Here is a 227913-nt window from a genome sequence, read left to right on the forward strand (position 1 = left end):
CCGTTGAGCAGGATGGCGAAGCGGGTGATGTTCGGCATGCTGCGGATGGCGGCATAGAAGCTGTCCAGCTGCCGGGTCAGGTCGCCGCCGGTGAACAGCACATTGTCGGCGAGCCCGTCGACCAGCCGGTAGAGCCGGTCGGGATCGGCATGCTTCGGTTTCGGCGGGCGCCAGATGAACATGCAGTGGCGGCAGGTCTGGGGGCAGCCCATGGCGGGGATCAGGCCGGCCTTGGCCAGGCGCGGCCGCTCGCCCGCGAAACCGGGATCCGGCAGGCCATCGACCAGGGCCAGCCGTTCGCGATCGGCAGCGGCCAGCATCTCGCCGTAGCGGTCGCGCTCCGCCCGCCCGATCTCGCTGTAGGCCACCTTGTAGGAACGGCTGAACAGGTCGAGGCCGCGCCAGGTCTCCAGCAGATCGGCGATCAGGGCCTCGGGATCGCCGCCGCGGGCGGCCAGCAGGCGCTGCAGCTGTTGCTGCTGGAGCGGCGGCTGCACGCCGCTGGACGGCAGCGACTGCCAGTGCGCGATATAGCCGCGCAGAAAACCTGCCACGTCCGGCTCCAGCAGCAGATCCATCAGGAAGGCGCGGCCGCCGCTGCGAAACCGCGCCACCACCGGCTCGCGCCACGCCGCCGGCACATTGTGTGTCAGCCAGTGGTACAGGTAGACCCAGGCCAGCACGAAGGCCAGGTCGGCCGCGTCCTCGCGTCCCTCCAGCAGCGCCGCCATGCCGCCATCCCGGGTCAGGCGGTTGACCTCGTTCTTGAACCGCTGGCGGGTGCTGCTCAGATAGACGTCCCGCAGCGGGGACTCATCCTCAGCGGACAAACTGGCTGCAGTCTCTGTCATGGCAGTATCCGGTGGCCGGGGCTGGGAACCGGCCCGATATTACCCCATCCTCCCCGGCCGGCGCCATGGCAGCGGATATGCCCGCGCGGCTGAAAGCGCAGGGGTTTTGTGCCATGCTTGGGATAATGTTCAACCAACCGGAGATGTCAGCATGAAGATCAATGAAGGCAGTCTGGACCGCGGCATCCGCATCATCGTCGGGCTGGCGCTGATCGGCCTGACCCTGGCCGGCACCATCGGCGTCTGGGGCTGGATCGGCGTGCTGCCGCTGGTCACCGGCCTGGTCGGCTGGTGTCCGGGCTACAGCCTGCTCGGCATCAGTTCCCGCAAGACCGGCAGCTGAAGCGGTTCTCAGGTCTTTTTCCTGCGGCGGGCGGTCTTCTTTTTCTTCGGCGGACTGTCCTGTTCTTCCTTGTGCATGTACCTGCTTAATTCAGGCCACATCGACTCCACCTGTTTGCGCAGGTTCGGCTCGATCTCCCTGGCAAACTCCAGGAAGGTGCGCGCCACCAGCGACAGTTCCTTGCCCTTGGGATAGACCAGGTACCACTGGCGCATGATGGGGAAACCCTCGACGTCGAGGATGGCCACCGGCCCGTCCGTGCCCTCCAGGGTCAGGGTGTGCAGCGACAGGACCGACAGCCCCAACCCGCCCACGATGGCATGCTTGATGGCCTCGTTGCTGCCCAGTTCCATGCGCACCCGCGGCCGCGGACCGTGGGCGTCGAAGATGCGCAGCATGGCATCGCGGATGCCGGAACCCGGCTCGCGCAGGATGAACGGCTCCTCGACCAGGCGCGACAGCGGGATATTCTTCTTGCCCACCAGCGGGTGCTCGCGCGGCGCCATCACCACCAGGGGATTGGGGGCGAAGGGATAGGCCTCGAGCTCGTCCGAGGGCGCCTGGCCCATGATATAGAGGTCGTCCTCATTGGACAGCATGCGGTCGATGATGCGGTCGCGGTTGGTGACCTTCAGCGCGACATCCACCCCTGGGTACAGCCGACTGAACTCGCCCAGGATCTCCGGGGCCAGGTACTTGGCCGTGGTGATCACCCCCAGGCGCAGCCGGCCGCGGCGCATACCCTTGAGGTCGGCCATCTGCATTTCCAGGTTGGACAGGGTGTCGAACATGCGCCGGCAGGCTTCGTAGAGCACATGCCCGGCCTCGGTCGGGCGCACGTTGCGGCCGACGTGCTCGAACAGGGTCAGCCCCATGGCGTCGGTCAGCTTCTTGATCTGCATGGACACGGTGGGCTGGGTCAGGAACAACTCTTCGGCCGCACGGGTGAAGCTGCCCAGACGGACAATGGCCTCGAACACCTGCAGCTGGCGCAGGGTGGCATGCCGGATCAGATAATCCGGCATCGCCGACGGCGGCGTGTAGTCCCGATCACGTGCACTCGGCATCTCGCTCATGCCCTCCAGTGTACAGCTTCTGTGTGCAAAGCAGTATCCACCTCTCAGCCGGCCACGGGCGTATGAATCGCGCCGCCGGGGCGGGGGCCCGCCCCGGCCCGCTCTGCCGCCCCGGCACAGCGTTCCTGAAGCATCTCCAGAGCCGTTTCCTTGTCCGGGAAGAAGGCCTCACGGCCCAGTTCGTCCACCAGACCGCTCTTTTCCAGCGCCTGCATGACCTGGTGCTTGAGGCCGCTGAAACACAGGCACACCCCGACTTCGCGCAACCGACGCGCCACCTCGTGGATGCGGTCCTCGCCGGAGGCGTCGATCTCGTTGATGCCGCTGCCGATCACCAGCACGGCGCAGGCGCGCGGAAACTCACTGTGGGCTTCCAGGACCATATCCTCGAAATAGGCCACATTGATGAAGGTCAGCGAGCCGTCGAAGCGCACCGGCACGAAGTCCTGGCTCAGTGGCTGCAGCCGGTGGGCCTCGATCCCACCGAGGGTGCCGTCGGCCTTGCGGCTGACGATCTCGGCCCGCGGCCGCATGGTGCGGATCAGGTAATGCAGCACAGTCAGTACCACGCCCAGCAGGATGCCGTTGGCAATGTCCGGCGCCATCAGCAGGGTGGCGACGAAGGTGATGATCCCGATCACCGCCCCGACCCGGTCGATGCGCCAGGCCTGGATCAGCGGTTGGACGCGGATGAGGCCGAACACGGCCAGCATCACGATCACCGCCAGCACCGCCTGCGGCAGATGATACAGATAGGCGGTGAAGAACAGCAGCACCAGTACCACGGCCAGGGCACTGATGATGGCAAACAGTCCCGTCTTCGCCCCGGTGCGGGCCGCCACCGCCGAGCGGGAGAAGGAGCCGCTGACGGTATAGGAGCCGAAGAAGCTGCCGGCGATGTTGGCCAGGCCCTGCCCGACCAGTTCCTTGCTGGTATCCACCCGTTCACCGGTGGTGGTGGCAATGGCGCGCGAGATCGAGGTCGCCTCCATGAAGCCGATCAGGGCCATGACCAGCGCCGCCGGCAGCAGCGCCGGCACCAGGCCCCATTCCATCTTCGGCAACTCGAAGCTGGGCAGGCCCTGCGGGATGTCGCCGACCACCGCGCCGCCGGCCGACAGCACGATGGTGCCGTTACTGACATTGCTGAAGCGCCACAGGCCGGGTTCGTGTTCGGCTTCCCCGGTCAGATCCGCGTCGGCGTGAAAGCGCAGCACGCCCTCGGGCGCGCGCACCGCGCGCAGCGGCGTGGCATGCATTTCGACCTGACGCAGGGTGTTGTCCGATTTCAACCGCTTCAGATCATGATCGAGCACGGCGGCCTCGGCACGCAGGCCGGCGGCCTCCTTGATCGCGTCGTGCCCGCCGCGCTGCTCCAGCCGCTCGGCCTGGCGGCTGAGATCGGCGATCTCGGTCGTGAGCTGATCGATACGGGTACGAGCCTTGTCGAACGCCTCCACCGTGGCCAGCAATGAGCTATGTTCGATCTGCTCCGGACTGACACTGGTACGGTGTTCGAACCCGATCAGTTTGCTGGCCACCGTGGCCACCACCACTGCAATCAGCACGCCCGGCAGCGACGGCGCCACCCGGCGCAGGCCGGCGATCACCAGCCAGGCGCCCAGCGCGAACGCCAGGGTTGCCCAGTGCAGCTGCGGCACCTGCGTCACCACCCGCCACAGATCGAGCAGGTAGGAATCGGTGCGCGGGAAGGGCACGCCGATCACCTTGCTCAACTGGGACAGGCCGATGATGAGCGCCGCGGCATTGGTGAAACCCACGATCACCGGCGTGGACAGCAGATTGACGATCGCCCCCAGGCGGAACGCACCCAGGAACAGGCGCAGCACACCCACCATCATGGCCAGCATCACGGACAGGGCGATGAAGTGGTCGCTGCCCGGACTGGCGAAGGGGATCAGGGCCGCGGCCGACATCAGCGACAGCATCGCCACCGGCCCGGTATGCAGCTGACTGCATGAGCCCCACAGGGAGCCGACAATGACCGGCACGAAGGAGGCGTACAGGCCGTAGACCACCGGCAGACCGGCCAGCTGAGCGTAGGCCATGCTCTGCGGCACCAGCACCAGGGCCACGGTGATTCCGGCAAGCAGATCCGCGCGCAGCTTGGTCCGACTGAGCGGAAACCAGCGCAGAAACGGGAACAGTGTTTGAAAAACGGCGGGCATATTCACTCTGACTCCAGTGGCATTTGCCTTTCCGGGCCCGGGCAGACAAAACCGCCCGCGCCCCGGCCGGCCACCTCCGCCCAGCGCAGACCTCGTCCACCCGGGCATCAACCGAATACCTAACAGTTATTGGGTGTTTTATCCATAACAGCGATTGGTAGTTTCGAGTATCTGGTGATTGCCACTTCAATACAAATCGATAATAAAAAGGTTATTGATCGATTTATACCTATAGGTCTCAGTCCGGCCACACCCGCCGCCCGCTCTGATAGGGATCGGTCACGGGTGCCGCCGGCGTCGGCTTCGACTTGCGGGCCGCAGGTTTCCTGCCCGCGGACGCCTTGCCGGATGCCGCGGTGGATTTCTTCGCCGCACCCGAAGCCGAGCCGGCACCGGCCTTGGTCTTGCGCATGGAGGCAACGAGTTTTTCACCGGTCTTGTCTGCTTCGCTCATGATGCGATCACCTCACTGATCAGGTTGTTGATCTCCTCTGCGGCCTCGGCACCGCGGCGCCCCAGGTCCAGCACCGTCCGGCCTTCCAACACGCTGGCGCGATACGCGGCCCGGCGCCGCACTGCGGTTTGGGCAGCGGGCAGGTCCAGTTCGTCCAGGGCCTGGCGAATCAGGCGGGAGAGTTTTGTCCGCGGTTCGAGCTGGTTGATCACCAGCCAGGCACGCAGATCGGGATTCACTTCACGCGCCTGGGTCACGGCACGCTCGATATGAACCGTCGCCCACAGGTCCAGGGGCGAGGGCTGCACGGGAATCAGGGCGACATCGCACAGGCGCAGCGCGGCCAGTGTCTGTGGCGCATGCACCGAGGGCGGGCAGTCGATGACGATATGTCGGTAATCGCGTCGCCGGCGCGCATACAGGCGCTCGAGATCGGCCTGAGCGGCGATCACGCCGGGAGCGGTCTCGCTCTCGGCAAAGGCCCGCCACTGCAGTGAGGAGCCCTGGGGATCGGCATCCAGGATGATCGTGGGTTCGGCCGCGCGATGTGCCAACCCGGTGGCCAGATTGATGGCCAGCGTGGTCTTGCCGGCACCGCCCTTGTTGCCGACCAGCGCGATTACGGCCATGGCGCCGTCGCCTCAGTTGGCGCTGTCGGTGCCGCGCAGCTCGTCGAGCTGTTCGGCAAACCGACGCTGGCTGTCGCTCAGCGCCTCGGCGCCCTCCTCGGCATGGATCGTGATATTGACGTAATCACGGCCGAAGCCCATATCGGGGTACAGGCCCTCGCGCTCGGAGAGATCGGCTGCGCGATCCAGAAAATCGCGCAGCGATGAATAATCCGGAAACTGGTAACGGCGTTCGAGACGGTGGGGACGATTGCGTTCCTGCCATTCGGAATTCATGACGCGTCTCCTGTATCAGCTGCCGGACGTGGCAGCGGGTCGCTTGAGTTCCTCGATCCAGGCGGCCAGCTCGCGTGCGTGTTCGCGCTCCTCCTCCAGGAGGGTGGCGAAGAACAGGCGGCTGTCGTGATCGCCCTGTCGGGCACAGTGACCGGCGGCCTCGGTATAGAGTTGCACCAGTTCCTGCTCGAAGGACTGGTCCTCCTGCAGCAGCGCCTCCAGGTTGGCGCCCAGGCGCACCGGCCGCAGTTGCGAGGCATTGGGGGCGGCCCCCAGGGCAAGCAGACGCGCGATGATACGCTCCACGTGCCCCATCTCCTCGCGGGCTTCGGTACGCAGCCGTTCGGCCGCCTCGGTCAGACCCCAGGTCGCGGTCAGGCGGGCCTGGGTGCTGTAGAGCTGGACCGCGCTGAGCTCGAGACTCAGGGCCCGACCGAGATAACCGAGGACACGCTGATCGGCACTGGCATAGGCCATGGTCATGCCTCCGTCAGTGGGATCCCTGTCCCGCCCTCACTCAACTGCGCTGCGGGCGGTTGCCAGCCATGCCGGACGCCTCGTCCAGCACCGGCTCGACCTCGCGGTGCGGACGCGCAATGATGTGCGCCGCGACCAGGCCGTCACCCACACGCTCGCAGGCATCGGCACCGGCACGCACCGCCGCGTTGACCGCGCCGGTCTCGCCGCGCACCAGCACGGTGACGTAGCCGCCGCCCACGAACTCGCGCCCGATCAGGCGCACCTCTGCCGCCTTGGTCATGGCGTCCGCCGCTTCGATGGCGGGCACCAGGCCGCGGGTTTCAATCATGCCGAGCGCAATACCGTAGGTATCGTTGGCCATGGCTGGGATCTCCTGTTCGATAAACAAATAATGACGGATCAAATGACCCTGGCCGATCCTGTCCCTGAGTCATTGCAAGGCGCTACGCGCCCCGCAATGACGTCGGGTCAGAGATGGCTCAGGCTGCGCTCGCAGGCTTGTCACCGCCGGTCGGCAGCACCGGCTCGACCTCGCGGTGCGGACGGGCAATGATGTGCGCCGCAACCAGGCCGTCACCCACGCGCTCGCAGGCATCGGCACCGGCACGCACCGCCGCGTTGACCGCGCCGGTCTCGCCGCGCACCAGCACGGTGACGTAGCCGCCGCCGACGAACTCACGGCCGATCAGCCGGACTTCCGCCGCCTTGGTCATGGCGTCCGCCGCCTCGATGGCGGGCACCAGCCCGCGGGTTTCGATCATGCCCAGAGCAATACCGTAGTTCTCAGTTGCCATCTTCGTGTCTCCGTTGTAAGGATTGATCAAGTAATCAGTTGGCCTGGCTCGAGCCCAGAACCGGCTCGACCTCGCGGTGCGGACGCGCAATGATGTGCGCCGCAACCAGACCGTCACCCACGCGCTCGCAGGCATCGGCACCGGCACGCACCGCCGCGTTGACCGCGCCGGTCTCACCGCGCACCAGTACGGTGACATAACCGCCGCCGACAAAGTCGCGGCCGATCAGCCGGACCTCGGAGGCCTTGGTCATGGCGTCCGCCGCCTCGATGGCGGGCACCAGCCCGCGGGTTTCGATCATGCCCAGTGCGATGCCGTAATTGTCATTTGCCATCTCTGTCTCTCCTGCTCGCTCGTCGTTGCTTCAAATCGTTTGCTTCAATTTCCGACGCGGTTAGTCCGTCGCCTCTTCCCAGTGATCGATGATGCCGCCGATGGTCAGGTCGGTGTGTACACCGAAATCCCCTGCCGCATAGCGGGCCGCCGATCCGCTGACCGTGAATACCCAGTTGCCGGTGCGGGCCCCGACCGGGTCGACCGCCACCTGGCGCTTGCCGGCCGCGCTGCGCAGCACCCGCAGACTGATCTGCTTGAGCCCGTCCACGCGGCGGGTGCAGACCAGCGGGGCCTCGACCTGGAAGATCTCCATCAGCCCCGGCCCCGTTCCGATTCCGGCGCCTGACCCTCCTCGGGCGGCCAGCGGTCGATGATGCCGACGATGGTCAGATCACTCGGGTATTCCTTGCTGCCGGCGGCCTCGCGGGCCGCCGAACTGCCCACGCAGATCACCCAGTCGCCGGGGATGCAGCCGACTGCATCCACCGCCACCGCCAGCGCACTGCCGTCGCGCACCACCTGCAGGTGCTTGTGCTCCATACCGGGGATGCGGTTGGTCGCCACCAGTGGGCGTTCCACCTGACAGATCTTCATTCAGTGCGCCTCCTGTGCCGGTTCCCGCACGCTGCAGTCCAGTACCTCGACCCGGCCGCCGACGCCCTGCTCGTGATCGATATCCCGCACCAGTTGCAGTGTGTGCAGCAGACCGTCCGCGGCCAGTGCGGGGTAGCGCGCCGCCAGGGCGCCGGCCACCCGCCGGCAGTGCTCCACCGCGCGTTCACGCGCCGCGGGCACCTTGCCGTGGTAGTCGAAACGCACCACCACCGGGATGGGCAGGCCGTGTCCGACATTGAGCCGGCTGAAGATCTTCACGCCCACGTCCAGGTCGGGTGCGGCCTCCTCGACCGTGTCGAGGTAGGCGAAATAAGTGAGGTTGCGCAGCTGCACTTCCTCAAAGCCCTTGCCGGCGCCGATGAAACGCTCGGCATGGCCGATATCCGGGTAGCGCCCGCCATGATGACGCTGCACGTACTCGATCTGCGACAGATTGTTCTCCAGCAGCCGCGCCAGCAGCCGCAGCATGCCGCTCGGCGCCTCCGGGGCGGCTTCGCGCAGCCGGGCGTCGATGCGCTCGCCGGCATCCCGGGCGTGCAGGCCACGGGTCTCGTCATAGAGCTGCGCGGCGTCCACCCAGGCCCCGGGCTCGATGCCGCCCTCGGCGGTCGGCAGGTGCAGCCGGATGGCATCGGTGTCGGTATCCAGCCCGATCAGCAGCAGGTCGATGGACGCCCCGCAGCAGTAGCTGTTCTCCACCGCCTGCTGAAAGGCCAGCAGGCGCTCGCGTCCGGCCTCGGCGGCACGCACCGCATCCGAACCGTGGGCCGCGCAGCCCTCGGTGTCGGGGGCGCTGGAGCTGTAGTGATACACCACCGCCTTGAGGTAGCGGGTCGGCGCATCGGCCGTATTCGGCGTGCCCTCGCGAAAGCGCAGCAACTCGGTCTCGCCCCATTTCTCCAGGCTGTCCTCGATGTCGAACAGCGCGCCGGCGTAGGACTTGCGCCGCACCGTGCGGTAGGGCAGGCGCAGCACGTAGCGGATCACGTGCGCCAGGCGGCCGTCGGCGCAGGGCGAGATATCCAGGATGTGGAATCCGCACTCCTGCAGAAAGGCCTGGAACTCGCCCTCGTCAGCCCAGCCCAGCGGGTCGGCGCTGAAGAAGTCGTCCGAAAACCGCAGGTAGGTCTCGAACACGCACCAGGCATACAGCCGGCGCATATCGAGTTGGTCCACCCAGGCGTCGGCGAGGATCCAGGCCGGCAGTTCGAAGCCGAGCCGTTCGCGGGCGACGGCCTGGGCCTGGCGCTCGAAATCCTCTTCGTGCTGCAGGGCCGAAACCCTGCGCAGGGCCGGCACGATGGCATCGAAGGCGGCCTTCACGCGCTGTTCGTAGTCGAACAGCCGGGCATTGTCCTCGCCGCGCACCAGCGCGTGCACGCCGCCGCCGACCCGCGGCGCGCCCGGCGCCGTCGGGGGCACCACCCGCGCCCCCGGCCGCCGCCGGGGGGCAGCGACCGGCTGGGCCGGGCGCGCTGTGTGCGAGTTGCGGGTGCGATTCAACATGCCGGTTGCGTCTCCGTTACCTGTCCGTTACCTGTTTGCGTTCAGCCGCGGGCGCCGCCGGAATAGGTCACCAGCGAACCCTTGTCGGTGTTGCCGCTGCCGCCGGTCACCCGGCTCACGGGTTCGGGCAGGCCCTCGTTGCGCTTGGACTCGGGCGGGCTCATCACGCTGCCGCGGCCGCTGCGCTGGGTCGGGTTGCGACGCGTGGCCGACATCCCTTCGGTGCCCGTGACCCGGTCACCGCGGTCCCAGTCGTCGCCGGTGATGTTCACACCGGCGTCCATGCCCTCACCGCTGATGCGCGGCTTGACCCGACCGCCGACTTCCGCGGCCGCCGGCGGCACCGCCACCGTCTCGGACTGCTGCCGGGCGGGGCCGAAGCGCGCCTCCTCGGTGCCGGTGACCTTGCCCCCGGCCATGCCGAAGGGCCCGGTGATACGCCTGCTCTGCTCATAGCGGGTCCCGCTCACGCCACCGCCGTGCTCGGCGATCTGCTCGACCTGGGACGGCTGGTGCACGCTGAATTTCCCCCAGGGCACATCCGCGCCCAGCGGCTGCGGGAAGTCCGGCGCGCCCGGCTCGGCCGGGGTGGCCGGACAGGCCGCGGCATACTGGTCGGCGCCCACATAGGGGGTGCCGCTGACGGTCTCGCAGGCGCCCTTTCCGGCCCCGGTGAGCTTGCCGTCGATGCCCGGCTGCTGGCCGGTCATGATCATGCCCGGGGTGGAGCGCAGGGGCCGGGTGCGGATCTCCGCTTCCTTCGCCTGCTCCGGCGCGCAGTAGCTGCGATACTGCTCGGCCCCGGCATAGGGCGTGCCGGTGATGGCCTTGCAGGTGCCGGGCTCGTCGCCGGTCACGCGTCCGGAACGTCCGGTCATGCTGCCGCTCACGCCCAGGCCCTTCAGGGTCTGGGACACGCCCACCTTGGCATCCTGCGGCGCCGGCGCGGTGCCGCAGAAGCCCTGGTACTGCTCGCGGCCGATGTAGTCGTCGCCGGTGATGTTCTTGCAGGTGCCGGGCTCGTCGCCGGTCACGCGCTCGCTGCGCCCGACCAGGGTGCCGGTGACGCTGCCGCCGCGCAGGGTCTCGGTGCGCCCGACCTTGTCGGGATGCTTGCCGTTGCCGCGCTGCATGTACTGGGTCCCGGTCAGCTCGCGGTCGGCGCCGGTCTCGTCACCCGTCACCCGGGACGAACGCCCGACATTGCTGCCGGTCACGGCGCGGCCCTTGCTGGTCTCGGCCCGGGTCACCTTGGCCGGCCCGGACTCGGGCAGGCTGGCGCAATATGCCTGCGACTGCTCGGCACTGACATATTCGGTGCCGGTCACGCGCTTGCAGGTGCCGGGCTCGTCGCCCGTGACCCGCTCGCCGCGACCGACCCGGTTGCCGGTCACCCGGCCGCCGCGCGCCGTGCTGGTCACGCCGACCCGGGTGAAGCTGCGCGGGGCGTCGGTCTGGCAGAAGTCGCGGAAGATATCCGCACCCATGTATTCGGTACCGGTCACGTTGCGGCAGGTGCTGTACTCGTCGCCGGTGGTGCGACGGCTGCGCCCGACCATGGTGCCGGTCACGGTCTGGCCATGGCTGGTCTCGCCTGCTCCCACCTTCCAGGGCGCATCCTGGGCCGGGCCGACCTTCGAGGTTTCGCTGGTACGGCTGCTGCGCTTGCGTCCGCAGGGCTCGGACTTCTTGTGGCCGGCCCCGCCGTTGCGGCTGCGCTGCTCACGCACCGCCCGGGCCAGTTCCCGGGTAGTGAGCTGGGGGTTGGCCGCCCGCGCGGTCTGGGCCGCGGTCATGCCGTTACTGCTCAGTCCCGCCTTGCCGCGGCTGGACAGGGCCTGGCGCCGGGCCAGCGAAGCCGCGCGAGCGTTGCTGGTCTGGGCCTTGCCCGGCTTGCGCCGCACCCGGCTGCGAGCGGAATCGCCGCGGGCCGGTGCCGCACCGGCGGTCGTCTCCGCCGCAGTGCGCTGCGCCTGACGCTCCTTGTCCTTGCAGCCACAGCCGCAACTGCCTTCGGCCTTCTTCTCCGGCGCTGCGCCGGCCGGCATCGTCGCACCTGCAGTGGAATCACTGCGGGTGCGGTCGCCGCCCTTCAGCGCAGCCTTGCCCTGGGTCGACAGTGCCTGACGCCGGGCCCGCGATGCCGCGCGCGCGCCGCCTTCGGCCGCCGCGCCGCTGGTGTTGGCCCGGGGCGCGGTCGAAGCAGACCCGCCGCCGGAGGCCGCTGACTTGGGCAGAGCGCCGCCCTGCGGCTTACCGCCCTGCGGAAGCCCCGCCTTGCCGGCCTGGGACATCGCCCGGCGCCGGGCGCGGGAAGCCTCGCGGGCGCTGTTGCTGGAGCTGTTTGCAGTCTGTGCCATGATGGAACCCCGTTGCGTCGTCGCTAGTGCGCGTTCAGCCGCGTTGTCTTGCCGCTCAGCCGCGGCCCTCGAAGACCACGAAGGCCGAACCCTGGCTCTGGGTGTAGTTGTCGTAACCCAGCAGCTTCACGTGGTGGTCGGGATAGGCCCGGTGGCACGCCTCCAGCTCACGCAGGACGACGTCGAGATTGGACTCGCCGAACATCGGCAGCTTCCACATGGTCCAGTAGTGGTTGGCAGCCTTGGACGGATGCTCGTGCTCGATGGCCGGCGTCCAGCCCTGGGCGATGATGTAGGCGATCTGATCCTGAATCTCGTCCTGGGTCAGCGGCGGCAGGAAGCCGAAGGTTTCCAGGGTCTGGGCGGTCTGGAAGTCACCCATTTCATACGTGCTTGCCATGATTGATTCCTCGTAGCTTGTGGTCGGTTGCGAGTCGGGTCAGGACGGGGCTTCAGCCCACGTCCAGCTTGTCCACGGTCTCGAACTCGAACTTGATTTCCTTCCAGGTCTCCATCGCGATGGCCAGTTCAGGGCTGTGCTTGGCCGCTTCGGTCAGGATGTCGCGGGCTTCCTTCTCGATCTCGCGACCCTCGTTGCGTGCCTTGACGGAGGCTTCCAGCGCGACGCGGTTGGCGGCCGCACCGGCGGCGTTGCCCCACGGGTGACCCTGAGTACCGCCACCGAACTGCAGGCAGGAATCGTCGCCGAAGATGGTGACCAGCGCCGGCATGTGCCAGACGTGGATACCGCCGGAGGCAACAGCGAACACGCCCGGCATGGAGCCCCAGTCCTGATCGAAGAACACACCGCGGGAGCGGTCTTCCGGCACGAAGGATTCGCGCAGCTGATCGACGAAGCCCAGGGTGGAGGCGCGGTCGCCTTCCAGCTTGCCGACCACGGTACCGGTGTGCAGGTGATCGCCGCCGGACAGGCGCAGGCACTTGGCCAGCACACGGAAGTGGATACCGTGCTTGGGATGGCGGTCGATAACGGCGTGCATGGCGCGGTGGATGTGCAGCAGGATGCCGTTCTTGCGGCACCAGTTGGCCAGGCCGGTGTTGGCGGTGAAGCCGCCGGTCAGGAAGTCGTGCATGATGATCGGGCAGCCGACCTCCTTGGCGAACTCGGCGCGCTCGTACATCTGCTCCGGATCCGGGGCGGTGACGTTCAGATAGTGACCCTTACGTTCGCCGGTTTCCTGCTCGGCCTTCTGGATGGCCTCGGCGACGAATTCGAAGCGGTCGCGCCAGCGCATGAAGGGCTGGGAGTTGACGTTCTCGTCGTCCTTGGTCAGGTCCAGACCACCGCGCAGGCACTCATACACGGCACGGCCGTAGTTCTTGGCGGACAGGCCCAGCTTGGGCTTGATGGTGCAGCCCAGCAGCGGACGGCCGTACTTGTTCAGGCGGTCGCGCTCGACCTGGATACCGGCCGGCGGGCCGCCGCAGGTCTTGATGTAGGCGATGGGGAAGCGGATGTCTTCCAGGCGCAGATGCTTGAGCGCCTTGAAGCCGAACACGTTGCCCACCAGCGAGGTCAGCACGTTGGTGATGGAACCTTCCTCGAACAGGTCGATCGGGTAGGCGATGAAGGCATAGAAGGATTCGGAGTCGCCGGGCACGTCCTCGATGCGATAGGCGCGGCCCTTGTAGTACTCCAGGTCGGTCAGAAGTTCGGACCACACGGTACTCCAGGTACCCGTGGAGGATTCAGCGGCCACGGCGGCGGCCACCTCTTCGCGCGGCACGCCCGGCTGGCCGGTACACTTGAAACAGGCCAGCAGGTCGGTATCCAGCGGCACATAGTCCGGCGTCCAGTACATGTCGCGGTATTCTTTTACACCCGCGTCATAGGCTTTAACTGACATGATCTTCTCCTGCTTCGATTACGGAATTTGATGGTACGCAAACTGATCCTCGGGACATGGCGAAGCATAGGTGCGCGTCTATTCATCATTCCAATCAATCTTTTATTAAAAAATGATAGATATATGTCTATGCTTCACCGGCGCCGAGAGATAACCGTTTATGACATAAGGAAAAAAATGCCTGCCGGAGCGATGACTGGAGGCAGTCCGAGCGCATAAATTCTAGGTGGCCGGTCCGCCTCCGGAACAAGCTGTTGCCACTCACCCCTCCCCGGTGCTCCTCAGTACAGTAGGGGCCGGCCGAAGTGCCCCCCCCGGGTCTGTCGACCCATTCACACAATCGCAAAACCGGTCTGCCCGCCGCAGCGGGACAGACCGCACAGCCCCCCACTCCCAATCGACTAATATTTATAATTAAATGTTATAAGCTGCGGCATATAACACATTCCCTTCGTCAATTGGCCCGCCCCCGTTTTGACCTTGGTCAAAGTGAGCTTTATTCCACCCCCTCCTAATGGCCAACAGGGAAGACGTCGATGCACTCGCAGCCATCGCTTTCGTACAGGCGCACGGACCCGGGCAGCGCACATGCATCACTGCAGGACAGCAACAGGCCCTGACGCCTTCCTCCCGCGCCTTGTTGTACACACCCCAGGAGGTTGGAAGGATGATGAAGCACAGACAACTAACACCCCGCACAGCAAGCATCCCCTTACTGCTCGGCCTGTCATTGTCGCTGGGCATCGCCGAAGCCGGCCGCGGCCCCGGCCCCGGACCCGGCGGCGCCGGCGACGACAGGGGCGACCCGACGGCGGGCGAAGCCCTGTTCCGTCACACCTGCAGCGGCTGCCACACCTTCGGACACGGCGATCATTTCGGCCCCGATCTTGCCGAGCGCAAACTGAACGACGGCTGGACCAGCCGGTTTCTCACCGACCCCGAATGGGCCACGACCTATACCGGCTATGGCCGCCGACTGTTGCAGGAGTGGGGTTACGTGATGCCGGACTTCGAACTGACGCAATCGCAGATAGACGACCTGCTGGCCTTCTTCACCGCCCAGGACGTACTCGGCCCGCTGGAACATACCGCGCCGGCGGAACTGAGCGAGGGCGAGTTCAGCCACGCCATGAATACCTATTTCGATCGCTGCGCCGGCTGTCACGGACTCTACCGCACGGGCGCCACCGGCCCGGATATCGGCGTGGCGCGCTCCGAGTGGATCGGCACGGACGGGCTCGGCGCGCTGATGCGTTACGGCAGCGCGGGCGGCATGCCCGATTTCGGTGACAGCGGCCTGCTCACCGAAGAGGACATCACCCTGCTCGCCGCCTACCTGCAGCAGCCCCCGCCCGAGCCGCCGGCCCTGCCGATGGAAGACATTCAGGCCAGCTGGAATCTCAGCGTACCGGTCGCCGACCGGCCCACCGAACCGGAGCATGAACGCAACTGGGAAAACTTCTTCGGCGTGGTACTGCGGGATGCGGGACAGATTGCGATCTTCGACGGCGACAGCCACGAGGAGGTGGCGCGTCTGGACGTCGGCTTCGCCGTGCACATCCTGCGTTCCTCGTCCTCCGGACGTTACTACTACGCGATCGGCCGCGACGGCCTGGTTTCGCTGATCGACCTGTGGAGCAGCGAGCCGGCCGTGGTCGCCACGGTGAAGGGTTGCCACGACGCCCGCAGCGTGGACGGCAGCAAGTTCACCGGCTACGAGGACCAGTACCTGATCGAGGGCTGCTACTGGCCACCGCAGTACGTCACCTTCGATGGCCTGACCCTGGAGCCGCTGGCGCGGGTGGACCTGCCGATGACCAGCATCGACGGCGACACCCTGCCGGAGAACCGCGTGGCCTCCATCGTCGCCTCGCCCTTCGAACCCACCTGGGTGATCTCGCTGAAGGAAAGCGGCTACGTCGGCATCGTGGATTACTCGCAGCCGGACTTCCCGCTGGTAACCTCGATCGCCACCGAGCGCTTCCTGCATGACGGCGGCTGGGATCACAGCGGACGCTATTTCATGGTCGCCGCCAATGCCAGTGACAAAATGGTGGTCGTGGACGTCAGCGAGCGCTCACTGGCGGCCAGCTTCACCACCGGCGATACGCCGCATCCGGGCCGCGGCGCCAACTGGGAGGATCCGGTATACGGCTGGGTCAATGCCACACCGCACATCGGCGAGAACACCCTGGCGATCTACGGCGCCGATCCCCAGGCACACCCGGAATACGCCTGGCAGGTGGTGCGCGAGATCGAACTGCCCTCGGCCGGTTCGCTGTTCGTCAAGACCCACCCGAACACGCCCTGGGTGCTGATCGACATGACCCTGAGCTCGGACGGCAGTTCGCATCGCCAGGTCTGCGCCTACTCCAAGGCCGACGCCGTGATCGACCGCTGCTTCGATGTCGCCACCCGGGGCCGGGCGGTGCACTTCGAGTTCAATCAGGACGGTTCCGAGGTATGGGTCTCTGACTGGGCACAGGATGGCGCCACCGTCATCCTGGACAGCCAGACCCTGACCGAGATCGACCGCATTGAGGGCCTGACCACGCCGACCGGGAAGTTCAACGTCCACAACACGGCGCACGAGGTCTACTGATCCCGACCGGCCGGGACCTTGTCCCGCGCCATAAAAAAGGTTCATGGCGCATTTCCGGGGAAAGGCAAGCGAACCAGCCCAGCCGGCAGACCGGTAACCCAGAGCCGTCATCCCGGCGAAGGCCGGGATCCAGATACCTCGGCGGCCTCTGGATTGCGGCCTGCGCCGCAATGACGGATGCTGGCTTGGTTTGCCTGTGGGGGCTGCTGCGACTCTTGAGCAACCCTGCAAATCTGCGAAGAACCTAAAAAAAACGGCCGGTAACGCTCAGGCGTTACCGGCCGCTTATACGTCAGACCGCAGGTTCAGATCAACGCGGACTGGCAGTGCTGGCACGGCCCTTGTGCCGGATGCTCGGCCGCCCGCCATTCCCGCTGCGCCCGGCACCGGGTTTGCCGGCCCGATGATCGCGGCCGCCGCCCTTGAACTTGCGCTTGCCCGCCGGGCGGCGATCATCGCCACGCGGCGCCGGTTTCTGCGGTTCCAGGCCGGGCACCACGATGCGCGGCAGCCGCTCGCCCAGCAGACGCTCGATGCCGGCCAGGTTGCGCCGGTCGTCGGGACCGATCAGCGAAATGGCCGTGCCGGTGGCCCCGCCGCGGCCGGTGCGGCCGATGCGGTGGATATAGTCCTCGGCCACCATGGGCAGGTCGAAGTTGATCACGTGGCTGATACCCCGGATGTCCAGGCCGCGGGCGGCCACGTCGGTGGCCACCAGTACCCGCACCTTGCCGCGGCGCATCTGATCCACGGTGCGCTTGCGCTTGCCCTGGTTCATGTCGCCGTGCAGGGCCGCGCTCTGATGACCCTGGTCCTGGAGTTTGGTCGCCAGCTTGTCCGCACCGCGCTTGGTGGCGGTGAAGATCACCGCCTGCGACAGCGACTGGTCACTGAGCAGGTGAGTGAGCAGCTTGTGCTTGTGGCCGATGTCATCGGCCTGGTGCGCCTGCTGCTCGATCGAGGCGTGACGCTCGGTGTTGGCCGCCAGGGCGATGCGCGCCGGGTCCTTGAGCAGCCTCCGGGCAATCTCCAGGATGCGGCCTTCCAGGGTGGCGGAGAACAGCAGGGTCTGGCGGCTGGCCGGGGTGGCCGCGGCGATCTGGTTGACCGCATCCACAAAGCCCATGTCCAGCATGCGGTCGGCCTCGTCCAGGATCAGCACCTCCAGGCGGGAGAAATCCACCCGGCCGCGCTCCATGTGGTCCATCAGCCGGCCCGGCGTGGCGACCAGCAGATCCAGCGGTTTGCCCAGCAGGCGCATCTGCGGCGGATAGGGCACGCCGCCGACCACGCTGCCGGAGACGATGCGGCTGAAACGGCCAAGCTCACGGATGTTGGCCTCCACCTGGCCGGCCAGTTCGCGGGTCGGGGTCAGCACCAACACGCGCGGGCCGTGGCCGCGGCTCCGGGCCGGCGTGGCCAGGCGCTGCAGCACCGGCAGCACGAAGGCGGCCGTCTTGCCGGTGCCGGTCTGGGCCGAGGCCATCAGGTCGCGGCCGGCCAGGGCCACGGGGATGGCCTGGCGCTGGATCTCGGAAGGTTCGGTGAAGCCGCAGGCCTCGATGGCACGCAGCAGTTCGGAATTCAGGTTCAGGGAGTCAAACGACACAATACGACACCTCATCCGCCCGTCACTGGCAGATTGACGATTTTCATAACAGAACCGCGCGGATGCGCAGGATTACATGACGGATAATCGACTGGTTCCGGTCGCGCCGCGGCCCTCGGGGCCCGGACGCGGAGGATTCGTTGCAAACCCGGAAACCAGTGACAAGCACGGAGGAAGGTTGGAAACGAACTCGACCTTGCGGTTTTCCTGCAAGGTGCGCGCACTATAACAGGTGACGGACGGAATAGCGAATCCGGTCTGCAGAGCCGGTAGGATGGGTGAAGCGCAGCGCAACCCATCGTTGCGGTGGTACAAGATGGGTTACGGCGCATCGGCCTCCACCCATCCTGCCTGTATTCCACCCGCACCCCGTCGCGGGTCCGGTCGTCGGGATGGCTGATCACCTGCCCGCCCGGCTCGAGCCCGGACAGGCTCTGCCCGCTCAGGCCTGCCCGCCGGCCGCCCCCGGCTGGTCTATACTTCGCTTCGGCCCGCCCGCCAACCTGCGGCGCCCGGCCCGATCCTTCCTGTAGCGAGGTATACCAATGAAAACCCTGAAGCGTGCCTGCACGGCTGCAGGCCTGTTCACCCTGGCCGCCGGCCTGGCCCTTCCGCTTGCCGGCCGGGCCCAGGAACGCGATCCCGACGATCTCATCCAGCGCGGGCGCTATCTGGCCCAGGTTGCCAGCTGCAACGACTGCCACACGCCCGGCTACTTCATGTCGGGCGGGCAGGTGCCGGAAACGCTGTGGCTGACCGGCGACAACTTCGGCTGGCGCGGCCCCTGGGGCACCACCTACGGCTCCAATCTGCGCCTGTACCTGCAGAACCTGAGCGAGGAGGAATGGATCCGGGATGCCCGGACCCTGCGCCGGCGCCCGCCCATGCCCTGGTTCAATCTCAACATCATGGAAGAGGATGACCTGCGGGCGCTGTATCACTACATCCGCTCTCTGGGCGAGCCGGGCGAGCCGGCACCGGCCTACGTTCCCCCGGACCAGGAACCGGCCACGGCCTACGCGCGCTTCCCGTCACCCCCGCCGGGTGAGTGACAAGGGCGCAGCGCAGCGCCTCAATACTCCACCCGCACCCCGTCACTGATCTGATCGTCGGGATGGCTGACCACCTGATCGCCGGGTTCCAGCCCGGAGAGGATCTGCGCGGTCAGGCCGGCCCGGCGCCCGACCTCGACCGGGGTGAGTTGCGCCCGGCCGCCGACGATGCGGAACACGCCCCAGCCGCCGTCATGGCGGAACAGGGCGCTGGCCGGGATCTGCAGCACATCCTCGCCCTCCCAGACATGGAAGCGCGCCTCCACCCGGTAGGCATCGCCCAGCCGCCGCCACTGCCCGGGGGGGGAGCTGAAATCGATGATCACCAGTACCCGCTGCTCCTCCACGCCCAGGGCCGAGATCTTGGTGAAGCCGGCCGGCTCCACCACCCGGACCACACCTTCCAGATCGGCGTCCCCGCCCCAGCGCTCCAGCCTGACCCGGGTGCCGGGGGCGACCTGGACGGCCTGGGTCGAGAGCAGTTCCACCACCACCTCCAGCTGCTCCGGGTCGCCGAGTTCGAGCAGCGGCGCGCCGGCCTGGACCGGGCCGGCGCTCTCGCGCAGCAGCTTCAGCACCCGGCCGTCGGCCGGGGCCTGCAGGCTGAACAGTTCGCCGTCCGCCGTCGTCCCATGCGAGGCGAGCACGGCGCGCGCGGTTTCCAGTTCGAAGCGGGCCACTTCGACGGCATGCTCGGCGGCCTCGCGCAGGGCCCGGCTGCGGGTCGCCTCGGCCTCGGCCCGGTCCAGGGCGTCGTCGGACAGGTCGCCGGCCCGGTGCAGGGACTCTGCCCGGGCCAGGGCCTTGTCGGCCAGGGCGGCCTGGGCCGCGGCGCTGCGCAGTTCCTCGCGCGCGGCGGCCAGGGCGGCCTCGGCGCCGTGCACCTGCGCCTGCGCCTGCGCCCGGCTGCGCGGGTCCAGGGCATCGGAACGGCGCGGCTCGATCTCCGCCAGCGGCTGGCCGGCGCTGACCGTATCGCCGGCCTCCAGCTCGATCCGGCGCAGGTAGCCGCTGACCGGGGCACTGATCAGATAGCGCTCCTTTACCCGGGTACGCCCCTCCTCCTCCACCGTCACCGTCAGGGGCCCGCGGCTGACCCCGGCCGGCTCCACCGCCACCGGCCGCGGCAGGAAACCCCACACCAGGACGGCGACCAGCACCAGGCCGGTCAGCAGGATTCCGATACGTGCACGCCACTTCATGATGCTGTGCATTCTACACGCGGAACTATTCGCGGGTCTTCAGGACGGCGACCAGATCCAGCCGTCCCAGGCGCCGCCAGATGAACAGGGCCGAGATCAGGGTGGAGGCAACAATCAGGGTCGCGCCCAAGGCATAATTGGCCGAGGTCAGAATCAGCGGCAATCGATAGAGGTCATTCTCGAATGCCTGCACCAGGATACCGATCAGCCCGATCCCGACCAGCATCCCGACCGGGATGGCCGCCAGCGCCAGCAGCGCCAGTTCCCCGAGCAGGATGTAGGCGATCTCGCCGCGGGTGAAGCCCAGCACCCGCAGGCTGGCCATTTCGCGCCCGCGCTCGGACAGGGCGATGCGGGCGCTGTTGTAGACCACGCCGAAGCCGATCGAGCCCGCCAGCAGGGTCGCCACCAGGTTGTAGAACAGGACGAACTCGCCGATGGTGGCGTAGAAACTCTGGATGGCGGACACATTGGCCACCATGCTGAGCACGCGCGGACGTTCGTGCAGGGCGGCATAGACCGCCGCCTCCCGCCCCGGTTCGATGGCCAGGTAGGCGCCGGAAACCACATTGCCCTCGTGCAGCAGTCGGTTGAGGGCCTCGCGCTGCATGTAGGCCGACACGCCCAGGAACTGACGGGTGATGCCCAGCACCGGGACCTGCAGCACCTGACGCCGGCCCTCCAGCACCTCGAGGGTCAACAGTTCGCCCGGCTGGATATGCAGAATGTTGCTGGCCAGATGATCGGTCAGCACGACTCCCTCCGGCGGCACCCGCACCGGCACCAGGCTGCGGTCCAGCGAGCGATGCAGCCGCCCCGCAGGCTCGATGCCGTAGACGCTCGCGCGGTATTCGTAATTGCGATGGCGCAGCACCACCGGCACATCGCGGAAGCCTTCGACGTATTCCACCCCGGGCAGGGCCCGCAGTTCGTGCAGGGCACGCCCGGAGGTGGGATCGATGAAGGTCACCGCCAGGTCCTCGCGCGCGGCCTGGCGGAACTGCACGTCCACCATGAAGTCGATGGCATCCTTCTGATAGTTGCCCACCATCATCAGGCCGCCGGCACAGGCAATGCCGAATACGGTCAGCAGCGACTTCAACGGCCGGCGCTCGATGTGGCGCAGGATCATGCGCGTGGGCGCGCCGAACCAGCGCTGCAGCCCCAGGCGTTCCAACAGGGTGGCGCGGTAGACCGCGGGCATCTCCGCCTGCATGCCGGTGGCCGGCGCCAGGCGCGCGGCGCGGGCCACCGAGACCAGGCTGCCGCTGACTGCGGCCAGAGCGCTCACCCCCAATGCGATCAGCACCACCGGCGGCTCCAGCCGGTAATGCAGATAGGGGAAGCGGAAGGTGGTCTCCTGATACACCCCGGCCAGCCCCTGGCCGAACCAGGCCCCCAGCGCCGAACCGGCGGCCACGCCGAGGACGACCACCACCAGCACCAGCTTGACGAAGTGCCAGGCAATGGCCAGGTGCGAGTAGCCGAAGGCCTTGAGGATGGCGACCTGCTCGCGCTGCAGGGCGATCAGCCGGCTGATCACGACATTGAGCATGAAGGCGGCGACACCCAGGAAGATGGCGGGGAAGATGGTCGCCGTGGTCTGCAGCTGCTTGAGCTCCTCGGACAGGAAGCGGTTGGAGAACTGGTCGGCGCGGCCATAGGCGCCGGTGCCGCCGTAGCGCGCGAGTTGCTGATCCAGGCGGTCGATCACGGCCTGTTCGCGCGCGCCGCGCGCCAGGCTCAGGGAGAGGTTGTTGAAGGCCCCGTCCATGTCGTGGGCCGCGGCCAGGGCGGTGCGCCCCATCCACAGCACACCGTAGCGTTTGAAGTCGGGGAACATGGCGCCGGGCGCGATCTGATAGATGTACTCGGGCGAGACCGCCACCCCCACCACCTGCAGGCTGCGGCGCTTGCCGTTGATGATGGCCGCGACCCGGTCGCCGGGGGACAGCCCATGGGCCTCGGCGAAGGTGTCCGACAGCACCACCTCGTCGCTGCTGTAGGGTGCGACCCGGCGGCCGCGCTTCATGTGCAGCCGGTTGAGCCCGGCCTCGCCCACATCCGGCAGCGACAGGATACGGCCGGTGATGGGATCGTCGAAACCGGCCACCTCCAGCCGGGCGCCGGCCACCACCCGCGTCTCCAGCCGCTCCACCCCGGGGATGGCCCGCAGCCGCTCGGCCACCGGCTCGGGGGCACGCTCGAGGTAGGCGAACACCTCGGCAAACCGGTACTCGGCATAGAAGCGTTCACGGGTCTCGACCAGGGAATCATAGGTCGACAATGACATCACCAGGGTGGCCACGCCGCCCATGATCACCGCCACGATGGCCAGCACCTGGCCGCGCAGGTGCCACAGGTCGCGCAACAGCTTGAGATTGAGGGCCTTCACCAGGACAGTTCCCGGGCGGGGGTCTTGGTGGCGTTGGCCCGGATCTCGGCAATGGTGCCGTCGGAGAGCCGGATCACGCGATCGGCCATGGCGGCGATGCCGGCGTTATGGGTGATCAGCACGGTCAGGGTGCCCAGTTCCCGGTTGACCTGTTCCAGTACCTCCAGCACCCGCACCCCGGTGGTCGAGTCCAGCGCCCCGGTCGGCTCGTCGCACAACAGCACCGCCGGGTTCTTGGCCACGGCGCGGGCGATGGCCACCCGCTGCTGCTCGCCGCCGGAAAGCTGGGCCGGAAAATGATCCAGCCGGTTGCCCAGCCCCACCAGTTCCAGCGCCGCCTCCGGGGTCATGGGCGCGGCGGCGATCTCGGTGACTGCGGCGACATTCTCGCGCGCGGTCAGACTGGGAATCAGGTTGTAGAACTGAAACACGAAACCGACATGCTCACGGCGGAAGCGGGTGAGCTCGCTCTCGTCCGCCCCGCTCAGTTCGTGATCCAGATACCAGACCCGACCGCCGGTGGGCACGTCCAGGCCGCCGAGGATATTGAGCAGGGTGGACTTGCCGCTGCCCGACGGGCCCAGCAGTACGATCAGTTCGCCGGCATGCAGTTCCAGGTCAATCCCGCGCAGCGCCTGCACCTCGACCTCGCCCATATGATAGGTCTTGGTCAGGCCCTGAGCGGTGAACACGGGAGCAGTGGGGGACCGGGCATTCATCGTCTGCATCATGCCATGCCTGCCGGCGGCGGGAAATTGCGCCGCGTCAGGACCGGTACTGGTCACTTACGGTTATCGCGGGTATGCTCATGCAGAAGACTGCGCCGCGTCCAAACCCGCACGGCCGAAAACAACCCAGGGACGGGATGGAGATGACCATGCCACCAGACCGGTCTGCATCCGGCCGCTATCTGCTGTTTGCACTGCTGTCACTCGCCCTGCCCGCCGGACTCTACCTGCTGCAGTCCTATCCGCCCGCCTTGCTGGCCGACCCGGGCCGCCAGGTCCGGGTCGGCGTCTACGACAACGCCCCCAAGATCCATCAGCGTGATGACGGCAGCGCGGCGGGGCTGTTCGTCGAACTGATCCGCGAGATTGCCCGCCGCGAGCAGTGGCAGCTGGAGTTCGTCGCCTGCGAGTGGCAGGACTGCCTGCGCCGGCTGGAGCGCGGTGACCTCGACCTGATGCCCGACGTGGCCTTCACCGAGACCCGCGACCGGCGTTTCGCCTTTCACCGGGTCCCGGTCACCCACAGCTGGTCCGTGGTGCTGACCCGGGACGATGCCGCACTGCAGGACCTGCCCGACCTGGACGGTAAACGCATCGCCCTGCTCGCCGGCGCGGTCCAGACCGGCCCGCTGGAAACCATGATGCAGGCCGCCGGACTGAACTACAGCCGCCTGGCCTTCCCGAGCTATGCGCAGGCCTTCGCCGCGGTGCGCGACGGCGCGGCCGATGCCGTGGTCAGCAACAGCTATTATGCCAACGCCTTCGCGCCCCGCTACGACCTGCGCCAGACCCCGGTCGTGTTCAATCCGGCGGCGTTGTTCTACGCCGCCAGCCCGGGCGACCCGCTGCAACTGCTGCCGGCCATCGACGCCCATCTCGAGGCCTGGCGCTATGACGAGGGTTCGGTCTACTACCGGGCGCTGCAGTCGGCCATGGTGCCGGCGCAGGAGCCCGTGGTCCCGCCGCTGCTGCGCCTGCTGCTGCTCGGCGGCCTCGGCCTGCTGCTGGCCTTCCTGGCGCTGAGCGCACTGCTGCGTTGGCAGGTCAAGCGCCGCACCGCCGAATTGCGCCGGACCAACCAGCGGCTGGATCACATGCTGGATTCCAGTCCGGTGGTGCTGTACCAGCTGACGCTGGACCAGGGCCGCGTCAACACCGGCTGGGTCAGTCACAACATCCAGCGCCTGTTCGGCTTCGGCCCCGACGAATTCGTCGGCCGGGACCTGTGGCGGCATCAGCTGCATCCCGAAGACCGGGAGGCGGTACTGGCCAGGCTGCGGGACCTGCCGGAGAAGCAGCATCTGGTGCAGGAATACCGCATCCTCGATGCCCGCGGCCGGGTACGCTTCGTGCGCGACGAAATGCAACTGCAGACCACCGCCGGGCCATCGGAAATCGTCGGTTCCTGGAACGATCTGACCGAGAGCCACGAGCAGGCCGAACGCCTGACCTTCCTCACCCACTACGACCCGCTGACCGGCCTGCCCAATCGTAGTCTGCTGCGCGAGCGCCTGACCCACGCCATTCACCGCGCCCGGCGCGAAGACTGCAGCCTGGCCCTGCTGCACCTGGATATCGATCGCTTCAAGCTGGTCAACGAGAGCTTCGGCCAGCGCCTGGGCGACAGCGTGCTGAACAGCGTGGCCACGCGGCTGGCGGCGATGCATGATGGGACCGGAAGCCTGGCGCGTACCGGCGGCAACGGCTTCGTCCTGTTGCTGGAGGACATCGGCGGCCGCCAGGGCGCGGCGGCCCAGGCCCGACAGATCCTCAAACGCTTCGCCGAGCCGATCGAGGTCGGCGGACAGGAACTGGCACTCACCCTGAGCACCGGCATCGCCCTGTTCCCCGATGACGGCACCGATGCCGACAGCCTGCTGCAGCATGCCGAGGCGGCGCTGTTCGAGGCCAAGCAGTCCGGGCGCAACAGCTACCGTTTCTATACCTCCGCGATGTCCGTCGGCGTGGCCGAACGGGTCGGCCTGGAGAGCGCCCTGCGCGGGGCGGTGGCGCGCGGCGAACTGCTGCTGCACTACCAGCCGCAGATCGACCTGCAGACACGCGCCCTGGTCGGGGTGGAGGCGCTGGTGCGCTGGCGTCACCCCAAGCTGGGCCTGGTGCCGCCGGGACGCTTCATCCCGGTGGCCGAGGAGATGGGCATCATCGGCGAGATCGGGGTCTGGGTACTGGAGGAGGCCTGCCGTCAGCTGACGGTCTGGGACCGCCAGGGCCTGAGCGTGCCACGGGTGGCCGTGAACCTGTCGGTGCAGCAGATCGACAGCGAGAGCCTGCTGCCGCTGGTGCGCCGTATCCTGGACCAGTCCGGCCTGGCGCCCGGACGGCTGGAACTGGAAATCACCGAATCCATCCTGATGCATGAGCCTGAGCAGGCGGCCGCCGCCCTGCACGGCTTCCGCGAACTCGGCATCCAGATCGCCATCGACGACTTCGGCACCGGCTATTCCAGCCTGCACTACCTCAAGCACCTGCCCATCGACCGGCTCAAGATCGATCAGTCATTCGTGCGCGATATCGGTACCGATACCAGCAGCGAGGCCATCAGCCGGGCCGTCATCGGCCTGGCCCGCAGCCTGGAGTTGGAGACGGTGGCCGAGGGCATCGAAGACGAGACTCAACTCGTCTTCCTGTGTCGCGAGGGCTGCTCGATCGGGCAGGGCTACCTGTTCAGCCGGCCGCTGCCGGCCGACGCGCTGATCCGGGACTGGCGGCCGTCGGCGCAGGTCACGCCGGGCGGTTCCTGAGCTGTGCAGCTGCGCAGGTCGGGTTAGCCCGCAGGGCGTAACCCGACGCGGGCCGCCGCTGTGTCGGGTTACGCTGCGCTAACCCGACCTACGCATCTACGCCTCTGAGGACCGGGTCCGCCGCCCCAGCACCGTCACCGTCAACGCCGGCAGGAAGGTCAGGGTCACCAGGGCCGTGCCCAGCAGCCCGAACAGCACGATCACGCCCACGCCCCGATACAGCTCGGTGCCCTCGCCCGGCAGCAGCACCAGCGGCGCCAGACCGCCCAGGGTGGTGAGCGTCGACATGGCGATGGGCCGCAGCCGGGTTTCCACCGCATCGCGCACCGCCGCCTGCGCCGCCATGCCGGCCTCGCGCACATTGGTCATGGCCCGGTGCACGATCAGGATGGGATTGTTGACCACCGTGCCCATCAGGATCAGGAAACCGAGCATGGTGATCATGTCGAAGGGCTGGTGGAAACCGCCCAGCCCGACCCATTCCACCCCCGCCCCCGCGGCATTGAACAGCCACAGCCCGACGATGCCGCCGGCCACGCCCAGCGGGATGGTGAGCATGATCAGCAGCGGATAGCCCCAGTGGGTGAAGATGGCCACCAGCAGCAGATAGATGATGGCCAGCGCCACGATATAGTTGCCGAACAGGGCCTCGCGCGTGGCCTGCAGCTGGTCGCTGGCGCCGGAGATATCCACACCGACGCTGGCCGGAATGGCGCCGGTCTCGCGCAGATGCCCGACCACCTCGTCGCGCACGATGCCCACCCCGGTCTCCAGCGCCACGTCGGACGGCGGGATGATATTGAGCGTGACGGTGCGCCGGCCGTCCAGGCGGCGGATGGTGCTGGTGTCCACCGTCTCCTCGATCCGCGCCAGCGAATCCAGCGGCACCTGCGCCCCGCTGGGGGTATGGATCGGCAGCCTTGAGAGCTGATCCAGGTCGGCGCCGGTGCCCTGCTGGCTGTAGAGATAGATGTCGATCTTGTCGTCGTCCATGAAGAACTCGTCGACGAAGGCGCCGTCGGTCAGAGCGGCGACGGTGAAGCCCATCTCGCCGGCATCCAGCCCAACCTCGGCGACCCGGTCCCAGTCAGGGCGGATCTCCACCAGCGGCTGCGACAGTGACAGGGTAGGCGGATTGGCCTGGATGCGCGGCCGGTCGAACACGTCCTGGGCGCGGCGATAGGCCGCCGTGGCGACATCGTAGATGGCGGCCAGGTCGGCGCCGGAGATGTCCAGGTTCACACTGCGGGTGCCGCCGTCGTTGCTGGTGATGATGGAGCCGCGGGTGGCGAAGGCGCGCATGCCCGGGTATTCCTCGTACTTGCGCACAATGGCATCCATCAGCGGCTCGATGTGGGCCGGGTCCTTGGGCTGGGCGATGATGCGGATGCGCTGCGGCTCGATGCCGAGGTTCATGTAGGCAAAAGCCGGCACTTCGGTCTCGCCGGCCTCGAACTGCGCCGGGTCGTGCTCCAGATAGGGCAGCAGGTAATCCTGCAGTTCGCGGCCGATGCCCGCCATGGTCTGCAGGTTGTAGCCCGGCGGGGCGTGCATGGAGGCGAACACCTTGGGCTCCTCGCCCTCGGGCAGGTACTCGGCCGGCGGCGTGAGCCAGACGATGGCCGCGACACTGGCCGCGGCCACGCCGGCGATCACTCCGGCGCGGCGGGGGCCGGTGTCGATCAGGGCGTTGATGCCGGCCAGCACCCGTGTGCGCAGCCCGCCCCCGGCCGCCTCGCCGCCGAGGGCATCCGAGCGGAACCGCAGCCGCGCCGAGGCGGTGGGCACCACGGTGATGGCCACCAGCATGGACACCAGGATCGAGGCCGACACCGCGATGGCGATGTCCGAATACAACTGCCCGGCCTCCTCCCGGATGAACACGATGGGCACGAACACCAGCACCGTGGTCAGGGTCGAGGCCAGCACCGCCGGCCACACCTGCCGCACCCCCTCCACCGCGGCGCGGAAGCGGTCCAGGCCGCGCCGGCGCGCCAGCTCGATGGATTCCAGCACCACGATGGTGTTGTCCAGGGTCATGCCGATGGCGAAGGCCACGCCCGCGAGCGATATGACATTCACGGTGCGGCCGGTAATGAGCAGCCCGATGAAGGCGGCGATGGTGCAGATGGGAATGCCCATCACCCCGACCAGGGTGGCCCGGCCCGAGCGCAGGAACAGGAACATGATCAGGCTGGCCAGTACCGCACCCAGGGCCAGGTTCTTCCAGACATTGAACACCGAGGCCTGGACATAGCCGACGTCGTCGGCGATCAGGCGCATGAACATGCCGCGCGGATTCAGCACCTGGCTGTTGATTTCCTCCATCTCGACCAGCATGGCGCGCTTGATGTCGATGACATTGGAGCCGGTCTGACGCCGTACCGACAACCCGATCACCGGCTTGCCGTCGGTGAAGGACAGCTCGCTCAGTTCGGAGTGATCCAGCTTCAGCTCGGCCACATCGCCCAGCCGGATGATGGAATCGCCGCGCCGTTCCAGCACCAGGGCGCGCAGATCGTCCAGGTCGTCGAAACGGCCGATGGTACGCAGCAGATAGCGTCGCTTGCCGGATTCGACCTCGCCGCCGGAGACATCCCGGTTGCGCGCCTGCACCGCCTCACGCACATCGCCCAGGGTCAGCCGGTGCTGCGCCAGCCGCGCGGGGTCGAGCAGGATCTGCACCTGGCGCTCGGCGCCGCCGCCCACCCGCACCTCGGACACCCCGGGCACACTCTCCATGCGGGTGCGCACATGGTCCTCGAGGAAGTCCTGCATCAGGTCCATGTCCAGGCCGCGCGGATTGCCCGCCAGCGGCGCGACGCGGAAATACATGAAGGAATTGGACGAGAAGGAGGTGGCGTAGATGCGCGGCTCGTCCACGTTGAGCGGATACTCCGGCACCTGGCTGAGCGCGTTGTTGACCCGGATGAGGGTCTCGTTGAGATCCACGCCGAAGGGAAACTCCAGCTCGACGCGGGCGCGGCCGAAGGAGGCCTCGGCGGTGATCTCGTGCAGAGAGGGAATGGTGCGCAGGTACTCCTCCTGCTCGATCAGGATCTCCTTCTCCACGTCCTGCGGCGTCGCCCCCGGCCAGGTGGTGACCACGGTGACGGTGCGTACCTCCAGGTCGGGAATCATCTGCACCGGAATGCGCAGCGCGGCGACCACCCCCAGTACGGAGATGATCAGCACTATCACTGTCATCAGGGTCCCGTGCCGGACGATGCCCTCGAACATGGTGTCAGTCGGCGCCGACCGGGCGTACGCGCTGGTCCGGCTGCAGGGATTCGTTGCCGGTGGTCACCACGCGCAGGCCGGACTCCAGCCCCGAGCGGATCTCGATGCGGCCGTCGAAGGCCAGGCCGGTCTCTACATTGTGTTCGGTCACGCTCGCGGTGCCGTCCTCACCTGCGTCCTCGACCACCCACACGCTGACTCGCCCGTCCGGATAGCGCAGCAATGCATCGCGCGGCACCACCAGGCCACGCTGACCGGTGTCGAGTTGCAGCACGGCGCGGGCGGACATGCCGGGGGTGAGCGGGATGTCTGGAGCGTCGAGCCAGGCCCGCAGCAGGAAGGTGCGGGCACTGGGGTCATTGACCGGCACAACGGTGCCGATGCGGGCCGCGAGTTCGCGCTCCGGCGCGGCATCCAGCCTCACCTGCAGCCGGGTGTCGGCGTCGATGCGCGGGAAGTAGCGCTGGGGCACGCGCAGATCCAGCCGCAGGTTGTCGACCGCGATCAATTCGACCACGGCCGTGCCCGGCTCGATCCACTCCCCGGCCTCGGTCAGTTTGCGGTTGATCACCCCGGCAAAGGGGGCATTGAGCACATGCCGACGCAGCCGGGCCTCCCGGCGCTGCGCCTCGGCGGCCAGGCGCTCAACCTCGGCCTCCTGCATCCCGACCTGCGCCTCGAGCGTGCGCACCTCGGTCTCGGGGAAGGACTGGCGGGCGCGCAGCTGACGCGCCTCCTCCAGCCGACGGCGGGTATCGGCCAGCTCGGCCCGTGCCCGGCGGCTGGCGGCGCGGGCCGAGGCCAGCGCCAATTGTTCGAGTTCGCGGTCCAGCCGCACCAGGGGGTCACCGGCCTCGACCCGGTCGCCGACATCGACGTTGATCGCCTCCACCAGACCCGCGACCGAGGTCGAGACCTGCGCCACCCGGGGCGAGGTCAGGGTGCCGGTCAGCGGCACTTCCTCGATGATGGGCGCGCGTTCGACCGCGCCGGTGCCGACCCGGGCCAGCCGCTCCTGGGCCGTAGCCAGAACAGGCAGCAACAGCAGCCCCAGCAGTGTGTGCAACCGCCCTGCGCAGAGCAGTGAAGTCGGATACATGCAGGATACCTGTCAGCCCCGGGAAGCGGGGCATCTCGCCTGTCGGCAGCATACGGGAGGCCGCCTCAGTCCGACAAGCCGCCGCAGGTAACATCCCTGTGACCTTCCGGCCCGCGGCGGCGCTGGCCTTGTCCGGTTCAGGGACGCTAAGATGAATGGTATGAGCGGTAACAAGTGTCCCTTCAGCATCATCCAGGCCTCCGGGGCCTGCGGCTGCCGGCACGCCGAGGAAGTGGTGCGGCGCGGCGGCTCGGAATACGACTGCACCGAGGCCGCCGCCCACGCCGTGTGCGCGGCCCTGGTCGAACACCTCAATGCCCTGGCCCTGCCCGAACTGGGCTATGAGGACGATCTCACCCAGACCCCCAAGAGCGTGTACGAGCGCATTCTGCTCGGCGGCCTGCAGGGGCTGCGCCAGGCCCGCGATCCCGATGACAATGGCCCCGGGACCGCGGATATCTGGCCGGTAATCGAGGCCGCAGCCGGCGAGTATGGCGACGTGACGCAGATCCCGGCACCGACCGTACTGCCCGCCATTCAGGCCTGCCGCATCCGGCGCCGTCAGCGCGGTCGCGGCTGAACGGCGCGCTGCCGGGCAGCGGGCACACCGAACAAGAAGGATCCACTGAGTTTCATGGAAAACGACGCCGTCATTCCGATCGAGATCCTGTTCCAGAAGTCGGAGCTGGTGGTCACCTTCCTGATCATCATGCTCGGCATCGGCTTCGGCAACCTGCGCATCAAGGGCGTGGGCTTCGGCTCCAGCGGGGTGCTGATCGTGGCCATGATCGCCGGCTACTTCTATCAGTTCGAGCCCATCACCATCCTGCAGGACCTGGGCATCGTGCTGTTCCTGCTCAGCGTCGGCCTGGAGGCCGGGCCCAGTTTCTTCCGCGCCTTCAAGCAGCACGGCCGGCGCTTCATCACCAATGTCGTCGTCCTGCTGGCCGTCTCCGGCGTGAACACCGTGGCCATCATCGCCCTGGCCGGGGTGCCCATCGGCATCGGCCTGGGCCTGTTCGGCGGCGCCTTCACCTCCAGCCCGGCACTGGTGAGCGCGTTGCAGTTCAGCCCCAAGGAGGAGGTCATCTTCGGCTATGGCGTGGCCTATCCCTTCGGCCTGCTCGGGGTGATCCTGTTCATCACCATCGCGGTCAGACTCATGCGCCCGAAGATGGAAGCCGAGGTGCGCGCCCGCACCCAGCTGCATACCGGTGTGTTCAAGCTGCAGAACGAGGAGTTCGCCGGCAGGCTGATCCGCGACATCGATTTCTTCCAGGACCACAACGTGGTGGTCTCGGGCATTCTGCGCGATCTGAACATGCGCACCGCCAGCGGCAGCACCGTGCTGCTGGCGGGTGATGTGCTGCGCCTCGAGGGCCTGCCGGAGGACGTGGACAAGGTCGGACAGACCCTGGGCGTGGAGGTGCAGGAGAAGTTCGACGAGAACGCCGAGTTGGACACCCGTTCCATCGTGGTGGAGAACACCTCGGTGGTCAACCGCAGCCTGGGCGACCTGGACATCCGGCTGCGCTACAACGTCTCCCTGACCCGCATCATGCGCGCGGGGGTGGAATTCGTGCCGCGCCAGGACCTGGCGCTGGAATACGGCGACGTGGTGGTGGCCGTGGGCACACCCTATCAGCTCGATCAGCTGGAACTGTTCCTGGGCCATGAGCACCACACGGTGCAGCGCCGCGTGGACATCGGCTCGCTGGCCGCCACCCTGTTCCTGGCCTTCTTCATCGGCGGCATCATCATCCCCCTGCCCGGGCTGGGCCCATTCTCGCTGGGGCTGGCCGGCGGGGCGCTGGTGGCGGGCCTGCTGTTCGGACACTTCGGGCGCATCGGCAACTTCATCGGCCGCTTCCCGCGCAACGCCACCGCCGTGCTGCGCGAACTGGGGCTGGCGCTGTTCTTCGTGCAGGTGGGCTTCGACACCGGCCAGAGCTTCGTCGAATCGCTCGACTACCAGGCCATCTACTACGCCTTCTATGCCGTGCTGTTCGCCGTGGTGCCGATGGCGGCCAGCTTCCTGTTCGGCCACTATGTGATGAAGATCCCGGTCAGCGAGTGCTTCGGTGTGATCTGCGGCGGCATGACCTTCACCCCGGGCCTTGACATCATCCGTCAGGCCGACAGCTCCGACCGCCCGGTGGTGGCCTATTCCTCAGTCTATCCGGTGGCGGTGATCCTGGTCATCGCCCTGGTGCAGGGCATGTACCTGGCGCTGGTCACCCTCGGCGCAGTCGAGTAACCCAACATGAATCGTCGTGGTTTGTTGTTGGGCTTCATTGCATTCAGCCCAACCTGCATCACTTGACCGTCATTCCCGCGAAGGCGGGAATCTATGTGCCTCGGCGGTTTCTGGATTCCCGCCTTCGCGGGAATGACGTGAAAGTCATGCAATTGTCCGTGTTTTCCGTGGCCATCAGATCGCCCGACTGCGGTCGGGGATGGTGCGATTGAGCAGACGGTCGTTGTCGCTGTAGTCGACCGCCGCCTCGATCAGATGCACGCCCGGACTGGCCAGGCACCGTTCCAGCAGCGGGGCGAGCTGGTCGGCGGCTTCCACCCGGTGGCCATGGGCACCGTAGCAGCGGGCGTAATCGACGAAACTCGGGTTGCCGTAGTCCAGCCCGAAATCCTCGAAACCCATGTCGGTCTGCTTCCACTTGATCATGCCGTAGGCGTCATCGCGCAGCACCAGCACCACCAGGTCCAGTCCCAGCCGCACGGCGGTCTCCAGTTCCTGCGAGTTCATCATGAAGCCGCCGTCGCCGCAGACGGCCAGCACGCGGCGCTCCGGATGGACCAGTTTCGCCGCCATGGCCGAGGGCAGCCCGGCCCCCATGCTGGCCAGCGCGTTGTCGAGCAGGACAGTATTGGGCAGGCAGGCCGGGTAGTTGCGCGCAAACCAGATCTTGTAGATGCCGTTGTCCAGCGCCACGATGCCGTTGTCGGGCATGGCGCGGCGCACCTCGGCGACCAGGCGCTGGGGATAGACGGGAAAGCGCGCATCATCGGCACCTTCCTGCAGATGCGCGTCGAGATGGCGCTTGACCTCCAGGAAGCGGCCGAAGTCCCAGCCCGGGGAAACCTCGATGGTGGCGGTCAGACGTTCAATGCTGTCGGCGATGTCTCCGATCACCCCCTGATGGGGGTGATAGACCGCATCGACGGCGGCGGTAACATAGTTGACATGGATTACCCGGGCCGAGCCGGCGCGGCCGGCGCCGGCGATATCCGGATTGTCCTCGGCCGGGTCCGTGTCCGCCTCGCCATTCATGATGAAGGGCGGTTTCTCCACCACATCGTGACCGACGTTGATGATCAGATCGGCCGCTTCGATGGCACGGTGCAGAAAGTCCTCGCCCGACAGGGCCGCCGCCCCCAGATACTGGGGGTGACGCTCATCGATCACGCCCTTGCCCATCTGGGTGGTGAAAAAGGGAATGCCGGTCTTGTCGATGAAGGCCCGTAGCGCCTGACAGGTATGGCGGCGGTTGGCACCGGCACCGAGCAGCAGCAGCGGGCGACGTGCTGACTGGATCATATCGCTCGCCTGGCTGATCGAAGTTTCACTGGCCCGCGGATTCTCGAACCGGCTGCGCCGGATCACAGAGGCCTCGGTCTGCTCACGGGCGATGTCTTCGGGCAACTCCAGGTGCACCGCGCCGGGGCGCTCATCCTCGGCCCGGCGGAAGGCCTCGCGCACCCGCGCCGGGATGTAGTGAGCGCTGCTGAGCTGGCGGGTGTACTTGGTCAACGGCTGCATCATGTCGACCACATCGACGATCTGGAACTCGCCCTGCTTGCTGGCCTTGATCGGCTTCTGGCCGGTAATCATCAGCATCGGCATGGCGCCCAACTGCGCATAGGCCGCGGCTGTCACCAGATTGGTCGCCCCGGGACCGAGGGTCGCCAGACACACGCCGGTCCTGCCGGTCAGGCGGCCGTAGGTGGCGGCCATGAAGCCGGCGGCCTGTTCGTGACGGGTCAGAATCAGGCGGATGGAGGAATCCTTCAATGCGTTCAGAAGGTCCAGATTCTCCTCGCCGGGGATGCCGAAGATGTACTCCACCCCCTCGGCCTCCAGGGCGCGGACGAACAGGTCAGATGCCTTCATGTATGCTCCTTCAGGTGCTGCTCAAATCGTGCAGCCGGATATCCGGTGATGCCTGCCCTGGCCAGATTCCTGCCAGAGTGGCATGCTGATCCCGACCCTACCAGAAACCGGGAGCGGAGCGCATGGGAGAGGCACTGAGAGCAGCAGTGGCACGTCAGCGCATGTTGCTGCGCCGACTACTGGATGCGCCGATGGCCCGACTGGCCCGCGAATGCGCCGCCGTCTGGCCGCAGCGCCAGCCATTGGAAACACTGCTCACTGAATGGCTGGACCACCTGCCCTCCTGCAAATACCTCTATGCGCTGGATATGCAGGGACAGCAGATCACGGCCAATGTCTCGGCCCGGGGGCTGTTGCCGGAACATGCCGGGCGCGACCGCAGCCAGCGCCCGTATCTGAAAGCGGCACTTGCGGGCGAGGCCTTTTCGCTGTCCGATGCCTACATCAGCCGCAATGCCCGCCGGCCCTCGCTGACCGCGGTCCAGCGCATCGAATCGGCCGCCGGCACTCAGCTGGGTTTTCTCGGCGCGGACTTCGACCTGCGCGAACTGCCGCTGACCCGGGAGATCTACGAGCAGCCCGGCCAGTGGCTGCAGATGAAGGGCGATCCGGCCATTCGCAGCGGTCTGTTCAGCCAGCATCGCGTCGACAGCCCGATGGATCAGCACATCGACGCGGTACTGGACCTGGTCACCGAACTGATCGTCGCCCACGGGGTGTTCCACGGCAAGCTGCACTTCTCCAGCTCACGCGCCACCCTCTGGTTCATGGAGGATCCCTATCGTTATCGCATCCTGGACATCGAGGACCTGACCGATCCGGGCATCGTGCTCACCTATCCCACTCACCCCTATCCACAGGACGCGGTGATCCCGCCGGACCGTGTGACCGAGGTCTTCCATACCCTGCGCGCCCTGCGCTTCATGGACGAAACCCTCTACCTGCGCGCCGGCTCGCTGAACATCTTCAATGGCATCGTGGGACTGAACTTCTCCTGCGACGGCTCGCACTATATGCCCTGGCAGGAACTGCTGGAGAAGAAACTGGACTTCTGGCTCGGCACCGGAGATGCGGAACTGGACGACGCCGGCTGAGTCAGGCGCCTACGCCTGCAGCAGCGCCCTGACCACCTCATGCACATGCCGGATCGGCAGGGAGAAGTGGCCCTCGCCCGGCACCCGGGTCAGCCGCGCAGCCGGCGCGGCCTGCGCCAGCCAGTCGCTGTGCAGCGGCGGCACCACCCGGTCGGCCAGACCGTGCCAGAGTTGCAGGTTGCGGATCCCATCCAGCGCGAACGGCCAGGGCCGGATGGCCGTTGCCAGATCCGCCACCGCGCCCTCCGGCCCCTGACGGAAGGCCTCGCCCAGACTGTCGGCGAACAACTCACGGACCGCCGGCCGGCGCAGCACCGCCCGGTCGGCCGGGCCGTCGATCCAGCCCTGGATCGCCACCGCCAGACGCGGCGTCCGGCGCACCACCTGCGTGACCAGCGGGCCATAGCTCCAGTGCAGCCAGGCCGGCCCGCGGCGCACCAGCCACAGGGCCAGACGGGCGTTGAACTGCATCGCCGCGGCCAGTCCGGGTCGGGTGAGATCCCCCAGACCGCAGCAGATCGCCGTACCGATGACCCGGTCGCTCAACCGGCTGGCACAGGCCAGGGCGTAGGGTGCGCCGCCGGAGACGGCAATCAGATGAAAACGCCCGATCCCCAGCGCGTCGGCCAGGGCCGCGATGCGTTCCGGCCAGGCGTCCAGCCGCGCGCCCGGCGCCGGGGCGGACAGCCCGTAGCCGGGCCGCTCCGGCGCGATCACCCGCACGCCCGCGTCGCAGCAGGCCGCATGCAGCAACGCGCCCTCGCGGCGTGATCCGGGCAGGCCGTGGAAGTAGAAGGCCGGGATACCGCCGGGCCGGCCGTAGACGGCATAGCCCAGCGGCACGCCCTGGATCTCCAGCACCCGCTCGTTGCGCGGAAACGCCGTCGGCAAAACTTTCCCTCCCGGATCCTGTCACAATCCCCTGTCATCCTGACACAACCGCAGACAGGAGTCCTTCATGCAGAGCAAGCTGTTCTCCCCCATTCGCCTGGGTGATCTGGAACTGCCCAACCGCATCGTCATGGCGCCGTTGACCCGCAACCGGGCCGGCGAGGGCAATGTCCCGACCGCGCTCAACACCGAGTACTACCGTCAGCGCGCCGGCGCCGGCCTGATCATCAGCGAGGCAGCGCAGGTCTCGCCCCAGGGCGTGGGCTATCCGGCCACGCCGGGCATCCACAATGAGGCGCAGGTGGCGGGCTGGAAGGCGGTACTCGAGGCGGTGCACAGCGCCGGGGGACGCATGTTCATCCAGCTGTGGCATGTGGGCCGCATCTCCCACCCCAGCCTGCAGCCCGACGGGGCCGCGCCGGTCGCGCCCTCGGCCATCCGCCCCGAAGGCGAGGCCGTCACCTATGAAGGCATGCAACCCTTCGAGACGCCGCGCGCCCTGGAGACCGACGAGCTGCCGGGCATCGTGGCGCAGTACCGCAGCGCCGCCCGCCTGGCCCGCACGGCCGGCTTCGACGGGGTGGAGATCCATGCCGCCAACGGCTACCTGCTGGACCAGTTCCTGCGCGACGGCAGCAATCAACGCTCGGATGCCTACGGCGGCCCGGTGGCCAACCGCTACCGGCTGCTGGGCGAGGTGCTGGCGGCGGTACTGGAAAGCTGGCCCGCCGGCCGGGTGGGGGTGCGGCTGTCGCCCGAGAACAGCTTCAACGACATCCGTGACAGCGATGCGCAGACCACCTTCAACCATGTGGTCGAGCAGCTGGCGCCGCACGGCCTGGCCTATCTGCATGTGATCGAGGGCGACATGATGAGCGGGGCGAGGGAACTGGACTACGGCGCCTTCCGCCAGCGATTCGCTGGGCCCTACATGGCCAACAACGGCTTCGACTTCGCGCGCGCCGACCAGTGGCTGGAGCAGGACCGGGCCGATCTCATCGCCTTCGGCAAGCTCTACCTCGCCAACCCGGATCTGGTGGAGCGTTTCCGGCAGGGGGCGCCGCTCAACGCGCCCGATGCGGATACCTTCTATGGTGGGGATGCGCGGGGCTATACGGATTACCCGACGCTGGAGGAGCAGACACCGCTGTAGGATGGGTGGAGCGAAGCGCAACCCATTGTTGGTCCGCATCGATGGGTTACGGCGCTGGCGCCTCCACCCATCCTACAATTTCGCGACGAGCACGGTTCGATCACCCTGCCAGGGCATTGCGCATGCGCCGGGTCTTCTCCAGCATGCGCCAGGTCGAACGGTTGTTGTTGAAGCGGGTCACTGCGATGAGATCCGCCCAGAGGATGTCGTGGGACTCGTCGTTGCCCGGCACCGGCAGACTGTCGTCGATCTCCACCAGGAAGCGGACATCGATGTGCTCATGGCGCGGGGCATAGTCGACATTGTCGATGACATGGATGTCCACATCGAACAGGGCCTCGCTGACCAGGCGGATGTGGTGCGCCTCCAGCCCGGTCTCCTCGTGGGTCTCGCGCAGGGCCACGCGCAGGATATCGGCGTCACCGTCGGCATGGCCGCCGGGCTGGAACCACTGATCGTGCTTACGATGATGCAGCAGCAGCACCCGCTCGCGGTCGGGGCTGACCACCCAGGCCGAGCCGGTCACGTGCGCCGGCAACAGCGAGCGTTCGAAGCAGTCCGGATGGGCGGCGACGAAATCCACGGCGCGGCGCACATAGGCCGCCTCCTCCATGAAGTCGGTGCGGTAGCGGGTCAGCAGGTCGAGCAGCTGTTGTCGATGCATAGCGCCTCCCAGATCAGGTCCAGGATGGATTCTCGACCGCGGCCAGTGCGGCCGCCGCGGCCTCGTCCACGTCGGCCTCGCGCCCCGACAGGATCAGGCGGCCGAAGGCGCCCACGGCGCGCACATCGATCAGGGTGATGTTCGCCGCCTTCTCGGCCTGATTGGCCGCATAGACGATATACCCCGCCGGCTCGGTCTCCAGAATGAACATGCTCTGGTCGGGCAGGATCATGGAGCCGCGCCGGTCCTGGCGGTTGATCAGCACCGTATGGTCCGGCGTCATGCCGCGGATGATCTCCTGCCAGGCCACCTCGCAGCGGGTACGGTCCTGCTGGCGCGCGCCCAGATGATTCAGAATCACCCGGCCGCTCTCGATCACGTCGCTCTGGTCGCGGTGGTGAATCACCATGGAGCCGTACTGGCGTTCGACCACCTGCTGGGCCAGGCGCACCTGGGTGGCCTTGAGCGCCATGTCGGTGAGCCGATGCACGGCCATGCCCGGCGAAACCTCCACCCACAGCAGGGCCTCCCCGGGCACCGGCAGAAAACCCTGGGAGGCCGTGGCGATGTACTCGGCCAGCTGCGGCTGCAGCGAGTCGATATAGACATAGGTTCTGAGCTTGATCATCAAACTGCCAGGCGGCCTGAACGATTGCCCGCTGGGGACAGGCCAGTGGATTCTACCGGTAGCCGACAGGGCAGCGGAAATACATAAGTCATTCGGAATCCATAGATATTCGTCTATGAAATCAGCGCTACAGGCAGTATAGACCGGGATAAGGGCGGCATTACGGGCATCGGGACCGGTCACGACAGTCACCGGAAACGGGCTTGCGGGTCGAGACCCCGCCCTCACCCCTGCCCCTCTCCCGCTCGCGGGAGAGGGGTACTAAGGCGGGAAATCAGAAATAGTAGCCGAAATTGATATTGAAGCGGGTCTGCCACTGGTCATCGGCATTGGCCCCGAGGCGGTCGCCGAAGGCGGCGTCGCCGCCGATGAACTCGTTGCCGTTGGACATGGCCAGATCGGTGTAGACATACCAGCCGCCCCGGCCCCAGGCCGCGCCGAGGATGAACAGTTCGCTGTCGTTGAAGCCGCTCTGGTCCTTGACGATGACGCTGTACTCGGCATAGGGGATGACATAATCCAGCCAGTCGATGCCGGGCGTGGCCTGGTAGTAGCTGAGCGAGATGCCCGGGATCCAGGCCTTGGCCGCCGCTGTGCTGGGGAAGTCGTAGGCGCCGAACTGGACCCGATCGTCGGTGCCCAGCGGCTGGGCGCTGTCGACGTCGAACTCGTACCAGGTCAGCTGACTGGCCAGGGTGAAGTTGTCCCACTTGTTGACCATGTGCACCGAGGCGGCCATGCGGTCGCCGTCGTCCTGCGGCCCGGCGCTTTCCAGTTCGCCGAACTGCAGCGAGAAACCGAGATCGGTGGCGATGGCCACGTCCGGCACGCTGTAGATGCCGCGCAGGTTGAACTGGTTGCGCTCCTTGTAGCCGTTGCCGCTTTCGTTGACCACGTCGTAGGAGTAGCGCGCGCTCTTGTGCGAGGCGCCCCGGTAATCGCCCTCGTCCGAATAGTAATAGGCAAGGTCCCACTTCCAGTCGCCCATGGGCCGGGAGTACTTCACGCCCAGGTCCATGTCGTCCGACAGGCCGACATAGTAGTGCTGGTCGAAGAACCAGCTCTGGGAAATGCCGTAGGGCCCGGGACCGAAGGGCACCCGGTTGACGCCCACCTGGACCTGGCTGCTGTCCTCGAAGTTGTAGCCCACCCAGCCGGTGTGCAGCATGTTGTAGCCGGGATACCAGCGGTATTCCGCCTTGGCCTGCCAGGGGCCGCTGAGGTAGTCGAGGTTGATGCGGAAGGTGTCGAGGGCGAAATCCCCCTTGTCCTCGGTGGCCCGGGTGGCGCCGTTGCCCTCGGGATAATCGCCCACGGCATAGTTGGCCCGGATGGCGCCGCCGATGGTGAGGTCGCCGACCTTGATCTTGGCCGGTGCCGGGGTGATTTCGGACATCTCGGCCTCCGCCCGCTCGGCCCGGGCCTCGGCCTCGTTCCGGGCGGCCTTCGCCTCGGCCAGCGCCCGCTCGGCCTGTTCCAGTTCGCGCTGCAGCTCCTGCACCCGCTGCTCCAGCACCTCGGTCTCGTCCGCACTCACGGCCGCGGAGAGCAATCCCAGTACAACCACCAGCACACCGGCAAGCGGTGCCTTGCCCACAGCGTTTCCTGTCATTGCCCTTTCCTCCCTGCGGTCCCCGGCGGCCCCTCGCCACCGGCGGAATGGTATCCGTCCCGGCATCCCGCTCCCGGGACGGCGGCGCTCAGAGCTCGCCCGTGATCCAGTACCGGATACGTTCCGGGTGGTTCTCGATGTAGCGGGTCACGGCCTCCTCGTAGGAGCTTTCCTGGGCGTCGTACATGGCGGCCTGCAGATCGTCGATGGGCAGCTGCATGCGGGAGAAGAAGCCGGCCGCCTCGATGTCGTCCTGATAGAAGCCCTTGCGTGCCACGGCATGCACCCGCTCGTAGCTGCCCAGCGTCCCCTTGGGGTCGTCCAGGTAGCGCAGGTCGTACTTGCCGAACATCCAGTGCGGACTCCAGCCGGTGACCACGATCCATTCGTTGCGGCGGATGGCGCGGTCGAGCGCGGCGGTCATGCCGGCACCGCTGGAGATCTGCAGTTCGTAGTCCAGGCCGTAGTCCTCGATGGCCTGCTTGGACAGGCGGGTCAGGCCGGCGCCGGGGTCGATGCCGGTGATGGTGTCATCCAGCTTGTCCATCACACCGGGATCCTTGAGATCGGCGATCGAGCTGACCTGGTCCTCCGGGATATAGCTCGGCACCACCCAACCCAGCCGGGCATGGGTATAGAGCAGCCCCAGATTCACCATCTTGCTGCCCAGCTTTTCGATGTAGTCGGCGTGGGTGCCGGGCTGCCAGGACATCAGCATGATGTCGATGCTGCCGGTGGCCAGGCCCTGGTACTGGGGGGCGATGTCGGTCTGGATCAGTTCCACCTCATAGCCCATCTCGTCTTCCAGGATGCGCGCGGCAAGCTTGGTGACGAACTCGGCATCCGACCAGGCGGTCCAGCCGATGCGGATCTCCTTTTCGGCCTGGGCCGTGCCGGCCAGGCCCAGCATCAGCATGACGGCCAGCAGATATTGCAGTGATTTCAGGAATCGCATGACGTCCTCCTTGTTTGCTTTGGTTTATGCAGCTTTGCGTCTGGCTCCGAAGCTCTGGGTGATGCGATCCAGCAGAATGGCCAGCAGCACCACACCGAGGCCGCCCTCGAATCCCAGGCCCACGTTCAGGCGCTGAATGCCGGTCAGCACCGTGTTGCCCAGTCCGCCGGCGCCGATCATGGAGGCGATCACCACCATGGACAGGGCCAGCATGATGGTCTGGTTCACCCCGGCCATGATCGAGGGCATGGCCAGCGGCAGCTGCACCTTGAACAGCAGCTGGCGCGCGGTGCAGCCGAAGGCCAGGCCCGCCTCGATGTGCTCGGGGCTGACCTGGCGGATGCCGAGATTGGTCAGGCGCACCGCCGGCGGCATGGCGAACACCAGGGTGGCGATCGCGCCGGGCACCTTACCCAGGCCGAAGAAGATGGCGGCGGGGATGAGATAGACGAAGGGCGGCATGGTCTGCATGAAGTCCAGCACCGGGCGCACAATGGCCTCGACCAGGTCACTGCGCGCCATGGAGATGCCGATGGGAATACCGATCAGCAGCGCCAGCGCGCTGGAGCCGATGACCAGCGCCAGGGTCGAAACCGTCTCCTCCCAGATATCCATGCCGAAGAGCAGCAGCATGGATACCAGCGCGAAGATGCCGAACTTCCAACTCACGCGCCAAGCGGCCAGGGCCACGATCAGCAGCGCCAGCAGCAGCGGCGGGATGGCAAGCAGCCCCTCCTCGAAGTTGTCGATGACGAACTCGATGGCCTCGGAGATGCCGTCCAGCACACCGGTGAAATTGACCTGGATCCAGTCGACCGCGCCGCTGACCCACTCGCCGATGGGGATATCGATATTGGTGATGAAATTGCCGTCAGCCATACCTTTGGTGTCCTGCTAGCCCGCCTTGTCCAGTGTCTGCAGCAGTACCGTCTTGCTGACGGTGCCCAGATAGCGCCCGCCCTTCGCCACCACCGGCACCGGGTGTTCGCTCGCGGCCACCAGGCTGAGCACGTCGCTGAGTTCCATGTCCTCGGGCGCGGCCTCGATGCCCTTGAGAAAGGCTTCCTCCCAGCGGGTCTCGCCGGGACTGTCCAGGGCCCTGGCCAGGCTGTGCTGGCTGACCATGCCGCGGTATTTGCCGCTGGCATCGACCACCACGGCGGTGTTGCGCCTGCGGTCGCGCAGCTGCGCCAGGGCGGCGCGCACATTGGTGCCGGGCCGCTCGAACACCATCAGACCGTCCTGCTCGGCGATCTCGGAGGCGGTGAACACCTTGCTCACGTCCACGCCGTAGAAGAAGGATCTTACATACTCATTGGCGGGACTGGTGACGATCTCCTCCGGGGTGCCGATCTGCACGATGGCGCCGCCTTCCATGATGGCGATGCGGTCACCGATGCGGATGGCCTCGTCCAGATCATGGGAGATGAACACAATGGTATGCGCCTCGCGCTGCTGCAGCCGCACCAGTTCATCCTGCATCTCGGTGCGGATCAGCGGATCCAGGGCGGAGAAGGCCTCGTCCATGAGCAGGATCGAGGCATCGGTGGCCAGGGCGCGGGCAAGCCCCACGCGCTGCTTCATGCCGCCGGAGAGTTCGTCCGGATAGCTGTCGCCGTACTGGCCCAGGCCGACCGTCTCCAGCGCCTTCATGGCACGCTCGCGCTGCTCTTCCTTCGACACATCGGCCACGTCGAGCCCGAAGGCGGCGTTCTCGGCAACCGTCTTGTGCGGCAGCAGGGCAAAGGACTGGAACACCATGCTCATGTGCTCGCGGCGCATGCGGATGAGTTCCTTTCTGCCCATGGCGGTCACATCCCGGCCATCGAGCAGAATGCGGCCGTGGGTGGGTTCGATCAGACGATTGAGCATCCGCACCAGGGTGGACTTGCCCGACCCGGACAGGCCCATGACGACGAACACCTCGCCGTCGCGGATGGCGAAGTTGGCGTTCTGGACGCCGACGGTGGTGCGGGTGCGTTCGAAGATCTCGTCCTTGGACAGCCCCTGTTCCAGCAGGCGCATGGCCTCGTCGGGATCAGGGCCGAAGATCTTGTAGAGGTTCTCGACGACGAGTTTGTCTTTTCCCTCGCCGTTCCCGTTGACTGGCATCAGAATGACTCCGGGCGGGCCGCGCCGCTGATCCATGCACAGGCAGGGCCGGACAGCCACCCTGTGCTGTTCGATTACCGGTTAGCAGGATCAGGCTGGGGGCACAGCCATCGTGAATTTTCTTCCCCAGTCAAAAACCTAGACGCTGTGACCATGAAAGTCAAACGACGGCAGCGGCAAGCCCATGGCAAACGGAGTTATTTTTCTGCAACAGTTCGGCCGACCCCGCCTGCCTGCCGCCAGCGCTGGCGCAATGCCTCCACCCGCTGACGGTTGACGCCGAGATCACTGTGCCCGACGCGCGAGGCGGAACGCACATGCACCACGCCCGCCTGCGCATCCGGCCGCAGCTGCAGGTCATCCACGAAACCGAACACACGAGAGCGGAAGCCGGCGACCAGATAGTCCGGCTGCACGGTCGTTACCGTACCGCCCAGTGACCGCACCTGCTCTCCGAGCCGGTCCAGCACCGAGGCCGGCGACAGATCCCCCGGCAGCCTCAGCGGTTCGACATAATGCGCGCTGTCGGCGGGATATTCACTGCAGACGCAGTTGGGACTGTCGGGACAGGGCGGCAGCCGGCCGTCAACGCGCCCGGGCGGCGCCTGCGAGCGGCTGTGCAGGGCAAGCACCGCCAGGGTGATCATGGCGAGCAGGATCAGCGCGGCGAGAATCAGCAGGACCGCCTTCATCCCGCCTCACTCCTCATGCTCCATCAACCCCCGGATCAGCGCCCGCACCTCGGCGTGATTGAAATTGCGGCCGCCGACGGCGCGATAGACCACCCGCCCCTGCGGATCGATCAGCACGGTGGTGGGCAGTCCCTTCACCCCGTAGGCCTCGGCCACGCTGCTGTCACGGTCGAACAGGACGGGGAAGCTGGGATAGACGTCGAGTTGGCCCATGTAGGGGAAGACCTGATCGGGCGACTCCCACTGGTTCACCGCCAGCACCTGGAAGCCTTCGTCCTTCAGCCCCTGGTAGACCGCCTCCATCGAGGGCATCTCCTCGCGGCAGGGCGGACACCAGGTGGCCCAGAAGTTGACCATCACCACCCGGCCGCGCAGGTCCGACAGCCGGTGAATCTCGCCGTCCATATCCTCCAGCGCGAAATCCGGCGCCGGGACCGGTTCCGGCAATCGGGTCAGGTCATGCCCCAGATCGGCCGGCGCCGCCGGCGCAAAGGCCAGCAAGGCGATGCTCAGCAGCAGGCGCGCCAGCATCTCAGGGAGCGGATTGCGGCACCCCTTCCGGGGCGCATCTGACGTCTTCGAGCTTGGCTTCATGCAGTTCACCTCCCTGGGTCCAGACATAATGAAGATCGAAGCGGGTGCCGGGCGGCAACTCCACGGTGGTGAAACCCTGCCCCCAGTCGCCGGGCTGATAGGTCTGCGCCTCATGCAGCAGCACCCAGCGGAAGGCGAGATTGCGGCCGCGCCATTCCTCCAGCCACTCGGTCTTGGTCTTGACCCGGTGGGTCCGGCCGTCGGGTGTCACATAGCGCCAGCGGGTGAGATCGTACTCCAGCACCTCGTCACCGATATTGCGCAGGATGGTGCCGAAGGTGCAGTACTGCCGGGTGCTGGCGACGATGTCCGGCGGCAGTCCGCGGGCGGAGAAGACCGCCGCCACGTAATCCCGGTTCAGCGGCAGCAGCTGCAGCGACATGCCCGGATGCTCCACCTGCACGGTTTCGATGCCGGAATCGGGGTTGTACTCGCGCTCGACCTGGGCGCCCATCAGTGTCGCCGGCAGCAACAAGCAGAATGCGGACAGATACCGTGTCATTGTCAGCCTCATCCTCCGGGGGTTAATCATGGCCACCCTACCCTTCGGGTCCGGGCATCGCAATGACACGACGCGGGCCGGTCAGGGCCGGCCGCGGTCGAGGGCCGCCTTCAGTTCCCGGATCTCCGCCCGCAGGCCGCGGATCTCGTCCTCGATGGCCCCGCCCTCGGCCTCGATACGCTGTTCGATCAGGCTGCGGTCGCGGCTGTGCTCGGCCTCGTGCATGGTCTGCATGGTATCGACGATGATGCCGATGAACAGGTTCAGCATGGTGAAGGTGGCGATCAGGATGAAGGGCACGAAGAACAGCCAGGCATGCGGATAGAGCTCCATCACCGGCCGCACGATCCCCATGGACCAGCTCTCCAGGGTCATGATCTGGAACAGGGTGTACATGGAAGCGCCGATGGAGCCGAACCAGTCCGGGAACTGCTGCCCGAACAGGCCGGTGGCCATCACCGCGAACACATAGAACAGCAGCAGCATCAGCCCGGCGATGGAGGCGATGCCCGGCACCGCATGCAGCAGCGCCTCCACGATGAAGCGCAGCTTGGGCACCATCGAGATCAGGCGCAGCACACGCAGCACGCGCAGGGCGCGCAGGACGGCCAGCGGCCCGCTGGCGGGAATCAGCGCAATGCCCACCACGATGAAGTCGAACACATTCCAGGCGATGGTGAAGAAACGCAGCCGGTAGGCAAACAGCTTGATCGCGATCTCGACCACGAACACGCCCAGGATCAGGCTGTCGGCCAGTCTCAGCGCCGGACCGACGCGCTCCATCACCGCCGGCGAGGTCTCCAGGCCCAGGATGATGGCATTGATCACGATCAGGAAGACGATCGCGTGCTGCACACGCGGCGACTCGATCCAGCGGCCGGCCCGCGCACGCAGCGAGGCCGGATCCAGGTCACGGAGGATGACTTCAACCATAAATCTGCAACCGAAACAGTCCTGACTGGGATAGCCGGGCGGGCGGCTGCCCGGGCCGGACGCAGGATAGCACGGAGCCCCGCACAGGACACCGCCTCACTCCTCGCCCCTCACCCCCAACAGCCGTTCGGCATTGCCCCGGGCCAGGCGTTCGGCCGTCTCCGGCGGCAGCTGCGCCAGCCAGTGTCGGATGCCGGCGACCACCCGGTCATACGCCTGCCAGCGGGCAAGGCTGAAGGTATCCACCCCCACCAGGAAGCGCTCGGAATGCTCGACCAGCAGCCGGTACCAGGCATCATCCAGTTCGCCGCCGGGCGCAATGCGCGCGTCGCGCACCGACAGGTCCACATGCAGCCGCGGATAACGTGCGAGGTAGTCGGCAATCAGCCGCGGATACGGATAGGTTCCGGCATGGGCCCAGATCAGGGTTAGGCCGGGAACGGTCTCATAGAGGGTGTCGACCACGGCCGGGTCGGCGTGCAGCAGCAGCGGAAGATCGTGCGCGACCGCCAGTTCCGCCAGCCGCCGCAGCACCGGACTGTGCCGGTGGGGCGCCAGTATGTGCAATTCACCGATACCGCGCCAGGGACCGGTCTCGAGCGTCCGCTCGACCCACTCGGGCAGACCGGCATCGGCATGCCAGTCGCGTTTGTCCCCGGGCCTGCGGTATACCCCGAGCAGGGGGATGATGCGCTGCGGCGCGAGCCGATGCAGTTCCAGGACGGTACGCGGCGGCATCCCGGTCACCAGGGCGTGGCGGACATCGCTGCCGTCCAGGCGCGCAAGCGCCGCTTCCGGCGGCATCGCACCGAGATGTTCCGCATCGTAGTGCAGATGCGCATCGAACAGCGGCCCGGCCAGCGACAGGGGCGGGATCAACAGCACAGCGAGCAGCAACAGGTGCGAAGGCATGATCCAAGGATACCAGCCCTGCCGGTCACACACGCCCGCAAACGTGCGCCCGGTCACAGAAACGGCATCCCGCTCACCGATCGCCACGGCATCGCAGGCCGATGCTAAGCCGCTGAATACCTGACACACCCGCCCGCCGATGACAGGATCTGTCAGTCGCGCAGACCGCATTACACACCCTCCCGCTCGGTTTATGCTCCGCCTACATGAGGTTAGTATTCATTCACCCCTTGTCACGAGAGGCCCCTGAGGGCCGAGTAAAACAGAGGACTGAAGTATGAAAAGTTCCCGCATCACCGCAGGATTTGTTGTTGCCCTGTCGCTGGCCGCCGCACAGCCGGCATTTTCCGATGAACCCCTCACCGGCCTGAGCGTAGCCGAAGCCGAAGACCTGACCTACATGCGCGAGGAGGAGAAACTCGCCCGCGACGTCTACCTGACCATGGACCAGTACTGGAACCAGCGCGTGTTCGTCAACATCGCCGAATCCGAGCAGACCCATACCGAGACCATCCAGATGCTGCTGGACAAGTACGGCCTGGTGGATCCGGCGCTCGACGCCGTCGGCTATTTCACCAATACCGACCTGCAGGGCCTGTACGATCAACTGGTCACGCGCGGCATGGCTTCGGAACTCGAGGCCCTGCATGTGGGCGGTCTTATCGAGGAAGTCGACATGCAGGACATACAGGCGGCCATCGAGCGCACGGACCACGCCGATATCGAGCAGGCCTATGCCAGCCTGTTGTGCGGCTCGCGCAATCACCTGCGCGCCTTCGTGGACGCCATCGAACGACTGGGCGTGCAGTACGCGGCCCAGTTCCTGCCCCAGGACGAGGTGGACGCCATCGTGGGATCACCCCTGGAACACTGCGGCAACCGTCCCCGCCAGGGCAGCTGAGGGCTCTGCCCACCCGCCCCGCCGGGCGCGGCCGGCGGGGCCATTGCCCGAGGCAGGCTGCCTGTCGAAGCCAACTTAAAACCCTGTTGTCTGCATGTATTCGCGCATTGCAGCGAATGGGCCACTGACACGGCACGCGCACTGGCTATACTCCGGGATACAGGCAAACTCCGGAGGAGGGCCACGCCATGGAACAGAGCCTGCAAGAAACCCGCTTCGATGAATACGGCCTGTTGCGCCATCCCGAGGACTGGTCCCCCGAGTTGGCCAGCGAGCTCGCGCGTCAGGAGGCCATTCCACACCTGACCGACCTGCACTGGGCCTTCATCGATTCCCTGCGCAACTACTACGGAAAATACCGGGTACCGCCGCCGGCGGGACTGATCTGCCACGATCTGGAACTGGATGAGTGGTGCTGCCACGACCTGTTCCACAACTGCCTGAACGCATGGCGTATCGCCGGCCTGCCCGATCCCGGCGAGGAGGCCAAGGCTTACATGTCGGCCGAGTAGGCGACAAACGAACCTCGGAGAAAGGACAGCACCGGTTAAATGTGGATACGCACCACATGCAATCTCGAGTTCAGGCTCGAGGTTCCCACCCCCCTGATACTCATGCTCCGGGCGCGCAGCAGCGCGCGGCAGTGGATTGCGCGGGAGAGTTACAGTCTGATACCCAATGTGCCGGTGCAGGAATATACGGACATCTTCGGCAACCTGTGCCAGCGCCTGATCGCACCGGCGGGAGAATTTCAGGTCCGCACCTCGGCTGTCGCGATCCTGAATGTCAGTCCAGACCAGGCGCCGGTCGGCGGCTTCGTCGACATCCCGGACCTGCCGGATACGGCCATGATGTATCTGCTGCCGAGCCGCTACTGCGAATCCGACCGCTTCGGCAACATGGCGCGGGAAATCGTGGCGGGCCTGCCGCTCGGCTATCCTCAGGTGGCCGGCATCAGCGACTGGATCCGCAGCAGTATCCGCTACGCACCCGGCACGAGCGCGTTTCCGATCTCTGCAGTGGAGGTGAATCTGCAGGGGCAGGGAGTGTGCCGTGACCTGTCACACCTGGGCATCGCCCTGTGCCGGGCACTGAGTATTCCGGCACGCATGGTGGTCGGCTATCTGCATGAGCTCGACCCCATGGATATGCACAGCTGGTTCGAGGCCTATATCGGTAACCGCTGGCATACCTTCGACCCCAGCTGCAGCAGCCTGCATGATGGCGCGCGCCTGGCCGTGGCCTATGGCCGCGATGCCGCCGACGTGGCCATCTACACCCAGTTCGGCCCGCCGGCCAGGTTCAGTGACATGGAAGTCACGGTGCAACAACTGGAGAACGCGCCGGACTGAGCACCCGGCACGTCTCCCGGCGGATTTTTATTTCTGTCCCTGCCAGAGCAGGTTGTAGCCGATCTCGTAGGCATCGCTGCAGTATTCCAGCAGGCCGGTGAACTTCTCCTTGAAGGCTGCATCGGCGTGCGAACGCTCATGGGCCTCGAACGATTCCCAGAAGGTCAGGATCGCGATGTGCGCTTCCTGGTCGGGCTGCGACTCCGGATCCACGCTGCCTTCCTCGGAGACGAAGCCGGCGGACTGGTAGACGATGCCGCCATAGAACTCGGGATAGGTCTCCTTGACCACCTCGCACATCTCCCCGAGCGCCAGTTCGACGTCCTCCACGGTATATTCGGGCTTGAGCTTGACCACGTTGTACAGCATCACATGACCGCCCGGGATCTTGATGGCATCAAACATGTCGTGCGTCTCCTCGAAAACGATTGGGTAAGAACGAACATAACATGACGCGGTCGGGGGTCAACCACATTCGGCGGGGTGATTGACCGCAGCCGAACAGAAAGCGGCTGCAGTGCCGGGCGCGACCGGTCTAGGCCCGGCGACGCGACGCTGCGATCACCACTGCGTAGATGAACAGGTTGACCACGATCACTCCAGCGCCGAGCACCAGGCCGATATCCGCCGTCAGCCAGCCGGGATAGATGAGGGGCTGCAGGTAATGCTCGATGAAACCGCCGGCATAGCCCGTCTCACCCGCCCGGGCGCGCAGCGCATTCTCCAGCGGGGTCAGCGGGCAGGGCCAGGCGAAGATCTCGACCAGCGCCCCCCAGACCGCGGCGGGCAGATGCAGCCAGACGATACCGGGCCAGCGCAGCGCCAGCCCCCCGCCCAGCAGCACGAACAGGATGAAGAGCAGGTGCGCGAACAGGACCAGATCCGCCAGCCAGTGATAGATCATGCTCTATGCCATTCCTGCATAACCATTAATAGTGTTTATCCACTCTCCCCCGGTCTTCAGCATTTGTTTGCTTTCCGATCCGGCGCATCGAAAGCTTCGATGGGTCTCTCCGGCGGCTGGCGGCATAATCCGGGTCAATACCTTAGTGAAATACTCAGACATAAAGTGTGATTATTCTTCGAGCCGCACCAAACACGAGGATTGACCCATGCAGCCAGCGCCAACCATCAGTCCCGCCATTCACCTGCCGCACCTCGAGGAGGTCAGCACCCTCCTGCGCGACCACCTGCAGGGCGACTGGATCGTGCGCATCGAGCACCGCGCCCCCGACACCCTGCCCCGTTCGCTGTGGCGCACCTGGGGACGCACGCAGTACACCCGCCAGGGCGCCGACCGGGTCATGGACCGGATCCTGGACTGCCACGCCGCCAACCCGGAACACGCCATCCGGCTCTGCGCGGAGAAGCTGCGGCCGCAGGCACGCCTGGTGTACTGGATCCATCCGGGCGACACCGCGGGCGAGACCGATAGCTGATATCGGAAATTATCGCTTACCCGCGGCCGCCACGCCCGTTACCCTTCCCGCATACCCGCTTTGCTCCTGGAGGGCATGCCCATGAAGGATGAAATCCTCGAACCCCACCGTCCGCAGTTCGCCTCGGCACCCGAGCAGGCGCGCAAGGCGGCCAGCTTCTACGAGGCCATCGCCGCGGCGCAGGAACTCAAGCCCGGCGTGGGCCAGACCCGCCGGCTGGCCCGGGAACGCCGTGAAGCCATGTCCCGGCTGGGCAAGATGGCCCTGCCGCCGGAACAGCGCTAGTCGCCCCGTCCCCCGCCCGGCTCCGGTTCAACGCGGTTGCGTCCGGCCTCCTTGGCCCGGTACAGCCGGGTATCGGTACGCTGAATCAGATCCCGGACGCTGTCTGCGTCCGGGCATAACTGATCCACGCCGACACTCAGGGTGATGCGCACCTGCGCATCCCCGACCCGGATGACCTCACGCTCCAGCCGTTGACGCAGCCGCTCCGCGACCTGGCAGGCCAGATCCAGTTCCGCGGCGGGCAGCAGCACGGCGAATTCCTCGCCTCCCAGCCGGCCCAGCACGTCGCTCGGGCGCAGCACCTCCCGGGCCAGGTCGGCGACGACCTTCAGCACCTCGTCACCGGCCTGATGCCCGTGCTCGTCATTGACCACCTTGAAGTGATCCAGATCGAACATGAGCAGCGACAGGGTCTGCTCCCCTCTGCGGGCACGGGCCGCCTCCTGTTCAAGCCGGGACATGAATTCACGGCGATTGGCCGCGCCGGTCAGCGCATCCGTGGCGGCCAGTCGGGTCAGATCCGAGTTGGCCTGCTGCAACTCGACCATGGCCCGCTCCGCGCGCCGTTTCTGGGCCAGGATCTGCGCCATCAACTCGGCCTGGGAGTAGATACGGGTAAAGGAGCCGGTGGTGAGGTAGGCCTGGACCACGCCGTAGCTGAGCAGAAGAAAGCCCGCAGCGAAGACGAGATGCGCCAGCCACCACTGGTGATTCCAGGGCAGGCCCAGGGTGAAGGCCCAGGATGACTGCGCAAACCAGAGCATGGCGATGGCATACAGCCCCATGAGCGAGCCGCGCACGCGGCGCAGCAGCATCCAGCCAACGCCCGCGACATACATGGCGATGGCCAGGTATTCCAGCGTCAGACGCAGCGCGGGCGCTGCGCGCCAGGGCGAGACCGCCACCAGCGCAACCAGCGCGTCGAGGACGAGAAATCCGGCCAACGCGGCACCCCAGCCCCGCGCGCGCCGCTCGGGGGCATCCGCTGCGTCCCCGTAGTGCAGCAACGCGATCAGGAAGCAGGCCGCCATTATCAGCCTGGAGACCGGGCCATAGAGCAGAAACAGCCAGGGGTTGTCGGCGGCGAAGTGGGTCAGAAACCCGTGCGGCGCATACACCAGCGTGAATCCGAGCAGGCCCAGCGCCAGCCAGCGCAGCAGTCGCTCGCCGCTGGCCATATAGCAGCGCCAGGTCACATAACTGATGAAGGCCCCCAGAAGGATGGCAATGCCGATGGCGCCGACATGGAAGCTGTGGTGCTCGAACACCCTGACCGGGTCCTGCTGGTAGTGTATGTAGGCAACCGCCAGCAACGGCGCCAGCGCAAGTATCCCTGCAAGCAGGCGCGCGTAGCCCGTAACGAACCGGGTCAGCGCCGGTGCGGGGGAATCGGAATGCCTGGTTTGATTCATGCGAGTCTTATCCGGGTTACAGGCCAGATACAGCCACGGGCTGTCCGGATGCCGGCGCCGGGGCTCCGTGCCGACACAATTCAGACCGAGTCGGCCAGCCAGGCCGTTGCCGCAGCCGCTGACAGCGGCCGGCTGTACAGATAGCCCTGCATCAGGCTGCAGCCCAGCCCGTTCAGGAAGGCACGCTGCTCCTCCGTCTCCACACCCTCAGCGACCAGCCGCAATCGCAGGCCCTGCCCCATCGCCACGATGGCACGGGTGATGGCCGTGTGATCGGGATCACCCGGGATGTCGCGCACGAAGGCACGGTCGATCTTCAGGGTGGTAAAGGGAAACTTACTCAGATAGCTGAGCGATGAATAGCCGGTGCCGAAATCATCCAGCGCGATGCCGAAGCCGCTGCGGCTGAGCTGCTGCAGGGTGAAGGTGGTGGAGGCCACGTCCTGCATCAGCGTCCCTTCCGTGATCTCCAGTTCCAGCACGCCCGGGTCCAGTCCGTGTTCATTCAGCGCACGCTCCAGCGTCTCCGGCAGGCCGCTGCGCTCGAACTGCCGGCTGGACAGGTTCACCGCCATGGTCAGTCCGTCCCAGCCCCGGCGGTGCCAGTCGGCCAGCTGGCGAAGCGCGGTCTGCAGGACCCAGTCCCCGACCTCGACGATCATCCCCGTCTCCTCCAGGATGGGAATGAAATCCCCCGGAGGCACCAGTCCCCGCTCCGGATGCTGCCAGCGGATCAGGGCCTCGAAGCCGCAGGGGCGGCCGGTGGCGCTATCCACCTGCGGCTGGTAGTGCAGCACGAACTCATCCCGGTTCAGCGCCCGCCTGAGCTCGTTCTCCAGCAGCAGCCGTTTCTCGGCGTGCGCGCCGATTTCTTCGGCATAGAACTCATAGGTGTTGCCGCCCCTCTCCTTGGCCCGGTACATGGCGGCATCGGCGTGGCGGAGCAGGGTGCCGGCATCTTCGCCATCGTAGGGAAACAGCCCGATCCCCACACTCGCCGCCACGTTGAGGGAGTTGTCGTCGATCATGAAGGGCTGCCTGAACACGGCCAGCAGGCGCTCGGCCAGCTGCCTGGCCTCGCCGACATTGTCGATGTTCTCGGCCACGATGACGAATTCATCACCACCGAAGCGGGCGATGCTGTCATGGGCCCGCAGGGCCCGCATCAGCCGGCCGCCCAGCTGTCGCAGCAGCGTATCGCCGGCCTCGTGGCCCAGGGTGTCATTGACGAATTTGAAACGGTCCAGATCCAGGAACAGCACGCACAGCAGCCGCCCGGCAGCACGCGCCGCCGCCAGGCTGCGGCCGAGCCGCTCCAGCAGCAGGGTACGATTGGGCAACTCGGTCAGGGTGTCGTGATGAGCAAGGAAGCGCAGCCGCTCCTCGACCTGCATGCGCTCGCTGATATCACGGCCGGTGGAGATGAAATGAGTGATGCGCCCGTCGTTGTCACGCAGCGGGGCGATGGATTTCTGTTCATAGAACAGGGAACCGTCGTTGCGCTTGTTGACCAGGACATCATTGAACACTTCCCCCGCGAGTATCTGCCCCCACAGCGCCTGGTAGAAGCTTCCCCCCTGCTTGCCGGACTTGAGCAGCCGCGGCGTGCTGCCGAGGATCGTGTCGCGGGTATAGCCGGTGACCTGCTCGAAGGCCGGATTGACGTACTCGGCCACCCCGCTGCGGTCGGTGATCATGACCATATCGGCGGTCTGCTCCAGCGCGCTGGAGAGCTTGCTCATCTCGGCCTCGGCCCGCCGGCGGTCAGTCACATCGACCGCAGTGGAGAGCAGATAGGCATCGTCATTCAGGCTGATGCGCACGATGGAAACCAGCAGTTCGCGGTCCTCGCCGGCGCGCGTGCGCATCCTTACATCCAGCCCCTCCACCCTGTCCTTCGCCATGACCTCATTGACGATGCTGTCGCGCCGATCGGCATCCGGCCAGAGCCCGAGTTCAGCCACGCTTTTTCCGAGCAGTTCCTCGCGGGCATAGCCGCAGGCAACGCAGAAGGCCTCGTTGACATCGTAAAAGGCGCCGTCCACGGCACGTGTTATCGACACCATCGCCGGTGAGATGGCGAAAAAGCGCCTCAGGTTCGCCTCTGAAGTCTCGACCTCCTGGATATGCCTGAGCACGAGCGCGTTGCTGGCCCACTCGCGCAGGGCCACGAACACGAGCAGGATCAGCACCATAATCAGCAGCTGCTGGAAATTCCTGGCATCGAGTTCGGGATAGGACAGCAGCAGGGCAAGGAAGGTCAGTACCAGCGCGAGCACCGGCACCATCCGATCCTGACGCGTGACCTGTCGGCGCAGCGACATGGGAGGGACCGCCCCCTCCCGGTTGCTTCCGAAGTCCACTGCCGCAATATAGAGCAGGCCGAAGCCCAGCAGCCAGAATATATCCAGGATATGCCCCGCGGCATAGGCGGCATCGAGCAGGCTGTAGGCATACAGGGTATTGACGGTCGCGTGCGTTGCGATCGCGGCGATGACGTACCCCATATTGCGACGCACCCTGCCTTCCATGCGGCCCCACAGCACGGCCAGCGCATAGACGAACAGCGCCATGTAGATGACCGGATAGGCCAGCGCGACTGACAGAACAACGGGCTGATCGGAAAGCCTGCGGATCGGTTCAGCGAACACCGCCAGGTGGATGATGAGGATGCTGGAGACGAAGATGCCGAGCTGACTCAACTCCAGCAGCCCGACCGGCATCCGCGAACTGGCTGCATTGTAGAACAGCAGCCCGATGGCCATCAGTACGCCGAAGCCGAGAAAACCGATGTCCGACCAGTAGGGAAAGGGGGTATAGCGCCCCAGCAGCAGTTCCTGGTAATCCCAGACCAGCATCCCCGCGAACCAGGACAGACAGGCCAGGGCGAAGAACAGCCAGGCCCGGCGCATGGGGCCGGCGCCGCCGCGCGCCGCCGCGAGGCATTTCAGCCCCGTCAGCAGCGAACCCAGGGTCCAGAATGCGTTGGCCCACCAGTGGACCTGTGCCTGGCTCAGCGGCAACAGGTAATTGCCGGCGGCAAACAGGACCAGTAGTACGCCGGTCACCAGCACCGTGCCGGCGTTGTTCACCCGCCGGCTGCCCCGGACGGCCTCGGCCACGCTCAATATGCCCTCCCCGATTTGATGCGCCACTTTATCCGTTCAACTATGGCATGAATCGCCAGAAAACAGCTGATGTTGCTTCCATTACACGTAATCCCGGCGCCGGGCAACAGTATTTTTGTTCTGAAATGTAAAATCTGTCCGTCAGCGTATCAGTCGCCCGTACCCGCCCCCTGCCTTCATGCCGAACCTTCCGCCCTGCCAGCGAACAGCGTCTGGAACTCCGCCGCCGTCACCGGACGACTGAACAGGTAGCCCTGGTATTCGTCACAGCCGAGTTCCCGCAGGTAGCCCAGCTGGTCTTCGTTCTCCACCCCCTCGGCAATGATGCGCAGCCCCAGGCTGTGGGCCATGGCGACGATACTGCGGACAATATTGGCATCATCCTGATCATCCACCAGATCACGTACGAAGCTGCGGTCGATCTTCAGCGTCTGCACCGGGAACAGCTTGAGCGAGCTCAGCGAGGAATAACCGGTACCGAAATCGTCCATGGAGATCTGCGCGCCGCAGGCACTGACCTGGCGCAGAACGGCGATATTTGCGTTGAGATTGTGCATCAACAGGCTTTCGGTGATCTCCAGGTCGAGGTAACGCGCATCCAGCCCGGTATCGGACAGCACCCGGGACACCAGATCGACCAGCCCCGGCTCGACCTAGCGCACGGACAGGTTCACCGCAATGCGCAGCGGCGGCAGTCCGGCGGCGCACCAGCGCAACTGCTGCCGGCAGGCCTCGCGCAGCACCCAGGCGCCGATGTCCCGGATCAGCCCGGTGTCCTCGGCGACGGGTATGAAGTCCGTCGGCGCGACGATGCCCATTTCCGGGTGATGCCAGCGGATGAGGGATTCCGCACCCACCACCTGGCCGCTGCGCATGTCCACCTGCGGCTGGTAGAGCAGCCGGAATTCATCGCGCAGCAGGGCATTGCGCAACTCGTTTTCCAGCTTCAGGCGCTGCACCGCACGCCGGTTCATGTCGCTGGAGAAGAACTCGAAATCACCGCGGCCGCCTTCCTTGGCGTGATACATGGCGGTGTCGGCGTTGCGCAGCAGGGTCTGGGCATCGTTGCCGTCGTCGGGATAGATGCTGATGCCGATACTGCAGGAACTGTTCAGTTCGTGGCCTTCGATCCAGTAGGGCTGGCGCAGTTCCTCGTTGATCCGCTGGGCCAGGTGTCCGGCCTCGCCCGGCTGCGCGATTTCGCTGCGCACAACGACGAACTCGTCACCGCCCAGCCGCGCCAGGGTATCGCCCGCACCGATGCAGTTCGACAGTCGCCCGGCGACCTGCTGGATCAGCTGATCACCGATGTGGTGTCCAAGCGAGTCATTGATGGTCTTGAACCGGTCCAGATCGATCACCAGCAATGCCAGCGTATGGTGCTCGCGCTGCGCGGTCAGGATCGCCTGTCCCAGCCGATCCATCAGCAGCAGGCGATTGGGCAGCTGGGTCAGGGTGTCGCGGGTGGCGAGATGCTGTACATCGGCCTGGGCCGCGCTCAGATCCCGCTCCCGCTGAGCCAGCGCATCCAGCATCTGATTGAGGTTCTTCGCCAGCTGGCCGATCTCGTCCTGGCGGGCGCTCTCGGCGCGCATATCGCGGCGACCCTCGCGGATACCGTCGGCTACCACGACCAGCCGCTGCAGGCCCTGGGTCAGGCCGCGCGCCATCAGAAACGCGAACACCGAGCCGACCAGAATCGCCACCAGCGTATACAGGATACCGTCGCGGGTGATCCCCCACAGTCCGGCCGTAATGGCACTCTGGCTGATGCCGACCCGGGCCCAGCCCACCAGTTCGCCGTTGGCAACGATGGGATACGCGGTGTCCACCAGTTCACGGTTGGCCAGCAGCAGCCGCGGTTCGGGCCGGTCGTCGAACAGCGACCGGCTCAATCGATCCTGCAGATACAGCCCCGCCTTGCTGCGGTCGGTGTGCGCCACGACCCGGCCGTGCGGCCTGACCACCATGGCGTAGCGCAGGCCCGGATAACTGGCCTGGGACTGCAGTACCTCATTGAGGCCCTCCAGGTCGCTGGACAACACCCAGGAGGCGCTGTTGGCGGCCAGTGTCTTGGCCAGGCCGCTGGCCTGGGCAATGCTCTGCTCCGCCAGGAACTGGCGCTGCCGCTCGACCAGATCCAGCACGAAAATGCTCATCAGCACCGCATGCACCAGGGCGATCCCGAGCATCAGCTGCCGGCGGATCGAGCGGCTCCAGAAGCGCCGCATCCGGTTTGCTAATCTGCTCGGCATAAAGTCCCTTGTGTTGTTATTCCTGTGACCCGAAGGCCTCGCGATAGCGTTGCATGAAGTCTCTCACAGGATCGTATGTTGCGTTGTCCGCGGCCTCGAAACGAGGGGTATCCATGCTCGCCAGGACCTCCCGCCCGGCGGGCTCTTCCTGCATTGCGAGCAGTGCCTGCGCCACCCGTGCCACCAGCTCCGGCGGCACATCGTCCCGTGCCATGACCGAATTGTCCGGCAGGAATTCCGTCTCCCACAATATCATCAGATCGTCGGCCAGGTCCGGGCGCTCCTTGAGAAACATCCGCCAGGCCGGCGGATAGACGGTGCCGGCGGCCACATTGCCGCGCTGGATATTCAGCAGCGAGGACTCCATCGAGCCGACATAGCGCACCTCTATGTCACGGTGCGGGTCCAGCCCGCGGTTATAGAGAAAATATTGAGGCAGCATGGTGGCCGCCAGCGCGGTCGGAGCGGGGAAGCTGACCGCCCTGCCCCGGAGATCGGCGACCTCGCGGATGTCGCTGTCGCGCCGCACCAGGATCAGGCCGCGCAGGTCCGTGTCCCGGCCCATCTTGGCGAACACCCGGTAGCCCTGATCGATCGCCAGCAGGGTTTCGTAGGGGTTGGGCAACAGAAAGGCGAAATGGCGGGCGGCGATCTTTTCATCGAAGCTGTCGTAATGGCGGGAGGCCTCGAAGACGAAATGCACCTCGGGAATCCGGGCATTGAGATATTCCACCAACGGGCCGAAGACTGCGTGCAGCTTGGCGGGATTGCGTTGAGGATGAACGCCGAAGAGGTACTCCGGGCGTACGGCTTCAGGCTCGGATCCGTAGTCGGGCTCGTAGCCGGGTTGGCCGGGTCGGTCACAGGCACCAAGCAGCATGCACATTGCAAACACTGATGCGTGGTGTATTCTCAGTCTCATTCCTGCCCCGATTAAGTACGCCCTCACCCTGAAGGTAGCTTACAAACAGGACGGATAGCAATTGCATCCCGGAATCATCTCAATACGAGCCGATGCGGCAGGCACGCCCATACAAGAAGTCATATATAATTGTTATGAGAGAACCGGGACTCATATCCCATGATCAATACACATCGCCCCTGCCGCGCCGGAATGCCGGAAATGGGACCTGTATCGCAGCGGCATCGGGCGCACCGGCCTAAGCTTCGCGCTGGCAACGCCGATCAGGAGAATATCATGCCCCGAAGGATTCGCCCTCTGCTCGTCACCCTGCTCCTCGGCCTCAGCGTGGCTGCTGCGGCCCAGCCGGCCCCGTCCGCCGAATCGGATAACCGCAACGGGGTCGTGACGTCCGTGAGCAAGTCGGTCAGCCGCGGCTGGGATGCGACGCGCGACGGTATCGGTCACGCCGTCGAAGTCACCCGCGAGAAGGCCGGGCAGGGCTGGGAAAAAACCAGGGAAGTCGCCGGCGCAACCGCTGACTGGACCCGCGAGAAATCCCGCCAGGCCTGGGACGCGACCCGCGACGGGGCGACCGCCGCCTCGGAATGGGTCAGGGAGAAGGCCGATCGCCCGGAACCGGCGGCCGGGGCGCCGGAAGCCAACCCATAGTCTCACCGGCTCAGACAGCGCCGTCCCTGGCGCCCGGATCTGCTGCTCAGTCCTCGAGCCCGACCGGCCGCAGTACCGGCATCTGCTGCATGCAGAAGGCCATATACTGCTGTCGGGCCTCGCCCTGATGGCCGTTGTCGTTGGCCCAGTCGGTACAGCGGGCCTGGTAGAAGGCGACCACCCGGCTGTCCTTGTCATCCTTGGCATCCGCAGGCCAGGCCGGATACTCGACGCTGGCGGCAGCGCTGCCGCACAACGCTGCCAGCCCAATGGCAGTGATGGTGTGACGCAACATGGTATTTCCCCTCATTGGCTCGGTGGTTGGGAACGAACGCCCCTGCAGAACAGGGTGAGGAGTATTTAATCCGGAACGTCGAGACGGGAAAGCGAATTCTGGTGATGGACACGATCACCTGAGCTTCTCATGCACCCGGAAGCACTGGCCGCCGCATGACAAGCCCACGACAATCCCGCGCCGCCGGGAACGTGGCGGAGCTTCATCCAGGCCCGAAGCCGCTACCCCCTGAGCCGCCCCCGCTGCCGGAAGACGAGCGCGAGCAGCCCCAACCCGAACAGGGCGAATGTTGTGGGCTCGGGGATCGTCGACCGCGGCGTGATCTGCTCGAACAGCAGGCCGTACGCACGCATGGAAACGAAGGTGTTCGACTGACTCTGCTGGGTTACGGTGATCGGGGCCAGCAGATCGGTGTAGCTGATATCCCCCAGGAATATCCATTCATCGCCCAGGTTGTTCTGATCCAGTTCGACCACCAGGTCAGGTGCACCGCTGGTGGAGATGGTGTAACGGGTATCGCCGCCGCTGACATTGGTGGTGAATGGCCAGGTGGCATAGACGCGGTAGGTCCCGGCACCGCCGCCGACCAGGCCGCTGGCAAGATATCCTCCGCCCAGATCGGTTCCGGCCGGGATCACGAGGTTGTCAGGCGTGGTGCCGGGGGTGTAGCTGTAAAGATAGGTGTCCGGATCGAACACGCCGTCACCGCCGAAGATGCTGTCGCCACCACTGGCGCCGTAGGCCGCCGAAGAGACACTCGATGACGCGGTCGTCGTATCGCCCCCGTAGCTGAACCCGGAGTTGTAGTTCACCGCCCCGTCATCCAGACCGTCGGTGTCGATTTCGAGGATGAACGCCGCCTGCGACAGGGTACTGTAGGACGCCAGGCCCGCCAGCACGGCCGCACACAGCAGACATCTGCCGGCAGCCGTGGCGCCGGTTCGGGGTCTGACCGATTCACATGGATTCATGATCGTGGCCTCAGGCTCTTTCCAATCATCTCAAGTTTAGTGTTAGCAGGTTTTATGCCATGCCGAACGACTCGTCAGAAAAACAAGATATTGCGCAGCCGGACGGGCCGACATGGAAAGCGCCTGTAAAATATCCTGACTTCTACCCGGCGGAGATTCCCGGGCAGGCCTGAGCAAGGCAACAACCTCGTAGTACAGAATCTGCGGTCGGAGGCCACAGTATGACTTCTCTCCCCGCAATGACGATCCGGCAGGAGCCCCCTGAGGAACCCCCCTGATTAATTCGTCACACCCCTGAAATCCCTGGTTCCCGCTTTCGCGGGAATGACGGGATGAGGAATAATCAGAGTTTTCCTACTATACAAAGACCAGCAATCGATGCCTGGTTATTCCTCACATTCCGGCTCGCCCGCATGCAGGAACAGGAACAGGAACCGCACAGATACAGCCCGGCCTTGCGCACCTGGTTCGCGCGGCTGCCCAGGGGCAGGAAGATCATCCTGGTCGTGTTCCTGATCTGGTTCGCCCAGGCGCTGCCCAAATGGACCGCCGCCATCACCGCCGACGGGGAACTCGCGGCCCGGATCATGAAGATCTTCGTGACGCCGCGCTAGCGGGTGCCGCCGCTGTCGACCGTCACATACGGGCCCGTCAGTCCCCCCTGCCCCCGGCGGACTGCGGCGCCTGCCGCAGATCCCAGATCCTCACACTGGCATCATCGCTCGTGGTGGCCAGGTAACGGCCATAAGGCGAAACCGCCACGAATCCCCCGCACAATTCATGGCGCTGAAAGCGCTTGATGACCGCACCGGTCTCCGGATCCAGGAAATAGACCGCGCTGTCCGTCTGCCGGCTGATACTGGCCAGATAGCGATCCTCGCCGCCGAAACCGATGGAATTGATGATGCCTCTGTGCGCGGTGGGGAGCTCGCGCAGCGTGCGTCCCTCCAACTGCCAGCGAAACAGGCGGAACCAGCCGCTGCCGAACAGGGCGCGGCCATCGCGGCTATAGGCCAGTGAGCGGGAATAGGTCGAGGGTGGCGGCAACTCAACCACATCCCCGGGCAGGCGCCAGAGCATCACCCGACCATCACTGCCGCTCGTGGCCAGTTCGAGCCGCACTGGATGCCAGGCCAGACCGCGCACCCGCCGGCTGTGCAGCCGCCTCTGGCCTTCACGCTCCAGACTCCGGCCATCCCGGATTCGCCACAACGTTACCCGCCCATCGTCGTGTCCGCTCGCCAGCAGACCCCGTGCGGCATCCACGGCCAGGCTGGTCACTGGCGATTCGGTATGCCAGGCCCTGTGGCTTCCGGCCTGCAGATCCCAGACCAGGATGCGGCCATCGTAACCGGCCGAGACCAGCATGGCCCCGTCCCGCAGAAAGGCCAGACCGTTGATGCTGCCGGCATGGGCCTGCCAGCTTGCCCGGCGTGTGCCGCGGGGCAGCGACCAGAGGTGCAGCCGCCCCGCCCAGCCGCCGGAGGCAAGCAGGGTTTCGTCCGGGTTGAAGGCCAGGGCACTGCCGCCGCTGTGCACGCCGGCGTGAATCACGGTGGCGGGAATACCCGCGTTGGAAGAGAACACACCCGCCATGCACCCCGCCAGCGCCAGGCTCAGAACCGGGATCAGCAGGGCTCGCCAGTTTGAAGTTATACGCATATCCGCACACCGCCCGGGGCACGCAAGAATCCGCTTATGCAGTGATCAGATATCTCTAATGCCAAATACCTCAGTGGAACAGTAAGCTATTTTCGATACCACCAGGAAGCTGATAAATAAACTTATTAATAGCGAGGTTATACCATGAGAGATCCGGAAGACGCCAAGTGCATGCGCGCCATGTGGATGATTTTCGGGGGCCTGTTCGGGCTGTTCGTCGGCCTGATCCTGCTGGCGCGGATGATCACGGCCTGAGCCGGGGCGCGCAACAGCGTCCGTTTCCATCACTCTCCCCCGCGGGGGAGAGCCACTCCGACAAGGCCGCGACGCCCGCCGCCGGCCAGAGCAACAACCCTCCGTATACAAACGCCTTGCACACCGCTGCCGCAGTCGATGCCGGCACGACATGGCAGCCCCCTCCTCCCTGCCTATACTTCAAGCCGACCCCTGCCGCACACGGTACGGGCCACTCCCCCTCCCGACATAACGCCTGGCATGGCCGCTACCTCGCCGCGCGCCCATCAGTTCAAGGAGATCGCCATGAACCTGAACCACATCCCCCATGTTCGTCGTTCTTCCGTCTTCGCCGCTGCAGCGCTCGCCCTGGGCCTTCTTGGCCAGGTCCCGGCAGCCGGCGCCGCTTCCGTAACCGTGAACTTCACCGGAACGGTGTCCAGTGCCAGCGGTGACTTCACCGCGGTCACCGGCAATGTTACGGGCACCTTCACCTACGATTCCGTTCCCGGCACCGATCTCAGCGCCAATCCGTCCATCGGGTTGTACAGCTTCTCCGGGGCCCCGTACGGCTTCTCCGTCCTGATCGATGGCTTCGGCACGCTCGATGGCACCAGCCTCCTGACGCAGACCGGCGATAACGGCGCCGTGCTGCCCGGCTTCGATACCTTCCAGCTCGCCGGCACCGACGGCGACTATGAATCGCGCATCGATTGGAGCGGCTCGACCGCCTCATTCTCGGGTGAGGGCATCCCGGACGTGTCGGTGCTGCAGACGATGAACCCGCTGTTCGTGATCCGCAACGCCGCCTCGGGACAGAACGAACTGCTGGCGAACCTCGACACGCTCGCCTTCAGTCCCGTCCCGCTGCCGCCCGCCGTCTGGCTGCTGGCCACGGGATGCGTGCTGCTGACGGGCATCGGGCGCAGACGCACACGCGGCAACTGATCCGGCCCGGAGGGGGGTCGGTGGGCGATCACCGATCCCCCGGCCTGGACTCAGCGCCGGAACAGGGCCCCGAGCAGGCCGCGCATCAGACTGCGCCCAAGCTGACTGCCCATGCTGCGGGCGACGCTTTTGGTCAGCGCCTCGCCCACTGACTGACGTGAACTGCTGCGCCGCCCGCGCGCGGCCGCCGGGGCCTGGCCGTGCTGTTCCGCCTGCGCGGCCGCGGCGCGCGCCGCCTGTCGGCGCAGATGCTCGTAGGCGGAGTCACGATCCACCATCTGATCATACTTGCCGCGCAGGGCGCTTGACGCGACCACACCCCGACGCAGGGCCTCATCCAGGGTACCGAGACGCGAGGCCGGCGGGCGGATCAGGGTGCGTTCCACCGGCTCCGGGATGCCCTTGCGATCGAGGGTGGAGACCAGCGCCTCGCCGACGCCCAGTTCGGTGATGACGGCCGCGGCATCGAAGGCCGGATTGGGGCGGAAGGTCTCCGCCGCGGTCGTCACCCGCTTGCGGTCGCGCGGCGTGAAGGCACGCAGGGCGTGCTGGATGCGGTTGCCCAGCTGGCCCAGCACATCGTCGGGGATATCGCCCGGGCTCTGGGTCACGAAGTAGATCCCCACACCCTTGGAGCGGATCAGGCGCACCACCTGTTCGATCTTGTCCAACAGCGCCTTCGGTGCGGTGTCGAACAGCAGATGCGCCTCGTCGAAGAAAAACACCAGCCGGGGCCGGTCGGGATCCCCCACCTCGGGCAGCTCCTCGAACAGTTCCGCCAGCAGCCACAGCAGCAGGGTGGAATACAGGCGGGGATTGGCCATCAACCGGTCGGCGGCCAGGATGTTGATCATGCCGCGCCCCCGGTCGTCGCGGGTCATCAGATCCGCCAACTCCAGCGCCGGCTCACCGAAGAACTGCTCGACACCCTGCTGCTCCAGCACCAGCAGCCGACGCTGGATCGCGCCCACGGAGTTGGGGCTGACATGACCGTACTCGAGGGTGAGTTCCTTCGCCTGCTCGCCGACGAAGTTCAGCAGGGCGCGCAGGTCCTTCAGGTCCAGCAGCAGCAGCCCCTGTTCGTCGGCGACCCGGAAGGCGATGTTGAGCACGCCCTCCTGGGTATCGTTGAGCTCCAGCAGGCGTGACAGCAGCAGCGGCCCCATCTCGGAGACGGTGGTGCGCAGCGGATGGCCCTGGCGGCCGTACAGGTCCCAGAACTGCACCGGGAAGGCCGCCGGCGCATAGTCCTGCAGGCCGATGGCGGCGGCCCGGCTGGCAAAGGGGGGAATGATCTCGCCCGGCTGGCTGATGCCCGCCAGATCGCCCTTGACGTCGGCCAGGAACACCGGCACCCCGCAGGCCGAGAAACCCTCGGCCAGGATGCGCAGGGTCACGGTCTTGCCCGTGCCCGTGGCCCCGGCAACGAGGCCGTGTCGGTTGGCCATTTTCAGCAGCAGATGCACGTCGCGCTCGCCGCCGCCGATGAAGATACGATCCTGCTCCATGCCACTCTCCCCTGCTGTCATATGGGATGTTAGCACCGACTGCGACACCGATGCGCATCCGGTGTCAGGACATCGCACCGGGCCGTCACCGACGGCGGCACCCACCTCGCGGAAGTCGGGATCCTGTGCCATATTCAGCGAACCCATACAACAAGAGGAGACAACGACATGGACCTGAAACCCCTGGCTGTGGCAATACTCGCCATTACCCTGACGGCGTGCGGCAAGCAGGACGAGAGCGCGCAGGAAGCAGGCGAAACCCTGACGGACAGGGCCGCCACCCTGGCCGATGAAGGCGCGCAATCGGCGCAGGAGATGGCGGAATCGACTGCCAGAGCCGTGGACGAAGCCGCCGACAGCGCGGCCGAGGCGGGCAGCGACATGATTGAATCCGCGCAGGAAACGGGGCAGGCCGCCATGGACACCGGTGCCGAGGCGCTCGAGGACGCCGGGGATAAGCTCGCCGAAGCCGGCGAGACGGCCAGCGAGACCGCCGCCGCAGCGGCCGGCCAGGACAGCGATCCCGCCGCCGGCGAGTCCGTCTACAAGGCCAACTGTTTCGCCTGCCACGGCGCCGGCGTGGCCGGTGCGCCCAAGCTCGGGGATAGCGCGAACTGGACGCCGCGGATCGAACAGGGCATGGACGTCCTCTATACCCACGCCATCGAGGGCTACCAGGGCGAAAGCGGTTATATGCCACCCAAGGGCGGCTTCACCAGCCTCAGCGACGAGGAAGTGAAAGCAGCCGTGCAGTACATGGTGGAGGAAAGCCGCTAGACCTTCCACAAAGGGGACAGCGACAACAGGCGCGGATGCCCGTGCCTGTTGTCGCCCTCTCATTCATTGTCTCGCGCCTTCGCTGCCAGGCGGTATGCGCGGCTGTCGGATGGATCGCCTCATCTGCGGCCAGCGGCTATAATGCCGCGCTTCCTGCACGCCCGATACCGGAGGCACGCCATTTCAGTCCGGCTGAGGTTTCTGACGCCCCTGCTGCTCGCCGCCATCGCCCTGGGACTGACCGGGCGCTCGGTGGAGTTGACCCTGCCCATGGTGCTCAGCAGCGCGGCCGGGGACTTCGCCCTGAGCAACCGCCAGCTGGGCCTGTTCGCCATGGCGGAAGTGCTGGGGGTCACCCTGGCCTCGGCCAGTTCCATCTGGTGGCTGCGCCATACCCGACCGGCCCAGCTGGCCCTGGTCGGCATCCTGGCCTTCATCGCCGGCAATGCGCTCACCCCCTTTGTGCCGGTCGGCTGGCTGTTCCCCGTACGCTTTCTCACGGCGCTGCTCGGTGAGGGGGCGCTGCTCATCGTGGCCACGGCGCTGCTGGGGGGCGCGGCCCAGGCCAGCCGGGTCTATGCCTTCTACATGGCGGCCCAGATGCTGCTGGGGGCGCTGTTGCTGACCCTCCAGGGACAGCTGGCCAGCCAGATCGGCCTGCTCGGGGTGATGGCCAGTTTCGTCGGGCTGGGCCTGCTGACCCTGCTGGCACTGCCCTTCGTCCTGCATAGCGGCTATCAGGCCGGGGATGCAGCATCCGGCACCGGCGTTCACGGCCGACTGGGGCTGAGTGCGGTGCTGCTGCTGGCGGCCATGGGCCTGTTTCACATGGGCGTGGGCGGCGCCTGGGCCTTTCTGCAGCAGCGCGGCGGCCAGCTGGGGCTGGACTTCAGCAGCGGTGGCTGGGTGATGAGCGCCATCATGGCCAGCGGCATGCTGGGCACCGGAATCGCCGTATTGGGCGGGCAGACGCTGGGTTACCGGCTGCCGTTCTGGCTCGGCACCATCGGGCTGGCGGCGGGCGGCACGCTGGCGGGGCTGGTGGACGGCCTGCTGTGGCTGTTCGCCGGCGGCATGCTGCTCATGATCGGCTGGAACCTGGTCGTGCCCTATCAGATCGCCGCGCTGGGACGGCGCGGCCCGGTCGCGGGACAGCTGGCGCTGGTGCCGGCCAGCCAGGGAGCCGGCCTGGCGGCAGGCCCGATGCTGGTGGGCTGGATGGCGAGCGCGGACGACTACACCATCATCGCACTGGTGAGCAGCGTCAGTGCGGCACTGGCGCTGCTGTGCAGTCTGTGGGGATTACGGGAGCAGGACTCATGAAAACAGGATTCTATGAAGCGCGGCTGGCGCCCATCATCAGCGACCTGACCCAGGTGGTGGTATCGCTGGGCCTGATCAGCGTATCGCTGGGCTACGTCAATGCGGTCATCACCGACAACTCCCTGCTGTACTCGGGGGCCTTCTGGCTGCGCCTGGTGCTGCTGCTGTCCACCGTCAGCTTCACCTGCTATTCCCTGCTGGGCTATGTGGCGGACATGGAGGCCGGCACGGATACCGGCTGGGCGGCCAGCTGCCGCTCGCCCAGCCGCATCATCATCCTGTTCCTGATCGACCTGACCATGCTGGGGGAGCAGGGCTGGATGTATGGCGTGCTGCTGGTGGCCGACATTTCCGATCTCGGGGAAGCCGAAACCCTGCAGCCCTTCAGCTTCCAGACCGTGCATTTCGTGCTGCTGGCGCTGCTGGCCGCGGCCTGGCACGGCACCACCTTCATCTGGCACCTGGTGGCAGGGTCGAGAATCCAGGGTCAGCTGTCGCATCTGCTGTTCCTGCTGGCCTTCGGCACGCTGGCGCTGCTGGCGGCCTGGTGGCAACCGGCCGATCTGTTCAGCCAGTGGCTCTGGGCGCTGATCTATACTGCAGTGGTGCTGTTACTGTTCTTTACCCGCGGCCGCAAACTGGTCGGCCAGGTGTTGACCCGCTACCGGCAGGGCGAGGCGGAGAGTGCCTGAGGCCGGCCACCGCTGGCACAACTCAGGTTCTGATTGATATGATCTGTGCAGCGCTGCGTTGAACACGGCTGTTTCCGCTTCATTCCAGGGACGAACGAGATGCTGAAATCCGCCCCGACAGGCATCGCCCCGGCCACGCTGGCAATGCTGGCGGCCCTGACACTGGCCGGCTGCCAGACGGCCTACTACGGCGCGATGGAGAAACTCGGGATCGAGAAGCGCGACATCCTGGTCGACCGCGTCGAGGACGCCCGCGGGGCGCAGCAGGAGGCGAAGCAGCAGTTCGAGAACGCCCTCGAGCAGTTCATCGCCGTGACCGATTTCCGGGGCGGCGAACTCGAGGACCGGTACCGCAGACTGAAGTCGGAGTACGACGCCAGCGAGTCGCGCGCCGAAACGGTAAGCGACCGGATCCGCGATGTCGAGCGCGTGGCCCGGGATCTGTTCGCGGAATGGGAACATGAACTGGAACAGTACACCAGCCGGGACCTGCGCCGCGCCAGCGAGCGGCAGCTGGCCGACACCCGCCGCCGCTATGACCTGCTGATCGACAGGATGCGCCGGGCCGAACGCCGGATCGAGCCGGTACTGAACGCCTTCCGCGACCGCGTCCTGTTCCTCAAGCACAACCTGAATGCTCAGGCGATCAGCGCCCTGCGCGCGGACCGGGCCGAGGTCGAGTCCGACATCGCGGCGCTGGTGGCCGAGATGAATGCCTCCATTGCCGAGGCGGATGCATTCATCCAGCGGATGTCCGCGGACTGATCCTTCCATCCGGTCCGCCTGCCATCGCTTTATACCGACACGATCACCGCATACACACCAACAGGAGATTCACATGACTCACACCCTGCCGGATCTGCCCTATCCCGGAAACGCACTGGAACCGCACATCTCCGCCGAAACGCTGGAGTACCATCACGGCAAGCACCACGCCACCTACGTCGCCAATCTCAACAAGCTGATCGAAGGCACCGAGTACGCGGACAAGGCCCTCGAGGACATCATCAGATCCGCACCGGCCGGCGGCCTGTTCAACAATGCCGCGCAGGTGTGGAATCACACCTTCTACTGGAACTGCATGAGCCCCAACGGCGGCGGCGAGCCCGCCGGGGCGCTGGCCGATGCGATCAAGGCGGCGTTCGGCTCCTTCGCTGACTTCAAGGAGAAATTCTCCACTTCCGGCGCCACCAATTTCGGTTCCGGCTGGACCTGGCTGGTGCAGAAGTCCGACGGCTCCGTCGACATCATGAACACCAGCAACGCCGGCTGCCCGCTGACGGAAGGGGTGACACCGCTGCTGACCCTGGATGTCTGGGAGCACGCCTACTACATCGATTACCGCAACGCCCGCCCGAAATACATCGAAGCGTTCTGGAATGTCGTGAACTGGGATTTCGTCGCCGGCAACTTCCAGGGCTGAACCTCCGGCATACACGCAGCGCGGCGATCCCCCCGCCACAGACGCATCCGAGCGTGATTGCCGCGCTGGCCCGGTCAGGGATCGGTGCTAACCTTCAGGGTGTTGCACCAGCCCCGGATGCTGACCGATGCCGTCCGAACCGATCCTCCATGGCATGCCCTATTTTCCCGGCAGGGCGGCAGGCCGGCTGCACACCAGGCCGGACAGCCTCACCGGGCAGCACATTGCACTGATCACCCCCGGCGATATCCGGCATATCACCGGCCTGCCGGCCGGCTTCCTGATTGTTGAACCCACCCCGTTCTCGCACGCCATGATCACCCTGCTGGGACTGGGCATCCCCACCGTCCTGATCGAGGCAGGTCAGGCGCAGGCGCTGCAGACCGGAATGCCGGTCGGGATCGATGGCATGACCGGGGAGATCGGCATCAATGCCGGGATCCCCGCCCGGCATGCACCTTCACCGCAGCAGCGGCGGCCGGGAGCCCGGCTGAACACAGCGGATGGTACAAGGGTCAGGCTGCTGGCCAGCGTCCGTTCGGCTGCTGCCGCCGGACAGGCCGCCGCGGCTGGCGCCAGCGGGATCGGGCTGGTCCGGTCGGAGTTCCTGTCGCCGCAGGACGGGACCATCCCGGACGCGGACTTCTACCGCCGCAGCTTTCGCGATCTGCTCGATGCAGCCGCGCCGCTGCCGGTCACGGTCCGTCTGCTGGACCTGGCCGCCGACAAGCTGCCGGCCTGGCTGCCGCCGACACCAAGGCTGGGCGAGCCGCTGGGACTGCAGGGCGTGCGGCTCTATCATGCCCATCCGATTCAACAGGTGATCCAGGACCAACTCACGGCGCTGGCCGAACTGGCGGATACGCATGCCATCCGTCTGCTGCTGCCCTTCATCGTCAGGCTCGAGGAGCTGCAATGCTGGCAGGCAATGGCGCGCCGGCGCCTTCCCGACAGCGTCCGCATCGGCGCGATGGCCGAGACGCTGGCGGCGGTACTGGATATCCCGCACCTGCTCGACAGTGCCGACTTCGTCGCCATCGGCTGCAATGACCTGATGCAGGCCGTGTTTTCCGCAGACCGGGATGAGCCCGTGCTGCGACACTACCTGGATCCCTATGCACCGGTCCTGTTCCGTCTGTTCAGGCAGATCGCCGCCAGCGCCGGCGAGCGGCTGGAGCGGATCCAGCTGTGCGGTGTGCTGGCGCAGATCCAGGGCGTGCTGCCCGTGCTCCTGGGGCTGGGCTATCGCAACTTTTCCGTGGATGCGCCCTTCATCCCCTATCTGGCCGACACGATCGCCGGCATCAGTCTGAGCGACTGCGAGGCGCTTGCCGCGGACATCTGTACAGCCCGGACAACGCAGCAGAGCCTGGAAATTCTGCAATTGGACTCACAGCGGCATCCGCCGTATCTGGCCTGACGCAGGGGTACGTCACGCACAGGCGATCGATGGTGCTGCGCCCTGAATTCGTCTACTGTAGTCGGGACCTGTGCAGCTCTCACACAGCGCATCAGCCCGGCGCCGCTCTCAGCCCATGCCCGCGACCACCGGCAGCGGTGTGCAGGCGACAGACACGACATCCTGGCCACCGCCGAGAACAGAGGCACGAACATGGAAAATACCGGCTCCCCCGACGACAGCCCGAAGCAGGGCGGTCTGCGCTGGCCCCAGGTCACCCTCATCGTGCTCGTCACCATCGCCGTGACCGCCGGCCTGACCTACTGGCTGCTCAACCACTACCTGTTCCTCAGCGAGTTCAGGCCGGTGGAACTCAAACCCCACGAGGCACAGGTACTCGACCGCAAGCTGCGCGCCATCGGCGTTCAGACCCAGGCGAGCCCCGATGCCGGCAGCGGCCCGCCGCTGGAGCCCGAACCCTACAGCGAGGCAGGCGCCCGCCGCGAGGTTGCCTTCAGCGAGCGGGAACTCAACGCCATGCTGGCCAGGAATACCGACCTGGCGCAGAAACTCGCCATCGACCTGTCCGATGACCTGATCAGCGCCAAACTGCTGGTGCCACTGGAACCGGATTTCCCGGTGCTGGGCGGCAAGACGCTGCGCGTGCACGCCGGCATGGAATTCGCCTACCGGGAAGGCCGCCCGGCGGTGGTGCTCAAGGGAGTCAGCCTGATGGGCGTACCGATCCCCAATGCCTGGCTGGGCAACCTGAAGAATGTCGATCTTGTCGGGGAATACGGCGGCGACCAGGGGTTCTGGAAGCGCTTCGCCGATGGCGTGGAGGACATCCATGTCGAGGAAGGCCACCTGCTGGTGAAACTCAAGGAGTGAACGCGGCCAGCGACAGAATCCGGGTGACTCAAAAAAAAAAGATCACCGCCTGAGCGGTGATCTTCGCTGGCTTGCACCCGGCCGGACAGTCCCGGCCCTGCGGTTCAGGCCGTGCGGGCGGCCCTGCGCATGGCCAGCAGTCCCGCCCCGAGAAGCAGCAGGGTGCCCGGCTCGGGCACGGTGCCGTTGCCGCCACCGCCGGGGTTGGGGTCGGTGACATCCGTGGTGCCCGAACCCGGCTGCCAGCTGGTGGAGATGTAGGAGAACTTGGTACCGCCGCCCGGCTCGTCGGCGACATCAACCTGGCTGTACAGGGTGATGCTGTTGCCGAGGAAGTCCGTGAAGGCACCTGTCGCCGCAATGGCCTGGGTATCGACGGAATCCCAATGGTTGAACACATCCACTGCAGCGATCGCCGTCAGGCTGTTGAGCAGGTCCTGGCCGTAGAAGACGCCGTCGGTGGAGGGGTAGGTGATGCCCGAGAAGGCCGCGCCCGTCACCAGGCCGCCGAGCACCTGGTTGGCATCGGTCTGGAATCCCGAATGGTCGGTACCGATCATGATGCCGCCGCCGCGCAGGCCCAGCTGATAGACCTCGTTCGCCGTCAGCCCGCCGGTGGCGCCGTTGGGCCCCGGAAAGGTGGTCGTGGAATTGTAATTGATGCTGCGGATATACAGGCTGCCGTCGAGCAGCAGGTTCGATTTGCTGCTGTAGTGATTCTGGATGGCCGTGATGTCCGCCGCATTGAATTTGGCCGACGCACTGGTCGCATCGAAGACGATGACATCATAGCTGTTGGCGCCGAGATGGGCCGCCAGGGTACCGGGGGTCTCGCTGCTGACATAGTTGCTGTTGAACTGGCCGCCGCCGCCGAAGTTGGTCAGGTAGTCGGACATCGCCTGGCGGTTGCTGTCCGGGGCCTGCCCGCTGTATGACGGCGTCGAGTCCCACCACAGGACATCGTACGCCACCGCCTGTGCCGTCAGGGATGTCCCCAGCAGGCAGGTACCGCAGAGGGAAAGCGCTAGTAATCTGGTTTTCATGATGCACTCCTTGGCGAGTGTTTATTTTGAGTAGGCCTGCCCGGATCGGGCGCGCGTGATTCGCATTTCACTAAAGAGATAGCAACTTCAGTGCCACCAATGGCCTGCCTGGAAGATTACCTTATTGAATCATACTGTTGCCCGGTCACAGCGCGGTCACGCCCGGCGACGGCAGGCACTAACTGTTAAATATGTGGACACATTCAGCCGGCATCAGCCAGGTAGGCGGTGACATAGGCCGACTCGAGCAAGAGTGCGTTTTCCCGCCCATCCTCCGCGACCAGCACGATCTGCAGGCCGGCGTCAGCGCGGGAGCGCAATAACGCCTCAGCCAATGGAATCGTGAGTCGCACGCGGGTGTCGCAGGGTGGCCCGATCCGATGTTCGGGGCAGCTGACCGCCTCCTCCACCTGCATCCCGAACGCCTCGATCCCGACAGCATCGAGTCTGGCATGCCGGTAGTGCCGTCGCAGCCCCGAATAGGTGAGCTGGACATGGAGTTCATGCCGCCGCTCGCCGCCGGGCAGGGCGATCGCACGCAGTTGATAGGCAATGAAATCGAAACCGCTGCGCATGCCCTGGTACTGCCGGGTTCGCAGCAGGGGCGCGGCGGCGGAAATCAGCGCGGCCTCCGCAGGCCCGCTTCCGGACTGCAGGGTTGCATCTCTGGCACAACCGGCAAAGACCAGGGAGAGCACAATGACTGCCGCCGGCTTCATGGGCAATACCCGCTCACTCAGCCCCATGTGGAATGAACTATAGAACATCGACGGATGCATGAACCGTCCGGAATCGAAAGGGTCCAATCACATAGCAGCCTGCTGCAGCAGGCGGGACGCAGTCGAGGCACCGATGCCCAGCACAAGCCACAAGCTATTGAAAGTCATGGCTGTCATCTGCAGCTGGGGCGCTGCTGGAGCCATGGCCGAGTCCGTCTACACCTGGCGGGACGCCGACGGCGGGATGCACTACAGCGATACGCCGCCGCCCGCGCACGTGAATTATCAAACACTTGAGCTGCCGCCACCCCCACCGCCACCGCCAGCTGCCGCAGGCGACTATCGCGCGGTCCTCGACGTTGCCGAGCGTCTGCAGGCGGCCCGCCTGGAACGGGAGCGCCTGCGCCTGGCGCGTGAGCAGGCGGCAGTGGAGGCGCTGCAGACACGCCAGGCGACGGCGCACGGAGACGACGCGCCCCGTTACTCCGCACCCTGGCTCGTCCACCCACCCCCCCTCCGGCCGCACCCCGGCCCGCACATACGTCCGCATCCCCATCCCGATCAGCCGCCCGTCCGCCGCGCGCCCGCCCCCAGGCCCAAAACGCCCTCCCCCACCCGGGCGATCGTCGACTGAGGGCGGACAGCAGCCGGGGCAGTCCCTGTAATTTCTCCCGATCGCATCTATCCTGAATCGCATGCGGGCATCAGCGACAATCCGTGCGCGCCGGTCCCGGCTGCGCGCCGGCAGCGGGCCCCTGCTGGCAGGGGCATGCCTCGCCCTGAGCGCCCTCGGCATCGCGCCCCCGGTCAGCGCCGAGCGCTACAACAACGGATTTGCGCAGATCCCGCTGGACATCCAGGTCGAGGCGCGCCGCCCCCCGACCTGCCACGAGGGCCCCTGCAACGCCATGAAGCACGGCCGGCTGACGGTGAATCCGCAGGATGGCCTGATCTACTGGCACGGCGGCGACTTCGGCTACGCGGGCCCAGCCGGCAGCGACTATCCGCATTTTCTCCACTCCGCCCGCCAGGAGATCTTCAGCTATGACATCCGCACCGGTGAGTGGCGGCTGGTCATGCCCTATTGCACGCCCGACAACTTCACCTTCGGCCACCCCGATCAGCATGGCTGGGTCTGGGATTCCCGGCGCGGACACTTCTGGGCGCTGCCCGGACAGCAGCGCTACTTCGGCACCGACTGCGACGGCCTGGACAAGCAGGTCATGGGCTTCGACCCGCAGACGGGGAAGTGGCGGCTGCGCAAGGATCAGGATCCGCCGCCGCGGACCGTGGAGTTCGCCGTCTATGACGCCGGCACCGACAAGGTCTATCTCCTGGGACCGCGCGGCGGCAATGTCCTGGTCTGGGATCCGCAGACCCATGAATGGGAGCAACTGCGCGGCAGCATGCGCAGTCGCCGGCATGCGGTCTATGCCGCCCTTGCCGGGCGCAGCATCTACAGCGTCGATTTCCGCAACAACAGCCTGATCGCCTTCGATATCGACCGGCAGCGCATCCGGGATGTGGCCCCCCTGCCCTGGGATGCGCCGGCCTGTCCCCATCCCCAGGCGCGGGAATGGATCTACACGCTCCATCTCGCGCATCTCGAGGCGCTGCTTGTCTATGACTGGGGCTGCAGCAAGTCCGCCTGGCTCTACTGGCTGGAGCATGAGGCCTGGCAGCCGATCGATATCGGCGCCGCCGACGGCAGGCATCTGGTGTATCACCCGGCCACAGAACAGATCCTGATCATGGGCGACAGCGGCGATTATCAGCACGACTTCGACAACGACGACGCCACGCCCTACATCGTCCGCATCAAACGCCGCTAGCCGGCTTGCGGACCGGTCGCCATCAGTCCGCGGCGGCCTCGCTCTCCAGGATGATCTCGTGCATCTCCATCCCGCCCGCGCCGTTGAAGGCCTCCTTCGGCATGGGATTGCGGTGGGCCAGCTTGAAATCCTCGCTGCCCACCCAGGCCTCGAAGGCGGCCCTGTCCTTCCAGGTGGTCAGGACCACATAGGGGGTACCCTCCGTCTGCGGCCGGAGTATCTGCATGCGCACGAAGCCGGGCTGCTTATCGATCTGACCGGCGCGGTTGCGAAAGCGCTCCTCGAAGGTCTCTTCCCAGCCGGCCGCGACCGGCACTCGATTGGCGACAATAAACATAATCACAATCCCTGAGTTCACAGTTGATGATTCACTTCACGCATACGGCTTCATCTGCCCAGGTAGCGCGCCGCGAATTCGGCGGCACTGATGGGCCGGCTGTAGTAGTAGCCCTGGGCAATATCGCAGCCGGCCTCGCGCAGAAACTGCGCCTGGTATGCCGTTTCCACGCCCTCGGCCACCACTTCCAGTTCGAGTCCGCGCGCCAGCCCGATGATGGAACGGGTAATGGCCATGTCGTTCTTGTCTTCAGGGATATCCATGACAAAGGAACGGTCGATCTTGAGCTGATTGATGGGCAGCGCCTTGAGCCGCGACAGGGACGAGTAGCCGGTACCGAAATCGTCGATCGACAGCAGCAGCCCCAGCGCGGCCGCTTCCTGCTGAAGCCAGGCATTCACATCCTGGCTTTCCATGAGCCCGCTTTCCGTGAGTTCGAGCTGGATCAGCCCCGGACTCACACCGTACTGCTCGGTCAGCGAGCGGATACGCTGCGACAGACCGGCAGCGGACAATTGCCTGGGCGAAAGGTTTATCGACACCTTCAGGTTCGGTGCACGCGCCCGCCAGGGCGACATGGTCTTGATCGCCGAGCACAATACCCAGTCCCCGATCGAGAGAATGAGATCGCTCTCCTCGGCCAGCGGAATGAACTGCGCCGGGGATACGAGTCCGTGCTCGGGATGCTGCCAGCGGATGAGGCACTCCGCGCCGATCAACGCCTCCGTGGCCAGACAGAACTGGGGCTGCCACACCAGGTACAGTTCGTCGCGTTCAATGGCACGGCGCAGATCGCGTTCCAGCCGGAAACGCTCCGACACCTGACGGGTGAGTTCGTGCGTGTAGTATTCGTAGCGGTTGCGCCCCTGATCCTTGGCCCGGTACATGGCCGAATCCGCGTGTTTTATCAATGTATCGACATCGCTGCCGTCGTCGGGATACAGGCTTATACCGATACTGGAGCAGGCGCTGAGTTCATGCCCATCCACATCGAACGATCGGGACAGCGCATCGATGATTTTCTTTGCCACCTGCGCAACCTGCTCCCGATGCTCGACGCTCGGCAGCAGGCAGACAAATTCATCGCCGCCGAGACGGGCGACGATATCCTCCCGCCGCATCAGCTCACTCAGCCGCACCGCGACCTGTTTGAGCAGACTGTCACCGCAGGGATGACCGAGCGTGTCGTTGACGTTCTTGAAGCGGTCGAGGTCCAGAAACAGCACCGCCAGCAGGCTGCCGTGGCGCCGGGCGATTTCCATATGCTGCGCCAGGTGCTGCATGAAATAGTTACGGTTCGGTAATCCGGTGAGCTCATCGTAGTGCGCCATTTCGATCAGGCGCTGCTCGGCCCGCTTGTGTTCGGTAATGTCGGTGGAGATTCCCGCAATGGCGTAGGTCTGGTCGTGCCCGTCTCTGAGCGGGAACTTCAGCGACAGATAGGTATGCATGCCGTCAGTGTGCGGCGCCCGTTCCTCGAATTGAAGCAGATGACCGCTCTCCAGCACCTCGCGGTCATTGCATGTGAACACCTCGGCCACCTCCCGCGGAAACAGTTCCTCATCCTTCTTCCCGAGCACCTGCGGCGGCGTGAGGCCGAACAGATCCAGATAGCGCCGGTTGACGTGCAGGTGATGCCCCTGTGTATCCTTGACATACATCAGCGAGGACGTATTGTTGAAGATCCCGTCCAGCATGCGCTGCTGCTTCTCGTGCTCGGACAGCGTCCCCAGAATACGCTGCACCATGATCACGAGCGCAACGCTGTAGGCCAGCAGGCGCATGACATGCCACCACCACCAGGCGGCATCCCATATCGTCGACAACTCGAAGAGCAGTCCCGCCGTCCCGAACAGGGCACAGTGCAGGGCGAACAGACGGTGATTCTTCTCGCCCTGATGGTCATACAGCCGGTTGAGCTGATAGGCGGCAAACAGAAACAACCCGCCGCCCACCAGATTGAGCAGCCGCGCCCACAGCGTGAATTCCCCGTCCGCCAGCATCGCGGGGATCCATTGCGCCTGCCCCAGCGACAGCACCGCCACAGCGATGACGGCCAGCACACTGACACCAAGCGGGATCAGGTTCTCCGAGGCGGGCCTGCGACCGAAGGAGGTGCATACCGTGGCGAACATAAGGCCGCCGACAAAGGTCGCCAGACTGTGCAGCCACACAAAGGCCTCACCCGGCTCCACGGCGGCATGAAACATGTCAAGCAGCCCCATCGTGGTCAACCCCAGCGGTACCGCCAGCGGCATCTCGGAGATGCGCTGGTCGCGATGGAACAGCAGTATCAGGCTGGTCACGAACAGGGCGACCAGCGCCCCGTAGGCCTCCAGCACCGCATGCAGCGGAAGGTGTATGTACGAGAAGTCCTCAGGGAGGAACAGTGAGACCGCAAGCACCAGCCCAGGGTAGATCATCAGCTGGGAGTAAAAGGGTACTCTGACGGGCGAGGCGGACGGTCTCGTGGTCATGCATCACAACATTTGCAGATTAAAGTCGGCTCGGCGAGGCAGGATCAGAACGATGATTCACATCCGCTGTAATCGTTTATTGTTATTATTGTCACCCGCACCGGTGACACATCCCCATCCGGGATGAAGGCAATACAGGAAATATATACATCCTTTTTCGCCGCAGCACAACAGACCGGACGAAAGGGCTCCAGGGCAGGGACCGGCATCTGAGCCGGGGTCTCAGTTCAGATCCGCCGCATATTCCTTCAGCAGGGCATAGGGCACCGTCTCCAGGGCCCGCCGGTGAGTACGCATGAGAAACACCCGCGGCGCCATGCCGTCCTTGTATGCCTGCAGCCAGCGTGCGGCGCACAGGCACCAGCGGTCACCCGGCTGCAACCCCGGAAAACCGAACTCCGGAACCGGCGTGGACAGATCGTTGCCCTTGAAGCGCGAGTATTCGAGGAATTCGCCCGTCACCTCCACACAGACAGTGTGCGAGCCGATATCCTGTTCACAGGTGTCGCAGGCGCCGTCACGATAGAAGCCGGTCATCGGCGCCTGGCTGCAGGTCTCCAGCGGCTCACCCATCACATTGACGGACTCGAATTTCTCTGTCTCACGGTTCCCCGCCATCAGGCCCCTCCCGGATCATGTGTCATGCCGTATGCACCGGGCTGCTATTGTCGCAACTCACCACCCACCGCACCAGCCCGTATCGTCCACAGCCAGAAACATGGCGCCCCGTGGCATGCACCATCCGGACGCCGTCCATCACCTGCAATTCAGGGGATCCCCTGTTGCGCGATTCAAATATCCAACACCGTCATGCAGGAAAAATATTTCCTCCTGCAGCTGGAATTCCCCCGGGACTGGTCTAACTTAGCTATATCCACGCGCGCGGTTGACATTATCCAGGGAGGCGATGATGTATCACACTGTTCGGCACCGGATGGCGCATGCCCGTCTCATTCACTCACTATTTATATTACTGCTGTGCTGGCTACTGCCCTTCAACGCCTCGGCCCAGTTCAACCCCGCGCCCGGGCCGATCAACGACAGCATCCAGTTCAACGCCTCGACCTCCGCCACGAGCGGCCCCTACAGCCTGACCCGCAGCGGCATGAGCTTCACCGTCAGCCGCCCCGGGCTGGCGGACTTCACCTTTACCGCCCCCGGCCTGCTCGGCGCCTCCACCGAACAGGCCGCGCACGCCTTCATCGGCAGCGACGGTCTGCTGATCCGCAGCAGTTCCTCCACCAACATCGAGAACCGGACCACGCTCGTCTTCAAACAACTGGACACTGCCGATCCGGTGCAGACCCTGGTCAACCATCAGGCCTTCCTGACCGATCAGCCCACTGTGCAGATCCGCCGCAGCAGCGATGGCCTGGTGCTGTTCACCTGGACCGCCCATGCCGACGCGGCCATCAACGACACCTTCGATATCGCCCTGTACCGCGGCGACACCGGCAGGCACCTGTGCGGCATGATCCCGTTCAACCGCGACCCCGGCGATCAGACCACGGCCGAGGTGCTGGGCTCGGGCGGCAACGCCACCGGCCTGCGCATCACCCGCACCCGCCAGAACTTCCCCGACGTGACCCAGGACTGCGCCCTGCCGCAGGCCCTGTTCGAGGCCACGCCGCAGGCGATCGATTTCGGCGAGGTGGCGAACAATCAGTCACCGCAGCTGCAGGTCACCCTGAGCAACCCGGGCGGTCCGGCCGACGATGCGATCGAGGTCAGCGCCATCGCCACCACGACGCATTGCACGCCTGTCGGCTTTACCCCCCTCACCCTCATGCCCGGCGACTCGACACCGGTCAGCATTCAGCTCAATCCGCAGAACCCGCCGGGGCAGGTCGCCGTCATCAACGAAGACATGGCGATCACGCGCAACCCCGCGGCCGGCCCGGCGGCAATCAACTGTCAGGCGCAGTCGCGCGACCCCGTGCCACAGCTCACACTCAATGCCGGCGGCCTCGATTTCGGCCAGGTCAATGTCGGCGTGGCGGCGACCCGCAGCCTCATCCTGAGCAATACCGGCGAGATCGACCTGACCTTCCAGCCGGTGACGGGGCCGACGCTGGCGGAGTTCAGTCTGGCGCCGGCCGGCCCCATTGCCGCCATCCCTGCCGGACAGTCCACCACGCTCAGCGTCAGCTTCACACCCAGCGCGGCCCAGGTGTTCAATGACAGCATCGGCTTCACCACCAACGACCCGGTCAGTCCCACCCGGACCGTGAGCCTGACCGGCACCGGGCATATTCCACAACCCCGGTTCGTCATGGACCCGGCGCTGAACCGGCTCGATTACGGCGAGGTCGAGCAGGGCTATCGCTACGGCAAGGGCGTCCGCATCCGCAATCCCGGTGATGCGCTCCTGAGCTTCACGGTCGACGTGGCCGGTGACGCCCGCTTCAGCTACAGCGACCAGCCCAACCAGCCGGGCGTTGGCCAGCAGACCTCGCGCAACATCACCATCGCGCCGATGAGCGAACGCACCTTCCGCGTGACCTTCGACGCCCGGGCCCCGGACGGCGGCCCCTATAACGGCACCTTCGACATCACCAACATCAACGACACCAACGGCCCGCCGACCCGCACGGTCGACCTGGAGGGCAGCGTAATCCCCGGCAAGACCCTGGATGTGGCGTTGATCCTGGATCGCTCCGGCAGCATGAACGAACCCACCGCCGACGGCAGCAAGGCGCAGACCCTGCGCCGCGCCAGCGCCCTGTTCCTGCAACTGCTGCGCGAGAACGCCGGCGACCGCGCCGCCATCGTGAGCTACAACACCCAGGCCGGCCTGCTGGAACCCCTGACCCTGATCGACGCCCAGACGCGCGCCGATCTGATCGACACGGTCACCAACTCGCCGGATCTCAACCCGTCCGGGGCGACCTCCATCGCCGCCGGGCTGCTGGAAGGCTTCGGCCAACTCACCGATGCCGGCCGGGATGTACGCGCCGCGCTCATCGTCAGCGACGGCAAGGAGAACACCCCGGCGCAGACGTCCGGCGGACCGGTGGATCTGAACACCATCGCACTGCCGCCGGGCGTGGGCGTACACTCACTGGCCCTGGGCCGGCAGCAGGACGTCGACACCGCCCGCCTGACCGATATCGCCAACCGCTCCGGCGGCACCAGCCAGTACACCGGCGACCTGACCGGCCTCAACGTGTTCGACGTCGAGAAGTTCTTCCTGCAGGTGGCCACCACCCTGCTCGGCCAGCAGCCGGTGCTGGACCCGATCTATACCATCGCCCCGGGACAGACCTTCGAGACCCCCATCCCGCTCATTCCGGCGGACAAGGAGGTCACCATCGCGCTGATGTTCAAGCAGGGCGTGCTGCCCTACAGCGTCATCGCTCCCGATGGCACGGTCTTCCCGACCGCCTCGCCGCCGAACGGCTTCGGCCAGAGCGTGGAGGAGTTGCCGACGGCGCGCCTGTTCAGGCTCAAGCTGCCCAGCGACGACCCTCAGCGCTATCAGGGGGTGTGGAAACTGCAGGTCGCCCATCAGGGCTTCATGTGGGTCGGGGACGGGAAGAAACGCGTCCAGGAGAAGATCGGCACCCCCATCGCCTACGCCGTGGCCGTGGCGGCAGGCAGCAACCTGCGCATGTTCGCCTTCGTCTCCCCGCAGCCGGCCTATCCGGGCGACCGCATCGGACTGAACGCGAGCCTGGCCGAGGAAGGCGTACCGGTGTCCGGCGCCGCGGTCGAAGCCATCCCCACCCTGCCGAACGGCACGCCCGGCAGCCCCGTCACGTTGCATGACGACGGCACGCACAATGACGGGGAGGCCGGTGATGGCGAATACGGCGGGGAGTTCACCCACACCCTGCAGGCCGGCGGCTACAGCTTCCTGTTCCGCGCCTCCGGCAGCAGCACCCGCGGCGGCCAGTTCACCCGCGAGCAGGTGCTGGGCAAGACGGTGCTGGCGCATCCGGACTTCACCGGAACGGATCCGCAGGGCAGGGACTGCTGCACACCGACGCTGCGGCTGCTGCGCATCATCATCGTGCTGCTGGTGATTGCCGTGCTGCTGATGCTGGGCAGATTCTGGTGGTCGCGACAGATGCGTGTGCACTGACCCAGCCCCTGCTGTGGCGGATCGATTGCCGGGCGCACACGCGTGATATCACCCGGCATCGTAAAACGTCTCAAACCGCGGCCGACTCAACCACCGGTCAGCGCAAGACCTACAAGGAGGCATTGCCATGTTGTCATGGGCTGTAACATTTCTCATCATCGCCATCATTGCCGCGGTCCTGGGATTCGGCGGCATTGCCGGCACGGCAACCAGTATCGCCAAGCTGCTGTTCTTCCTGTTCCTCGTACTTTTCGTCGTAACCGTGATCCTGAATCTTTTCCGCCGCGGCCGTCCCTAGGGCAAAGAACGCCTGACCACAGGCGGCGATGGCAATTCGCGCAGACGCATATCCCTGCAGCGATTCTCACCACCTCAGCCGCCCACCGCAAATCGTCACAAATTATTTACAGGCGCTCAACCGATCCGCCTGATCGGCATTGATCCCTTTGATTACAGACGCTTCGGCCGAATGCGCCTCCAGACCCTCCTCCTGTCTCCGCTCAGACGCCCGCCAAGCCGCTCAAGCCTGTCAGCGGTAAACCGACATACAGGGCATCCTCGGGAAAGCCCCGGGGACCCTGCAATAATAACCGGGCGAATGCTCCACCCCGAATTCACCCGAACCGGAAGAGTAGATCATGCTGTTGACAAGAAAGACGCGGGAACTCATTCACGACGCCCGGAAGAAAGCCTCGGATTGCCAGGCAATGCTGAATGCCATCAACAATTCCGTCGCGACCATCCTGTTCACCCCGGCAGGGGACATCCTCGCCGTCAATCAACTGTTCAGCGCGGTAATGGGTTATGAGGAGGCGGAGGTGAAAGGCAGGCATCACCGCATTTTCTGCGAAGACGATTATGCGGACACGCGCGAATACGCCGACTTCTGGAGATCCCTGCAACAGGGCAACTCCCACAGCGGCACCTTCGCGCGCTACCGGCGCAACGGCGACAAGGTCTGGCTCGAAGCCAGCTATTTCCCCATCAGGGATGAAGACAACCGGGTCGTCAGGATCATGAAGATCGCCTCGGATGTCACCGACGAGCAGACGCGCCTGCGCGAGCAGGCAGCCGTGTTCGATGCCATCAATCGCTCCATGGCCGTGATCGAATTCACCCCTGACGGCACCGTGATCTCGGCGAACGAGAATTTCCTCAGGACCATGGGCTACCGACTGAAAGACATCAAGGACCGGCATCATCGCATGTTCTGCGACGACGCCTTCTACCGCGAGCGACCCGACTTCTGGGACCAGCTGGCCACCGGTGATCTGCACACGGGCCAGTTCCAGCGCCGGCGCGCGGATGGTACAACGGTCTGGCTTGAGGCGTCCTACAACCCGATCTTCGACGAGCAGGGCAGGACAGAGAAGGTGATCAAGTTCGCGACGGATATCACCGAGCGCGTGGAACGCGCCATCCAGACCCAGGACGCCACCGCCATCGCGTCGGCGACGGCGACCCAGACCGCCGCCATCGCCGAACGGGCAGGCGCCTCACTCACACGCTCTCTCGAGACCTCCACCAGGATCGAGCAGGGCGTGGACAGTTCCAAGACGATCATCTCGCAGCTCAACGAACAGTCGCAGAACATCGAGAAGATGGTGGACACCATCACCGCCGTCGCCGATCAAACCAACCTCCTGGCCCTCAATGCCGCCATCGAGGCCGCGCGCGCAGGCGAGCAGGGCCGCGGCTTTGCGGTCGTTGCCGACGAGGTGCGGGCACTGGCACAGCGCACCGCCAATGCAACGGGCGAGATCTCCGAAGTAATCGAGGGCATCCTGGAGCTTTCCGGGAACATCGAAAGGCAGATCGACAGCGTTCTGCGCGTCGCCGGCGAGGGCAAGAGCCAGGTGGCTGAGGTCGAGCGTATTGTCGAGGAGATTCGCGGCGGCGCACGCGGCGTGATCGACGCGGTCGCTTCCATCCGCGCATGACCTCGACAGGCGGGCCGGCACCCGGGCCGGATAACGCACATCAGCGCGGCTGCAACAGCACGCGCGGACAGGAACCTGCGCCGCGCAGCCGGTTCTGCGATTGATCAGACAATCCCGCCGGGCGGCCGCGGAGATGTATCCACGGCACCCGGCCGGACAGGTGTCACTTGACCGTAATAGTGATTTTTTCCGACACCACCGGCGTGTCGTGCGGAATATGCCGGTGGTCGCCCATCAGCAGTTGCAGAGTGTGTTTGCCGGGCTCGAGTTCGACGCTGGTTTCGGTCTGCCCGCCGCCGAAGTGGATATAGTGCTCAGTGGCGGGAATCGGCTGGTCCAGCGGCGGCAGATCGGCATCGACCACCAGATGGTGATGGCCCGTGCCTGCCTTTTCCACCCCGGCCGGCGCCACGCCGAAATTTCTCAGTCCGAAGCGGACGGTCACCGGACTTTCCACGGTAGCCCCATCGACGGGGGTGATGAAGTACAGTTCCGGCTCAGCGGCAGATACCGTGGCGCCGAACAACAAGAGCGACAAACCGCCTGCGGCTTTCAGCGCATGTCCCATATCGAGTCCTCGCTTTCTGTTGGTCGATTCCAGCCGTGGCGGAACACCTGCTCCATGAGCCGCGGCTGATTCAAGCTGTAAGGCTGCAGGTCGGGCGCGCTGCCCGCCAGCAGGATTGATGCAGGCGATCCTCTGCCTGGTCAACAGAAAGTTAGCATGGAAATCTGAGCGCAACCAGCTGAAAAGAGATGCACTATCTGTTTCATTTTGAAAAATAATGCTGCCGCCCAGCCCGTCTCTCCCGGCCGCGCCGGGATTGCCCGGCCGTAAAAAGCTCCCTGCTTACGCCGCCTCTTCAGTGTTGCTGTCAGCCAACTGGTTCCATCCTCGCCAGCGACCTCACTGGCGCAGGCTGCAACCGGGCGTTAAGCTGGGTCGAGTCGTCATATCGACCTGCGGAAACAACATGCGCCTCGCCTCCCTTGTCTGTGTCCTCATCGCATTCAGCCTGCTCGCCTGCAGCGATCCGGATGCACGCAACGTAAAGGGCCAGACACCGCTCATCCTCGCCGCCGAGGCGGGCAATCTGGATGAGGTGAAGTCACTCATCGAGCGGGGCGCCGACATCCATGCCCGCGATCACTGTCTCTACACCCCGCTGCTCAAGGCCGCACAGAACGGCCATTACGAGATCGCGAAATTGCTGCTGGAACAGGGCGCCGACCCGGACGATACCGACCAGGGGCTCTACAGCGCCGTGATGTTCGCCGCCGGCAACAACCATCCCCGCATGATCGACCTTCTGGTCGAGCACGGCGCCGGCGTCGACCTGACCGACACCACGATGGGCTGGACCGCCCTGATCTGGGCCGCGCGCGAGGGTCACGCACAATGCATCGGCGTCCTTCTGGACGAAGGCGCCGACCCGGACATCCGCGACAGCAGCGGCAACACCGCCCTGACCTGGGCGGTGAGAAGAGGACACATCGAGGCGGTGGCAGCCCTGCTCGCCGCCGGCGTCCCACCCGCCCAGACCGACGCACAGGGAAACACGGCACTCGCCATCGCGGCGAAGGAAGGACAGCAGCAAATCCTGGAACATCTGATTGCGGCAACTGGTCGCTGAACACTTCGGGCACCCGGCGCGCCACCTTTCATCTGATCGGTCGCGGCAGCGTCTGGCTGCGTCTGGATACGGCCCGCCCCGAGATTGCGCTGCGTGGCGGAGATCTTGTGGTATTGCCTCACGATGCCTGACATACCCTGTCCGGCTGGCCGGAAACCGGTGCAGCCCGGGCCGAATGCGACACGGACACCGGCACCGTCGTGATGTGCGGATATATCGAGTTCGGCGAGGGGCCGGGCAATCCCGTCCTCGACGCTCTGTCGGAAGTGGTGGTGGTGCGCAGCGTGGATGCTCAGGTGTCAAGCCGTGTCGATCAACTCGCCCGGCTCATGCTGTCCGAGGCCGAACAGCGTGCGGCTGGCTGGCCGCACTCGTCGACCCGCGCCTGTGCCTATAGCCCTGGCCGACATCCATCGCGCCCCCGGCGGGGCCTGGTCGGTGGAGAGTCTGTCACGCACCGCCTTCGCCCAGCATTTCGTCCGCCTTGTCGGCCAGACACCCATGGGCTACCTCACCGATCTGCGCATGCGCGAAGCCGACCGGCTGCTGCGCGACCCGGGCCAGTCCGTTGCCCGCGTGGCCGAGCAGATGGGCTACGCGACCGAGGCAGCGTTTCGCAAGGCGTTCAAGCGGGTATGGGGGCGTCGGCCCGGGCGCGCAGCGGCGCAACCGGACAAGGGATGTACCCCGACGGCCCAGCCGGCGCCTGAGCCGAACAGCATCAGGCCAATGCGGCTCCCACTTCGGCGAAGGAGTTGGCCACCTCGGCGGGGTCGATGGTCTCGCCCAGCTGGCGGCTGATCTGGCTGGCGGAAAACACCCCGCGCACCCGCTGGCCACCGGCTGCCTGCTCAACGACCAGCGCATGCTTTCTGCCGTAGCGGTACAGGGTGTTGACGATATCCCCGACGCAGGCCTTTTCCACCTGGTTCATCGGCAGCACCTCGATCTGATCCTGCGGGGTCATGATGTCGCGCAGCAGTATCTCGCCGCGCTTGCCGCCGATCTGCTGCAGATAGCGCATGGGACGCTCACCCATGATATCGGTGCTGGTCACCACGCCCATGATGGCATTGTACTGATCCGTGATCAGCAGCATGCGCACGCCGCTGGCGATCATGCGTTCATTGGCATCATCGATGGTCGCACAGGGGCCCATGGTGATGGCCGCAACCTTGCTGAAGTCCGTCATCACATGCACGGCGGGATCATCCGCCCTGACCCTTTCGGGCAGCCGCTGCGGAGGCCGCGAATAGGTGACACCCGTTTCCAGCGCGCCCTGCTGCAATGTATCGTAGTTCTGAAACATGAAACCTCCGGCTATGTCATGCAAACAACGGACGTCAATAAATAAGACATACAGCGACGGAATACGCGCTAAAATAATTTCGTCGCGAATTAATCCGTTTAATGCCAGACGCCACTGCTGTTCACACTCGCCAGGAAACCGGTTAAGCTGCTGAACCCGCATGAAAAAGCGCGCATTAGTCCACGCAATGGACAAGCAGAATTATTTTATTGTCAGCAACTGACAGATACAGCAAGGCGCGGATAATCGACTTTTCCGACCTTATCCGGCAGCTGTGTTCAAGCCTCCTCAGCCCTTCAAACCAATGCTGATCCATACTCTCACCCGCCTCTTCCCGCTCTGGGCCATCCTGTTCTCCGCGCTTGCCTGGTGGCAGCCGGCGCTGTTCGCCGGTCTCAAGAGCGCGATTCTGCCGCTGCTGGCGCTGGTGATGTTCGGCATGGGCCTGACGCTGACACTGGATGATTTCACCCGCATCCTGAAAATGCCGAAGTTGATTGTTCTGGGCGCGCTGCTGCAGTTCGGCGTGATGCCGCTGGCGGCCTGGGGGATCTCGCTGCTGCTGGGCCTGAACCCGCTGCTCACCGCCGGGATGGTACTGGTCGGCGCCAGCCCCGGCGGCACGGCCTCGAATGTGGTGTGTTATCTCGCGAAGGGCAATGTGGCCCTGTCGATCACCCTCACAGCGGTGTCCACCCTGCTGGCAGTGCTGCTCACCCCGTGGCTGAGCTGGCTGTATCTCAACGCCAGCATCGATGTCCCTGTTCTGCAGATGCTGATGAGCATCGTGCAGCTGATCATCGCGCCGGTGCTGCTGGGCATTGCCCTCAACCATTTCCTGCACGCGCGGCTCCGGCCGCTGCAGCATGCCTTTCCCCTGATCTCGGTGGCCGCCATTGTGCTGATCATCGCGATCATCGTGGCGCTCAATCACGAGAGGCTGGGCGAACTCTCCCTGTTGCTGCTGCTGGCGGTCGTCCTGCACAATCTGACCGGACTGCTCGGCGGTTATGCCGTCCCTCGGCTGCTGGGCTACGACACCACGGTGTGCCGGACGCTGGCGATCGAGGTGGGGATGCAGAATTCCGGCCTGGCGGTGGCGCTGGCGATGAAGTATTTCGCGCCGCTGGCCGCCCTGCCGGGCGCGCTGTTCAGCATCTGGCACAACCTGAGCGGCTCGCTGCTGGCGGCGCTGTGGCGGCGCTCCGGCTGAGTGGCGTGAAGGGAGACCGACCTGGATGGATCCGACTCGGCTGTTGTTGCAATGCCCGGACAGCGAGTCATCCACACACCGTCGCGGCAGGTGGATCCCCGCCTGCGCGGGGATGGCGGGGCGACTCCGATCAATCAGACTCGCCCTAGAGATTCAGTGCAACGCCTGCCTCAGCATCCGGGTCTGACTCCAGCTCGGGCTGGCAGACGAACAGGCGCCCGGGATCGACCTCGTGGGTCTGGACCAGGCTGTCCTGGACAGCGCGGGCGCGCTGTCCGGCGAGATCCAGCAGCGTCTGGTCCGCGATCGGCTCAATCTCCGCGCCGGGTTCGGCCGGCGCGGCGTCCCGTCCATCACCGCCGGGGGCGGCTTCGGCCTTTCCGGCCTCGGCCTGGCGCTGTTCATGCAGGGCCGCGCGGTCGGCGGGCACGGCATAACCGCAGACCCTGAGCTGCAACTCGGGGCGCTTCTGCAGCAACTCGCCGATCTTCTGCAGATACTGCCCGGCGTCCTGGTCGAGTGCCGCGGAGCCGTTGGCGAAGGCCACCGGCTCGAGCCGGATATGGCTCATCTTCTCGCCGACGAACTGCCCGACCGCGATCAGGCTGCCATAGGGCTGCAGCGCGAACTTGATATAGCTGACGGCTGCGGTCTTCAGGGCCTTGGCCAGGGCCTGGTTGATGGCGTCCGAGATGCCAAAGCTGGGATCCTCGACGCTGCCGGTCACGGGCAGGCTGAGCGCAATGTTGTCGTTGTCGTCGCGCAGCGTGGACAGCGCCGTGCCGAGCGGCATGGACAGCTTCTGGTCGATGCGCTGGCGCTGCTCCTCGCTGACGGGTTGGACGTGGAACTGGTCCAGGCGCAGATCGTTTGTGATATTCATCTGCCCCGCGTCGATGTCGATCCGGCTGTCCACGCTCACACTGCCACTGCGGATGGAGTAGCCGGTGGTCATCGCCATGTAGGGTGACAGCGGCGGCAGGCTGAGGTGCTCGATGCCGAGTTCGATGGCGCTGGACAGTTGCTCGCCGAAGGGCTTGATCCAGCCATTCGCGGTCAGGCCCGAATACTTCTCGCTCTTCGCCTCGAGCGCCAGCTGCAGGGGTGTTTCGGGCGCACCCGTGTCGATCTGTTCGAGCCGGAATCGCTCGAGGTTCACTTCATTCACATAGGCCGGCTCCACCGAGCGGTCGGTGAAGGTGAAGGTGCTGCCCCCGGCCAGGGTAACGGTGCCGATGCTGACCCTGACCGGCTCGCTGGCCTCCGCCGCTTCGCCTTCAGCCCCGGCCGGCGCGGCCGGCGATCCCTGCGTTGCCTCCGTCCCGGCCGGGACGCTCAGGCCGCGCCAGCCGCCGTCCGCCTCGCGCACCAGCTGGATCTGCGCCTTGCCCAGCGCAACCTCGTTCACCTTCAGTCGCTGCCGCGCCTCGAACCGGATATCGCGAATCGCGACCCCGGGACTGGCGAATACCGCCTCGCCCGCCTCAGCTGCTTCCAGCGGCGCCAGCATCCGCAGTCCGTCGGCCGCAACCTTCACCACCCGGATATCGTCCAGCCCGGCGATGGCCAGGTCCTGCACCTGGAGCCGGTCGGCCTCGAGCAGCCCGCGGGCGGGTTCCCGCTGCCGCACCTGCAGGCCGCGGTTGTCGATGGACCCCGCGAGGGTGAGTCCTGTCGGATCACTCAGATCGGCGATCCCGACCGTCCCCGTGAAGCTCATCTGTTCGCGCTGCACGCTCAGGCCGGGCGCGCTCGCCTGCAGATCCAGCCCCGTGTTGCTGAGTTCACCCTCCAGCGTCAGCGAGGGAGCGGCCTCCCCCGCCGGCAGGCTCAGGCCGAGGCTTCCGTCCCACTCCAGGGCCTGGCTCGACAACTTCATTTCGGGATGGGCGAGATCGGCCTCGGCCAGCGCCAGCCGGCCGCTGTAATCGATGGCCCAGGCAGCGGCTTCCGGCTGCCGGATGCGCCAGTCGCCATCGACCATGAACTGCCCCGCGGCGAGGCGCCAGCCCTCCGGCAGGAAGGCCTGAAACTGTGACAGCCCCAGTGCCTGGACCCGGGTGTTGAGGCGATACTCGGGCGTCGCGGCGAAGGGCGAGAGCTCCGCCGTGATGTTCACCGGTGCGTCGTTGAGTTCGCCGCTGAAATCGATGTGGGCGGGCTGATCGACATTGCGGGTGTTGAGTTCCAGGATCTCCAGCGCCTCGATATCCAGGCCTGCCTCCCAGCGCGGCATGGCATAGCCCAGCCGGGTGGATTGCAGGGACAGGCTCTGCAGCTGCACCGTCCAGGTCGGCGCCTCGGCGTCCGGCTCGGGCTCGGCGGGCCGGTCCGGATCGACGACGGGCTCGCTCAGCCCGGCAAGATACCATTTGCCGTCTTCCTCCAGCCGCAGCGTGACATCGGCGCTGTTGAGTTGGAGTTTACGGATATTGACGTGCCGTTCGAACAGGTCCAGCCAGTCGATGTCGACGAAGGCGTATTGGGCGCGCAACCGTCCCCCGTCCGGTGCACGGACATCGAGATCCCGGATGACCAGAGTACCCTTGAAGGGATTGAAGTTGACGTCGCTGATGGTCGCCGCGGCTGCGCCGCGCTCGCGCAGCTGATCCTGCAGGACCCACTTGATGCCGTAGGGCAGCATGACCAGCGCCAGCAGGAATACCAGCGCCAGTATTGTCAGCGTGAGGGAGAGTTTGCGGCCGCGCGATGTCATCGATGGCTGTTCCGGATCAAGGGATGTAACAAGGCCCCGGTCGACGCCCATCGACATGGAGCATCGGGGCGTTGCGGCAATAATAGAAGATCAGGCAGGCATTTGCAGCCACGGACGCCCGCAGGGCGCAGCTTCCACCAGCCGGGACAACCTGAGTGGTTTTTTACTGGGGTCGATGCAGAGACATCCGGGCCATATGCACAACAGGGTCCGGACCCCTCAAATCCCGTAAATCCTAACCTACTTTTTCAGGAGGTCGCGGATCTCGGTCAGCAGCTTTTCCTCGTTGGTGGGGACCGGCGGTGCCGCGGGTGCCGCCTCCTCCTTGCGTTTCATCCTGTTGATCGCCTTCACCGCGATGAAAATGGCAAAGGCCACGATGATGAAATCGAACACCGTCTGGATGAAGGCGCCGTAGTTCAGGGTAACAGCTTCCCTGCCCTCTGCCGCCGCCCTCAGGGTTATGGCCAGGTTGCTGAAATCCACCCCGCCGATCAGCATGCCCAGTGACGGCATCACCAGGTCGGCCACGAAGGAGGACACGATCTTGCCGAAGGCCACCCCGATGATGATCCCGACCGCCATGTCCACGACATTACCCTTGACCGCGAACCCCTTGAATTCCTTCAGCATACCCATCCAACACCCTCCCCATACGATTGGCATTGACGTTCCCGTGCCCTGATGGCCCAGTACTTCGTGAGTATAGTTCAGAGCACGAAAAACCAGGGGTATGCCTTATTGGCTTCAGAAGACGGGCACCAGGTGATACCCCTGCGCCTGATAACCGATCAGTGAAATGAAGCCATCACCGACCAGGTCGAGTTCGGGCAGCAGGGTTTTGTTGTCAATGCCGAAGGCATCGGTTGCCACGGCACAGACTTCCTGCCTGACGCCCAGCGCAGCCAGCTTTTCCACATTGCTTTCCATTTCCATCAGCACGGCACCATACCTGGCTTCAACATCCGCACTCGGCGAGGTGCTGAGATACTGCACGCTCGGGCCGATATACACCATCACAAAATCAGGCGTCACACCCTGATCCCGCATCCCCTTGAAGGTGCCCTGAATGACTTCCAGATAGAAGTTCATTTTCTTTGCATCGGCGATATCAATCAGAAACACCGCCTGACCGACCTTCAGATCGGCCAGTGCGGCGCTATCGTTTATCCGGCTGCCCGCATGGCCCTGGCCGGTTGCCAGGACCAGCGACAGCACCAGCAATATATATCTGAACAAATTTCTCATAACGCACTCCGTGATGGCTAACGGCTTTGCATGTTCTGCAGATCCACAATCGAGCAACTGGTCTTGCGTGTCAGCCGGCAGTTCTGATCGCCTGGCCGGTAATCGTATGCACAGCGCTTCTGTTGCAGCTCATGATAGTCCGCTTCGCTATAGGCTGCTGCGGGCAGGTTGGGCGGGTAATAGACACACCCCCCGCACAGCTCGTCAACCTCAGCCTTTTCTGACATAGAACTGCATCACCCCGTCACTCTCGCCCGACTCCAGCAGCGTGTGTCCCGTACGGTTGCACCAGGCCGGGATGTCCGTGAGCGTGCCGGGATCGGTGGCAACGATCTCCAGCACTTCGCCGCTGTTGATCTTTTTCATCGCCATGTTGGTTTCCACGATCGGCATGGGACAACATTTGCCACTGGTATCCAGCTTGCTGTCGGCTTTGATCTCGCTCATCTCCGTGCTCCTTAAAAATACTGGCAATGTTCGGCCTTGGCGGCTTTTTCATTCAGAAACCACGAGGCACCGACGATACCGCTGGCTTCCGGGATCAGGTTGTCCTCGTTCACGCCGAAGATGCTGGCCGCCAGGCTGCAGGCATAGAAATTCACGTTATCGGTGGCCTTGAGGGCCTGGATCACGTCATAGAGATCCGGCGGCAGTCCCGCCTTCTCGACCTGCTGGCGCACCCAGCCATCCTGATCGGCATGCTCCCCCTGGATCACCTGGGCTTTCGCGCCGTCCTCGGTGAGCGCCCTGACCGCCCAGTTCACAAACAGCAGATCGACCTGGGTGCCCTCCGCCCCCTGCAGATAGGCGAAGGCCAGGGGCGTGAGCAGTTTGTCGTAGCCGTCCTCGCGGACCACGATTGCGAGTGATTTCATTGCTGCCTCCTTAGAACGAACGTTCGTTCTAATTTATGGGCCAGAAAAAGGCCGATGCCGTCTGAACCGAAGGTTCAGACGGCCACCGACCGCCAGGCGCACTGCCAGATCTCGTCGAGATACTCCGGCAATGGCGCGTCCAGAATCCCGTCCAGACGTAGTTGAATCAGGCGCAGCGCCCCGCCGAACACGGCCGAGGCGGCCACGATCGGGGTCATCTCCCGCACTTCGCCGCCCTTCATCCCGGCGGCCACCATCTCGCGCATCTGCACAAAGGGACGCGAGGAGCAGACCGGCTTCTGGTCCGGAATGAACTCCCGATGGCGGGAGAACAGCATGAACCGCATCACCGCCGGCTCCTGTTCGGTGAGGTCGAACAGCAGCGCGATCACCGCCCGGCAGCGATCGTGCGCCGTGGCGTGGGCGGCTTCGATTTCGCTGAATTTCGACTCCATGCGCTCGACCAGGGTCTCGAACAGGCTGCGTGCGATCCCCTCCTTGTCACGGAAGTGGTGATAGATGGAGCCGGTACTGACCGAAGAGGCCTTGACGATGTCCGGAATCGAGGTATTGAAGTACCCCTGCTCGGTGAAGAGATTCAATGCCGCCCCCAGCACCTGTTCGGTGGCCGGGGTGGCGCGGGTGCGTTGGGTTTCTGCGGTAGTTTCCATGCATTCAGATTAGAATGAACATTCGTTCTAGTCAAGCGAGAAATTATCCTCCAGCACAAATTTTTCCGCGGGGATCAGGAACAACTCCAAGAATGAGAACGTATATTATTGATATTCAATACAATACTTATATGGCCCCGATTTTCAGGAATTTGATACCGCGATCAGGCAGCAGTTCCATCTATCCTGATCCTGAACTGAACCTCTTCGCATTCCTGAAGCACCTTCAGGATAGCATTGAGATTCTCAGCCGTGGGATTCCCGGATGCGCCCAGCATACGCTGCAGGCTCTTGGTCGATTTTCCCGTTTCCACCGCCAACCGCTCGAAGCCCAGCGTGGCATTCATATAGTCCCGCAGCAGGGCTTTACCGGCAGCCAGATCGCCTCCCAGCAATTCGTTGACCGCCTCGGCAAGTAATGCGTGCCGGAACTTCGTATCCCGCTGCGCCCGCGCCTGCAGGGTCTCCCGAAATTTCCGGGTCAATGCCATCACCCTCTACCTCTTCACGGATTTCCTGTGTTTGTATTCCCGCCAGCGCTGGTGCGCCAGCCTGGCCGCGGCCTGCCCCGAGAGACTGCTGAACCAGCGGCCGAAGGGGAAGCGACCCGCTTCGTCCAGGTACTCTTCTGACGTCCATGTCATGGGCTAATGGTAACGCTTATGTTACCAATGCAAGGTGGTGGGGAATGGAAGAAAAAAGCCCGTACAAGGTACACTCCCTGAATCCAGGCCCGCCCCCATTACCCAGAATTTGTCTGGATATTTGTCACGCAAATCATCATAAAATGCGCCTGCGTACCCCGCTTTTATTGCATTTACTCAGAACATTATCGATTTTCCCCGGTCATACCCGGTATGCGGCGCAACCGGCCAGCGGTGCGCCGGAACAACCTTACCAATCCACGAACAGCATGAACTGATGGGCAACGACACCACCACCAAACTGCAGTCGCCACCGGCACACAAACCCAGGCCCATGGTCGACCTGCTGGTCAGCCTGCTGATTCCGTCCGTCATCCTGATGCAATTGAGCGGCCCGGAACACCTGGGCCCCAGCGCCGCATTGATCATCGCGCTGGCCTTCCCGCTGGGCTGGGGCGCGTTCGAATTGGTCAGATACCGGAAATTCAATTTCATCGCCCTGCTCGGCCTGGTGAGCATCCTGCTTACGGGCGGCATCGGTCTGTTGCAACTCTCTCCGGAATGGCTGGCCGTCAAGGAGGCCGCCGTCCCCGCGGTGATCGGCATCGCCGTCCTCGCCTCCACCTACACCCCCTATCCCCTGATCAGGACACTGGTGTACAACCCCAGGGTGCTCGATGTGGAGAAGATCGAGACCCGGCTCGGTGAACTCGGGAACCGGGCGGCATTCGAAGGCCGACTGCAGAATGCCACCTACCTGTTGAGCAGCACCTTCCTGTTCTCGGCCGTGATGAACTACCTGCTGGCCACCTGGATCGTCACCAGCCCGGCAGGCACGCCTGCGTTCAACGAGGAACTCGGCCGGATGACGCTGCTCAGCTATCCCGTTATCGCCATCCCGTCGACCCTGATGATGATGGCGATCCTGTTCTACCTGTGGCGCACGATTCGCGTGCTGACCGGATTCAGCTTCGAGGAAGTCATTGCGAAGCAGTGAAAAGTTGATTGCGTCCTGATTCCGGCACGGCGTTCCCGGGCGCAGAAAATATCCTGGCCCCCGTCCTAAACCTTGATCCCTTCTTGATCAGGCCCTGACAACTGATTGTTTTACAGACAAGTTCCCCAGCAACCCCGCATTTAGTACCTATATAAAACAGCCTTCATCATCCCTGAAAAACTGCCGCTAACCTCAGAAGGTATAACCGAAGACCTCTGACGATGCGCGTCTGGCTCCGAACAACCGGAATACTCCTGATAGCGGTGCTGGGGATACTGGCAGTCGTCCCGCACGCCATCAACCAGGACGAGATCCGCACAACGCTCAGCGATCAGCTGTCGAACGCGCTCGACCGGCCGGTCGAAATCGATCAGATCTCTCTGCGCCTCCTGCCGCGACCATCAGTGCAACTGAACGGCATCAGCGCAGAACACGGCAACCCCCCCCCGGGAACAGCTCGAGATCGGCAGACTCCATGCCGGTTTCTCATTACTGCCATTGCTTCAGGGCAAGTTGGAGATACAGCAGCTGTCCCTGCAGGATGTGGAGCTGAACCCGCAGGTAGTGGACAGCATCAAGCAGATGTTTGCCGGCCTCAAACCGCGGGACGGCGCCGCCGCCATGCCCTTCCGACTCCACAGCGCCGGCATCCGGAATCTGACCTGGCGAACGGAGCAAAAGACTTATGGACCGTTCCGTCTGGATGCCCGCTGGGACAGTGGCCTGAAACCCGCGGCAATCATCCTGCGTGACACCCGTAAGGCAGTACAGCTGCATGCCTCCCCCGCGGGAAAGCAGTGGCGATTGACCCTGCACAGCGACAAGGGAATGTTCCCATTCGAACTGCCTGTGACCCTGGATCAGTTCACCCTGACCGGGCTCTATGACAAACAGCAGATCGATTTCGAGCAGATATCACTCAAGGGTTACGACAGCCGGGTACAGGCCAGCGGCCGTCTGCAGTGGTCAGACGGCTGGCAGCTGTCCCTGGATACCCGGACAGACAGTCTGGCACTGGCGCCGCTGTTGACCGCTCTGGGACGGCCCTCACTGCCGGGGCGCATTGCCGGCGAATGCGCCATAAGGCTGCAGGGTCCTGCCGCCGAGAGCATGCATGAACAGCGCACTTTCGACTGCAGGCTGGATTACCTGAACCAGGGGCAAGAGGCGGCACTCACGTTCGAGAGCGAAACCGAATCAGGCCGGGATCGCTTCACTGCCACCGCAGCGAATCTGACCTTACCCGTCGGACCCGCGTTGCACTTCAGGAATTCAGCCTTCAAAGGCTCACTCGCCGGCAGCCAGCTGCAGATCCACAGCGGGTACATACAGGCCTACGCAGGTGAACTATCCGTCAGCGGCGAACTCGACTGGAGCCACGGCTGGCAGACCCGGTTCAACAGCCGGATGGAGGATGTCCAGCTCGAGCCCCTGCTGCAAGTGTTCGAGCAACGCATCATCAGCGGGGGACTGACCGGACAATGCCAGGGGACAGTGCAGGCGCAAGCGATATCAACGCTGCTTGAAGGCATGGAAATGGGCTGCGATTTCACTATCAGCCAGGGCGTGGTATACGAAACGGACCTGGAACGCGCGGCCCAGCTCATCAAGCTCAAAGACGCCCCGCCGGCAAGAGAACAGCAAACGCCGTTTGACCGCCTCAGCGGCAGGCTGACCGCCAGGCAGCAGCATTACCGCCTTGATGAACTGGAAATCACCTCCTCGGCCCTGGCCGCATCGGGCGACATTGCGATCAATCCCGCCCGGGAGTTGAAGGGCGAAATCAGTGTGGGACTGGAAAAGACCGGCAAGGTACTGAGCGTTCCGCTGGTGGTCGCCGGCACCACCGATGCACCGACCTTCCGCCCGACCAAATCGAGCATGGCCGGGGCGGGCGCCGGCACACTGATCCTGGGGCCTGGCATCGGGACAGCGGTAGGCGCCAAGATCGGCGAGGCGGTGGACAACCTCACCAGTATCTTCAAGCGCAAGAATAAGCCCGAGTAATACGTCAGCCCACCCCCCGGAATCACAGCGGAAAAGGCATAAAGGAGGCATAAAGGGGTCGGTGACAACCGGGCATAAAGGGGTCCGGGCATAAAGGGGTCGGTGACAACCGAGAATCATTCCGATCGCCCACTCACGGGGCGACCTGTCTCCGGGTAACCCACGGCCCGTCCCAGCACGCACTCGATCCGGTTCCTGCTCACGCCCTGGCGTCCTGAGAAAATGGCTGTGGCTGGTCATCAGGACATAGGCGTGAGCTGCGACGCCCGCCAGGCATATGGGGAGCTTTCCGGGCATTGCAGTTCCGTTCCAATCGATTTGATTATTCCGCCGCCAGTCCGTGACGAGCATAGAAATATTCCTGAAGCTGATTCTCAGTTGTCACCGACCACTTTCAATTGTCACGATTACCCGTCTCCACGTCTCTCCGTGATCCCTCGGCGGCCGGGTAATCCCCCAACAATAAACGGGCGCCTGAAGCGCCCGCCTGACGTCAGTCCTTCGACTGTTGCCGTCGTTTTTCGCGTTTTTCCGCCTTCTTCTCCTTCAACGTCTTTTGGGGTGGTTTCTTCCGGTTTTCCTTACTCATGTCACTCACTCGCACAAGCCCGAGAGTCGTCACGCGCCGCCCTCCGTGCAACCCTCATCGGCGATTCGAAATTCAGCATTACCTGGCGGCAGGATAGATAGTTCAATGTTCGATTCCTCCTCTGTTGAACGGTCAGCAGACACCAGCACAGACCGTTACGACACGTCACGCACCACGTATGAATGGCGATAACCGAACGACGAGACCTCGACCTTCTCGCCCGCCTTTTTACCGAGTATGGCCGAGCCCAGCGGCGACAGAACGGACAAAAGTCCATGCTGCGGATTACTCTTTTCCGGCAACACGAGCTTGACGACCATCACTGCGCCGTCATGGAGATCGACCAGCCGCACCTGAGAGCCGATCCTTGAAATGCTGGATACATCCATTTCGCCAGTGTCCGCACCCTGTAGTCTTTCCAGTTCAACAAGCACGTTGTTCAGCACGACCGGACTCAGAAAGAAATTGACGCTGCTGAGCATGCAATACTGCTCGATTTTCCTCAGATAATTGGACATAAACGACCTCAATCGCTTGACAGCCGACATCAGCCCTCCAAAAGCACTGGCAGGCATAAAGAAAGAATGGAACAGGTGAGCAAGCCAGGCGCCATCAGGCGCCTGGCTCAAATGAGAAAGGTGGGAGAACAGGCTCTATGGATTAAAATACGTGCGTGCATGTTTGCTTTTTAACGTCGCAAATGTCTACAAGATAACCGCTCCGAACCATAGCCCGGGCAGATAAATAAAGCAAATTTCGAATTGACCATCGACACTACGTACACGGATGCATCCGCGTGTCAGGCTGCACCATCCGGCCCGCCGCCATGCAACGGTGCATAGTGGCTGAAACGCATATCGAGCGAAGCATCACCGCCGCACAGGAAGGCGAGCTCGACATCGTAACCCAGCAACTCGCTCAGCGGCACAAGGGCACACAGAAGAACGCGGCCGGGTGCCGCAGCCCCGTCGCGGACCTCGCAGTCACGCAGCACTGCGCGTCGCTGCAGCAGATTCGCGCGCAGCAGTGCCAGATGCGATTGCTGCGCATCGATGACCACGCACATGATGGGTTCTGCCGGTTCCGGGTCGTCGCGGTAACGGATCCTGAGTTCACCAACGTCGAGCAGGTCAGGATAGCACCGCCTCAGTGTCGTCACGGTCTCGGCGAGCTGCCGCTCGGTTTCGGCCAGGAGCCGCAGACCGCGTGGCGACGTCTCGGACACGACGGCCGAACCTGGGCCGAGTTGCTTCGCCGCTTCGGCGGCGAAGCTCGTCTGGATGTCGAGTCCGCGCTTGCGGACGAGTTGTTCGAGCACATGGACGGACATGTGATATCTCCCTCGGTCAGGTCGCATGGATTGCAGACCATGCAGACGCGAATCGCCTCGCGTGCCGCGCTACAGTTCGATTACACCGGCCGCTTCGGGCTGATACAGCAGCGACTCCACCCGCCAATGCCGCATGCCGGAGGGCAGCTCCACCTCTAGGAGGTCGCCTACACGTGCACCGAACAGCGCCGTCCCCAACGGGGCGAGCACCGAAATACAACCGGCCGAGGCGTCAGCGTCGCCGGGAAGGACCAGGGTGCATTCCATCCTCCGGTTGCTGTCCATATCGAACAGGAGCGCTACGCTGTGCATGGTGACCAGGTCCCTGGGCACTTCAGCCGGTTGCAACTCTTCACCGGCCTGCAGCTTGTCGATCAGGCGATCCAGGTGTTCGGTGTCCCGGCTGCCTGGTGCCATGTTGTCGATCAGGCGCGTCAGGCGACGGACGTCGTGACGCGTCAGATGTGCAATATGCGGATTCATCGGTCATTCCTCTGTATGCGTGTGCGTTGACTGCCTCCGACTCGGCGCATGCACAACCGTCCGCGGCTCGTGACGAGCGCACGCAAACGCAACGCGCCGCCTGTCGGGCAGAACTCGAAGTCTGGAGATGGTCGGAAAGGTAGCCGGAGCGCGGGGAACGCGCTCCGGATCAGAGCGGCGTGGTGAAGCGCGCCCCCGTCATGATCGCTGCCGGAATGAGCAGCGTCGGAATGATCTGAGCCGATACGCCACAAATATGCAGATTGTAATGCGACATGGACGGATCCCCTGGAACAGGCGCCGGCACGCAGACGGTCCGGCGCGAATCATCCACAGAATAACAGTTCCACTAGGAAAGGCCAGCCACCCCAAAAAGGGGTCCAAAAAGGGGGGCTCCTCAGATCCGGTCAGAATGGGAAAGGCATTGAACCGCCCCGGGTTTCGCGGAGGCTGTTTGGTTTAAGTCAGGCCGCTATTGGATCCTGACTGGCGAGTTGCTGGTAGTAGTCTGCCTCAGCTTCCGCCGGAGGGATATACCCCAGGGGCTCCATCAACCGATGATGATTGAACCAGGCTACCCATTCCAGCGTGGCCAGTTCGACCGACTCCGGAGATTTCCAGGGACCGCGCCGATGGATCAGTTCCGCCTTGTACAGGCCGTTGATGGTCTCGGCCAGCGCGTTGTCGTAACTGTCGCCCTTGCTGCCCACCGAAGGTTCTATGCCCATCTCGGCCAGGCGCTCCGTGTAGCGGATGGAGACATACTGCGAGCCTCGGTCCGAGTGGTGAACCAACCCGTCCGCGTCCCCCGGCTGGCGGGCGTAGAGCGCCTGTTCCAGGGCATCGAGGACGAAGTCGGTCGTCATGGTGCGGCTGACGCGCCAGCCCACGATGCGACGGGCGAACACATCAATGATGAAGGCCACATACAGCCAACCCTGCCAGGTCGAGACATAGGTGAAGTCCGACACCCAGAGTTGGTTGGGGCGATCGGCCGTAAACTGCCGATTGACCCGGTCGAACGGACACGGCGCCGAGCGGTCCGCCACGGTGGTGCGCACCGTCTTGCCCCGGCGCGCCCCCTGCAAGCCCAGGTGGCCCATGAGCCGCTCCACGGTACAGCGCGCCACGCGAACGCCTTCACGGTTCATCTGCTTCCAGACCTTGTCGGCGCCGTAGACCTGGAAATTGGCCTGCCATATCCGCTCAATATGCGGCATCAGCATCGCATCGCGCTTGGCCCGGACGCTGCGCAGTTCCGGGTTGCGGCGCCGGGCAGCGTGGCGTCGGTAGGCCGACGGGGCAATCTGCAATACCTTGCAGATCGGCTCGACCCCGTAGGTATCCCGATGCTGATCGATGTAGGCGTTTATGACTTCAGTTTGCGGTCGAGCTCCGCTTGGGCGAAAAAAGCGCTGGCCGTGCGCAGGATGTCATTGGCGCGGCGCAGTTCCTTGTTCTCGCGCTCCAGATCCTTGATGCGCTGCGCCTCGTCCGTAGTCGTGCCCGGACGCGCACCGGCATCGATCTCCGCCCGCTTGACCCACTCCAGCAGTGTCTGCGGCACACAACCGATCTTCGGGGCGATCGACTCCACGGCCGCCCACAGCGACGAGTACTCCCCACGGTGCTCCTGGACCATCCGCACCGCCCGCTCCCGGACCTCAGGTGAAAATTTGTTGGACTTGTTCATGGCTCCATTCTCTCAGATATCGGAGCCTCCTCAAAACCCGGGGCGGTTCACCGGGTGCTGCCGTTCTATGAAGAGCATGGCTTGCCGCTGCTGCGCATCCTGACCGACCGAGGGACGGAATACTGCGGCAAGGCCGATCGCCATGACTACCAGCTCTACCTGGCGGTCAACGACATCGAGCACACCCGCACCCGGGCCCGTTCCCCGCAGACCAACGGGATCTGCGAGCGCTTCCACAAGACCATTCTCCAGGAGTTCTACCAGGTCACGTTCCGCAAGCACATCTACACGAACCTGGAATCCCTACAGGCGGATCTGGACACCTGGCTGGCGTACTACAATAATGAGCGCACCCATCAGGGCAAGATGTGCTGCGGACGCACGCCCATGGCGACATGGGAGGATGGCAAACAAATCTGGAAGGAAAAGTTCATCGCCTGAACTTGACCTGACAGCCACGGCTTCCTCGGAGCCGGTAACTGTCAGATCAGATCGCGACTACTACAACTTATCCCTTTTGTAGCGAACACGTGAAGTCTTCCAGACGACCCAAATAATCGAGAACAAGGGGTCGATGACCAATGACATCGCGACATTGTCACCGACCCCTTTACTCATTAACGTTCCTTCCTTTAACGTTCACGTCTTAAGTTCTTGCAACCTGTCCTGTATATTTTCGGGCGCAACAAAAACAAATGACTTCCCTCTTTTCTTCTTTTCCAACAACCCCAAATCCGAGAGCCGCAATAAATCTGTTCTGGCAGTCTGGTAGGCGATATTATGCGCCCCCCTGTGGCTCTCGAAGGTAAATATTGATAATGGTTTTTTCAGCGCACGATTAAGCAGCGCCATCTGTCTATGATTAAGCAGCCCTTGCAGGGCCGGTGATTTCTTCAGGAGTGACTCTACGGTTCTTACTTCTTCCCTCTTTTTCTCAAGATAGACAAACAAATCTGCTATTGCTCTAACAATTACCTCCAACTGATACACAATAAAATATGTAACATCATTATCATCAGTTTCGGTATAAAGGTATGATTTTGTGTATTTTGCCGGCGCAGCTTTGAGAATCCGAGATATAGAGATAAATTCTATCAACCAATAACCCTGGTTAAGCATGCTCCAATAAAATAGTGCTCTAGCGGTCCTGCCATTACCATCTTCGAATGGGTGGTCATACGCTAAAACAAAGTGCAGCAATACAGCTTTTATAACAGGGTGAATAAATTCCTGCGAGGACTTATTGTTTGCAAATAAACAGAGATTCTCGATCCTGGCCTGCAACTCAGACGCTTTCGGTGGTATATGTAATTTAGTTGCATCCCGCTCATCGCCAACATATACGTCATCAGAAGATCTCAGTTTTCCTACAGCATTCGGATCATCCAAAGTTCCAGTTGTAAGGATCTCATGCAGTTCATAAATCATGCTGGGCGTAAGCCTTTCATGCTTCATATCGCTCACAAACTGCATTGCATGATAGTTATTTATTATCATTTTCTCCGAATTGTCTTTCGGCTTCCTATTTTGCCTTATCATTTCCTTGGCAACCTTCCTGGTCGTAGATGCCCCTTCAAGCTGGCTTGAGGTTATCGCTTCTTCGATCAGTGAATTGACAAGGTAGGTGTCCTTTGTATGCGGGTTGGTAACGACTTCTGATGTTTGTATCGCGCCACTCGCATCCCTGGTTATCTGGTGCAGAAGTCGTTGGACAATATCCGGTTGCGCGTACTTAAATGGATTGCCGGATTTGTCGGTAAATGGCAGCGGACGATACAAGGCACGGCGCGCAGACTTAACGGCAAACCACCATTCCTCAGGGCTAAGATCATTGGGTGGCTCAATATGTCGCAGTTTGTCCCAATGATAATATTTCCCTTTGGGGTCAGGGGTTAGCCCAAACGACAATATCTCGGAGAACCGGTTTGGGTTCTCCGAAATAATGCCGTTCAGCAACTCTTGATAGTCAGGAGGCGGCAAGGGCAATTTCATAGCAATTTACTACTAATTTGTCATGAATTAGTAGTAAATTAGCATCATGTCGTGAACAAATCTACTAATCTGTCCATGATTAGTAGATTACAAGCAGATGGGCGCTAAATAAAGTTAATAATTATTAATAAGTTATGAGATCACGGCGGAATGAATTCTCAAGCCTTCCGATAAATCTCCGTCCCCAACTCCCGGAACTCCACCGCCTTCTCCTCCAACCCCTTCTCCAGGGCCTCGTCCTCGGAAATCCCTTGCTTGGCGGCGTAGTCGCGCACGTCCTGGGTGATCTTCATGGAGCAGAAGTTGGGGCCGCACATGGAGCAGAAGTGCGCCACCTTGTGGGCCTCCTTGGGCATGGTCTGGTCGTGGTATTCGCGGGCGCGCTCGGGGTCGAGGCTGAGGTTGAACTGGTCCTCCCAGCGGAATTCGAATCGGGCCTTTGAGAGCGCATTGTCCTGCAGCTGGGCGCCGGGGACGCCCTTGGCGAGATCGGCGCCGTGGGCGGCGATCTTGTAGGTGATGATGCCGTCTCTGACGTCCTGCTTGTTGGGCAGGCCCAGGTGTTCCTTGGGGGTGACGTAGCAGAGCATGGCTGTGCCGTACCAGCCGATGTTGGCCGCACCGATGCCGGAGGTGATGTGGTCGTAGGCCGGGGCGATGTCGGTGACCAGCGGGCCTAACGTGTAGAAGGGGGCCTCGAAGCAGTCCTCGAGTTCCTTGTCCACGTTCTCCTTGACCTTGTGCAGCGGCACATGGCCGGGGCCCTCGATCATGACCTGGCAGTCGTGCTCCCAGGCCTTTTTGGTCAGCTCGCCGAGGGTTTCCAGTTCGGCGAACTGGGCGCGGTCGTTGGCGTCGGCGATGCAGCCGGGACGCAGGCCGTCGCCCAGGCTGAAGGAGACGTCGTAGGCCTGCATGATCTCGCAGATCTCGTCGAAGTGCGTGTACAGGAAGGACTCGCGGTGATGCGCCAGGCACCACTTGGCCATGATGGAGCCGCCACGGGAGACGATGCCGGTGACACGGTCGGCGGTCAGCGGCACATAGGCCAGGCGCACGCCGGCGTGGATGGTGAAGTAGTCCACGCCCTGCTCGGCCTGCTCGATCAGGGTGTCGCGGAACATCTCCCAGGTCAGTTCCTCGGCCTTGCCGTCGACCTTCTCCAGCGCCTGGTAGATGGGCACGGTGCCGATGGGCATGGGGGCGTTGCGCAGGATCCACTCGCGGGTCTCGTGGATGTTCTTGCCGGTGGAGAGATCCATCAGGGTGTCGCCGCCCCAGCGGGCCGACCACACCATCTTCTCCACCTCTTCCTCGATGGACGAGGTCACGGCGGAGTTGCCGATGTTGGTGTTGATCTTCACCCGGAAGTTGCGGCCGATGATCATCGGCTCCAGTTCGGGGTGGTTGATGTTGGCCGGGATGATGGCGCGGCCGGCGGCCACCTCGCTGCGCACGAACTCAGGCGTCACTTCCTCGGGGATGTTCGCGCCCCAGGACTCGCCGGCGTGCTGGCGCAGCAGTTTGGCGTAACGCGGGTCCTCGCGCAGTGCCTGCAGCCGGCAGTTCTCGCGAATGGCGATGTACTCCATCTCCGGGGTGATGATGCCCTGCCGGGCATAGTGCATCTGGGTGACGTTCTTTCCGGGTTTGGCGCGGCGCGGACGGTGGATGTGCTCGAAGCGCAGGTTGGCCAGCTCGGGGGCGGACTGGCGCGCGCGGCCGAACTCGGAGGTCGGGCCGTCGAGCTGCTCGGTGTCGTCGCGCTCCAGGATCCAGGCCTCGCGCAGGGCGGGCAGGCCCTTGAGCAGATCGATTTTGGCCGCCGGGTCGGTGTAGGGGCCGGAGGTGTCGTAGACCGGGATGGGCGGGTTCTCCTCCGGGGTGCCGGAGGTCAGGGTCGGGGTCTGCTCGATCTGGCGCAGCGGCACCCGGATATCCGGGCGCGAGCCCTGGATGTAGAGCTTGCTGGAGCCGGGGAACGGCCGGGTCACTTCCTCGGACAGGCGGGCCGTCTTCCTGACGAAATCTTCCGGGATGGCGCTCATGATTGCTGCCTCGCTATCTGCGTGTGTACGGGCGGCGGGGGAGCGCGGGAACGAGAAATCGGGGGGAGAAGCTTGCTGCGCTGGCTTTCCCTACGCCGGTACGAGCCGGGTCAGGTTCAAAGGGTCTGTCTCAGCCCCGCGCGGGGCACCCCTAGCCGAAAGGGTGAAGGTAGCGGAGGGCCGGGGGATTTGCAAGCAGACCACCCACATGGCAGGCGTGCTTTCCGACCCGCTCCGCGGCTGGGGCATTTGCCGCACTCAGTGGGCAAATACCCGGCTCACATCGGGCTGCAGCCTGACAAACCCCTTTAAATACAGCCATCTTCCAGGTGGCACGGCATTTGTAACCGGTGTCGGGATTCGTCCGTCAGTGGCAAGCGCCAGCGACTGCCAGCCTGATCCCAATCCGGCTGCGATGATGCGCAGACGCATTCCATAACGAAACACTGGAACAGGGCGAACCGACCGGATGAAACACCGGTCCCGCGCGATTGCTGATATTCCGCCGCTGGCATGTATATTGCCGCTCTGTTGCTGAGAGAGCTGCAGCCGATGTCGGCGCGGGAATGATGCGGCAGCCGCCGGATTCAACCGTCGCACACAGATAAAGCAGCCGCCTTGACCATCGTCGGTCCGGCACGTGTGTCCAGCACGCCGCACCGGCGGACTGTCTGAAATTGATGGTGCATTGACACCTTTGCGGAGACACCCAGATGCAGAAGAAATTCACGGCTTCCTCACTTGCCTGCCAGATCAGCCTGGCGCTGGCCCTCCCCGGCATCGCGCTGGCCGAGCACGACCCTCTTGTCATCGACATCGTCAAGGAAGCCCCCGAGTTCCCGAAGGCCTCGACCCTGAATCACTCCACCGTCGACTCGCAGCGCCTGCGCTCCCTGCCGGCGGCCAGCAGCGACACGGCCCGCCTGCTGAAGCAGACCCCCGGCGTCGAGCTGCAGGGGGCCGGCGGCGTCTCCAGCCTGCCGTCCATCCACGGCCTGACCGATGACCGCGTGCGCATCAAGGTCGACGGCATGGACCTGGTCTCCGCCTGCGGCAACCACATGAACCCGCCGCTGTCCTATATCGACCCCACCCGGATCGCCACCGCCACGGTATTCGCCGGGCTGACCCCGGTCAGCCTCGGCGGCGACAGCATCGGCGGCACCATCGTGGTGGAATCGGCCGACCCGGTGTTTGCCGTGCCCGGCGAGGGCCTGCTGACCACGGGCGAGATCGGCACCTTCTATCGCAGCAACGGCGACGCCCGCGGCGCCAACCTCGCTGCCACCCTGGCCAGCGAGAACGCCAGCCTCACCTACACCGGCTCCACCGCCAGGGCCAACAACTACGAGGCCGGCGATGATTTCAAACCGGCGGGCCTGGCCGCGGCCGGCCGCGGCTACCTGGACGGCGACGAGGTCGGCTCTACCTATTATGAAACCACCAACCAGTCGCTGGCCCTGGCGCTGCGGCGCGACAACCACCTGGCCGAACTCACAGTGGCCACGCAGGACATCCCCGAACAGGGCTTCCCCAACCAGCGCATGGACATGACCTCCAACGAGAGCATCCGGTTCAATCTGCGCTACGAGGGCCAGTACAACTGGGGCAAACTGGAGGCGAACGCCTATCGCGAACAGACCGATCACGAAATGGGCTTCGGCGAGGACAGGCTGTTCTGGTACGGCGCCAACGACGGCTCCATCCCCGACGGCGTGCCCTGCACCATCCAGGGCGGCATGAACGGCTGCGCGGCCGGCATGCCGATGGAGACCGAGGGCGACAACCGCGGCCTGGTGGTCAAGGGCGACATCCCGCTCAATGGCCGCGACCTGCTGCGCGTCGGCGCCGAGGTCCAGCAGTACCGTCTGGACGACTGGTGGGATCCCTCCGGCAAGATGATGTTCCCCAACACCTTCTGGAACATCAACGACGGCGAACGCGACCGGCTGGCGGCCTTCGGCGAATGGGAGGCACGCTGGAACGAGCAGTGGCTGACCCAGTTCGGCCTGCGCTACGAGCGCGTCGCCATGGATACCGGTGAGGTGCAGGGCTACAACCCCATGTTCTCGCCGCAGGACGCGGCCGACTTCAATGCCGCCGACCGCAGCCGCAACGACGACAACCTGGATCTGACCGCCCTGGCGCGCTTCACACCGAAGGACACCCTGAGCGTGGAGTTCGGCTACGCCCGCAAGACCCGCTCGCCCAACCTGTATGAGCGCTATGCCTGGTCCACCCACGGCATGGCGATGCGCATGGTCAACCTGGCCGGCGACGGCAACGGCTATGTCGGCAACCTCGAACTCGACCCCGAAGTGGCGCACACCCTGAGCGCCACCTTCGACTGGCATGACCCGAGCGAACAGCGCTGGGGGGTGCAGGTCACGCCCTACGTGACCTACGTCGAGGACTACATCGACGCCGCCCGCTGCTCCTCGGCCACCACCCGGGACATGATGGGCACCGCCTGCACCGACGCCAACCTGGCGGTGACGAACGATTTCGTCTACCTGCAGTTCGTCAACGAGGACGCTCGCCTGTATGGCATCGACGTCTCCGCCCACGCGCCGCTGGCGGAGGACACCCGGCTGGGCGACTTCCATATCGACGGCGTGCTCAGCTATGTGCGCGGCGAGAACCAGGACACCGACGACAACCTGTACAACATCATGCCGCTGAACCTGAAGCTGGCCGTGACGCAGAACCTCGGCGCCTGGCGCAATACCGCCGAGGTGGAGGTGGTGGACGCCAAGTCGGACGTCTCGGATACCCGCAACGAGGTCAAGACCAGCGGTTACGGCCTGCTGCATCTGCGCACCAGCTACACCTGGAAGCAGCTGCGCATCGAGGCCGGCGTGGAGAACGTCTTCGACCGCTTCTACCAGCATCCGCTGGGCGGCGCCTATCTCGGCCAGGGCAAGACCATGTCCGCCGCCGGCGTGCCCTGGGGGGTTACGGTGCCGGGTCCGGGGCGCAGCATCTACACCTCGCTCAACTTCAGGTTCTGAGCCCTGTCCATACCCTCCTCCCTCCCCCTTGCCGGGGGAGGTCGGGAGGGAGCATGGATCCACCTTGCCTGCCCCCCGCAAACCCCGTAACCTAACCGGCTGAAGCGATTGACACGGGGATACCGGAAGCATGAGCGAACAGCCCGATACCGCTGATTTCGAACGCGCGCGCCACAACATGATCGAGCAGCAGATCCGTCCCTGGGACGTGCTCGACCAGCGCGTACTGGACGTGCTCATGCAGACCCCGCGCGAGGACTTCGTCCCCACCCAGTACCGCTCCACCCTGGCCTTCTCCGACATCAGCCTGCCGCTGGAACACGGGCAGGTGATGATGCCGCCCAGGCTGGAAGGCCGGCTGCTGCAGTCCCTGGCCATCCAGCCCGGCGACCGCATCCTGGAGATCGGCACCGGCAGCGGCTATCTCACCGCCTGCCTGGCCCGGCTCGGACGCCAGGTGCTGAGCGTGGACCTGCACCCGGATTTCAAGTACGCCGCCGAGCGCAAGCTGGAGCAGCACGGCATCACCAATGTGGAACTGCGCACCGAGGACGCCGCCGCCGGCTGGGACGCCGAGCAGGGCTTCGACGTCATCGCCGTGACCGGCTCGCTGCCGCTGCTGCACCGCGGCTTCCACGATGCCCTGGCCGTGGGCGGCCGGCTGTTCGTGATCGTGGGCGAGCCGCCGGTGATGGAGGCCATGCTGATCACGCGGGTCGCGGCCGACCAGTGGGCCAGTGAGAGTCTGTTCGACACCTCCATCCCGCCGCTGGAGAACGCACCGCGGATCGAGAACTTTGACTTCTGAGCAAGGTCTGACCGACTTTATCATCGTCATCCCGGCGCAGGCCGGGATCCAGATGCCGCAGCGGTCACTGGATCCGGGCCTGTACCGGAATGACGCCGGCGAGTGCAGCCGCGATGCACACAATGTCCGGATCCGCCCGGGGCCCTGAGATGCGCCAACTCACGCCCGCCGAAATCAAGGCCCATCTGGAACAGGCGCAGACACCGCCGCTGCTGCTGGACGTGCGCGAGCCCTGGGAATACGAAGTCTGCCGCATCGAGGGCTCGACCCTGATCCCGATGCGCCAGATCCCGCTCAAGGCCGAGACGCTGGACCCGGAACGCGAGACGATCGTGATCTGTCATCATGGCGTGCGCAGCTACAGCGTGGCACGCTACCTGGAGGCCCAGCTCGGCTTCAGCAATGTCATCAATCTCAGCGGCGGGGTCGATGCCTGGGCCCGCGACGTGGATCCCGGCATGGCGACCTATTAAGGCCTCTGGCGAATGGCACTGACTTCAACCCCGTCATCCCCGCGCAGGCGGGGATCCATTGACCGCGGCGTTTAACGCGCTTCGTGCTTTTTGTCCCGCCTGCGCGGGAATGACGATGGCGGTCGCGACAATCGCAATGTCTGCAATCTGACCGGGGCGAGCGCCGTTCGGGTCCCTGACCTCCGTCATTGCGGACGCAGCAACACCAACCGATAATGGGACGCTGATCCCGACCCCCACATGTCACCCGCAACCGGATGAACGCATGAACGCAAAACGCACCCTGCTGGCAACCCTGATGAGCGGCCTGCTGGCCAGTCAACCGGCCCTGGCGCTGGACCTGCTCGGCGCCTACCGGATCGCCGCCGACAGCGACCCGACCCTGCGCGCCGCCGCCGCCAACCGCGACGCCCTGCTGGAAGCCGACGACCAGGCCCTGGCGCAGGTGCTGCCCAACGTCGGCATCAACGGCAGCTACCAGCGCAACCGCTACGACAACCGCATCACCGACCAGACCAGCTATTCAACCGACGAGGTCTACACCCTGTCGGCCACCCAGACCCTGTTCCGCTGGGACCAGTTCGTCGCCCTGGAGCAGGCCGACAGCCTGGTCGCCCGGGCCCTGGCCGAGTACAGCGCCGCCGAGCAGGATTTGATCATCCGCCTGGCCGAGGGCTACTTCAACGTGCTGGCCGCGCAGGACAACCTGATCTTCGCCCGCGCCGAGTTGGAGGCCATCGGCCGCCAGCTGGAACAGGCGAAGGAACGTTTCGAGGTGGGGCTGATCGCCATCACCGACGTGCACGAGGCCCAGGCCCGCTACGACCTGGCGACAAGCCAGGAGATCGTGGCCGAAAACGAGCTGGACTCGGCCCGCGAGGCCCTGTACGAGATCACCGGGGAACTGAACGAACCGGTCAATCCGCTCAACGACCAGCTGCAGCTGCTGCAGCCCGAGCCGCAGGAAACCGGCGTCTGGGTGGAGAAGGCGCTGGACAACAACCTCAACCTGGTGGCCCTGCAGGCCGCGGTCGAAGCCGCCCGCCAGGAGGTCAAGCGCCAGCGCGCCGGCCACTACCCCACCCTGGACGCCAGCGCCGCCCTCACCCGCCGCGACCAGAATTTCGGCGGCATCGCCGGGGTGAAGCGCCACGACGCCAGCATCGGCCTGGAACTGAACATCCCGCTGTTCCAGGGCGGCGCGGTCAACTCCTTCACCCGCGAGGCCCACTACCGCTTCATCGAAAGCCAGGAGCAACTCGACCAGGCGCGGCGCCAGACCCAGCGCCAGACCCGCGACGCCTACCGCGGTGTCGCCAGCGGCATCGCCCAGGTGCGCGCCCTGGAACAGGCCCTGGTCTCGACCGAGACCGCGCTGGAGGCCGCCGAGACCGGCTTCGAGGTCGGCACCCGCACCATCGTCGACGTGCTGGACGCCCAGCGCGAGCGCTTCCGCGCCCAGCGCGATCTGGCCCGCGCCCGCTACGACTACCTGCTGAGCACCCTGCGCCTGAAACAGGCCGCCGGCAGCCTCGGGGTGGACGACCTGCAGGCCATCAACAGCTGGTTCCAGTAGGGTTCAGGTTCAATAACCGATGCTCGGACAAATGTCGCAAGCAACAACATTCCCGTCATTCCGGCGCAGGCCGGAATCCAGTAGCCGCCGCCGGTCGTGGATCCCGGCCTGCGCCGGGATGGCGGCAGCTGGAATTTCGCGCACGCGTCATTCAGATCAGGCTCCCTGACGGTCTCTGTTATTTATGCCCGACTTCCCCTTCCCCCAGCCGGCCCCCGGCTTCGACGACCCGCTCGGGCTGCTGCGCGCCTGCCACATGCGCATGCTGATGCACTGCTCGACCCTGGAGAAACTGCCCGCGCAGATCGACGCGGGCAAGCAGGCGGAACTGCAGGAGACGGTGGAGAAGATCCGGCACTACTTCAACACGGCCGCCCATCTGCATCACCAGGACGAGGAGCGCGATCTGTTCCCGCTGCTGGAGGAGCAGAGCCCGGATTTCAATGCCGCCGTACGCGAACTCAGCGCCCAGCACCCGGAACTGGAATCCGCCTGGCGTGAGCTCGATGCCCGGCTCGCCGAGCTGGACGGCATCGACGACAGCGCCGCGCTGGACGCGCGCATCCGTGCCTTCACCAACGCCTATCGCCAGCACATCCAGCATGAGGAACAGAAGGTGTTGATGCCGGCCGAGCAGGCCCTGAACGACGCCGACCGCAAGCGCCTCGGCCGCGCCATGGCCCGCCGGCGCAACGTCGCCGAGGACGCCCTGCCCGACAGCCTCAAGTAGGATGGGTGGAGGCGCGGTGCGCCGCAACCCATTGCCTGCAGGCCGTGCCGCGATGGGTTGCGCTTCGCTCCACCCATCCTACACGCTTTGCCCGGCACAAATGCCGGGGACACTGCGCCTATCCCGGCCTGCGTAACACAGTAGGATGGGTGGAGGCGCGTGCGCCGCAACCCATCGCTCTCAGGCCGCACCGCGATGGGTTGCGCTTCGCTCCACCCATCCTACACGCTTTGCCCGACACAAATGCCGGGGACACTGCGCCTATCCCGGCCTGCGTAACCCAGTAGGATGGGTGGAGGCGCGTGCGCCGCAACCCATTGCCTGCAGGCCGCACCGCGATGGGTTGCGCTTCGCTCCACCCATCCTACACGCTTTGCCCGGCACAAATGCCGGGGACACTGCGCCTATCCCGGCCTGCGTAACACAGTAGGATGGGTGGAGGCGCGTGCGCCGTAACCCATCGCTCTCAGGCCGCACCGCGATGGGTTGCGCTTCGCTCCACCCATCCTACACGCTTTGCCCGGCACAAATGCCGGGGACACTGCGCCTATCCCGGCCTGCGTAACACAGTAGGATGGGTGGAGGCGCGGTGCGCCGTAACCCATCGCTCTCAGGCCGCACCGCGATGGGTTGCGCTTCGCTCCACCCATCCTACATGCCGGAATCAGGGTCGTAACCCGTTTCCGGCAGCGTCCTGCTACAACAACTCCGCCAGATGCTGCAGCACCCGGTCGCGCGCCCCGCGGTTGGCTTCCACCGCCCGGCGCCCGCGCTCGCCCCACTCGGCACGCCCGCTGGCATCCTCCAGCCAGGTCCTGACCGCCGTGGCCAGTTCCCCCGCATCCGCCACCGCCCGCGCCGCGCCTGCCTGTTCCAGCAGTTGCACGATGCCGCTGAAATTGAACATATGCGGGCCATACAGCACCGGCAGGCCCAGCGCGGCCGGCTCCACCGGGTTGTGGCCGCCCACCGGCACCAGACTGCCGCCGACGAAGGCCGCATCCGCGGCGGCCAGCAGCACCGGCAGTTCGCCCATGGTGTCACCCAGGTACACCGCTGTCTGCGCCGTGACCGGTTCGTTGCGGCTGCGCCGCGCGACCTGGAACCCGGCGCGTTCGACCAGCCCGGCCACGCGGGCAAAACGCTCCGGGTGGCGCGGCACCAGGATCAGCAGCGCCTGCGGCAGGCGCGCACGCACCCGGCGATGGGCGGCGAGCAGCGGCTCATCCTCGCCCTCGTGGGTGCTGGCGGCAATCCACACCGGCCGGGCCGGATCCCAGCCACGGCGCAGCACCTCGGCCTGCTCACGCGCACTGCCGGGGATGACCGCATCGAACTTGGTATTGCCGGTCACCGTCACCCGCGCCGGGTCGGCGCCCAGGGCGATCAGGCGTCCGGCATCGGTGTCGCTCTGGGCGCCGATCCAGCGCACCCGCCGCAGGGTGGCGGCGGCCAGCCCGCGCACCCGGCGGTAGCCCGCCGCCGAGCGCGCCGACAGCCGGGCATTGATCAGCGCCACCGGGATCTCCCGCCGCGCGCAGGCCGCGATCAGGTTCGGCCACAACTCGGTCTCCATGATCAGCCCCAGCCGCGGCCGGGTTCGCGCCAGGAAACGCGCCACCGCGTCCGGCAGGTCCCAGGGCAGATAGGCGTGGCGCACCCGCTCGCCGAACAGCCGCTGCACCTGCATGGCGCCGGTCGGCGTGGTGGTGGTCACCAGCAGTTCATACTCGGGATAGCGCTCCAGCAGGGCGTTGACCAGGGGCGCGGCGGCCTGCACCTCGCCCACCGAGACCGCATGCACCCAGATCCAGGGCCGCGCCTCCAGCACCGGCACGAAGCCGAAGCGCTCGCCCCAGCGGCGCAGATAGGCCGGCGCACGCAGGCCGCGCCAGAGCAGCCGCAGCAGGGCAACGGGCAGCAGCAGATACAGCAGGGCGGAATAGAGCGCGCGCAAGGACACTTCCAGCAACTCGGACACAAGGCTGCCGAGTATCCCGCCTGGGGCGCGCGACTGCAATGACCCGGTCCGCGGACAAGTCCATGTCCGAACGGGTAAACTCACATATATGATACCTGCAGATCCGTCATCCCGGCGCAGGCCGGGATCCAGTAACCCGCATCGGTCACAACTCCTGGATTCCTGCATTCGCAGGAATGACGGGATGTGAATATTTTTCACCATGCCCCGCCCCGACCCCCTGCCGCCCGCCCTGCTCGCCCCGCGCCACTGGCCGACCTGGCTGCTGCTCGGGCTGGGCTGGGGCGCGGCGCAACTGCCCTGGCCGCTGCAGCGTGCCCTCGGCCGGGGACTGGGACGGCTGCTGTATCGTCTGGCCCGTGAGCGCCGCCGCATCGCCCGCATCAACCTGGAGCTGTGTTTTCCCGAACTGGACGCCCGGGCGCGCGCCGTCCTGCTCCGGCAGCACTTTCAGTCGCTCGGACTGGGCGTGATCGAGACCGCCATGAGCTGGTGGACGCCGGCGCAGCGGCTCGCCGGCCGCTACCGACTGGAAGGCCTGGAGCACCTGCAGGCCGCCCTGGCCCGGGGCCGCGGCGTGATCCTGCTGAGCGCGCATTTCACCACCCTGGAGATCGCCGGCCGGCTGCTGGCCCTGCAGACCCCCTTTCATGTGCTCTATCGCACCCACAAGAACCCGGTGTTCGAGCGCGCCATGCGCCGGGCGCGCGAACGTCACTTCGAGCGCGCCATCGCGCGCGAGGACATGCGCGGCTTCCTGCGCAGCCTGAAGCGGAACATGCCGGTGTGGTACGCCCCCGACCAGGACTACGGCCGCGAGAAGAGTGTATTCACCCCCTTCTTCGGCGTACCGGCGGCCACCATCACCGCCACCTCGCGCCTGGCCGCGGCCAGCGGCGCGGCGGTGGTGCCCTTCTTCCCCGAGCGGCGGGCGGATGGCCGCGGCTATATACTGCGCCTGCAGCCGGCACTGGCAGACTTCCCCGGGGCGTCACCCGAGGCCGATGCCGCCCGCATCAATGCACTGATCGAGGCGCAGGTCCGCACCCGGCCCGGGCAGTACCTGTGGGCGCACCGGCGCTTCAAGACCCGGCCGGGCGGTGCGCCCGCGGTATACTGAGCACCCATGGATCGATCCCGCCCTGCCGTCATCGCCGCCCACGGCCTGTTCGCCCTCCTGCTGCTGAGCCTGCCGCCCAAGTGGGCCAGCCTGCACATCAGCGGCGGCCTGCTGGTGCTGGCCCTGCTGTTGGCGCGGCGCGGCGACTGGCGCCGCCCGGCCCTGCGCGGCTATCTCGCCGCCAGCGCCGGGTGGCTGGTGCCGGTGACCCTGGCCGGGATCGGCCAGCAGTTCATCGGCATGGAGACGGCCAGCAGCTGGGCCGATCTCGTCAAGCTCAACCTGCGCCTGCTCGGCGTGGGCCTGGGCATCCTGCTGCTGCTCGAGCGCGGCTGGCTCAGTCTGCGCGGGGCGGTCTGGATCGCCCTGGCCGCGCTGGCTGTCACGGCGCTCAGTGGCCATATCGACTGGCTGCAGCGCCATGGCACCGACCTGCAGGCCTGGCCCCGGCCCTATTTCACCGGGCTTGCTGGCAATCCCAATCCCTACGGCAGCTTCGCCGCCCTCGGCCTGATTCTCAGCGCCGGGCTGCTGCGCGCGCGGCCGTCCAATGTCGGGTTATGGCTGCTGGCGGCGCTGCTGCTCAGCGCCCTCTGGGGTTCGGATTCGCGCGGGGCGGTGCTGGCCAGCCTGACCGGCCTGTTGGTCCTGTTCTGGCCCTGGCGCCACCGGTTGCTGGCCGGCCTGGCGCTGCTGGCCATTGCGCTGGTGTACACCTATGTGCTCACGGGCGGCATCCCCGCCGACGAACTCGGCTCCGGCGATCAGCGGCGGATCGAGGCCGCCTGGTTCGCCCTGCATCGGATCCTGGAATCGCCCCTGCTCGGCTGGGGCATCGACGCCTTCCGCGACCTGCCCGGGGCGCCGCTGAACTCACCGCACAACCTGCTGCTGGACCTGGCCCTGGGCGGCGGGCTGCTCGCCCTGGCCGGCTGGCTGTGGTCGACGGGCCGGCTGGCGCTGATGCTGGAACGCGACGGCCGCGGGGAGACCCGGCTGATGCTGGCGCTGCTGGCGACAGCGGTGGTGGCCGGCTGTATCGAGTACCCGCTGCTGAACTCGACGCATTTCCTGAACATCTGGATGCTGGTGACCGTCTTTGCCTGGGGGGTATTGCGCGGGTCCCGTCCGGAACACAGGCCGGGATGAGTGCGGTATTCACGACCACTCCGGGCCTGTCATGGATGATGGGTTGCGCTGCGCTCCACCCATCCTACGCGCGGTGATTCCGTAGGATGGGTGGAGCGCAGCGCAACCCATCGCAACCCGGCCTGCGGCAGAGAGAAACATGAGACGTGAGGCACACAACATCCTGGTGATCCGCCACGGCGCCTTCGGCGACCTGATCCAGTGCAGCGGGGCACTGGCTGACCTGCGCGCCAGTCACCGCGACGCCCGTATCACCCTGCTCACCGAGCCCGCCTATCGCGCCCTGATGCAGCGCTGTCCGCATCTGGACGCGGTGATCCCGGACGCCCGCCTGCCGCTGCGCCGTCTGCGGGAACAACTCGCCCTGCGCCGGCAACTGCGGGCGGAAGGCTTCGACCGGGTCTATGACCTGCAGAGCTCCGACCGCACCGCCCTGTACCGGCGGCTGTTCCTGCCCGGCATTCCCTGGTCGCGCGACACCGGCACGGTGGCGCCGGAAGACCCGGACCAGGAACGCTACCGGGCCCAGCTCGCCGCCGCCGGCGTGCCGGTGGTGCATACGCCCGCGCCCGACGTCGGCTGGATGGCCGATGACGTGACCGCGCTGCTGGATGCCGCCGGGGTGCGCCGACCCTATATCGTGCTCATCCCCGGCAGCGCGGCGCGCCATCCGCACAAGCGCTGGCCGCACTACGCCGAACTGGCCGCGGCCCTGCAGGCGCGCGGCCACGAGGTGGTCACCGCGCCGGGGCCGGACGAACTGGAACTGGCGCGGACCATTCCCGGCCACACCCTGACCGGCCCGGACGGCTACCTGAACTGGTTCCAACTGGCCGGAGTGCTGCGCCGGGCCGCCTTCGTGGTGGGCAACGACACCGGCCCCAGCCACCTCGCCGCCTGCCTGGGCACGCCGGGACTGGCCCTGTTCGGACCGCACACCACGCCGCGGCGCACGGGAATCCTGCGGCCGCAGTTCGATGCCATGGCGGTACCCGACCTGAATGCGTTGAGCGTGGAGGCAGTGCTGGCGCGGATCGAACCGCGTTTACCGTAGGATGGGTGGAGGCGCTTGCGCCGCAACCCATCGGAGTGCCGTGCAAGATGGGTTGCGCTGCGCTCCACCCATCCTACGCAACTGGCGCGGATCGAACCCCATCTACCGTAGGATGGGTGGAGTGAAGCGAAACCCATCGCCGCGCGCGGCCTGAGATGGGTTATGGCGCAAGCGCCTCCACCCATCCTACTCTACTATTCCGTCTTTTCGCCCAAATCAACGGCGTTCGATTCAGAACCCCCTCATCCGCTTGATGCCGGCACGCACGCCATCCCACGCACCGGCACCGGCGAACTGCAGCCGCCGCAGCCCCAAGCCCAGCCGGAAGGCGGCAGGCCCGACCGCGCGCTCCGACGCCAGCCGCCCGTGCAGATGGGCCGCGCGGTCGGAACCGGGACCGCGCTGACCGATGTCGGAGAAATCCGAGAACTGCCCGACCAGGGTGGGGGAGACGGCGGCAACCCGGAAGTGCGCGGCCAGGTGGCGGGCATACCAGCGATCGATGGCCCGGTGCCGGGCCAGCCAGGGCCAGACGTCGGCCTCAGTGGGCAGCCGCCGCAGCAGCCAGTCGTACAGGCTGGTGCGCAGGAGATAGGCATGGGTGGTGTAGGCACCCTGCACGGCATACAGCGAGGCTGTATCGTCGAACACCGTCACCCGCTGCAGCGGCCCCAGACAGCGGCTGTAGCCGAGATAGCAGATATCCCATTGCGCCGCCGCCAGCGCCGGCGTGCGCAGCGCTGCATTCAGAGCCGCGTCGAACTCGACATCGTCCTCCAGGATCAGCAGGCTGCGCCAGCCCTGCGCCCGCGCCAGCTCGATCGCGCGGCGATGCGACAGCACGCAGCCGGCCCGACCGGCCCAGACGCGGTCGCGCCTCCCGCCGCGGAACCAGGGCCGTCTGCCGTAGCCCGGCAGTCCGGTGCCGGCCACCGCACTCAGGCGCTGCCAGCCGGCCAGGGCGGGCACGGCCGCGGCCTGTGCGCGGAAGCGCGCCAGCCGGTCCGGGCGGCTGTCGAGGTTGATCAGCACCACGCCGTCGAACGGACGGCCGGGATCAGCGGAACTCGGTATAGGACTTCTCCTCGACGATACGCGAGCCGCACAGTTCATTGATCGCCTTCTTCAATTCGGCCCGGCGGTCATTCTGCATATAGACCGAACGCGCCAGCTCGATGAAGCGCTCGCCGAAGTCTGCGCGCGCCTCGCAGTCGCGAATGGCGTCCTCGATCTCCCACAGGGCGGCATTGACCTGCTGCAACGCCTCCTCCAGCCGGTCCAGTTCCGGCGCGGCGGGCAGCCTCGCATCCCGCACCCGCGACAGCACCTCGAACTCGCGGCGCACATTGGCCAGCTTGGCCGGGTCGGTCATGCGCTCGGACTTGATGCGCAGGATGGTGAGCTTGTCGATCAGCTCGCCGGCGCCGACCTCGATCAGGATGGTGTTTTCAGTGTCGTTCATGCGTTTCCTTCAGCCGATCTGAGCCATGACAGTCTCGTAGGATGGGTGGAGGCGCTTGCGCCATAACCCATCACCAGGCCGCTGGAGGTGATGGGTTGCGCTGCGCCCCACCCATCCTACAGGCTCACCCACGCCGATACAGACAGCGCGCACGGGCGCGGGCCTTCTCCCAGGCCTGCTGCAGCGCCACACCCGGGCGCGCCCGGCGCAGGGCATAACGCGAATACAACCGCCCGCCCGGCGCGGCGGTCGCGCGGTCGTGCCGCGCCTCGATGATGCCACTCACCACGGCGAAGAAATTGTACTCCTCCAGCACCCGCCGGCGCGCCTCGCGGATGGCGGGCAGGCGTCTCTCATACTCACCGGCGTCGGCCAGCACCGCCTTGATGGTACTCAAGGCACGGCCGAAGTCGGTGATGTCGATCGGAACCAGGCTGTCGGCGGGGAAGTAATCGGTCACGTTCGGGCAACCGTAATAGAAGGGCAGCGTATAGCCGAGGAAGGCGTCGGCCAGCTTCTCGGTCCAGTGGTGCAGGCTGACGTGATTCTCGATGGCGACATGACAGCGGTAGGCGTCCAGTGCCCCGGCCTTGTCATCCAGCGCGCGTATGTCGCCGCCGCCGCGGCCATAGACATCGAGTTCGGGCAGGGCCGCGCGCAGCCGGCGCATGAAGTCGTGGCGCTGGCGATGACGAGTATGGCGCTGGCGCTTGTCCGACCACACCAGGGAAATGTCGCGGATCTTGTGCGGCGGCGCCATGGCGGCCAACTCATCCCAGCCGATCAATCCGCTGCCGCCCATGCCATAGAACCAGCGCAGCGCCGGTTGGGCATACACCCGGTCCGGATGCGGCAGCGCCCGGGGCTCCTGGCTGGTCAGCACGCAGCCGAACTGGTCGGTGTAGGCGCGGCCGTAGGTCTTGATCGACGCGGGCTCGGTGGTCACCAGCAGGGTGTGCGCACGCGGACAGGCCAGGGACTCGATGCGCCGCGAGCGCCGCTCGCCGGCCTGCGGCGGCAAATCGTCGTAGACCACCAGCCAGTCGTAGTCGCGCCCGGCCGGATCGAAGCTGAAACGGCAGCGGCTCCAACACGGGTCCGTCCCCGGCAGCTGGCGCTCCCACACGCCCGGCGCCTCCCGGCTCAGCACCTTGACCCGGATCGGCACCGCAGCGCTCAACCGGCCAGTTCCCGATACAGGCTCAGGGTGGCATCCAGCATGGTCTGCAGATCGTAGTCATGACTGGCCGGGATCTCGGGCGGGCGGGCATGGAGTTCCCGCACCGTGCGCTCCAGCGCATCCAGGTCGCCCACCGGTACCCGCCCGGCCGGGAACAGCCGCGCCAGTACCTCGCCCACGCCGCCGTGGTCGTAACCGGCCACCGGCACGCCCATGTACAGGGCCTCGACCACGCTGCGGCCGAAGGACTCGGGCTTGCGCGAGAGCGACAGCACCAGATTGGAGACGGCGTAGATGTCGCGCACGTCCATGCGGTGACCGGTGAAGGTGATGTGCGCATCCAGCCCGCGGCGGCGGATCTGTTCGTGCAGCCCGCGGGCATAGCGCCGGCGGCGCGGGTCCTCGCCGCCAACGATCAGGCCATGCACCGGCAGCCCCGCGGCCACCAGCCGCGCCATCAGTTCGATGAAATCAGTGTGACCCTTGAGCCGGGTCAGCCGCCCCGGCAGGGTCAGCACGTAACGCTCCAGCAGGAAGGGGTACTGTTCGAACCAGCGTCGGGCCCAGGACTCGGGCGGGCGGTAGCCGTGGGGAAAGATCTCCGGGTCCACGCCACGGGGAATGGTGACGATGCGCGCCGGCGGCACCTGCGGGTAGTGGTCCAGGATGTAGCGCCGCGCGGTGTCGGAGACGGCGATCACCCGTTCGCCGCGGGTCATGACACTGCTGTAGCGCCCGACCGAGTAGAGACCGTGCACAGTGGTGACAAGGTGCGGCCGGTCGGCCTCCGCCAGCCCCTTCCAGGCCCGCCAGGCCACCCAGGCCGGCAGGCGCGAGCGGGCATGCAGGATATCCACCCGCTGCTCGCGCAGGAAGGCGCGCAGCCGCCCCGCCCAGCGCAGGGTCAGCGGCGACTTGGCCCCGATGGGCCACTGCAGATGCCGGCTGCCCTGACCGGTCAGGCGCGAGACCAGCCGGCCGCCGCCGGAGATGACCCAGGAGTGATGACCGCGACGAACCAGTTCGCGTGCCACCTCGAGGGTGCCGCGCTCCACCCCGCCGCCGTCGAGGGCGGGCAGCAGCTGCACCACGGTCAGGGGCCGCTCGGACACCATGCCCCTCAGTTGTCGCCCGACCAGCGCTGCAGGATGACCTCGGCGCAGCGCCCGGCCTCGTCCAGCGGCTCGCGCATGGGCGCGAGCTTCTTGCCCGCCAGCCAGTCGGCGTAGCGCACCACCTGTTCGTTCTGCAGCAGGTTGCGGGTGCCGGTGGAAACCCGGTTCCTGCCCTTGGCCGGGACGTCGAGCAGCCCCACCGCCGCACCCGCGGTCAGGGCCTCGTAGACCATAGACACACTGTCCTCGCTGACCCAGGCGCTGTCGGCCAGGGGCAGCCGCTGCACCAGCCAGTCGGGTTCGAGTTCGCGCCAGTCGTGCAGACTGAGTCGGCGCAGCAGGCCCGGCTCCAGGTGCTGGCGCAGGTAGGCCAGCCAGCCCGGGGGCGTGCGGCGGGAGGTGGTCAGCTCCCAGCGATGATTGGGGAAATGGCTCACCACCGAGCGCACCTGGTCCATCATGTGCTCGTCCTGCCAGTCGTAGTGGCGCGAGGGACCGCCGATCAGAAACAGGCCCAGGGCGCGGTCCTTGACCGGCGCGGGCCGGATGCGGTTGAGCACGCCGCGGGTGGTGACGACACTGGCGCAGTCCGGCACCGCATCGTGTTCGGGGATCAGGTTCAGATCGAACCAGCGGCAGGGCAGGCTCGGTTTCATCAGGACCACGCAGCGTCCGCCGCGGGCGCGGCGGGCGGCCAGCAGGGACAGGTGCGTGGCATGACCGGCGCCGATGATCAGATCGGGGGCCGGCAGGTCGGCGCCGGGCGGATAGCGGCCCGCCGCCCAGTACAGCAGCGCCGGCAGGCGTGCGGCGCGGGCCGGCGCATACACCTCGATCGCCGCGCGGTCGCGCAGCGCCGCGATCAGGCCCGCGCTCTGGTTGTCATGGCCGGGCACGCCATCGACGAAGCGCCAGATCACCCGGGTCCGGGACTGCATCATGCCAGCAGGCCCTGCGCCCCCTTTCAGTCCCGCCCCTTGAGTACGTAATGGGCGCCGCAGTAGGGACACTGCGCCTCGCCGGTGGCCTCGATGGGCAGGTAGACCCGCGGATGGGAATTCCACAGGCTCATGGACTCCAGCGGACAGTGCAGCGGCAGGTCGTCGCGCGTGACCTCGTAGCGGTTGCTGGCGTTGGGCGTTTCGTATTTATCGGTGCCGGCGTCGGCGGCGGTGTTGGGGTTGGTCATGTTTTTCCTCCCGGAAAATCATTTCTCCGTCATTGCGATGCCCAGACCCGAAGGGTGGGGTACCCATGATGAACCCCGAAGGGGTTCTATGGGAGCCGCCGCGGCAATCTCGCACGGGGCGAGCCAGCACTCAGAGATTGCCACGCTGCGCTCGCAATGACGGACATTCATCAGATAACCTCGGCGGCCCGGTGCTGGGCTTCGCGCTGCTCAGCCCAACCTGCATTCTCGACCCGGATTTCAGTTTACCGTCATCCCCGCGCAGGCGGGGATCCAGGTCCGCGGTCGTGTGGATTCCCGCCTGCGCGGGAATGACGCGGCTCAAGCAAGTGCGATTGCAGCTTGAGCGTGTTTTCCTCGGCCCTGGTGCCTGGCACCTGGCACCTATATGTAGGTCAGCCACTCCGGATGCACCTGGTGACGGCCGTGCACCACATCGAAGTACAGGTTCTGCAGCTGTTCGGTGATCGGCCCGCGGGTGCCGCTGCCGATGGCCCGGTTGTCCACCTCGCGGATCGGGGTGACCTCGGCGGCGGTGCCGGTGAAGAAGGCCTCGTCGGCGACATACACCTCGTCGCGGGTGATGCGCTTCTCGCGCACGCTCAGGCCCAGTTCGGCGGCCAGCCGCAGGATGGTGTCGCGGGTGATGCCTTCCAGCGCCGAGGTCAGGTCCGGGGTATAGAGCACGCCGTCGCGCACCAGGAAGATGTTCTCGCCGCTGCCCTCGGCGACGAAGCCCTCGGCGTCCAGCAGCATGGCCTCGTCATAGCCGTCGGTCAGCGCCTCGTTCAGCGCCAGCATGGAGTTCATGTAATTGCCGTTGGCCTTGGCCCGGCACATGGTGATGTTCACATGATGGCGGGTGAAGGATGAGGTCTTGATGCGGATGCCCTTCTGCATGTTCTCCTCGCCCAGGTACGCACCCCAGGCCCAGGCCGCGACCATGACGTGGGTCTGCAGGTTGTCGGCGCGCAGGCCCATGCCCTCGGAGCCGTAGAAGCACATGGGCCGGATGTAGGCCGACTCCAGCTGGTTGTCGCGCACCACCTGCAGCTGGGCCTGATTCAGTTCGTCCTCGCTCCAGGGCATGTGCATCTTGAGGATGTGGGCCGAACGGAACAGGCGTTTGGTGTGGTCCTGCAGCCGGAAGATGGCCGTACCCTTGTCCGCCTTGTAGGCGCGCACGCCCTCGAACACCCCCATGCCGTAGTGCAGGGTGTGGGTCAGGACATGGGTGGTGGCCTCGCGCCAGGGCACCAGTTCGCCGTCCATCCAGATGACGCCGTCACGATCGGCCATCGACATCTTGCAGTTCTCCTTCGTTTTTCGGATGTAGCTCGGGTTAGCCTGAAAGGCGTAACCCGACACTCGTCGCGGCATGTCGGGTTACGCTGCGCCAACCCGACCTACGACTCCTGACTCTCGAATATCCGCTTCCAGATCCCCAGCACCGCCGACCGGGTCTGGACGAATTCGCCCTCGTAGACCACGGCCGGCACCTCCTGCAGGGTCAGGTTGTGCACCCGCTTGCGGTAGGCCCGGTAGGCGTTGCTGAGCACCCGGACATCGTCCTCCGCCATCAGCCCGGCCCCGGCCAGGCCTTCCAGCAGCCGGATATTGTCGCTGTATCTTACCAGATCGGGATGCGCGTGCGCCCAGCGCAACACGCCGTACTGGACGATGAATTCAATATCGGCGATGCCGCCGGGACCTTGCTTGAGATCAAATCGGCCGGACTCGCGCACGGCCAGTTCGGTGCGCATACGGCTGCGCATATCCCGCACCTCCCGGCGCAGACGTTCGGGATCGCGCCTGCGGCACAGAACCTCCCGGCGCACGGCCTCGAAGGCAGCCAGGGTATCGGGGTCGCCGGCCACCCCGCGGGCACGCACCAGGGCCTGATGCTCCCAGGTCCAGGCCTCCTCGTGCTGGTAGGCCGCGAAGGCGGCCATGTCGGTGACCAGCAGGCCGGAGGCGCCGCTGGGACGCAGTCGCATGTCCACCTCGTAGAGCACGCCGGCCGGGGTCAGGGTATTGAGCAGGTGGATGATGCGCTGACCCAGGCGGGCGAAGAAGACGGCATTGTCCAGCGGCTTCGCCCCCTCGGTGCAGGCCTCCTCGCCCTCGCCGTCGTTGAGAAAGACCAGATCCAGATCGGAGCCGTAGCCCAGTTCGATGCCGCCCAGCTTGCCGTAGCCGATGATGGCGAAGCCGGCGTCACGGCGGGCCTTGCCGGTGCCGCAGCGGGGCGCGCCGTGGCGGGCGACCAGGTGATCCCAGGTGATGGCCAGCACCTTCTGCACCACCAGTTCGGCGATGGCGGTAAGGTAGTCGCTGACCACCATCAGCGGGGTGGCGCCGGCGACATCGGCCGCCGCCACCCGCAGCACCGCCATCTGCTTGAAGTGACGCAGGGCGTCCATCTGCGTCTCCAGGTCATCGGGGGCGATGTTCTCGAAGCGCCGCTCGAGCATCGCCTCCAGCTGCTCGCGCCCCGGCGGGGTATAGAGGGTGCGCGGGTCCAGCAGTTCGTCGAGCAGGATGGGATGGCGGGTCAGTTCGGCGGCGATCCAGGGGCTGGCGTCGCACAGCTGGACCAGCTGCGACAGCGCCATGGGGTTTTCCACCAGCAGGGCCAGGTAGGCGCTGCGCCCGCTGATGGTCTCCAGCAGCCGCGCCAGTCGGGCCAGGGTCTCGTTGGGGTCGCGCGCCTCGCCGATGGCCGCCAGCAGCAGCGGCATCAGGCGGTCGAGGCGATCGCGCCCGCGCTTGCCCATGGCGCGGCTTTCCAGGCTGTGATGCAGCTGGCCCAGCAGCCGACGGGCCTCGTCGGGATGCTCGAAGCCGATCTCATGCAGCAGGGCCAGGGCGGCCTCCTCGTCGAGCTGGTCCTGCCACAGGCCGGCCAGGGCCTCGGTCTCGCGGTCGCCCTCCTCGCTGGTGTGGGGCGAGCCGAACACCTGTTGGAACTGCTCCTCGACGAAGCGACGGTGCCGGTCCAGCTGCTTGAGAAACGCCGCCCAGTCGGGGAAGTCCATGGCCAGGGCCAGCCGGGCCTGCCCGGCCGCGTCGGTGGGCAGTTCGTGGGTCTGCTCGTCGGCGAACGCCTGCAGCCGGTTCTCGGTCCGGCGCAGGAAGCCGTAGGCCTGGATCAGGCGCTCGACGGCGAAGCCCGGCAGCAGGTCCAGCCGGGCCAGGTTGCGCAGCACGTCCTGCACCTGGCGCAGCCGCAGGCGCGCCTCCTGGCCGCCGCGGATGAGCTGGAAGGCCTGGGCGATGAACTCCACCTCGCGGATGCCGCCGGGGCCGAGCTTGATGTTGTCCTCCATGCCGCGCCTCTGGACCTGGCGCGTGATCATGGCCTTCATTTCGCGCAGCTGCTCGAAGGCGCCGTAGTCCAGGTAGCGGCGGTAGATAAAGGGCCGCAGCAGTTCCATCAGTTCGGCGGCCTGGTCCGGGTCGCCCGCCACCGGATGCGCCTTGATCAGGGCATAGCGCTCCCACTCCCGACCCTGGGACTGGTAGTACTCCTCCAGCATGTCGAAATCCATCACCAGCGGGCCGCTGTCGCCATAGGGCCGCAGCCGCATGTCGACCCGATAGACGAAGCCCTCGCCGGTCTGGCGGTTCAGCGTATCGATCAGCTGCTGGCCGAGACGGGTGAAGAATTCCTCGTAACTCAGGCCGTCGCGCTTGCCCAGCCGGCCGGGCTCGGGGTAGGCGAAGATCAGGTCGATGTCGGAGGAGAAGTTCAACTCCCCAGCCCCCAGCTTGCCCATCCCCAGCACCACCAGCGACTGGGGCCGGCCGGCGCTGTCCTTCGGCGTGCCCAGTTCCCTGCACAGCCAGGCATGGAGCCGCTCCAGCGTCACCTGCAGACAAGCCGTGGCCAACTCGGTCAGCTCGCGCAGCACCTCGTCCAGCCCGGCCCAGCCGGCCAGGTCGCGCCAGGCGATGCGCACCATCTCGCGGCGGCGGAAACGGCGCAGGGCCTCGCCCAGGTCGAAGGCGTTGAGCGCCTCGGCGGTCGCCGTCTCGGCCCGGGCCCGCAACTCGCCGCGCGCGGTATCGGCAAGCAGTTCACCGGACTCCAGCAGTTCGGCCAGCAGCCCGGGCTCGCGCTCGCAACTCTGAGCGACATACTCGCTCGCGGCCCAGACCCGGGCCAGGGGGCGCAGGAAATCCGGATGCGCCGGGATGCGCATGTCCTCGGTCTCCGCACGCTCGCGGTAGCGCGCCCAGGCCCGCTGGACATCCTCGCGCAGGATCTCCGGCAGCCCGGCGGCAATCTCCTCAAATGTGACGGGGTTCACACGGGGTCCTTAATGTCGTGTTTTCTCGCAAGTTTACGCCATGTTACGCACGGGCGGCCGACGCTGAAAACGTCCCCGCCAGTCGGATTTTCCCGTCATTGCGAGCGCAGCGCGGCAATCTCGTCACGCAGAATCAACCGGTTGGAGATTGCCACGGCGCTGCGCGCCTCGCAATGACGGCCTGTCCGGGGCTGGCGCCGACGTCTCAAGCCCCATGCCGGCGGGCCGACACAATAGAGAACTTCCAATTGCGGATTTAATTCGTCATCCCGGCGCAGGCCGGGATCCAGTAACCGCAGCGGCATCTGGATTCCGGCCTGCGCCGGGATGACGACTTATGCGTCGTCCAACCCGGGGTGAATAAGAATGGAATTCAAGGATTATCTCAAGATCATGGTCATGAAGGACGCCTCCGACCTCTACCTGAGCACGGGGGCGCCGCCCTGCGCCAAGTTCCATGGCCAACTCAAGGTGGTGGAGAAGGCCACCATGACGCCGGAGCGCATCCGCGAGATCGCCTACTCGCTGATGAGCGAAACCCAGCAGAAGGACTTCGAGAAGAAGCCGGAAATGAACCTGGCCATCTCCGAGCACAATGTCGGCCGCTTCCGCGTCAACATCTTCAAGCAGCGCAACAGCATCGGCATGGTGGTGCGCAACATCAAGACCGATATCCCGGCGTGGCAGGACCTGGGGCTGCCGCCCATCCTCACCGACGTGTTGATGAGCAAGCGCGGCCTGGTGCTGTTCGTGGGCGCGACCGGCTCGGGCAAGTCCACCTCGCTGGCCTCGCTGATCGACTATCGCAACACCAACGCCACCGGCCACATCATCACCATCGAGGATCCGATCGAGTTCATCCACTCGCACAAGAAGTCCATCGTCAACCAGCGCGAGGTCGGGCTGGACACCGATTCCTATGAAGACGCCCTGGCCAACACCCTGCGCCAGGCGCCGGACGTGATCCTGATCGGCGAGATCCGCCATCGCGAGACCATGGAGCATGCCATCTCCTTCGCCGAGACCGGCCACCTGTGCCTGTCCACCCTGCACGCCAACAACGCCAACCAGGCGCTGGACCGCATCATCAACTTCTTCCCCGAGGAGAAGCGCGACCAGTTGCTGCTGGACCTGTCGCTGAACCTGCGCGCCTTCATCTCCCAGCGCCTGGTGCAGACCGTCGACGGCCAGCGCACCGCGGCGATCGAGATCCTGCTGGGCACCCCGCTGGTCAAGGAACTGGTGCGCCGCGGCGATGTGCATGAGATCAAGGAGGTCATGGAGAAATCCGAGAACCTCGGCATGCAGACCTTCGACATGGCGCTGTACAACCTCTACATGGAAGGCCGGATCAGCCTGGAAGAGGCGCTGCGCAATGCCGACTCCCCCAACAACCTGCGCCTGCGCATCAATCTCACGGCCGAGGACGCCGAGCAGGCCCTGGCCGAGAAGAGCGAATCCTTCAGCCTGGAGGAGGACGATACCCCGAGCAGCAACATCGCCACCGCCGGCGGCGGGCTGGGGTTGAAGCTGGCGGACGAATGACAGCCCCGTCGTAGGTCGGGTTAGCCTGAAAGGCGTAACCCGACACTCGCCGCGGCCTGTCGGGTTACGCTGCGCTAACCCGACCTACGCCCTTTCCCGCCCCCGATTGTTGGGCTTCGCGCTGCTCAGCCCAACCTGCCTGTCGGACATAAAAAAGCCCCGGCCGGAGTGGCCGGGGCAAGCCTCACAGGGGTGGAGGAGTACGTGTTCGGCGAGAAAACATGGCCTTGAGTGGAGGGAGACAATGTCAACCGAACGGCCCCTGTACACCCTCCTAGACGCCGCCCCTGTCAGATTTATTCCTACCCCCGTCTGCATACTCCATCGCCGGCCCCGCCGCGGGCCGACCGGCAGCGCGGCCCGCACGGCGCCGGGCTGTTTTTTATGGAATAATCCGTTCCGAACAGCCGTCTTGATTTGAAACAACAGCCGCTCCCTGAAGCAGGGGCGGCCTGCAGCCGGCACCACAACCGCCGGGGGCTAGAGGAGAGACAATGAAACTGGTCAAACTTTTCGGCCGGAACCAGGCGTTTCGTCAACGCCTGGAAGGCAACCGGGAACGGCTGTATCGCATCGCCTACTCCTGGTGTCACGAACCGGCGCTGGCAGACGATCTGGTGCAGGAGACTATGGAAAAGGCCCTGAAGAAATCCGGCCAGCTGCGTGAACTGGAGGCGCTGGACACCTGGCTGTTCAGCATCCTCAACAACGCCTGGCGCGATCATTTCCGGCGCAGCCGCGACACGGTGGATATCGACGATATCCCCTTCGTCAGCGACTCCTCGCCGGAGGACGAAGGCCACACCCACCAGGTGGTCACCGAGGTGCGCGGCGCCATCGCCACCCTGCCGATTGGCCAGCGCCAGGTGCTGACCCTGGTGGACCTGGAGGGCTGCTCCTATATCGAAGTGGCCAACATTCTCGGGGTGCCGGTGGGCACGGTGATGAGCCGGCTGTGCCGGGCACGCAGGGCGCTCAAGGAACGCCTGCTGGGCACCGATCTGATGCGCGATGCCGCCACAGATGACAACCCGACCCGTATCAGGAGAATCAAGTAATGTCATCCGACGACAAGCTCATCTCCGACGAGCATCTCAACGCCTTCATCGACAATCAGCTCGATGCCGATGAGAAGAGCCGCATCCTGTCGACCATCAAGTCGGACAGCGAGTTGAGCCATCGCGCCTGTGAAATCAAGCGCCTGCGCGAACTGGTCCAGCACGCCTACGAGCTGCCCTCGGAACGTGCCGAGCACAGCGGTCATGGTCGCGCCCTGCGCGGCCCATTGCAGGCCGTGGCTGCCGCCGCACTGCTGGTCGTCGGCGCCGCGGTCGGCTGGATTTCCAATGCCCAGCTGCATCCCGGCAACAATGACCTGGACGTCAAGGCCATGTACCTGGACGAGGAAAGGGCCTTTCAGACCACGCAGGTCGACGAGGCCCCCACCGTACAGGGCGGGCGCAAGATCCTGCTGCACATCAGTTCCGACGACCCGCAGAAGCTGGAACAGGCGCTGGACACCACCGAGCGGCTGCTCCAGACCTATCGCGCCCGCCACATGCCGGTGGAACTGGAACTGGTGGCCAATGCCGGCGGCCTGAACCTGCTGCGGGCCGACATCTCGCCCTTCGCCGACCGCATCGAGGATCTGCAGTTCAAGTACGAGGAACTGACCTTCTTCGCCTGCCAGACCGCCATCAACCAGATGCTGGAGCGCGAGCACCGCGACCAGGTGCCGCCGCTGCTGCCGCAGGCCCTGACCACGCCCAACGCGCTGGACCAGATCCTGACCCGGCTGCAGGAGGGGTGGGTGTATATCAGCGTCTGATCGATCCGCTTGCGCGGAGACAGAAAACGGGCCCTCGCGGCCCGTTTTTTTTGATGACGGAAACAGAGCGCAGGTCGGGTCAGCGCAGCGTAACCCGACATGCCGCGGTGGATGTCGGGTTACGCCTTCCAGGCCAACCCGACCTACGGTACTTCCGCGGTATCAAAAAACGGGTCTTCACGGCCCGTTTTTTGATAAAGGAACGTCATCCCCGCGCAGGCGGGGATCCAGATACCGCGCGGTTGCTGGATTCCCGCCTGCGCGGGGATGACGGGAAAAGCGAATTCCTCAATCCCTGATCCCACAAAAAAACCCCGCCACAAAGGGCGGGGTTCTTCGTTTCTGACGACAGCAGAACGGTCGGGCTTACATCATGCCCATGCCGCCCATGCCGCCCATGCCGCCCATGTCGGGGGCGCCGGCGCCGGCGCCCTCGCCTTCCTCGGGCATGTCAGCCACCATGCACTCGGTGGTGATCATCAGACCGGAGACGGAAGCGGCGTTCTGCAGGGCCGAGCGGGTCACCTTGGTCGGGTCCAGGATACCCATCTCGATCATGTCGGCGTACTCGCCGGTGGCGGCGTTGTAGCCGTAGTTGCCACTGCCTTCCTCGACCTTGGCCAGGATGACGGAGGGCTCCTCACCGGTGTTGCCGACGATCTGACGCAGCGGCTCTTCCATGGCGCGGCGGGCGATGTTGATGCCGACGTCCTGATCGTGGTTGTCGCCGGTCAGTTTCGCGATACCGGCACGGGCACGGATCAGGGCCACGCCGCCGCCCGGCACCACGCCTTCCTCGACCGCCGCACGGGTGGCGTGCAGGGCGTCCTCGACGCGCGCCTTCTTCTCCTTCATTTCCATCTCGGTCGCGGCACCGACCTTGATCACGGCCACGCCGCCGGCCAGCTTGGCCACGCGTTCCTGCAGCTTCTCGCGATCGTAATCGGAGGTGGCTTCCTCGATCTGGGTGCGGATCTGGGTCACACGCGCCTCGATGTCTTCCTTCTTGCCGACACCATCGATAATGGTGGTGTTTTCCTTGGTGACCTGCACCTTCTTGGCGTTGCCCAGCTCATCCAGGGTGGCCTTCTCCAGGCTCATACCGGTCTCTTCGGAGATCACGGTACCGCCGGTCAGGACCGCGACATCCTGCAGCATGGCCTTGCGGCGGTCGCCGAAGCCCGGGGCCTTGACGGCGCAGACCTTGACGATGCCGCGGATGCTGTTGACCACCAGGGTGGCCAGGGCTTCGCCCTCGATGTCCTCGGCGATGATCATCAGCGGCTTGCCAGCCTTGGCCACACCTTCCAGCACCGGCAGCAGCTCGCGGATGTTGGAGATCTTCTTGTCGTGGATCAGGATGTAGGGGTCATCCAGCTCGGCGCTCATGCTCTGCTGATTGTTGACGAAGTACGGCGACAGGTAGCCGCGGTCGAACTGCATGCCCTCGACCACGTCCAGCTCGTTGTACAGGGAGGTGCCTTCCTCGACTGTGATCACACCTTCCTTGCCGACCTTCTCCATGGCATCGGCGATGGTCTTGCCGATGGACTCGTCGGAGTTGGCGGAAATGGTGCCGACCTGGGCGATGGCCTTGGTGTCGGAGCAGGGGTTGGAGAGCTTCTTCAGTTCCTCGACGGCGGCGATCACGGCCTTGTCGATGCCGCGCTTGAGGTCCATCGGGTTCATGCCGGCGGCCACGGCCTTCATGCCTTCCTTGAAGATGCTCTGGGCCAGCACGGTCGCGGTGGTGGTGCCGTCACCGGCCACATCAGAAGTCTGGGAAGCGACTTCCTTGACCATCTGGGCACCCATGTTCTCGAACTTGTCCTTGAGCTCGATCTCCTTGGCGACGGAGACGCCGTCCTTGGTCACGGTGGGAGCGCCGAAGGCCTTCTCCAGCACCACGTTGCGGCCCTTCGGGCCCAGGGTGACCTTGACCGCGTTGGCCAGGATGTTCACGCCCTTGACCATGCGCTGACGCGCATCATCACTGAATCTGACTTCTTTCGCTGACATATTGCTAATCCTCTCCTGAAAATTCTGTTATGCGGCGGCCCGGGCTCAGCCCTCGATGACGGCCATCACGTCTTCTTCACGCATGACCAGCAGATCCTGGTCCTCAACCTTGACCTCGGTGCCGGAGTACTTGCCGAACAGGACCTTGTCGCCGACCTTGATGTCCAGCGGACGCAGTTCGCCGTTCTCCAGGATCTTGCCGTTACCGACGGCAACCACCTCACCGCGGATGGGCTTTTCGGTTGCCGAGTCCGGGATCACGATCCCACCGGCCGTGGTGCGTTCTTCTTCCATACGCTTGATGATCACGCGATCATGCAACGGACGAATATTCATCTGGCACTCTCCTTAAAAACCAAAGATGGTCATTGGGTTGTGAGTGTTAGCACTCGTTTGTAGTGAGTGCTAATAATAGCGGCGGCGATTGGAGTTTCAAGGGGGATGCGATTAAATTTATTTTCTCACGGAAAAACAGATTTAATCTCAGGCGGGAAAACTGGCCCGAATGGGGCATATTCTGACCGCGTCATCCCCGCGCAGACGGGGATGACAGGAACAGAGCGTAGGTCGGGTTAGCGCAGCGTAACCCGACATGCCGCGGTGGATGTCGGGTTACGCCTTCCAGGCTAACCCGACCTACGGTACTGCTGGATTCCCGCCTGCGCGGGAATGACGGATTTAATGCCGCATCGCAGGGTGGGTGAAGGCGCATTGCGCTGCAGCCCATCGTGGACCGACAGCGGTGCGCTGGGTTGCGCTGCGCTCCACCCATCCTACATTGACTTATAATATACTGTTTTATTTATCATTTTCACGCGTATATTCGCCTTCCAGCGTCACCGGCCCCTTGGGCTGGCCGCCGGCGGGGCCGGCGCCCGGCGGCGGTCCGCCGCCCAGCTGACGGGCGATCCAGGCCCGGATCAGGGCCTGGCGCAGGGGCGGGATCAGGCCGAGAAAGCCCAGGGCGTCGGTGAAAAAGCCCGGGGTCAGCAGCAGGACGCCGCTGATGACCAGTACTACCCCTTCCAGCATCTCCACCGCCGGCAGTTCGCCGCGGGCCATGGACAACTGCAGCCGCTGCAGGGTGGAAAAGCCCTGGAAACGCAGCAGCAGGGCACCCAGCACGGCGGTGAAGACCACCATGAAGACCGTGGGCACGGCGCCGATCCAGCCGCCGACCTTGATCAGTAGATAGATCTCGACCAGCGGGACGCTGAGAAACAGCAGGAGCAATACGGCGAGGGGGTTCATCCCCGGAACCATAACGGATGGGCCGGGGGGCGGCAAGGCAGGTTATGTTCACCCCCCTACCGGTCCCATTCTGTCAGTCCCCGTTCCCCGTCATCCCGGCGCAGGCCGGGATCCACTGACCGCGGCGGGTTCTGGATCCCGGCCTGCGCCGGGATGACGTCTGAGGGAAAAGAGACCCGCTATCCCTGCCTGGTTACCGAGCTAATGAAATAACACCCTGTCTTCAACCGTCTCTGCCCTCAAGGGTTTCCCTCAATCACCGACTTGGTTATCTTCCCGGCCATGAAGGACAAATACTGCATCGTGCTGGTCACCGCGCCGGACGCGGAGGCCCGCAGCATCGCCCGCGCCCTGGTGGCCCAGGATCTGGCGGCCTGCGTGAACATCGTGGCGAATCTCACTTCGGTCTACCGCTGGCAGGGCGAGGTGGAGGAGGACACCGAGCAGCTGCTGGTGATCAAGACCCGCCGCGATGTCCTGGAGGCCCTGAAGGCGGCCGTGCTGGAAGCCCATCCCTATGAACTTCCGGAAATTATCGCAGTCCCAATTGTGGATGGCCTGAGCGGCTACCTGGACTGGATCGACGAGAGCGTACTGCTTCAATGACACCCATATCCCTGACTTCCCCGTCATGCCGGCGCAGGCCGGCATCCATGCATCTGACCCCGCTGGGTTACGGTCTGCGCCGGAACGACGGGAAAGAGGCCACGGCCAGGGGTTTCCCGGCACTGCGCTTCCTCGGCCTGCTGCTGTCGCTGTTGCTGCTGCCGCTTCAGTCCCACGCCCTCTGGGGCGATGACGAACTGCTGTCCGCCGACGAGGCCTTCGCCATCAGCGCCGAAATGGCCGGTCCGGACCGGGTGCGCGTGACCTGGGACATCGCCGACGACTTCTACATGTACCGCCAGCGGGTGCAGCTGCACTCCGATACCGCGGGGGTGACGGTCGGCACGCCGGAATTCCCTGCCGGCAAGATGAAGCAGGACGAGACCTTCGGCGAGGTGGAGGTCTACTTCGACAAACTCAGCATCACCGCGCCGGTCGAGCGCACCGCCGGTGCCCCGGCCGAGTTCGTGCTGCGCGCCGTCTCCCAGGGCTGCATGGAATCGCGCGGCATCTGCTACACCCCGCACACCCAGAAGCTCACCCTGGCCCTGCCCGCCGCGGCGGCCGCCAGCGGCGACGCCGCCCCGCCGACCGGCGAGCAGAGCTTCGGCGGCGGCGGCTTCGGCATGGAGAGCGATCTGCTCGACGTCGACGACGCCTTCCAGCTGGAGACCGCCGTCATCGACGGCAATACCCTCGAGGCACGCTGGGAGATCGCCCCCGGCTACTATCTCTATCGCGACAAGTTCAGCTTTGAGTTGCTTGAGGGCGAAGGCGTGGCGCTGGATCAGGCGGATTTCCCTGCCGGCGAGATGAAGGACGACGAGACCTTCGGCCGGGTCGAGGTCTACCATGACGGCGTCACCGCCACCCTGCCGCTGCAGCGCACCGCGACCGACCCGACCGCCATCCGCCTGGCCATCGGCTACCAGGGCTGCGCCGAGGGCCGCATCTGCTACACCCCGCAGACCCGCGAGGTCAGCCTGGAACTGCCGCAGGCCGCCGCCACCGTCGCCGAACTGAGTGTCGATGACAGCGCCGCCGCCGCCCCCCCGGTCACCGAACAGGACCGCATCGCCCAGAGCCTGGCCAGCGGCAACACGCCGCTGGTGATCCTGACCTTCTTCGGCTTCGGCCTGCTGCTGGCCTTCACCCCCTGCGTGTTCCCGATGATCCCGATCCTGTCCTCGATCATCGTCGGCCAGGGCGAAGACATCACCACCCGGCGCGCCTTCACCCTGTCGCTGGTCTATGTGCTGGCCATGGCCCTGACCTACACCGTGGCCGGCGTGATCGCGGGCCTGTCCGGCGAGAACCTGCAGGCGGCCTTCCAGAACCCCTGGATCCTGGGCAGCTTCGCCACTGTGTTCGTGCTGCTGTCGCTGTCCATGTTCGGTTTCTACGATCTGCAGATACCGGCCTCCTGGCAGAGCAAGCTCAGCGAGATCAGCAACAAGCAGCAGGGCGGCACCCTCACCGGCGTGGCCATTATGGGCTTCCTGTCCGCGCTGATCGTCGGCCCCTGCGTGGCCGCGCCGCTGGCCGGCGCGCTGATCTACATCGGTCAGACCGGCGACCCCTACCTGGGCGGGGCGGCCCTGTTCGCCCTGAGTATGGGCATGGGCGCGCCGCTGCTGGCCATCGGCACCGGCGCGGGCAAGGTGTTGCCGCGCGCCGGCGACTGGATGAACGCCATCAAGGCCACCTTCGGCGTGCTGCTGCTGGCCGTGGCCATCTGGATGCTGGAGCGCATCATCCCCACCGCCGCCGCCATGCTGCTGTGGGCCGCGCTGCTCATCATCAGCGCCATCTACATGGGCGCCATGGACCGGCTGGATGTGGACGCCAGCGGCTGGCAGAAGCTGTTCAAGGGCACGGGCGTGCTGCTGCTGGCCTGGGGCGTGATCCTGCTCATCGGCGTGGCCGCCGGCGCCCGCGACACTCTGCAGCCGCTGCGCGGGCTGGCACTCGCCGGCGGCGGCACCACCGCCCAGGCGCAGGCGCAGGGCGTCGAGTTCAAGACCATCAAGAGTCTGGATGACCTGCAACGCGAGGTCGCCGCCGCCTCGGGCCAGGGCAGGAGCGTGCTGCTGGATTTCTATGCCGACTGGTGCACCGACTGTCACCGCATGGAGAAGAACACCTTCAGCGACCCGCAGGTGCAGCAGGCCCTGGCCAACACCGTGACGCTGAAGGCCGACGTCACCGCCAACGATGACATCGACAAGGCCCTGCTCAAGCATTTCCGCATCCCCGGCCCGCCCAGCCTGATCCTCTACGATGCCAGCGGCGAGGAACTGCGGCGCTATCGCATCATGGGCTACATGGGGCCTGAGGAGTTCGCCGCGCATGTGAATGCGGCGTTTGGGGGGTGAGTGAGGAGTGACCCCTTCATTCTCTCGCCGTTAATTATCCCGTCATCCCCACGCAGGCGGGGATCCAGACTCAGCCATCCCCATGGATTCCCACCTGCACGGGAATGACGGAATAGTGGGCTTCGCGGACAGCATCACAACAGATCTGAATACAGATCCCGCCACTGCGGATTCATTTTTTCAATCGCCCGCAGTTTCCAGGCACGCCTCCACTTCTTTATCGCCTTTTCCCGGCAAATTGCCGAATCCATCTTTTCGTGCAATTCATACCAGACAAGCATGGTGACGCCGTATTTTCTGGTGAAACCTTCAACTGCATGATTCCTGTGTTCCCAGACACGCCTCACGAGATCAGAGGTTACACCTGCATACAGCGTTCCATTTCTTTTGCTGGCCAGGATATAAACGCAGGGCTGCCTTCTCATTATCCAACCTCCGTGTCGGATAATAATCAGTGATAATCAAGGTGACTCGTTCTATATATCACGTCATCCCCGCGAAGGCGGGGATCCAGAGGTCGCGGCGGTTTATGGATCCCCGCCTTCGCGGGGATGACGGAGGAGGGACGATGCGCCTCACGCCTCACGTCTCACGTCTCACGTCTCACGTCTCACGCCTCACGCCTCACGCCTCACGCCTCACGCCTCACGCCTCACGCCTCACGCCTCACGCCTCACGCCTCACGCCTCACGACTTCAGATTATATTTCTTCAACAGGTCATACATGGTCGGCCGGCTCACACCGAGCAGTTCGGCGGCCTGGGAGATCTTGCCGCCGCAGTGGTTCATGGCGCGCAGGATGGCCTGCTTCTCGGCCTGTTCGCGGATCTCGCGCAGGTCGAAGCTCTGATCGTCGTTGGCGTGGTCGCCGCCGAGCTCGAGGTCGCGGGCGGTGATCTGCTTGCCCTCGGCCATGATCACGGCGCGCTTGACGCGGTTTTCCAGTTCACGGACATTGCCGGGCCAGTGATAGCCTTCCAGCGCGGCGATGGCATCCTTGCTGAAACTCTTGATCTTGTTGCCGTGCTGCTCACTGAAGCGTTCCAGGAAGGCGCGCGCCAGCAGCAGCACGTCGCCGACGCGCTCGCGCAACGGCGGGATGCGGATACTGATCTCGCTGATGCGGTAGTACAGATCCTCGCGGAAGTCGCCGTCGCGGATCAGCTGCTGCAGATCCTTGTGGGTGGCGCAGACCACGCGCACATCGACGGGGATCTCCTTGCGCCCGCCGACCCGCTCGATGGTGCGTTCCTGCAGGAAGCGCAGCAGCTTGGCCTGCAGCGGCATGGGCAGGTCGCCGACCTCGTCCAGGAACAGGGTGCCGCCGTGGGCGGTCTCGATCTTGCCGGGCGTGGTCTTGACCGCGCCGGTGAAAGCCCCCTTCTCGTAGCCGAACAATTCGCTCTCGAGCAGGTTCTCGGGGATGGCGGCGCAGTTGATGGCGATGAAGGGGCCGTCGTTGCGCCGGCTCAGGCCGTGCAATGAACGCGCCATCAGTTCCTTGCCGGTGCCGGAGTCGCCCAGCACCAGCACGGAGACATCGGCCGGGGCGACCTTCTCCACCGTGCGGCAGACCTGCATCATCTCCTCGCTGCCGGTCAGCACGCCTTCCAGCGGCGACTCGGGCCGGCGGGTGTGCAGGCGGGTGTTCTCCTCCTCCAGTTCGTGCAGGCGGTAGGCGCGGTTGACGATGAAGCCGAGCAGATCGGAGTCGATGGGCTTGTAGAAGAAGTCGTAGGCGCCCAGGCCGACCGCGCGCAGCGCATTCTCGCGCTCGTTGTTGCCGGTGACCACGATCACCTTGGTCTCGGGGTAGTCGTTGAGCACCTGCTCCAGGGTGGCGAAGCCCTCGCTGGTACCGCCGTCGTCCGGCGGCAGTCCCAGGTCCAGGGTCATCACGGGGAAGGGGTGTTTCTTCAACTCGGTCAGGGCGGCCTCGCGGTCGCCCGCGATAATGACTTCATAACCGTCGAAACACCATTTGAGCTGAGTCTGGAGGCCGGGGTCGTCCTCAACGACCAGAAGCTTCTTGGATTCGTCCGTCATTCGGCGTCCTGTTATTATCTATAAGTTGCAACTCTATACGATTCCTGATTTCTTCGCTAATCGGCACCCGCATGCGGAATGAGGTGCCTTCCCCCACCCGGCTGATCACCTCCACCTCGCCGCCGAGGTTGCGGATGAAGTCGCGCGTCTCATGCGCCCCCACCCCCATGCCGGCCTGACCCTTGGTGGTCTCGAAGGGCTTGAACAGATGCTCGCGGATGAATGCCTCATCCATACCGGCACCGGTGTCCTGCACTTCGATCACGGCCATATCGTTGTGCTTGAACAGGCGAATGATCACCTTGCCGTCGGGCGGGGTGGCATCCTGGGCATTGCGCACTACATGGCCGATCACCGCCCCCAGGCGCTCGCGGTTCGCGCTCACATGAATGCCGCGCGCCTGGCAGTCCACGGAAGGCGCGGGGTGGCCATTGGCCATGGTGATGGCTACCTCCTCCAGCAGCGGACACAGGTCCACCTGCTCGCGCTGCTGCTCGGCGGCATCGCCGCTGCGCAGGTGCGCGAGCAGGCGGTTCATCTTGGTCACCGAATTGTCGACCGTCTGGATGGCATCCTCCATGAAGGCCGGGTTGTGCTTGTGCTTCTCGGCATTGGTCACCAGCAGGGAAAGCTGACCGATGAGATTCTTCAGATCGTGGATGACATAGGTGGACAGGCGGTTGTAGGTCTCGAACTGGCGCGCCTCGGCCAGCGCACGCGAAGCCTCGTACTGGGCCAGGTGACTGGCGGCTTCGCGACCGACGGTCTTGAGCAGATCGCAGTCCTCCCAGTTGAACTGGTGCTGACCGTGCGGCCGCGCCAGCAGGACAAAGCCCAGCAGTTCATCGTGCAGGATCAGGGGCGTGATCAGCCAGGCGCGCGGAAACGCCAGCATCCAGTCGGGCAGGTGCAGGTTGGTGTAGAAGCCCGGATCCTTGCGGTACTCCTCGAGATTGATCACCCATTCCTGGTCGTCCAGAAACCGCGGCAGCGAGTCCTCTGCCTGCACCGCCGGCAGGCCGGCGTACTCGGCATGCCAGCTGGCAACGGGGCGGAAGGCGCCGTCGCGCCGCCACCAGAGCACACCGGCGGGACTGGAGATGATCTCGGCGATGGCCTGCACCACCCGCGGCTCCAGCGCTTCGTCGGCCTCGCGCTGCGACAGGGTGGCGATGAAGCGCAGCCACTCGTCGCGGTAATCGTACTTGTAGTGGAAGAAGTGCTTGTTGATGAACACCCGCAGGCTGGCGCGCACCGGCCCGGACAGGAACAGCACCGCCAGCACCACGATGGCACCGAAGAAGAAGATCACCTGTCCGACCGCACCCCAGGTGCCGCCGAAGTTGCGTACATAGTAGCCGCCCACGCCCATCGCCAGCAGGTACACCCCGGCGCCGAGCAGGGCGGCGGTATGGAAGACGATGCGGCGGGAGACGAAGATATCCACCGACCAGCGCGGATCGCGCAGCACCGCCACCGCCACCACCGGGATGGCCACGGCATTGATCAGGCCGCGCGCCTGCCACAGGTTGGGATCGATGCCCTGGAACAGCAGGGCGTTGGAGTAGAGATAGAAATCGTAGGCGAACAGACTGCCGGTGCCGATGCACAGATACTTGATACCGCGGCGCGCATCCACCCGGGTATTGCGGAACACCTGCTCGATCAGCACCAGCCCGCCGATGGGCACGACCAGGTAGCCGGCCAGCAGCCAGTCCATGCCCAGGCCCAGGTGGAACACCTCGCCACCGGCGAAGCGATAGGTCGTTGCGCTGGCAAGCAGCAGCAGGTAACCGCCCGAGAGCATGGCGAGATTGCGGAAGCGGCGCCGCGCGCGCGCGCGGTCGGTGATGAGAGCGGTGAGTACCCCGCCGAGAAAGATCAGCCAGGCAAAGTCACGCAGCAGTTCCGTGATCAGCGTGGCGTAGAAGTGGGCATGGCCGGCGCTGTGGGCGGCGGATATACCCATCCACAGGGCACTGGCCGCCGCGGCGAACATGAGCAGATGCTTGCGCACGCCGCCCGCCTTGCCGGTGAGCAGCACCAGCGCAAGCACCAGCGCCGCCATGGTGCCGGCGGCGTAACTCACCAGACCGACTGTCAGCATCGTCCACCCCAGAACAAGACGTCCATTACGACAAACGCGCAGCGGGCTTATGACCCCTGTATCGTTCTGACCGCGCGGAAACTAAAGCAAAACAGGGAGTTATTATTTTTGTCTCATTATGCAACGTCCGACTATACCCAGTAATCGGGCAGACATGCAATCGGTTGATTTTTTATTTTATAAACAGATAGATAAGACAGGCATAGTAAAGCGCAACGACATGGACGGTCGCAAACCGGCCCTGTGTCCGGTGGTTTGCTGCCATTCCGGCGCCGGCACTGACCGCGGCGGGAGCCGGGATACCGGCCGACCCTGGATCCCCGCCTGCGCGGGCAGATCGGGTAGGATGGGTGAAGGCGCACAGCGCCGCAACCCATCTCAGGCTGCGCACGCTGATGGGTTGCGCTTCGCTCCACCCATCCTACGAATATGGGGTTCGATCCGGGTAGGATGGGTGAAGGCGCACAGCGCCGTAACCCATCGTCCGGGCGGTCCGCGATGGGTTGCGCCGCGCTCCACCCATCCTACCAGCCCCGCAGGCCGGGATAAGCAAGCGCAGCGTTCCCGGGCGAATCCGGACCGCTACAGCCCTTCCAGCACCTGCCTGGCCTCCTCGATACCGGCGAAGTCGCCGCCCGCATCCACCGCCTGCTGCAGGTGCTTGCGGGCCTGGGCGGCATTGCCGGCGCCGTGGTGCGCCATGCCCAGGTGATAGTGGAAGATGGCGATATCGGGCGACTGCTCCACCACCCGGCTGAGGATCTCGACCGCCTGCTCATGCTCGCCGCGGCGGTAATGCACCCAGCCCAGGGTATCCAGGAACACGGCCTGCTCGGCATTTCTGAACTTATCGGCCAGTTCCAGCGCACGGTCCAGGCTGGCCTGATCGGTGCGGCGATCAGACAGCAGGGCAGCCAGGTTGTTGGTGGCGATTGCGTTGTCGGGATTGCTTTCCAGGACCTGCTCGTAGAGCTCGATGGCGCGGGCATAGTCGCCTTTGCGCTCCTGCAGTCCGGCCAGCGGGATCAGCAGGCTCGGCGAATCCGGCTGACGTTCCAGGCCCAGCCGATACGCCTCGATCGCCCCGTCCGTATCATCCTGGGCCAGCCGCGCCGCCGCCAGACGGGCGTAGGGCTGGGCCGCATCCGGACTGCGCTCGATCTGGGCCAGGTATTCGCGTTCGGCGTCGGCAAAGCGCTTCTGCGCCATGCGCACGGTCGCGAGCAGGCCGTGACCGGTGGGATGCTCGGGATCGGCCTCCAGTGCCGCCTGCACCCGCGCCTCGGCGGAGTCCAGGCGCTCCATCTGGATCTCCAGCGAGACCATCTCGCCCAGCATCAGCACGGCACCCTGCCCCTCGGCCCGTGCCAGCGCCTTCTCGTACTCGGCGTGGGCGGCCTCGAGATCGCCCATGGTGCGATGCACCCGGCCCATGCGGAAATAGCCCTCGGGGCTGTCGGGATCGGCGGCCTGCATGCTGCCGATGACATCCTTCAGCTGGTCAGGATCGTTCCTCGCCGCCAGGATATTGGTCTTGGCCACCAGGGCGCGCGACTCCTCCGGATTGGCCTGCAGCACGGCATCGACCTGCTGCTCGGCGGTGTCCAACTCGCCCCGTTGCAGCAGGTAGCTGGCGTAGCGCAGGCGGGCATCGACACTGTCCGGCGCGGCCTCCACAGCCCGGCGCAGGTTGTCGCCGGCCAATTCCACCTCGCCGTTCTGCATGTGAGCCCCGGCCAGCAGGGTCAGGGCCTGGGCATTGTCGGGCTGGTCCTTGACCACGGTGCGCAGGGCGGTGATGGCATCCGCATAGTTCTCGTCCATCAATGCCAGTCGCGCCTTGAGCATCAGGGCACCGTTGTCACTGGGATTCTCGTCCAGCACCTCGGCCACCAGCCGCCGGGTGGTGTCCAGATCGTCCTCGGCCGCGGCGATCTGGGCCAGGGTCACCTTGGCCTCGAGCCCCGGCGGCTCGGTGCCCCACTTGTCGACGATGGCGTTCAGCACGGCCTTGCGCTCATCCGTCTGCTCCTGGCTGCCATGCAGACGTGCCAGGGCGAAGCGCAGCTGGTGGGCATCCGGCAGCCTGTCGATGGCGGCTCGCAGTTCCTCCGCTGCGCGCTCGGACGAGACCCGGTTGTTGAGAAAGTCCACCAGCACCAGATAGCGTTCATGGTCCTCGGGATCCACTGCGATCGCCTCACGCAGCACCTGCTCGGCCTCATCCGTCCGATCGAGCTGGGCATAGTAGGACGCCAGGCTGACCCGGAAACCGAGGTTCTCCGGCTTCTGTTCGATGGCCTGACGCATGGCCTGGATGGCCTCCTCGGTCTTCTGGTCGCGGGCATAGGCCTGGGCCAGCTGCACCTTGAGTTGAACCTCATCCGGGCTGGCCTGCGCCGCCTGCGCCAGCACCTGCTGCGCATCGCCGTAGCGCTCGGTCTGTTGATAGACATTGGCCAGCAGCACAGCAACCTCGGTCTCGTCCGGGTGGCGGTCGAAGTAGGGCTTGAGGATGGCGATGGCGCCATCGCGGTCGCCGTCACGTGCCTTGAGCGAGGCGGACAGCGCCACCACCCCGGGATGCTCGGGATCGGCCTCGCGGATCGCGGCCAGCTGCTCGCGCACGTCGGCCAGCGCCTTGGCCTCGGCTTCGGCTTGCTCACGCGCGCGTGAGGCATTGGCCTGCAGCAGCATGAACTGTCCCAGCCGCATGCGCGCATCCAGCAGCGAAGGATCCAGTTCCACGGCCTTGCTGTAGTTGCCGTAGGCCTTGGCCCAGTTCTGCTCCTTCTCCATGATGCGGCCCAGCAGCAGGTAGGCCTCGGCGTGCTCGGGATCGATCTGCAGCACGTTCTTGATCTCCACCCGGGCCTTGTCGAAGTTGTCCTCCTCCAGGTAGGCCTTGCCGCGTTCCAGATAGGCCTGCTTGCGCTCCTCCGCGCCGCCGCAGGCCCCGAGGACCGCGGCCAGCACCACCACCAGTGTCGTTTTCTTGAGATTCATTGCATCCACCTGTGTTTTATTTGATTTTAATGGCCACGGAATACACGGAAAGCACGGAAAAAACCAAAACATGAGTATCTGCAGGTTATCCGCCGCCTTTCCCGTCATTCCCGCGCAGGCGGGAATCCAGTTACCGCGGCGGCTTCTGGATCCCGGCCTGCGCCGGGATGACGAGAACACGACCGGAAACAAATAACTTTTTAATATATTTTGGTTTTTTCCGTGCTTTCCGTGTATTCCGTGGCTATAGAATATTATCCAACCCCCCGTACCCCGGCCGCGCCGAGCTGCTCGCGGTACCAGTCGTAGGTTAACCGGATTCCCGCTTCCAGGGAAACCGTCGGCCGCCAGCCCAGGGCATTGATCCGGGAGGTATCCACCAGCTTGCGCGGCGTGCCGTCAGGTTTGCTGCTGTCGAACACCAGTTCGCCCGCGTAGCCCACCACCCGGGCCACCAGCCGGGCCAGGTCGGCGATGGCGATATCCTCGCCCACGCCGATGTTGACGATGCCTGCGTCGTCGTAATTCTGCATCAGAAACAGACAGGCATCCGCGCAGTCATCGACGAACAGGAACTCGCGCAGCGGCGTGCCCGTACCCCAGATCTCCACGCTCGGTGCACCCGCCTCTTTCGCCTCGTGCATCTTGCGGATCAGCGCCGGCATGACGTGGGATTTCTCCAGATCGAAGTTGTCGCCGATGCCGTACAGGTTGGTCGGCATGGCCGAGATGAAGCTGCAGCCATACTGGCGCCGATAGGCCTGGCACAACTTGATGCCGGCGATCTTGGCCACCGCGTACCACTCGTTGGTCGGCTCCAGCGGCCCGGTGAGCAGGCTGTCCTCCGGCATCGGCTGGGGCGCATGCTTGGGATAGATGCAGGTACTGCCCAGGAACAGCAGCTTCTTCACCCCGGCCCTGTAGGCGGCGTGAATGACATTGGCCTCCAGCATCAGGTTGTCATACAGGAACTCGGCCGGATAGCTGTCGTTGGCCAGAATCCCGCCCACCTTGGCCGCCGCCAGAAACACATACTCGGGCTGCTCTGATTCAAAAAAGGCATTCACCTGCGCCTGATCGCGCAGATCCAGCTCCCGGCTGGTGCGAGTGACCAGGTTCGTATAACCCGCCTGCTCCAGCCGCCGGACGATGGCACCCCCAACCAGGCCACGGTGACCGGCGATATAGATTTTCGCATCTTTATTCATGAATAATTCCGTGCTTTCCGTGTATTCCGTGGCGCTCTTGAACTTTCATTCGTTGTAATCAAAGGTCTTGAACCCCTCACGCCTGCACAACTCATCACGCTCGGCGATCTTGATATCCTCGCGCACCATCTCCGCGACCATCTCGTCGAAGCTGATCTCCGGCACCCAGCCCAGCTGTTGCTTGGCCTTGGACGGATCGCCCAGCAGGGTCTCCACCTCTGTGGGCCGGAAGTAGCGCGGGTCGACCTCGACCAGCACCTGCCCGCTCTTGCGGTCGATGCCCTTCTCGTCCACGCCCTGGCCCTGCCAGTCCAGCTGGATGCCAACCTCGCTGCAGGCGGCGTTTACGAAATCCCGCACCGAGTACTGTACGCCGGTGGCGATGCAGTAATCGTCCGGCGCATCCTGTTGCAGCATCAGCCACTGCATGCGCACATAGTCCTTTGCATGGCCCCAGTCGCGCTTGGCGTCCAGGTTGCCCAGGTACAGTTTGTCCTGCAGCCCGAGCTTGATGCGGGCGACGGCGCGGGTGATTTTGCGGGTGACGAAGGTCTCGCCTCGAATCGGCGACTCGTGGTTGAACAGGATACCGTTGCAGGCATAGATGCCGTAGGCCTCGCGGTAGTTCACGCAGATCCAGTAGGCGTAGAGCTTGGCCACGGCATAGGGGCTGCGCGGGTAGAAGGGCGTGGTCTCCTTCTGCGGGATCTCCTGCACCTTGCCGAACAGTTCGCTGGTCGAGGCCTGATAGAACTTGGTCTTTTTCTCCAGGCCCAGGATGCGGATCGCCTCCAGCAGCCGCAGGGTACCGAGCGCATCGGCATTGGCGGTGTACTCCGGCGTCTCGAAGGAGACCGCCACATGGCTCTGCGCGGCCAGGTTGTAGATCTCGTCCGGCTGCACCTGCTGGATGATGCGGATCAGGTTGGTGGAATCGGTCAGATCGCCGTAGTGCAGTATGAAATGTCGGTCGCTGACATGCGGATCCTGGTACAGGTGATCGATGCGGTCGGTATTGAACGACGAGGCCCGGCGCTTGAGGCCGTGCACTTCATAGCCCTTCTCCAGCAGGAACTCCGCCAGATAGGCGCCGTCCTGGCCCGTGATGCCGGTGATCAATGCAACTTTACTCATTTTTCTCTCACACCCCACAATTCAAAAAATTTTCCATCATCCCGATCCATACCCGTCATCCCGGCCCGCACCCGTCATCCTAACCCACACCCATCACCCCAACCCACACCCGTCATCCCGGCGAAGGCCGGGATCCAGAAGCCGCCGCGGTTCATGGATCCCGGCCTTCGCCGGGATGACGGGAAAGTGCCGTAGGTCGGGTTAGCGCAGCGTAACCCGACATCACGCAACGTCGGATTACGCCCTCCGGGCTAATCCGACCTACGAATTCCCGTCATCCTCAACCCAACACAAACCGCCCCGACAACACCACCAGACTCCCCAGCACCCCCAGCGTCATCAGGTTCCACCGGCTGCGCATGTGCTTGAGCACCCACTCCACCGCATAGAACAGCACCACGAACTCGATGATCAGCCGCAGCAGCATCTCGCTCAATCCGATCTGCTGGGGAAATATCCCCGCCACCAGCAGCATCAGGATCACCAGAAAATCCAGCGGACTGACATCGAAGCGTGAATTCTCAGCAAACCGCATGCCCGCAGCAATCGCCAGGATCAGCACTGCAAACACCGCATAGTCGAAAAAGCGGGATACCTCCGTAAACCAGGGCTGCGGATACAGGTTGACCAGATACACCAGCGCCGCCATGGACAGGAACAACGTCAGGCGCAGGAACAGGAACCACAGGCGGAAGCCCGCCAGCAGCCGGGCGAGCAGCAGGCCAGCGAGCACGACAAGAATGTAGCCGAACTGCAGTGGCACCTGTTCCACCACGAAGGCAACCACCAGCGCATACAGGGCGATCACCGCCATCACCAGGCCGGTCAGCGCCTGCAGGAACTGGGGCTGCTTGCGGATCACACCGAAGGCCTTCACCGCCGGGAACAGCAGCCGTTCCCGGCTCTTCCGCCAGCCGCTGCGTTCCGCAACGATCAGCCCGGCGAAGACCGCTACGGAAACTCCGACGTAGATCCCGATGATGAGCAGGTCATGCTCGTAGGGCAGCACCACTGCCAGCAGCACCAGCAGCGCCTGGATGGCATAGATGGTGATAACCGACTCATGATGCTCGAAGCCCAGTTCCAGCAGCCGATGATGGATGTGATTCTTGCTCGCCTTGAACCAGTTCATGCCGTGATAGATGCGCTGGGCGAACACGGCCAGGATGTCGACGATGGGCAGCCCGAGAAACAGCAGCGGCAGGGCCGGGCTCAGGGCCGGATTGACCCGCGTCATCAGGTACACCGCCAGAAACGCCAGGGTAAAACCCAGGAACTGACTGCCGCCGTCGCCCATGAATACCCGCGCCGGATGTGAGTTGAAGCGCAGAAAGCCGAACACCCCACCGATGGTGGCAACGGCCACAACCACCGCCATATCCCCACCGGCCTGATAGGCCAGATAGATGATCGCCAGCAGGCTGATCAGCGACTCGCCCCCGGCCAGCCCGTCCAGACCATCGGAGTGGTTCATGGCGTTGATCATGCCCACCATGGCAATGACGGTGAACACCCGGCCCATGGATTCCGACATGGCCTCCGGCCCCAGCAGCGGCAACTGGGTGACATACAGATCACCCCAGTAGACCACGCCGAGCACCGCCGCGAACTGGCCGATGAACTTCACATAGTGGCCCAGCTCTTTGGCATCGTCCCAGGCCCCGAACAGGAGCAGGATCAGCGCACCCGCCAGATAGCTCGCCGTCAGGGTATCGATGGGCAGCCACACCAGCAGCGGCACCAGGCTGCCGATGACGATCCCGACTCCGCCCACCCGCGGGATGGGTACGGAATGCACCTTGCGCGGATCCGGCTTGTCGACCATGCCCAGCACGGGCGCCAGCCGGACCATGACCGGAATCAGCGTCATGCTGATGACCATGGCCGCGACCAGTATCAACAGGTGATTGGCAGGAATCTCAGTCAAAATTTTCTTCTAATAATTAAGTATGTCATTGCGAGGCGCGTAGCGCCGTGGCAATCTCCACCCGACATGCAGCCTTAACTCTGTCATCCCGGCGGAGGCCGGGATCCATGACCGCAGCCCCTACTCCGGCACATACGGCCCCAGCTTCGGCACCACCAGGCCGGCAAACTCCCGCAGCGCCTTCTCTGCATCGGCCAGATCCTGCCCGGGCTGAATCGGGATGGTCAGCCGCACCAGGGCCCCGTCGGTGCGGTGCCGGGTGAGCGCATCCTGGAACAGCCACCACTTCACCCAGTATTCGTTGGTGATCACCCGCCCCCGCTGCTGGAACCAGTAATAGACCAACTGCCGGAAATCGCCCTTGGCGATGATCATGCGGTTGACCTCCAGCGGCTGCCCCAGGACTTCAACGCTCTCGACCGGCACCACCTGATGATCCTTGATCTGCCAGCCGCCACCGGGGATACAGGCCCGGGGCGAATGGGCGGCGGCACCCGCCGTCTGATCGCCGTAATAGGCCACATAGAAATTCACCTGCCGACCTGTCTCATTGCGGTAATCCGCCATGAGGTAGTCATCCAGCTTGAGCGAGCGCAGGTAGATGCTCTCCAGCTTATCCTCTCTGCCTTCCCACTCCCCCACTTCCATCGGGAAGCCGACAAACAGCCGCCGCTCAGGAATAATATTCTCAGCGTTCTGCGCATAAAGCGCCCCCGCGGTCACCACACCGGCGAGGGCAACAGACAGATAATGCGGCCCGGCCGGCTTGACGTAATGCCGGTCCGGGTTCTCCGGTGGTTCCGGAATATCGATTCCAAAGGCCTCGCCCAGAGTCATCTTGTTCCTGCCGATTTTCGCCAGCACCGCCATTTCCAGCACCAGGATGGCAATACAGGCCATGAAGATGACCCAACCCTCGAAATCATGCAGAAAGCCTTCCGCCTGTCCGGGACCACCGTATTCCACCAGGACACCGATCACCCCTATGCGGAAACTGTTCATCAGCACCGTGATCGGGGCACTGGAAAGAAAGATGATTGCCTTCTTCCAGAACGCACCCTTATATATATAAGCCGCAACAAAACTCAGGCTGGCCAACGGGAACAGGTAGCGCAACCCACTGCAGGCCTCGACCACCTGCAGCTTGTAGCTGCCCAGATCGATCACGTTGCCTTCGAGATAGACGCTGATATCGAACATGCGGATCACGGCCACGCCGATCTCGGAAGAGATGAGCTGCAGCTTGCCGGAGAGGTTATTGAAAATGAAAGGCGGCAGCGGGACCATGAAGAACAGCAGGAACAGAGGGGCGAATACCAGCTTGAAGGCCCGCCAGCCCAGGAAAGACAGGGCCAGCCCCATGATGACAATCACTATGGAATACTGCGCCAGCGTATGGGTTGTGGCCATCAACCCCAGGAACAGCAGCCCCCCACCGAATATCACCAGCACCAGCCCGGCATAGGAACTGCTGATGCCGACCTTCTGTATATCGAACCGACGCTGCCAGATCAGGAAGGCGGTTATCACCGGAATCAGATAGGCATAGCCGTATTCCTCCTTGGTGTTCCAGCGATGGACCATATCCTCGAATGTACTGACGTAGGCCATACCCAGGATGGCGATGACCGCAACCAATACCAGCGTAAGTTGCATCGAAAATGTATGAAGCGATTGATTATCAATATTCTTAGCCATCTTGCTCACTCCGAAGCAGTTGCCATCGTGCAAGTAAAACCATTACCTGATCTACTGCTAGCCAGTCCACACATTGTCTACATCTGATATTACTACCCTGTGTTTACGACTGACCGCGCTTTCACGGAATTGCCCTTCAATCAACGAGACGACCACTTCGTAATCCAGCAGTGCCTGCAACTCTTGTGAAATAAACGCAAAATCATCGATTACGCAGCCAGCCACTAACTCCAGATGCACTTCGACAGTATCTGACTGTGGCTGTATTATCTGGAACCTCAGGATACGCTCATCATCGTAGAAATATTTGAGATGATTAAAAAATGCACCATGCAACATGCGCCCGCTGGGCAGGGTGATAATATCCCGCTGTCGGCCTAGCAGTGACCTTACCTTGTCATGGCTGCGACCGCACCGACACTGCCCCGTATCCTCAATTTTTCCAATGTCACCGGTATCGTATCTAACAATGGGGAAAGCCCAGTTGGCGAGATTGGTTGAGATAAGTCTGCCAGCCCCCTTATCGTTATCATCGACAGTTTCCAGGAAACAGGATTCCATGTTGTAGTGGTAACCGTCATGTTCCGTACATTCCCAGGTCATGACCCCGGCCTCAGGACAGCCATAATTGTCGAACACTGGTGCTCTAAGCGAAGATTCAATTAGTTGCCGTTGGTGTGGATAAAGCATATCGGCAGTGGTGAATACCGCCTTGAGTCCGTCAACCGTAAGGTTCTGAGCCGCGAGACTACGAGCGAACTGTACCAGAGTGGACGAGTAGCCATATATAAATAATGGTCTTCGAGCAACGATCAATTCGCGCAACTCTGTCGCCATTCGTTCATCCAGATGGTAGCTCGGATATACTATTGAATTCTGCAGGGCAAAATAAAGCTTAAAACCTCTTTTCAGTTTCTTGGGCAGCAAAGAACCACTAGCGATAGTCAGATATCTGTCTCCAGGCATGTACCCGGCATGCCCGAAGCCACGATATATATTGGCCCACATCATGCTGTGGCTCCACTCGTCATGATAAAGTTTCAGGGGCTGTCCGGTAGAGCCGCCGGTTTCCTTGATTCGGGGCCTGAAGCTGGAGAAGTCCGACGCTTTCATTGCATCGAAATTGGCGCGAATGTCATCCTTGGTCAGGACCGGGATGACCTGCAGGTCAGAGAAAGACTCCATGGTGTCGGGGTTGAAACCGCAGGCGTGAAAGCGTTCACGGTAAAACCGCACATTATCCCGGCAATGTCTGAGCAGCGCCTTGAGCCGATCGAACTGGAGTTGTCTCAACTCAGCCGAAGATGCATACTCGGTCTCACGCAGCTTTTTCAGTTCCGAAACAGTGCGGGTCTTGCGCGCATAATCGATGCAGCGCAGTCCGATCTCGCGGTAGAACCAGGTATCCAGCGCCATGATTAGTTCAATCCGCAGTCCGTCATAATTTCCCGGGTTGCGGCCTTCCAGGAAAACTGCTTCACATAATCACGACGCTCCTCCCTGTTCGTATCCTGGAGGGCGCGCTCAACAGCTTCAACAAACTCATCCGGCGTTGAAGCGAAGTGAACATAGTTCGAATACTTGTTCACAACCTCATCTATGGGAACGGACACCACGGGGAGCCCGAGAGCGAGATACTCCTTGAGTTTGAGCGGGGAACAAGCCCTGATCCAATCCGTCATCTTCCAGAACATGATGCCGACGGAAAACCCGGCCGCCTCGCGCGGAAGGTCCTGATACGAAACAAAACCCCTGAATTCGACATTCGGCAAAGCTTCCAGTTCTGGCAAAGCAATGCGTTTGTTCCCCAGGAACACAAACTTCCAGTCCGGCCGCGCCTTCGCGGCATGCTCGATCATCCCCCAGTCGTTCGAATCCGTCAGGCTCCCGAAATAACCAATAACCGGTGCATGGATGTCACGCGCGACATCATCCAGATTCTTGTAATCGAAATGCTCGAAATCCACCTGATGCTCGATAACCTTGACCGTCTTCCCTGCACGTATTTCAGGATCGACAGACTCCATTATCGCTTCTGATGCGCAGTAAATTGCATCAGCATCCTCCTGAAGCATTAAATCCCACTCCAGTATGGGTTTTCTGTCAGTTATCTCCCTATACTGATCATACTGATCGGAATAATAATAGATAACTGCACGGAAACGACCCGCCAGTTTCGCCCGCCTGACCACTGGTGCGAACGTCGGCAGGGTCACGAAAGCAACTGCGCCATCAATCCCCAGTAGTCTGAAAACGACCCTCAGTTGGAGATCGACAAACCGTGCATTCAGGCGCTCAACCAGGCCGCGTTTGAAAACAGGAAGGAAAATGAATGTATATACATAAAACCCTGGAGAAATCTTAATGAGAGCTCTTAATATACTTTTAATCTTATTGAATATTTTCTTTGCAAACCCCTTCTTCTTGAAGGAAGGAAACCGCAGCCCCATGGGATTGATCCAGAGAACATTGTAGCCCGCCTTCTGGAACTGGAACGTTATATGGTGCCTGGAGTGTGGATTCGATTGCCACCAGTCATCACCTGAGAAATGGACAAGCCATTTTTCTTTCACGCCGGGACTCATCCTCTGGACTCTAAGCGCTCATAGATGGTACGCATAGTTACCGGCCTGACATTATTCACTCGCAGGTAATCGAATACCTGTTCGATCAGATCCATGCTTTGCTGAGTTACATGGTAACGATGATGCAACAAAAGCCCGATGGGGTACGGTGTTAGAATATATCTGTCGATCTGCCGTTTCAGTTCATCAAGAGTATAAAACTCGCAGTCCGTGTTTTCGTTATAATACTTTTTGATGAAGGTAATGTTCATGGAAATCTCCCACATGGTGGTGCCGGGATATTTCTGGAGATTCCAGGAAACATGATGATCAAACATCATCCCTTTACCGAGCAAGTGCCCGATCGCGTAGAACACCTTACGCTTCCACTCGGCATTGTAGTGCGAGTTCAAAACCTTATAACCAACACGCTGTAACGCTTCTATTGCGGCTTTGTTATAAGGCGCATAAGGAAAGTTGAAAGCCTCGAACCAGTCAGACCCGAAAAGCCGGCTCATCAACTCCTTTCCTTTCCTTATATCCTCATATTGCTCCTCGTAACCCCTTTGCCCACCAAACTCGCCTTTCTTTTCCTTGTTCTTGATCGTGTGGTCGTACCCATGCTGCATGATCTCGACGAGATCCGGATGATCACGCCTCATCTCAAGAAGCCATCCAACCACTTCCGGAGTTACGTTTGCTGGCTCAACCGCATGAATTATTGGCACCGAATGCTTTATAAAAAGCTCCTGCATATCGACGAGCGTATTGTCGAGCGTACTCCTAACATCATCATTTCTGAAAAAGTATTCGTGACTCATATTTCAACGCACTCAGGATTCATCGATGATTCGTTTCAAATCGGCAACTAGCCTTTGATCCGGCTCGATCGCCCGATTGCCTTGATCATGAGACTTAACTTCTTCGATTCTCTGTTCCAGGCTGTCACCATCAAGATACGGAACGACCAGGCCGTCCTCTATCAGCGCATTGACAAGTTGCAATTGGTGGTCATCGACATGCTCGCCGTATTTCGCATATCTGGGCGCAACAATCGGTCGCTTTCCCAGCGAAAGCGCAAACATCACGCTACCAGTTCCGGCATGAGTAATAACTACATCAGCTGCTTCCATGTAACGCCTGACATCATCAAACGGAAGGAACTTGTATGCATCGCAATTCGCGGGCTTGTAGCTCGAATAGCCATACTGCACAATTCTCGCCTCATCCGTATCGAGCTGATCAAGCGCTCGCACAAGGCGGTCAAACTGCTGTTCATGCGTGCCAACCAGAGCAAATATCAATATATTGTTCCTCTGTATACCGCTTTATTATAACGTTCTGCCAGTTGTTCGGACTGCACGAAGAAGTTATCGACAAAATAATAGACGAGACGCCCCGTGAGCGATATGTTGCTCTTCCTGGCAAAACTTTCTATATAAATTGATTTTGCACCCAAGAGCTTCCCGAGGACAAGAAAAGGTACAGCAATCCCCGCGCCCGTACTGATTACACAATCTGGCTGCTCAACTCTCAATATCTTCCAGGCCAGCACCAGATTTCTGGCAAGGTTCTTCAGATCCCTGTTTGTTGGATAGTGTCCCCAATAGATTTTTTCCTGCTTCAACAGGGATTCCGCATCAGACTTTTTGAACGACACCCATACGCGGTCATAATTCTCCCAAAGCGGTTTACTCAAACTCCATAGCTGCAGCAGGTGCCCGCCCGAAGAGCATACCAGCATAATTTTTTTATTTTCGCCTGAACTCATTTATTCTTCTCGACAGTATTTGATTTAGTGTTGCAGGAACTGCCAGCCACCATACATATAGACCCGGTCTTCGGGAAGCTTGAATTTCATATACATTTCCGGGTGCTGCACGGTCGCGACTGTTTTGTATCTCATATCCCACCACCAGTTAGAACTGATACCAGGCGCCTTCGATTCAAAATAATCGTTAAATTCGACCGCACCATCTGATCCGGCTCGAATGAAAAACTCTTCAATATCTTTTTGGACTGAGAACAGGGCAATATTATCCGGTTTTCTTGTGAATGCATACGGCACTCTGATCGGTCGCCAGATACGCATTCCTGCAAGCTCATTCAGTATCGATGGACTTACAGCCTTTTCAGCAAGAATCCTTTCAGGTGGAATTGATTTTTTCAATGCCTGCCGCGGCCTGATATCCGTGTATCTCGAGCTGAATATATTCATGTATGCCGCCACGAGTTTCCTATCCGCCCCAGCATTGCCGACAATATCATTCAGCTCTCGATAGAATTCTGCAACCCTGATGCCTCTCCATCGCACCCAGGTTTCCCTTGCGCCCTCATCACTGAATATATTGTCGACAATATTCGCTCTGCTCCCATGGGAGCCGGTTCCGCCGGCGTATTCAGGAAACTCCCCAGTAAAGGCGGTCAAGGAGTATGCATCATAACCCCAATCGAGTCCCGGGTACTGAGTCCATCCGGTAGTATTGATCTGTATGGCGATATCCGTCAGAGAGTCATGCTCACCATACCGGTCGACAAATTCATTGATGATTTTTGTCAGTTCGCCCTGCACAACTGGATGCAAAGGATTGTACGCGGGCCCAAACTCCCCACCACCAGCAAACCTGAGTGCTCGGTGTGCATACTCGCCATTTCTATGCCTCATAAGTACACCATCGGAATCAGAAGGATGTTTCTCTAGATGAGCCTCAACACCAGGAAGGCGGCTATAGAACGCGAACACCGGTATAAATCTCAGACCATCCCGATCAAATACTCTGAGAATCAATTCGACAATGTCCTTCTGCTGCGGATGTCTTCCATCCCTGTAGTTTATGCCTGTATCATATCGATCGCTGCTATCAATATACTCTGATGGATAAAGACTGGCGCCATAGGTCAGCACAGGAAACATGGCGGCATTCTCCCCCCGGTACTTGAGCATCTGAGCTAGCCTTGTCACGGCCTCATAGTATGCAGTCCAATCGGTATAGCTACCCGAACTGAGACCGCTGCTATTATCCAACGAGGGTGCCCCACCGAGATGCCGTGGAAGATGGCTTTCTTCGAAGTAAGGGCCTATGGTTATCTCTTCCTTATTATATTTATCTGAATTATCCGGAAGACCATCAGTATATTCCTTCAGAGTAATATCAACTACAGAAGCACGGCTGCCTGTAAGTGCGTTAACGAATGCCACGGCAGGGCCATGTGTTCTTGGCCAGAAAATTATCTCTTTAGTCCTGACATCACCGGGCTTGCCACCACCATCAGAGACAATACCCTGATCGACCAGGTTTTCAGATCGGGTATATTTCTCGTCCTCAAACAGGCTGACAACGTATCGCATCCTGACGTCGGCTGGATACGTTATCTCGAGGCGATGAGGTTTTCCCGGCGCATCCACCTTCAGTCGATATGCGAACCAACTAGTTCGCACTTCACTGAGGCTCTTTCTGCCTCTGGAGCTTTCCCCGTCTGTGCCTGAACCTCTGTAGGTCACACCGCCCGATGATTTTACGACTGATTCCCCGTCATCCCTGAACACAGACTCCGGATGGGCTTTCGAAGCATCTATATAGTCGACCACTCTTGTTCTAGAGCCTGCATTATCCATGCTCTCTACTTGCTTATACGGATCAATGACAACAAATTGCAAGCGGTACTGACTGAGTTCGACCGGGAATTCAGATGATGTCAACCGTAGGCTGTAAACACCCTCTTCAACCGGAAGAGCAACTGATTCATCAATGGAAAATACCTCATCTATCCTATTGGCTATTCCCATTCTACATTCCCGGTAATTGCTATCATCTGCAAGATCGTCAGTGATACACAATTCATACTTTATCGTTTCCCGGCTGTACGCGGGTAGCAGGTCAACGCCCAGCTGTAATCGCAATGTTTCTCCAGGGGAAAAAACATATCTTTCTACGTTCTTCTTCAACTCAAACACTGAACTTCGTGACCGTCTTGCATCAATCAAGCCCTGCGATTCAGGGAGGCTGTACCGCTCAGGGCCATCGAGAAGTTCGCTTATTCTGATGTCCACGTGCTCCGTCCCGCGCCTGAATCGTAGCAGGGTTCGTTCATCGCCCTCCAAACGAAGGACTATGGCATCACTCGCGCCACTTACAAGCGACTTCCATGTAATGGATTCCGAGGTGATGGATTCGATGCTGTCCTCCTTGTTAAGCAGAAGCGGTTCGGCAGACACCAGCGTGCCTCCATGGACCGAAATACCGCCATCCCAATCACTACCTCCACCCTTTCCCCATTCAATATCCAGCATAATAGGATACTGTCCTGCATCAGCACACACACCGCATGAAAATATGAGCAGGATTATCCCGAATGCGAGAACGCCTACACGCATGGAATTTAAATGGACTTTGTGAAGGTTATACATTATCGCTTAGCCAACGGCAGGGTATCGCTGCATACATGTCAGTTCATGCCTGTCATATATGAGATTATGCTTTGCGCGATCTTCTCATACGAGAATTTGTTTATTACATGCTCGCGCCCGGCCGCACCCATTCGGTGCCTCAGCTCATCTGATGCCAAAACACGATCGATAGCCGACACCATACTCTTGACATCATCGGGCTCGGCCAACAACCCGGTTACGCCATCAATCACCACCTCAGGAACGCCTCCTATACGCGGTCCGATTGCTGGCTTTGATGCCATCCCTGCTTCGGCAAAAACAAACCGAAGGCTTCCGGCCTACCTTCCGCAGGATCTATTCTTCCGGACTGAACGATCAGCGACGCCTGCGCGAACAGCCTGGCCTTTTCCCGGATATCACTCACATACCCACGAAATCTGACAGAATCTGCGACATCCAACTCCGCCACCAGCCGCTCCAGTGATTCTCGCTCAGGACCATCACCAGCGATATCGAGCGACATTCCCGGATATGCACCCTTCAACTCTGCAACCGCCCTGATGACTACATCACACGCCTTGATCGGCACAAGACGGCACACCATCAACAACGAGTATTTCTCTGTTTCTGTTTCACTCTCAAGCTCACGCCGGGCCTGGTCCACCTTGTCTGAAAATTCCTGCGACACACCGCAATAGGTGGCCTGTATCTTTTCTTCATTCCGGACCAAACCACTTATCTGGTCAGCCGTGAAACGGCTGTTCACAAATATCATTCGTGAGCGATTCAGCACTTTTCTAACCACAAGCTTCCTGTACAGGCTGCGGATCAGGTCAGTTCTTGTCCCGAGTGCGTCACCTCCATGCACACATACCGCATACTGCATGCCGCGTTTCATCGGCACCCTGGCCCACTCACTTACCGAAGTCACAATAGTGAGATCCGGACCGCCACCCTCGCCAAGCTGATCGACAAGCTTGTGAAGCTCCTTACGAAACCTCTCATTTGCCTTCCAGCGGAAAAGCAGTCCAAGGCGCTGCTGCCGTACTCCCTTCTGCCCTATTCTGATGACCTCGTAATCCACGGCCGCGTCGATCTTCTCATCATGCTCGACATGCGCTGTCACAACCGTTAAGTCATGCCCGATGGCCGCAAGCGCATTGCTCAGATTCAACGAATACTCAGCAATGCCGCCCTGGTTCGGCGGAAAATCTTCGGCCACAACCAGTATCTTCATCTCAGTCTGAATCCGATGACCTTCTGTTCCGGATCACCTTCGCCGGATTCCCTCCAACAATCTCGTATTCATTTACATTTCTGGTTACTACCGCGCCAGCCGCCACGACAGCTCCTTTCCCAAGCGAAACGCCGGGCAGAATTATCGCACGCGCACCGATCCACACATCATCGGCAATATTGACTGGTGCCCGTGCCGAGTAACCCTGGTCTATCATACGAACAGAAGTATCATGAAATTCATGGTTGACTCCGAAGATCATTACATCCGGCCCCATCATCACATTCCTGCCAATGGTGATATCGTAGGGAACTCTGCAATTAGCCCCCAACCCGGACCTGTCACCGATACGGATATTTTTCCCGCTACCGAAGAATGCCCCTTGCTCTATATTCACATCGTGACCACATTCCGCGAACAGTCCACGGCAGACCTGATATCTCAACCAGCGACTCGCTGGTGCTACAACGGAAGCATATGACGTCGTCAGCAACGCAAAAACCAAATTGTACGGTGAATAACTAATAGTTCTGCTACTCATCATATAATGGTCTATGTAAGCAACCTTTTTTTTGTCTTACTTAGAGCCCCATTTACCCACTCCATGTCTCCACTGAGTGCAGACTTAAGGACTTTCAGATAGACATATATGTTGATGAAACCCCAGTATAAGAAGTAAGACATCAGCGTATATTTCTTCAGATAGCGCAACCTGCTGCGTTGCGTTTCGATATATAATTGGGGCGTTATCCCCTTGCCTTTGACCTTGCTGCTCCCCCCGCCATAGTGCACCACTGTGGCCTGTGCCATATATTTCACCCGGTAGCCCGCAGCCCGGGCACGCCTGCAGATATCGGTATCCTCCAGAAACATGAAATAGCCCGTGTCCAGGAAACCGTGTTCACGGATGAAGGCCGTCCTCAGCATCATGGAGCACCCGCTCACCCAGTCCACATACCCGCTCTTGCTGAAATCGATATATTCAGTAAAGATACGCGGATATCGCGCCCCCTTGTCCCTGTCGATACCCAGCGCATTGGTCACAAAGTACCTCAACCCGGGAAAAGGCGCGGCGCCGGGCTGGTCTTCACCGTCAACCCCGATGATCCTGCACCCAGCAATGGCCGTAGTGGGTTCATCGTCCAACTCGCGGATCATCATGCCAAACGCGTTATTTGCAGGATACGCATCATCATTGAATACCAGAAGGTATCTGTAGCCATCCAACATAGGCAGAACCTGGGAATGGTTGCTTGAAAAGCCCATGGGACGCTCATTCCGCATCAGGGTCGCGCCCATCTCTTCAAGCTCCGACAGCCTGGCATCACCGGTGCAATTGTCGATCACGACTATATCGTAGGTTATACCCTGGGTATTTCTGATGATTGATTCGACGCACTCATATATGTATCCGCGGTCGTTGCCATTGACGATTGATATCAGCAGGTCCTTGGATGGCTCACGCTCTTCCCCAATCGACATCGTATCAACCTCTTGCATCTGCACGCATGGTTGGATGATTGTCAGGATCATAACCGAAATCCAGCATCGCTCTGTATGTCAGCTTTTTTATGATATCGGCTTCCAGACCGCCCAACCGGGACCGCCACCTGGTGGCCGACGAAGGATCGAATCCGGCCCGCTTTTCTCCAGTAATACTCGAGGGCTGCCCTGCTCTCGGTTCGAGCATCCTGCTGGAATACGCAATGCCGGCAAAATCACAGAGTGCAGTTATCGTTGCCTCCGGATCGGTCACCAGGTCTTCGTATCTGAATACTCTGTAGCTCTTTTCATTTCCGGCCATCCTACGATGCATTGCCGCCGCCCACCTGTACTGAATCACGACGAACGACTTCATGGTCGTGCGAATCAGGGGCGTCATCAACGGATACCTTGCAAGGCGTTTCTCAGTGCCGCCCGGATCACTGAGCTTGGACACGACGGTCCCCCGAGGATCCCTTGTGATATGCATGATTCGCGCGCCGGGAAACCAACCAAGGAGGTCCTGAATATGGTTTACATATACCGGGAACTTTATCAGGCATTTCCTGTAGCCGCGTATCCGCGTCGATTCCGTCACCAGAGTTCTGAAAACCGCACCAAGACTGCGGTCAGAGCCGATGATCTCTGCATATATCCTGTCCCGCAGAGTCTCCGGATCGATCCGCCTTATCTGCTCCCAGAAATTTCCTCTCAGTCCTGTCCATGGCCTGTCCATGAAAAGCTTAGTAACAAGACGCTCGACATTGACATCGACGCTCAGCGGCCCTGTTTCTTTTCTTACGAATGTTCTGAAATCGTGATGCCATGGATTCAGGAAATGCATTTCCCCGAATCTCATCGTTTCGTCGTCGCAGGCAATCACATTAGACCATAGCGTACTGCCGGTACGTGGCAGCCCGACTATGAATAGCGGGTCCACCCCGCCCGGATTATCACTGGTCGCCGGCTGATCCATCTCGAGCACATACCACGGTAAAGGTCATGGGCCAGAACGCCGGCTGATTACGATATATTTTGTACTCTCCCGCGATTGATTTATCCATCAGCGCTTTTAGCCTGCGGTAGCTGAACAGATACAGATTTTCCTTCGTTGTCCAGGGCCTGTTTTTCCTACACCAGTTGTAGAACAGCCGGTTGTTCCAGTGCAGGAAGGGAAGATTGGTATGTGCTTCGACGGGAAAATATTTATTCGGTGTTGTAAAGAAAACATATCGAGATACTCTGATCATCTCGTTCACGAATCCAAGCTGATCATCGTCCAGCCCCACATGTTCCACTACCGCATTACTGAATACCCACTCGAATTCGTTATCCGCGAATGGAAACCGACCGCCCGCATACTGCACGAAACTCCGACCAGGATATTTCTTCTTCTGCTCGGACAGGTCCATTATCCCAAGCCCCACATACATTTCATCCGCCGCCCTGAACGTATTCAGAAACAGATTACCCGCCGACATCGTGGTACTGCCCGAGACACCTACATCCAGAACCTTACCGCCGGAATATAGTGAATAGAAATGATCCAGCTTGCTTTCCCGAGAGGCATGCATGACGCGGCTTTTTATTTTCTTGATCATCGCCTTCATTCTTCACTCCGCATCATCAACCAGCCCCGCCAACAGATATCGCCGAACCCTCATTCACCCCATTTCTCCTGCGCAGGATCCTATTGTTATTTTCTCGTTCCGGCTGCTTCGGCTCAGCCTCACCTGCTTTCAGATCTGACTCCGCCCTGCAATGCAGCAACGCTAGCGCCAGGCAAACGAATATGATCCCCTCTGGATTGACAAGGTAATTAATGGTGACAAAGCTGATCGCAATATGCACCAGCTGGTATTCGCCGAATTTCATCTCCTCGCTGTCCGGATGTATGCGCCGATTGCGTATTGCTTGTTTGCCTGCATAGTATGCCAGTGCAAGAAGCCAGGCGACGCCGACCAGTCCGAAGTTCTTCAACCAGTGCGCGTAGCCGAGGTCTCCCTGGTACGCGTCCTCCAGCATCTCGGATGTAACCTTACTGCTATCTGCCTGACGGATAAACCTTGCGCCGCTCCCCATCACAGGATGCTCCAGGAACGTCTCCCAGGCATTCTGGATCGTTATCATCCGCCCTCGCCAGGTTCCCTCGCCTTCCGACACATCCTCATAGGCGCTTTCAAACGTGGTAAGCAGGAGATTTCTCTCAGCCATCAGCCCAAGACCTGCACCGACCAGCAGCATGGCAGCGGCAGCACCCGCCAGCATCTTGAACCGCTTTTCGACAAACATGATCCATGCCGCCGCCAGTGCGGCCGCTATAATCCTTCCCCGCGTCTGGCGGAATAGGAGCGCAAAGAAGAAAAACAACATACCAAGGCCATATCTGCTCGTGAGTCTGCCATTCACCACATAGCGCACCATGTACCAGATAAACAGCATTGCGATCAGATTCATCCCCGGGATGTAAGCCCTGACGATACCCGACCTGACGCCCTGCCCTTCCGCCCAGCGATGATGAAAGACAGATATTCCGAGATAATTGATCAACGACAGGATAACGACTGCCGCCCCGAGTAATGCACAGTAATTCAGAAATTTCTTCGCTCGCCCAGATTCATGGAGGGCCATGAGAAACACGAAATATGACAAGTAGTAGAACTGATGCCTGCTCTGTATCAGACCGCTGATTATCGACTGATCGTAGTTGATTGTTGCAATAGCCACCTGTACGAGTGTCATCAGCAAATACATGAAGATCACTATGCCAATGCTGTTGAACACGATCGATCGGTTTCTGCTCCGAAGAAACAGCCACACAAAGGCACACATGACCAGCAGCAGTCCCAGGTCGCTCACCCTGAAAACTCCCTTGATGTGATACCAGGGGAGCAGGGTGAAGGTGTCATAGCACAGGAAGATTATCGTTATAAGAAATATGTATATCATGACCTGGTTTTCGCGTATCCGCCTTTCAAACAGTCCATCCCCTGACTAACCGTACTGCAGAACGCCATGGCAGGTATCAGGTGGCAACCGCCGCCTCATACCAGACGGCGACTACAGTATCTCGCTGTAGAATCCCATATCAAACGGTCTGTAGAATCTCCTGACATCCTCGATCTCCTGCTCACTGAGCAGCATCTTCCACTTATGGATCTCATCTGAGGACAGGCGATTGACATGCTGCACCTCATCCGAGGTTTTAGGCTTATTCGTATCCCTGATGTAGCCAGCCACCGACTCGTTCCAATCCAGCCCTATATCCCCAATCAACTTCTCGTACGCGCGAAGCGGGTCACGGCACAGATCCTCATGCCGCACGACCACCCACTCCGGATGCCTGCCTGCCGCCTCCAGCGCCACCTTATGGTATGCCCCCAGCCGCGAGGCAAGGATTTCGTAAGGCTTGGCAGCAGCCTCCAGCAGTTCCCGGTGCGGACCGAGCAGGCGCGACGGCAGGCCACCTTGGCTGGCCAGCGGCTTCAACCGTGCATCCGGCCATTTTCTGTGTATGCTGTGGCAAACACTGTAGGGATTGCGCAGCAGCACTACCACAACCGGCCTGAACCGCTTATAAATCCATTCAGTATTTGCAAGGCTGTAGACGGACTTCAATATTACTCGCCTGGCGGGTTGCATGTATTGCGTGAACTCACGTCGCACATGCGCCAGATAACCACGGCTGGGCGACATCCGCCTCCTGGTGTGCCCGGAAAATCCCGCCTTATAGATCTGCTCGTAAGGACGATTTTCCATTTCGACGTCGACATGCGGGTGCATTCCCTTGTCGCCTAGCCCCCAAACATCGAGATGGTCCGGCTCCATCATTGCACAGACATTTCCGCTCTTCGCCAGAATCTTCATACACCAGGTCGAACCAGACCTTGGCATACTGGTCAAAAGTATCGGTGACCGCATATCACCTTGGGTATGCATTCAGGTCAAGCTCCATGCGCTGAGCCATACGCCTGTTCGAATCAGCAAAATACGCTCTTATATACTCGCGCTGATACTGCCGTAGAACACGCCCTTTTTTTCTGGACTTCCTCAGCCCCGATACCACCAATGAACGCACAAATTCGGGCATACATACAGCCGGAAATGGATTAAGTTCAGTTTTCCTGAATCGATTCATCAATCGCACTATGTTCACTGCATATGCCGGAAGACTTCTGGCAACAGCTTCACTGTCTTGCATTGGCTGCTCATGTCTTACCCCGAAAAAGTCTGCCATTTCTGTCAGAAGTATCTCTGGCCGCCTCCTCAGATATTCGTATTGTGCGAACATTACATTCTCTGCGCCAAATCGATCCGCATACTCGTGGTACATCTTGTCATATTCATAAAAGCCCAGATCAAAGGCCACAGTTTTCCACATCCTCCTTTCCAACAGGCTTTCGGGCTTCCCCGTGTAACCCTCGGATACGAGTTGCCTGTAAACAGACTCGATCATCTCTACCTGGCCACGTATAAGACAGAAAACTCTCGCTTCTGGTGCTACTTTATTTATACGCCGAGCAAGCATCAGACTGTCATAGCCTCCCGAACATGGATGTCCCGACATCCGCTCAGCGGAAACGACCGCCACATCCCCCTCAGCCAACCCGCATTCCTTGATCTGCTTACGGAGCAGCGCCCTTGATTCTTGCGCATCGAAGTCGCGCTCAGATACACCGATGAGCGACCTCAAAAACCCGTCATCCCACGGCCGGACGGTATTATTTATCAGCCTGATGTGCGGGTGCTGCTCATAATAAACGTTCTGCAGCCACGTGGACCCAGTCTTGTGGTACCCAATGTGAAATACCACCTTATTATGCAGGATGTCATCAACCCCCATCACTTCGCCCCTATTGAATACCTGCGCAGCAGGCCAGAAAGCCCACTTTGTCCTGTCAGCCTTTTTTCAATGCTTCCTAGCATCTCAAAATCCATGCTGTCCAGGCAGCCAACCGCAACCGGCAATACCAGCGCAAACGCATAAACTCCAACGAAGAGCCCTGCATGGCCGAAATGATTGTCTGCCGCTGGCATCATCCCAACGAAGTAAAGCACAGCACAGCACGCGACCAACAACATCACCATCACACCAAACCTCGCATTCAGCGCATGAACACCTGTCTGGCGGAACAACAGAGCCGAAGCAATCATATTGGATGTAATCAGTGCAGCAGTGGACGCCACAGCCGCACCTGTCGCCCCATATTCAGGGATGAGAAGATATCCCAGAGCAATCGCCGCACCTGAGGCTGCCATACTTCCGTAAAGCACATATTTCGGCCTACCGCAGGAAACGAGCGTCGCCACGTTCGGACCCATAATCGAATGGACTGCATACCCCAGGGCAATAATCTGCAACACCACAGCCGAGGCGGCATATTCCCTCCCGAACAACAGCGTCACTATATATTCAGCGTCAATGACAAAATACATCGCCAGGGGAAGCGTAAACACCACGACCCACTTGGTTCCGCTCTCATACAGCCTTTTAAGCTCCGAATGGTTACTCGATACATGCAGCCGCGTTGCAATGGGGGTATAAATAAAACCAAGCGCCATCATGGGAACAAGGAGCAGGATCTGCAACCTGGACGGAGCCATATACAGCGCGACCTGCTCTGCTGACTGATACATGCCAAGCAGCAATGTCCCCACCCAGTCCGTCAGTCTATTGACGAGCCCGACGCCCAGCAATGGTATGGAGAAGGCAAGCATCCCCTTGGCTATATTCATATTTATTCTGAATATCCCGCTCTTTTTCTCCCTGGTCAGCGCGAATACAACAAACATCAGGAACCCGATCCAGACAGATGCAACATATGCAGCCAGAACGCCCTGAAACCTCAGGCCGATCACCATAGTCATTACAACCAGGACAAATCTGGCCACATGGACTGTAATATCCTCAAACAGCGCCTTCGGCCTGGCCTGCTGCCGGCCCTGAAATGTCGCCGTCAGCCCCTGCAGCAGCGCGAGCGGCACTATCAGGAACGCAAATGCCCTCAGCACCGTCTCCAGTCCCGGCTTGTTCAGCCAGGATGAAATGGCATCTGCCAGCCCGTAAAAAACAAAGGACAAGATCCCCGAGCCCAGCGCCATCAGTAACAGCCCCGTTCCCGATACCTCACCAATCGATGCCTGGCTGGCCCGCTCCTGCCGTTTTTGCGCTATCAGTCTGGGCAGACTGTTCCTCAAGCCAAGCGATCCCACCACAACCATGATATTTGCCAGCACATATCCGAAGCTGATCAGGCCATACTCTGAAACCGCGACATAGCGAATCACGAGCACCCCGATCACCAGCTTCAGCAGGTACGCACTCATCGTTCCAAACGTGAATACCGCACCTCCCTTGGCCACCTGCTTCAGCTTGCCCGCTTCGCCTTGTTTCATCGATTCTTTGTCTCGGTCTTGACGCTACGACCACAAACGGCTGTCTACGCCATACTTTTCATTCAGCGTCTGATTGCTTTCACGATAGGCCTCACGCAGGATTGCTTTCGCCTCATTCGATAGTACCGGCTTCCCGTCTTCTGTCTGGTTCCAGGTATTCAGCCTCTCTCTGATCCTGCCTCTGAGTTTTTTCGATGGCATTAGTAGCCGAAGCAGTTTTTTCTCCAAAGCATCCTTATTTTCGAGCCTTTTAAGCATCATCATGCTTTTCGGAACTGTTGCCGTGTGATATTTCCTACCTATATTTTCCGGGACATACTCTGTATCGACATCAAGAAAGCCATATATTCTTTTCATGCATACCTCCGGATGGGACTGCATTTCCTCGCTTGTCAGCACCAGGATTCTGGCCTCATCCACCACCCTGCCAAACCTTTCCAGCTGTTCGCTGTAATACCCCCTGCTTGCATAGCTGTAATGCATGTTTGACAGATAATCCGTCGCTATTCTTTCCGATTCCACCTGTAGCGCCCGTGTAAACTCAAGATCTTCAAGGCCACGCCTGTATGTCATGAGATAATGGGAAAAGGCACGTTCAACCGGGTTCCTGAGCAGGAAGATGAATTTCGTCGCACTCAGATCCATATCCCTGTTCATACGCTCCAGGGCATGCGGGAAGTACATATAATCAGGATCCACTTCGCCAATAGCTGGCTCATTCTTCCATTCTGAAAAATATTCTCGCTCATAATGTTTTATCCCCAACGCATACCGCGCATCATCCACGAAGAACTTCGTTTCTTTTTGCTCAGGGAGATAAATCTCAGGGTGAGCCTGAAGCAGATTATGCAGCGTGGTCGTCCCTGCTTTTTGCGCGCCAACAACGAAGAAGTTAGGTAGCATTCTGACGCTCTCAACCACACACTGTCGCAGTCAAGGCAAGTAAGGTAACGCTGCCCGATTTCCTGCACACATTCCCCCCAAAGCACTCAGACTGCATACTGCTTCTCATAATATTCTCGATAGCATCCATCCCTGACATTCTTACACCACTGCGCATTACGCAAATACCAATCGACTGTTTCCCGTATCCCTTGCTCGAAGGTATTCGCCGGCTCCCATTCCAGATCACACTCAATCTTCGTGGCGTCGATGGCATAGCGCCGGTCATGACCCGGGCGATCCTTGACGAAGGTGATCAATTCCTCACGCGGCCGATCCGCAGGGATCTTTTCATCCAGGATACGGCACACAGTCTTCACGATATCCAGATTGCGGATCTCGTTCTTACCGCCGATATTGTAGGTCTCGCCCAGTCTGCCTCCCTGCAGCACGGCATCGATGCCACTGCAATGATCTTCCACATACAGCCAGTCCCGAATATTCTTACCGTCGCCGTACACGGGCAACGGCTTGCCCTCCAGTGCGTTGAGGATCACCAGCGGAATGAGTTTTTCCGGGAACTGGTAGGGGCCGTAGTTGTTGGAGCAATTGGTCGTCAGCACCGGCAGGCCATAGGTGTGGTGGTAGGCGCGCACCAGGTGGTCGGAGGAGGCCTTGGAGGCGGAATAGGGACTGTTGGGGGCGAAGCAGGTCGTCTCGGTGAACGGCGGATCAGTCTCGCCCAAGCTGCCGTAGACCTCGTCGGTGGAGACATGCAGAAATCTGCAGCCCTGATCGCCGTCCCAGGCATGTCTTGCCACCTCCAGCAGGGTGAAGGTGCCGTGAACATTGGTGCGGATGAAGGCCTCGGGGCCGAGGATGGAGCGGTCCACGTGGGATTCGGCGGCGAAGTTGACCACGTGGTCGATGGCCTCTTCCTCGAACAGCCGCTCCACCAGGGCACGGTCGCAGATGTCGCCCTGGACGAAGCGGTAATTCGGGTTGCCCTCGATATCCTGGAGGTTTTCCAGATTACCGGCATAGGTCAGGGCATCGAGGTTCACCACCCGATCCCCGGGGTGGTTGGCCAGCCAGTAATGGACGAAGTTGGAGCCTATGAACCCGGCTCCCCCGGTGATCAGCAGCTTTCTCATGCCTGATTTCCTTCCACCCATTTAGTCCCGACACGTTCGGGGAAATATTATATTTTATTTCAATATCTTATGATTATATCCGGATTTGATGCGGCCCCGGCAGCCGCGACAGGCTATTGTGCTTGTTAGCGGGGCATTTGACCACCACCGGTATGTTTAACGGCGGCTGTTCGCCGATCCTTTGCGTGATCTGCTTCACAGGTATCTGATCTGCGGATCATGTGGCCGGCCTGACCGTTCACCCTCTCCACTGCGCGACACAATGCCGCTATATCCATGACTCTCCAGCTCCAACTAAACCTGGCCGAGCTCGACGAAGATTATTTTATAATCAATTAGTTATAAATACACAGGCCTTGCCCTCCCAGTCAATGCCAGCCTCAGAGGCCTGGACACGCAGCCGCCTCAAACCGATCTGGGTGCGGCGTCTGCTTCGGGCATAGCGGCCCTGGATCCCGGCCTTCGCCGGGATGACGGCCAGGAAAACAATGACCCATCTGTCGGGATAACAGCAAGCATTACCAACAGTTTCGACCGATGTCCGAAAAGAGCCATGCGGCCCTTAACGTGGTCTGAGTGGCCAGGAGTACCCCACACTCCTCAAGTCCCTTTCTCCGTCAGGATGAAATACTCAGTTCCTGCAGCATGGCGGACAGGCTGGTACGCCAGTGGGGGATCGATCCGGGCAACAGGGGGCGGATCTTTGCCTTGCTCAGCACCGAGTAAGCCGGGCGGCGGGCCGGGGTGGGGTAGTCGGCCGTGGGAATGGGCTGAAGGGTGCGCGCCTTGATGCCAAAGCCCTGGGCCGCGCCCAGTTCCAGTACCGCCAGTGCAAAGTCGTACCAGGAGGCCACGCCCTCGTTGGTGAAGTGGTAGGCGCCCTCGGCGCCGGCCCGCATCAGCGCCAGCATGGCCCCGGCGATGTCGCGGGTCCAGGCCGGGGTGCCGATCTGGTCGTCGACCACATGCAGTTCATCGCGCTCGCCGGCCACACGCAGGATGGTTTTCACGAAATTATGACCGTGGCAGCCATACACCCAGGCGGTGCGCAGGATCAATGCACTGGGCAGTACTTCCAGCACGGCCTGCTCGCCGGCCAGCTTGGACGCCCCATACACACCCAGCGGCGCCGGGCTGTCATCCTCGCGGTAGGGGCTGCTCTTGTCACCGCCGAAGACAAAATCGGTCGAAACCTGCAGCAGGCGCCCATTGCCGCGGCGCGCACCTTCGGCGATGGCGGCGGCAGCATCGCGGTTGACGGCGTAGGCGAGCTCCGGCTCGCTCTCGGCCCTGTCCACCTGGGTATAGGCAGCGCAGTTCACGATCCAGTCGGCCTGGTGAATCGCGATGGTGTCGGCAATGGTATCCGCAGCGGCGGTCAGGTCCAGTTCGTTGCGCGTCAGGGCGACCGCCTCCATGCCGGCGTCTTGCAGCAGCAGAACGAATTCCCGGCCCAGCTGACCGCCGGCGCCTGTGACCAGTACTTTCACCGCAACTCCTTACAAAATTTATGTGTAGGTCGGGTTAGCACAGCGTAACCCGACAACCCGCGACCTGTCGGGTTACGGTGCTGCGCACCTAACCCGACCTACATCTGCTACGACCGCCATTCCCAACTAATAGATCGGTAACTCCGCGCCCATGTCGCGCAGCAACTTGTTGTTCGCGTCCTTGTCGGAGATCTGAAAGTCACCGCCCGGCCAGTCGATGCCGATATCCGGATCGTCCCAGCGGATGCCGTGCTCGGTCTCGGGGGCGTAGAAGTCGGTGCACTTGTACAGGAAGTCGGCCGACTCGCTCAGCACGCAGAAGCCATGGGCGAAGCCGGGGGGAACGTAGAGCTGGCGGAAGTTCTCGCCGGTGAGCTCATAGCCGACCCACTGGCCGAAGGTAGGCGATCCCTTGCGGATATCCACGGCCACGTCGAACACGCTGCCGGCGGTAACGCGCACCAGCTTGCCCTGCGGCACCTCCAGCTGATAGTGCAGGCCACGCAGGACGCCGCGGCGCGAGCGCGAGTGGTTGTCCTGCACGAAGGTCGCATCCAGGCCCTGCTCGGCATACTTGGTTGCATGCCAGCTTTCCATGAAGAAGCCGCGCGCATCGCCATACACGTCAGGCTCGATCAGCAGCACTTCAGGGATGGCCGTAGGCGTGATCTTCATTGCAGCTGCCCGTCTTCCTCCAGCACCTGCATCAGATAGTCGCCGTAGTTGCTTTTCATCAGCGGAGCGGCCAGGGCCTCAAGCTGGGCGGCATCGATATAGCCCATGCGGTAGGCAATCTCCTCAACGCAGGAGACCTTCAGCCCCTGACGCTGTTCGATGGCCTCGATGAAGGTGGCAGCCTGGAGCAGGGAATCATGAGTGCCGGTGTCCAGCCAGGCGGTGCCGCGGCCGAGTTGCTGGACATTGAGTTGCTGCTGTTCCAGATAGATGCGATTAACGTCGGTGATCTCCAACTCGCCGCGGGCGGAAGGTTTGAGGTCGCGGGCGATGTCCAGCACCTGGTTGTCATAGAAGTACAGGCCGGTAACGGCGAACTTCGAGCGCGGTTGCGCGGGCTTTTCCTCGATGGAGACGGCGCGCCCCCCGGCATCGAATTCAACCACGCCATAGCGTTCGGGATCCCGCACCCGGTAGGCGAACACGGTGGCGCCCTCGGTACGGGCAGCGGCCTGTTTGAGATTGGTGCCCAGGCCGTGGCCATAAAAGATATTGTCGCCCAGCACCAGGCTACTGGCAGCATTGCCGACGAAGTCGCGGCCGATGATGAAGGCCTGGGCCAGGCCCTCGGGCCGCGGCTGCTCGGCATAGGCGATATTGATGCCGAACTGGCCACCGTCACCCAGCAGCCGCTGAAAATTGGGCAGATCCTCGGGGGTGGAGATGAGCAGGATATCGCGGATGCCCGCCAGCATGAGGGTGGACAGGGGATAGTAGATCATCGGCTTGTCATAGACCGGCATCAGCTGTTTGCTGACCGCATGGGTCAACGGATACAGCCGCGTGCCCGAACCCCCGGCGAGGATAATGCCTTTCATATCCACTCACTCATTCTGCCCGGATACCCATAATGGGCCCGGCCCCGCCCGCACACCCCCTGTGTCGTGGTCACTGACATCGCCTCTGGTAACGCGGCCGCGCAGGAGTCTACTACGGTTGGAGCACCTCTCCCGATGCGCAGTGGCTTTCTCATGACTTGCCTCTCCACCCTTCCGCCCTGACTCATGCAGGACGATATTATGCTTTTAATTCAGCCAATTATTATTTGGCGGCCATGCGTTGGCGACAGCCAGCCATGCTCTATTCTGCTTGTTGCGAGTCCGTTTGACTACCGCCCTCATGTTAACGACGGGGCAGTCCCGTTTCTTTTGTGGTCCAGTTCATGCCGGTTCGGGCGGCCACTGGATTCCCGCCTTCGCGGGAATGACGGGAGAAATGCGGGGATTATGGGGGGGGAATACGGGAATGATGGGAAATATGCGGATTTTGGGGAATACGCCATGACGGGACCGAATCCTTGATACTCAGAACACCGGGGACAGATTGCGCAGACGGTGGCAATGGCTGACACTTAAGCCTGACACAAGAACAACAAGAGCAGAATAATGAAACGTAGCTTACTGATATTTATACTTATATTACTGGTCTCACCCCTGTTCACCTATGCCGCCTGGATCTGGCAGCACAACCGTGACGTCCCTCCGCCGGCAGAGGCGGAACTGCAATCCGCCCTGGAGACAGGCATCAGCTGGGCGGATGTCAACGCCGGGCAGTTGCTGACCACCAACAACCCGATGCTGTGGCGGATGCTGCAACAGAGCACCCGACTCACGGGGGATGCGCGGCTGCATGCGCTGTTCGACCGCTACGCGCAGCGCTACCTGGGGCGCGACCCCGATTACCTGTGGCGGCCGCTGTTCCAGGACGGGGTCTGGATCCCGGTCACCCCGGCCTCGCTCGAGGGGCTGCCCTACTACAACCGGCATTTCATCTTTTCGCTGACCTGCGATGCGGATCTGTGGGCACTGCCGGATATCCAGGCCCAGAACCGGGCCGGCTTCTGCGACGGGCACCGCCTCCGCTCGGCCTGCGTGACCCACCAGCTGATGGGCCTGCGGCTGCAGCAGCGCAAGCAGTGCCCGCAGGATCCGGATCTGGCCGCGACCGTGAGCCGGCTGCAGGCACGACTGGTCGGCCAGCTCACCTGGGATCCGCGCCCGGTGGATGTGTACCTGCAGCGGGTGCTGATGCTCACCGAATCCGGAGCCGGCGGGCAGGTCAAACCGGCCTGGCTGCGGCGTCTGCTGCGCGCCCAGCTGCCTGATGGGGCCTGGGCGAACACCCCGATGGTGCTGCCCCTGCCGGGGGCTCGCGATCTGGTGTGGACGCGCAACGGCATCGGGCCCGGCCGGGCCGTGGGCAGTTTCCACACCACGGCGCAGGGGATCTATGTGCTGAGTCTGCTGCTGTATGGGCAGGGGGATGAGGGGCGGTTGTGAGGGGTGGAATCGACTGGGCGCGGCGGTTTCTGGATCCCCGCCTGCGCGGGGATGACGGGGTGGTGCCGGGATGACGGGGTGGTGCCGGGATGACGGGGTGGGAGCCGGGATGACGGAAAGGGAATTAATCAGGCTTTCCCCGGACGGTTCCGGCCTGGCCCTTGATTCCCGCCTTCGTGGGGATGGCGTCCCTGAAACCGAAGCTATCACAAAATACAATATCTACACTAAAAGTAGTGATAGCTCTATGTAAGTTCATTATCGGCGGAAACCGCGCGATAAGCCCGGCCGGAAAATGCTACTCTCGCGGTGTCATGGAAGACACCGACAAGGATGCCGGTCATGGATCATGACCAGAACTTCAAGAACCTCATTCTCGATTACCCACGCCAGGCGCTGGAGCTGTTCGCGGCGGCTGAAGCCGAGGCGCTGGATGCGACTGTGCAGATCACCCCGGTACGCCAGGAACAGCTCAAGGAACGTCTCGGCGAGCGGTTCCGGGAGCTGGATGTCCCGCTTCAGGTGCAATGGCCCGACGGGCGCCGGGAGGCGATCCTGTTCGTGGTGGAAGAGGAAAGCGAGCCGGGGCGGTTCTCCCTCCATCGCCTGGCCCACTACTGCCTGGATCTGAGCGAGCTGCTGGACTGCGACCGGGTAGTGCCGGTGGTGGTCTTTCTCAGACGCGGCCGACGGCGTGAGCGGCTGGCGCTGGGCGGGGAGCGGCACACGTACCTGTCATTCCACTACCTCGCCTGCGTATTGCCTGAGCTGTCGTTCGAGCAGTACCGCGACAGCCCCAACATCGTGGCCCGGTTGAACCTGCCCAACATGCGCCATGCGTCCGGCCAGCGGGTGGAGGTCTACGCTCAGGCGGTGCGCGGCCTGACCGAACTGGAACCGCACCCGGAGAAACAGCTCAAGTATCTGGATTTTATGGATATCTATGCCGGGCTTGACGAGGCGGGACGGGCGCGGTATCAAGAGGAATATCGCGAAGAGGCGGAAAAGATGAGTACATTTGCAGAGCGATTCAGGCAACAGGGCATGCAACAGGGCGAGGCCCAGGTGCTGTTGCGGCAGATGACCCGCAGATTCGGCCCCCTGCCGGAGCCGGTGCGGCAAAGGATCGAGACCGCCGATGCCGAGCAGCTGCTCGAATGGTCGGAGCGGGTGCTGACCGCGGCCAGCGCGGAAGAGGTCCTGAACTGAAGAGATCGCAGGCGGGCGCTGCCCGCGCAAACTGCATCAGGGTGAATCCGTAGGTCGGGTTAGCGCAGCGTAACCCGACTTGCCGTGGGTGTGTCGGGTTACGCCTTGCAGGCTAACCCGACCTACATCACTTCAGCTCTCCCTTCTCAAAGGCTTCCCGGATCTCGCGTTCCTCGGTACTGAGTCGGCTCATTTGCTTTCACCCAAATAACTCTTGGTTGCCTTGAGACTGGGAATAATGGTCTTATTAATCGTCTCAGAATAGTCTAAACAACCTTGAGAGGCGGAGAAGATCTACTGGGAACGTCAAAACAACGTCCCCTCTCCCTCAAGGGAGAGGGGCTGTGGCGTTGCTCAACCGGCAGTCCGCAGCTGCCGGGATCGGGCCTTGCGGACCTTATTCCGGCCCGCGTGCCTGGGTGTGCGGATCTGGTATCAAGCCGCCACTTCCACGTAGGACGACAGGCTCGTCGGCTTCGGTACCGGCAGCCCATCTTCCTTCAGGCCCTCGATGTGAAACTCGATGGCCTCTTTCATGTTCGCCTCGGCATCCTCTGGGCTGCCGCCGGTGGACACGCAGCCGGGCAGATCGGGCGAATACGCTGAGTAACCCGTTTCAGTCTGCTCGATTATGATCAGATACTTCATGACTTTAACCCCGCCTGCTTCAATATGCTGTTCAGGGTACCCGGCGCCAGGTCGTCATTCAATTTCCCGGGCACCGTAACCAATCCGATTTTAACATCGTGCCTGTATTGCCGGTGACTGCCTTTCATCCTGACCTGATACCAACCGTCCGCCTCAATCACTCGAATCACCTCCCTGACTTTCATTCCGCAACTCCTTTGCGATTACCCCCTCTCCCCGACCCTCTCCCAGGAGAGGATAGGGGGAGTAGTCGTAGGTCGGATTAGCCCAGAGGGCGTAATCCGACGTCAGCGTGCAATCCGCGTCGGGTCACGCTGCGGCTGACCCGACCTACAGAACTATTCGCTGTCCAGATAGCCCTCCCGCAGCAGGTAGAGATAGATCTCCTGCGCCGCCTCCATCGGGTTGAGGCCGGTGGTGTCCACGCGCAGTTCCGGATTCTCCGGCACCTCGTAGGGGTCCGAGATGCCGGTGAACTCCGGGATCAGGCCCTGGCGCGCCTTGGCGTAGAGCCCCTTGCGGTCGCGATCCTCGCAGGTCTCCAGCGGGGTGGCGACATGGATCTCGATGAAGGCGCCGTGCTCCTCGATCATTTCGCGGGCCGAGCGGCGCATGGCGGTATAGGGGGCGATGGGCGCGCAGATGGCGACACCGCCGTTCTTGGTGATCTCGCTGGCGACGAAGCCGATGCGGTTGACGTTGATATTGCGATGTTCCCTGGAGAAGCCCAGTTCGCTGGACAGGTGCTGGCGCACGATGTCGCCGTCGAGCAGGGTCACCGGACGGCCGCCGGCCTCGACCAGCTTGGCGTAGATGATCTTGGCCAGCGTCGACTTGCCCGCGCCGGACAGGCCGGTGAAGAACAGGGTGAAGCCCTGGCGCGAGCGCGGCGGGCAGACCCGCTTGAGTTCGGTGATGACCTCGGGGTAGCTGAACCAGTCCGGGATGTCGGCATTGCGGGCGATGCGCTCGCGCAGTTCGGCCTCGCTGAAGGACAGCCCCTCCTCGCCGTCGCGCTCGATCTCGCTCACCGGCAGGTAGCGGCCGCGGCGCGGCACATAGAGGTGGGATTCGACCGGCACCATCTCGATGCCGAGGCCGTCCTGGTGCTGCGCGATCAGTTCCTGGGCGGCGTACTGGCTGTAGAAGATGGCCTGGCCGTTGCCGCCGACGGGCGGCGAGGCGTGATCCGGGCCGACGATGAAGTGCGAACAGCCGAAGTTCTTGTGCACAATGCCGTGCCACAGGGCCTCGCGCGGGCCGGCCATGCGCATGGCCAGCGGCAGCAGTGACAGCATGGCCAGGTTGTGCGGGAAGTGGCGGCGGATGGCCTGGTAGCAGTGTACGCGGGCGTAGTAGTGCAGATCGCCCGGCTTGGTCATGCCCACGGTCGGGTGCAGCAGGATGTGGCCACCGACCTGCTTGGCCGCCTCCAGGGTGATGTCGCGCTGCAGCCGGTGCATGACCTTGCTGGTCTGGAAGGCCACCACCCGGCGCCAGCCCATCTTGGCCAGCAGGTGGCGCAGTTCCTGCGGGGTATCCCACAGGCTCTCGAAATCGTAATGGATCGGGGTCTCGATGCCCTCGATGCGGCCGCTGATGTAGACCTGCTTCACCTGCTCGTTCAGGTAGCGCACGCCCGGGTGCTGGACGGACTGGGTGCCGTAGACCCGCTCGGCCTCGCGCGCCTTGTCCGGCGTCCAGATGTCTTCCACGGTGAGCACGGCGGGCATGAAGCCCTCGCCGTCGCGCAGGGCGATCTTGCTGCCTGTTTCCAGCTTTTCGGCGAATTTAGCCTCCACATCCAGCACGATCGGGACGGGCCAGAGGGTGCCGTCGGGCAGCTGCATGCGTTCCAGCACCGAATCATAGGCGGCCTGGTTCATGAAGCCGTCGAGCGGCGTGAAGCCGCCGTTCATCAGCAGTTCCAGATCGCACAGCTGGCGCTGGCTCAGGGTCAGGGAATGAAAATCCTTGGAGGCATCCTTCAGCGCTTCGGCCTGGGCCGCGTCGACCAGCAGGTCGACCAGTTCGCCGCCGCCGTGGGGGACTGCGTAATTTTCCATGTTTTCCCTTTTATTCAAAAATGTGCAGTTTCTATTCTGGCTTATCCAGGGGGTAGGGACGAGCGAGTTTATCATTATGTGGCCACCGCTCATGCGACGGCTGCACGGTCATCTTAGGGCCCCGTGTCGGCGGGGTAAAGCGGCCGCGCCCTGTCTGTAACGGCCGGGCGGGCGGGGATTTGATGGGCAAGGCTATGCCTGTCCAACCTTTTCCGTCATCCCCGCGCAGGCGGGGATCCAGAAACCGCTGCGGAAATGGATCCCGGCCTGCGCCGGGATGACGGAAACAAGCGTAGATCGGGTTAGCGCAGCGTAACCCGACACAGCGGCGGATGATGTCGGGTTACGCCTTGCAGGCTAACCCGACCTACGTCACTGATTATGGTCTTTGACGCCATATATATTATGGTCTAGCATGCCATTATGCGAGCAAGGAAGCTCTTTCACTACAAGGCCAGCCAGGGCCGGGTTCTGGTCGAAATGGTTATCTGGGCATTGCCTCGAGCGGATGCTGACCGGCCGCACGGCCTGAAATACCGGCTGTACTGCGGCTGCGGCGGCGATTGCCTGGTCCGTTACGACAATGAACGCGGCAAGGGTGATCATCGCCACTACCGGGACAGGGAGGAAGCTTATCCTTTCCAGTCACTTGAACAGTTGATTGCAGATTTCCGGCTTGATTGCACACATCTTGCCGGATGGAGGTGGGACGAATGAGCCGGATCGAGTTCGAGGTACTCAAACCCCAGGCGGCACTGGAGGCCTTTACCGATACATGGCGCCGCACTCAGGCCGGGGATGATATCCCTCCCCGCATCGTTTTCGGCAGCCTGCATGCCCTGTTCTCCGCCATTACCGAAAAACGCCTGGAATTGGTGCGTTTCGTGGCCGCGCATCCGGGACTGAATACGCATGCGCTGGCGGAACAACTGAGCCGCAATTACAAGAATGTCCACACCGACGTTGCCCGGCTCATGGAACTGGAACTGCTGGAAAAGGACAGCCGCGGGCGACTGTCGGCACCGTTCGATGAGATCGTCATTCATGCCGCCGTACGGGATGCGGCCTGAGCAGGGTAGGTCGGGTTAGCGCAGCGTAACCCGACAGGGCGGCGGGTAAGTCGGGTTATGCCTTTCAGGCTAACCCGACCTACGCAATACGTCACTTCAAGGAAAAATAGCAAATAGGTTGGGCTGAACAGGGTGAAGCCCAACAATGGCTCGCCCGGGCCGGGTGTTGGGCTTCGCGTTGCTCAGCCCAACCTACATTACTACACGATGCTCAGGGAGCTTTAGCCGCTGCGCGGTGCTCCAGCCACTGCCTGAATGACGTCTGGCTTTCGCCTGACGGCTTGCCGGCCAGCAGGCCTGCGACACTGATATCCTCGTCAAGCGACTCCCAATGTATGCCCTGACCGGCGCCAATGAGTCGCCAGTCGTTGCGCTCTTCAATCGAGGCGTGCACAAGACGAGGGTACCACTCCAGCGGGACTGCTATCGAACGCCCATCACTGAGTTCCACGCTCAAAGTGTCCTCGGACACCTCTACACCCACGGCGTTGGGCACCTCCATTTCAACTGCCGAAGTAGTCATCCCATGCCTCCAGAAACACTGAATGGTGTTGCTCAATTATCTCGTGAATCCGCGCAATATCTCTGCGGGTGAAGCCACCGCTGCGCTGCAGGCGAACCGGGTCCAGCCAGAATTTGGCAATATTGGCGTCGCGTTCCACATGAATGTGGCGCGGTTCTCCTCGATCCCCGGCATAGAAGAAGAACCGGTACGGACCTGCTCTCAATATCGTCGGCATACAGATATTCCCTTATCTGTGCCCGGCGTCCCGGCCGATGCCTGAACTTACTCAATCCGATAATCGTCCATCACCAAAACCTTGGCAAGTCCGGGGATTGTGTCGGGTTACGCCTGGCGGGCTAACCCGGCCTACGTCACAGGGCTCCGGAAACCGCGGCGGTTCTGGATCCCGGCCTGCGCCGGGATGACGGGTGTTTTGCAGTGGTAGGTCGGGTTAGCGCAGCGTAACCCGACACAGCGGCGGATGATGTCGGGTTACGCCTTACAGGCTAACCCGACCTACGTATCTGTATCAGGATTCCCGCCAGCCGGCCAGCAGGGCCATGCAGTCGCGGTTCAGGGCCTCGGCGCGCTCGGCGCTGTCGGCCTCGTTGTAGCAGCGCAGTTCAGGGGCGTTGCCGGAGGGGCGCAGATGGATGACCTCCTGGTTGTCGAAGGTCAGGCGCAGGCCGTCGGTGGGATCCAGCCCGATCATGTGACTTTGTGTGATTTTGCCGAAGATCGCCTCCAGTTTGGCCTGACTACCGTCAAGTTCGGCGATGATGCGGGCGGATTGTTCGGTCGGGAAGGCCTTGATGCGGTCGCTGAAGGTATAACGCGGCGGCAGGGCGGCGGCGAGACTGCTCACGCTGCCCTGCTCCCGGGCCGCGGCCAGCACGGCCAGAATCACGATGAAGGCGTCGCGGGTGGGCAGGGCGTTGAGTTCATGCCCGTCGCGCTGCACCGGCGTCTGCAGCAGAAAACCGCCATTGGCCTCGTAGCCGGCCACGCTGGCCGCGCCCTCCCCGGCCAGGGCCTGCATGCCGGCGATGACGTAGGGCGAGCCGATGCGGGTGCGCTCCACCCGCGCAAAGCTGCCGCACTTCTCCACCACCGTATTGCTGCTCACCGGGGTGGCCAGGCGGTCGATGTCCAGATACTGCGCGCACAGCACGCCGACGATGTCCCCGCGCAGCCAGCGGCCGGTTGCGTCGGCGACCAGCGGGCGGTCGGCGTCGCCGTCGGTGGAGACGATGGCATCCAGTCCGAATTCCTGCGCCCAGCCGCGGGCCAGTTCCACATCCTCGGGCCGGATGGCCTCGGTGTCGACCGGGATGAAGACCTCGGAGCGGTTCAGCCGGGTGATGTCCGCGCCCAGCCGCTCCAGCAGTGCGGCCAGCAGATCGCGGCCGACCCCGGAATGCTCGTAGACGCCCACCTTCAGGCCGGCCAGGGCAGCGGCCGGGAAGAAATCCAGATAGCGCTGCAGATAGCGCTGCGCCGGCGCTTCATCGACTGACGGCAGGGCCTCGTGGTAGTCGGCCGGAAACGGCTCGGGGACCGTCACGTTCTGCGCCCGGATGCCCAGTTCGTCGTCTTTCAGGATCTCGCCGCCGAGCTTGTTGAACTTGATGCCGTTGCGGTCATCCGGGATGTGGCTGCCGGTGACCATGATGGCGGGGATGCCCTGCTCGATACCGTACAGGGCCACGGCCGGCGAGGGGATGAAGCCGCAGTTGACGGGTTCGTAGCCGGCATCGAGGCAGGCCCGGGCCACCGCGGCCATGATATCGGGCGTGCTGGGGCGCAGGTCGCCGGCGATGGCCACCCGGCTGCCGGGACGCAGGCCCTGACTGGATTCCAGATACTGCAGGAAGGCGCGGGTGTAGGCGTAGCAGACCGGCGGGGTCATGTCCGTCACCCGACCGCGGGCACCGCTGGTGCCGAAGCCGACGCCGCTGCGCTGCATCAGGTCGGCGATACGTTGCTGGACTTCAGGCATGCGCCCCCTCTCGGTATTTTATGGGAGGCGCCGAGAATAACAGATATTCAGGAGCCTACAGTAGGATGGGTGAAGCGAAGCGCAACCCATCGGGATCCGGCCGGGTGATGGGTTGCGGCGCACGCGCCTCCACCCATCCTACACGCGGAAGGTACAGTACACGGAATGGTCGGGAGGGAAGATGGTGGCCAGGGACAGAATCGAACTGCCGACACGGGGATTTTCAATCCCCTATTCATGTTTTAAATACAATAAGTTATTATACTATTTCCAAGCCATATTTCCACAAGCCGCTTCCTTGGTCAGCTTTCAAGTCATGAATTTCGTCTCTTATTCACGCCTAGCCAAAAGAGATATACCCCTTGAAACTGACTGTTGGCATGCTAGCTTGCTTAAAGAATAAGGTGGTATCCGCCGCCAACCTACTTACTGCTAGTTACACTTACGGGGAGGCCGTCTCCTGTGCGGGCGCACAGGGACAGTCTTCGGCCCCCGCGGCGGCCGTTTGCAGCCACCACACGGTTTCTTAGCCATAGCCAAGTCTCCTTCTCTTACATGACGGGTTGAAGCCCATCGCTCCCGAGGCCCTATTGCCTCCCATCATTGGCTCAAGGGTTCGGGCGAGAAAAAGAGACGGCGGATACCGGAATTCAGATTAAGGGAGCGTTTCTACCCTGTAAACCATTGACAAAAATAATAATTTATGGTAACGATTTTTAGTTGACATCAGGTATAGCAATTGTCAAGCTACGCTTGCTGATAGAAAAACGACCCAACCCGTTCGTCCCTGATTTAAGCACATCAACGTGTGTGCACGAACGGGTCCGGGTCATCTTTAAAATAACGAATCACAATGTCCCTTCCCACGCGCTATGCCGTTTTACTAGACGGTGGATTCGTCCTCAAAAAGCTTCAGCAGTACACGAACCGATTCCCAACAGCCGATGATGTTGAGAAAGCGTGCGAGCGCCTTCATTCCCATGAATCGCTAAAAAACTGCGACCTCCTGCGGGTATATTTCTATCACGCCCCTCCCGCCAACGAGGAACTGGTAAATCCCCTCGACAAATCAAAGGTCAATCTGGCAGAGACTCAGATATACCATGATCATGAAAAATTGCTAAGCGTCCTGGAGATGCGCCCAAATTTCGCGCTCCGCCTCGGCGAAACCGTCACCTATCAATGGAAGCTGGGTAAACGGGCGATGGATTCCATCATGGAGAACACCCGCGCTGTGGAGCCACGTGATTTAGTCCCGAATGTCATGCAGAAAGGCGTAGATCTGCGAATCGGGCTCGATATCGCGAGACTTTCTCTACAAGGCACAGTGCAGGCAATCGTCGTCGCCACAGGTGACAGCGACCTAATCCCAGCATTCAAATTTGCTCGGCGCGAAGGTGTGCGTGTGTATCTGGATCACATGGGGCATGGCATCCGGCGCGACCTGAAAGCGCATGCTGATATCGTAATAGATACCCCACTCCCCAAAGAACTCAGGAACAAATAGAAATGGATTCGCAGGCCGAATATACGCGATCAAGATTTATTTTACTCTGCGCAACCCTTCTCTTATTGCCTACCTCTATTCATGCTTCTGATCCAGATGATCCGGAGAAGATTGATTGCGAAGTCGAGCACATTCTCACAGACCTCACAATTAAACATTTTTCCCTTTGTTTAGCAGAATACGAACTCCAATCTGCTATAGGTGAAAAATACGAATACAACGTTGATCGCTGTCGATCCAGATCAATTTCAAATATGGAAAAATACTTCAATGCTTGCCCTGATGCAGGGATCGTTGTTGAGATGACCGCTGTCAAATACTCAATGTGCAAAACATTACGTATGGGTAAGCGGGCGCTACGCATGAAAATGACACAAGATTCAGACGAAAACGTCTGCGAAGAAAAAGTTAGATTCGACTTGGTTGACGACATGGTAGACGAGATGGCAGGTCAGCTGTCGATTGAGTGACCTCATTCAGACAAAGCCATATAACTCGTTCAGCATAAGAATGCCAAATGAATAAACTCACAGAATTTATATTATCAGCCGCCGTATTTCTCTTGCTGATACTTCCATTTGCTTATGTGCTGATATACACACCAGACATTTCATTTTGGGAAAACACAACAAGCGGACTACTATCGACCGCTGCTGCCTTAATTGCCGGAATCCCGGTAGCTCTATGGATTGACAGAGCTGTTAAACATTCGGAAGAAATTAAAAATGAAAATGCTAGAAGAGAAAGCGAGATTGAGCTGCTTAAACTGATCAAAGATGAACTAGAGCAGGCAAAAACGGATCATGAAACAAGAAAAGGCAACCCCTCGATACTTGCTGTCCGCCCATTAAGAAATGATTTATGGAATGCAGCGATAAGCGCTGGAAAGCTCAATTTAATAAGAAGCCACAAATTATTAAACAAAATAGCGTCAGCATATTATGCAATCAATGTTGTGAGGAGCATTGAAGAGCGTGCTCACCACGCAGCCAGGGGTGTTACTGTGACATTTGGAGACGGGAAAACATCGACACATCTCCTCCTTGAGGACGCAAGAATGTTTGACGGAATGCTATCTGACAGTATAGAAGAAGCATTAAATGCGATTGATGACGAATTACCTAGCACTCCATAACCCGTCTTACGCCGTAGCTAGACAATCTTCCTGTAACCCGGAGCCAGAGGGCGTCTCCACAACCACGCCGGCCAGAGAACATACATTCATCAGCTGGTAAATCGAAGTATCGTCACTTACACTGAGACATATTTTTTCACAAGACCGATAACATCGCCGCTATGCCGGTCAATGCCCCCAATGAGTAAAATTAGAAAAAGCCGTCGAGTGAACATGCATGAAGTGCGCAAGCTGCGTGAAAAACTCAAGAAGACGGGCAAAATTCACGGTTCTCCTTACCCAAAAGGTGAACTGGAGAAACTAGATGAAAAATACCCTAGCGGGAGCAAGCAGGATATCTATGCCAAAGGCAGGACAATTTCAGGTGGGGCAATTGAATCAAAACGCAAGAAGCATTAAACATGAGACTAAGCAAAATAAAATGACACATTTCACCAGCTAATCAGGCAGAGCAAAGCCTGATAGATGACAAGCATCATAGACGACTGATGAAACAATAATGCCCTATCTCAACTGGCTCACCCGCGACGATGATCTGAGCAGTGCCCGCAAGGCACCGTACCGGCTGCTGGAGGCAGTGCCTGAGCACTCCGCTGGCGACCAAAACACCCAGAACATGCTTATCCAGGGCGACAACCTGGAAGCCCTGAAAGCACTTTTGCCCTATTACGCCGGCAAGGTGAAGTGCATCTATATTGATCCGCCGTACAATACCAAGTCTGCCTTTGAGCATTACGATGACAATTTAGAACACAGCACTTGGTTATCAATGATGTATCCGCGATTGGAGTTGCTCCGTGAGTTACTAGCCGAAAATGGCAGCATCTGGGTTTCTATAGACGATAATGAAGCACATTATCTTAAAGTCATAATGGATGAAATATTTGGAAGAAAGAACTTTATATCAAATGTCATTTGGCAAAAAAAATATGCGCCCGCAAACGACGCAATATGGATGAGCGACACACACGACCATATTATGGTATTCGCCAAGAATAAAGAACTGTGGAGACCTAGGAAGCTACCACGCTCAGACAGGTCGAACTCGGCCTACAAGAATCCTGACGACGACCCACGCGGCCCTTGGAAGGCCGGCGATTACACGTGCGCAAAAAACGCAGAAGAACGGCCTAATTTGTATTACCCAATCACCAATCCAAATACTGGTGAAGAAATATGGCCAAAGAAGACAAGAGTATGGGCATATGGCTTAGAACAATACCGTGAACACGTCGAAAACGATTTAATTTGGTGGGGAAAAAGCGGGAAAAACAAGGTCCCCGCCTTCAAAAGACACCTATCCACCGTGGTCGATGACGGTGTCGTCCCGATGACTGTATGGCTTTGGGGCGACGTTGGCCACACTCAAGATGGGAGAAAAGAACAGCTAAAGCTGATTAATGAAAGTCCATTTAGCAACCCAAAGCCAGAGCGACTTATTGAACAGATACTGAGGATTGCTTCAGACAAATCTGACATTGTTCTCGACTCTTTTCTGGGATCCGGCACTACAGCCGCTGTTGCTCACAAAATGGGTCGCCACTACATTGGGATCGAAACGGGGAAGCACGCAGTGTCACACTGCGTGCCTCGCCTGAAGAAAGTGATTGACGGAGAGCAGGGCGGCATCTCCGAGGCTGTAGCTTGGAAAGGCGGTGGCGGTTTTCATTTCTACCAGCTGGGAAAGGCTGTCTTCGACGAGGAAGGCACGATCAATCCGAAGGTGCGCTTTGGGGCGCTGGCCGCGCATGTCTGGTTTTCCGAGACCGGGCAGGCGCTGGGCAAGCAGGCTAGGAGGCCCTTCCTCGGCATCCATGATGGCATCGCTTATGCACTGCTCTACAATGGAATCCTGGGTGACAAGAGCGTCAGCGGCGGTAATGTGCTGATCCGCCCCATTCTCAAATTGTTGCGCGAGCAGGCCAAAGGTTTTGACGGGCCCTGGGTGATTTACGGAGAAAGCAGCCGGCTGTCGAAACAGACGCTACTCACTGAGCAGGTGACATTCAAGCAAACACCCTACGATATTCGGATACGCTGATATGCAGCTCAAACAATACCAACAACAAGCACTGAGCGCCCTACAGGATTTTCTGGAGACAACCCGAGAGACAGGTGATGCATCGGCCGCCTTTGAAACGGCGACCCAATCCCTCAGCCTGGGCCGATACGGCGGCGAGTACCGTCCCCTGCAAGATCTCGCGGCCACCCCCTACGTCTGCATCAGGATCCCGACCGGTGGCGGGAAAACGATCCTGGGCGCGCATTCGGTCAAACTCGCCGGCGCCAGCTTCCTCGAGCGGGATTTCCCGGTAGCCCTGTGGCTCGTACCCTCCAACACGATCCGCAAACAGACCGTGGAGGCGTTGAAAAACCCCGCTCACCCTTACCGCCAGGTGCTGGATGATGCGTTTGAGGGCCGGGTGCGGGTATTCGATATCGCCGATTTCCCCCATATCCGGCCCACGGACATGCTCGAGGCCGCCTGCATCGTGGTCGGCACGATCCAGACCCTGCGCGTCGAGAAGACCGAAGGGCGCAAGGTCTACGATCACCACGAGGCTCTGGAGCCGCATTTTGTGCGCTTCTCAAGGCTCCCGGCCGGGCTGGAGCATGATGATGTTGGAAACCCGAAATTCTCCTTCGCCAACCTGCTCCACCTGCACCGGCCGCTCATGATCGTCGATGAGGCACACAATGCGGTGACGGGACTGACACGCGAGGTCCAGACCCGAATCAACCCGGCCTGCATCATCGAATTCACCGCAACTCCGAAGTCTCGCAGTAATGTGCTGTTCAGCGTCTCCGCCACTGCGCTGAAAGATGAAGAGATGATCAAGCTGCCGATCGTCCTAACGGCCCACAAGAGCTGGCAGGCCGCAGTCAATGGTGCGCTCGCTGAGCGGACCCGCCTGGTGGAAACCGCCAGGAGCGAGAGTGATTACATCCGCCCCATCGTCTTGTTTCAGGCCCAGAACAAGGATCAGGAGGCGTCAGCCGAGACCCTGAAACAACACTTGATCGATAGTGAACAGATCCCGGCCGATCGCATCGCGGTTGTGACCGGCGATCAGCGTGAACTGGATGGACTCGACCTTTTCGATCCCAACTGCTCGATCGAATACGTCATCACGGTCCAGGCCCTGAAGGAGGGATGGGACTGTTCGTTTGCCTACGTGTTCTGCTCACTGGCCAATATTCGTTCACGGACGGACGTCGAGCAGCTCCTCGGGCGGGTACTGCGGATGCCCTATGCAAGACGAAGAAGCCAGCAGGCGCTGAACCGCGCTTACGCGCATGTCTGTGAACCGAATTTCATCGAAGCTGCGGTACATCTACGCGACCGCCTGGTTGATATGGGCTTCGAGGCGGAAGAGGCTGAGGACAATATTGAAACCCACGGGCTCGATCTGGATCACGGCACTGAACCCGACCCGACCCCGGCGCCGGTGACCTTTCAGCTGGAAACTGCGCCGGCAATCACCGACCTTCCCGAGTCGCTGCGGGAGATTGTCAGAGTGGAGGATACCCCCGAAGGGGGTGCGACACTGGTCATCGAGACCCCGGTGCCCGAAGCGGACCAGGAAGCCCTTGTAGCGCTGATGCCGGAAGCCACCAGGGATGAGGCTCGCCAGCAGCTCGAGTTCCAGCGCCACCACGCCGAGAAGCACGATTCACCGGCGGCCAGGCAGGCACCCTTCACCGTCCCCCAACTCTGTCTTGCAGTGCAGGGCACCCTGGAACTGGCTGAGCCTGAGCTATTCCTGGACCTCGGTGGCTGGAATCTGCTCGATTACCCGGCAACCCTCAGCCCCGATGAATTCAAGGCCGAGGAGAGCCATCAGAGCTTCTCGCTCGATGTGAGCGATGAAGAGAAAGTCGTCTACAACCACATCTCGGATGAAATCCGCCAGCCCGAACTGGGCGGGCTGCATTCACACTGGGATGAAAAAGTGCTGAACCGCTGGCTGGACCGGCAGTGCCGGGCCGCGGATGTCCCGCAGACCCAGATGCTGGAATTCATCCGACGGGTCATCACCGATCTTATGGATCATCGGGGCATTGAGCTGGCGGCCCTTGTGCGGGCGAAATACCGCCTGGCCAAGGCCATCACCCGCAAGATCAGTGACCATCGCAAACAGGCCCGGGACCGTGGATACCAGGCATCCCTGTTTGCCGAGGATGCACCGGTGGAGGTTAGTTTCGACTACGGATTCCACTTTCCCTCTGACACTTACCCTGCCACTCGCTTCTACCGGGGGAGTTACCGGTTCCAGAAACACTACTACGGCAATCATCGTGTAGGTGACCTGAATAACTCTGGCGAAGAGTTCGAATGCGCCCGCGCGCTGGACATGCAGCAGGATGTGAAATATTGGGTGCGCAACCTCGATAGCCATCCGCAAGCCGCTTTTCGTCTCCCCCTGGCGCGTGGTTGGTTCTATCCCGATTTCGTTGCCATGCTCGAAGACGGCCGTATCCTGGTGGTTGAATACAAGGGCGAGCAATTGGTTGAAAAGTCTTCAGAGAAACAGAAGGCTAATGTCGGCGCATTATGGGAGGAGAAGAGCGGAGGCAAAGGGCTATTCTTGATGGCCGTGCACGATCAGAACGGTTTAAATGTTTTTGACCAGATCAAAAACAAGATTTCTTAATGCCATAAAATAAAACCCCCGCCGAAGCGGGGGCTACGCCTTCCCTGGCTATTAGAGCCGGATCGCTGACAGATTGTCGCTCAGCGCAGGATTATCCTAGATCGCCAAAGATCCCTATGTCTGTCGGCCTGATATGATATTTCTGTCAGCCATGGCTTACTTGTTGATCTGTTATTTTCCGTTAAACCAATCCTCTACTGCTAGAGTGATTGCGCCAACCGTAAACAGTATAGCCAGCCAACATACAGAAGAGATAATTCCGGAAAGCAAACCACCGTAATCGTTATATGATATTTCGAAGAATCGAGCTACGGCATTCATATCATTTGTTAAATACTTAATCAGCCAGTCACCTGGGTAAAAGAATATCCATTCTGCCCAGTTGTCTACATCACTAATCGTGATAGCACCATCATGATTCATATCCGCATGGAATTCCCAATTTCTAGGATCTTTCTGTGCGAATACAGGCCCTAGCTCAACAATATCATTCTCATTATTAGGCATAAACGCCTCCACAATTAGCTATGTCTGGTCACTCACGCCGCTCAATCACCGCAGGACTATCCTCGCGAGTGTAATACCCCGCCGGATACCCTTCCCAGCCCTCGTCCGGCACCGGCCCCAGTAACGACAGCAGCTCCTCCGGTCGCGTCACCTCCGGATCCAGCCACTCCGCCCAGGCGTCAGCCGGCAGAATCGCCGGCATCCGCGGATGCACCTCTCCAACGACCGAATTCGGCTCAGTCGTGACAATGGCACACGAATCGAACGCCTCGCCGCCCTCGCCCTTCGGCGGCTCCCAGCGGCCCCACAGGCCCGCCATGAAGAAGGGCCGCCCGTCCTTCCGCCGGAAGTAATACTGCGGCTTGCGCTTCTCACCTGTGTCCCTGGGCTCATAGAAGCCATCGGCGGCAATCAGGCACCGGAAATGGCGAAACGGAAACTGCCACAACCGGCTGCTTGCCAGGGTCTCGGCCTTGGCATTGATGGTGGAGTACCGGGTCTTGGGTTGCTTCTCGAACGGCGGGATGTAGGGCCAGCGGAGCAGAGTCATTTCCCGCTCGCCGGCGGTATCGACACGGCAGGCGAGGACTTCCTGGCCGGGCAAAATATTGTAACGAGGCGGCATGTCGCCGAGCGCGCAGCGGGCCTGGGCCAGCTCGGCGAAGCGTTTGGGTGTGGAGATTAGGGCGAAGCGGCCGCACATGAGGATAGGGGATCTCACTCCTCGCCGCGGGGGATAAATCCCCCATTACGGATGGTGCCGATGGTTCGCACCCCTTGAGCGTCGACACGCTCTAGCCACCCCGGGTACGAGGCCGACGCGTAGTAACGGGTCGAGGCATTCGTCACTCTCCTGGGCAGCTCACCAGAGCGACGGTCCGTTTCGACGGCAGCGAAGACCGCATCAGGGTCTATGCGCTTTTCGCTCATGTTGCATACTCTTGATGGGGATATAGACCAGCCGCCAGCTCACCACTCCAGGTCCTCGGCGCACTCGTCAACGGGCGTCTCCATGCCGTCCCGGAGCGATTCGCGCATACCAGGGACAGATAGCAGAAACAGCGTCTCCTGGATCGCATCCCAATCTTCTGCGGAAACCAGCACCGCACTGTTTCGCTTCCCCAATATCAGCAACGGTTGATGTGATGATGCGGCCTCATCGATCAGGCGATACAGGTTCGCACGGGCTTCACTGGCCGTGATTGCAGTCATGATACCTCTCCGTCAGAGCTGTGGCAGGCTTCTTTGAGCGCTACAGCAGTCATGACTGCGGCGGTTGATATCCATCACGCGTGCTGGTGGTGATCACTATTAGAGCCGATCAGGCTTTCCAGTGGGATATGAAGCCCCTGCCAGAGCCTTCTAATCATAGTCAGCGTGAGCGGACGCTTTCGCGTCAACACCTCGGAAACCCGACCACGACTACCCAGGTAAGGCTCCAGATCCTTGCGGTTCAGCCCCATCTGGTCCATGCGGAACAAGATCGCCTCAATGGGATCTGGTGGCTCAATGGGATGATGCCTTTCTTCGTAGGCTTCAACCAGCGCGATCAGGACATCCAGCTTGTCGCCAGCAGGCGTGTCTTGTTCAGCCCCCCAAAGGCGCTCAATTTCAGCCAGGGCTGCATCATAATCCTGCTCTGTTTTGATCGGTTTGATATCCATGTCGCTATCCCAGTTTGAGTTTGTCGTACTGTCGATGGGTTCCGACAAACTTGATATACAATGCCTGCCGACCGTAATCGATATCAACAACCAGGCGGTACTTGTTCCCCGCAATATTAAACACCACCAGCGTGTCTGTGATGATGCTGGCCGAGCCAAATTGGGCCTTAATATCGTGCGGAGTTTTCCATTCAGCCCGGCTCGCTTCAGCGTGCCAGGACTTCAGTGGCTCAGCAGCATCCTTGTACCTGGATTGCTCATAGAATTCTCGTAGCGTTCGTTTGGCGATTACCCTCATTTCTGAAAATTTTAACATGCTCCCAAATTGGGATCAAGTATTTTTTGGGGCCGCCCTCGGCGGGCGCCGGCGCAACTTTCCGCTGTTCATGCGCGAGATAGAATTTCGATTCAATCACCGTGATGATCCTGATGCCGTCAGTTACCTGTACAAACTGCTAAAATCTGGTCCGATCCCTTGGTTTTTTTGTGGAGAAAAGTATGACACCTGATCACGATCATTCCAAAGAAAAGAGTGCGTTTATCCGTGCAGTGATCGCCGGGCTGGAGGATCTGGAGGCGGAGCGCGAGGTATCATTTAACGAGGCCAGGGCGCGTCTACTTCCAATGGCTGACCATGAAGGCTGCCAGGATCCCCTGGCAGATCCTCCCTAGCAGCGCCTCGACCTTAGCCACACCCATGGAAATCTGGATACCTGGTCAACAGGGTACGGCTGATGTCGAATCAGCCGCGGTATCCGGGGGAGAGGCCGTCAGGTCGGTGATTTGAGATCGCCGATACCGGGCAGTTATTTCCGATAATGGGCGCTATCAGAAATAAATATCCTGATGTGTACTAAATGGTACGTACTACATACCGTGTACTCTGTACTATACAGTACACTTCTCAAGTGCACGGGCGCATAAGTGACTGAAATCACTTGCGACCTTTCTCTATGGGAACCGGCCTGGCTGGCCGTGGTGGGTGTACTGCTGATACTGCCTGGTGGGCAGAGACGCACCCCTCCCCTCCGCCCCTCCCCGCCAGGGGAGGGGGACCCGCAGCCGGGGTGGCTGCGGTAGGAGAATCGGTCAGCGCTGGCTCAGCTGATAGACAGGCGCCGGCTGGTCGAGCACATCGATGAGTCCCAGCACCGGGGTCAGCACCCAACCGCCTGCCCGGATCCCGAGCAGTACGAACAGCAGGATCAGAGTCCAGCGAAACAGCCGGTCAATGACCGTCGGCCGGTTCGCCGCCTGCCGGCGCCGGCACTGGCGCAGGAACGCTTCTTCGTTGGCCTGGCGAAAATCGTTGTTCAACATAGCTGATCTCCTGTTGTGGTTGCCGATCACGCAGAATACAGACGGATTTCTATATTCTGTGTGGCCTGTCGGCCACTGCCCCCGCTCCCGACAAGGGTTTTGCAGACCACGCGCGCAGCGCTGTCCAGGCATGCAACGGCTGATCGCAGCTCGCGCGTTTACGAACGGCCCCAGCGGGGCCGTGAGTGCGCGAGACCGATCTGCCGGGCACCCGCCAGGGCCGCGGCCGGCGCAGCCGGCCTAGCGGTGCCTTGACTGCGTGAGCACGTGGGCATCCTCCCCCCAAACGGGAGCGGGGAACCCGGGAGCCGCGCCAGCGGCGATGTGAGATCCATGTCAGTCGAGGGAGTGTCGGGTCGGCAGCGAGCATCGCTGCTGGGCATCTATGAAATGCCGGGCAGCCCCGCGCTTCCGGAGCCGTAGGCGGAGGCAGCGGGGCGGATCGGATGGAGTGGTGGTCGGTGGTGCTGGGAGGTGGGTGCCGACACCCCCGCTACCGGAGCCCGCGGAGCGGGCGGAGGCAGGGGTGGCGGAGGTATGTGCGGATACAGTCAGAAACTGACTGTTTCTGATAATATTGAGACTCAGTCTGGGAGTCGGATTGAGAGTGAAAATGCGACTCCAGGATCTTCGATGATGTCAGGCACCGGAGGCACGACACCAGCGGTCAACTGCACCAGATCGCCGAAGGCGCCAGCGGTCAGAGTCGGGAACGCCGCTGGAACAAAGTTCTGCTGAGTATCGCCGTATTCGAGGCAGCGGTAATGGACGCCGGCGAAATAGCCCACATCCAGAGTGATACCCGCGAGCTGACCGAGCTGCCAGCGCTCACCAGCTCCCAGGTACCCGGCCCTACAGTCGTAACTATCTATATATGATGCACCGGCGATGTACCAGTCGCTCGTGTGATATTCCAGGCCCAGGCCCGGGTTCACTTCGTTGAGTTGGGATCTGGGGGTGTCGGTGTCGAAATGGCGGCTCACCCCATTGACCGTGAGTCTCCATTCATGGTCCGCCTGGACGGCCGGCGCGGCGGCTAGCATCGAAATCAGGGATGCTATTACGCTAAACTTTCTAGAAATGTTCATCTTGTGTAACTCCTTTAATCAACCATGTAGGATCACTGGCTTATTCCAGTGAGAAACTAGAAATCAGGTGCAAAAATGACTTCGAAACAGGACCTGGTCAGACGCCGCCGAGAAGAGCTCAAGTCGATGGGGTACAAATCCGCCGAAATCTGGTTGCCCAGGCAGCAGTACGACGTCATCGATGAGCTGGCACGAAAATCGAGAGTCAGCAGGTCGGTCATGATGGAAGAGCTCCTGTCGGAAGCGCTCCGTCATCGACAGCAGCACGAGGAATCCTGACCGCCAGCGCCCCTCCTCCGCTCACCTCTAGTGCCAACCGCGCAGCCGCATCCGCCGACGCAAACCGCCTGATTTCTCCCCGCTTCGTCGCCAGTCGCATCGTCGATCGGCCCACTTGGGCCGCCAGGCCCCAGCCCTGACCTTCCTTCGCCATATATAGAGTGTCCACGGCCCCGGCCTCGACCAGAGCCCGCAAGGTCTTTTCATCGATTCCGCACATCTCGCCTCCGTATTTCAGATATTGGGTGCCAGTTTCTTGACAAGTGCTTCTAGAAACTTTATCATAACTTTCGAGAAATGCAAAACGGTTACCAGAACCTGAAATTCGGGAGACGCTCATGAACAAACTGACCCTCACCCTCACCGCCGCCCTGGTCCTGACCACCGGCTGCGCCACCCAGCCCAACAACGCGCAGATCGGCTCCGTCGTCGGCGGCGCTCTCGGCGGCGCGCTCGGTGCCGAGGCCGTCGACGGCGACGGTGAAACCGCCGCCATCATCGCCGGCACCCTGGTCGGCGCGGCTATAGGTGGCGCTGTCGGCCAGAGAATGGATGAGGTCGATCGGATGCGGGCGCAGCAGGCACTCGAGACCCGCCGCGACGGCCGGAGTGCAGCTTGGCGGAATCCGAACACGGACACCCGGTACCGGATGACACCGACCGAGACCTACCAGACCTCCAGCGGCCCCTGCCGTGAATACGTCCTAGACGCCAAGATCGGCGGCCGCACTGAGCAGGTCCACGGGGTCGCGTGCCGCCAGGCCGACGGCAGCTGGAAGGCGCAGAGCTGAGGGAGGTCACGATGTCTCGTACTCAATACACCCTCGCCGCCCTGGCGCTGCTGCTGACCCTCCTGCCGGCCATCGTCCTGGCCGGTGGGCAGACCAGCACGACGATCGAGATCCCGGTCGACGTGCTACGCGCTGACACCGACCACCAGATCCGCGAGGCCCTGCTCCGACGGCAGCAGGCCGGCACCCACCACATCGACTATCTCGTCCCGCGCCGCCATCGGCGCGATGTCACTCGAGCACTGGAGGGATTGGAGGGGCGCTCGATTGAGCCCTACGGAGGTGACACCGTGCGTGTGACATTCACCCCTATTGCTGAGCAGGCCGAGGATCCAGGGCCGGCAGACATCCCGGCAGCCGAGCACGAAGCCCAGGCCGAGCAGGCACCGGCAGAGCCGGATGCATCAGCACCGGCACCTGCACCGCAGCCCCAGCCGGATCCCGTCGCCGAGCACATCGCTCTGCTGCAAGAGCGCCTGGACGCAGATCAGTACCTCACCCCGCGCCGCGCTGCCGCCATCGACGTAGTGCGCACGCTGGAGGCTATGGAGGACGACCGCCGTGCCCAGCAGGCCGCCGCCGACGCCCGCGCCCGCATGAGCCAGGACTACCAGCGCTGGTCCGAAGCTCGCCTCAAACGCGGCGACCTCGACACAGCCACGACGTATGCGAGACGCACAAACAAAATCTTGCCCGGCAGCGGCGACCAGTTGCTCGCCGAAATCGAGCAAGAGCGGCAGCGGCTGGCCGCGGCCGAGAAGCCGGCCGAGGTGCCGGAGGTGGTATATGAGCCGGAGCCGGAGTCGGAGCAGGCCCGGCGGAAAGATCCGGTTAAGGCGGTCGGTGATGCGGTCGGTGGGCTGCTCAATGGGATTTTTGGGGGAGGTGAGTGATGAGTGACGATTTTTTGCAGTCTAACAGTCAGTGGGATGTGTCTCCGGAATGGGCTGACGGGCCGCTGATCCCGCCAGCGGTGAAACGGTGGGCCCTGCGCGGGCTGGTCGGACTCGTGGTGCTGGTCGTGCTGTGGGTCGCCATCGCTGCCGGCGTCGATGCGTATCGCGAGCACCAGGCCCGGGCGGCTGCGGAGGCGGAGGCGCAGGCGCGCGCAGAAGCGGCTGCGCGCCGGGCGGCTGAGGCGGAGGCCGAGCGCCGCCGGCTGCTCCAGCAGCGAGAAGAAATCATTCAGCAAATCGAGGTGCTCTAACATGTTACTGAGTCGATACAGAGAAGATTTAAATCGGCGCGCAGACGAACTGGAGGCGCAGGCCGAGCGCTATCAGCAGCAGGAGCAACAGCGCGAGCAGGAGTGGGCACAAGAGCAGCAGCACGCCGAGCAGCAGGCTGACATCGAGCGCCAGGTCGGCATCGAGCAAGACTGGCTGAATGAGCAGGCCGCACTCGATGCAGACCAGCGCAAAGAGTTGGCGCAGCAGGAAGAGCAGCGGCGAGAACAGTTCGAACAGGAACGTGCCGAGCGTGAGACCGCGGAGCAGGAAGACGCGGCCGAGCAGCAGTCTGAGGCCGAAATCGAGCACCAGCGGTTCGTCGAAGACCAGCAGATCCAGCAGCAGCGCGAGGACGAAGGCCACCAGCAACAGGAGGCCCAGCAGCGCAGCGCGCAGGAACTGCGCGAGCGGGATGAGCGGACTGCGCCGCCGGCATCAGGCCAGTGGGGCCCGGACGGGATCAGTGAGCGCTGGGATCGATTCGAAGCCCGCGATGCAGATTATCAGGCCCGCATCGACGCGGAGCAGGACCCGGAGCGGCGCGCCGAGCTGGAGTCTGAGCGCGCCGAGGCAGCTGAACGGATGATGGCCGACTCCCGCGAGCGCAGTGCTGTTTGGGCAGCCACTGACCAGGAGCGCGAACAGCACCTGGCCGAAGCCCAGCAGCACCGGGAGCGCGCGGACGAACTGCGCGGCGGCGATGAACGCCAGGCCGAGCAGCAGGAACAACAGCAGGAGGAACGTGCCCAGGAGCAAACCCGAGAAGAGCAGGAGGCCCAGGCCCAGGACCAGCAACAGGCCCAGGCCGAGCAATCAAATCTGGCCCGCCTCCAGCAGCAGAACCGACAGGCACAGGCCCAGGGCCAGGAACAGCAGCAGGCTGAACGTAGCAACGACGAAATGGAGCGATAACGATGATGACGAAAAACTGGATCAATCACGAAGCGGCGGTCATGCATTGCGCCGCGCAGGCACTGATCACAGCCAGCGGAACTATCCCGCTCGGTGGGATCCAGCGAGTCATCAACGATGATGAGTATCGAGCTCGCATGATTGACCGCATCGACCCGGATCGCGCCAGCGCCGCCACCCGGTCAGCTATTCGCTACTGGACCGATGAGTACCCGCGGATGTCTGATCTCGTCCGTAGCGCCATCACCACTACCGCAATCTCAGGAGCAGCAGCATGAGCGAAACAATCGAAACCACAGCAGAACGCGTCGACGGCGCGCAGCCGAAACGCACTGCAACAATCGGCATCAGCGCCGGCCTCAGCGGCCGGATCCAGAACATGGTCACCCGCTGGGTGACGAAACTGCTCGCAGGCCGCGTCCCCGGCCTCGACCCGATCGCGATTGCGCCGGCCGGTGAGAGGCTGTCTCGCGTCGATCTCGATGACCGGCAGCAGCTGTCCTGGCTGCTCTACCACGTACTGCTGTCTGTAAGGGCGGCGGAGCGGATTTGGCACAGAAAAAAAGCGCTCGACATCATTATATTGGGCCTGGTCGTACTCGGCGCGGTACTCGTGCCGATGGCCCTGTTTGTCGTTCCGCTGACATCGATGTTCGTGGCGGCTGGTGTAATGGGGCTGGTGAGTGCAGCTGGTCTGTTTTTCACTGGGCGGATTGCGCGCTGGCTCGCACCCGATCAGCTGATTGATGAACACGATGAAAACGCCGCTCGATCCGTGATTAAACGGGCATTGCTGCGTGACCTGCCTGACAACTGCCCTTCTGATTTGGCTGACCGCTGGCGTCTCCCGTTTGCTGACGAAAATGGTCGACCGGTGAGCGAGGTAGGTCCGGATGACGTCCTGGATGAGACTCTCCGGCAGCACGTAATGGGGTATCTGGCTCGTGTCGTGATTCTGATCACGATGCCAGTGGCCATTTTTGCTGCACCAGTCCCGTTCCTGACCCTGCTCGTGATTACCTACCTCTCACTGCTCGGCGTTGGAGCAGGCGTAGTGTGGATGATGGACCGCTCGCCGATCGCCGAGCGTATGTCAGAAGCTGAGGAGACAAGCGGCCAGCGCGCCGATCTCGCGCTGCACCTCGAGCGCGGCGGCGATGTTTACGGTGAAGTGGCGCAGCGGGCGCGACAGAAACAGATGGATCGTGCCATCTCCGACGAGTCCCCCTTCTTCGAATTGGGCACGTCAACGGGCATTTTCGAGGCCAGGGGCGATGCGTACAGCCCGAACCCGGGTTTGCCGTTTGGCTACTCGGCGCAGGACATGTCGATCCCGACCTTGGTGTTGGGCGGCAGCGGCACCGGTAAAACGACCTCGTTTTTCAAGACAGTCGCCAAGCAGTGGGCCACCAGCCGTGCCGGTGGCATGCTCATCCTGGATGGCAAGGGTCAGCTCCCCGGCACCCTGATTCCGCAGACAGGTGGCCGGCTGATTTCACCCGGAGTCGACACGTTTAGTCTGACCGAGGGCCTGGGGCCGATCGAGTACGTGCAGGCCCTGGAGGAGGTCTACGCCAAGCGCGCAACCGGCGACGCCGCCCATTGGCATGCAGAAGCCGCGCACATGCTGAGGCAGGCCGCGGTGCTGCTCCATGCGAGCAGCGAGGACTGGACTGCGTATGGGGTCTATCAGACTGTGATGAGTGCGGACTACCGGAGCACTGTCATCGACTCTATCCGCGAGGAATATGCCGGTGACCCGCTCGTTGAGCTGGCTGCGAACTTCTGGTCTGACGAGTATCCCCAGATCCCGGAACGGAGCCTGGGCAGCATCCTGTCGACGGTACGCGAATGGTACGTCCCACTCCTGTCCAGCCGCGAGCTGCTTGAGTGGGCCCAGGCTGACAGCGGCGTGGACCCCGCAGGTGTGCTGCACGGTGAGCACATCGGCTTCGATGTGCCGCGCACGCGATACGGGACTGGCGCGGAGCTGATCTCATCGATGGTCAAAGCTCGCGTGTACCGCTCGGCCAAGATGCGCGGTGATGGCTGGCGAGACACTCAAGGCCAGACACCTGCCCTCATCGTCGTGGACGAAGCACAGGCCGTGGTCGGTGACGAGGATGTGGACATCGCACCGGAGGCGCGCTCGCTCGGCCTCACGCTGGTCTATGGCACACAAACGATCGAGGGGATGTACGCCTCGATGGGTGAGGCGAATGCGAAAAAATTGCTCGAGGTCTGCGCCAACCTCGTCGCCCTCCCCGGTCGCAGCCGGTCGACTGACGACTGGATCGCTGACCGCATCGGCGACATTTGGCGCGCCCGCATCGGGCACGTCGCGGGTACGCCGAGCGCTCATACCGCTATCACCTCCCGACTCCAGAGCGGCGTCGTCTCCCTCGCCCGCCACGACGAATATGTGGGCAGGCTCGTGCGGGCAGAGGGTGTCCCCGCGCTGCACGCGCCGTATGCCGCAATCTCGTCCAAGGTCGCGTCTGCGCTGGGCGAGCTGGGTGACCAGGTGCTGGGCAGCCTCGTGCCCTCGCCGACGACCACGGAAATCGGCCTGCACCCGCTGGTTCACGGCGGCGAGGTGGAGACGCTCTTGGCGGAGCCCTTCACCGCCGTCGTGCAGGTGATTCGTGGTGGCGTGTTGCGCCGAGATGTCATTCGGATGAACCCGGATTTTTCGTGAGGTGAGCCATGACCAGTGCACTCGAAAGACTCCAGAAAAAAGTCCGCCAGGAGCTGGCGGAGGGCAAGGTCCAGCGCATCACGCGGGCACAGTCCGGGTCACCCTGGGTGACGCCGGCTGACTACGACGAAGACCCGGACGATCCGCTGCTCACGCTCGCCCGCGACATCCACCGGGCGCTCCGCGAGGAACACGACCGGCTCATGATGATGTCAACGTGGCTGTCACGGCAGATGCGCGCGACGGAGCGATTTTTCAGCTCAGTCGACGCCATGAACTCGGCCATGGCCGACATGCTGAGCGGCGACACCCTGGACACGATCAGGGCGGAATTTGGCGACAGGATGGAACTGCACAGGGACGTAATAATGTCCCGGATCGCGCGCATGCGGGAAGCCTCGCTCGAGGAGATCCAGCACCTGGCCGCTGTCACTGAGCGTGACAGCTCGCCGGGCACGGGGTCGGCGGCCAAGGATGCCGATGCCGGGCAAGATGATGGCCCGGCGGGCGGCGAAGTGAGTGACGAAGAAATTTCCGAAATGGCGGCCATGATTGCTGGCCGCCGAAATTCAACCAACGACGACGATGATGACGTAAAGGAGGCCGAAGATGGCGATGATTAAAGCACAGACCAGTGATAAACGAGTGGGCAAGCGTGTGTCGCTGCCAGAGCACCTGGATGCGGAGCTCCAGTCATACTGCGTGTGGGCCGGTGTCACGGAACGTGATTTTTTCGAGCAAGCGGTGGAGCTCGTATTTGCCAAGGACGGTGACTGGAAGCGGCACAAAAAGGCGGCCGCCAAAGGTGCAGAGACTGTCAAACCGGCTGGCGGAATGGCGGCTGGCGACGGCACCGCTGGCTGACACAAATATTTGTCAGACGAGTGTCATTTGATGGACATGAATATTCTCGCCCCCCCAGGGCTTCTCTGGAACGCGTGGAAGCACGTTTTCGCGGGGTCCATCCCCTTTGGGATGGACGTCCGAAAACGTGCTAGCCACAACTATTTTTGCGTTCCCGACGAGCATCCTTTGGGGGGCGATAACATCATTGTCCATCCAATATTTTTTGATCCGCGAAACGATTTAGCTCGCCGGATTTTGCCAGTTCACTGTGGAGCAAAACCATGTCTCAGGCAGACCTAAAATCGATCACAGATCGACAAAAAGCCGAGCTCATTGAGCAGCGGAAAATCTTTGCGAAGGCCATCAAAAAAACATCTTCAGCCACACAGAAACTGTATGCCCAGCGCGGTGAATACTGGTGGGGCAGGATCAGCCAGGGGGATTGGCCGCATGATCACACGATGGCCCGCGGCACATGGCAGTCTACCCGATCTGGGGTCCGCTGGTACGCATCTATGCTCGCCGTCGAAGGCATCGATCGAGCGCTCAAAAAGGCCGATAGGGGCGAGCTGACGCGGGCGGAGTGGCTCGATATCCAGCGTACGATTGAGCGTGCCACAGATATCCATTACGCCTACCCCGTAGGTCGCCAGAAACAAGAGACCCAACCGGAAATTAGGCGCATGAAAGAGTCGAAAAAAATCAAGCTCAAGCGACTCCCGGAAAATTGGCGTGAGCGAATGTGGGAGGCGGCAACAGGCCCAGGGGTCAAAGATCGGCGTCCACATCTGGCAATGTTGGCTCTGACAGGAGCCCGGCCAGAGGAGTTGCACAAAGGCATCCAGATCCGGCGTGTCGGGGACGACGCAATCGAATTTACGATACAGGGCGCCAAGCTCAGGGAGGCCCGCGGCGATGAGGTCGGACACGGACAAGAATGGAGGAAATTCAGAATCGATGAGGTCAGTGATTCGGTTGAGGGGCGCTTTCTAATTGAGCTGATGGAACATAAAAATGCCGAGCGCGGCCGGGCGTACAGCATCGCAGGGCCTACTCCCGATGTCATGCGGAAATATGTTGATCGGACAGCAAAACGCGCATTCCCGGATATCCGAAATCCTGGAATTTCGCCCTACACATACCGCCAGTCATTTTTCTCCAGACTGAAAGCGCAGGGTGTGAAAATGACCGATATCTCAGGCGGCGGGGGGCAACAATCTACGCGGTCTCCCGGCTGGTACGGCCGCCGTACTCAGTCGAATATTGCTGGCAAAGGCGGACGGATTTCAGGCATTGAATATGCGACACCGGTGCGTGATCGGCAAGCCGAGAGGAACCTCTATTGGCAACCTGCTGAGCGCGAACAAGCGATGGATCGAGGAGACGATATGGAGTGGTAGCCCGCCACTCTCTCCCCCACCAGCCGGCCTTGAGCCGGCTTTTTTGTGTCCGGTCGGCAGTGCGATGTGGTGGGTCATTTTTTGGGTCGATTCGTGGGTCGTTTTTTCGACCCACCCTCGGCCGTGGGTCATTTAATGACCCATAAATGGGTCGTTTTTTAGCCCCAGGAACCGTCGTGGGTCGTTTTTTGGGTCATTCCATGGGTCATTTTTTGGTCCACAATGACTGCGCGGGGCCCGGCTCGTCGCCGGGCATTGTCCGCTGGGATTTCGAGCAAGATGAGAGCAAAATTATCGCATGGATCTTCCGCGCTTTTTGGACATCGAGGCCAGCTCTCTGGGCCGGGATTCCTACCCGATCGAGATCGCCTGGTCGACCCCGGATGGCGAGATCGAGTCGTACCTGATCAACCCGTATCAGATCCCCGACTGGACCGACTGGGACCCGGCCGCGGAGGCCATCCACGGTCTCTCCCGGCGCTACCTGAGAGATCACGGCGAGGACCCGAAACTCGTGGCCGGACGCATCCAGGCGGCGTTGGCTGGGCAGCCGGTGTACTCTGACGCGCCTGAGTACGATCAGGGCTGGCTGGAGACGCTATTCCGGGATGCGCTGGGCGTGGCATGCCCGGTTCGCCTGTACCACATCATGGAACTATGGTTTCCGGAGTATCACCCAGTGCCCGAAGACGAACCGGTGCCGCCACTGACGCCCCGCGAGGCCAGGCTCAACGAGCTCTATTCGGCCGCCTGGGACGACATTGAGGGCCAACCCCACCGGGCCGGGACCGATGTGCAGCACCGGCTGGCCTGGTACCGGCGGGCGCAGGCCGAGTTTGGAGATATCCGGTGACCCTGCCCTGTTTTCTCGATTTCGAGGCCAGCTCCCTGGGGGTGAACTCCTACCCCATCCAGGTGGCCTGGTCGCGGCCGGAGGGCGATATCGAGTGCTGGCTCATCTCGCCGGCCGGCATCCCGGAGTGGGATGACTGGGACCCGAATGCCCAGGCTGTCCATCAGATTCGCCGCGAACAGCTGCTCGAGCACGGCCAGCCGCCGGCCTGGGTGGCCGCGCGGATGAATGACCAGCTCGCCGGTCAAGTGGTATACGCGGGTGCGGCCTATGACAGCCTCTGGCTCCAGACGCTGTTCGAGTTCGCCGAACAGGCACCGCGCTTCGCGCTGGGGGATTACTGGGGCCTGATCCATGACCTCATGCCGGCCTCGGTCACGCGGAAATACGGGTGGGCGACTGAGTGGGGTGAGGCGGCCTGGCGGCGTACCCCGGGCCGCCGGCACGATGCCGGCAATGATGTCCAGCAGATGATCGAGTTGTATCGGATGGCGCTGACGCGAGGGCGAGCCAACAGATAGGAGGTCAGCATGAGCACAACAACACGCGTCCAGATAATCGGGGATTCAGTGGGCGTGATCCTGCCCAAGGCCGAGGTGGAGCGCCTTGGCCTCAAGCCAGGGGACAAGCTCGTCGTCACATCGGGGCCTGACGGGATCCACCTCCGGATCATGACGCCCACGATGAAATCGGATCTCGACGCCTACGAACGGGCAACCGAGCCCTACACTGCCGTCCTCCGGGCCCTGGCCGACGACGACGACAGCGACTGATCTCGCCAACCGATACCCTCCCCGACTCCCAACCACGCCTCACGACAGCCAGAAACAGCCAGACCAGCAGAGCAGCACAGCCAGGCCAGGCCGGCGCGCCGGGGCGGATTCCGGGCCAGGACCTGGTGCTGGCCGGGCCGGTGTCGCACGCCGGGGCCTGGTGCTGAGCGGGATGCAGTCGCGCCGGCCAGAGACTATCCTGTCCCACATGCCGCCTATCACGCCAGCCGAGCTCTCCTCCCGCCTCGAAACCGCCGCCCAGCAGCTGCGGCAGATCCGGTTCGCCAGTCTTGTGCTGATGCGGATCGGCGAGAGTGTGTTCGGTGGGCGGTCGTTGTTGAGGGGGCCAGGGGGAGTCGTTGGCCGGCGGAGGGGGCCAGGTGGTGAGGATGAGAGTGACGTTGAGCGTTGACCACGACACTGAGGCCGCCGTTCGTCGTTTCCTGGCCTTGATTACAGGCCGCTACGATATCGCCGGCGCGGTCATCTATGGCAGCCGCGCGCGCGGCACGCACCGCCCCGACAGCGATGTTGACGTTGCGGTGCTTTTGAGAGGTGAGCACAAAAGAACTCTCCCGACGACGCTTGCTATGGCGGATGTCGCCTACGATGTATTTTTCGACACCGGCATCGATATCTCCCCTTTGCCGGTATGGATTGATGAATGGGAACACCCGGAAACCTCATCGAATCCAGACCTGCTGCGCAACATCAACCGGGAGGGGGTGTGGTTGGAGTACGGTGACTGATGGCCGTGTGTCTCCCTGTAGATCATATTTAAGCTATTCGCGGCGGGTTGGTGAATTCTGTATTAAATTTGAGCTAGGAATCAGAACAGCCAGGATATTGGATTAAATATGAACTATGCCGGTGACCCTAGACCGTTGGCTGGGTGTGCCACGTAGAACATCATCACGAGAACACTCCATGCTCGAGAGCCCCTAACAGATCCAGCACCTGGCGCTCGCCCTCCTCGCCCTGCTCTACGTGCTGAAGCGGGGTCTTCCAGTCCAGCGCGGGCTTCGGCGTCGACATCCAGCGCTCAGCCGCCTCTCGATCTCCCAGCACCTCTATAGCGTTAGCAAGCACGGAATCAACGCTCATAGGTCACCGCAGTTCTCGTAACGCCTGGACAAGCCGGTATGCAGCCTCATATTGCGGGGCGGCATGGAATTCGGGGTCATCGGTCTCGACGCGGCGCCGGTAGAGCTTGATGACGGTCTCTGCCGTCTCACCCCACGGGTCGGCGATGATCCGTTGGATCAGTCCCAGATAAGCCGTCCGATCTCCTCGTGAGATGACCTCATCCACACCAGTGAGTGAATCCAGATCCGGTTTCGACAGCCGCACGCTCATGGGTCACAAGAGTCACAGGACAAAATCGTTCTCAACAGCAGGCCGATGCGCGTCGCAGTAGCACCAGAGCCCGCCCTCAGAGATATTGCCAGGCTCACCGCAGACAATGCAGGTACGCTCAGAACGCGCCTCGGCCTCTTCCACGATCCGATCGAAGCTGTCATCGCCCGCAGGGCTGTAGTCATCGTGATAGATGCGAAGAGTCCCGTATTTTTCTTTGATATCAGTGATATGCGGGTACAGATCGTCGGGCAAACCCATCCGCTCTGCGGCCTTCTCCAGCTGCCTGAGCGCATCCTCGATGATCTCTGCCCAGGCTGGCGGGCAGGAGAATCCGACCGGCCGTGGGAAAAGCCGTGGGTACCTGGCTCGGATCTCCTGGGTCTTCTTGTGCCACGCTTCGGCTTGCTGCTTATCCATCACTGACTCCATACATACGGACAGACCCGTTCCACGGTCAAAAGTCACCTGGCTCGTAACACTGTCACACTGTGTGACAGTCACACAGTGTGACGCCCGTGCATGGCGCGGTCGAGGATCTCGCGCAATACACTCGAAGCATCCGCCCTCTCGCCCGCCCGCATCCGCTCACCGGCCTGGGCCATGAGCCAGTCGAGCTGGCTCTGAGTCAGGCGAAAACTCCGCGCCCGCATTTCACTCGCGCGGCGTGTCGGAGTCTCCTCCTTGTCACACTGTGTGACAGTGTGACGCGTGTGACTGTGTGACGGCTGAGGCTGGGGCTCTGCTTCAGCTCCTGCACCGGCCCCGGACACGAACGCTTTCCGGGCATTCTCATCAACATCGATCTGAAATTTTGCCATTTTTCCGCTCCAATTTGAGTGACTGTGTGACGCGTGTGACAGTGTGACGTGTGTGACAGTCACACAGTAACACTGTCGCACTGAGTGACTGTGTGACAGCCGGACGGCTCGAGCAGGCCGATCACTTCCTCGACCAGCACCTGCACCTCGGCCCGCGCCGGGCCGGGGAGCTCGACGACGCCCAGGCCCTGGGTCACCGCGTCGCGGTAGGCTTTTCTTTCGTAGATGCGGCTGGGGCTGAGTGAAACACCATCGAGCTCCTCTAGGGCCTCTCTGGCGTCATGTGTTTCGCGGATCAAGCGGTGCGTGGGCATCTGAGTCAATAGGACCCGGTCGATGAGAGACCGATTAAATGACCTGACCAGGGAGATCAGTTTGCGCATGGTCGTCACGGTCTCTAGGTCCAGCTGGCTCGGGCGCAGCGGCACGAGAAGCAGCTCCGCTGCCGTCATCGCGGACCGCAGCTCTTCTGAGTCTCTGCCGCCTGCATCGATGATGATATCTTGATACCGGTCGGCTGCGTCCTGGATCGCGCCGAATACGTCCCCACGGCGCTCTGTGCAGTGCACCCGAGGCCGGTTGTCTCCGGCCTGGCTGCGGCGGTCAGCCCATTTTCGTGCTGATGCCTGGGGGTCCGTGTCGATCAGCAGGACGTCACGGCCGCGGCGGCTGAGCTCGACGGCGATATTCGTTGCGACGGTCGTTTTGCCGCTGCCGCCTTTTTCACTTCCGATCAGGATTCGCATAGTCATTACCTCCAAAATGTTCTACGTGGCACGTTCGTTCAGAGTTGGATTTCGCCGGGGAAATACTCGCTGTCCGGCTCCTGGGCCGGTGTGCTGTGCAGGTACTCCCAGACCGACCGGCACGCCAGCGCGTCGGCCAGGGCCCGATGAGCCTCGCCGGTCCAGACGTGGCCGGCCTGGGCCGCGGCGAAATTCAGGCGTTTCCAGCGGTGGCTGCCTCGATAGTCGTCCCATTCGCCCCAGTGCTCTGCGAAGCGCAGCATGGCGCAGTGGGCGTCGATCTCGGGAATCTCGAGGCCGTGCAGGGCCGCGGTCTGCTGCATGAGCCTCACGTCGTATGAGGCGTTGTAGATGACGACAGGGCGGTCTGAGAGCAGCTCCACGACTCGATCGTGGATCTCGGCCCAGGCCGGCGCTCCGGCGGTTTCATCGGCGGTGATGCCGTGCACGGCCGTCGCCTCGGCCGGGATCCGGCCCATCGGCCGGACCAGGGTGTCGAGCAGGGGGTGCCCGCTGGCACCGACGATGGCGATTTCGACGATTTCTGCATCAGGACCAAGACCGGTGGTTTCGGTATCGAGGAAAATTTCGTTCATGGAGCCTCCAATGTTCTACGTGGCACATTCTTTCGTGTTTCGGGGTTCAGGGCCTGGGCGGCGGCCTCAAGCCGCCGGCCGGGCCCCTATAGACCTATAGGTCTATATATCTATAGGCACCGGGACTGGGCGTTTTTTTACCGGGACTGAGTGTTCATCCACCGGGACTGGGTGTTCAGCTACCGGGACTGGGCGTTCATCAGCCGTGAGCATATTCCCAGCTACTTTCACACCTACGGCCGCCAGGCTCTCAGCCTCATCCCTGACCCAGCGACGGGCACGTGACCGTTGCCGGGGATCGACGCCGATTGCATCGAGCGCGGCGTTGATCGAGATCTGAGGGTCCCTGTGTGAGAGGATGAATCGAGCCAGTGCCTGGACCACACCTCGCTTCATTCGCAGCACGGCGTCCGGATACCGGCAGGGTAGATGTCGCGTGAGCGCAATCCACGCGCCGGAGACAGTGATTTCCCACATCGCTCCGCCCCGCACGTCAGTCCGGCCTGGCTCCGGGGTAATATCCGCTGATCTCGCTCCCCGGTGCCGGGGCGGCGGAGCTGAAGCCGATTCCATGATGTGCGTCAGGATCCCTGACCAGGATGTCGTGCCATCGCCCAGGCGCATCTCGATCTCAGCGGCACGCAGGTCACGGAGCGCACTGATGATGTGCTCGTACCTCCACCGATCCCAGCCCAGCTGTCGACGCAGATCAGCGGAGTCGACCAGTACCGCTACGTCGCCATGCACACTCGCCTGCCGGTGTCCCTGCTGTACGGCCAGCAGGGCATCGATCACATCACGGTGCCGCTGATCAAGCCGACCAGTGATTGTGGCGCTACCCCATGATGATTCGACGTGATGGCAGACCACTGTGCTACCGCGCCTGGTTGGCGCAAAAATCGGTACCCGGCACATAGCAGCAGGGGTCGAGATACGGCGCTGTTTAGACGAGCGGGCCATTGTCCCACCCTCCATCATCATCATGCTCCCGCACCACCTCCAGCCGCTTTTTCTTCGCCGCCCTGACCTGCCCAGGCAAATCAAAGTGAGCCGGCAGCAGCACACCACCCTCAGCACGCCGCAGCCAGATTTCATCCTGCCCCTCGCCATAGTTGACCTTCGCTCCGGTGACCAGGCAGAAATTTCTCCGGCAGTCAGGCTCTACACCGCGCTCGTCAGCTTCTTTCTCGGTCATGGATGTCAAATTCAGCTGGTAACGACCGTTGTCAGTCAGTACCGATGAACCACGGCTGGCTTGCTGCTGTGCGCCAGCACCATTCAAAGTTGCCGCCTTGTTGGTGTGGTGGATAAAGATGATTGCGCAGCCAGTTTCAGCGGCGATTTTTTCGAGCAGCTGAATAAGCAACGCCATCAAGCCGCCATCATTTTCGTCGGCACCATGGAATCTGCGCAGTGTGTCGATGATTAGCAGGCGGGAGTTCTGGGCCATGCGCCGGAGCCGAGAGATCCAGTCGCTATTGATGTTGCCATTGGCATCGATCAAATGGGGGAGCCGCCCAGCGAGCGGGATGATGCGTAAATTCTCGTAAAGTTGCTCCCGCTTAGCGGGTGGAATGTGTGCACCGATGGCATGCAGTCGATGCTGAACAATTACCCCGGGATCCTCGGCCGGCATATAAACGACTCGGCCAGTCTGCCCATCACCCGCAATTCCGGTGATATCCTGGCCTGTCGCAACCGTGGCAGACAGCTCCAGGGCGAGAAATGACTTACCGGTTGCGCCTGGCGCGATGATTGACCCTACTGTGCCGGCGAGAAAATTCGGCAGCACATAGTCCAACGGCTCCGGTTCCGTTTCCAGCGCACTGCGCAGATCCAGCTCCGGCATGTCTTCTGCGCCGGACCGCTCATCGCGGACCTCAGACAGTTCCATCATCGCGGATTCGATCGGCAGCTCACCGGCCTGCATCCGCATCCCGATCTGCTGCATACGCCGCTGACGTGCTCTATCTCGCACGATGTCGGCATAGGCGGTTATATTGGCGGCGGCAGGGGTGTTGCGGGCCAGCTCGCCAATGAACGTCAGATTACCGCCAACGTCATCCAGCTCGTTCCGCTGTTCCAGGACATCGCCGACGGTTACGACCTCGCATGGCCGACCCTGGGCCAACAGCTCACGCATCGCCCGGAAGACCCGCCGATGGCGGGAGTCGTAGAAGTCCTCGGCCGCCAGCCAGTCGACGTCCGGCCAGCGGTCGTTGTCCAGCAGCAGGCCGCCCAGGACGGCGGACTCTGCCTCGGGGGAGTGAGGGGGAGTGATTAAATGTTGTTCAGTCATGCTCGGTTACCTCGGTATATCCGGTAACCGACTCGCGAAAGCGGGTGGCGAAAACAGGCGAGATTTGGTAAATTCTGAGGCTCTCACACCGCGAGAATTTTTTTATCTCGCCCGCCCCGGCCCGCTCGCGAGCCGGGGTTTTTATTGCGCGACAGCTTCGATGTCGGTGCCCTTGAAGTTCTCGCGGGCTGCGGCTTTCACGGACCACAGGTATTCAGCCACGTCATCGACGTGAGCCAGGGGACTCCGCCGGCCCTTGGCCTTGACCATCGGGATCGGGGCACGGCCGCGCCAGACGAGCTTCGTCAGGCTATTTGCGCTCTCATATCCCAGAACGCGGGCGAGTGTTTTGGTGTCCAGCAGCTGGCCGTATTTGTCCTCCAGGCGAGCGCGGAACCGCTCGAACTCAGGGCTGTTGGTGTCGATTTCAGAAGACATCGTTACTCTCCGGTTGACTCTGTATATGTCCTAGTTCAAATGGTTCAAAAAAGGGCGCCGCTGCGCCTGCTTCGAACCTATACTCAGTAATTGTCCTAGTTCATTGGCTGTTAAAAAATGGCGGTTTCGCCATCATGTAAGTGATATTTTGCACTAGGACATACGCGGAGTCAAGGGTAAGCCTGAAAAAACCTCGTCAGTCTTCCTTATTGCCACTGTCATCGCTGAATGAAAAGAAGAAGAAGTGCTTTGACTCGTCGTCTTTAAGCGACTGACTTATAATGGCTTCTACCATTTTTGATCGCGTCACATTATTCTTTTTTGCGGCCTTGTCCAAGAGCTCGTACATTTCTTTTGGCAGCCAAATCTCCGATGCCTTGTAGCCCATTTCCCGCAACTCTTCGCGACGCTTGCGGCTGGATTCCGTGCTCATGACTCGCTCCTGGTGAATTATCGTAGTTATCTTAGTATAGAGTCAGCGCTAGGTGAGCACTAGCGCTTTTTCCGTGTCTGAGCGATTTTTGTAGCCAGGGCGGCCGCGTCTAAATGCGTGTAGCGGCGGAGCATGCCTAGCGTCTTGTGGCCCGTGATCGAGCTGACTTCCAGCGGCGATAGGCCCATCTCGAAAAATCTGGATGTCGCTTCATGGCGGAGATCATGGAAGCGGAGGTCCGTGATCCCGATCTCTCTCGTAATACGGTGCCAGACGGTCCGAAGTCCGTCGCTTTGATATGAAAAAATCCTCCCCTTCGGCTTCTTGCGCCGATCTGCCGGCTTCCGACGCCCGAGCAGCCGGATCACTCGATGATCGAGGGGGACAATGCGCTGCTCACTGTTTTTCGTGTCGCGGAGAACAGCGATTGCTCTATCAAAATCGATGTCCTCCCAAGCCAGGCTCAGGATCTCAGCCTGGCGCATTCCGGTGAGATAAGCAATTCGCACAATATCGCCGAAATCCCTATTTTTATAGGATTTCGCGGCCTCCAGCAGCTTCCTCAGCTCCTTCCACGAAACGCGCCGGTCACGGCCATTAGAGCCTGCTGTAGGCATACGGATATCCGGGATGGGATTGCGGACATCCATCTCCCACTCGCGGATCGCGTGTTTCATTAGCGCCGAGAGGAGGTGTAGCTCTTTTTTCACTGTCGAGGCGCTGACCTCCTTAAGCCGGGAATCCCGGTATTCCCTAGCATGCCGCGGTCCGAATTCGGCCGCCAAGTGCTGGGAGACTGAGTGCGCGAGCAGTTGGTCGATCCGGCGGCTCTCTCTCGCCGCCCCTTTTTTCGTGTGAGTGACCTCGGCGTGGTACTTCTTCAGCAGATCACCGATAGTCTCACCCTCTCGCTTCCCGTCGTATTCATCGGCATCGATCTCGTCTTCGACGCGGCGCGCCCACCGCTGAGCAGCACCTTTTGTGGAAAATGACCTGGAAACATAATGCCCGCGCCGGCGAATCCGTGCGCTCCATTTTCCTGACGGTAAATGTTTAAAACTCGCCATTTTCGTTTCCACTGGGTTTCCACCGGCTTGTCCATTGTAGTCCGGAAAGACCCGTAATGTCCTGTTTTGTGAAGAAAACAGAAAATGGCTATTTTTGACGGGCTTAGCGCCCTGGACAGGGCAGAATAAGGGTGTAACTTACTGATTTACATGGTGGGAAAATGGTGGCCAGGGACAGAATCGAACTGCCGACACGGGGATTTTCAATCCCCTGCTCTACCGACTGAGCTACCTGGCCGCGAAGGGAGAAGCCGCGTATTTAACGTGAAAACGCGGGCGGGCGCAAGTCGGATCAGCTCGCCGGCGGCACATAGTCCGGCGGCGCCTCGGAGCCTTCGCCGAAGAAGAACTTCTCCATCTGCTCCTCCAGGAACTGGCGGGCCTTGGGCTCGACCGGGGACAGCCGGTATTCGTTGATCAGCATGGTCTGCTGGCCCAGCCACTTCTGCCAGGCCTCCTTGGAGACGTTCTCGTAGATGCGCTTGCCCAGCTCGCCGGGATAGGGCGGGCGGTCCAGGCCTTCGGCCTCGCGGCCCAGTTTCACGCAGTGCACCATACGGCTCATGTTTCACTCCTGTCGGGATTCGGATTGCAGGCGCTGCAGCAGCGTCCTGATCGGCGCTGCCAGGCCCCTGGCGTCGGGTGAGGCGCAGTTATACCAGACCCGCTGCGGGTCTTCCAACACAGAATCCGCCCGGTTTTTGCCCAGTTCGGCGACGATCGGGGTGATCTCCAGCTGGAAGTGACTGAAGGTGTGGCGCAGCACCGGCCAGGTCTCGCGCCGGCGCAGTCCGGCGCCCAGCTGCTGTCGGGCCCAGTCCTCGGGGGCCTCGTCCGGCTCCAGTTCAGGCAGGCTCCAGAGCCCGCCCCAGATACCGCTGGGCGGGCGCTGCTCCAGCAGTATCTCGCCGCGACGGTTGGCCAGCAGCAGCATGCGGGTGTGGCGCACCGGCAGGGTCTTTTTCGGGCGCGAGGTGGGGAATTCGGTCTCACGTCTCAGGCGATGGGCCTCGCAATCCGCGCTCAGTGGGCAGGCCGTGCAGTCGGGGCGGCCGCGCCGGCACAGGGTCGCCCCCAGATCCATGATGGCCTGGGTGTAGTCGGCCACCCGGGCGTGCGGGGTGTGGGCCTCGGCGTGTTCCCACAGCTGTTTCTCGACCGCCGGCCTGCCCGGCCAGCCCTCGACGGCGTGATAGCGGGCCAATACCCGCTTGGCGTTGCCGTCCAGGATGGCATACCGCTGATCCAGCGCCTGGGCCAGGATGGCCCCGGCGGTGGAACGGCCGATACCGGGCAGGGCCAGGACGGCGTCGAAGTCCCCCGGGAAGCGGCCGTCGTGTTCGTCGGCGATCATCCGCGCGGCCCGGTGCAGGTTGCGGGCACGGGCGTAATAGCCCAGGCCGGTCCACAGGTGCAGGACCTCATCCAGTTCGGCGGCAGCCAGCTCGGCGGCACCAGGAAAGCGCTGCATGAAGCGCTCGAAATAGGGGATGACGGTGGCGACCTGGGTCTGTTGCAGCATGATCTCGGAGACCCAGACCCGGTAGAGGCTGCGGTCACGCTGCCAGGGCAGGTCCCTGCGGCCGTTGCGGTCGTACCAGGCGAGGAGGCGGGTGGCAAAGGTCATAGGAAATGGGGATCGGAAATATCACCCCGTCATTCCCGCGCAGGCGGGAATCCAGTTACCGCAGCGGCTTCTGGATCCCGGCCTGCGCCGGGATGACGGCACAAATTGCAGCAAACCGTAGGATGGATGAAGGCGCCTTGCGCCGCAACCCATCACACCCGCGGATCACGATGGGTTGCGCTGCGCTTCACCCATCCTACGACACTGCCAGGACAGGTCCCTGCGGCCGTTGCGGTCGTACCAGGTGAGGAGGCGGTGGGCGAAGGTCATGGGAAATGGGGGGTCGGAAATATCACCCCGTCATTCCCGCGCAGGCGGGACAAAAGCGCGCAGCGCGTTGAACGCCCTTCAGGGTGGCCCGCAGGGCGAGCGCAGCGAGTAATCCAGTTACCGCAGCGGCTTCTGGATCCCGGCCTGCGCCGGGATGACGGCACAAATAACAGCAAAGCGTAGGATGGGTGAAGTCGCCGTGCGCCGCAACCCATCACACCCGCGGATCGTGATGGGTTGCGCTGCGCTTCACCCATCCTACGACACTGCCAGGACAGGTCCCTGCGGCCGTTGCGGTCGTACCAGGCGAGGAGGCGGTGGGCGAAGGTCATGGGAAATGGGGATCGGAAATATCACCCCGTCATTCCCGCGCAGGCGGGACAAAAGCGCGCAGCGCGTTGAACGCCCTTCAGGGCGGCCCGCAGGGCGAGCGCAGCGAGTAATCCAGTTACCGCAGCGGCTTCTGGATCCCGGCCTGCGCCGGGATGACGGCACAAATAACAGCAAAGCGTAGGATGGGTGAAGTCGCCGTGCGCCGCAACCCATCACACCCGCGGATCGCGATGGGTTGCGCTGCGCTTTACCCATCCTACGACACTGGAATTGGAACTGTCATTGCGAGCAGCGCGAAGCAATCTCGCAACGCTGGAGCAGTCGTCGGGAGATTGCCACGGCGCCATGCGCCTCGCAATGACGAGTCAATCCGATACGGAGTGCGATGCAGATTTCCCCCTGCTCGGGAATGACGATGGATATGTTGGAACGGGAGGTATCTTCCTACCGCCCGAAGATGCCCTTGAGCTGGTCCTTGACCTTGTCGTCCAGCTTGTCCTCGAGCTTCTTCTGCACCTCTTCCTCGACCTTCTCCTTGACCTTCTCCTTGGCCGCGCCTTCCAGCACCTTGGCCAGGTCCACGCTGTAGTTGGGCTTGGCGAAGGGGCCCTCGATGCGCAGCGGAATGGCCACACCCTTGAGGTCGGCCAGCCCCTCTCCGCCCTGGCCTTCCAGCGAGCCGACCAGCTTGACGGTGAGGCTGTAGTCGACCTGCTCCTGCGGCAGGTCGGCCATGCCCTGGCCGTTGATGCGCAGCAGCGGCGACATGGCGGCCAGATCATCGTTGCGGACCACGCCGTTGGTGATCTTCGCCGTGCCGGTGAGCGAGGTGAAGTCGGTCTGGTTGGGGCCGCTGTCGGCCGGTGCCGGCCTGCCTTCCAGACGGGCCTTGGCGTTGCGGATCAGGGCGGCGACATTGATGCCCTTGACCGCGCCCTCGGTGAAGCTGAAGCCGGCGTTGCCGTTGAGGGTGCGCTTGAGCGCCTCGGGGGTGTTGCCGCTGGCGGTGAGCTTGGCGTTGACGTCGGCGGTGCCGAGCAGCTTGTCGTCGCCCATCAGATCCTTGAGCAGCGGGCCGGCCTGCACCCCCTGGACCTTCTCGTCCAGGGCGATGCGCGCCGTGTCGCCGCGCGCATCCAGGGTGATGTCGCCGCTGTAGCCGCCCTGGTACATGCTGGCGCGGGCCGGGTTGACCCGCACCAGGCCGTCCTTGGCCTTGACCGTGACCAGCACGTCGGCGCTGCGCAGCTGGTAGGCCTTGAGCTGGTTGATGCGCAGGGTGCCGTCGAGGTTGAGCGCGCGCAGGGTATCCAGCGGCAGGGCCCCGGCGCCGCCGGCGGCGGCCTGGGCCGGCGTGGGCGCGGCCTGCACCTCGCCCTCGGCCGGCGGCGGCAGGTAGCGATCCAGGTCGATCTGATCCAGGGTCAGATCGAAGCGGATGGCCTGGGCGGCGAAACTGGCGATGCCGGCGCTGCCGGTGAGGGTGCTGTCGTCCAGACGCAGGCTCAGCTTGTCGGCGTTGAAGCTCTTCGACGTGGCGCTGAAGCCGATGGCGGCATCGGCCTTGCCCAGCACGCTGGCGTCGCTGACCTCCGGCGCCGGCTGCCCCAGACGTTCGATCAGTTCACGCGGCACAAACTCCTGCAGCTTCAGGTTGCCGGCAAAGCGCGCCTGGTCGGACTGGATGTCCTGGCCGCTGGCCTGGCCGGTGATCTTCAGGCCCATGGCCTCCAGCACCAGGTCGGCGACCTGCAGGGTGCCCGCGCCCAGGTCCACCGTCACCGCGCTGGCCAGTTCAGCCTCGACCTTGCCGCCTGGCAGGGTCTCGCCCTCGGCCTCGGTCTCCAGCTTGAAATCGCGGATCTCGAAGCGCTGCAACTCCGGCCCCAGGGTCAGCACGCCGGCCAGTTCCAGTTCACCTTCCATTTGCGGCTGGTCCAGTTCGACCTCGAAATCCAGCTTGAAGTCGATCGGCGTCTCGGGGGCGATCTCGCTCAGGCTCAGGTCCAGGTCCTTGAGTTGATAGCGGGCGCCGGCCTGCTGATCGTCCCAGACCAGGTTGGCATCCGAGATCTCCACCCCGCCGATGGCCAACCCGGCCAGGGCCGCACCGCGGCCCTCGTCGGCCTCGGGCGCTGGCTCGGCGGCCGGCTTGATCATGTCGGACCAGTTGGGGTTGCCCTGCTTGTCCACACCCAGGTACAGATCCAGCCCCTTCAGGCGCAGGGTGGACATCTGCAGCTCCTTGCGCAGCAGCGGCAGCAGCCTCACCTGCACGCCCACCTCCTCGACCGCGGCGAAGGGCGCCTCGGCGAAGCCCTTCGCGTTGCTCAGGCGGGTCTTACCGATCTCCAGGCCCAGCCAGGGGAACACGGACAACTCCATGTCGCCCTCGATGGTCAGGGTGCGTCCGGTCTGCTCCTCCACCGCGCGGGTGATCTGATCCTTGTAGTCGTTGGGGTCGACGAAGATCAGCAGGGCCGCGGCGCCGATGACCAGCACCAGCACCAGGACACCGATCAGGATTCCGATAATACGCAGGGCTTTCATTTGCAGTCCTTTCCGAGAATTGGGTTTAGCTGTACCCGAGACAATAAGACACTTGGACTGGTTCTACCAGTGCCGTGCCCGAATCGACCATGGTCAATGGATCGTAGGATGGGTGAAGCGAAGCGCAACCCATCGCGGCCGGCCGAATTATGGGTTACGGCGCAAGCGCCTCCACCCATCCTACCGAATTCGCAATGGCACACCATAACCCCATGATTTTGGAACAGTCGGCAATTTGTCAGTCGCTGACACCTTGAAAAGCCCCTGCCACGGCGCTATGAAGTCCTTATGCCCTCCATCACGGCTTTCTCCTTCGGAACCCTTTCACCCGGGACACCGCCCCCTCGGCGCGGTGTGCCCGTCATGCCCGACCGCAGACTCAAACCTTCACAGGAGTTGCGTATGAACCAGAACTATATCGTTGTCGCAGACGGCCTGCGTGCCCGCTTCTTCACCCTGCAGGACACGCCCTTTCCGGAAATGGAATCCGGCCCCAACCTCACCGAGGTCAGCGACCTGGTCAACTCCGACCGGGAACAGGACATGTGGAGCGAAAGGAAATCCGGCCGCAACCGCAGCAGCGTGAGCGGTGCCGCCCACGGCTATGACGATCATCGCAGCCAGCATGAGGAGGAGTTCGTGCGGCGCTTCGCCCGCTCCATCGCCGAGGAGGCCAGGCGTCTGACCAACGGTCATGGCGCGAACGAACTGGTACTGGTCGCCCAGAAGAAGACCCTGGGCCACCTGCGCAACGAACTCAACGGCCGCATCCGCAGCGACGTGCAGATCCGCGAACTGGCCAAGGACCTGAGCAAGCTGAGTCCGCTGGAGATTCACGCCCATCTGGCGAAGGAGAAACTGGTGCCGGAGCGGCGCAGTCCAGGGGAACGTTGAAGCGTGAATATCGTAGGATGGGTGAAGCGCAGCGTAACCCATCGAGGCAGGCATGAATGATGGGTTGCGGCGCAGGCGCCTCCACCCATCCTACCCGAGCAGCGTAGGATGGGTGGAGCACAGCGCAACCCATCATGCCCAACCCCTTATTCCAGCCTGACCCGATACACCTCCGCCAGTGAGATCCTGCCCTCGCGCGCCAGCTTGAGCGCGTTCTCGGTCAGCGCCACCATGCCCTCGGCGCGGGCGCGCTCGCGCACCTCGTCGGCGGAGACGTCGGGGCGCAGGATCTCGCGCAACTCCGGCGTCATCGCCAGCAGTTCGTAGACCGCCATGCGGCCGTGGAAGCCGGTGTCATTGCAGGCCTCGCAGCCGGCGCCGTGGTGGAAGACCTCGTCCTCGCCCACTCCCAGGAACCTGCGCATGGTGGCATCGACCGGTTCCGGCTCGATGCAGTGCGGGCAGTTGATGCGCACCAGCCGCTGGGCCAGCACGCCCAGCAGCGATGATTTCACCAGAAAGGACTCCACGCCCATCTCGATCAGGCGCATGACCGTGGTGGGCGCATCGTTGGTGTGCAGGGTGGACAGCACCAGGTGGCCGGTGAGCGCGCTTTCCACCGCGATCTTCGCGGTCTCCTGGTCGCGGATCTCGCCGACCATGATGACGTCCGGGTCGTGGCGCAGGATATTGCGCAGGGCGCGGGCGAAGGTGAAGCCGGGCGCGGTGTTGACCTGAATCTGCTCGATGCCGTCGATGTGATACTCGACCGGGTCCTCGACGGTGATGATGTTCACGTTCTGTTTGCGCACTTCCTGCAGTGCGGCATACAGGGTGGTGGACTTGCCCGAACCGGTGGGGCCGGTGACCAGCAGCATGCCGTAGCTCTTGTGCAGCAGATCCACGAAGCGTTCGGCGTCCCGGCTGTTGAAGCCGAGCTCGCTGATCGAACGCAGCCCGGTCTGGACGTTGAGCAGGCGGATGACCACGCTCTCGCCGTTGACGGTGGGGATGATGGAGATGCGCATATCCACGATTGCATCGCCCTCGATCATGCGTGCGCGGCCGTCCTGCGGCAGGCGGCGCTCGGCGATGTTCATGCGGCCGATGATCTTGATCCGCGCCACCACCGCCGCCAGCAGCGCCTTGTTGAACCGACGGATGGGCACCAGGCTGCCGTCCTGGCGGAACAGCAGGGCGACCTCATCCTCGCCGGGACGGATATGGATGTCCGAGGCGTTGCGGTGGATGGCGTCGGTGAGGATGTGATTGACCATGCGCACCACGGGCTTTTCCTTGCCCATGCGCTCGATCTCGTGCAGCGACATCTCGCGACCGCCGTCCTGGCTGCCCTGCACTTCCAGGTCGTGCAGGGCGGCATTGTCCTCGCGCGCCCCGTACCAGGTGTCGACGGCATGCTGGATGGCGCCGCGTTCGGCCACGCAGCCTTCCACGCTCATGCCGGAGACAAAATGCAACAGCTTGATCAGTTCGATGTCGGCGGGGTTTTCCATCGCCACCACCAGGTGGTCGCGGAACACCATCAACGGGAAGACGCAGTGCTCGCGCACCACCGTCTCGGACAGCAGCCGCAGCACGGACTCGTCGATGCGGAACTGCTTGAGGTCCACAAAGGGCACGCCCAGGCGCACGGCCAGTTCGGCCGGACTCTCGTCGGCGCGCGGTGCATCATTGGGGCGGCGGCGCTGGCGGGCGCCGGTGAGAAAGTAGCTGTGCGCCGACAGCAGCTTTGAGAGCTGGTCGGGGTCGCGCACCGGGCGGTCGAGACGCACCGGCGCGGTCGGGCTGTCGGCGCCCCCTGCCGCCGGCTGGCCGTGCCCTTCCATGCCGCCGATCCGATAGCGCTCGATCGCCGCCAGCGGCAGCCACAGCCGATGCAGGCTGCCGTCCTCGCCGCACTCCAGCAGGTGCAGGCCATGGGCGTCCAGGCGCACCTCCCGGCACAGGCCGTGGCGCAGGCCGCCGTCGCGGAACTCGACATGGTAGGTCCTGGCTTCGCCCTTGCCGGCGGCCGCGCCCGGGGCAGCGTGGAAATCCTGCGCAAAGCTCAGCACCCGGACCTGCTCGAAGGACACCTCGCTGCGCTCGCCGGACCGGTGGTCGTGGATCACCAGACGCAGGCCGTTCTCGTCGAACTCGCACAGTTCGCCGCTCAGGGGATCGGCATCGAAACGCTCCAGCATGACCTCGGCGCCCGCGTGCCCGGCGGCACCGGCAGCGGTCAGCTGGGCGGGGGAGAGGCTGAGAAGTTTGCTCATGAATCGGGCCTGTACGCTGTGCAGATAGTAATAGCGACCTGCCCGGCTCGAAGCTTAAGGAAACCCTGATTGCCCCCTTCTCGTCATTCCCGCGAATGCGGGAATCCATATACCTCGGAGACATGGATGCCCGCCGTCGCGGGCATGACGAATGAATTCAGAGATTGTTTGAATCAAGAGGAAGGGAAATTGGAGCGGGTGATGGGAATCGAACCCACGTCATCAGCTTGGGAAGCTGAGGTTCTACCATTGAACTACACCCGCGCGGCAGGATGATTCTACCCCCATCGGGACGGGAATTTAAATGTTTTCAGCCGACATGAAAAAAGCGCCGCCCCGAGGGGCGGCGCCTGTTCTGCAGCCGCGGTGCGGCGGGATCAGGCCCGGCGGCGGCGCAGGGCGAGATAGCCCATGCCCAGCAGTGCCATGCCCGGCAGCAGCGGATCGAAGCCGGAACGGCCGTCGCCCATGACGCAGCCGCCATTGCCGCCGTTGTCATCGCCGGCGTCGGCGTCCTCGACCGGCAGCCAGGCGGGGGGCTCGGTGCTGGCAGGTTCCAGCGGGGTGATGCGCAGGGTGAAGCTGGCCTCCTCGGTACCCAGATCGTAGCCCGGCCAGGTGGTGATATCGCCGATCTCGATGTAGTAGTTGAGGTTCAGGTTTGCCAGGTCCTCGATCGGTCCCTGCTGATAGCCGGGACGCCGTTCCAGGGTGGCCGAACCATCGAGGGTGGTGGTCATGGCATCGTTGGTCGCAGTACCGCCCGCAGCCAGTTCGTACAATTCGGTCTCGGCGTTCCAGGTGGCATACAGGGTGCCTGCCGCAGTGGTGGCACTGTCGCCATCGTCGTCATAGATCGTCGGCGGCGTAGCCTCCCAGCCGTCAATGTCGGTCTGGGGTACGACTTCGGTGGTACGGCCGCCGGTGCCGGCATCGATGTCGTAGCTCAGCCACTGGGTGCCGTCATACCAGGCGGCGACTTCGGCGTCGGTGGCCGGGTTGCCGTCGCTGTCATAGAACCAGCCGGTCGGCACCCAGTCCAGGGGCAGCCACTCGCCGAACAGATCCGAGTAGTTGCTGGACAGGATGGTGGATTCGAAGCTGTCCTCGTCCACGGCCAGGCGGGCAGTGTCCACCGCGAAGTTGGCGCGGGTACTGCTGAAGAAGCCCCAGTCGTGGCGCGCGTCGGCCGGGCCGTAGAACAGGCCGCCGGGGAATTCGGCCATCTGGTTGTCGCCCAGGTCGTCCGCGGGATCGGCGCCTTCCTCGCGCAGCGCGATCTTCACGCCGTCGCCGGCCGTGGACTTGACGAAGTCGTCGCCGAGGCCATGACCCAGTTCCACCCGGAACCCGCCCAGGCGGCCGCCGGTGTGGTTGTTGAGCTTGCCGATCATGCGGTAGACGTTGACCGCCGCATCCTGATCATTGGCGACCGGGTTGCCGTCCTTGTCCACGATGGGGTCGACCGCATCCACGTTCCTGACCGTAAACACCATGTCTATGGATCCCACGCCGGTAGCGCTCATCTTGTAGCGCTTGTGGGTCTGGAAGCCATCATTGCACTTCCTGTCCGGATCACCGGCCAGGGAGGCCAGGCGGGGCGCCATCACGCAGTCGGCGATGATCTGGCTGGCGCCGTAGATGGGCACGTTGTTGTAGACGATGATGCCGGGATCCACGGCCTTGAGCTCATCCCAGCCGATCTCGCCGTAGGTGATCGCACCCGCGACCCCGCCGGAGACGTCGCGGTCATAGATCACGCGCATGGGCCCACTGGCATCGAAGGGCCCGAAGTTGGTCAGGTCGATCTCCTGGATCTCGCCGGCCAGGGCGACGGGCGCCAGGGCCAGGCCGATGACTGTTGCAAGCACTTTCGGTCGTTTCTGCATTTCTTTTCCTCATGGCCGCAGCCAGCCCTGCAGGGCAGGCACTGCGCTGCATCAGTAATTTTCAACACGGGGAAGCGGGTCCGGGTCTGGACCGCATCCGGTATGGAATCCCCTGGAACCAACGCCATTGTGGGCACGCCACAATGTCGTTTAGACTGATCCTAATGAGGCACCGGGACAGTCAGAATGACATTTCGCAGAAACGGGTTCGACGACCGCAGAATTCACAATCCGATAACAATTGCAAGCAGTCTTGAGCGGCATCGGATCCTGACCGGGTCCTGAGCAGGCAACATGACGGGACAGACCAAACCGGCGAGCTACTGTACCGATCGCAAATGGAAGGGGCGCGCCGACTGCAGCCACTGCGGCATCCGCCGCCTGATGCTGTTCTCCGAACTGCCGGAGGTGAGCTTCGCCCATCTGCTGAAGCCGATCGACAACTTCGTGCTCGTCCCCGGCGGCATTCTGTACGAGGAAGGCAAAGGGGGAGAGGTGGTGTACTCCATCCGCCGCGGCCTGGTGAAGCTGATGCACTCGAAGCCCAGCGGCGAGCAACGCATCGTCCGCCTGCTCGGACAGGGCGCCGTGGTGGGACTGGAACTGCTGGATGCCGGCGTGCCCTATCAGCACACCGCCATGGCGGTCCAGCCTGTCGATGTCTGCGCCATTCCGGTGAGCACCCTGCGCGACCTGGAAGCACACCACCCCGAACTGTGCGACCGGATACGCCAGCAGTTGCAGTACCACGTCGACCGCGCCGATCACTGGATCAAGACGCTCAACACCGGGGTTGCGCGCGACCGCATCGCCCAGCTGCTGCTGTTGCTGACCGAACTGGCGCCGGACCGCAACGGCGACATCCAACTCCTGCCGCGCGACGACATGGCCGCCGTGGTCGGCATGACGCCGGAAACGGCCAGCCGCATCATTGCCGATTTCAGGCGGCGCGGTCTCCTGGCAAAGATCGCCCCCGGCACCTACCGTATCGAAAAACAACGGCTGCAGAGGCTGTGCGAGGCGAATGCCGGCACTGAATGAAGCCCATCCGTTCGTCCGCTCTCATTGTCGGCCTGTCACTGACACCACTCTCGCTCGCTTTGTTGACAGAAATCAACTCCCCGCTTCACTCTGGCAGCTAGTCTGGATAACGACTCCCTGTTGACTCCCGACCGGACGGAGTTCAATGAACCGATTGCCCGCCTCTGTACCCGCCCTGTCCATTGCCCTGGCGCTCGGCCTTCCCGCCGGCCTGCTGTATGACAGCAATATCTTCGCCACCCGCAGCGACGAGGTGGACGATATTCTCACCCTGTTCACGCCCGCGGTAACGCTGGTCTCCGACTGGGAGCGGCACCGGCTGCAGGCCCGCACCGGCGCCACCCTGGCCCGCTACCGGGACAACGGGGACGAGGACTACGAGGACTACTGGGCCGAACTGGAGGGACGCTACGACATCAGCGAGGCCGGCAATGTCTTCGGCGGCGTCGGTTATACCGCCGAACACGAGGACCGCGGCTCGCCCGACGAGACCCTGGTGGGCGATGAGCCGACCACCTTCGATTCCCGCCACGCCCATGCCGGGGTGGCGCACCGGTTCGGGGATTACAACCTGCGCCTGGGCGGCACCTTCGAGGCGCTGGACTACGACAGCGTCGGGCCGCTGAACAACGACGACCGCGACCGCGATCTCATCGGTCTCGGCGCGCGCCTGGGCTACGAGTTCCATCCGGACTACGAGGCCTACGTCCAGCTGATCCGCGACATCCGCAGCTATAACGATCCAGTGGACGACTTCGGCTACCAGCGCGACTCCGACGGCGAGCGCATCGCGCTCGGCTTCAAGGGCAGGTTCACCAACCGGCTGCAGGGCGGGGCCTATGTGGGCTGGATCCGCCAGGCCTGGGACGACAGCCGCTTCAACGACCTGTCCACGCCGGATTTCAGCGGCGCCCTCAGTTTCCGCGCCACCCCGCGCACCACGGTCAGCGCGGCCGTCGATCGCAGCCTGGAGGAGACCACCCTGCCCGGCGCCTCCGGCTATCTCTATACCGAGGCCAGCGTGAACGCCGTCCACCGGCTCGACAGCCGCACCCGCTTCAGCGCCGGCCATGGCCGCGGCGACCGGGGCCGGGGCGGCGCTAAGGGCGGGCGCGGCGTGCACGACTTCGCCCGCGGCGGCGGCCGCAGCGTGGAAGTGAAGGTGTTCCGCGGCCAGCGCCCGGTCTGGGCGCAGGAAGGCATCCCGGAGGTGGAACTCGGCCGGCTCAATGTCAGCCGGGCGCCGGCCCATGTGCTGGCCCGGCACGAGGACGAGGCGCTGGCCCGCTACAGCACTGAGATGGCCGCGCTCTACAATCTGCCGGCGGACGCGGCGGCGCAGCTGCTGCAGACCGCCTACGGCGAGACGCCGCGGCTGGACTCGCCGCTGCAGAACCTGGCCATGTACGAACAGGTGATGGTGTTCGGCCGCACCGAACTTGAAGGCATCCAGGCCGCCAGCGCCATCGACCTTGCCGCGATCTTCCTCGGCACCGCCGCCGACAAGAACCTGCCGATCACGGAGGACACGGTCATCGCGCTGAACCGGATTCTGGGGCTGAAGGAGATGCCCGCGGACGAGCGCGCTGCACTGGCGAGCCGGGCCAACACGGTGCGCGAGGCGATCCTGATCGGGCACGGGCCGGAGACGGACCACTAGAAAATGGGTGCTGGGGAGGGCTACCGGGACAAGCACAGGCCGGAATAAGGACCGAAGGTCCGTTTCCGGCATATCGCAGAGTTGCCGGGAACGCTACGCTTATCCCGGCCTACAGGCTTACTTCAGTTCCGTCATTCCCGCGAAGGCGGGACAAAAGCGCGGAGCGCGTTGAACGCCGGCACGGCGGCCCTTTATGCCCTTCAGGGTAGTAGGGCAAGCGCAGCGAGTAATCCAGAAACCGCCGCGGCAACTGGATCCCCGCCTTCGCGGGGATGACGGATAAACTGGAATCCGGCATATGTGGGATTAAAACGTAGGTTGGGCTGAGCAACGCGAAGCCCAACCTACGTCTCGTATAGTGCCTCGATCCGCTCCGCATACTGCTCCAGCACCTTCGCCCGCTTGATCTTCATGGTCGGGGTCAGCAGGCCCTCGTCCAGGGTCCAGGGATCCAGGGTCAGCGCCACCCGGCGGATCTTGGCGTAGCCGGGGAAGTCATGCAGCTGGGCGCGGATGCGCTGCAGCACCCGGATCTCGAGCTTCTCGTTGTGCAGGTGGGCCTTGTCGTAGGGGTCCAGCCCCAGTTCGCGCACGAAGCCGAACCAGTGCTGCGGATCGGGCACGATGATCGCGGTGAGATAGGGCCGGCCCTCGCCCACCACCAGCGCCTGATCGAACAGGGAATCGAGCATGATGGCCGCCTCCATGTCCGCCGGGGGCACCTTCTCGCCGTTGGACATGACCAGGATGTCCTTGAGCCGGCCGGTGATGTAGATGTGGCCGCCCTCGATGCGGGCCTGGTCGCCGGTATGCAGCCAGCCCTCGGGATCGATCATCTCGCGGGTGGCGGTGTGGTTGTTCCAGTAGCCGAGCATCACCCCGGGGCCGCGCGCGAGCAGCTCGTCGGCCGCGCCGATCCTCACCTCGGTGTCGCGGATGGGGATGCCGACGCTGGCCGGGTCGTTGTCCTCGAAGGTGTTGACGCTGATCACCGGACTGGACTCGGTCAGGCCGTAGCCCTGCAGCAGCGGCAGGCCGAGCCCGATGAACAGCCTTGACACCGGCTCGGGAATGGCCGCCCCACCGCTGACCGCTGCGCGCAGTCGTCCGCCCAGCTTCGCCAGCACCTTGTCCGCCACCAGCCGCCGCAGCAGCGGCCACAGCAGCAACGCCGGTGACCAGCGTGCCCGACCCTGGCTGCGCAGGAAGCGGCGCCAGCCGGTGCGCACGGTGAGCCGGAACAGGCCGCGCTTGAGCGCGCCGCCGCCGGCCAGCTGGTCCTGGATGCGGCCATAGACCCGTTCGAAGATGCGCGGCACCGCGATCAGGATGGTCGGGCGCACGCTGGCCAGGTCCTCGGCCAGCTGCGCCACGGAGCGGGCGTAGCTGACCGTGGCGCCGGCCATCATGGGCAGATAGTAGCCGCCGGTGCGCTCCAGGGTGTGCGACAGCGGCAGGAAGGAGACGAACTCGTCCTCCTGATAGACGTCGATCATGGTCAGCACGGCATGCGCCACCGACAGCATGTTGTGGTGGCTGAGCATCACGCCCTTGGGCCGGCCGGTGGTGCCGGAGGTGTAGACGATGGAGGCCAGGGCCTGGCCGTCGTGGCCGGAAGGCGGCAGGGATTCGGCATCCGCCGGCAGCCAGTCGTGCAGGGTGACCAGGTGTCCCGCTTCCGTGTCCTCCAACTCGCCCTCCAGGATCACCACCCGCATCAGCTGTTCGGCCTTGCTCAGGGCCGCGTCCAGGCGGCGCCAGTGCCCGGCCGACTGCACCAGCAGCAGCCGGCACCAGGCGTCATTGAGGATGTAGGCGGCATTGTCGGGGCGGTCGTCCACGTACAGCGGCACCACCACCAGGCCCAGACTCAGGGCGGCGATGTCGAAGGCGGCCCAGTCCGGTCCGTTGCGCAGCAGGATGGCCACGCGGTCGCCGGGGCTGAGGCCCTCGGCGGCGAGCGCCTGCTGCCAGCGGGCCACCCGCGTGTCCATGTCGCGCCAACTCAGACTGTGCCAGGCCTGCGCGCCGCGGGAGAAATAGCGGTAGGCCGGCGCCTCGGGCGTGCGGCGCACCCGCTCCCGGAACAGGCCGTCCAGGGTGACGGCCGCCTCGGTGGAAATGAGGTCTTCACTGCTCATGGGGTCTCCGCTGTCCGACCCTGCCGCGCAATGGCCGGATTTGTTGTAGAATCCACGCAGAACCGAATGGCACTTTGTGGCAAGCCGGATTTCAGTCTACCCGTCATTCCCCGTACCGGCCTGCGCCGGCACAGGCTCCAGCGGGATCCATCGTTGGTCTGCTCCGCCAGACACTGGATTCCCGCCTTCGCGGGAATGACGGCGCCGAAGTAATTGCCATTCGCTGCCTAACCCTGGTGAACCGGGCGGTTGCGCCGGACCCGGTCTGGAATCACACTCTTATGCAGATCACACTCAACGGCGAAGCGCGTGAGATTGCCGAAGATCTCACGGCGGCGCAACTCATCGAGGAACTGGGGCTGAGCGGCCAGCGCCTGGCGGTGGAGGTCAATCGCGAGATCCTGCCGCGCAGCGGGTTCGCCGAGCACCGCTTCCAGCCGGGCGACCGGGTCGAGATCGTGCGGGCCATTGGCGGTGGGTGAGGTATTCGATCAGAATTCTCAACGCAGAGACGCAAAGGCGCAGAGGTCACAAGGGCCTTCTCAAAATTCCTCGTCATTGCGAGGCACGCAGTGCCGCGGCACAAGCGAGCTTGCGAGCGCAGAACGTCCGCAGGGCGGCCCCGAAGGGGTGAGCGCAGCGAATAATCTCCATCCGGCTGCTTCTGCGTAACGAGATTGCCACGCTGCGCTCGCAATGACGGCTAATCAGGAGACACCGATGTCCACCCCCATGCAGGAAATCCAGCCCACCGACGATCCGCTGATCGTCGCCGGACGCAGCTATCAGTCCCGCCTGCTGGTCGGCACCGGCAAGTACAAGGACCTGGAGCAGACCCGCCAGGCGGTCGAGGCCAGCGGCGCGGAGATCATCACCGTGGCCATCCGCCGCACCAATATCGGCCAGGACCCGAACGAGCCCAACCTGCTCGAGGTGCTGCCGCCGGACCGCTACACCTATCTGCCCAACACCGCCGGCTGCTACACGGCCGAGGACGCGGTGCGCACCTGCCGCCTGGCGCGCGAGCTGCTGGACGGCCACAACCTGGTCAAGCTGGAGGTGCTGGGCGACGAGAAGACCCTGTTCCCTGACATCATCCAGACCCTGGAGGCGGCCGAGGTCCTGATCAAGGACGGCTTCGAGGTCATGGTCTACACCAACGACGACCCCATCATCGCCAGGCGCTTCGAGGAGATGGGCTGTGTCGCGGTGATGCCGCTGGCCGCCCCCATCGGCTCCGGTCTGGGCATCCGCAACCCCTACAACATCCTCACCATCGTGGAAAACGCCTCCGTGCCCATCCTGGTCGACGCCGGCGTGGGCACCGCCTCGGATGCCGCCATCGCGCTGGAACTGGGCTGTGACGGCGTGCTGATGAACACCGCCATCGCCGGGGCCGGCGACCCGGTGCTGATGGCCTCGGCCATGAAGAAGGCCATCGAGGCCGGGCGCGAGGCCTTCCGCGCCGGGCGCATCCCGCGCAAGCGCTTCGCCAGCGCCTCCTCGCCCATCGACGGCACCTTCTTCTGAGCCGTCACGGCGCATGCATGTTCTGCATATCCAGTCCCGCGAGCGGATCGAGGCCCCGGAGGCCCTGAGCCACCTGCCCGCCGAGGGGCTGGTATGGCTGGACTTCATCCGCGAGCAGGAGCCGGACTGGCCGGCTGAGGTGCGCCGTCTGACCGGGGTGGAGATCCACGAGGGCCATGTGCGCGACAGCCTGAACCCGGGCCACCCCTCCTACAGCGACAGCACCAGCGACTACGAAATGGTCATCTTCCGCAGCCTGGCGCCGGAGCAGAATGAGGACTTCAACAGCCGCCCCACGGCCTTGTTCCTGTTCGACCGGGTGCTGGTCAGCGTGCGCGCCGCAGACAGCCGTTCCATTCAGACGGTGCGCGAGCGGCTGCTGCAGCGTCAGGGGCGCATCCCGGCGCGTCCGGTGGGCCTGATGCATCTCATTCTGACCAACATGGTCGACCGCTTTCTGCAGATGCGCGAACCGCTGACCGAGCAGCTGGAAACCTGGCGGCGGGACCTGCTCGATCCCGGCCATCCTTTCGACGACTGGCTGGCGCTGATGAACCACCGCAGCCGCCTGCGCCAGCTGGAACTGCTGTGCGAGGGCCAGGAGGATGCGATCACGGTATGGCGCGACACCACCGGCGTGGACATCGACGATCACCTGGCCGTGCGTTACAACGACCTGCTCGAGCACATCCGCCGGGTGATGAAGTTCGCCACCGATCAGCAGAGCGAGATCGAGTCCCTGGTGCAGTTGCACTTCTCCGCCGTCGCCCACCGCACCAACGAGATCGTGCGGGTGTTGACCGTGATCTCGGCCATCTTCCTGCCGCTAACGGTGATCGTCGGGGTTTTCGGCATGAACTTCGAATACATGCCGGAGTTGGCCTGGCGCTATTCCTACTTCATCGTCCTGGGCGCCATGGCGGCACTGGCCATCGGACTGCTGGTGCTGTTCCGGGTGAAGAAGTGGATCTGACTGCAGGACAGTAGGATGGGTGGAGGCACCCTGTGCCGCAACCCATCGCCAGGACCGCGGCATGATGGGTTACGCTACGCTTCACCCATCCTACATACCAAGGCCGAGGAAAAACCTGGATCCAATCCGTTAGGATGGGTGGAGGCACCCTGTGCCGCAACCCATCGCCGGGGCCGCGGCATGATGGGTTACGCTACGCTTCACCCATCCTACATACCAAGGCCGAGGAAAAACCTGGATCCAATACGTAGGATGGGTGGAGGCACCCTGTGCCGCAACCCATCGCCGGGGCCGCGGCATGATGGGTTGCACTGCACTTCACCCATCCTACACCCTGGCCCCGCATGTTTTTTACAGGGCTTCCCCTCAGCCCTGGAACCTAGTTACCAGGACCTGATTTTATATACACATCCCGCTGCGGGAAGGGGATGGTGATGCCGGCGGCCTTGAAACGGCGCCAGATATCGAGGTTCACCTCCGAACGCACGCCGTTGACGCCGTTCTCCGGGTCCAGGATCCAGACCCGCAGTTCCAACAGGATGCCGTTGTCGCCGAATGCCAGCAGCCGGCACACGGGCGCCGGGTCGTCCTTGATGCGCGGCGAGGCGTGCGCCGCCTCCAGCATGATCGCCATGGCCTGCTCCGGGTCGTCGCCGTAGCTGATCGAGACCGGGATCTTGATGCGCACGTCGCGGTCGGAATAGCTCCAGTTGATCACCTCGGTGGTGATCAGGGTCTCGTTGGGAATCAGCGTCTCCACCCCGTCGCGGTCGCGCACCACGATGTAGCGGGCGCGCAGTTCCTGCACCCAGCCGAACTTGTCGCCCACGCTGATGACATCGCCCGGCTTGATGGAGCGGTCGAACAGCACGATGAAGCCGCTGATGAAGTTGCTGGCGATGCGCTGCAGGCCGAAACCGATACCGACACCCAGCGCGCCGCCGAACACGGTCAGCGCGGTGAGATCGATGCCGACGGCATCCAGGGCGATCAGCAGCGCCAGGGTGAGCAGCACCACCTTGCTGACCTTGGCCACCCCCACCCGCAGCCCGGGGCTGACATGCGCGGCGCTGGTCATGCGGCGCTCGATCAGCGCCGACAACCAGAAGGCGATCACCCACAGCAGGGCGATCAGCAGTACCAGCTTCACCACCGCGAGCAGCGAAATGCGGGTACTGCCCAGGCTGAAGGCGAACTCGTCCATGGCCTGCAGCACATAGGGCAGCCAACCCAGCAGATGCAGCGCCACCAGGATCCAGATGCTGGTACTGACCAGGCTCTCCCAGGCCTTGACCGCCGGACCGGGCGTGAAGCTCTTGCGCAGCAGGTAGACCAGCAGGCGGATGGCGGCCAGCGACAGCAGCAGCGGCACGGCGATATCGAGTACCGCCACGGGGTAGTCGATGCTGTCGAGGATGGCCCGGCCGACGAATACGCCCACCAGCATGCTCAGCGGGAACAGCATGCGGCGCAGGCTCTTGCGGGTGAATTCGTGCAGCCGGCGCTCGGCCTGACCCTCCGGCGTCCGCGACAGCGAGACATAGATCGCCCGGTGCACCAGCCAGGCGCCGATGCCGGCCAGCGCCAGCACCAGCAGCTGCCAGCCGAAA

Annotated in this window: 214 protein-coding genes, 3 tRNA genes, 4 pseudogenes, 1 riboswitch and 1 other annotated feature (2 of these 223 running past the window's edge); of the genes and pseudogenes, 80 read left to right on the plus strand and 141 right to left on the minus strand. The window is 63.0% G+C overall.

The window, feature by feature from the left end; all coding sequences use genetic code 11:
- Positions 1-851 carry the 5' portion of a radical SAM protein gene (locus COW1_RS09925; RefSeq protein ID WP_201344071.1) on the minus strand. 907 nt of this gene lie to the left of the window's left edge, so only the first 851 of its 1758 coding nucleotides appear in the window; its start codon is at positions 849-851; the stop codon falls past the left edge of the window.
- A gap of 151 nt (positions 852-1002) precedes the next feature.
- On the opposite strand from COW1_RS09925, the gene COW1_RS09930 reads away from it, so the two are divergent.
- Positions 1003-1194: a DUF2892 domain-containing protein gene (locus COW1_RS09930; RefSeq protein ID WP_201344072.1), complete on the plus strand. Its 192-nt coding sequence runs from the start codon at positions 1003-1005 to the stop codon at positions 1192-1194.
- A gap of 8 nt (positions 1195-1202) precedes the next feature.
- Here COW1_RS09930 and COW1_RS09935 read toward each other — a convergent pair whose 3' ends face one another.
- From COW1_RS09935 to COW1_RS10005, 15 genes are all read right to left on the minus strand, one after another.
- Positions 1203-2261, minus strand: coding sequence for a LysR family transcriptional regulator (locus COW1_RS09935; protein ID WP_201346085.1), 1059 nt, complete (start codon positions 2259-2261; stop codon positions 1203-1205).
- Positions 2262-2314: 53 nt separating this feature from the next.
- Entirely contained in the window at positions 2315-4459 is a 2145-nt protein-coding gene (locus COW1_RS09940; protein WP_201344073.1) for a SulP family inorganic anion transporter, read from the minus strand.
- A gap of 238 nt (positions 4460-4697) precedes the next feature.
- Positions 4698-4913: a hypothetical protein gene (locus COW1_RS09945; protein ID WP_201344074.1), complete on the minus strand. Its 216-nt coding sequence runs from the start codon at positions 4911-4913 to the stop codon at positions 4698-4700.
- Positions 4910-5542, minus strand: coding sequence for a ParA family partition ATPase (parA, locus tag COW1_RS09950; protein WP_096364813.1), 633 nt, complete (start codon positions 5540-5542; stop codon positions 4910-4912). The genes COW1_RS09945 and parA overlap by 4 nt, the downstream gene beginning before the upstream one ends.
- 12 nt (positions 5543-5554) lie before the next feature.
- A complete protein-coding gene (locus tag COW1_RS09955) occupies positions 5555-5818 on the minus strand; it encodes a 4a-hydroxytetrahydrobiopterin dehydratase (protein WP_096364811.1) in 264 nt (87 codons plus the stop codon).
- Positions 5819-5833: 15 nt separating this feature from the next.
- Complete coding sequence (locus COW1_RS09960; protein ID WP_201344075.1) at positions 5834-6295, minus strand: bacterioferritin; 462 nt, start codon at positions 6293-6295, stop codon at positions 5834-5836.
- Positions 6296-6335: 40 nt separating this feature from the next.
- The gene (locus COW1_RS09965; protein ID WP_096364809.1) at positions 6336-6659 is read right to left on the minus strand and encodes a BMC domain-containing protein; all 324 of its coding nucleotides are present in this window, start codon (positions 6657-6659) and stop codon (positions 6336-6338) included.
- A gap of 118 nt (positions 6660-6777) precedes the next feature.
- Complete coding sequence (locus tag COW1_RS09970) at positions 6778-7092, minus strand: BMC domain-containing protein (protein WP_096364807.1); 315 nt, start codon at positions 7090-7092, stop codon at positions 6778-6780.
- Between the two features lie 34 nt (positions 7093-7126).
- The gene (locus COW1_RS09975; protein WP_096364805.1) at positions 7127-7426 is read right to left on the minus strand and encodes a BMC domain-containing protein; all 300 of its coding nucleotides are present in this window, start codon (positions 7424-7426) and stop codon (positions 7127-7129) included.
- A 60-nt stretch (positions 7427-7486) separates the two neighbouring features.
- Positions 7487-7741, minus strand: a complete 255-nt coding sequence (locus COW1_RS09980) for a carboxysome peptide B (RefSeq protein WP_201344076.1) — start codon at positions 7739-7741, stop codon at positions 7487-7489.
- The gene (locus tag COW1_RS09985) at positions 7741-8022 is read right to left on the minus strand and encodes a carboxysome peptide A (protein WP_201344077.1); all 282 of its coding nucleotides are present in this window, start codon (positions 8020-8022) and stop codon (positions 7741-7743) included. The genes COW1_RS09980 and COW1_RS09985 overlap by 1 nt, the downstream gene beginning before the upstream one ends.
- Positions 8023-9549: a carboxysome shell carbonic anhydrase gene (locus COW1_RS09990; RefSeq protein WP_201344078.1), complete on the minus strand. Its 1527-nt coding sequence runs from the start codon at positions 9547-9549 to the stop codon at positions 8023-8025. It lies immediately after the preceding gene.
- A 41-nt stretch (positions 9550-9590) separates the two neighbouring features.
- Positions 9591-11909 carry a CsoS2 family carboxysome shell protein gene (locus tag COW1_RS09995; RefSeq protein WP_242466417.1) on the minus strand — a complete coding sequence of 773 codons (2319 nt, stop codon included), beginning with the start codon at positions 11907-11909 and terminating at the stop codon, positions 9591-9593.
- A gap of 55 nt (positions 11910-11964) precedes the next feature.
- Complete coding sequence (locus tag COW1_RS10000) at positions 11965-12309, minus strand: ribulose bisphosphate carboxylase small subunit (RefSeq protein WP_096364797.1); 345 nt, start codon at positions 12307-12309, stop codon at positions 11965-11967.
- A gap of 52 nt (positions 12310-12361) precedes the next feature.
- The gene (locus COW1_RS10005; RefSeq protein ID WP_201344079.1) at positions 12362-13777 is read right to left on the minus strand and encodes a form I ribulose bisphosphate carboxylase large subunit; all 1416 of its coding nucleotides are present in this window, start codon (positions 13775-13777) and stop codon (positions 12362-12364) included.
- Positions 13778-14444: 667 nt separating this feature from the next.
- Between COW1_RS10005 and COW1_RS10010 the strand changes: the two genes are divergently transcribed.
- Positions 14445-16379, plus strand: a complete 1935-nt coding sequence (locus COW1_RS10010; protein ID WP_201344080.1) for a nitrite reductase — start codon at positions 14445-14447, stop codon at positions 16377-16379.
- Positions 16380-16689: 310 nt separating this feature from the next.
- Here the strand turns inward: COW1_RS10010 and COW1_RS10015 are convergent, their stop codons facing one another.
- Entirely contained in the window at positions 16690-17988 is a 1299-nt protein-coding gene (locus COW1_RS10015; RefSeq protein ID WP_201344081.1) for a DEAD/DEAH box helicase, read from the minus strand.
- 545 nt (positions 17989-18533) lie between these two features.
- On the opposite strand from COW1_RS10015, the gene COW1_RS10020 reads away from it, so the two are divergent.
- Complete coding sequence (locus COW1_RS10020; protein ID WP_172844240.1) at positions 18534-19040, plus strand: c-type cytochrome; 507 nt, start codon at positions 18534-18536, stop codon at positions 19038-19040.
- 20 nt (positions 19041-19060) lie between these two features.
- On the opposite strand, the gene COW1_RS10025 is transcribed toward COW1_RS10020, so the two are convergent.
- From COW1_RS10025 to COW1_RS10035, 3 genes are read right to left on the minus strand one after another with little or no spacing between them, the layout of a single operon-like run.
- Positions 19061-20242 carry an efflux RND transporter periplasmic adaptor subunit gene (locus COW1_RS10025; RefSeq protein WP_201344082.1) on the minus strand — a complete coding sequence of 394 codons (1182 nt, stop codon included), beginning with the start codon at positions 20240-20242 and terminating at the stop codon, positions 19061-19063.
- Between the two features lie 25 nt (positions 20243-20267).
- Positions 20268-22637 (minus strand): ABC transporter permease, encoded by a 2370-nt coding sequence (locus COW1_RS10030; RefSeq protein WP_201344083.1) that lies wholly within the window; start codon positions 22635-22637, stop codon positions 20268-20270.
- Positions 22634-23365 carry an ABC transporter ATP-binding protein gene (locus COW1_RS10035; protein ID WP_201346087.1) on the minus strand — a complete coding sequence of 244 codons (732 nt, stop codon included), beginning with the start codon at positions 23363-23365 and terminating at the stop codon, positions 22634-22636. Before COW1_RS10035 ends, COW1_RS10030 begins: the two co-directional genes overlap by 4 nt.
- 149 nt (positions 23366-23514) lie before the next feature.
- On the opposite strand from COW1_RS10035, the gene COW1_RS10040 reads away from it, so the two are divergent.
- Entirely contained in the window at positions 23515-26127 is a 2613-nt protein-coding gene (locus COW1_RS10040; protein WP_201344084.1) for an EAL domain-containing protein, read from the plus strand.
- Between the two features lie 96 nt (positions 26128-26223).
- On the opposite strand, the gene COW1_RS10045 is transcribed toward COW1_RS10040, so the two are convergent.
- Entirely contained in the window at positions 26224-29367 is a 3144-nt protein-coding gene (locus COW1_RS10045; RefSeq protein WP_201344085.1) for an efflux RND transporter permease subunit, read from the minus strand.
- A gap of 4 nt (positions 29368-29371) precedes the next feature.
- A complete protein-coding gene (locus tag COW1_RS10050) occupies positions 29372-30466 on the minus strand; it encodes an efflux RND transporter periplasmic adaptor subunit (RefSeq protein ID WP_201344086.1) in 1095 nt (364 codons plus the stop codon).
- Between the two features lie 160 nt (positions 30467-30626).
- Here COW1_RS10050 and COW1_RS10055 point away from each other — a divergent pair, with 160 nt between their 5' ends.
- Both COW1_RS10055 and COW1_RS10060 read left to right on the plus strand, forming a co-directional pair.
- On the plus strand, positions 30627-31046 hold the full coding sequence (locus tag COW1_RS10055) for a hypothetical protein (RefSeq protein ID WP_201344087.1): 420 nt from the start codon (positions 30627-30629) through the stop codon (positions 31044-31046).
- A 54-nt stretch (positions 31047-31100) separates the two neighbouring features.
- Positions 31101-32723, plus strand: coding sequence for an aspartate:alanine exchanger family transporter (locus COW1_RS10060; RefSeq protein WP_096364781.1), 1623 nt, complete (start codon positions 31101-31103; stop codon positions 32721-32723).
- Between the two features lie 174 nt (positions 32724-32897).
- On the opposite strand, the gene COW1_RS10065 is transcribed toward COW1_RS10060, so the two are convergent.
- Positions 32898-34595, minus strand: a complete 1698-nt coding sequence (locus tag COW1_RS10065; protein ID WP_096364780.1) for an acetolactate synthase large subunit — start codon at positions 34593-34595, stop codon at positions 32898-32900.
- 122 nt (positions 34596-34717) lie between these two features.
- Here COW1_RS10065 and COW1_RS10070 point away from each other — a divergent pair, with 122 nt between their 5' ends.
- On the plus strand, positions 34718-35689 hold the full coding sequence (locus COW1_RS10070) for a hypothetical protein (RefSeq protein WP_096364779.1): 972 nt from the start codon (positions 34718-34720) through the stop codon (positions 35687-35689).
- Between the two features lie 9 nt (positions 35690-35698).
- Here the strand turns inward: COW1_RS10070 and COW1_RS10075 are convergent, their stop codons facing one another.
- Positions 35699-36580 carry an alpha/beta fold hydrolase gene (locus COW1_RS10075; RefSeq protein ID WP_201344088.1) on the minus strand — a complete coding sequence of 294 codons (882 nt, stop codon included), beginning with the start codon at positions 36578-36580 and terminating at the stop codon, positions 35699-35701.
- A 67-nt stretch (positions 36581-36647) separates the two neighbouring features.
- Here COW1_RS10075 and COW1_RS10080 point away from each other — a divergent pair, with 67 nt between their 5' ends.
- Complete coding sequence (locus COW1_RS10080) at positions 36648-37733, plus strand: alkene reductase (protein WP_201344089.1); 1086 nt, start codon at positions 36648-36650, stop codon at positions 37731-37733.
- Positions 37734-37833: 100 nt separating this feature from the next.
- Here COW1_RS10080 and COW1_RS10085 read toward each other — a convergent pair whose 3' ends face one another.
- From COW1_RS10085 to COW1_RS10135, 11 genes are all read right to left on the minus strand, one after another.
- Positions 37834-38397 (minus strand): NUDIX hydrolase, encoded by a 564-nt coding sequence (locus COW1_RS10085; RefSeq protein WP_201344090.1) that lies wholly within the window; start codon positions 38395-38397, stop codon positions 37834-37836.
- A gap of 13 nt (positions 38398-38410) precedes the next feature.
- Positions 38411-39025 (minus strand): BMC domain-containing protein, encoded by a 615-nt coding sequence (locus COW1_RS10090; protein WP_096364775.1) that lies wholly within the window; start codon positions 39023-39025, stop codon positions 38411-38413.
- Between the two features lie 274 nt (positions 39026-39299).
- Entirely contained in the window at positions 39300-40421 is a 1122-nt protein-coding gene (locus tag COW1_RS10095; RefSeq protein WP_231971585.1) for a hypothetical protein, read from the minus strand.
- Positions 40422-40725: 304 nt separating this feature from the next.
- Positions 40726-41592, minus strand: coding sequence for a glycine betaine ABC transporter substrate-binding protein (locus COW1_RS10100; RefSeq protein WP_201344091.1), 867 nt, complete (start codon positions 41590-41592; stop codon positions 40726-40728).
- A gap of 24 nt (positions 41593-41616) precedes the next feature.
- Complete coding sequence (locus COW1_RS10105) at positions 41617-42471, minus strand: proline/glycine betaine ABC transporter permease (RefSeq protein WP_096364772.1); 855 nt, start codon at positions 42469-42471, stop codon at positions 41617-41619.
- A gap of 15 nt (positions 42472-42486) precedes the next feature.
- Entirely contained in the window at positions 42487-43704 is a 1218-nt protein-coding gene (proV, locus tag COW1_RS10110; protein ID WP_096367467.1) for a glycine betaine/L-proline ABC transporter ATP-binding protein ProV, read from the minus strand.
- Positions 43705-43901: 197 nt separating this feature from the next.
- A complete protein-coding gene (locus COW1_RS10115) occupies positions 43902-44396 on the minus strand; it encodes a DUF1499 domain-containing protein (RefSeq protein ID WP_197702987.1) in 495 nt (164 codons plus the stop codon).
- Between the two features lie 6 nt (positions 44397-44402).
- Positions 44403-44927, minus strand: a complete 525-nt coding sequence (locus COW1_RS10120; RefSeq protein ID WP_096364770.1) for a TlpA disulfide reductase family protein — start codon at positions 44925-44927, stop codon at positions 44403-44405.
- 1 nt (position 44928) lies between these two features.
- Positions 44929-45492, minus strand: coding sequence for a hypothetical protein (locus COW1_RS10125; RefSeq protein ID WP_096364768.1), 564 nt, complete (start codon positions 45490-45492; stop codon positions 44929-44931).
- Between the two features lie 81 nt (positions 45493-45573).
- Complete coding sequence (locus COW1_RS10130) at positions 45574-46425, minus strand: ion transporter (protein ID WP_096364766.1); 852 nt, start codon at positions 46423-46425, stop codon at positions 45574-45576.
- 96 nt (positions 46426-46521) lie between these two features.
- Complete coding sequence (locus tag COW1_RS10135; protein WP_157745304.1) at positions 46522-47337, minus strand: amidohydrolase family protein; 816 nt, start codon at positions 47335-47337, stop codon at positions 46522-46524.
- Between the two features lie 277 nt (positions 47338-47614).
- Here COW1_RS10135 and COW1_RS10140 point away from each other — a divergent pair, with 277 nt between their 5' ends.
- The 3 genes from COW1_RS10140 (at position 47615) to COW1_RS10150 (ending at position 49590) form a co-directional block, all read left to right on the plus strand.
- Entirely contained in the window at positions 47615-48238 is a 624-nt protein-coding gene (locus COW1_RS10140) for a DUF2202 domain-containing protein (RefSeq protein WP_096364762.1), read from the plus strand.
- A 188-nt stretch (positions 48239-48426) separates the two neighbouring features.
- Positions 48427-48750: a TusE/DsrC/DsvC family sulfur relay protein gene (locus tag COW1_RS10145; protein ID WP_096364760.1), complete on the plus strand. Its 324-nt coding sequence runs from the start codon at positions 48427-48429 to the stop codon at positions 48748-48750.
- Positions 48751-48789: 39 nt separating this feature from the next.
- Positions 48790-49590 (plus strand): transglutaminase family protein, encoded by an 801-nt coding sequence (locus tag COW1_RS10150; protein WP_096364758.1) that lies wholly within the window; start codon positions 48790-48792, stop codon positions 49588-49590.
- Between the two features lie 27 nt (positions 49591-49617).
- On the opposite strand, the gene COW1_RS10155 is transcribed toward COW1_RS10150, so the two are convergent.
- Positions 49618-49995 carry a hypothetical protein gene (locus tag COW1_RS10155; protein WP_096364756.1) on the minus strand — a complete coding sequence of 126 codons (378 nt, stop codon included), beginning with the start codon at positions 49993-49995 and terminating at the stop codon, positions 49618-49620.
- Positions 49996-50125: 130 nt separating this feature from the next.
- The gene (locus tag COW1_RS10160) at positions 50126-50494 is read right to left on the minus strand and encodes a DUF2784 domain-containing protein (RefSeq protein WP_096364754.1); all 369 of its coding nucleotides are present in this window, start codon (positions 50492-50494) and stop codon (positions 50126-50128) included.
- 208 nt (positions 50495-50702) lie between these two features.
- On the opposite strand from COW1_RS10160, the gene COW1_RS10165 reads away from it, so the two are divergent.
- Positions 50703-51029, plus strand: coding sequence for a ribulose bisphosphate carboxylase small subunit (locus tag COW1_RS10165; protein WP_096364752.1), 327 nt, complete (start codon positions 50703-50705; stop codon positions 51027-51029).
- 81 nt (positions 51030-51110) lie between these two features.
- A complete protein-coding gene (locus COW1_RS10170; RefSeq protein WP_096364750.1) occupies positions 51111-51314 on the plus strand; it encodes a hypothetical protein in 204 nt (67 codons plus the stop codon).
- Here the strand turns inward: COW1_RS10170 and COW1_RS10175 are convergent.
- From COW1_RS10175 to COW1_RS10195, 4 genes and pseudogenes are all read right to left on the minus strand, one after another.
- Positions 51311-52726, minus strand: coding sequence for a sensor domain-containing diguanylate cyclase (locus tag COW1_RS10175; protein WP_096364748.1), 1416 nt, complete (start codon positions 52724-52726; stop codon positions 51311-51313). The genes COW1_RS10170 and COW1_RS10175 overlap by 4 nt on opposite strands.
- An 80-nt stretch (positions 52727-52806) precedes the next feature.
- The gene (locus COW1_RS10180) at positions 52807-55881 is read right to left on the minus strand and encodes a bifunctional diguanylate cyclase/phosphodiesterase (protein WP_201344092.1); all 3075 of its coding nucleotides are present in this window, start codon (positions 55879-55881) and stop codon (positions 52807-52809) included.
- Positions 55882-56030: 149 nt separating this feature from the next.
- Positions 56031-58109, minus strand: a pseudogene (locus COW1_RS10190) (putative bifunctional diguanylate cyclase/phosphodiesterase).
- Positions 58110-58125: 16 nt separating this feature from the next.
- The gene (locus tag COW1_RS10195) at positions 58126-58989 is read right to left on the minus strand and encodes a phosphate/phosphite/phosphonate ABC transporter substrate-binding protein (RefSeq protein ID WP_201344095.1); all 864 of its coding nucleotides are present in this window, start codon (positions 58987-58989) and stop codon (positions 58126-58128) included.
- 435 nt (positions 58990-59424) lie between these two features.
- Between COW1_RS10195 and COW1_RS10200 the strand changes: the two genes are divergently transcribed.
- Positions 59425-59682, plus strand: coding sequence for a hypothetical protein (locus tag COW1_RS10200; protein ID WP_157745297.1), 258 nt, complete (start codon positions 59425-59427; stop codon positions 59680-59682).
- Positions 59683-59728: 46 nt separating this feature from the next.
- Here the strand turns inward: COW1_RS10200 and COW1_RS10205 are convergent, their stop codons facing one another.
- Together COW1_RS10205 and COW1_RS10210 are read right to left on the minus strand one after the other, a co-directional pair.
- On the minus strand, positions 59729-59977 hold the full coding sequence (locus COW1_RS10205) for a hypothetical protein (RefSeq protein WP_201344096.1): 249 nt from the start codon (positions 59975-59977) through the stop codon (positions 59729-59731).
- Positions 59978-60198: 221 nt separating this feature from the next.
- Positions 60199-60948 (minus strand): PEP-CTERM sorting domain-containing protein, encoded by a 750-nt coding sequence (locus COW1_RS10210; RefSeq protein ID WP_201344097.1) that lies wholly within the window; start codon positions 60946-60948, stop codon positions 60199-60201.
- A gap of 413 nt (positions 60949-61361) precedes the next feature.
- On the opposite strand from COW1_RS10210, the gene COW1_RS10215 reads away from it, so the two are divergent.
- Entirely contained in the window at positions 61362-61562 is a 201-nt protein-coding gene (locus COW1_RS10215; protein WP_201344098.1) for a hypothetical protein, read from the plus strand.
- Between the two features lie 37 nt (positions 61563-61599).
- Here COW1_RS10215 and COW1_RS10220 read toward each other — a convergent pair whose 3' ends face one another.
- Positions 61600-62610, minus strand: a complete 1011-nt coding sequence (locus COW1_RS10220) for a WD40 repeat domain-containing protein (protein ID WP_201344099.1) — start codon at positions 62608-62610, stop codon at positions 61600-61602.
- Between the two features lie 540 nt (positions 62611-63150).
- Here COW1_RS10220 and COW1_RS10225 point away from each other — a divergent pair.
- Positions 63151-63792: a hypothetical protein gene (locus COW1_RS10225; protein WP_157745293.1), complete on the plus strand. Its 642-nt coding sequence runs from the start codon at positions 63151-63153 to the stop codon at positions 63790-63792.
- Between the two features lie 50 nt (positions 63793-63842).
- Here COW1_RS10225 and COW1_RS10230 read toward each other — a convergent pair whose 3' ends face one another.
- Positions 63843-65300, minus strand: a complete 1458-nt coding sequence (locus COW1_RS10230) for a helicase HerA-like domain-containing protein (protein WP_201344100.1) — start codon at positions 65298-65300, stop codon at positions 63843-63845.
- A gap of 168 nt (positions 65301-65468) precedes the next feature.
- Between COW1_RS10230 and COW1_RS10235 the strand changes: the two genes are divergently transcribed.
- The 7 genes from COW1_RS10235 to COW1_RS10265 all read left to right on the plus strand — a co-directional run bounded on the left by COW1_RS10235 (position 65469) and on the right by COW1_RS10265 (position 71805).
- A complete protein-coding gene (locus COW1_RS10235) occupies positions 65469-66077 on the plus strand; it encodes a cytochrome c5 family protein (RefSeq protein ID WP_201344101.1) in 609 nt (202 codons plus the stop codon).
- A 141-nt stretch (positions 66078-66218) separates the two neighbouring features.
- Positions 66219-67400, plus strand: coding sequence for a hypothetical protein (locus COW1_RS10240; RefSeq protein WP_201344102.1), 1182 nt, complete (start codon positions 66219-66221; stop codon positions 67398-67400).
- Entirely contained in the window at positions 67397-68092 is a 696-nt protein-coding gene (locus tag COW1_RS10245; RefSeq protein ID WP_201344103.1) for a hypothetical protein, read from the plus strand. Before COW1_RS10240 ends, COW1_RS10245 begins: the two co-directional genes overlap by 4 nt.
- 99 nt (positions 68093-68191) lie before the next feature.
- Positions 68192-68857 (plus strand): DUF2959 domain-containing protein, encoded by a 666-nt coding sequence (locus COW1_RS10250; RefSeq protein ID WP_242466419.1) that lies wholly within the window; start codon positions 68192-68194, stop codon positions 68855-68857.
- Positions 68858-68930: 73 nt separating this feature from the next.
- The gene (locus COW1_RS10255; protein ID WP_096364722.1) at positions 68931-69515 is read left to right on the plus strand and encodes a superoxide dismutase; all 585 of its coding nucleotides are present in this window, start codon (positions 68931-68933) and stop codon (positions 69513-69515) included.
- A gap of 127 nt (positions 69516-69642) precedes the next feature.
- Positions 69643-70935, plus strand: a complete 1293-nt coding sequence (locus COW1_RS10260) for a putative PEP-binding protein (protein ID WP_201344104.1) — start codon at positions 69643-69645, stop codon at positions 70933-70935.
- 192 nt (positions 70936-71127) lie between these two features.
- A complete protein-coding gene (locus COW1_RS10265) occupies positions 71128-71805 on the plus strand; it encodes a hypothetical protein (RefSeq protein ID WP_201344105.1) in 678 nt (225 codons plus the stop codon).
- Between the two features lie 104 nt (positions 71806-71909).
- On the opposite strand, the gene COW1_RS10270 is transcribed toward COW1_RS10265, so the two are convergent.
- Both COW1_RS10270 and COW1_RS10275 read right to left on the minus strand, forming a co-directional pair.
- Entirely contained in the window at positions 71910-72848 is a 939-nt protein-coding gene (locus COW1_RS10270; protein ID WP_201344106.1) for a PEP-CTERM sorting domain-containing protein, read from the minus strand.
- A 203-nt stretch (positions 72849-73051) separates the two neighbouring features.
- Complete coding sequence (locus COW1_RS10275; protein ID WP_201344107.1) at positions 73052-73627, minus strand: hypothetical protein; 576 nt, start codon at positions 73625-73627, stop codon at positions 73052-73054.
- A 106-nt stretch (positions 73628-73733) separates the two neighbouring features.
- Here COW1_RS10275 and COW1_RS10280 point away from each other — a divergent pair, with 106 nt between their 5' ends.
- Both COW1_RS10280 and COW1_RS10285 read left to right on the plus strand, forming a co-directional pair.
- Positions 73734-74201, plus strand: coding sequence for a DUF4124 domain-containing protein (locus tag COW1_RS10280; protein ID WP_255534315.1), 468 nt, complete (start codon positions 73734-73736; stop codon positions 74199-74201).
- Positions 74202-74262: 61 nt separating this feature from the next.
- Positions 74263-75399, plus strand: coding sequence for a hypothetical protein (locus COW1_RS10285; RefSeq protein ID WP_201344109.1), 1137 nt, complete (start codon positions 74263-74265; stop codon positions 75397-75399).
- A gap of 22 nt (positions 75400-75421) precedes the next feature.
- On the opposite strand, the gene COW1_RS10290 is transcribed toward COW1_RS10285, so the two are convergent.
- From COW1_RS10290 to COW1_RS10300, 3 genes are all read right to left on the minus strand, one after another.
- The gene (locus tag COW1_RS10290) at positions 75422-75736 is read right to left on the minus strand and encodes an antibiotic biosynthesis monooxygenase (RefSeq protein WP_172844237.1); all 315 of its coding nucleotides are present in this window, start codon (positions 75734-75736) and stop codon (positions 75422-75424) included.
- A gap of 50 nt (positions 75737-75786) precedes the next feature.
- Positions 75787-78213 (minus strand): EAL domain-containing protein, encoded by a 2427-nt coding sequence (locus COW1_RS10295; protein ID WP_201344110.1) that lies wholly within the window; start codon positions 78211-78213, stop codon positions 75787-75789.
- 222 nt (positions 78214-78435) lie between these two features.
- Positions 78436-78831 carry a DUF2237 family protein gene (locus COW1_RS10300; protein WP_096364706.1) on the minus strand — a complete coding sequence of 132 codons (396 nt, stop codon included), beginning with the start codon at positions 78829-78831 and terminating at the stop codon, positions 78436-78438.
- Between the two features lie 292 nt (positions 78832-79123).
- On the opposite strand from COW1_RS10300, the gene COW1_RS10305 reads away from it, so the two are divergent.
- The 3 genes from COW1_RS10305 (at position 79124) to COW1_RS17190 (ending at position 84237) form a co-directional block, all read left to right on the plus strand.
- A complete protein-coding gene (locus COW1_RS10305; RefSeq protein ID WP_201344111.1) occupies positions 79124-82297 on the plus strand; it encodes a choice-of-anchor D domain-containing protein in 3174 nt (1057 codons plus the stop codon).
- Between the two features lie 127 nt (positions 82298-82424).
- Complete coding sequence (locus COW1_RS10310) at positions 82425-82595, plus strand: DUF1328 domain-containing protein (protein WP_201344112.1); 171 nt, start codon at positions 82425-82427, stop codon at positions 82593-82595.
- Between the two features lie 340 nt (positions 82596-82935).
- A complete protein-coding gene (locus COW1_RS17190; protein WP_201344113.1) occupies positions 82936-84237 on the plus strand; it encodes a PAS domain-containing methyl-accepting chemotaxis protein in 1302 nt (433 codons plus the stop codon).
- Between the two features lie 163 nt (positions 84238-84400).
- On the opposite strand, the gene COW1_RS10320 is transcribed toward COW1_RS17190, so the two are convergent.
- Positions 84401-84805, minus strand: a complete 405-nt coding sequence (locus tag COW1_RS10320; protein ID WP_201344114.1) for a DUF4399 domain-containing protein — start codon at positions 84803-84805, stop codon at positions 84401-84403.
- A 406-nt stretch (positions 84806-85211) separates the two neighbouring features.
- On the opposite strand from COW1_RS10320, the gene COW1_RS10325 reads away from it, so the two are divergent.
- The 3 genes and pseudogenes from COW1_RS10325 to COW1_RS17270 all read left to right on the plus strand — a co-directional run bounded on the left by COW1_RS10325 (position 85212) and on the right by COW1_RS17270 (position 86672).
- The gene (locus COW1_RS10325; protein WP_201344115.1) at positions 85212-85871 is read left to right on the plus strand and encodes an ankyrin repeat domain-containing protein; all 660 of its coding nucleotides are present in this window, start codon (positions 85212-85214) and stop codon (positions 85869-85871) included.
- Positions 85872-85906: 35 nt separating this feature from the next.
- A pseudogene (locus tag COW1_RS17265) lies at positions 85907-86176 on the plus strand (cupin domain-containing protein); the annotation flags it as partial.
- Complete coding sequence (locus COW1_RS17270; RefSeq protein ID WP_370590864.1) at positions 86160-86672, plus strand: helix-turn-helix transcriptional regulator; 513 nt, start codon at positions 86160-86162, stop codon at positions 86670-86672. The pseudogene COW1_RS17265 and the gene COW1_RS17270, both read left to right, overlap by 17 nt.
- On the opposite strand, the gene COW1_RS10345 is transcribed toward COW1_RS17270, so the two are convergent.
- Positions 86593-87180, minus strand: coding sequence for a CBS domain-containing protein (locus COW1_RS10345; RefSeq protein WP_201344117.1), 588 nt, complete (start codon positions 87178-87180; stop codon positions 86593-86595). The genes COW1_RS17270 and COW1_RS10345 overlap by 80 nt on opposite strands.
- A 307-nt stretch (positions 87181-87487) precedes the next feature.
- Here COW1_RS10345 and COW1_RS10350 point away from each other — a divergent pair, with 307 nt between their 5' ends.
- The gene (locus COW1_RS10350; protein ID WP_201346090.1) at positions 87488-88393 is read left to right on the plus strand and encodes a bile acid:sodium symporter family protein; all 906 of its coding nucleotides are present in this window, start codon (positions 87488-87490) and stop codon (positions 88391-88393) included.
- Positions 88394-88538: 145 nt separating this feature from the next.
- On the opposite strand, the gene COW1_RS10355 is transcribed toward COW1_RS10350, so the two are convergent.
- The 8 genes from COW1_RS10355 to COW1_RS10390 form a co-directional block, all read right to left on the minus strand.
- A complete protein-coding gene (locus tag COW1_RS10355; RefSeq protein WP_201344118.1) occupies positions 88539-91109 on the minus strand; it encodes a DUF748 domain-containing protein in 2571 nt (856 codons plus the stop codon).
- A gap of 240 nt (positions 91110-91349) precedes the next feature.
- On the minus strand, positions 91350-91748 hold the full coding sequence (mscL, locus tag COW1_RS10360) for a large-conductance mechanosensitive channel protein MscL (RefSeq protein WP_201344119.1): 399 nt from the start codon (positions 91746-91748) through the stop codon (positions 91350-91352).
- Between the two features lie 108 nt (positions 91749-91856).
- The gene (locus COW1_RS10365) at positions 91857-92327 is read right to left on the minus strand and encodes a DsrE family protein (RefSeq protein ID WP_231971583.1); all 471 of its coding nucleotides are present in this window, start codon (positions 92325-92327) and stop codon (positions 91857-91859) included.
- Positions 92328-92567: 240 nt separating this feature from the next.
- The gene (locus COW1_RS10370; RefSeq protein WP_096364684.1) at positions 92568-92804 is read right to left on the minus strand and encodes a sulfurtransferase TusA family protein; all 237 of its coding nucleotides are present in this window, start codon (positions 92802-92804) and stop codon (positions 92568-92570) included.
- 11 nt (positions 92805-92815) lie between these two features.
- On the minus strand, positions 92816-93232 hold the full coding sequence (locus tag COW1_RS10375) for a DsrE family protein (RefSeq protein ID WP_201344120.1): 417 nt from the start codon (positions 93230-93232) through the stop codon (positions 92816-92818).
- A 74-nt stretch (positions 93233-93306) separates the two neighbouring features.
- Positions 93307-93903: a TetR/AcrR family transcriptional regulator gene (locus COW1_RS10380; RefSeq protein WP_201344121.1), complete on the minus strand. Its 597-nt coding sequence runs from the start codon at positions 93901-93903 to the stop codon at positions 93307-93309.
- A gap of 164 nt (positions 93904-94067) precedes the next feature.
- The gene (locus COW1_RS10385; RefSeq protein ID WP_201344122.1) at positions 94068-94394 is read right to left on the minus strand and encodes a DNA-binding protein; all 327 of its coding nucleotides are present in this window, start codon (positions 94392-94394) and stop codon (positions 94068-94070) included.
- 6 nt (positions 94395-94400) lie between these two features.
- On the minus strand, positions 94401-94547 hold the full coding sequence (locus COW1_RS10390) for a hypothetical protein (protein WP_201344123.1): 147 nt from the start codon (positions 94545-94547) through the stop codon (positions 94401-94403).
- Positions 94548-94824: 277 nt separating this feature from the next.
- On the opposite strand from COW1_RS10390, the gene COW1_RS10395 reads away from it, so the two are divergent.
- Entirely contained in the window at positions 94825-95544 is a 720-nt protein-coding gene (locus COW1_RS10395) for a VC0807 family protein (protein WP_096364678.1), read from the plus strand.
- Positions 95545-96057: 513 nt separating this feature from the next.
- A complete protein-coding gene (locus tag COW1_RS10400) occupies positions 96058-97551 on the plus strand; it encodes an AsmA-like C-terminal region-containing protein (protein ID WP_201344124.1) in 1494 nt (497 codons plus the stop codon).
- Between the two features lie 744 nt (positions 97552-98295).
- On the opposite strand, the gene COW1_RS10405 is transcribed toward COW1_RS10400, so the two are convergent.
- From COW1_RS10405 to COW1_RS10420, 4 genes are all read right to left on the minus strand, one after another.
- Positions 98296-98658, minus strand: a complete 363-nt coding sequence (locus COW1_RS10405) for a GreA/GreB family elongation factor (RefSeq protein ID WP_201344125.1) — start codon at positions 98656-98658, stop codon at positions 98296-98298.
- A gap of 281 nt (positions 98659-98939) precedes the next feature.
- The gene (locus COW1_RS10410; RefSeq protein WP_201344126.1) at positions 98940-99470 is read right to left on the minus strand and encodes a hypothetical protein; all 531 of its coding nucleotides are present in this window, start codon (positions 99468-99470) and stop codon (positions 98940-98942) included.
- Positions 99471-99539: 69 nt separating this feature from the next.
- Positions 99540-99953, minus strand: coding sequence for a GreA/GreB family elongation factor (locus COW1_RS10415; protein WP_201344127.1), 414 nt, complete (start codon positions 99951-99953; stop codon positions 99540-99542).
- Between the two features lie 464 nt (positions 99954-100417).
- Positions 100418-101646 (minus strand): IS3 family transposase gene (locus COW1_RS10420; RefSeq protein ID WP_370590865.1). Its coding sequence is split into 2 segments (ribosomal slippage): positions 100418-101367 and positions 101367-101646, totalling 1230 coding nucleotides; the frame shifts between segments, so codons are not numbered across the junction.
- Positions 101252-101368, minus strand: a sequence feature (AL1L pseudoknot). (Overlaps the previous gene by 117 nt.)
- 51 nt (positions 101647-101697) lie before the next feature.
- Between COW1_RS10420 and COW1_RS10425 the strand changes: the two are divergent.
- Positions 101698-102087, plus strand: a pseudogene (locus COW1_RS10425) (integrase core domain-containing protein); the annotation flags it as partial.
- A 198-nt stretch (positions 102088-102285) separates the two neighbouring features.
- Here COW1_RS10425 and COW1_RS10430 read toward each other — a convergent pair.
- Together COW1_RS10430 and thiC are read right to left on the minus strand one after the other, a co-directional pair.
- Positions 102286-103638, minus strand: coding sequence for a Fic family protein (locus COW1_RS10430; RefSeq protein ID WP_201344129.1), 1353 nt, complete (start codon positions 103636-103638; stop codon positions 102286-102288).
- Positions 103639-103796: 158 nt separating this feature from the next.
- Positions 103797-105686 carry a phosphomethylpyrimidine synthase ThiC gene (gene thiC / locus COW1_RS10435; protein ID WP_201344130.1) on the minus strand — a complete coding sequence of 630 codons (1890 nt, stop codon included), beginning with the start codon at positions 105684-105686 and terminating at the stop codon, positions 103797-103799.
- A 69-nt stretch (positions 105687-105755) separates the two neighbouring features.
- Positions 105756-105849: riboswitch (TPP riboswitch) on the minus strand.
- Between the two features lie 550 nt (positions 105850-106399).
- On the opposite strand from thiC, the gene COW1_RS10440 reads away from it, so the two are divergent.
- The 6 genes from COW1_RS10440 to COW1_RS10465 all read left to right on the plus strand — a co-directional run bounded on the left by COW1_RS10440 (position 106400) and on the right by COW1_RS10465 (position 112284).
- Positions 106400-108697, plus strand: coding sequence for a TonB-dependent siderophore receptor (locus COW1_RS10440; RefSeq protein ID WP_201344131.1), 2298 nt, complete (start codon positions 106400-106402; stop codon positions 108695-108697).
- A 130-nt stretch (positions 108698-108827) separates the two neighbouring features.
- Positions 108828-109505, plus strand: coding sequence for a protein-L-isoaspartate O-methyltransferase (locus COW1_RS10445; RefSeq protein ID WP_201344132.1), 678 nt, complete (start codon positions 108828-108830; stop codon positions 109503-109505).
- Positions 109495-109653 carry a hypothetical protein gene (locus COW1_RS10450; RefSeq protein ID WP_157745273.1) on the plus strand — a complete coding sequence of 53 codons (159 nt, stop codon included), beginning with the start codon at positions 109495-109497 and terminating at the stop codon, positions 109651-109653. The genes COW1_RS10445 and COW1_RS10450 overlap by 11 nt, the downstream gene beginning before the upstream one ends.
- Before the next feature lies 1 nt (position 109654).
- Positions 109655-109978 (plus strand): rhodanese-like domain-containing protein, encoded by a 324-nt coding sequence (locus COW1_RS10455; RefSeq protein WP_201344133.1) that lies wholly within the window; start codon positions 109655-109657, stop codon positions 109976-109978.
- 265 nt (positions 109979-110243) lie between these two features.
- Positions 110244-111554: a TolC family outer membrane protein gene (locus COW1_RS10460; RefSeq protein ID WP_201344134.1), complete on the plus strand. Its 1311-nt coding sequence runs from the start codon at positions 110244-110246 to the stop codon at positions 111552-111554.
- A gap of 184 nt (positions 111555-111738) precedes the next feature.
- Positions 111739-112284 carry a hemerythrin domain-containing protein gene (locus COW1_RS10465; protein ID WP_201344135.1) on the plus strand — a complete coding sequence of 182 codons (546 nt, stop codon included), beginning with the start codon at positions 111739-111741 and terminating at the stop codon, positions 112282-112284.
- Positions 112285-112981: 697 nt separating this feature from the next.
- Here COW1_RS10465 and waaA read toward each other — a convergent pair.
- On the minus strand, positions 112982-114247 hold the full coding sequence (gene waaA / locus COW1_RS10470) for a lipid IV(A) 3-deoxy-D-manno-octulosonic acid transferase (protein WP_369801255.1): 1266 nt from the start codon (positions 114245-114247) through the stop codon (positions 112982-112984).
- Positions 114248-114467: 220 nt separating this feature from the next.
- Here waaA and lpxL point away from each other — a divergent pair, with 220 nt between their 5' ends.
- The 3 genes from lpxL to COW1_RS10485 all read left to right on the plus strand — a co-directional run bounded on the left by lpxL (position 114468) and on the right by COW1_RS10485 (position 117588).
- Positions 114468-115385, plus strand: coding sequence for an LpxL/LpxP family Kdo(2)-lipid IV(A) lauroyl/palmitoleoyl acyltransferase (lpxL, locus tag COW1_RS10475; protein ID WP_201344136.1), 918 nt, complete (start codon positions 114468-114470; stop codon positions 115383-115385).
- Between the two features lie 6 nt (positions 115386-115391).
- The gene (locus COW1_RS10480) at positions 115392-116534 is read left to right on the plus strand and encodes an O-antigen ligase family protein (protein ID WP_201344137.1); all 1143 of its coding nucleotides are present in this window, start codon (positions 115392-115394) and stop codon (positions 116532-116534) included.
- A 139-nt stretch (positions 116535-116673) separates the two neighbouring features.
- A complete protein-coding gene (locus COW1_RS10485; protein ID WP_201344138.1) occupies positions 116674-117588 on the plus strand; it encodes a glycosyltransferase family 9 protein in 915 nt (304 codons plus the stop codon).
- A gap of 231 nt (positions 117589-117819) precedes the next feature.
- On the opposite strand, the gene COW1_RS10490 is transcribed toward COW1_RS10485, so the two are convergent.
- The 9 genes from COW1_RS10490 to COW1_RS10530 all read right to left on the minus strand — a co-directional run bounded on the left by COW1_RS10490 (position 117820) and on the right by COW1_RS10530 (position 127152).
- Positions 117820-118623 carry a glycosyl transferase gene (locus COW1_RS10490; protein WP_096364600.1) on the minus strand — a complete coding sequence of 268 codons (804 nt, stop codon included), beginning with the start codon at positions 118621-118623 and terminating at the stop codon, positions 117820-117822.
- A gap of 22 nt (positions 118624-118645) precedes the next feature.
- Entirely contained in the window at positions 118646-119050 is a 405-nt protein-coding gene (locus COW1_RS10495) for a DUF6165 family protein (RefSeq protein WP_096364598.1), read from the minus strand.
- 124 nt (positions 119051-119174) lie between these two features.
- On the minus strand, positions 119175-120230 hold the full coding sequence (locus tag COW1_RS10500; protein WP_201344139.1) for a glycosyltransferase family 10 domain-containing protein: 1056 nt from the start codon (positions 120228-120230) through the stop codon (positions 119175-119177).
- A complete protein-coding gene (locus COW1_RS10505) occupies positions 120227-121345 on the minus strand; it encodes a glycosyltransferase family 4 protein (RefSeq protein WP_172844233.1) in 1119 nt (372 codons plus the stop codon). The genes COW1_RS10500 and COW1_RS10505 overlap by 4 nt, the downstream gene beginning before the upstream one ends.
- 5 nt (positions 121346-121350) lie before the next feature.
- A complete protein-coding gene (locus COW1_RS10510; protein WP_096364594.1) occupies positions 121351-122286 on the minus strand; it encodes a mitochondrial fission ELM1 family protein in 936 nt (311 codons plus the stop codon).
- 23 nt (positions 122287-122309) lie between these two features.
- Positions 122310-122534 (minus strand): zinc-finger domain-containing protein, encoded by a 225-nt coding sequence (locus COW1_RS10515; protein ID WP_096364592.1) that lies wholly within the window; start codon positions 122532-122534, stop codon positions 122310-122312.
- Between the two features lie 384 nt (positions 122535-122918).
- Complete coding sequence (locus COW1_RS10520; RefSeq protein ID WP_201344140.1) at positions 122919-123839, minus strand: branched-chain amino acid transaminase; 921 nt, start codon at positions 123837-123839, stop codon at positions 122919-122921.
- A 101-nt stretch (positions 123840-123940) separates the two neighbouring features.
- A complete protein-coding gene (gene glnE, locus COW1_RS10525) occupies positions 123941-126847 on the minus strand; it encodes a bifunctional [glutamate--ammonia ligase]-adenylyl-L-tyrosine phosphorylase/[glutamate--ammonia-ligase] adenylyltransferase (protein ID WP_242466420.1) in 2907 nt (968 codons plus the stop codon).
- Between the two features lie 95 nt (positions 126848-126942).
- Entirely contained in the window at positions 126943-127152 is a 210-nt protein-coding gene (locus COW1_RS10530; RefSeq protein ID WP_201344141.1) for a hypothetical protein, read from the minus strand.
- A gap of 61 nt (positions 127153-127213) precedes the next feature.
- On the opposite strand from COW1_RS10530, the gene COW1_RS10535 reads away from it, so the two are divergent.
- From COW1_RS10535 to COW1_RS10545, 3 genes are all read left to right on the plus strand, one after another.
- Positions 127214-128392 (plus strand): PilT/PilU family type 4a pilus ATPase, encoded by a 1179-nt coding sequence (locus COW1_RS10535; RefSeq protein ID WP_096364588.1) that lies wholly within the window; start codon positions 127214-127216, stop codon positions 128390-128392.
- A gap of 494 nt (positions 128393-128886) precedes the next feature.
- Complete coding sequence (locus tag COW1_RS10540; RefSeq protein WP_096364586.1) at positions 128887-129450, plus strand: RNA polymerase sigma factor; 564 nt, start codon at positions 128887-128889, stop codon at positions 129448-129450.
- On the plus strand, positions 129450-130220 hold the full coding sequence (locus COW1_RS10545) for a hypothetical protein (RefSeq protein WP_201344142.1): 771 nt from the start codon (positions 129450-129452) through the stop codon (positions 130218-130220). The genes COW1_RS10540 and COW1_RS10545 overlap by 1 nt, the downstream gene beginning before the upstream one ends.
- A gap of 366 nt (positions 130221-130586) precedes the next feature.
- On the opposite strand, the gene groL is transcribed toward COW1_RS10545, so the two are convergent.
- From groL to COW1_RS10560, 3 genes are all read right to left on the minus strand, one after another.
- Entirely contained in the window at positions 130587-132239 is a 1653-nt protein-coding gene (gene groL / locus COW1_RS10550; protein ID WP_096364582.1) for a chaperonin GroEL, read from the minus strand.
- A gap of 45 nt (positions 132240-132284) precedes the next feature.
- Positions 132285-132575 (minus strand): co-chaperone GroES, encoded by a 291-nt coding sequence (gene groES / locus COW1_RS10555; RefSeq protein ID WP_096364580.1) that lies wholly within the window; start codon positions 132573-132575, stop codon positions 132285-132287.
- A gap of 462 nt (positions 132576-133037) precedes the next feature.
- Positions 133038-133490, minus strand: a complete 453-nt coding sequence (locus tag COW1_RS10560; RefSeq protein WP_201344143.1) for an FxsA family protein — start codon at positions 133488-133490, stop codon at positions 133038-133040.
- A gap of 282 nt (positions 133491-133772) precedes the next feature.
- On the opposite strand from COW1_RS10560, the gene cutA reads away from it, so the two are divergent.
- Positions 133773-134096 carry a divalent-cation tolerance protein CutA gene (gene cutA, locus COW1_RS10565; RefSeq protein ID WP_201344144.1) on the plus strand — a complete coding sequence of 108 codons (324 nt, stop codon included), beginning with the start codon at positions 133773-133775 and terminating at the stop codon, positions 134094-134096.
- Between the two features lie 47 nt (positions 134097-134143).
- The gene (locus tag COW1_RS10570) at positions 134144-136471 is read left to right on the plus strand and encodes a protein-disulfide reductase DsbD (RefSeq protein WP_201344145.1); all 2328 of its coding nucleotides are present in this window, start codon (positions 134144-134146) and stop codon (positions 136469-136471) included.
- Between the two features lie 134 nt (positions 136472-136605).
- Here COW1_RS10570 and COW1_RS10575 read toward each other — a convergent pair whose 3' ends face one another.
- From COW1_RS10575 to rfbA, 28 genes and pseudogenes are all read right to left on the minus strand, one after another.
- Positions 136606-136896: a GIY-YIG nuclease family protein gene (locus COW1_RS10575; protein WP_201344146.1), complete on the minus strand. Its 291-nt coding sequence runs from the start codon at positions 136894-136896 to the stop codon at positions 136606-136608.
- A 262-nt stretch (positions 136897-137158) separates the two neighbouring features.
- The gene (gene prsR / locus COW1_RS10580; RefSeq protein ID WP_201344147.1) at positions 137159-138517 is read right to left on the minus strand and encodes a PEP-CTERM-box response regulator transcription factor; all 1359 of its coding nucleotides are present in this window, start codon (positions 138515-138517) and stop codon (positions 137159-137161) included.
- Positions 138483-140624 (minus strand): XrtA/PEP-CTERM system histidine kinase PrsK, encoded by a 2142-nt coding sequence (gene prsK / locus COW1_RS10585; protein ID WP_201344148.1) that lies wholly within the window; start codon positions 140622-140624, stop codon positions 138483-138485. Before prsK ends, prsR begins: the two co-directional genes overlap by 35 nt.
- Positions 140625-141206: 582 nt before the next feature.
- Entirely contained in the window at positions 141207-143630 is a 2424-nt protein-coding gene (locus COW1_RS10590; RefSeq protein ID WP_201344149.1) for a tetratricopeptide repeat protein, read from the minus strand.
- A 254-nt stretch (positions 143631-143884) separates the two neighbouring features.
- Positions 143885-144838, minus strand: a complete 954-nt coding sequence (locus tag COW1_RS10595; protein WP_201344150.1) for a GDP-L-fucose synthase — start codon at positions 144836-144838, stop codon at positions 143885-143887.
- A gap of 45 nt (positions 144839-144883) precedes the next feature.
- On the minus strand, positions 144884-145972 hold the full coding sequence (gene gmd, locus COW1_RS10600) for a GDP-mannose 4,6-dehydratase (protein WP_201344151.1): 1089 nt from the start codon (positions 145970-145972) through the stop codon (positions 144884-144886).
- A gap of 280 nt (positions 145973-146252) precedes the next feature.
- On the minus strand, positions 146253-147899 hold the full coding sequence (locus tag COW1_RS10605) for a glycosyltransferase family 4 protein (RefSeq protein ID WP_201344152.1): 1647 nt from the start codon (positions 147897-147899) through the stop codon (positions 146253-146255).
- Positions 147900-148019: 120 nt separating this feature from the next.
- A complete protein-coding gene (gene xrtD, locus COW1_RS10610) occupies positions 148020-149555 on the minus strand; it encodes a VPLPA-CTERM-specific exosortase XrtD (RefSeq protein WP_201344153.1) in 1536 nt (511 codons plus the stop codon).
- A 99-nt stretch (positions 149556-149654) separates the two neighbouring features.
- Entirely contained in the window at positions 149655-151013 is a 1359-nt protein-coding gene (locus COW1_RS10615; protein ID WP_201344154.1) for a phenylacetate--CoA ligase family protein, read from the minus strand.
- Between the two features lie 2 nt (positions 151014-151015).
- Complete coding sequence (locus COW1_RS10620; RefSeq protein ID WP_201344155.1) at positions 151016-152170, minus strand: glycosyltransferase; 1155 nt, start codon at positions 152168-152170, stop codon at positions 151016-151018.
- Positions 152171-152178: 8 nt separating this feature from the next.
- Positions 152179-152982, minus strand: a complete 804-nt coding sequence (locus COW1_RS10625; protein WP_201344156.1) for a DUF2334 domain-containing protein — start codon at positions 152980-152982, stop codon at positions 152179-152181.
- Between the two features lie 12 nt (positions 152983-152994).
- Positions 152995-153465: a glycosyltransferase gene (locus COW1_RS10630; RefSeq protein ID WP_201344157.1), complete on the minus strand. Its 471-nt coding sequence runs from the start codon at positions 153463-153465 to the stop codon at positions 152995-152997.
- Positions 153462-153932, minus strand: a complete 471-nt coding sequence (gene pssD / locus COW1_RS10635) for a PssD/Cps14F family polysaccharide biosynthesis glycosyltransferase (protein WP_201344158.1) — start codon at positions 153930-153932, stop codon at positions 153462-153464. The genes COW1_RS10630 and pssD overlap by 4 nt, the downstream gene beginning before the upstream one ends.
- Before the next feature lie 24 nt (positions 153933-153956).
- Entirely contained in the window at positions 153957-156452 is a 2496-nt protein-coding gene (locus COW1_RS10640; RefSeq protein WP_201344159.1) for a family 10 glycosylhydrolase, read from the minus strand.
- A 223-nt stretch (positions 156453-156675) separates the two neighbouring features.
- Positions 156676-157788 (minus strand): annotated as a pseudogene (locus COW1_RS10650) (glycosyltransferase); the annotation flags it as partial.
- 1 nt (position 157789) lies between these two features.
- Positions 157790-158185 (minus strand): DapH/DapD/GlmU-related protein, encoded by a 396-nt coding sequence (locus COW1_RS10655; RefSeq protein ID WP_201344162.1) that lies wholly within the window; start codon positions 158183-158185, stop codon positions 157790-157792.
- Between the two features lie 155 nt (positions 158186-158340).
- Complete coding sequence (locus COW1_RS10660; RefSeq protein WP_201344163.1) at positions 158341-159321, minus strand: glycosyltransferase family 2 protein; 981 nt, start codon at positions 159319-159321, stop codon at positions 158341-158343.
- Complete coding sequence (locus COW1_RS10665) at positions 159275-160246, minus strand: sulfotransferase (RefSeq protein WP_201344164.1); 972 nt, start codon at positions 160244-160246, stop codon at positions 159275-159277. Before COW1_RS10665 ends, COW1_RS10660 begins: the two co-directional genes overlap by 47 nt.
- Positions 160224-160880 carry a class I SAM-dependent methyltransferase gene (locus COW1_RS10670; RefSeq protein ID WP_242466421.1) on the minus strand — a complete coding sequence of 219 codons (657 nt, stop codon included), beginning with the start codon at positions 160878-160880 and terminating at the stop codon, positions 160224-160226. Before COW1_RS10670 ends, COW1_RS10665 begins: the two co-directional genes overlap by 23 nt.
- A 16-nt stretch (positions 160881-160896) precedes the next feature.
- Positions 160897-162129 carry an O-antigen ligase family protein gene (locus COW1_RS10675; protein ID WP_201344165.1) on the minus strand — a complete coding sequence of 411 codons (1233 nt, stop codon included), beginning with the start codon at positions 162127-162129 and terminating at the stop codon, positions 160897-160899.
- Positions 162130-162330: 201 nt separating this feature from the next.
- Positions 162331-163209 (minus strand): sulfotransferase, encoded by an 879-nt coding sequence (locus tag COW1_RS10680; protein ID WP_201344166.1) that lies wholly within the window; start codon positions 163207-163209, stop codon positions 162331-162333.
- Positions 163193-164113, minus strand: coding sequence for a sulfotransferase (locus COW1_RS10685; protein WP_201344167.1), 921 nt, complete (start codon positions 164111-164113; stop codon positions 163193-163195). Before COW1_RS10685 ends, COW1_RS10680 begins: the two co-directional genes overlap by 17 nt.
- A complete protein-coding gene (locus tag COW1_RS10690; protein ID WP_201344168.1) occupies positions 164113-165666 on the minus strand; it encodes a flippase in 1554 nt (517 codons plus the stop codon). The genes COW1_RS10685 and COW1_RS10690 overlap by 1 nt, the downstream gene beginning before the upstream one ends.
- Before the next feature lie 24 nt (positions 165667-165690).
- Positions 165691-166587 (minus strand): sulfotransferase, encoded by an 897-nt coding sequence (locus COW1_RS10695; RefSeq protein ID WP_201344169.1) that lies wholly within the window; start codon positions 166585-166587, stop codon positions 165691-165693.
- A gap of 68 nt (positions 166588-166655) precedes the next feature.
- Positions 166656-167702 (minus strand): dTDP-glucose 4,6-dehydratase, encoded by a 1047-nt coding sequence (gene rfbB / locus COW1_RS10700; protein ID WP_201344170.1) that lies wholly within the window; start codon positions 167700-167702, stop codon positions 166656-166658.
- A 617-nt stretch (positions 167703-168319) separates the two neighbouring features.
- A complete protein-coding gene (rfbD, locus tag COW1_RS10705) occupies positions 168320-169192 on the minus strand; it encodes a dTDP-4-dehydrorhamnose reductase (RefSeq protein WP_201344171.1) in 873 nt (290 codons plus the stop codon).
- A gap of 126 nt (positions 169193-169318) precedes the next feature.
- The gene (rfbC, locus tag COW1_RS10710; protein ID WP_201344172.1) at positions 169319-169867 is read right to left on the minus strand and encodes a dTDP-4-dehydrorhamnose 3,5-epimerase; all 549 of its coding nucleotides are present in this window, start codon (positions 169865-169867) and stop codon (positions 169319-169321) included.
- Positions 169864-170745: a glucose-1-phosphate thymidylyltransferase RfbA gene (gene rfbA / locus COW1_RS10715; protein WP_201344173.1), complete on the minus strand. Its 882-nt coding sequence runs from the start codon at positions 170743-170745 to the stop codon at positions 169864-169866. The genes rfbC and rfbA overlap by 4 nt, the downstream gene beginning before the upstream one ends.
- Before the next feature lie 567 nt (positions 170746-171312).
- On the opposite strand from rfbA, the gene COW1_RS10720 reads away from it, so the two are divergent.
- Both COW1_RS10720 and COW1_RS10725 read left to right on the plus strand, forming a co-directional pair.
- Positions 171313-172206: a hypothetical protein gene (locus COW1_RS10720; RefSeq protein WP_201344174.1), complete on the plus strand. Its 894-nt coding sequence runs from the start codon at positions 171313-171315 to the stop codon at positions 172204-172206.
- A 342-nt stretch (positions 172207-172548) separates the two neighbouring features.
- The gene (locus tag COW1_RS10725) at positions 172549-173415 is read left to right on the plus strand and encodes a DUF4351 domain-containing protein (RefSeq protein WP_201344175.1); all 867 of its coding nucleotides are present in this window, start codon (positions 172549-172551) and stop codon (positions 173413-173415) included.
- Positions 173416-173850: 435 nt separating this feature from the next.
- Here COW1_RS10725 and COW1_RS10730 read toward each other — a convergent pair whose 3' ends face one another.
- From COW1_RS10730 to COW1_RS10740, 3 genes are all read right to left on the minus strand, one after another.
- Entirely contained in the window at positions 173851-174063 is a 213-nt protein-coding gene (locus tag COW1_RS10730) for a type II toxin-antitoxin system HicB family antitoxin (RefSeq protein WP_096364532.1), read from the minus strand.
- Positions 174060-174248 carry a type II toxin-antitoxin system HicA family toxin gene (locus COW1_RS10735; RefSeq protein WP_096364530.1) on the minus strand — a complete coding sequence of 63 codons (189 nt, stop codon included), beginning with the start codon at positions 174246-174248 and terminating at the stop codon, positions 174060-174062. The genes COW1_RS10730 and COW1_RS10735 overlap by 4 nt, the downstream gene beginning before the upstream one ends.
- A gap of 153 nt (positions 174249-174401) precedes the next feature.
- Positions 174402-176129, minus strand: a complete 1728-nt coding sequence (locus COW1_RS10740) for a bifunctional sulfate adenylyltransferase/adenylylsulfate kinase (RefSeq protein ID WP_096364528.1) — start codon at positions 176127-176129, stop codon at positions 174402-174404.
- A 423-nt stretch (positions 176130-176552) separates the two neighbouring features.
- Between COW1_RS10740 and COW1_RS10745 the strand changes: the two genes are divergently transcribed.
- Positions 176553-176846: a DUF6516 family protein gene (locus COW1_RS10745; protein WP_242466423.1), complete on the plus strand. Its 294-nt coding sequence runs from the start codon at positions 176553-176555 to the stop codon at positions 176844-176846.
- Positions 176843-177199 (plus strand): hypothetical protein, encoded by a 357-nt coding sequence (locus tag COW1_RS10750; RefSeq protein WP_096364524.1) that lies wholly within the window; start codon positions 176843-176845, stop codon positions 177197-177199. Before COW1_RS10745 ends, COW1_RS10750 begins: the two co-directional genes overlap by 4 nt.
- 211 nt (positions 177200-177410) lie before the next feature.
- On the opposite strand, the gene COW1_RS10755 is transcribed toward COW1_RS10750, so the two are convergent.
- The 4 genes from COW1_RS10755 to COW1_RS10770 all read right to left on the minus strand — a co-directional run bounded on the left by COW1_RS10755 (position 177411) and on the right by COW1_RS10770 (position 179980).
- Positions 177411-177722: a DUF2442 domain-containing protein gene (locus COW1_RS10755; RefSeq protein ID WP_255534179.1), complete on the minus strand. Its 312-nt coding sequence runs from the start codon at positions 177720-177722 to the stop codon at positions 177411-177413.
- Positions 177703-177939: a DUF4160 domain-containing protein gene (locus COW1_RS10760; RefSeq protein ID WP_201344176.1), complete on the minus strand. Its 237-nt coding sequence runs from the start codon at positions 177937-177939 to the stop codon at positions 177703-177705. Before COW1_RS10760 ends, COW1_RS10755 begins: the two co-directional genes overlap by 20 nt.
- Positions 177940-178233: 294 nt before the next feature.
- On the minus strand, positions 178234-179703 hold the full coding sequence (locus COW1_RS10765; protein ID WP_201344177.1) for a phosphomannomutase: 1470 nt from the start codon (positions 179701-179703) through the stop codon (positions 178234-178236).
- A gap of 182 nt (positions 179704-179885) precedes the next feature.
- Positions 179886-179980: transfer RNA gene (locus COW1_RS10770), tRNA-Phe, on the minus strand.
- A gap of 576 nt (positions 179981-180556) precedes the next feature.
- Here COW1_RS10770 and COW1_RS10775 point away from each other — a divergent pair.
- From COW1_RS10775 to COW1_RS10800, 6 genes are all read left to right on the plus strand, one after another.
- Positions 180557-181210, plus strand: a complete 654-nt coding sequence (locus COW1_RS10775; protein ID WP_201344178.1) for an NYN domain-containing protein — start codon at positions 180557-180559, stop codon at positions 181208-181210.
- Between the two features lie 2 nt (positions 181211-181212).
- The gene (locus COW1_RS10780; RefSeq protein ID WP_201344179.1) at positions 181213-181680 is read left to right on the plus strand and encodes a hypothetical protein; all 468 of its coding nucleotides are present in this window, start codon (positions 181213-181215) and stop codon (positions 181678-181680) included.
- 47 nt (positions 181681-181727) lie between these two features.
- Positions 181728-182345, plus strand: coding sequence for a hypothetical protein (locus COW1_RS10785; protein ID WP_201344180.1), 618 nt, complete (start codon positions 181728-181730; stop codon positions 182343-182345).
- A 213-nt stretch (positions 182346-182558) separates the two neighbouring features.
- Complete coding sequence (locus tag COW1_RS10790) at positions 182559-182744, plus strand: hypothetical protein (RefSeq protein WP_201344181.1); 186 nt, start codon at positions 182559-182561, stop codon at positions 182742-182744.
- Between the two features lie 100 nt (positions 182745-182844).
- The gene (locus COW1_RS10795; RefSeq protein WP_201344182.1) at positions 182845-184386 is read left to right on the plus strand and encodes a site-specific DNA-methyltransferase; all 1542 of its coding nucleotides are present in this window, start codon (positions 182845-182847) and stop codon (positions 184384-184386) included.
- Between the two features lies 1 nt (position 184387).
- Positions 184388-187000: a DEAD/DEAH box helicase gene (locus tag COW1_RS10800; protein WP_201344183.1), complete on the plus strand. Its 2613-nt coding sequence runs from the start codon at positions 184388-184390 to the stop codon at positions 186998-187000.
- Positions 187001-187171: 171 nt separating this feature from the next.
- Here COW1_RS10800 and COW1_RS10805 read toward each other — a convergent pair whose 3' ends face one another.
- From COW1_RS10805 to COW1_RS10840, 8 genes are all read right to left on the minus strand, one after another.
- The gene (locus COW1_RS10805) at positions 187172-187507 is read right to left on the minus strand and encodes a hypothetical protein (RefSeq protein WP_201344184.1); all 336 of its coding nucleotides are present in this window, start codon (positions 187505-187507) and stop codon (positions 187172-187174) included.
- 28 nt (positions 187508-187535) lie between these two features.
- A complete protein-coding gene (locus COW1_RS10810) occupies positions 187536-188210 on the minus strand; it encodes an SOS response-associated peptidase (protein WP_201344185.1) in 675 nt (224 codons plus the stop codon).
- Between the two features lie 14 nt (positions 188211-188224).
- The gene (locus tag COW1_RS10815) at positions 188225-188437 is read right to left on the minus strand and encodes a hypothetical protein (protein WP_201344186.1); all 213 of its coding nucleotides are present in this window, start codon (positions 188435-188437) and stop codon (positions 188225-188227) included.
- 39 nt (positions 188438-188476) lie between these two features.
- Positions 188477-188719 (minus strand): type II toxin-antitoxin system Phd/YefM family antitoxin, encoded by a 243-nt coding sequence (locus tag COW1_RS10820; protein WP_201344187.1) that lies wholly within the window; start codon positions 188717-188719, stop codon positions 188477-188479.
- A gap of 74 nt (positions 188720-188793) precedes the next feature.
- Positions 188794-189171 (minus strand): type II toxin-antitoxin system HigA family antitoxin, encoded by a 378-nt coding sequence (locus COW1_RS10825; RefSeq protein ID WP_201344188.1) that lies wholly within the window; start codon positions 189169-189171, stop codon positions 188794-188796.
- A gap of 4 nt (positions 189172-189175) precedes the next feature.
- The gene (locus tag COW1_RS10830) at positions 189176-189487 is read right to left on the minus strand and encodes a type II toxin-antitoxin system HigB family toxin (RefSeq protein ID WP_242466424.1); all 312 of its coding nucleotides are present in this window, start codon (positions 189485-189487) and stop codon (positions 189176-189178) included.
- A gap of 773 nt (positions 189488-190260) precedes the next feature.
- Positions 190261-190491, minus strand: coding sequence for a hypothetical protein (locus COW1_RS10835; protein ID WP_201344189.1), 231 nt, complete (start codon positions 190489-190491; stop codon positions 190261-190263).
- A 584-nt stretch (positions 190492-191075) separates the two neighbouring features.
- A complete protein-coding gene (locus COW1_RS10840; protein WP_201344190.1) occupies positions 191076-191579 on the minus strand; it encodes a hypothetical protein in 504 nt (167 codons plus the stop codon).
- Between the two features lie 126 nt (positions 191580-191705).
- Here COW1_RS10840 and COW1_RS17275 point away from each other — a divergent pair, with 126 nt between their 5' ends.
- Positions 191706-191858 carry a ribbon-helix-helix protein, CopG family gene (locus COW1_RS17275; protein ID WP_370590905.1) on the plus strand — a complete coding sequence of 51 codons (153 nt, stop codon included), beginning with the start codon at positions 191706-191708 and terminating at the stop codon, positions 191856-191858.
- On the opposite strand, the gene COW1_RS10850 is transcribed toward COW1_RS17275, so the two are convergent.
- Positions 191797-192198 (minus strand): hypothetical protein, encoded by a 402-nt coding sequence (locus COW1_RS10850; RefSeq protein ID WP_201346136.1) that lies wholly within the window; start codon positions 192196-192198, stop codon positions 191797-191799. The genes COW1_RS17275 and COW1_RS10850 overlap by 62 nt on opposite strands.
- Here COW1_RS10850 and COW1_RS10855 point away from each other — a divergent pair.
- The 13 genes from COW1_RS10855 to COW1_RS10915 all read left to right on the plus strand — a co-directional run bounded on the left by COW1_RS10855 (position 192197) and on the right by COW1_RS10915 (position 202109).
- A complete protein-coding gene (locus COW1_RS10855) occupies positions 192197-192649 on the plus strand; it encodes a glycine zipper domain-containing protein (RefSeq protein WP_201344192.1) in 453 nt (150 codons plus the stop codon). The two genes, COW1_RS10850 and COW1_RS10855, sit on opposite strands and share 2 nt — an antisense overlap.
- Before the next feature lie 11 nt (positions 192650-192660).
- Positions 192661-193542, plus strand: a complete 882-nt coding sequence (locus COW1_RS10860) for a hypothetical protein (RefSeq protein ID WP_201344193.1) — start codon at positions 192661-192663, stop codon at positions 193540-193542.
- Positions 193542-193856, plus strand: coding sequence for a hypothetical protein (locus COW1_RS10865; RefSeq protein ID WP_201344194.1), 315 nt, complete (start codon positions 193542-193544; stop codon positions 193854-193856). Before COW1_RS10860 ends, COW1_RS10865 begins: the two co-directional genes overlap by 1 nt.
- A 1-nt stretch (position 193857) precedes the next feature.
- The gene (locus COW1_RS10870; RefSeq protein ID WP_201344195.1) at positions 193858-194790 is read left to right on the plus strand and encodes a hypothetical protein; all 933 of its coding nucleotides are present in this window, start codon (positions 193858-193860) and stop codon (positions 194788-194790) included.
- A 2-nt stretch (positions 194791-194792) separates the two neighbouring features.
- On the plus strand, positions 194793-195068 hold the full coding sequence (locus tag COW1_RS10875; RefSeq protein WP_201344196.1) for a hypothetical protein: 276 nt from the start codon (positions 194793-194795) through the stop codon (positions 195066-195068).
- Complete coding sequence (locus tag COW1_RS10880; RefSeq protein ID WP_201344197.1) at positions 195065-197488, plus strand: TraM recognition domain-containing protein; 2424 nt, start codon at positions 195065-195067, stop codon at positions 197486-197488. The genes COW1_RS10875 and COW1_RS10880 overlap by 4 nt, the downstream gene beginning before the upstream one ends.
- 8 nt (positions 197489-197496) lie before the next feature.
- Positions 197497-198111 carry a hypothetical protein gene (locus COW1_RS10885; RefSeq protein ID WP_201344198.1) on the plus strand — a complete coding sequence of 205 codons (615 nt, stop codon included), beginning with the start codon at positions 197497-197499 and terminating at the stop codon, positions 198109-198111.
- Positions 198098-198352 carry a hypothetical protein gene (locus COW1_RS10890; RefSeq protein WP_201344199.1) on the plus strand — a complete coding sequence of 85 codons (255 nt, stop codon included), beginning with the start codon at positions 198098-198100 and terminating at the stop codon, positions 198350-198352. Before COW1_RS10885 ends, COW1_RS10890 begins: the two co-directional genes overlap by 14 nt.
- A 263-nt stretch (positions 198353-198615) precedes the next feature.
- The gene (locus tag COW1_RS10895) at positions 198616-199734 is read left to right on the plus strand and encodes a hypothetical protein (protein WP_201344200.1); all 1119 of its coding nucleotides are present in this window, start codon (positions 198616-198618) and stop codon (positions 199732-199734) included.
- A 298-nt stretch (positions 199735-200032) separates the two neighbouring features.
- Positions 200033-200587, plus strand: coding sequence for a hypothetical protein (locus tag COW1_RS10900; RefSeq protein ID WP_201344201.1), 555 nt, complete (start codon positions 200033-200035; stop codon positions 200585-200587).
- Positions 200584-201108, plus strand: coding sequence for a hypothetical protein (locus COW1_RS10905; RefSeq protein WP_201344202.1), 525 nt, complete (start codon positions 200584-200586; stop codon positions 201106-201108). The genes COW1_RS10900 and COW1_RS10905 overlap by 4 nt, the downstream gene beginning before the upstream one ends.
- 9 nt (positions 201109-201117) lie before the next feature.
- Complete coding sequence (locus tag COW1_RS10910) at positions 201118-201360, plus strand: AbrB/MazE/SpoVT family DNA-binding domain-containing protein (RefSeq protein ID WP_201344203.1); 243 nt, start codon at positions 201118-201120, stop codon at positions 201358-201360.
- Positions 201361-201749: 389 nt separating this feature from the next.
- The gene (locus COW1_RS10915) at positions 201750-202109 is read left to right on the plus strand and encodes a nucleotidyltransferase domain-containing protein (protein WP_201344204.1); all 360 of its coding nucleotides are present in this window, start codon (positions 201750-201752) and stop codon (positions 202107-202109) included.
- A gap of 163 nt (positions 202110-202272) precedes the next feature.
- Here COW1_RS10915 and COW1_RS10920 read toward each other — a convergent pair whose 3' ends face one another.
- The 5 genes from COW1_RS10920 to COW1_RS10940 form a co-directional block, all read right to left on the minus strand.
- On the minus strand, positions 202273-202464 hold the full coding sequence (locus COW1_RS10920) for an MbcA/ParS/Xre antitoxin family protein (RefSeq protein WP_201344205.1): 192 nt from the start codon (positions 202462-202464) through the stop codon (positions 202273-202275).
- Positions 202465-202467: 3 nt separating this feature from the next.
- Entirely contained in the window at positions 202468-202716 is a 249-nt protein-coding gene (locus COW1_RS10925) for a hypothetical protein (RefSeq protein WP_201344206.1), read from the minus strand.
- A gap of 12 nt (positions 202717-202728) precedes the next feature.
- The gene (locus tag COW1_RS10930; protein WP_201344207.1) at positions 202729-203136 is read right to left on the minus strand and encodes a hypothetical protein; all 408 of its coding nucleotides are present in this window, start codon (positions 203134-203136) and stop codon (positions 202729-202731) included.
- A 460-nt stretch (positions 203137-203596) separates the two neighbouring features.
- Positions 203597-204283 carry an AAA family ATPase gene (locus COW1_RS10935; protein ID WP_201344208.1) on the minus strand — a complete coding sequence of 229 codons (687 nt, stop codon included), beginning with the start codon at positions 204281-204283 and terminating at the stop codon, positions 203597-203599.
- A 38-nt stretch (positions 204284-204321) separates the two neighbouring features.
- Positions 204322-204879, minus strand: coding sequence for a 3'-5' exonuclease (locus tag COW1_RS10940; RefSeq protein WP_201344209.1), 558 nt, complete (start codon positions 204877-204879; stop codon positions 204322-204324).
- 666 nt (positions 204880-205545) lie between these two features.
- On the opposite strand from COW1_RS10940, the gene COW1_RS10945 reads away from it, so the two are divergent.
- Complete coding sequence (locus COW1_RS10945; protein ID WP_201344210.1) at positions 205546-205725, plus strand: hypothetical protein; 180 nt, start codon at positions 205546-205548, stop codon at positions 205723-205725.
- A 97-nt stretch (positions 205726-205822) separates the two neighbouring features.
- On the opposite strand, the gene COW1_RS10950 is transcribed toward COW1_RS10945, so the two are convergent.
- From COW1_RS10950 to COW1_RS10985, 8 genes are all read right to left on the minus strand, one after another.
- A complete protein-coding gene (locus COW1_RS10950) occupies positions 205823-207178 on the minus strand; it encodes an AAA family ATPase (protein ID WP_201344211.1) in 1356 nt (451 codons plus the stop codon).
- A 141-nt stretch (positions 207179-207319) separates the two neighbouring features.
- The gene (locus tag COW1_RS10955; RefSeq protein ID WP_201344212.1) at positions 207320-207616 is read right to left on the minus strand and encodes a hypothetical protein; all 297 of its coding nucleotides are present in this window, start codon (positions 207614-207616) and stop codon (positions 207320-207322) included.
- Positions 207617-207812: 196 nt separating this feature from the next.
- Positions 207813-208049 carry a ribbon-helix-helix protein, CopG family gene (locus COW1_RS10960; RefSeq protein WP_201344213.1) on the minus strand — a complete coding sequence of 79 codons (237 nt, stop codon included), beginning with the start codon at positions 208047-208049 and terminating at the stop codon, positions 207813-207815.
- 59 nt (positions 208050-208108) lie between these two features.
- Complete coding sequence (locus COW1_RS10965; protein WP_201344214.1) at positions 208109-209116, minus strand: site-specific integrase; 1008 nt, start codon at positions 209114-209116, stop codon at positions 208109-208111.
- 162 nt (positions 209117-209278) lie between these two features.
- Positions 209279-209354, minus strand: a tRNA-Phe gene (locus tag COW1_RS10970).
- Positions 209355-209408: 54 nt separating this feature from the next.
- Positions 209409-209681: an oxidative damage protection protein gene (locus COW1_RS10975; protein WP_096364516.1), complete on the minus strand. Its 273-nt coding sequence runs from the start codon at positions 209679-209681 to the stop codon at positions 209409-209411.
- 3 nt (positions 209682-209684) lie between these two features.
- Positions 209685-210743 (minus strand): A/G-specific adenine glycosylase, encoded by a 1059-nt coding sequence (gene mutY, locus COW1_RS10980; RefSeq protein WP_201344215.1) that lies wholly within the window; start codon positions 210741-210743, stop codon positions 209685-209687.
- 1047 nt (positions 210744-211790) lie between these two features.
- Entirely contained in the window at positions 211791-213896 is a 2106-nt protein-coding gene (locus COW1_RS10985) for an AsmA family protein (protein ID WP_201344216.1), read from the minus strand.
- A 402-nt stretch (positions 213897-214298) separates the two neighbouring features.
- Here COW1_RS10985 and COW1_RS10990 point away from each other — a divergent pair, with 402 nt between their 5' ends.
- Entirely contained in the window at positions 214299-214790 is a 492-nt protein-coding gene (locus tag COW1_RS10990) for a VLRF1 family aeRF1-type release factor (RefSeq protein ID WP_157745257.1), read from the plus strand.
- 146 nt (positions 214791-214936) lie between these two features.
- Here COW1_RS10990 and COW1_RS10995 read toward each other — a convergent pair whose 3' ends face one another.
- The 3 genes from COW1_RS10995 to COW1_RS11005 form a co-directional block, all read right to left on the minus strand.
- Positions 214937-217069 (minus strand): GspE/PulE family protein, encoded by a 2133-nt coding sequence (locus COW1_RS10995; RefSeq protein WP_201344217.1) that lies wholly within the window; start codon positions 217067-217069, stop codon positions 214937-214939.
- A gap of 190 nt (positions 217070-217259) precedes the next feature.
- Positions 217260-217333: transfer RNA gene (locus COW1_RS11000), tRNA-Gly, on the minus strand.
- 113 nt (positions 217334-217446) lie between these two features.
- Positions 217447-218958 carry a choice-of-anchor F family protein gene (locus COW1_RS11005; protein WP_201344218.1) on the minus strand — a complete coding sequence of 504 codons (1512 nt, stop codon included), beginning with the start codon at positions 218956-218958 and terminating at the stop codon, positions 217447-217449.
- Between the two features lie 294 nt (positions 218959-219252).
- On the opposite strand from COW1_RS11005, the gene COW1_RS11010 reads away from it, so the two are divergent.
- Positions 219253-219999 carry a Crp/Fnr family transcriptional regulator gene (locus tag COW1_RS11010; protein ID WP_096364502.1) on the plus strand — a complete coding sequence of 249 codons (747 nt, stop codon included), beginning with the start codon at positions 219253-219255 and terminating at the stop codon, positions 219997-219999.
- Positions 220000-220144: 145 nt separating this feature from the next.
- Entirely contained in the window at positions 220145-221659 is a 1515-nt protein-coding gene (locus COW1_RS11015; RefSeq protein ID WP_201344219.1) for an outer membrane beta-barrel protein, read from the plus strand.
- Positions 221660-222003: 344 nt separating this feature from the next.
- On the opposite strand, the gene COW1_RS11020 is transcribed toward COW1_RS11015, so the two are convergent.
- On the minus strand, positions 222004-223800 hold the full coding sequence (locus COW1_RS11020; protein ID WP_201344220.1) for a long-chain fatty acid--CoA ligase: 1797 nt from the start codon (positions 223798-223800) through the stop codon (positions 222004-222006).
- Between the two features lie 281 nt (positions 223801-224081).
- Here COW1_RS11020 and thiS point away from each other — a divergent pair, with 281 nt between their 5' ends.
- The 3 genes from thiS to COW1_RS11035 all read left to right on the plus strand — a co-directional run bounded on the left by thiS (position 224082) and on the right by COW1_RS11035 (position 226303).
- Positions 224082-224282, plus strand: a complete 201-nt coding sequence (gene thiS / locus COW1_RS11025; protein ID WP_201344221.1) for a sulfur carrier protein ThiS — start codon at positions 224082-224084, stop codon at positions 224280-224282.
- A gap of 250 nt (positions 224283-224532) precedes the next feature.
- A complete protein-coding gene (locus COW1_RS11030; protein WP_201346097.1) occupies positions 224533-225330 on the plus strand; it encodes a thiazole synthase in 798 nt (265 codons plus the stop codon).
- A gap of 13 nt (positions 225331-225343) precedes the next feature.
- A complete protein-coding gene (locus COW1_RS11035) occupies positions 225344-226303 on the plus strand; it encodes a magnesium transporter CorA family protein (protein ID WP_096364492.1) in 960 nt (319 codons plus the stop codon).
- Positions 226304-226682: 379 nt separating this feature from the next.
- Here COW1_RS11035 and COW1_RS11040 read toward each other — a convergent pair whose 3' ends face one another.
- A protein-coding gene (locus tag COW1_RS11040; RefSeq protein ID WP_096364490.1) for a mechanosensitive ion channel family protein crosses the window boundary here: on the minus strand, positions 226683-227913 show its 3' portion. The gene runs 56 nt beyond the window's last position; 1231 of the gene's 1287 nt are visible here — the last part of the coding sequence; the start codon falls outside the window, past its right edge; the stop codon is at positions 226683-226685.

The sequence above is a fragment of the Thiohalobacter sp. COW1 genome, from assembly GCF_016629505.1.
Taxonomy (GTDB): domain Bacteria; phylum Pseudomonadota; class Gammaproteobacteria; order Thiohalobacterales; family Thiohalobacteraceae; genus Thiohalobacter; species Thiohalobacter thiocyanaticus_A.

Bases quoted from the DNA above. Each gene is read 5' to 3' on its own strand.
- COW1_RS09930 (WP_201344072.1), top strand. From the start codon at position 1,003: ATGAAGATCAATGAAGGCAGTCTGGACCGCGGCATCCGCATCATCGTC.
- COW1_RS09935 (WP_201346085.1), bottom strand. From the start codon at position 2,261: ATGCCGAGTGCACGTGATCGGGACTACACGCCGCCGTCGGCGATGCCG.
- COW1_RS09940 (WP_201344073.1), bottom strand. From the start codon at position 4,459: ATGCCCGCCGTTTTTCAAACACTGTTCCCGTTTCTGCGCTGGTTTCCG.
- COW1_RS09945 (WP_201344074.1), bottom strand. From the start codon at position 4,913: ATGAGCGAAGCAGACAAGACCGGTGAAAAACTCGTTGCCTCCATGCGC.
- parA (WP_096364813.1), bottom strand. From the start codon at position 5,542: ATGGCCGTAATCGCGCTGGTCGGCAACAAGGGCGGTGCCGGCAAGACC.
- COW1_RS09955 (WP_096364811.1), bottom strand. From the start codon at position 5,818: ATGAATTCCGAATGGCAGGAACGCAATCGTCCCCACCGTCTCGAACGC.
- COW1_RS09960 (WP_201344075.1), bottom strand. From the start codon at position 6,295: ATGGCCTATGCCAGTGCCGATCAGCGTGTCCTCGGTTATCTCGGTCGG.
- COW1_RS09965 (WP_096364809.1), bottom strand. From the start codon at position 6,659: ATGGCCAACGATACCTACGGTATTGCGCTCGGCATGATTGAAACCCGC.
- COW1_RS09970 (WP_096364807.1), bottom strand. From the start codon at position 7,092: ATGGCAACTGAGAACTACGGTATTGCTCTGGGCATGATCGAAACCCGC.
- COW1_RS09975 (WP_096364805.1), bottom strand. From the start codon at position 7,426: ATGGCAAATGACAATTACGGCATCGCACTGGGCATGATCGAAACCCGC.
- COW1_RS09980 (WP_201344076.1), bottom strand. From the start codon at position 7,741: ATGGAGATCTTCCAGGTCGAGGCCCCGCTGGTCTGCACCCGCCGCGTG.
- COW1_RS09985 (WP_201344077.1), bottom strand. From the start codon at position 8,022: ATGAAGATCTGTCAGGTGGAACGCCCACTGGTGGCGACCAACCGCATC.
- COW1_RS09990 (WP_201344078.1), bottom strand. From the start codon at position 9,549: ATGTTGAATCGCACCCGCAACTCGCACACAGCGCGCCCGGCCCAGCCG.
- COW1_RS09995 (WP_242466417.1), bottom strand. From the start codon at position 11,909: ATGGCACAGACTGCAAACAGCTCCAGCAACAGCGCCCGCGAGGCTTCC.
- COW1_RS10000 (WP_096364797.1), bottom strand. From the start codon at position 12,309: ATGGCAAGCACGTATGAAATGGGTGACTTCCAGACCGCCCAGACCCTG.
- COW1_RS10005 (WP_201344079.1), bottom strand. From the start codon at position 13,777: ATGTCAGTTAAAGCCTATGACGCGGGTGTAAAAGAATACCGCGACATG.
- COW1_RS10010 (WP_201344080.1), top strand. From the start codon at position 14,445: ATGATGAAGCACAGACAACTAACACCCCGCACAGCAAGCATCCCCTTA.
- COW1_RS10020 (WP_172844240.1), top strand. From the start codon at position 18,534: ATGAAAACCCTGAAGCGTGCCTGCACGGCTGCAGGCCTGTTCACCCTG.
- COW1_RS10025 (WP_201344082.1), bottom strand. From the start codon at position 20,242: ATGAAGTGGCGTGCACGTATCGGAATCCTGCTGACCGGCCTGGTGCTG.
- COW1_RS10035 (WP_201346087.1), bottom strand. From the start codon at position 23,365: ATGCAGACGATGAATGCCCGGTCCCCCACTGCTCCCGTGTTCACCGCT.
- COW1_RS10040 (WP_201344084.1), top strand. From the start codon at position 23,515: ATGCCACCAGACCGGTCTGCATCCGGCCGCTATCTGCTGTTTGCACTG.
- COW1_RS10045 (WP_201344085.1), bottom strand. From the start codon at position 29,367: ATGTTCGAGGGCATCGTCCGGCACGGGACCCTGATGACAGTGATAGTG.
- COW1_RS10050 (WP_201344086.1), bottom strand. From the start codon at position 30,466: ATGTATCCGACTTCACTGCTCTGCGCAGGGCGGTTGCACACACTGCTG.
- COW1_RS10055 (WP_201344087.1), top strand. From the start codon at position 30,627: ATGAGCGGTAACAAGTGTCCCTTCAGCATCATCCAGGCCTCCGGGGCC.
- COW1_RS10060 (WP_096364781.1), top strand. From the start codon at position 31,101: ATGGAAAACGACGCCGTCATTCCGATCGAGATCCTGTTCCAGAAGTCG.
- COW1_RS10065 (WP_096364780.1), bottom strand. From the start codon at position 34,595: ATGAAGGCATCTGACCTGTTCGTCCGCGCCCTGGAGGCCGAGGGGGTG.
- COW1_RS10070 (WP_096364779.1), top strand. From the start codon at position 34,718: ATGGGAGAGGCACTGAGAGCAGCAGTGGCACGTCAGCGCATGTTGCTG.
- COW1_RS10080 (WP_201344089.1), top strand. From the start codon at position 36,648: ATGCAGAGCAAGCTGTTCTCCCCCATTCGCCTGGGTGATCTGGAACTG.
- COW1_RS10085 (WP_201344090.1), bottom strand. From the start codon at position 38,397: ATGCATCGACAACAGCTGCTCGACCTGCTGACCCGCTACCGCACCGAC.
- COW1_RS10090 (WP_096364775.1), bottom strand. From the start codon at position 39,025: ATGATCAAGCTCAGAACCTATGTCTATATCGACTCGCTGCAGCCGCAG.
- COW1_RS10095 (WP_231971585.1), bottom strand. From the start codon at position 40,421: ATGTCCGAAATCACCCCGGCACCGGCCAAGATCAAGGTCGGCGACCTC.
- COW1_RS10100 (WP_201344091.1), bottom strand. From the start codon at position 41,592: ATGCGATTCCTGAAATCACTGCAATATCTGCTGGCCGTCATGCTGATG.
- COW1_RS10105 (WP_096364772.1), bottom strand. From the start codon at position 42,471: ATGGCTGACGGCAATTTCATCACCAATATCGATATCCCCATCGGCGAG.
- proV (WP_096367467.1), bottom strand. From the start codon at position 43,704: ATGCCAGTCAACGGGAACGGCGAGGGAAAAGACAAACTCGTCGTCGAG.
- COW1_RS10115 (WP_197702987.1), bottom strand. From the start codon at position 44,396: ATGAAGGCGGTCCTGCTGATTCTCGCCGCGCTGATCCTGCTCGCCATG.
- COW1_RS10120 (WP_096364770.1), bottom strand. From the start codon at position 44,927: ATGCTGGCGCGCCTGCTGCTGAGCATCGCCTTGCTGGCCTTTGCGCCG.
- COW1_RS10125 (WP_096364768.1), bottom strand. From the start codon at position 45,492: ATGACACGGTATCTGTCCGCATTCTGCTTGTTGCTGCCGGCGACACTG.
- COW1_RS10130 (WP_096364766.1), bottom strand. From the start codon at position 46,425: ATGGTTGAAGTCATCCTCCGTGACCTGGATCCGGCCTCGCTGCGTGCG.
- COW1_RS10135 (WP_157745304.1), bottom strand. From the start codon at position 47,337: ATGCCTTCGCACCTGTTGCTGCTCGCTGTGCTGTTGATCCCGCCCCTG.
- COW1_RS10140 (WP_096364762.1), top strand. From the start codon at position 47,615: ATGAAAAGTTCCCGCATCACCGCAGGATTTGTTGTTGCCCTGTCGCTG.
- COW1_RS10145 (WP_096364760.1), top strand. From the start codon at position 48,427: ATGGAACAGAGCCTGCAAGAAACCCGCTTCGATGAATACGGCCTGTTG.
- COW1_RS10150 (WP_096364758.1), top strand. From the start codon at position 48,790: ATGTGGATACGCACCACATGCAATCTCGAGTTCAGGCTCGAGGTTCCC.
- COW1_RS10155 (WP_096364756.1), bottom strand. From the start codon at position 49,995: ATGTTTGATGCCATCAAGATCCCGGGCGGTCATGTGATGCTGTACAAC.
- COW1_RS10160 (WP_096364754.1), bottom strand. From the start codon at position 50,494: ATGATCTATCACTGGCTGGCGGATCTGGTCCTGTTCGCGCACCTGCTC.
- COW1_RS10165 (WP_096364752.1), top strand. From the start codon at position 50,703: ATGCAGCCAGCGCCAACCATCAGTCCCGCCATTCACCTGCCGCACCTC.
- COW1_RS10170 (WP_096364750.1), top strand. From the start codon at position 51,111: ATGAAGGATGAAATCCTCGAACCCCACCGTCCGCAGTTCGCCTCGGCA.
- COW1_RS10175 (WP_096364748.1), bottom strand. From the start codon at position 52,726: ATGAATCAAACCAGGCATTCCGATTCCCCCGCACCGGCGCTGACCCGG.
- COW1_RS10195 (WP_201344095.1), bottom strand. From the start codon at position 58,989: ATGCTGCTTGGTGCCTGTGACCGACCCGGCCAACCCGGCTACGAGCCC.
- COW1_RS10205 (WP_201344096.1), bottom strand. From the start codon at position 59,977: ATGTTGCGTCACACCATCACTGCCATTGGGCTGGCAGCGTTGTGCGGC.
- COW1_RS10210 (WP_201344097.1), bottom strand. From the start codon at position 60,948: ATGAATCCATGTGAATCGGTCAGACCCCGAACCGGCGCCACGGCTGCC.
- COW1_RS10215 (WP_201344098.1), top strand. From the start codon at position 61,362: ATGCAGGAACAGGAACAGGAACCGCACAGATACAGCCCGGCCTTGCGC.
- COW1_RS10220 (WP_201344099.1), bottom strand. From the start codon at position 62,610: ATGCGTATAACTTCAAACTGGCGAGCCCTGCTGATCCCGGTTCTGAGC.
- COW1_RS10225 (WP_157745293.1), top strand. From the start codon at position 63,151: ATGAACCTGAACCACATCCCCCATGTTCGTCGTTCTTCCGTCTTCGCC.
- COW1_RS10230 (WP_201344100.1), bottom strand. From the start codon at position 65,300: ATGGAGCAGGATCGTATCTTCATCGGCGGCGGCGAGCGCGACGTGCAT.
- COW1_RS10235 (WP_201344101.1), top strand. From the start codon at position 65,469: ATGGACCTGAAACCCCTGGCTGTGGCAATACTCGCCATTACCCTGACG.
- COW1_RS10240 (WP_201344102.1), top strand. From the start codon at position 66,219: ATGCCGCGCTTCCTGCACGCCCGATACCGGAGGCACGCCATTTCAGTC.
- COW1_RS10245 (WP_201344103.1), top strand. From the start codon at position 67,397: ATGAAAACAGGATTCTATGAAGCGCGGCTGGCGCCCATCATCAGCGAC.
- COW1_RS10250 (WP_242466419.1), top strand. From the start codon at position 68,192: ATGCTGAAATCCGCCCCGACAGGCATCGCCCCGGCCACGCTGGCAATG.
- COW1_RS10255 (WP_096364722.1), top strand. From the start codon at position 68,931: ATGACTCACACCCTGCCGGATCTGCCCTATCCCGGAAACGCACTGGAA.
- COW1_RS10260 (WP_201344104.1), top strand. From the start codon at position 69,643: ATGCCGTCCGAACCGATCCTCCATGGCATGCCCTATTTTCCCGGCAGG.
- COW1_RS10265 (WP_201344105.1), top strand. From the start codon at position 71,128: ATGGAAAATACCGGCTCCCCCGACGACAGCCCGAAGCAGGGCGGTCTG.
- COW1_RS10270 (WP_201344106.1), bottom strand. From the start codon at position 72,848: ATGAAAACCAGATTACTAGCGCTTTCCCTCTGCGGTACCTGCCTGCTG.
- COW1_RS10275 (WP_201344107.1), bottom strand. From the start codon at position 73,627: ATGCATCCGTCGATGTTCTATAGTTCATTCCACATGGGGCTGAGTGAG.
- COW1_RS10280 (WP_255534315.1), top strand. From the start codon at position 73,734: ATGGCTGTCATCTGCAGCTGGGGCGCTGCTGGAGCCATGGCCGAGTCC.
- COW1_RS10285 (WP_201344109.1), top strand. From the start codon at position 74,263: ATGCGGGCATCAGCGACAATCCGTGCGCGCCGGTCCCGGCTGCGCGCC.
- COW1_RS10290 (WP_172844237.1), bottom strand. From the start codon at position 75,736: ATGTTTATTGTCGCCAATCGAGTGCCGGTCGCGGCCGGCTGGGAAGAG.
- COW1_RS10295 (WP_201344110.1), bottom strand. From the start codon at position 78,213: ATGACCACGAGACCGTCCGCCTCGCCCGTCAGAGTACCCTTTTACTCC.
- COW1_RS10300 (WP_096364706.1), bottom strand. From the start codon at position 78,831: ATGGCGGGGAACCGTGAGACAGAGAAATTCGAGTCCGTCAATGTGATG.
- COW1_RS10305 (WP_201344111.1), top strand. From the start codon at position 79,124: ATGTATCACACTGTTCGGCACCGGATGGCGCATGCCCGTCTCATTCAC.
- COW1_RS10310 (WP_201344112.1), top strand. From the start codon at position 82,425: ATGTTGTCATGGGCTGTAACATTTCTCATCATCGCCATCATTGCCGCG.
- COW1_RS17190 (WP_201344113.1), top strand. From the start codon at position 82,936: ATGCTGTTGACAAGAAAGACGCGGGAACTCATTCACGACGCCCGGAAG.
- COW1_RS10320 (WP_201344114.1), bottom strand. From the start codon at position 84,805: ATGGGACATGCGCTGAAAGCCGCAGGCGGTTTGTCGCTCTTGTTGTTC.
- COW1_RS10325 (WP_201344115.1), top strand. From the start codon at position 85,212: ATGCGCCTCGCCTCCCTTGTCTGTGTCCTCATCGCATTCAGCCTGCTC.
- COW1_RS17270 (WP_370590864.1), top strand. From the start codon at position 86,160: ATGCTCAGGTGTCAAGCCGTGTCGATCAACTCGCCCGGCTCATGCTGT.
- COW1_RS10345 (WP_201344117.1), bottom strand. From the start codon at position 87,180: ATGTTTCAGAACTACGATACATTGCAGCAGGGCGCGCTGGAAACGGGT.
- COW1_RS10355 (WP_201344118.1), bottom strand. From the start codon at position 91,109: ATGACATCGCGCGGCCGCAAACTCTCCCTCACGCTGACAATACTGGCG.
- mscL (WP_201344119.1), bottom strand. From the start codon at position 91,748: ATGGGTATGCTGAAGGAATTCAAGGGGTTCGCGGTCAAGGGTAATGTC.
- COW1_RS10370 (WP_096364684.1), bottom strand. From the start codon at position 92,804: ATGAGCGAGATCAAAGCCGACAGCAAGCTGGATACCAGTGGCAAATGT.
- COW1_RS10375 (WP_201344120.1), bottom strand. From the start codon at position 93,232: ATGAAATCACTCGCAATCGTGGTCCGCGAGGACGGCTACGACAAACTG.
- COW1_RS10380 (WP_201344121.1), bottom strand. From the start codon at position 93,903: ATGGAAACTACCGCAGAAACCCAACGCACCCGCGCCACCCCGGCCACC.
- COW1_RS10385 (WP_201344122.1), bottom strand. From the start codon at position 94,394: ATGGCATTGACCCGGAAATTTCGGGAGACCCTGCAGGCGCGGGCGCAG.
- COW1_RS10390 (WP_201344123.1), bottom strand. From the start codon at position 94,547: ATGACATGGACGTCAGAAGAGTACCTGGACGAAGCGGGTCGCTTCCCC.
- COW1_RS10395 (WP_096364678.1), top strand. From the start codon at position 94,825: ATGGGCAACGACACCACCACCAAACTGCAGTCGCCACCGGCACACAAA.
- COW1_RS10405 (WP_201344125.1), bottom strand. From the start codon at position 98,658: ATGTCCAATTATCTGAGGAAAATCGAGCAGTATTGCATGCTCAGCAGC.
- COW1_RS10410 (WP_201344126.1), bottom strand. From the start codon at position 99,470: ATGTCCGTCCATGTGCTCGAACAACTCGTCCGCAAGCGCGGACTCGAC.
- COW1_RS10415 (WP_201344127.1), bottom strand. From the start codon at position 99,953: ATGAATCCGCATATTGCACATCTGACGCGTCACGACGTCCGTCGCCTG.
- COW1_RS10430 (WP_201344129.1), bottom strand. From the start codon at position 103,638: ATGAAATTGCCCTTGCCGCCTCCTGACTATCAAGAGTTGCTGAACGGC.
- thiC (WP_201344130.1), bottom strand. From the start codon at position 105,686: ATGAGCGCCATCCCGGAAGATTTCGTCAGGAAGACGGCCCGCCTGTCC.
- COW1_RS10440 (WP_201344131.1), top strand. From the start codon at position 106,400: ATGCAGAAGAAATTCACGGCTTCCTCACTTGCCTGCCAGATCAGCCTG.
- COW1_RS10445 (WP_201344132.1), top strand. From the start codon at position 108,828: ATGAGCGAACAGCCCGATACCGCTGATTTCGAACGCGCGCGCCACAAC.
- COW1_RS10455 (WP_201344133.1), top strand. From the start codon at position 109,655: ATGCGCCAACTCACGCCCGCCGAAATCAAGGCCCATCTGGAACAGGCG.
- COW1_RS10460 (WP_201344134.1), top strand. From the start codon at position 110,244: ATGAACGCAAAACGCACCCTGCTGGCAACCCTGATGAGCGGCCTGCTG.
- COW1_RS10465 (WP_201344135.1), top strand. From the start codon at position 111,739: ATGCCCGACTTCCCCTTCCCCCAGCCGGCCCCCGGCTTCGACGACCCG.
- lpxL (WP_201344136.1), top strand. From the start codon at position 114,468: ATGCCCCGCCCCGACCCCCTGCCGCCCGCCCTGCTCGCCCCGCGCCAC.
- COW1_RS10480 (WP_201344137.1), top strand. From the start codon at position 115,392: ATGGATCGATCCCGCCCTGCCGTCATCGCCGCCCACGGCCTGTTCGCC.
- COW1_RS10485 (WP_201344138.1), top strand. From the start codon at position 116,674: ATGAGACGTGAGGCACACAACATCCTGGTGATCCGCCACGGCGCCTTC.
- COW1_RS10495 (WP_096364598.1), bottom strand. From the start codon at position 119,050: ATGAACGACACTGAAAACACCATCCTGATCGAGGTCGGCGCCGGCGAG.
- COW1_RS10505 (WP_172844233.1), bottom strand. From the start codon at position 121,345: ATGGTGTCCGAGCGGCCCCTGACCGTGGTGCAGCTGCTGCCCGCCCTC.
- COW1_RS10510 (WP_096364594.1), bottom strand. From the start codon at position 122,286: ATGATGCAGTCCCGGACCCGGGTGATCTGGCGCTTCGTCGATGGCGTG.
- COW1_RS10515 (WP_096364592.1), bottom strand. From the start codon at position 122,534: ATGACCAACCCCAACACCGCCGCCGACGCCGGCACCGATAAATACGAA.
- COW1_RS10520 (WP_201344140.1), bottom strand. From the start codon at position 123,839: ATGTCGATGGCCGATCGTGACGGCGTCATCTGGATGGACGGCGAACTG.
- COW1_RS10530 (WP_201344141.1), bottom strand. From the start codon at position 127,152: ATGCCGCTGCGGTTACTGGATCCCGGCCTGCGCCGGGATGACGAATTA.
- COW1_RS10535 (WP_096364588.1), top strand. From the start codon at position 127,214: ATGGAATTCAAGGATTATCTCAAGATCATGGTCATGAAGGACGCCTCC.
- COW1_RS10540 (WP_096364586.1), top strand. From the start codon at position 128,887: ATGAAACTGGTCAAACTTTTCGGCCGGAACCAGGCGTTTCGTCAACGC.
- COW1_RS10545 (WP_201344142.1), top strand. From the start codon at position 129,450: ATGTCATCCGACGACAAGCTCATCTCCGACGAGCATCTCAACGCCTTC.
- groL (WP_096364582.1), bottom strand. From the start codon at position 132,239: ATGTCAGCGAAAGAAGTCAGATTCAGTGATGATGCGCGTCAGCGCATG.
- groES (WP_096364580.1), bottom strand. From the start codon at position 132,575: ATGAATATTCGTCCGTTGCATGATCGCGTGATCATCAAGCGTATGGAA.
- COW1_RS10560 (WP_201344143.1), bottom strand. From the start codon at position 133,490: ATGAACCCCCTCGCCGTATTGCTCCTGCTGTTTCTCAGCGTCCCGCTG.
- cutA (WP_201344144.1), top strand. From the start codon at position 133,773: ATGAAGGACAAATACTGCATCGTGCTGGTCACCGCGCCGGACGCGGAG.
- COW1_RS10570 (WP_201344145.1), top strand. From the start codon at position 134,144: ATGCATCTGACCCCGCTGGGTTACGGTCTGCGCCGGAACGACGGGAAA.
- COW1_RS10575 (WP_201344146.1), bottom strand. From the start codon at position 136,896: ATGAGAAGGCAGCCCTGCGTTTATATCCTGGCCAGCAAAAGAAATGGA.
- prsR (WP_201344147.1), bottom strand. From the start codon at position 138,517: ATGACGGACGAATCCAAGAAGCTTCTGGTCGTTGAGGACGACCCCGGC.
- prsK (WP_201344148.1), bottom strand. From the start codon at position 140,624: ATGCTGACAGTCGGTCTGGTGAGTTACGCCGCCGGCACCATGGCGGCG.
- COW1_RS10590 (WP_201344149.1), bottom strand. From the start codon at position 143,630: ATGAATCTCAAGAAAACGACACTGGTGGTGGTGCTGGCCGCGGTCCTC.
- COW1_RS10595 (WP_201344150.1), bottom strand. From the start codon at position 144,838: ATGAATAAAGATGCGAAAATCTATATCGCCGGTCACCGTGGCCTGGTT.
- gmd (WP_201344151.1), bottom strand. From the start codon at position 145,972: ATGAGTAAAGTTGCATTGATCACCGGCATCACGGGCCAGGACGGCGCC.
- xrtD (WP_201344153.1), bottom strand. From the start codon at position 149,555: ATGCAACTTACGCTGGTATTGGTTGCGGTCATCGCCATCCTGGGTATG.
- COW1_RS10615 (WP_201344154.1), bottom strand. From the start codon at position 151,013: ATGGCGCTGGATACCTGGTTCTACCGCGAGATCGGACTGCGCTGCATC.
- COW1_RS10625 (WP_201344156.1), bottom strand. From the start codon at position 152,982: ATGAGTCACGAATACTTTTTCAGAAATGATGATGTTAGGAGTACGCTC.
- pssD (WP_201344158.1), bottom strand. From the start codon at position 153,932: ATGAGTTCAGGCGAAAATAAAAAAATTATGCTGGTATGCTCTTCGGGC.
- COW1_RS10640 (WP_201344159.1), bottom strand. From the start codon at position 156,452: ATGCTGGATATTGAATGGGGAAAGGGTGGAGGTAGTGATTGGGATGGC.
- COW1_RS10660 (WP_201344163.1), bottom strand. From the start codon at position 159,321: ATGATCCTGACAATCATCCAACCATGCGTGCAGATGCAAGAGGTTGAT.
- COW1_RS10665 (WP_201344164.1), bottom strand. From the start codon at position 160,246: ATGGATCAGCCGGCGACCAGTGATAATCCGGGCGGGGTGGACCCGCTA.
- COW1_RS10670 (WP_242466421.1), bottom strand. From the start codon at position 160,880: ATGAAGGCGATGATCAAGAAAATAAAAAGCCGCGTCATGCATGCCTCT.
- COW1_RS10680 (WP_201344166.1), bottom strand. From the start codon at position 163,209: ATGCATACCCAAGGTGATATGCGGTCACCGATACTTTTGACCAGTATG.
- COW1_RS10685 (WP_201344167.1), bottom strand. From the start codon at position 164,113: ATGGGGGTTGATGACATCCTGCATAATAAGGTGGTATTTCACATTGGG.
- COW1_RS10690 (WP_201344168.1), bottom strand. From the start codon at position 165,666: ATGAAACAAGGCGAAGCGGGCAAGCTGAAGCAGGTGGCCAAGGGAGGT.
- rfbB (WP_201344170.1), bottom strand. From the start codon at position 167,702: ATGAGAAAGCTGCTGATCACCGGGGGAGCCGGGTTCATAGGCTCCAAC.
- rfbC (WP_201344172.1), bottom strand. From the start codon at position 169,867: ATGAAGATCACGCCTACGGCCATCCCTGAAGTGCTGCTGATCGAGCCT.
- rfbA (WP_201344173.1), bottom strand. From the start codon at position 170,745: ATGAAAGGCATTATCCTCGCCGGGGGTTCGGGCACGCGGCTGTATCCG.
- COW1_RS10720 (WP_201344174.1), top strand. From the start codon at position 171,313: ATGAAACGTAGCTTACTGATATTTATACTTATATTACTGGTCTCACCC.
- COW1_RS10725 (WP_201344175.1), top strand. From the start codon at position 172,549: ATGGATCATGACCAGAACTTCAAGAACCTCATTCTCGATTACCCACGC.
- COW1_RS10730 (WP_096364532.1), bottom strand. From the start codon at position 174,063: ATGAAGTATCTGATCATAATCGAGCAGACTGAAACGGGTTACTCAGCG.
- COW1_RS10735 (WP_096364530.1), bottom strand. From the start codon at position 174,248: ATGAAAGTCAGGGAGGTGATTCGAGTGATTGAGGCGGACGGTTGGTAT.
- COW1_RS10740 (WP_096364528.1), bottom strand. From the start codon at position 176,129: ATGGAAAATTACGCAGTCCCCCACGGCGGCGGCGAACTGGTCGACCTG.
- COW1_RS10745 (WP_242466423.1), top strand. From the start codon at position 176,553: ATGCGAGCAAGGAAGCTCTTTCACTACAAGGCCAGCCAGGGCCGGGTT.
- COW1_RS10750 (WP_096364524.1), top strand. From the start codon at position 176,843: ATGAGCCGGATCGAGTTCGAGGTACTCAAACCCCAGGCGGCACTGGAG.
- COW1_RS10755 (WP_255534179.1), bottom strand. From the start codon at position 177,722: ATGACTACTTCGGCAGTTGAAATGGAGGTGCCCAACGCCGTGGGTGTA.
- COW1_RS10760 (WP_201344176.1), bottom strand. From the start codon at position 177,939: ATGCCGACGATATTGAGAGCAGGTCCGTACCGGTTCTTCTTCTATGCC.
- COW1_RS10765 (WP_201344177.1), bottom strand. From the start codon at position 179,703: ATGCCTGAAGTCCAGCAACGTATCGCCGACCTGATGCAGCGCAGCGGC.
- COW1_RS10775 (WP_201344178.1), top strand. From the start codon at position 180,557: ATGTCCCTTCCCACGCGCTATGCCGTTTTACTAGACGGTGGATTCGTC.
- COW1_RS10780 (WP_201344179.1), top strand. From the start codon at position 181,213: ATGGATTCGCAGGCCGAATATACGCGATCAAGATTTATTTTACTCTGC.
- COW1_RS10785 (WP_201344180.1), top strand. From the start codon at position 181,728: ATGAATAAACTCACAGAATTTATATTATCAGCCGCCGTATTTCTCTTG.
- COW1_RS10790 (WP_201344181.1), top strand. From the start codon at position 182,559: ATGCATGAAGTGCGCAAGCTGCGTGAAAAACTCAAGAAGACGGGCAAA.
- COW1_RS10795 (WP_201344182.1), top strand. From the start codon at position 182,845: ATGCCCTATCTCAACTGGCTCACCCGCGACGATGATCTGAGCAGTGCC.
- COW1_RS10800 (WP_201344183.1), top strand. From the start codon at position 184,388: ATGCAGCTCAAACAATACCAACAACAAGCACTGAGCGCCCTACAGGAT.
- COW1_RS10805 (WP_201344184.1), bottom strand. From the start codon at position 187,507: ATGCCTAATAATGAGAATGATATTGTTGAGCTAGGGCCTGTATTCGCA.
- COW1_RS10810 (WP_201344185.1), bottom strand. From the start codon at position 188,210: ATGTGCGGCCGCTTCGCCCTAATCTCCACACCCAAACGCTTCGCCGAG.
- COW1_RS10815 (WP_201344186.1), bottom strand. From the start codon at position 188,437: ATGAGCGAAAAGCGCATAGACCCTGATGCGGTCTTCGCTGCCGTCGAA.
- COW1_RS10820 (WP_201344187.1), bottom strand. From the start codon at position 188,719: ATGACTGCAATCACGGCCAGTGAAGCCCGTGCGAACCTGTATCGCCTG.
- COW1_RS10825 (WP_201344188.1), bottom strand. From the start codon at position 189,171: ATGGATATCAAACCGATCAAAACAGAGCAGGATTATGATGCAGCCCTG.
- COW1_RS10830 (WP_242466424.1), bottom strand. From the start codon at position 189,487: ATGTTAAAATTTTCAGAAATGAGGGTAATCGCCAAACGAACGCTACGA.
- COW1_RS10835 (WP_201344189.1), bottom strand. From the start codon at position 190,491: ATGTTGAACAACGATTTTCGCCAGGCCAACGAAGAAGCGTTCCTGCGC.
- COW1_RS10840 (WP_201344190.1), bottom strand. From the start codon at position 191,579: ATGAACATTTCTAGAAAGTTTAGCGTAATAGCATCCCTGATTTCGATG.
- COW1_RS17275 (WP_370590905.1), top strand. From the start codon at position 191,706: ATGGGGTACAAATCCGCCGAAATCTGGTTGCCCAGGCAGCAGTACGAC.
- COW1_RS10855 (WP_201344192.1), top strand. From the start codon at position 192,197: ATGAACAAACTGACCCTCACCCTCACCGCCGCCCTGGTCCTGACCACC.
- COW1_RS10850 (WP_201346136.1), bottom strand. From the start codon at position 192,198: ATGAGCGTCTCCCGAATTTCAGGTTCTGGTAACCGTTTTGCATTTCTC.
- COW1_RS10860 (WP_201344193.1), top strand. From the start codon at position 192,661: ATGTCTCGTACTCAATACACCCTCGCCGCCCTGGCGCTGCTGCTGACC.
- COW1_RS10865 (WP_201344194.1), top strand. From the start codon at position 193,542: ATGAGTGACGATTTTTTGCAGTCTAACAGTCAGTGGGATGTGTCTCCG.
- COW1_RS10870 (WP_201344195.1), top strand. From the start codon at position 193,858: ATGTTACTGAGTCGATACAGAGAAGATTTAAATCGGCGCGCAGACGAA.
- COW1_RS10875 (WP_201344196.1), top strand. From the start codon at position 194,793: ATGATGACGAAAAACTGGATCAATCACGAAGCGGCGGTCATGCATTGC.
- COW1_RS10880 (WP_201344197.1), top strand. From the start codon at position 195,065: ATGAGCGAAACAATCGAAACCACAGCAGAACGCGTCGACGGCGCGCAG.
- COW1_RS10885 (WP_201344198.1), top strand. From the start codon at position 197,497: ATGACCAGTGCACTCGAAAGACTCCAGAAAAAAGTCCGCCAGGAGCTG.
- COW1_RS10890 (WP_201344199.1), top strand. From the start codon at position 198,098: ATGGCGATGATTAAAGCACAGACCAGTGATAAACGAGTGGGCAAGCGT.
- COW1_RS10895 (WP_201344200.1), top strand. From the start codon at position 198,616: ATGTCTCAGGCAGACCTAAAATCGATCACAGATCGACAAAAAGCCGAG.
- COW1_RS10900 (WP_201344201.1), top strand. From the start codon at position 200,033: ATGGATCTTCCGCGCTTTTTGGACATCGAGGCCAGCTCTCTGGGCCGG.
- COW1_RS10910 (WP_201344203.1), top strand. From the start codon at position 201,118: ATGAGCACAACAACACGCGTCCAGATAATCGGGGATTCAGTGGGCGTG.
- COW1_RS10915 (WP_201344204.1), top strand. From the start codon at position 201,750: ATGAGAGTGACGTTGAGCGTTGACCACGACACTGAGGCCGCCGTTCGT.
- COW1_RS10920 (WP_201344205.1), bottom strand. From the start codon at position 202,464: ATGAGCGTTGATTCCGTGCTTGCTAACGCTATAGAGGTGCTGGGAGAT.
- COW1_RS10925 (WP_201344206.1), bottom strand. From the start codon at position 202,716: ATGAGCGTGCGGCTGTCGAAACCGGATCTGGATTCACTCACTGGTGTG.
- COW1_RS10930 (WP_201344207.1), bottom strand. From the start codon at position 203,136: ATGGATAAGCAGCAAGCCGAAGCGTGGCACAAGAAGACCCAGGAGATC.
- COW1_RS10935 (WP_201344208.1), bottom strand. From the start codon at position 204,283: ATGCGAATCCTGATCGGAAGTGAAAAAGGCGGCAGCGGCAAAACGACC.
- COW1_RS10940 (WP_201344209.1), bottom strand. From the start codon at position 204,879: ATGAACGAAATTTTCCTCGATACCGAAACCACCGGTCTTGGTCCTGAT.
- COW1_RS10950 (WP_201344211.1), bottom strand. From the start codon at position 207,178: ATGACTGAACAACATTTAATCACTCCCCCTCACTCCCCCGAGGCAGAG.
- COW1_RS10955 (WP_201344212.1), bottom strand. From the start codon at position 207,616: ATGTCTTCTGAAATCGACACCAACAGCCCTGAGTTCGAGCGGTTCCGC.
- COW1_RS10960 (WP_201344213.1), bottom strand. From the start codon at position 208,049: ATGAGCACGGAATCCAGCCGCAAGCGTCGCGAAGAGTTGCGGGAAATG.
- COW1_RS10965 (WP_201344214.1), bottom strand. From the start codon at position 209,116: ATGGCGAGTTTTAAACATTTACCGTCAGGAAAATGGAGCGCACGGATT.
- COW1_RS10975 (WP_096364516.1), bottom strand. From the start codon at position 209,681: ATGAGCCGTATGGTGCACTGCGTGAAACTGGGCCGCGAGGCCGAAGGC.
- mutY (WP_201344215.1), bottom strand. From the start codon at position 210,743: ATGACCTTTGCCACCCGCCTCCTCGCCTGGTACGACCGCAACGGCCGC.
- COW1_RS10985 (WP_201344216.1), bottom strand. From the start codon at position 213,896: ATGAAAGCCCTGCGTATTATCGGAATCCTGATCGGTGTCCTGGTGCTG.
- COW1_RS10990 (WP_157745257.1), top strand. From the start codon at position 214,299: ATGAACCAGAACTATATCGTTGTCGCAGACGGCCTGCGTGCCCGCTTC.
- COW1_RS10995 (WP_201344217.1), bottom strand. From the start codon at position 217,069: ATGAGCAAACTTCTCAGCCTCTCCCCCGCCCAGCTGACCGCTGCCGGT.
- COW1_RS11005 (WP_201344218.1), bottom strand. From the start codon at position 218,958: ATGCAGAAACGACCGAAAGTGCTTGCAACAGTCATCGGCCTGGCCCTG.
- COW1_RS11010 (WP_096364502.1), top strand. From the start codon at position 219,253: ATGACGGGACAGACCAAACCGGCGAGCTACTGTACCGATCGCAAATGG.
- COW1_RS11015 (WP_201344219.1), top strand. From the start codon at position 220,145: ATGAACCGATTGCCCGCCTCTGTACCCGCCCTGTCCATTGCCCTGGCG.
- COW1_RS11020 (WP_201344220.1), bottom strand. From the start codon at position 223,800: ATGAGCAGTGAAGACCTCATTTCCACCGAGGCGGCCGTCACCCTGGAC.
- thiS (WP_201344221.1), top strand. From the start codon at position 224,082: ATGCAGATCACACTCAACGGCGAAGCGCGTGAGATTGCCGAAGATCTC.
- COW1_RS11030 (WP_201346097.1), top strand. From the start codon at position 224,533: ATGCAGGAAATCCAGCCCACCGACGATCCGCTGATCGTCGCCGGACGC.
- COW1_RS11035 (WP_096364492.1), top strand. From the start codon at position 225,344: ATGCATGTTCTGCATATCCAGTCCCGCGAGCGGATCGAGGCCCCGGAG.